Genomic DNA, 229,858 nt, shown 5'->3' on the forward strand with positions numbered 1-229,858 from the left:
TTATTTCATGATTCCTGCCGGCAAATCGTTCCTGAGATTACCGGATGGCGCTGGACCGGATGGCAAGTTCAAGGGCAGATGCGCAAGCGGCAGCCGACACGGCGCTCGCCACCACGCCAGGCACGGCAGCGGCGCTGCGCGCCCAATTGGCGCTGCAACAACAGATCGACTTATTGGAGCATCGTCAGCAGCACGGCGCACCGTGGCATCTGCGCGCGGGCTTGAACCACAACGATGCCATTCTCACGTCGCTCTGGCCGTCGTATGCGACAGTAGCTGTGCGTAACCTGCGCGACCCTGCCGCGCGCCAGCTTGAAGCGACGCTCGCCCAACTGGCCCGGGCACGCGCCGACTCCCTCGCCAGCACCCAAGAACAGCAGCACGATTACCACGCGCTCAAGAGCTATCTGATGCTGGCGCAGCCTCAACACGTCGATGCAACTTATCTCGCCAAGCAGCTTTCCGCCATATGGCCCGTCGTGGCCGGCATGAGCACGGGCGAATGGCTCGACACGTCGGGACGTCTCGCATCCTTCTATGCGTCGCATCTGGGTATGCATCCGGAGTTGAAGTTCGCTGCGTCGAACGATCTGATCAGCGCTGCGCGGAACATGCTCGTCAATCAGATCGGCCTGCAGAACTCCGACGACACCCTCTACCAGTCCGTGCTCGAGCAGGCGAAGGGCAAGTATGCGGACATGTCGCTGACCACGCTTATCAATGCCGCGGACGCGCGCGGCCTTTTCTCGACCGGCCAGACGGTGCCGGGAGTGTACACACGCGCAGCGTGGGACGGCATGATCGGCGAAGCGATTGATAAAGCGGCGAGGGAAGGCCGCGTTGGCGCCGACTGGGTGCTGGCGGATGAGCGCGCCGCACGCGTTCCCGGCGCGGCGCTAGAGGCACAGCAGGATACGGAAGAAGTGAAGCAGCGACTGCGCGCGCGCTATTTCGCCGAGTACACCGCAGCGTGGCAGGCAATGCTCAATAGCATCCAGTGGCGCAACGCCTCGAATCTAAGCGACGCCATCAGCCAACTCACGCGCCTCACCGATGCCCAAACGTCGCCGCTGATTGCGTTGATGAAGTCGGTCCAGTATCAGGCGCAGGCGGGGCGTCCGTCTCAGGCGCTGGCCGATACTCTGGTTCGAAAGGCGCAGGATCTGATCGGAAACAAGACGAGCATCGAGGCTCAGCCGGAGATCAATCCGCTCGATAAATCGTTCGGGCCGCTTCTGGCGCTCATGGGTGATGACGTGGTCACCGGCAATGGCGATGCAAACCGCAAATCCAGCGGCAAATCGACCAAGAGCGCCACCGATTTCAGCGGTGTGAGTCTCGCGCACTTTCTGACGGTGGCCACGACAATGCGTTTGAAGTTGCAGCAGATCGCCACCAGCGCTGACGCACAGTCGATGGCGCGACAGATGGCGCAGGCGGTATTTCAGGGCAAGCTCTCCGAACTCACGCAGGCGCGCGACGATGCGGCGCTTACGGCCGCGAGCCTCGGCTCGCAATGGTCCGGCCTAGGCGAAGCGCTGTTCGCCCGACCTCTCGACGTGGCGTGGGAAACCATTCTGCAACCCGCAGCAGCGAGCCTGAACGAAGCATGGCGCGTGTCGGTGGCCGCACCCTTCACGAGCGCCTTCGACGGGCACTACCCGTTCTCGGATACCGACGCTGATGCTTCGTTTGTTGAGCTCGGTCGTTACATCAAGCCCGATACCGGGTTGATCTCGCGCTTCGTGACGACGCAACTCGCTGGCATGCTTCAACAGCAAGGCAACGCTTGGGCACCGAATGAACTCGCGCCCCAGGCACTGCAATTCGATCCCGGATTCCTCTCGGCATTGCGGCAGTTGTCGACTCTCGGCGCACAGCTCTACGCGCAGGGCGACGCCAGCTATAGGTTGCAGATCATGCCGCATCCGACGCCCGACGTGACGCGCAGCATCCTCACCATCGACGGCACGAAAATCGAGTACTTCAACCAGCTGGAAACCAATACGTCGATTGTATGGCCGGGTAATGCCCAGAACGGACGCGTGCAGTTGACGTGGGAATCCGTGGGCGCCGGTACACGCATAGCATTTGCCGCTAACGGTGACTGGGCCTGGCTGCGCTTGCTCGGCACGGCGCAAGTGAAACCGCTGGACAGCACGACTTACGCACTGACCTTCAATCAAGGCAGCGGCTTTCCGCTGCACTATGACCTCAAGGCGCAGGTCGGCGCAGGACCGCTCGATCTCCTCAAGCTGCGCGGGTTCAAGATGCCGCAGCGCATCTTCACCGTGGCTCGTGGCGGCGTGCCCGCAGGCATCGCGTCGCTGCCGCCGCTGCCGCTGCCGCCGGAGATGCTGCCATGACCGCACCGTGGAAACATTCGGCGCTCGAGCACGAGAATCCGTACCTTAGATACTTCGACGAGGAGATGCGCTATTTGCGCGCGGCCGCGTCGGAATTCGCTCGAGGGCAACCAGACGCCGCGCGGCGGCTCGATATGCGCTATGGCGAAGTCGGCGACAGTGTTCGCGCAACCTTCGAGGGCTTCGCGCTGCTCATGGCGCGTCTGCGCATGAAGCTCGATGATGGCGGCCCGGAATTCACTGAGGCGCTGCTCGACAACCTCTACGAACATGCTGCGCGGGCGATCCCTTCACTCTCGATCATCGAATGCACGCCGCTGGGCCGTGGGGCTGCTGCCGCGGCGCAGATTCCCGTCGGAGCCACCGTGCGCTCAGCGCCAGTCGGTCATGGTCAGGTGCGGTGTCTTTATCGAACGACTCAGGTCGTCCAATTGTTACCGCTCTCGGTCGAGGATGCGCAGATCGCGGTGCGCGATGGCGGACGCACGGTCATCCGTCTCACGTTCAAACTGTGGCTGGGCGAGCAGCGCGAGGCCACGGACCTGTCACGCATCCGGCTATACCTGCACGGCGACCGTCCTGCCGCAGCCGCGCTGTACGCAGCGCTGATGCATCAGGTCGCGTCGATCGGCCTGCGACTGCCTTCGGTGCGCAACGGCGAACTGCGGCCGCTTGACGACGTGCATCGTGTGCACTTCGAAGCGGCGGGCTTCGGACCGTCTACCCGCCTATGGCCGGTGGCGGTGCCCGCGCGTGACCGGCGGCTGGATCGTGAGCAGACGCTGCTCGAGTATTTTGTATTTCCGCAGAAATTCCATTTCGTCGATCTGTGCGGCTTCGACGTCTCGATGTTGCCGTCGGGCGAGTCGCACATGACGTTCGAGATTGAGCTGGACGGTCGCATGCCGGGCGATTATTCGGTCAGCCGCGAGAGCTTCCGTCTTTTCTGCACGCCTGTGATCAATCTGTTCGAGGTGGATGCGCTGCCGCTGCGGCCGACCGATTGGCATGACCGTGAACACCGCGTTCTCGTGCAGCCCGGCGTGGCCGATCACGTCGAGCCGTATGACGTGCTTGCGGTGACCGCCGCCGATCCCGAGGATAGCGCGCGTCATGCCTATCAGGCGTTCACGAGCTTTCGGCATCGTGGCTGGAAGCTGCGCTACGAGAAGCCGGAGCGGTATTTCCATACATCGAAGCGCTTCGGCGTGACCGGCCGTGAACTGTGGCTGACGCTTTCGGGCCAACTTTGGGAGCGCTTCCACGATGACGCGCGCCATGACGAAGACCGGCCGGAACCGGACCGATACCTGACGGTGCGTGCGCTCGCGAACAACGGCCGCCTGCCGCGCATGGCACTCGAGGAGGCGACGATCACCGAGACAGTGACGGGTTTCACCGGCATCGCGTCCGTACGGAACTTGAGCGCACCGACGCTGCCGCTGTATCCGCCGCGTCATCACCCGACGTACGACTGGCGCGTGCTTGGGCATTTCGCGGCGGGTGGCGCGAATGAACTGAACATGATCGGAATAGCGGGCGCGCCGGTGCTGCGCGAAGCGCTGGAACTCTATGACTGGTCGGCTGACGAGGGGATTGCCCGGCGCATCGACGCGATCGCGGAGGTACGGTTGAGCCATCACGAGACGGTCGGAAAGGGGCGCATGCAGCGCGAGATTCGCATGCACATTCGGCTCGACGCGACCGCGTTTGACGGTCCGGGCGACGCGGCGCTCTTCGGCGATGTACTGGCCCGGTTCATAGGCCGCTATGCGAGCTTTCATCATGCAATGCGGCTCGCGCTTGAGGTCGACGGTCATGAGACCCTCTATCCGCTTATCGAATACGAGGGAGTACCTTTCTGACAACGGGTGGAACCATGCGCCGCCTGGCGATAGGGCTCTGCACCGCGACCGACGGCCGCTGCTGCGCGCGGCCGCGCGCAGACATCTTCCCGCCGGTCCCCACGAACCATGACGGACCGCCTTTAAGCGTTTATCCCTATCCATTTCCGGTTGCCTTGCGCGCACATCGGACCAAATAATGTAATCCATTACATCTCGTCCGCCCAGTTGGCGCGCAGCATGTCCGATACCGTTCGTTCCCGCGAGGAAGTGTCGATTGCCGATGTCGCCGAGCGCGCCGGTGTGTCCGTCGCCACGGTGTCGCGCGTGCTCAACGGCCACACGAACGTGCGCGAGGCGACGCGCGAAAAGGTGCGCGCGGCGGTGGCGGCGAGCGGCTATCGCATCAACGAGCTCGCGCGCAATCTGCGCACGGCGGAAAGCCGCCTGCTGCTCACCATGGTGCCCGACTTCGGCAATCCGTTCTACGCGGCGATCGTGCGCGGCATCGACAGCGTCGCGCGTCAGAACGGCTATTTCATGTTGCTCTGCGATACCGGCGCGGACCCGTTGCGCGAACGAAGCTACTTCGATCTCTTGCGCGGCCGCCGCGCCGATGGCGCCATCTGCCTCGATCCCGCCGCCGTGCAGAACGCGCTCGCCGAGGAAGCATCCGCGCTGCCGTGGGTCGCATGCTGCGAATTCGATCCCGACGCGGGCGTGCCGTATGTCGGCATCGACAATCATCTCGCTGCGGGCGATGTCGTGCGATATCTGATCGCCAAGGGCCACCGCCGAATCGCGCTGATCAATTCCGGCCACGGCTATCTATACGGACGCCAGCGGCAAGCGGGCTATCGCGATGCGCTCGAAGCCGCCGGCATCGCGGCGAATCCGGCGTGGCAGATCGATCTCGACAGCCTCGACTACGACGCAGGCGAACGCGCCGCCGCGCAACTCGCATCGCTTGGGCGCGAACGGCCGACAGCCATCTTCGCGGTCTCGGACACGCTCGCCATCGGCGTGATGAACGGACTGCGCGGCGCGGGCCTTCGCGTGCCGGAAGATGTCGCCGTCGTCGGCTTCGACGATATCGCCGTTGCCGCGCACGTCGATCCGCCGCTCACCACCGTCGCGCAACCGATGCAGGCGCTCGGCGAAGCCGCCGCCAATCTGCTGCTCAAGCGCCTGCGCGATCCGCGCGCGCATGTGCCGGGCGTGCTGCTGCCGCATCGGCTGATACAAAGAAGGAGCGCCTGACGATGAGTCTTGCCGTGCGTTTCGACGGAATCGAGAAACAGTTCGGGCCGGTGCGCGTGCTGCACGGCGTGAGCTTCGATCTCGCGCCGGGCCGCATCTACGGCTTGCTCGGCGAAAACGGCGCGGGCAAGTCCACGCTCATGAAGATTCTCGCGGGCTACGAGCGCCCGAACGCGGGCGACGTATCCATCGACGGTGTGCGCACCGATTTCACCAGCTCGCGTGATGCCGAACGCGAGGGCATCGTGCTCATTCACCAGGAACTGAATCTCGCGGATCACCTGAGCATCACGCAGAACATGTTTCTCGGGCACGAAGTGCGCAAGGGCTTCTTTCTCGACGAAGCCGCGATGCGCGACGACGCCCGCGCCGCGCTCGCCGATGTCGGCCTGCACAAGAATCCGGATACGAAGGTGCGCGAACTCATTGTCGCGGAAAAGCAGCTCGTCGAGATCGCGAAGGCGATGCTGCGGCGTGCGCGCCTGCTCATCATGGACGAGCCGACTGCGACGCTCACGCCGTCCGAAACGCAGCGCCTGTTCGCGTTGATGGCGCGCCTGAAGGACGCGGGCACGACCATCGTTTATATCTCGCACAAGCTCGATGAAGTGGAGCGCGTGACGGACGAGGTGATCGTGATGCGCGACGGCCGCTTCGTCGCGCGCGCGCCGACGCCCGACCTCACGCGGCGGCAGATGGCAAATCTGATGGTCGGCCGCGAAGTCTCCGACATGTTCCCGCCGAAGCCCGCGCTCATCGACGATGCGCGCGTCGCGTTCGAAGTGGAAGGCGCATCGGTGCCGGGCTGGGCGGATGGCGTGAGCTTTTCCGTGCGCGAAGGCGAAGTGCTCGGCTTCGCGGGTCTCGTCGGCGCGGGGCGCACCGAGCTGTTCGAAGCGCTCGTCGGCTTGCGTGCGCTGAGCGCGGGGCGCGTGTCGATCGCGGGCGAAACCGCGACGCTCAAAAGTCCGCGCGACGCGATGCGTCACGGCATCACGTATCTGAGCGAGGACCGCAAGGGACGCGGCCTGCACGTCGACATGGCGCTCAAAGACAATCTCACGATGATGACGCTCGAACGCTACGCGCATCCGCTCATCGACAAGCGCGCGGAGCGCGGGGCGCTGTCCGTCGCGCTGAAGGACTTCGGCATTCGCACGGGCAATCCGTCGAGCCGCGCGCGCATGCTGTCCGGCGGCAATCAGCAGAAGCTCGCGCTCGCCAAGTTCCTGCATCCGGACCCGCGCGTGATCGTGCTGGACGAACCCACGCGCGGCGTCGATGTCGGCGCGAAACGCGACATCTATTTCCTGATTCATCGCCTCGCCGCGGAAGGGCGCGCGGTGATCGTCATTTCTTCCGAGCTGATCGAACTGATCGGGCTATGCCATCGCGTCGCGGTGATGCGCGCAGGCGAGCTCGTTGCGACGCTCGGCATGGACCTTCTGACCGAAGAGAGGTTGATCGCGCATGCGACCGGCACACACTGAAGACACCGCGAGCGAAAGCCGCTTTGCCACGTTCTCGCGCGTTCTGTTCGGCGTCGGGCCGCTCATCGGCTTGATCGCGCTGTGCGTCGGCGGCACGCTGCTCAACGGCGACTTCGCCACCTTCGACAACGCGATGAACGTGCTCACGCGCACGTCGTTCATCGGGATCATCGCGGTGGGCATGACGTTCGTGATCATCTCGGGCGGCATCGATCTGTCCGTTGGATCGATGGCCGCGTTGATCGCGGGCAGCATGATCTACATGATGAACGGGCTGATGCAAGGCTTTCATGGGCACGCAGTGCCGCCGCTTCTGATCATCGCGCTCGGCATCGTGCTCGCGCTCGTGCTCGGCGCGCTCTTCGGTCTCGCGCATGGCCTGCTCGTGACCAAAGGGCGCATCGAGCCGTTCATCGTTACGCTCGGCACGCTCGGCGTGTTTCGCGCGCTTCTGACGTGGCTCGCGGACGGCGGCGCGCTCACGCTCGACAACTCGCTCGTCGATCTCTACGGCCCCGTGTATTACGCGAGTCTCTTCGGCATACCCGTGCCGATCTGGGTCTTCGCGATCGTCGCGGCGGGCGGCGCGCTGGTGCTCAATCGCACGGTGTTCGGCCGGCATGTGCAGGCCATCGGATCGAACGAACAGGTCGCGCGTTATGCGGCGATTCGCGTCGACAACGTGAAGATCGCGACGTACGTGCTGCTCGGCCTGTGCGTGGCCGTCGCCACCGTTTTGTACGTGCCGCGCCTCGGCTCCGCGACACCGACGACGGGCCTCTTGTGGGAACTCGAAGCAATCGCGGCGGTGGTCGTCGGCGGCACGGCGCTCAAGGGCGGCGAAGGGCGCGTGATCGGCACGGTCATCGGCGCGATTCTGCTTTCGGTCATCAACAACATCCTGAATCTCACGAGCATCATCAGCGTGTATCTGAACGCGGCGGTGCAGGGCGCCGTCATCATTCTCGTTGCTTTCCTGCAGCGCGGTCGTCGTTAGCCAGAGCTTTCAATAAAACCGGAGACATCGTCATGAAGAAAATGCTTCGCGCGCTCGGCGCGCTCACGCTTGCGGCAAGCGCGGTCGCGCTCGCTTCGTCGTCCGCGCTTGCCGCCGACAAGGTGATACTCGGCGTCGCCATTCCGACTGCCGATCACGGCTTCACCGGCGGCATCGTGTGGTGGGCCAACGAGGCGAAGAAAGAACTGGAGAAGGCGCATCCCGATCTGAAGGTGATCGTGAAAACGGCGGGCAGCGCGCCCGAGCAGGCGAATCAGCTGCAGGATCTCGTGACGGTCAACAAGATCAATGCGCTCGTGATCTTCCCGCAGGAATCGGCGTCGCTCACGCAGCCCGTCGCGCAGGTGCACAAGAAGGGCGTGTACGTGACCGTGGTCGATCGCGGCCTCACCGACACCAGCGCGCAGGACGCCTACGTCGCCGGCGACAACACCGCGTTCGGCAAGATTCCCGCCGAGTATCTCGCGAAGGAGTTGAACGGCAAGGGCGATATCGTCGCGCTGCGCGGCATTCCGACGACGCTCGACAACGAACGCTGGACTGCCTTCGAAGGCGTGATCAAGCAGCATCCCGACATGAAGATTCTCGATGCGAAGTACGCGAACTGGAATCGCGATGACGCGTTCAAGGTCATGCAGGACTATCTCACGCGCTTCAAGCATATCGACGCGGTCTGGGCCGCCGACGACGACATGATGGTCGGCGTGCTGAAGGCGATCGATCAGGCGAAGCGCACGGACATCAAGATAGTGTTCGGCGGCGCGGGATCGAAGGAAGCGGTGAAGCGCATCATCGACGGTGACAAGCGCGTGCAGGCCGATGTGTCGTATTCGCCGAAGTTCATCTACGACGCGATCAAGCTGACCGCCGAAGCGCGCCTGAAGGGCGACAAGCTGCCGCCGACGACCATCATTCCTTCCGTGCTGATCACGAAGGACAACGCGAAGCAGTTCTATTACCCGAACTCGCCGTTCTGAGCGCAGGCCGGCCACGCGTGGCCGGCATTCTTATCGAGGCGAAAGATGAAGACCATCAAGGGCCCCGCGATCTTTCTCGCGCAATTCATGGGCGATGCCGCGCCGTTCGATTCATTGAAGAACCTCGCGGCGTGGGCGGGTTCGCTCGGCTACAAGGGCATTCAGGTGCCGTGCGATCCGCGTCTGATCGATCTCGAGAAAGCCGCATCGAGCGATGCGTATTGCGACGATATCCGCCGCACCGTCGAAGAGGCGGGCGTCGAGATCACGGAATTGTCTACGCATCTGCAAGGGCAGCTCGTCGCCGTGCATCCCGCTTATGACACGCTCTTCGATGGCTTCGCCGCGCCGCACGTTCGAGGCGATCCGGCGGCGCGCACCGAATGGGCGATCGGGCAGTTGAAGCATGCGGCGGCGGCATCGAAGCGATTGGGACTGAGCGCGCACGTGACGTTTTCGGGCGCGCTCGCGTGGCCGTATGTGTACCCGTGGCCGCAGCGTCCGGCGGGTCTCGTCGAAGCGGCATTCGATGAACTCGCGACACGCTGGCGCCCGATTCTCGACGAGTTCGATCGCGCGGGCATCGACGTGTGCTACGAACTGCATCCCGGCGAAGACCTGCACGACGGCGTGACGTTCGAGCGCTTTCTCGCCGCCGTGGACGATCATCCGCGCGCGAACATCCTCTTCGATCCGAGTCATTTCGTGCTGCAGCAGTTGGACTATCTCGCGTTCATCGACATTTATCACGCGCGCATCAAGGCGTTTCATGTGAAGGACGCGGAGTTTCGCCCCAACGGACGGCAAGGCGTGTATGGCGGCTATTCGGGTTGGGTGGATCGCGCGGGGCGTTTCCGGTCGCTCGGCGACGGTCAGATCGACTTCAAGGCGATCTTCTCGAAGATGGCGCAATACGACTTCGGCGGCTGGGCCGTGCTCGAATGGGAATGCGCGCTGAAGCATCCGGAAGACGGCGCGCGCGAGGGCGCGGTGTTCATACGCGACCACATCATCCGCGTGGCCGAGCGCGCGTTCGATGACTTCGCGGGCAGCGGCGCGAGCCGCGAGAAGATGCGCGACGTGCTCGGGTTAGGAGAGCAGCGATGAACCGCGTGCGATTGGGAATGGTCGGCGGCGGCGAGGGCGCGTTCATCGGCGCGGTGCATCGGATGGCGGCGCGGCTCGACGATCGTTACGAGCTGGTGGCGGGCGCGTTGTCGTCGGATGCGCGGCGGGCGGCGTCGAGCGCGGCGGCGATCGGCTTGCCGCGCAGCTACGACGATTATCGCGAGATGGCGCGCATCGAAGCGGGCCGTTCCGACGGCATCGAAGCGGTGGCGATCGTCACGCCGAATCATCTGCACGCGCCGATCGCGACGGCGTTTCTCGAAGCGGGCATCCACGTGATCTGCGACAAGCCGCTCGCCGTATCGCTCGATGAAGGCGAAGCGCTCGCGAAACTCGCACGCGAGAAGGGACTCGTGTTCGCGGTGACGTACACGTACACGGGCTATCCGCTCGTGCGCCATGCGCGCGCGATGGTGCGGCAGGGCCTGCTTGGCGATATCCGCGTGGTGCAGGTGGAGTATGCGCAGGACTGGCTGTCGTTGCCGGTCGAGAACGCGTCGAACAGGCAGGCGGCGTGGCGCACGGACCCTGCGCTCGCCGGTCCTGCCGGTTGCCTTGGCGATATCGGCACGCATGCGTATCAGCTTGCCGAGTACGTGACGGGGATGCGGCCTTCGGAGCTATCGGCGGAAGTGGCGACGTTCGTGCCGGGGCGACGTGTCGACGATCACGTGCAGGCGATGCTGCGTTACGCGAGCGGCGCGCGCGGCATGTTGTGGGCGAGCCAGGTCGCGGCGGGCGAGGAAAACGGCTTGCGGCTGCGCGTGTATGGGACGAAGGCGGGCTTGAGCTTCGATCAGCAATCGCCGAACGAGTTGTGGTTCACGCCGGTTGGCGGGGCATCGCAGAGAATTACGCGCGGGCGTGTGCAGGGGACCGAAGCGCAGCATGCGACGCGCGTGCCGGCGGGGCATCCGGAAGGGTATATCGAGGCGTTCGCGCAGGTTTATACGGATGCGGCGGCGTGCATCGCGAGCGGGACCACGCAGGGCGACGAGTGGCTCACCACGGTCGAGGATGGCGTCGCGGGGTTGAGGTTCGTGGAGGCGGTGTTGCGCAGTAGCGGGGAGAATGGCCGTTGGGTCGGCGTCGAATGAAAAACGGGGCAGCTCGCAAGCCGCCCCGTTCGATCAACCGCCTTACTCTCCAGCCATCACGCCCAGTTCGCGTGATAACTCCCCGCCTTGTCCGTCCGCTCGAACGTATGCGCGCCGAAGAAATCGCGCTGCGCCTGCACCAGATTCGCCGGCAAGCGCTCCGAGCGATACGCGTCGAAATAAGCAATCGCGGACGAGAACGCCGGCACCGGAATCCCCGCCTTCACCGCCGCGACGACCACATCGCGCAGCGCGTCCTGGTACTTCGCCGCGATATCGCTGAAATACGGATCGAGCAGCAGGTTCGCGAGGTCCTTGTCGGCTGCATAAGCGTCGGTGATCTTCTGCAGGAAGCGCGCGCGGATGATGCAGCCCGCCCGGAAAATCTTCGCGATCTCGCCGTATTGCAGATTCCAGTTGTACTCGTCGGACGCCGCGCGCAGTTGCGCGAAGCCCTGCGCATACGACACGATCTTCGACAGATACAGCGCGCGCCGCACCGATTCGACGAAAGCTTCGCGATCGCCCTCGAACTTCGGCGACGGGCCGCTCAGCACCTTGCTCGCCTTCACGCGCTGATCCTTCAGCGACGACAGCACGCGCGCGAACACCGCCTCGGTAATCAGCGGCAGCGGCGCGCCGAGATCCAGCGCGTTCTGGCTCGTCCACTTGCCGGTGCCCTTTTGCGCCGCGCGATCCAGAATGACATCGACGAGATCCTTGCCCGTCTCTTCGTCCTTCTTCGAGAAGATCTTCGACGTGATCTCGATCAGATAGCTGTCCAGCTCGCCCTGATTCCACTCGACATACACCTTGCCCAGCTCTTCGTTCGACAGACCCGCCACGCGCTTCAGCACGTCATAGCTCTCGGCGATCAACTGCATGTCGCCATACTCGATGCCGTTGTGCACCATCTTCACGAAGTGGCCCGCGCCGTCCGGTCCCATGTACGCGACGCACGGCTCGCCATCCGGCGCCTTCGCGGCGATCTCGGTGAGGATCGGCGCGACGAGCTCATACGCTTCCTTCTGTCCGCCCGGCATGATCGACGGCCCTTTCAGCGCGCCTTCCTCGCCGCCCGACACGCCCGTGCCGATGAAATGCAGCCCCGACTTCGCGAGGTCCTGATTGCGGCGGATGGTATCGGTGAAATGCGTGTTGCCGCCGTCGATGAGAATGTCGCCCTTTTCCAGCAGCGGACGCAGCGACGCGATGGTTTCGTCGGTGCCGGCGCCGGCCTTCACCATCATCAGAATGCGGCGCGGCGTTTCGAGCGATTGAACGAACTCTTCGAGCGTGTACGTCGGCACGAGCTTTTTGTCGGGATGTTCGGCAATCAGTTCGTCGGTTTTGGCGCGGCTGCGGTTGTAGACCGAAACGGCGTGCCCGCGGCTCTCGATATTCAAGGCCAGGTTGCGGCCCATGACGGCGAGGCCCACCACGCCGATAGCTTGTTTGCTCATGCTTGATCTCCGAATGACCGAAGCGCTCGCAGCTCGTGGCGCGGGCGCTTCGGGATGAAACGTGTCGATGGATGCGGCGCTCGCGCTTCACAGGTCGCCCAGGGTTTCGACCGGCGCATCGTGGATGCGCGAGCGCAGACCGCCCGAATTTACCACTTTGGGCCGCATCCGGCAGCGGCGGCGACCGCACGCGCGCGGGAACAGCGGCATAGAATGAACGCCCTTATGCTGCATCGAACGATTCATGGCGCTTTCCCGGCGCACGCGAGCGCATCACTATTCGGTTTATGTCGTCGAACTCTCGGACGCGGTCTGGAACGAGCCGCGCTTTCGCCGCGCGAATCCGGATTACGTGCTCGGCAAGCCGTTCGTCTATGTCGGGATGACGGGCATCGACCCGGACGTGCGTTTCGACAAGCACAAGGCGGGCATCCAGTCGAACCGCTTCGTGCGGGAGTTCGGGCTGCGGCTTCTGCCGCATCTTTACGAGATGTATAACCCGATGCCCTACGACGGCGCGCGCGACATGGAAGTGGAACTGGCGATCGGCTTGAGGGAAGCGGGCTACGGCGTGTGGCAGGCGTGAGCCTGCGCGTTAAGCGGACAATCAACGACAAGGAGCGCGGCATGCGGATTCTGGTAGTGGGCGCGGGCGCCATCGGCGGATATTTCGGGGCGCGGCTGCTCGAAGCGGGACGCGACGTGACGTTTCTCGTGCGCGAACGGCGCGCACAACGGCTGCGCGACGGCGGCCTGAAAGTGCAGAGTCCCGACGGCGACCTGCGATTCAGCAATCCGCCGATCGTGCTGGCGCAAGACATCGACGCGCCTTTCGATCTCGTTCTGCTCAGTTGCAAGGCCTACGATCTGCAAGGCGCGATCGATTCGCTCGCGCCCGCCGTCGGCCCCGATACGGCGATCCTGCCGCTTTTGAACGGCATGTCGCATCTCGATGCGCTCGACGCGCGCTTCGGCGCGGACAAGGTGCTCGGCGGCCAATGCGTGATCGCCGCGACGCTCGACGCGCACGGCGCCATCCTTCATTTGAACACGATGCAGTCGATGACCATCGGCGAGCGCGCGGGCGGGCGCTCGGCGCGCATCGACGCGATCGCGGAGCAATTGAGCGGCGCGCGTTACGAGCTGAACGTGAGCGAAGACATTCTGCAATCGATGTGGGACAAGTGGGTGTTCCTCGCGACGCTCGCCGCCGGAACGTGCCTGATGCGTGCGCCCATCGGCGATATCGTGACCGCGCCGGGCGGCGAAGCGCTGCTGCGCGGGCTGTTCGACGAATGTCGCGGTATCGCCGGCGACAACGGCCATCCGCCGGGCGAAGCCGTGCTCGCGCGTTCGCGGACGTTCTTCTCGGAGCGCGGCTCGTTGATGACGGCGTCCATGCTGCGCGACATCGAGAACAACGCGCCGATCGAAGCGGATCAGATCGTCGGCGATTTGTTGGCGCGCCGAAAGACAGCGCCCGATGGAACGTCGCTGCTCGCGGTGGCGTACGCGCACCTGAAGGCGTACGAGGCGCGGCGCGCGCGTGCGTCCAAAGGCTGATGGATTGCGAGGGCCGCTTTTGCTGCGCGGCCCGACGCTGTACGCTCACGCTTCTTTGCATCTCATGACGCGCCATGCATCAGCACGACGACACGCACCGACCGACCATCGCGGAAATTTTCATCGGCTTTCTGACGCTCGGCCTCACCGCATTCGGCGGCGCGCTGCCGCTCGCGCGCCGTGAAATCGTCGAGCGCCGCAAATGGCTCGACGCCGATGCCTTCACCGATCTGCTCGGCCTCTGCCAGTTTCTTCCCGGCGGCAACGTGATCAATCTGTCGGTGGCGATCGGCATGCGATTTCGCGGCTTGCCCGGCGCGCTCGCGGGTCTGCTCGGGCTGATCGTCGGACCGTCGCTCGTCGTGATCGGGCTCGGCGTCATCTATCAGCGCACGCATCAGGATCCGCGCGTCGCGCATCTGTTCGCCGGGCTCGCGGCGGCGGCGGCGGGGCTGCTCGTCGCGATGTCGGTCAAGCTCATGTGGCCGCTGCGCAAGAAGCCGGAAGCGGCGGCGGTCGCGCTCGTCATGTTCGCGGCCGTCGCGCTCTTGCGCACGCCGCTTCTCCCGTCGATGCTCGTGCTCACGCCCATCTCCGTGCTCGTCGCGTGGAAGGTGCGCCGATGAAAGACGATCTCGTTTCGCTCGCGGGCATCTTCAGCCAGTTGTCGCTGCTCGCGTTCGGCGGCGGCAACACCATTCTTCCGGAGATGCAGCGGCAGGTCGTGCAGGTCCATCACTGGATGACGAAGGCCGATTTCTCCGCGCTCTTCGCGCTCGCGCAGGCCGCGCCGGGGCCGAACATGATGGTCGTCACGCTGATCGGCTGGCACGTCGCCGGATGGCCGGGCGTGCTGATCACGTCGCTGGCGAAGTTCGGGCCGTCGTCGCTCGTGACGATCCTCGCGCTGCACGCGTGGGAGCGCTTCAAGGACCGGCCGTGGCGGCGTTACCTTCAGATCGGACTCGTGCCGATCACCGTGGGTCTCGTCGCGTCGAGCGCGCTGCTGATCGCGGAGGCGTCGGATCAGACGGCGGTGCTCGTCGGCATCACGGCAGGCGTCGCGTTGCTGGCTTACAAGACGAGGCTGCATCCGCTCTGGCTGCTCGGGGCGGGCGCGCTCATCGGGCTGACCGGCTTCGGACAATAAAGCGCTAGCTGGCAGGTTTTCTGCTGATTTGCAGACACGAAAGACACGAAAGAAACGAGGACAGCGCCATGACCATGACCACCGAATACGCGAAGACCGCGCCCGATCGCAGCGAAGTCGATGCGCTGACCGGTCCCACCGTCGTCGAATTCGGCACCGACTGGTGCGGCTTCTGCCGCGCCGCGCAACCGCTCATCGCGCAGGCGTTTCAGGCGCATCGCGGCGTGCATCACATCAAGATCGAGGACGGCAGCGGCCGTCCGCTCGGACGATCCTTCCGCGTGAAGCTCTGGCCGACGCTCGTCTTCATGCTCGGCGGCAAGGAAGTCGCGCGCCTCGTGCGCCCCGGCGATGCCAGCGAAATCCGCGACGCGCTCGCGCTCATCGACGAGCCGCTCGCCGAATGACCGTCTTCGTGCGATAGCGCGCTAAGGGTTATCGCGGGCAAGACGCGCGCGGGTCAAACTTGTATGATGACCCGATGACTTTTTCCGCCAACCCGACGCGCATGTTCGAGAAGATCCCGCCCCGCGCGCTTTCCGACACGGTCGCGCAGCAATTGCAGAAGCTGATCGAGAAGGGCAGTTTCGCCGCCACCGGCAAGCTGCCGAGCGAAGCCGTGCTCGCGCAGGAATTCGGCGTGAGCCGCACGGTCATCCGCGAGGCGGTGTCGCGCCTGAAGAACGAAGGCATGGTCGAGCCGCGGCAGGGCAGCGGTGTGTTCATCGTCGAGCGCGCGGGCATCCGGCCGTTGCGGATCGATTACGCGCAGGCGGTCGAGCCGGGCGCGGTCGTGCAGATTCTCGCGCTGCGCCGGGCGATCGAAGCGGAAGTCGCCTCCGAAGCCGCGATGCGCCGCACCGATGCGCAGATGGCCGCGATCGACGCCGCGCTCGCCCGCATCGACGAGGCCGTGCGCGATGGTCGCGATGGCGTCGCGGAAGACGTGGCGTTTCATCGCGAGATCGCGAACGCGACCGGCAACCCGTATTTCCTGACAACGCTCGCCTTCCTGAATCAATATCTGGAAGCGGGCACGCTCGTGACGCGCCGCAACGAGGCGCTGCGCGAGGACTTCTCGCGGCAGGTGCGCGAAGAACACGCCGCGATCGCCGCCGCCATCCGCGCGGGCGATCCGGCAGCCGCGCGCCACGCCGCCCAGACGCATCTCTACAACGCCGCGCGCCGTCTCGCGGAAGCCGGCATCCGCTAACCATCACTCGAAGAGAATCGCCATGTCCAGAAACGTGGGAGTCATCGGCTTGGGCGCAATGGGTTTGGGCGTCGCGCGCTCGCTGCTGCGCGCGGGCTTCGCCGTCCATGCGTGCGACGTGCGCCGCGAAGCGCTCGACGCTTTCGCGGCGGAGGGCGGCATCGCGTGCGAATCGCCGGCGGAAATGGGCGGCAAGTGCGATGTCGTCGTGACGCTCGTCGTCAACGCCGCGCAGACGGAAACCGTGTTGTTCGGCGACAAAGGCGCGGTTGCGTCGATGAAGCCGGGCGGCGTCGTGCTCGCGTGCGCGACGGTCGCGCCGGGCTTCGCGGTGGAACTGGGCAAGCGCGTGGAAGCGGCGGGCTTGCTGATGCTCGACTCGCCCGTTTCCGGCGGCGCGGCGAAAGCCGCATCCGGCGAGATGACGATGATGACCTCCGGCCCCGCCGACGCCTACGCCGCGTGCGAAGACGTGCTGCAGGCGATCGCGGGCAAGGTGTATCGCCTCGGCGATGCGCACGGCGCGGGATCGAAAGTGAAGATCATCAATCAGCTGCTCGCGGGCGTGCATATCGCCGCAGCCGCCGAAGCGATGGCGCTCGGCATGCGTGAGGGCGTCGATCCGGACGCGCTCTACGACGTCATCACGCATAGCGCGGGCAATTCGTGGATGTTCGAGAACCGCGTGCCGCACGTGCTCGCGGGCGACTACACGCCGCTTTCCGCCGTCGATATCTTCGTGAAGGACCTGGGCCTCGTGCTCGATACCGCGCGCACGACGAAGTTTCCGCTGCCGCTTTCGGCAGCGGCGCATCAGATGTTCATGATGGCGTCGACGGCCGGCCACGGCGGCGAGGACGATATCGCGGTCATCAAGATTTTCCCGGGCATCGACGTTCCGAAGGGCGCGAAGTGATCGCGCGGCCCGGCCTGCCACGACAACCCATTCAAGGAGAACTCCGATGCCTCGCTTCGCCGCGAATCTCTCGATGATGTACACGGAACACGCGTTCCTCGACCGCTTCGCCGCCGCCGCGAAGGACGGCTTCAAGGCGGTCGAATTCCTCTTTCCGTACGACTTTCCCGCCGCCGACATCAAGACGCGCCTGACGGACAACGGCCTCACGCAGGCGCTCTTCAATGCGCCGCCGGGCGACTGGGCGGCGGGCGAGCGCGGCATCGCCTCGTTGCCCGGACGCGAGGACGAGTTCAAGGCGAGCGTCGAGCGCGCGCTCGAATACACGGCCGTGCTCGGCAACGAAAAGCTGCATGTGATGGCGGGCCTGATCGCGCCGGATCAGCCGCGCGACGTGCATCGCGCGGTGTATCTCAAGAATCTCGAGTACGCGGCGAAAGCGGCGCAAGGCGCGGGCGTGCGCGTCGTGATCGAGCCGATTAACACGCGCGACATTCCCGGCTTCTTCCTCAATCGTCAGGACGAAGCGCAAGCCATTTGCGATGAAATCGGCGCGCCGAATCTGCAAGTCCAGTTCGATATCTATCACTGCCAGATCGTCGAAGGCGATGTCGCCGTCAAGCTCAAGCGCGACATGAAGCGGCCCAACGCGGGCATCGGCCATATCCAGATTGCGGGCGTGCCGGACCGCAACGAGCCGGATATCGGCGAAATCAACTATCCGTATCTCTTCGATGTGATCGATTCGCTCGGGTACGACGGCTGGATCGGTTGCGAATACCGGCCGAAAGCGGGCACGTCGGAAGGCCTCGGCTGGCTCAAGTCCTATCTTTGAAACAGGAGCGGTGCCAATGCAAATCCTCATCACCGGCGGCGCGGGCTTTCTCGGGCAGCGGCTCGCCAAGCGTCTGCTCGATCGCGGCGAACTGAACGGCAAGCCGATCACGAAGCTCGTGCTGCTCGACGTGGCGCGTCCCGCCGACGAACGCCTGCTCGCCGATTCGCGCGTGCAGGCCGAAACCGGCGACATCTCGGATCGCGCGGTGCTGGAACGCCACGTCGACCGGAACACGGAAGCCATCTTCCATCTCGCCGCGATCGTCTCCGGCCAGGCCGAAGCCGACTTCGATCTCGGCATGAAGATCAATCTGGACGCATCGCGCGCGCTGCTCGAAGTCTGCCGCGCGGCGGGACACGCGCCGCGCGTCGTGTTCACGAGTTCGGTCGCGGTGTACGGCGGCACGCTGCCGGAGGTCGTGCAGGACGATACGGCGCTCAATCCGCAATCGTCGTATGGAACGCAAAAGGCGATCGCCGAATTGCTGCTGTGCGACTACACGCGGCGCGGTTTCGTCGATGGCCGCGTGCTGCGGCTGCCGACCATCAGCGTACGGCCGGGCAAGCCGAACGCCGCGGCTTCGTCGTTCGCGAGCGGCATCATTCGCGAGCCGCTGAACGGCGAGCGATCGACGTGTCCCGTCGGCGGCGACACGCGCGTGTGGCTCGCGTCGCCGAGAAGCGCGGTCGAAGCGCTCGTCGCCGGCTGCGAGCTGGATCGCGCGGCGCTCGGCAATCGGCCGGTGGTGAATCTGCCGGGCTTGTCGGTGAGCGTGAACGAGATGGTCGCGGCGCTGCGCGAAGTGGCCGGCGACGAAGCCGTCGCGCGCATCGACTGGCAGCGCGACGAGCGCATCGGGAAGATCGTCGAAAGCTGGCCGGGCGCGTGGAACACGGCGCGCGCCGAACAACTCGGCCTCGTTGGCGACAAGTCTTTCGCCGACGTGATCCGCGCTTACATCGAAGAAGAACAACGCGCGTGACCCACGACGCCGTGCGGCCCCGCACGGCGTCACGCTTTCATCCGCATTTCCGCGCTAAACTCATCTCTTAAATGTGACGAAGGCCGGCTGGGCGCTCCATGCGCCGCTGCGGATCGCGGGCGCCGCTTGCCCGATTCTCCCCGTTGCTCCCGGTTCGCCGCCTTTCGCCGCCTTCGCGCGCGAAGCCTCTTCGTCCCGTCACCACGCCGTCGCGCCACGCGGGAGATTCCCCATGTTGCTGCATCAGCTAGTCGATCGCTTCGGCCCGGCGATCGTTTTCATCAACGTGATGGGCTCGGCGCTCGGGCTGCCCGTGCCCGCCATGCCGACGATGATCATCGTCGGCGCGTCGATCGCGTTGATGGCCGTGAACGGCTCGGCGTTCTGGATGCCGCTCTTCGGCGTGCTGTGCGTCGCCGTCGCGGGCGGCGTGATCGGCGACTTCGTCTGGTTCCAGGGCGGGCGCAAGTACGGCGATCGCACGCTCAAGACCATCTGCAAGCTCTCGCTGTCGCGCGATACGTGCGTGAAGAAAACGGAGCGCTTCTTCGGCCGATGGGGCGTGCGGATTCTGCTCGTCGCCAAGTTCATCCCCGGTCTGTCGCTCGTCTCCGTGCCGCTCGCGGGCGCGATGGGCGTGCGCCTGCGCAGCTTCGTCGCGCACGATGGGGCGGGCATCGCGTTGTGGGGCGCGGTCGGATTGAGCGTCGGCGTGCTGTTCGCGGCGCAGCTGGAAATGGTCTTCGCGCTGATCTCGCGCCTCGGCCAGCAAGCGGTGACGGTCGTGGCGGCGCTGCTCGCGATCTACGTGACGTATCGCTGGTGGCGTCGCCGTGCGCTGATGGCGACGCTGGAAAAGGCGCGCATCACCGTCGACGATCTCTACGCGCTGATGCACGCGGAGCCGTTGCCCGTGATCTTCGACATCCGTTCGCCGGAGAAGCGCATGCTCGATCCGTTCGCCATTCCGGGCGCGCTTTTCGCCGACGAGCGCGAGCTGCAGAAGATCATCGAAAGCTACGACAAGTCGCGCAAGGTCGTGATCTATTGCTCGTGCCCGAACGAAGTGTCGGCGGCGTGGATGGCGAAGACCATGCGCAACGCGGGCTTTCGCGACGTGCTGCCGCTGACCGGCGGGCTCGACGCATGGCGGCTCGCGGGTTTCGAGGTCGCGAATCTGACGGAGTTCGGCGAACTGGTGGCGAAGAACCCCGAAGAAGCGGCGGAGATGGCGGCGGCCTGCGCGCTGCCGATCGTGCAGCAGGCGCAGGCGGCACAGGCGGCGCAGGCTGCGGCGTCGTTGCATCCACACGGCTTACAACACGGAGATCGCGCATGAGCACCACCCCGAGCGGACACGGAACGGACATGCCGAACGTGGTCGCGTGGAGCCCGGGAATGCCGCCGCCGGACGAGCCGAACATCGTGCCGACCGGCGCCGCGTCGTCCGCTTCCGCCGACGAGGCCCCGTTCTCGCCGCTGCAAACGCGCTCGCATCAGATGTTTCCGCGCCTGACCGACAACGAGATCGAGCGCATGAGCCGCTTCGGCACGGCGGCGCGCTGGCGTGCGGGCGAGTGGTTGTTCCGCATGGGCGAAGCGGGGCGCGGCATGGTCATCATCCTGAAGGGACTCGTGCGCGTCACGCGGCGCGATGCGCTCGGCAACAGCCATCTCGTCGTCGAACACGGTGCGGGGCATTTTCTCGCGGAAGTCGCGCAGCTTTCGGGCAAGCCGTGTCTCGTCGATGGCATGGCGGCCGAAGACGTCGAGGGCATCGTGGTGCCGCCGGAGCGTCTGCGCGCGCTGCTCGTCGCGGAAGCGGAACTCGGCGAGCGCATCATGCGCGCGCTCATTCTGCGGCGCGTCGGATTGATCGAGAAGGGCAGCGGTCCCGTGCTGCTCGGCCAGTCGGACGATGGACGCCTCGTCTCGCTGCAAGGCTTCCTGCGCCGCAACGGGTATCCGCACACGGTCATCGACGCCTGCTCGGACCCGGACGCCATCGCGCTGCTCGAACGCATTTCGGCATCGACCGCGGATTTCCCGCTCGTCATTTGTCCGGACGGCACCGTGCTGCGCGCGCCCGACGAGAATCAGGTCGCGACGCAACTCGGCTGGCTGCCCGAATTCGATGCAAACCATATCTACGATGTCGCGATCGTCGGCGCGGGGCCGGCCGGTCTCGCGACGGCGGTGTATGCGGCGTCCGAGGGCTTGTCGGTGGCGGTGTTCGATTGCCGCGCGCCGGGCGGTCAGGCGGGCGCGAGCGCGCGCATCGAAAATTATCTCGGCTTTCCGACTGGCATCTCCGGTCAGGCGCTCGCGGGCCGCGCGTTCGTGCAGGCGCAAAAGTTCGGCGCGCATATCGCCATTCCGACGCGCATCAAGGCGCTGCATTGCGGGGCGTCGCCAATTCAGATCGAGCTTGAGAACGGTACGCGCGTGACGACGCAGACGGTCGTGATCGCGTCGGGCGCGGCATATCGGCGGCCCGCGATAGAAGGACTTGAGCGTTACGAAGGGCACGGCACGTACTACTGGGCGTCGCCGGTCGAGGCGAAGCTCTGCAAGAACGCGGAGGTCGTGCTGGTCGGCGGCGGGAATTCGGCGGGGCAGGCGGCGGTGTATCTCGCGTCGCACGCGAAGCACGTGCATGTGCTCATTCGCGGTGCGGGGCTCGCGGCGAGCATGTCGCATTATCTGGTGGAGCGCATCGGTTCGTTGCCGAACGTGACGGTGCGCAAGCACACGGAGATCGTCTCGCTGACGGGCGATGACCGCGCGCTCACCGCCGTCCACTGCAAGACGCCCGATGGTCCGCTCACGATCGAATCGCGGCATCTGTTCCTGTTCACCGGCGCGGACCCGAATACGGACTGGCTGCGCGATTGCAGCGTGAGCGTCGATAAAAAGGGCTTCGTGCTGACCGGCCCCGAAGCGCACGACGGCCGCACGCAAGACGTGATGGGACTCGAGACGAGCGTGCCGGGTGTATTCGCGATCGGCGACGTGCGTTCTACATCGACGAAGCGCGTCGCGGCTGCGGTGGGCGAGGGCGCGGCGGTCGTCGCGCAGATTCACGCGCTGCTGGCGCAGCGGCAGGCGTTGGGCGTGGAGCGCGCCTGATCTTCACGCGTCCGGCGGAAACCGCAGCGTGAATTCGATCCACCCGTCCGGCGTGCAATCGGCGGAAGCGGTGCCTCCGTGCATGTGCATGATCGCCTGCACGATCGACAGCCCGAGCCCGCTCGATTCCGTGAACTGGCTGCGGGCCGCATCGCCGCGATAGAAGCGGTCGAAGAGCCGCGCGAGTTCTTCCTTCGCGACGCATGCGCCGCGATTACCCACGACGATGCGCGCGCCGTTGGCATCCACATGACCGGACAGGCGCACGACGGTGCCCGCCGCCGCGTAACGCACCGCATTCACCACGACATTGCCGATCGCGCGCCGGCACATGATCGCGTTGGCGCGCATCTCGCCGCTTGCGTCGATCTCGAACGTGATGCGGCGTTCTTCCGCGATGCCTTCGAAATACGCCGCGATCGTTTCCAGTTCTTCGCGGATGTCGATCCGCTCGCGCTCGATCGGCTGCTGCGAATGATCGGCTTGCGCGAGAAAGAGGATGTTCTGCGCGATGCGCGCAAGCCGCTCCAGTTCTTCGAGATTCGATTCGAGCACGCCCCGATATTCCGCGACGCTGCGCTCGTGCGCGAGCATCACCTGCGTCTCGCCGATCAACACGCCAATCGGCGTGCGCAACTCGTGCGCGAGATCCGCCGAGAATTGCAGCAGGCGTTCGTAGCCGTGTTCGAGACGATCGAGCATCGCATTGAACGATGCCGCGAGGCTCTGCAATTCCGCCGGCGCATGCGCGACGTCGAGCCGTGCGGACATGCGGTTCGGCGTGATTTCGGCGGCCTTGTCCGCCATCAGCTTGAGCGGCATGAGTCCGCGGCGCGTGACCCACCACGCGAGCAGCATCGTCACGAGCACCGCGCCGATCACCGTGATCCACACGCGCGCAAAGTATGCGGACAGCACGCGCGCTTCCTGCGTCATCACGTGCGCCGCGATGATCTCGACTACTTCGCCGCTCTCGCCGATGCGCGCCTGCGCGCCGACCCAGCGCATGCGCACGCCATCGGCGCGCGTGCCTTCGTAGAGATCGTCGAGACCGATCGCACGATCGACCGGCACGATATGCAGCGGCGGCAACGGCATGTGCTCGGGATTGACGTTGATGAAGGGCGGCGTGCCCGCGCGCCGAAAAATGATCACGTCCTGCCGGTCGCCGAGCATCGTTTCGAAGAGCCTCGGCCGCGCTTCGATCTCGTTGATCGTATAAAGATCGTGCAGCAGCGAGCGAAAATGTTCGACGCGCGCGATCACCTGATAATCGGCGCGCGTGGAGAGCGCGGAATTCGTCGCGTGATAAAGCGACGCGCCGACCATGCCGACCACCACGCAGACGATCGCCGCGAACGACAACGCGATGCGAACCGCGAGCGACTGCGAATGGCGCTTCAAGAATCTTCCCCGAACGAATAGCCGATGCTGCGCACCGTGTGAATGAGCTTCGGTTCGAACGCGTTGTCGATCTTCGCGCGCAGCCGCTTGACGGCGACATCGACCACGTTGGTATCGCTGTCGAAGTTCATGTCCCACACTTCGGATGCGATCAGCGTGCGTGAAAGCGCTTCGCCCTGATGCTTGCAGAAGAGATGCAAAAGCGCGAATTCCTTGTTCGTCAGCACGATGTCGATGCCCTTGCGCGTGACCTTGCGGCGCAGGACATCGACGTGAAGATCGGCGACCTTGTAGGTATCCGATTCGCGCATCACGCCGCGCCTGAGCAGCGTGCGAATGCGCAGCACGAGTTCGGTGAACGAAAACGGCTTGACGAGATAGTCGTCCGCGCCGAGTTCGAGTCCGTGAATGCGGTCGCTGACCTGATCGCGCGCCGTGAGAAAAATGACAGGCAAGTCACGCTTCGCGCGCAACGCGGACATCACTTGCCATCCGTCGATGCCGGGCAGCATCACATCGAGCACGATGAGTTCGTATGAATTCGCGAGCGCCTGATGCAGTCCATCCGTGCCGTTGCGCACGAGATCGACCTGATAGCCGGACTCGATGAGCCCTTTTTTCAGGTAGTCGCCGGTCTTGCGGTCGTCTTCGATCACGAGGATGGTCATGCGCGCGTGCTTCGTCAGGGAGGTTGACGTCATTCTAGCCAGCGCGCGCGCGAGGCCGGCGAACTATGACAAAAAAGTCATCGAGTCGTCATCGATCGATCAGCGCCGCGCCGCTAGCATGCGCTTCATGCTCGATAACTCAATCGCGAGGCCCGACGTGCAGCATCCCACGGTTCAGCCGCTATGGCTACGCATCACGCACTGGCTCAATGCGCTCGCTATCGTCGTGATGGTGACGAGCGGATGGCAGATCTATAACGCATCGCCGATCTTCGCGCCGTTCACGTTTCCTCCGTCCATCACGCTGGGCGGCTGGCTCGGCGGCGCGCTGCAGTGGCATTTCGCGGCGATGTGGCTGCTCGTTGCGAACTTCATCGTGTATGTCGCGATGAATGTGGTGACCGGCCGCTTCAGGCGACGCATGTTTCCGCTGAGCATCAAGAGCGTCGTGAAAGACGCATTCGATGCGCTGCGCGGCAAGCTCGGCCACGACGATCTCACGCACTACAACGCCGTGCAGAAGCTCGCTTATCTCGCGGTGATCGTGGATATCGTCGTCATCATTCTGTCGGGGCTGGTCGTATGGAAGTCCGTGCAGTTCCCGTTGCTTCGCACGCTGATGGGCGGCTATGACAACGCCCGCGTCGTGCATTTTTTCGGCATGAGTTTTCTCGTGGCGTTCGTCGTGCTGCATGTCGTGATGGTCGCGCTCGTGCCGCGTTCGCTCGTGCTGATGATCAAAGGACGTTGAAGCCATGTCGATGCGCAAATCCAGTCTCGATGCAGAGTCGATCATCAAGGACGCCGCGAAGGAGTTGAAAGCGCCCGCGCGACGCTTGTTCGGCAAGCGCATTCTCACGCTCGGCGGTCTCGTGATGCTGTCGGGCTGCAATATCACCGACGACAAATCCGTGAACGCGATGCTGCGCAAGATATCGTCGTTCAATGACGATGCCCAGGCTTTTCTGTTCGATCCGAACAAGCTCGCGCCGACGTATCCCGAATCGATGATCACGCGCCCGTTTCCGTTCAACGCGTTCTATGACATCGACGAAGTGCCGGAAGTGGATGCATCCGCGTACAAGCTCGAAGTCGGCGGCCGCGTGACGGGCAAGCGCGTTTGGACGCTCGACGAACTGCACGCGATGCCGCAGGAAAGCCAGATCACGCGGCATATCTGCATAGAAGGATGGAGCGCGATAGGCAAGTGGGGCGGCGTGCGCTTCGCGCATTTTCTGGCGCGCGCGGGCGCCGATACGAGCGCGAAGTATGTCGCGTTCCATTGCGCGGACAACTACTCGACGAGCATTGACATGCCGACCGCGCTGCATGCGCAAACGCTCCTCACGCTGACTTACGACGGCCAGATCCTGCCGCCGAAATACGGCTTCCCGATGAAGCTGCGCATGCCGACCAAGCTCGGCTACAAGAACCCGAAGCATATCGTCGCGATCACCGTGACCAACGATTACCCCGGCGGCTATTGGGAGAACCAGGGCTACAACTGGTTCGGCGGTTCCTGATGACGCAACATCGCTTGACCTCGTCCACACTCGAAGGAGATTCAATGTCCATTCGCATGAAACTCGGCCTCGGCATCGCGGCGCTCGCATTCACGACCGCGGCGCTCGCGCAAACGCCCGCAGCGAAGCCCACGCGCATTCGTGGCGATATCGTCGCATCGTCGGGCGATACGCTCACCGTGCACCGCAAGAGCGGCGACACCGTGAAGATCGCGCTGAAGGCGGACACGCCCGTGACCGCGCTGAAGAATATCAAGCTGCAGGACATCAAGCCGGGCGAGTTCGTCGGCACGGCGGCCACTACCGGCACCGACGGCAAGCTGACCGCGACCGAAGTGCTCGTGTTCCCCGAAGCCGCGCGCGGCACCGGCGAAGGCCACTACGATTGGGACCTCGGCCCGCAAAGCTCGATGACCAACGCGAACGTCGATCAGGTCGTGCAGGGCACGAGCGGGCGCGATCTGAAGCTGTCGTACAAGGGCGGATCGAACTCGGTGACGGTGCCGGAGAACGTGCCCGTCGTGACCTTCGCGCCGGCTACGCATGACGACCTGAAGGCGGGCAAGAAAGTGTTCGTCGTGGCGACTCCGGCTAGCGGCGGCACGTTCGCGGCGCAGCGCATCGTCGTCGAAAAGGATGGCGTCGTGCCGCCGATGTAATCGCGCTTTCGCTTCGTCAAGCCGCGTCGCGCTTCTCGGCCATGTGCTCGAAGAAGCGCGCCGCGCGCCGGTCTCCCGCATACGCGGAGTTGATCCGCACCCACGCACACGCTTCGCCATTCGGCCGATAGTAGCTGCCCGGCGCAAGCGTCACGCCGAACTTCGCCGCTTCGTCGACGAGCACCGCTGAATCGTCGATGCCCGGCACGCGCGCCCATACGAGGCTGCCGCCGCTCGGTTCATCGAACACTTGCCAGCCGTAGCCTTCGAGTAGCTGCACGGCGCTCGACAACGAATCGCGCACGCGCTTGCGCAGCCGCTCCAGATATTTGCGATACGTCCCGCGTTCAAGAAGACTTGCCGCGACGCTTTCAGCGAAGCGCGTGCCGCCGAGGCTCGTCAGCACTTTGACATCGACGAGATCCTTCACGAGCTGCCGGTTCGCGGCCAGATACCCGATTCGCAGCGACGACGACAGCGTCTTCGACAACCCGCCCACGTAGATCACGCGATCGAGCTGATCGAGCGATGCGAGCCGTTGCGTCGGCACGGACTGGAAGTCGGCGTAGATGTCGTCCTCGACGATGGAAAAGCCGTGCAGCGTCGCCAGTTGCAGCAGCTTGAACGCGACTTGCGGCGCGATGTTCGTCGCGGTCGGATTCTGGAAAACCGTGTTGACGAAGAAGAGTTTGGGCTTGTGCTGCTTGAGCAGCGCTTCAGCGACGTCGATGTCCGGACCGCTCGCGAGGCGCGGCACGCCGACGAGCCGCACGCCTTGCAGCTTCAGGAGGCCGAACAGGTTGTAGTAGCCGGGATCTTCGACGAACACGGTATCGCCGGGCTTGAGCATGGTCCGCACGATCAGGTCGAGCGCCTGGCTCGCGCCGTTCGTGATCATCACGTTCGGCAGATCGGCGGCAATGCCGAGCGCGTTGAGCCGCAGTGTGATTTGCTGGCGCAAGGTGGCGTCGCCGTGCGGAATCGCGTAATCGATCACGCTCGACACATCGCTGCGCGACGCCTGGCGGATGGCTTGCGTGAGGCCATCGACATCGCGCCATGATTCGGGAATGAATCCGCTCGAAAGCTTGAGCGTCTCGCCGGGATAGTTGAACTGCTGAAGGACCTGATTCGATTCCTCTTCGGCGAGACGCGGATCGCAATTGCCGGATTCGCCGTCGCGGTCATCGACGCGATTCGCCACGAAAAAGCCCGAGCCGTGCTTCGGCTGTATAAGCCCACGCGACGCGAGCCGGTCGTACGCCTCGATCACCGGAAAGCGGCTGATGCGCTGTTCGGCGGCGAGCTGACGGATGGACGGCAGCTTGGCGCCGGCGAGCACGCGCCGCGAGCGGATCATCGCTTCGATCTGGCTGACGATCTGCTCGGTGAGCGGAACGCCGGTCTCGCCGTCGATAGTGAGCGGAAGTGCGTTCATCGTTTGAAGTGTTCGGTAGTGTCGACTGAACAGTTTGATGCACTGTTCACGAGCGTGTCAGATGCGATTCGAACGCAGCCGTAAAGCGGTGTCAAGACTGTCCGAATGGCCAGGGCGGTGTTCGGCGGCCGGCGAACAGTGCGAACTGTTCACCGTTTCCGCCTGCACAGTTTCGACGCAACTGTACGCAAGTGTTCATTCAGAATGTTCGGAACTGGCCGAATAATGTACTCAACGGCTGCGAATGGTTTATTCGCGGCCGATTCGATCGGTCAACCGGGAGCGGCATCATGCGTGAAATTCGGACATTCGAACTCGACCGGCGCGATGCGCCTACGCGCTGGTCCAGCCATCGCCCACAAACGCTGCGCGTGCAGCGCGGTCAAATCTGGATGACGGTGGAAGGCAAGGCGGACGATCACTGGCTCGCTGCGGGCGATGCGATCGAGCTGACGCCGTTTTCGACGATCTGGGTCAGCGGCGCATGCGATGGCAGCCGCTTTTCGCTGGCGTCGGTTTCGGCGCGCGGGCGGAGCGTCGGGGAAATTGTGCGCGCGTGGCTGGGCAAGCGCGTGGGGCAGAGCGGCGCCGCGGTGTCGAACCTCTAAGCGGACGAAGCAGGCGAAAAAAAACCCGGCCAGAGCCGGGTCCAATGTTCCCGCGCTCTTTCGAGCGCGGTCACCTGCAAAACACCACGCGTGCTCAGGCGGCGAGCAGCGAGCGCAGCACGAACGGCAGAATCCCGCCGTGCTTGTAGTAGTCGACTTCGATCGGCGTATCGATACGCAGCAGCACCTGCACGCGATCGTCCTTGCCGTTCTTGCGATGGATCACGAGCGTGACTTCCTGTTGCGGCTTGAAGTTGTCGCCGAGGCCTTCGATGTCGTACGTCTCTTCGCCCGTGATGTTCAGCGACTGGATGCTGTCCGCGCCCTTGAACTGCAGCGGCAGCACGCCCATGCCGACCAGGTTCGAGCGATGGATACGCTCGAAGCTGCGCGCGACCACGGCCTTCACGCCGAGCAGTTGCGTGCCCTTCGCGGCCCAGTCACGCGACGAACCCGTGCCGTACTCTTCGCCCGCGAAGATGACGGTCGGCGTTTCGTCGGCGATGTACTTCATCGCGGCGTCATAGATCGACAGCTGTTCGCCGCTCGGCTGATGAATCGTCAGGCCGCCTTCGACGCGCGTGCCGTCTGCCTTCGCAGGAATCATCAGGTTCTTGATACGGACGTTGGCGAACGTACCGCGCATCATCACGTCGTGGTTGCCGCGACGCGAGCCGTAGCTGTTGAAGTCGGCCTTCTGCACGCCGTTCGCCTTCAGCCACACGCCAGCCGGCGACGTTTCCTTGATCGAACCCGCCGGGCTGATGTGGTCGGTCGTCACCGAATCGCCGAAGATGCCGAGCGCGCGCGCGCCCTTCACAGCAGGAATCGAATCGGCCGGCTTCATCGAGAAGTCGTCGCCGAAGAACGGCGGCTCCGCGATGTAGGTCGACTTCGGCCAGTCATAGACCTGACCGGTTTCGCCCGCGATCTTGCTCCACAGGTCGCCTTCCTTCGTGAGCTGCGAGTAGTTCTTGCGGAACGTGTCGGCGTCGAGCGCGAACTTCAGCAGCGCGTGCACTTCTTCGCTCGTCGGCCAGATGTCGCCGAGGTACACGTCGCGGCCGTCCTTGCCCTTGCCGACCGGCTCGGTCATCAGGTCGCGCGTGATGTTGCCCGCGATAGCGTAGGCGACGACCAGCGGCGGCGATGCCAGGAAGTTCGAGCGGATGTTCGGGTGAATGCGCGCTTCGAAGTTGCGGTTGCCCGACAGCACGGCGGCCGCGACGATGTCGTTCTTCACGATCGCGTCGTTCAGTTCCGGCGTCAGATCGCCTGCATTGCCGATACACGTCGTGCAGCCGTAAGCAGCCAGCGTGAAGCCGAGCTTGTCGAGATACTGCAGCAGGTCGGTCTTCGTCAGATAGTCGGTCACGATGCGCGATCCCGGCGCGAGCGACGTCTTGATGTGCGGCGCCACCGTCAGGCCGGCTTCGACGGCCTTCTTCGCGAGCAGGCCGGCCGCGAGCAGCACGCTCGGGTTCGACGTGTTCGTGCACGAGGTGATCGCGGCGATCAGCACGTCGCCGTTCTTCACGTCGATGCCGTCAGCGGTCTTGTACGTGGCTTGGAGATCGTCCGGCTTCTTCGCGAAGCCGTTTTCGCCGACCGGCTTCGAGAACAGGTCGGTGAACGTGCTCTTCACGTTGCCGATTTCGATGCGGTCTTGCGGACGCTTCGGACCCGCGAGCGACGGCGCAACGGTCGAGAGGTCGAGCGTGAGCGTCTTCGTGTAGTCGATTTCGCCGGCCTTCGGCACGCCCCACAGGTTCTGCGCCTTGAAGTAGTTCTCGAACGCGGAGATTTCGGCGTCCGTGCGGCCCGTGCCCTTGAAGTAGTCGATGGTCTTTTCGTCGACCGGGAAGAAGCCCATCGTTGCGCCGTACTCGGGCGCCATGTTGCCGATGGTCGCGCGGTCCGGCACCGCGATCGACGCCGTGCCTTCACCGAAGAATTCGACGAACTTGCCGACGACCTTCTCCTTGCGCAGCATTTCGGTGATGGTCAGCACGAGGTCGGTTGCCGTGCAGCCTTCGCGCAGCTTGCCCTTCAGCTCGACGCCGACCACGTCCGGCGTCAGGAAGTACACCGGCTGGCCGAGCATGCCCGCTTCCGCTTCGATGCCGCCCACGCCCCAGCCCACCACGCCGATGCCGTTGATCATCGTCGTGTGCGAGTCCGTCCCGACGAGCGTGTCCGGGTAGTACACGGTGTCCTTGCCTTCGGCCTTCTTGTGGACGCCGCGCGCGAGATATTCGAGGTTCACCTGGTGCACGATGCCGACGCCCGGCGGCACGACCTTGAACGTGTCGAATGCCTGCATGCCCCACTTCATGAACTGGTAGCGCTCGTTGTTGCGCTGGAATTCCAGCTTCATGTTCAGGTCGAGCGCGTTCGGCTCGCGGAAGTGGTCGATCTGCACCGAGTGATCGACGACGAGATCCACCGGCACGAGCGGCTCGATGGCCTTCGGGTCCTTGCCGGCGCGCTTCGCGACACCACGCATCGCGGCGATGTCGGCGAGCAGCGGCACGCCGGTGAAGTCCTGCAGCACCACGCGCGCGACGACGAACGGAATTTCATCGACGCGCGGCGCGTTCGGCTTCCAGTTCACGAGCTGCTTGATGTGCTCTTCGCTGATCTTCTTGTCGTCGTAGTTGCGCAGGACGGATTCGAGCACGAGGCGAATCGAAACCGGCAGGCGCTGGACATCGACCTTCAGTGCGTTGCCGAGTTGCGGCAGCGAGTAGAACTTGCCTTTGCCGGAACCGCTATCGAATTCCTTGAGCGTATTGTGTAGATTGTGGGCCATGGTTGTTTTCCTAGGGCTAAACGAGGAAATGCTTCGATTCAACGTTACTGTATGACCGAGTCGATCGACTAAATCACATACAGATCGACGTATTCATTGACCGGCATTGCTTCGAGCTTTGCCTGATCGAGCGATACCGCGAGGATCGCCTGTTGTTGCCTGGTTGGAAAGCGGCGCGCGAGGTTCGTCTTGAACTTCTCGACGAGCAGCGGAATGCCGTCCGCGCGGCGGCGCTTGTGACCGATCGGATATTCGACCGCGATTTCATCGAGCTTCGTGCCGTCATTGAATTCGACAGTCAGCGCGTTCGCAATCGAGCGCTTGTCCGGATCGAAATAATCCTTCGTGTATTGCGGGTCTTCCACGCATTCCATTTTCGCGCGCAACGTGTCGATGCGCGGGTCTTTCGCCACGATGTCTTCGTAATCGGCGGCGGTCAGGCGGCCGAAAATGAGCGGCACGGCGACCATGTACTGGATGCAGTGATCGCGGTCCGCGGGGTTATCCAGCGGGCCTTTCTTGTCGATGATGCGAATGGCCGCTTCGTGCGTGCGAATGGTGATCTTCCTGATGTCCTCGACGCCTCGGCCCATTTCCTCGAGCTTGTCGTGCAAGGTCATGGCCGCTTCCACCGCCGTCTGCGCATGGAACTCGGCCGGGAACGAAATCTTGAAGAGCACGTTCTCCATCACGTACGAGCCATACGGACGCTGGAACTTGAACGCATTGCCCTTGAAGAGGACATCGTAGAAGCCCCAGGTCTTGGCAGTCAGCACGGACGGATAGCCCATTTCGCCGGTCTTCGCGATGAGCGCGAGACGCACGGCGCGGGACGTGGCGTCGCCTGCGGCCCACGACTTGCGCGAGCCCGTATTCGGCGCATGACGATACGTGCGCAGCGAGTGGCCATCGACGAACGCGAGCGATACCGCGTTGATCAGCTCGTCGCGCGTGAGGCCGATCATCTGGCCGACGACCGCAGTGGACGCGAGCTTCACGAGCAGCACGTGGTCGAGGCCGACTTTGTTGAACGAGTTCTCGAGCGCGATGCAGCCCTGAATCTCGTGCGCCTTGACCATCGCGATCAGGACGTCTTTCATCGTGAGCGGCTTCTTGCCGGACGCGACGGCGTTGCGCGACAGCCAGTCCGCGGTGGCGAGAATGCCGCCGAGGTTATCCGACGGATGACCCCATTCGGCGGCGAGCCAGGTGTCGTTGAAGTCGAGCCAGCGGATCATCGCGCCGATGTTGAACGCGGCCTGAACCGGATCGAGCTGGAACTGGGTGCCGGGCACTTTCGCGCCGTTGGGGACGATCGTGCCGGGCACGATCGGTCCCATCAGCTTGGTGCAGGCGGGGTAGGAGAGCGCTTCGAGTCCGCAACCGAGCGTATCGATCAGGCAGTTGCGCGCGGTGTCGAGCGCAAGCGTACTGTCGACGTGGTAGTCGAGCACGTAATCGACTATATCGACGAGTACCTTGTCCGGATCGGGGCGGACATTGGAAATCGGTGCGGACATCGAGGATTCCTGTTTATAGGCTGACGTCGCTTATTCCGCCGGCTTGAGCATGAGCGGATTCTGCTTCAGCGCTTCGGCCTGCGTCGGAGCGGTTGCGCCCGCGGCCATTTCCGAGGTCATGCATTCGTCGGCAAGGCGCGACGAGTCCTTGTCCGAGAACAGCATTGCCTTGGTCGGGATCACGACGAGATCCATGCCCGAGGCCGAATCGTGGAAGCGATCGGCGCCGGTCGTCGTGTCTTGACGCGGCAGCTTGTAGTCCTTCTTCGCCCAGTTCACCGTGACGACGGAGTCACGCTTCATGTCGCCTTTCAGATAGAAAGCGAGGCCGTCCTTGCAGGCCCACTTGGTGGAACCTTCGGGAATCGGGTCCGTCTTGGCTGCTGCAGCCGCCGCTGCCTTGGGCGAGCGCTTGATGATGCGGCGGGCCGGAGCGGGGCGCTTGGCCTTGGCCGCGCTCGACTCGGTTGTCGCGGCGAACGCGTCGGCGCTCACGAACACGCTGGTGGTGGCCAGGGTGCCGACGATTGCAGCGATCAGAAGCTTATTCATCTAAAAACCTTTCAAAAACATTGGGGTTAAATGGCAGTTGTTGCGCGGATTGGAACGCATGACGAACCGTTCCGATCGCGCAAGCCCGCTATTTTCGCTTATTTATCGGCACGAACTTCAAATTCTCGGGGCCGGTGTAGTTGGCGCTCGGCCGGATGATCTTGTTGTCGATACGTTGTTCGATGATGTGCGCGCTCCAGCCCGACGTGCGCGAAATCACGAAGAGCGGCGTGAACATGGCGGTGGGCACGCCCATCATGTGATACGAGACCGCGCTGAACCAGTCGAGATTGGGGAACATCTTCTTCGCGTCCCACATGACCGATTCGAGGCGCTCGGCGATATCGAACATCTTGGTGTCGCCCGCTTCCTTCGACAGCGACTTCGCCACGTCCTTGATGACCTTGTTGCGCGGGTCCGAGATGGTGTAGACCGGATGCCCGAAGCCGATCACGACTTCCTTGTTCTCGACGCGACGGCGGATATCGCTTTCCGCTTCGTCGGGCGTCTGATAGCGCGACTGGATATCGAACGCGGCTTCGTTCGCGCCGCCGTGCTTCGGGCCGCGCAGCGCGCCGATCGCGCCGGTGATCGCGGAATAGATGTCCGAGCCCGTGCCCGCGATCACGCGGCTCGTGAACGTCGATGCGTTGAATTCGTGTTCGGCGTAGAGATTGAGCGAGACGTGCATCGCCTTGACACACGATTCCGACGGCTCCACGCCATGCAGCAGATGCAGGAAGTGACCGCCGATGGAATCGTCGTCGGTTTCGACTTCGATGCGGCGGCCGTTGTGCGAATAGTGGTACCAGTAGAGCAGCATGGAGCCGAGCGACGCCATCAGCCGGTCGGCGATGTCCTTCGCGCCGGCCACGTTGTGATCGTCCTTCTCGGGCAGCACCGTGCCGAGCACGGACACGCCGGTGCGCATCACGTCCATGGGGTGCGCGGAAGCGGGAATCCATTCCAGCGCGGCCTTGAGGTTCGCGGGCAGGCCGCGCAGCGCCTTCAGCTTGGCCTTGTACGCGGCGAGTTCCGCGACGTTCGGCAGCTTGCCGTGCACGAGCAGATACGCGATTTCCTCGAACTCGCTCGTGGTCGCGACATCGAGAATGTCGTAGCCGCGATAGTGCAGGTCGTTGCCGGTGCGGCCGACCGTGCAGAGCGCGGTATTGCCCGCCGTCACGCCCGAAAGCGCGACGGATTTCTTCGGCTTGAAACCACCCGCTGCCGCGGGCGAGTCGCTCGTTGCGGTATCGCTCATTGCTTCAAGTCTCCTGTGTACGCCCGTCACGCGGCGTCGTCTCTTCTGCCTGGAAGGCGCGTCGCGCGTCGAGCCCGTACGCGGTGGAACGAAACCTTTGCATTCATGCCGCGCTTCCCATCGACGATGCCACGGCCAGCGTCCCTCCGAAAAGCGGCGCGCATTCGTCGGGCATTGCGAGGCCCGTGGCTTGCGCGCGGCGCAGCACGGACCAGTAATAGCGATAGCTCGCGCGGTCGTGCAGCGTGTCGCCGTGGCGCGTCGGGCCCCAGTGGGCGCGTTGCGCCGCGAGCAGGATCTCGGCGGCGAGCGTGACTTCATCGGCGCGCGGAGAAAAGGCCGCGACGATAGGTCGAATCTGCTCCGGATGAATGCTCCACATGCGCGTGTAGCCGAACTCGTTGCGGGCGCGCGCGGCATCGTTGGCGACGACGCTCATGTCGCGCACTTCCGTCGATACGTTATGCGACGGCGCCTTGCCATGCGCGTGACACGCTGCCGCGATCTCCAGCTTCGCGCGCCGCACGAGCGGATGCTCGAACTGGCCGGGCGAGCGCATGGCGGTATCGGGAATGGCGCCGTTGTGCGCGGACACGAAGTCCATCAGGCCGAAGCTCAGCGATTCCACGCCGGGCAGCGCGGCCAGCGCGAACACTTCCGCGAGCGCGCCGTGCGTTTCGACCAGCACATGACACGGAATGGATTGCGCGACGCGGAACTCGCGGCGCGATGCCTCGATGAACGCGACCATCTCGGCGGCGTCGGACACGCTGCGGATCTTCGGCAGCATGACGAACGCGGGCGCCTTCTTCGCGTGACGCAGGATGATGCGCACGTCGTCGCGCCATGCCCGGTGATGAAAGTCGTGGATGCGCACGCCGACGCGCCCGAAGCGGTCGTCCTCGCCGCCGACGAACGACGCCACCATCTCCGCGTGCTCGGCTTCGTGGCCGACCTGCGCGCCGTCTTCGCAATCGAGCGTGATGTCGAACACCGGCCCGAGTTCGGCCTGCAACGCAAGCGACTTCCTGATCAGCTTCTCGCTGCCGGCGTAGTGATCGCAGGGCGGCAGGACAGCGGGTTGAGGCTCGCCGTCAAAGAGCACTTCGGCGGGGGTGAGAGCGGGCATTGTCGGCGTCGGGTCCGATTGAAAAAAGGAGTTCGATGCTGCTCGTGCTTTTCATACTTCTGATGGGTCTGATTCGGCCGCGCTCGAAGGTTCGTTGCGATTCTTCAAGCGCGATCGAATCAGCCGCGAACGCCGCGAGGCGTTCGCGCTGACGGGAACCGCGCGGGCTCCCGTTGATGCCGTGATGCTTACTTGCCCAGCAGATGAGCGACGCCGTCACGCTCTTCGAGCAGTTCGTTCAGCGTGCCGTCCATCTTTTCGCGCGAGAACGCGTCGATTTCCAGGCCTTCGACACGCTTGTACTCGCCGTTTTCGCACGTGACCGGCACGCCGTAGATGATGTCTTCCGGAATGCCGTACGAGCCGTCCGACGGAATGCCCATCGTGACCCACTTGCCGTTGGTGCCGAGCACCCAGTCACGCACGTGATCGATCGCCGCGTTGGCCGCCGATGCCGCCGAAGACAGGCCGCGCGCTTCGATGATCGCCGCGCCGCGCTTGCCGACCGTCGGGATGAACGTGTTGCGGTTCCATTCGTCGTCGTTGATGAGCTTCGTGAGGCTTTCGCCTTCGGCGGTGGCGAAGCGGAAGTCGGGGTACATCGTCGGCGAGTGGTTGCCCCACACGACGAGCTTTTCGATCGATGCGACCGGCTTGCCCGACTTGGCCGCGAGCTGCGACAGCGCGCGGTTGTGGTCCAGACGCAGCATGGCGGTGAAGTTCTTCTTCGGCAGGTCCGGCGCCGACTTCATCGCGATATAGGCGTTCGTGTTCGCCGGGTTGCCGACGACCAGCACCTTCACGTCGCGGCTCGCGACTTCGTTCAGCGCCTTGCCCTGAACCGTGAAGATCTCGGCGTTCGCCGACAGCAGGTCCTTGCGCTCCATGCCCTTCGAACGCGGACGCGCGCCGACCAGCAACGCGATGTCGGCGTCCTTGAACGCAACCTTGGGATCGTCCGTGACGACCACGCCGGCGAGCAGCGGGAACGCGCAGTCTTCGAGTTCCATCACGACGCCCTTCACGGCGGCTTGCGCTTGCGGCAGATCGAGCAACTGAAGGATCACGGGCTGGTCTTTGCCGAGCAGATCGCCATTGGCGATACGGAACAGCAGCGAGTAGCCGATTTGACCTGCGGCGCCGGTGACGGCAACGCGCTTTGCGGACTTAGCCATTGAAACTCTCCTGGACGGTACGTGGAACGCTAGGGAAAAACGCCATTTTATGCGCGTTACGCGAAGCGTTGATGAAGACATGCCGGCCATGCCGTCCGCTCAAGGTAGATAGCGGCGCAACGCTTGCGCCGCGTGAAAGCGTGACGGCATGGCTGTCATGCCATGAATCCTTCTCTTCGAGCGAGAGGCTGCGCGGTATGCGTGAGGGAACGGCGATTCGCTAGAGTCTGACGGACAAGCGCCCAAACGAGACGGCGCTGGACGTTGCGAGGCGGTAGGCAGGCAGCGGCGCGCGAATCGTTTGGCGATCGGCGTGAGGCGAAAGCGAAAGGGCGTGCCTGGCGGTTGGTGACGCTTGAACCGGAACCTTCCGAAGCCCGCTTCCGGCGAAAACCGCCGGAGAGACCAGGCTGAACGGACGTTCGCCGGATTGCGTCATGACCCGCAAACCCTTGCTCGCCAAGGAGTGTAGGATTGGTCGGAGGCAAAGTCAACAGTATCTTATGTCTTATATAAGACATAGGATCTTGCGGGAAAATGTGGACGCGCGGCAGCCCTTTGTGTTGAAATGCGCGGCATGAATTCCAACGCGGCAAACCCGGCGAGCAGCATCCCACCGAACGGCAACGCACAGTCGGCCGAGGCTGCTGGCGCGCCGTCGCCGACGTTCAGTCCGCTGTATCAGCAAATCAAGGCGCTCATCACGCAGGGCCTCGAATCGGGCGAATGGAAGCCGGGCGAAATCATTCCGAGCGAAGTGGAACTGGCCGCGCGCTATAAGGTGAGTCAGGGCACGGTGCGCAAAGCCATCGACGAGCTCGCCGCCGACAATCTTCTCGTGCGCCGCCAGGGCAAGGGTACGTTCGTTGCGACGCACAGCGAAGATCGCGTGCAGTTCCGCTTCCTTCGCCTTCTGCCGGACGACGGCGACGTTCATCCCCACGTAAGCCGCCTGCTCGAATGCCGGCGTCTGCGCGCGCCCGCCGAGATTGCCCGTCAGCTCGACCTCAAGCCCGCCGATCCCGTGGTGCTCATCAAGCGCCTTCTGCAGTTCGACGGCGTGACGACCGTGCTGGATGAAATCTGGCTGCCTGGCGCGGTGTTCCGCGGCCTCACGGCCGAACGGCTGGCCGAGTACAAGGGTCCGCTGTACGCCATGTTCGAAACCGAATTCGGCACGCGCATGATCCGGGCATCGGAGAAGATCCGCGCGGTCGCGGCGGACGAGACGGTCGCGCAACTGCTCGACGTCCAGCACGGCTTTCCGCTGCTGTCGGTCGAGCGGATTTCCTACACGTACGGCGATCGCCCGGTGGAAGTGCGGCGCGGCTGGTACGTGACGACCGGCTACTACTATCAGAACGACCTGAGTTGAGCGAATGAGCAAAGTAATCGCGGACATCGGCTGAATTGTCCGCGAAGTGTCGACAGGGCATTCATGTTCGCCATTTTCACGCGCGCAGCAACAGTCTCTTGGGCGGGTTTTCCCTGCAGCGTGAAATAAAAAGGCGCTAAAATCGCGGATTAGTGTAATAACAAGTTGGGGTCTAGCATGGCTGAAGCCGTAAAAAAACCAAGGCCTGAGTACCGGAACATCGGACTTGGGCAGATCGCGAAATATCGCTTGCCGCTAGCAGGGAAGGTCTCCATCCTGCACCGTATCAGCGGTTTGCTGCTCTTCGTTGCACTGCCGTTTCTGCTGTATCTGCTCGATCAGAGTCTGACGTCGGAAATTAGTTTCGACGCGTTCAAAGGCTTCCTTGCCCACCCCATCGTCAAGATCATCACGCTCGTGCTGTCCTGGGCGTATCTGCATCACTTCTGCGCAGGCATCCGCTTTCTCGTGCTCGACACGCACGTCGCCGTGAACAAGGAAGGCGGCCGCCAGACGGCGCTCGCCGTGCTCGTCGTGTCGCTGCTGCTGACGCTCGTCGTCGCCCTGAAACTATTCGGAGCCTTCTAAGAAAATGGGTACGCAAAACAGAGTCGGCTCGAAGCGCCTCGTCGTCGGCGCACATTACGGCCTGGGTGACTGGCTCGCGCAGCGCGTGACCGCCATCGTCGTCGCCGTCTATACGCTCGTTCTGCTCGTGCTGTTCTTCGGCGCGCACAGCTTCTCCTATGAAGGCTGGGCGTCGATCTTCGCGATGCAGTGGATGAAGCTCGCCACTTTCGTAGCCTTGCTTTCGCTCTTCTATCACGCGTACGTCGGCGTGCGCGACGTCTGGATGGACTACGTGAAGCCGGTCGGACTCCGCCTGTTCCTGACGGTGCTGACCGTGCTGTGGCTCATCGGATGCGCCGGTTACGCTGCACAGATTCTCTGGAGAGTTTAAAGAACATGGCTGCAATCAAGACTTCCCTGCCGCGTCGCCGTTTCGACGTGGTCATCGTTGGCGCGGGCGGATCGGGCATGCGCGCGTCGCTGCAGCTCGCGCGCGCGGGCCTGTCGGTCGCGGTGCTGTCGAAGGTGTTTCCGACGCGCTCGCACACCGTCGCGGCGCAAGGCGGCATCGGCGCATCGCTCGGCAACATGAGCGAAGACAACTGGCACTATCACTTCTACGACACGATCAAGGGCTCCGACTGGCTCGGCGACCAGGACGCGATCGAATTCATGTGCCGTGAAGCGCCGAACGCAGTCTACGAACTCGAACACATGGGCATGCCGTTCGACCGCAACGCGGACGGCACCATCTATCAGCGCCCGTTCGGCGGCCACACGGCGAACTACGGCGAGAAGCCCGTTCAGCGCGCGTGCGCGGCGGCCGACCGTACCGGCCACGCGCTCCTGCACACGCTGTATCAGCAGAACGTCGCGGCCAAGACGCACTTCTTCGTCGAGTGGATGGCGCTGGATCTCATCCGCGACGCCGACGGCGACGTGCTGGGCGTGACCGCGCTCGAAATGGAAACCGGCGAGGTCTATATCCTCGAAGGCAAGACCACGCTGTTCGCCACGGGCGGCGCGGGCCGCATCTTCGCGGCATCGACGAATGCGTTCATCAATACCGGCGACGGCCTCGGCATGGCGGCGCGCTCGGGCATCGCGCTGCAGGACATGGAGTTCTGGCAGTTCCACCCGACCGGCGTGGCCGGCGCGGGCGTGCTGATCACCGAAGGCGTGCGCGGCGAAGGCGGCATTCTGCGCAACTCGAACGGCGACCGTTTCATGGAGCGCTATGCGCCGACGCTGAAGGATCTGGCGCCGCGCGACTTCGTTTCGCGTTCGATGGACCAGGAAATCAAGGAAGGCCGCGGCGTGGGTCCGAACAAGGATCACGTGCTGCTCGACCTGTCGCACATCGGCGCCGAGACGATCATGAAGCGCCTGCCGTCCATCCGTGAAATCGCGCTCAAGTTCGCGAACGTGGACTGCATCAAGGAGCCGATCCCGGTCGTTCCGACCATCCACTATCAGATGGGCGGGATTCCGACGAACATGCACGGTCAGGTCGTCGGCACGGCAAACGGCTACAACGATCCGGTCAACGGCTTCTACGCTGTGGGCGAATGCTCGTGCGTTTCCGTGCACGGCGCGAACCGCCTCGGCACGAACTCGCTGCTGGACTTGGTGGTGTTCGGCCGCGCGGCGGGCAATCACATCATCAAGTACGCGAAGGAGTCGCGCGAGCACAAGCCGCTGCCGGCCGATGCCGCCGACTTCGCGCTCGAGCGCCTCGCCGTGCTGGAGAAATCGACCTCGGGCGAATACACGCAGAACATCGCGAACGACATTCGCGCGACGATGCAGGCGCACGCGGGCGTGTTCCGCACGTCGAAGCTGCTGGCCGATGGCGTGGGCAAGATCGCGGAACTGGCCGAGCGCGTCAAGCACGTGCATCTGAAAGACAAATCGAAGGTGTTCAACACCGCAAAGGTGGAAGCGCTGGAACTGGCGAATCTGATCGAAGTCGCCCGCGCGACGATGGTCTCGGCCGAAGCGCGCAAGGAAAGCCGCGGCGCGCATGCGCACAGCGACTACGAGCATCGCGACGACGACAACTGGATGCGCCACACGCTGTGGTTCAGCGAAGGCAATCGCCTCGACTACAAGCCGGTTCAGATGAAGCCGCTGACGGTCGAATCGGTGCCGCCGAAGGCGCGCACCTTCTAAGGGCAAGGGAATCGAAATGGCAAAACGTATTTTTGAAGTCTACCGCTACGATCCGGACAAGGACGCGGCTCCCCGCATGCAGACGTACGAGCTCGAGATCGACTCGCACGAGCGCATGCTGCTGGACGCACTGGTGAAGCTGAAGGCGTTGGACGAAACGCTGTCGTTCCGCCGGTCGTGCCGCGAAGGCGTGTGCGGTTCGGACGCGATGAACATCAACGGCAAGAACGGCCTCGCGTGCCTGACGAACCTGAACGACCTGCCGCAGCGCATCGTGCTGCGTCCGCTGCCGGGTCTGCCGGTCGTGCGCGACCTGATCTGCGACTTCACGCAGTTCTTCAACCAGTATCACTCGATCAAGCCGTACCTGATCAACGACACGCCGCCGCCCGAGAAGGAGCGTCTGCAGTCGCCCGTCGAGCGTGACGAGCTGGACGGCCTTTACGAGTGCATTCTGTGCGCCAGCTGCTCGACTTCGTGCCCGAGCTTCTGGTGGAATCCCGACAAGTTCGTCGGACCGGCGGGCTTGTTGCAAGCCTATCGCTTCATCGCGGACAGCCGCGATCAGGCAACCGGCGAACGGCTGGACAACCTGGAAGATCCGTATCGTCTGTTCCGTTGCCATACGATCATGAACTGCGTCGACGTGTGCCCGAAGGGGCTCAATCCGACGAAGGCGATCGGCAAGATCAAGGAATTGATGGTGCGCCGGGCTGTCTGAAATGGACGATGCGATGGTCGACAAGCAAGACGACGCCCACCAGTCCGACCCGCTTCGCCGCGCGCGCCTTCGGTGGCGCGCGCGGCGCGGCTTGCTGGAAAACGATCTGATCTTCGAGCGTTTTTTCAGCCGATATGAGCATGACCTCAGTGACGCCGACGTGGCCGCTCTGACCCGCCTGCTGGAGCTGAGCGACAACGAACTGATGGACCTGCTGCTCGCGCGGACCGAACCGGAAGGCGACCTCGCCACGCCGGACGTGATCCGCCTGCTTCAGATGCTGCGTTCCGTGTGATTTCGGCAGAAATCACCGGAGTTTTGCACAATGCGCCCTGAATCCCGGGCGACAAGAGGCCGAGAACAGACAGCGGCCGACAGTGCAGTTGCGCCGCAGCTTCCGTCGTGCAAATTATCGAAACCCTGTATTCATACTTCGATTGAGGATGTGCTATGACCCCGTCAGATGTTAAAGCCACGCTATCGTTCAGCGACAACTCGCCGAGCGTCGAAATGCCGATCTACAAGGGCACGATGGGCCCGGACGTGATCGACATCCGCAAGTTGTACGGGCAGACCGGCAAGTTCACGTATGACCCGGGCTTCATGTCGACGGCGGCATGCAATTCCGCGATCACCTACATCGACGGCGACAAGGGCGAACTGCTGTATCGCGGCTACCCGATCGAGCAGTTGGCCGTCAACGCCGACTTCCTCGAGACGTGCTATTTGCTGCTGAAGGGCGAACTGCCCACGGCTGCGCAAAAGAAGGAATTCGTGGACACGGTCACGCGTCACACGATGGTGCACGAGCAGATGCACTTCTTCTTCCGCGGCTTCCGTCGCGACGCCCACCCGATGGCCGTGCTGACGGCTGCGGTCGGCGCGCTGTCGGCGTTCTATCACGATTCGCTGAACATCAACGATCCGCGTCACCGCGAAGTGTCGGCCATTCGCATGATTGCGAAGCTGCCGACGCTGGTGGCGATGGCGTACAAGTTCAGCATCGGCCAGCCGTTCGTGTATCCGCGCAACGAGCTGTCGTACAGCGCGAACTTCATGCATATGATGTTCGCGAACCCGTGCGAAGAGTACAAGGTCAACGACGTGCTGGTGCGCGCGCTCGACCGCATCCTGATTCTGCACGCGGACCACGAGCAGAACGCGTCGACGTCTACCGTGCGTCTCGCGGGTTCGTCGGGTGCGAATCCGTTTGCGTGTATCGCAGCGGGTATCGCGTGTCTGTGGGGCCCGGCGCACGGCGGCGCGAACGAAGCCGCGCTGAACATGCTGGAAGAAATCGGCTCCGTCGACAACATTCCTGAGTTCATCAAGCAAGTGAAGGACAAGAACTCGGGCGTGAAATTGATGGGCTTCGGCCACCGCGTCTACAAGAACTACGATCCGCGTGCGAAGCTGATGCGCGAAACCTGCCATGAAGTGCTGAACGAACTGGGCCTGCACGACGACCCGCTCTTCAAGCTCGCGATGGAACTGGAAAAGATTGCGCTGGAAGACGAATACTTCGTGTCGCGCAAGCTGTACCCGAACGTCGATTTCTACTCGGGCATCGTGCAGCGCGCGTTGGGCATTCCGACGTCGATGTTCACGTGTATCTTCGCGATGGCGCGCACGGTTGGCTGGATCGCGCAGTGGAACGAGATGATCGCCGATCCCGAGCAGAAGATTGGCCGTCCGCGCCAGTTGTTCATCGGTCAGACGCCGCGTGAAGTGAAGCCGCTCGAAAAGCGGTAAGCCGATTGGCGTATGCGGTGAATGAAAACCCCGGCGGGTGACTGCCGGGGTTTTTGTTTTTGCGCGTCAGTCCGCGAAAATTTCCTGCAGTGTGTGAAGAGCGTCGTGCAGCGTTTCGTCTTCCAACTCGCCTTCCTTCTTCACGAGTCGCATTTTGTCGACGGTCCGAATCTGATCGAGAAGAATGAGGCCGTCCTTTCGCCCGAACGAGACCGGGATTCGAAAAGGCGTGGCCTTGCCGTTCGAAGTCATCGGCGCGACGATGACCGTGCGCATGTAGTCATGAATCTCGGGCGGCGAGACGACCACGCACGGCCGCGTTTTCTGCACTTCGCTTCCTCGTGTCGGGTCCAGCGCGACCAGCCAGATATCGCCGCGCGTCACCATTCGAGTTCTCCATCGTCGGCATTGCCGAACTCGCCCAACGCGAGCACATCTTCGCCGCTCGCAGCAACGGCCTTGCTCGCCTCTGCCCAGCCTTCGCGTACTTGTTTGCGCGGCTTGCGCAATACGATGGCATCGCCTTCGACGTCCATTTCGATCTCGTTTTCCAGTTCGAGTTGCGCCAGGAACGGCTTGGGAATCAGCACGCCCTGTGAATTGCCTATCCTTCGGATCGTTGTCTTCATGAGTTCCATGCGGTCACCAATGTGTATACAATGTTATTACTGACGGGTTAGAACGTCAACGTCACTCGATGACCAGCCTAAGGCCCGGCGCGTCGCACGACCATTCAGCCGGACGGCATAAGCAAAAATGCCAATACGCCGCACGCGCGGAAACGGGTACTCCCGATCCAGGTATCGGCACCACCACTATAACTACCTGTTTTTTCTAGCTTTTTTCACTCAGCCTAGTACCATGTGCCGACCGGGAAGTGGCATAATCGTCCAACAAGCCGCACCCTAAAACACCCCGCAGTCACACCCACGAAAGCGCTCACCATGTCCCAGACTCTCTACGACAAGCTGTGGAACACGCACGTCATCCACACGGAAGAGGACGGCACCTCGATCCTCTATATCGACCGTCACCTGCTGCACGAGGTCACGAGCCCGCAAGCGTTCGAAGGTCTGAAGCTGGCCGAGCGTCCGGTGTGGCGCATCAGCGCGAATCTGGCCGTTTCCGACCATAACGTGCCGACGACCGACCGCTCGCACGGCATCGCCGATCCGGTCTCGAAACTGCAAGTCGACACGCTCGATACCAATTGCGACGATTTCGGCATCACGCAATTCAAGATGAACGATCTGCGTCAGGGCATCGTGCACATCATCGGGCCGGAGCAGGGCGCGACGCTGCCGGGCATGACCATCGTCTGCGGCGATTCGCACACGTCCACGCACGGCGCGTTCGGCGCGCTGGCGCACGGCATCGGCACGTCGGAGGTGGAGCACGTGCTCGCCACGCAAACGCTCTTGCAGAAGAAGAGCAAGAACATGCTCGTGAAGGTCGAAGGACCGCTGCCGCGCGGCTGCACCGCGAAGGACATCGTGCTCGCGATCATCGGCAAGATCGGCACGGCGGGCGGCACGGGCTACGCGATCGAATTCGGCGGCTCGACCATCCGCGCCTTGACGATGGAAGGCCGCATGACCGTCTGCAACATGGCGATCGAAGCGGGCGCGCGCGCGGGCATGGTCGCCGTCGACGACACGACCATCAATTACCTGAAGGACCGCCCGTATTCGCCGCAGGGCGTGGAGTGGAATCAGGCGGTCGAGTACTGGCGCCAGTTCAAGTCGGATGACGGCGCCCAGTTCGATCGCGTCGTCGAGCTGAACGCCGCCGAGATCGTGCCGCAAGTCACGTGGGGCACGTCGCCGGAAATGGTGACGTCGATCGACGGTCGCGTGCCCGATCCCGAGCGCGAAAAAGACCCCGTCAAGCGCGACGCGATGGAGCGCGCGCTGAACTACATGGCGCTGCAGCCGAATACGCCGATCGAATCCATCAAGCCGGACAAGATTTTCATCGGCTCGTGCACGAACGCGCGCATCGAAGACCTGCGCGCGGCCGCGTATGTGGTGAAGTCGCTGGGCAAGCGCGTGGCGTCGAACATCCGTCTGGCGATGGTCGTGCCGGGCTCCGGTCTCGTGAAGGCGCAGGCCGAGCGCGAAGGGCTCGACAAGATTTTCACGAACGCCGGCTTCGAATGGCGCGAGCCGGGCTGCTCCATGTGCCTCGCGATGAACGCGGACCGCCTCGATCCGGGCGAGCGCTGCGCATCGACCTCGAATCGCAATTTCGAAGGGCGTCAGGGCGCGGGCGGCCGCACGCACCTCGTCAGCCCGGCGATGGCCGCCGCGGCCGCGATCGAAGGCCATTTCGTCGATGTGCGCAAGCTCGCGTGATCAAACGGGACACTGAGAAAGACCATGGAAAAATTCACTGTTCATAGCGGGCTCGTGGCGCCGCTGGATCGCGAAAACGTCGATACGGACGCGATCATTCCGAAGCAGTTTCTGAAGTCGATCAAGCGCACGGGCTTCGGCCCGAATGCGTTCGACGAGTGGCGTTATCTCGATGTCGGCGAGCCGGGGCAGGACAACAGCAAGCGTCCGCTGAATCCGGATTTCGTGCTGAACCAGGCGCGCTATCAGGGCGCGTCGATTCTCGTCACGCGCAAGAACTTCGGCTGCGGCAGCTCGCGCGAGCACGCGCCGTGGGCGCTGGATCAGTACGGCTTTCGCGCGATCATCGCGCCGAGCTTCGCGGACATCTTCTATAACAACTGCTTCAAGAACGGCCTGCTGCCGGTCGTGCTGACGGAGCAGCAAGTCGACAAGCTCATCAACGAGACGAACGCGTTCGTCGGCTACAAGCTGACGATCGACCTCGACGCGCAAGTCGTGCGTACCGGCGACGGCACCGAGTATTCGTTCGAGGTGCCCGGCTTCCGCAAGTACTGCTTGCTGAACGGTCTGGACGACATCGGCCTCACGCTGCGTCACGCGGACAAGATCAAGCAGTTCGAAGCAGAACGGCTCGCGAAGCAGCCGTGGTTGAACAACCGCGTGATCGGCTAGATTCAAGCGGCTAGATTCAAGCGGCTAGATTCAAGCGCACAAATTCAAAGGATGAGACAGATGAAGATTGCAGTGCTCCCCGGCGACGGGATCGGTCCGGAAATCACGGCCGAAGCGGTCAAGGTGCTGAACGCGCTCGACGAGAAGTTCGAACTGGAAGAAGCGCCCGTCGGCGGCGCGGGATACGAGGCGAAAGGCCATCCGCTGCCCGATTCGACGCTCGCGCTCGCGAAGGAAGCCGACGCCATTCTTTTCGGCGCGGTCGGCGACTGGAAGTACGACTCGCTCGAACGCGCGCTGCGTCCGGAGCAGGCCATTCTCGGCCTCCGGAAGCATCTGCAACTGTTTGCGAACTTCCGCCCGGCGATCTGCTATCCGCAACTGACGGCGGCGTCGTCGCTCAAGGCCGAGATCGTGTCGGGGCTCGACATCCTGATCGTGCGCGAGCTGAACGGCGACATCTATTTCGGCCAGCCGCGCGGCGTGCGTCAGGCGCCGGACGGCCCGTTCGAAGGCGCGCGCGAAGGCTTCGACACGATGCGTTATTCGGAGCCGGAAGTGCGCCGTATCGCGCATGTGGCGTTCGCCGCAGCTCAGAAGCGCCAGAAGAAGCTGACGAGCGTGGACAAGGCGAACGTGCTTGAAACGTCGCAGTTGTGGCGCGACACGATGATCGACGTCGCAAAGGAATATCCGGATGTCGAACTGTCGCACATGTACGTCGACAACGCTGCGATGCAGCTCGTCAAGGCGCCGAAGGCGTTCGACGTGGTCGTGACCGGCAACATGTTCGGCGACATTCTGTCGGATGAAGCCGCCATGCTGACGGGCTCCATCGGCATGCTGCCGTCGGCGTCGCTCGACAAGAACAACAAGGGCCTGTACGAGCCGTCGCACGGTTCCGCGCCGGATATCGCGGGCAAGGGCGTGGCGAATCCGCTTGCGACCATCCTGTCGGCGGCGATGATGCTGCGCTATTCGCTCGGCAAGGCGGAGCAGGCGGATCGCATCGAGAACGCGGTGAAGAAGGTGCTGGAGCAGGGCTACCGCACCGGCGATATCGCGACTGCGGACGGCAAGACCGTCGGCACGAAGCAAATGGGCGACGCCGTGCTGGCCGCGCTGTAAGACGCTTCACGCGATCGGATCGGCCGTTTCCGCGCAAAGCTGGAACGGCCGAATCGGTAGCAATGACGCATCATTGGCGTCGTTTCGTCGGCCGCGCCCGGACTTGCCGACGAAACGCCGCAACTCGTGTATATTGTTTGGTCATGGCGAAGAACTCTCAATTCTCTACGGACTCCATCGGTCGCGGCATCCACGCTCGCGTGACGGGTCTCGCCTTCGTCCAGCGCATCGACGGCATCGCCACCATTGGCGCAACCGCCATTGGCACGTCGAAAACGCGCACGACGAAAATCTCCATTAAAGCGATCACGATTCGCTGATCGTCCCTCGTGTCCGAGCGTCTTCCCCGCGCGGCCACGCCGGGCAAGGATGCGGGGAAGAGTCCACAGATAAGGTTAGTCATGAACGTAGGTCTCGTTGGTTGGCGCGGTATGGTCGGCAGCGTCCTGATGCAGCGCATGCAGCAGGAAGGCGATTTCGACCTGATCGAACCGGTGTTTTTCAGCACCAGCAATGCGGGCGGCAACGCGCCGTCGTTCGCTAAAAACGAGACGAAGCTCAAAGACGCAACGAGCATCGACGACCTGAAAAAGTGCGACGCCATCATCACCTGCCAGGGCGGCGACTACACGAACGACGTGTATCCGAAGCTGCGCGCGGCGGGCTGGAAGGGCTACTGGATCGACGCGGCATCGGCGCTGCGCATGAAGGACGATGCGGTCATCATCCTCGATCCCGTCAACCTCGACGTCATCAAGGATTCGCTCGTCAAGGGCGGGCGCGACTTCGTCGGCGGCAACTGCACGGTCAGCCTGATGCTGATGGCGCTCGGCGGCCTGTTCCGCGAAAACCTCGTCGACTGGATGACGGCCATGACGTACCAGGCTGCATCGGGCGCGGGCGCGCAGAACATGCGCGAACTGCTGTCGCAGATGGGCGCGCTCAACGCGTCGGTGGCGGACGATCTGGCGAATCCGTCGTCGGCCATTCTGGATATCGACCGCAAGGTGCTCGCCACCATGAACAGCGACGCCATGCCGACCGATCATTTCGGCGTGCCGCTCGCGGGCTCCCTCATTCCGTGGATCGACAAGGATCTCGGCAACGGCATGTCGAAGGAAGAGTGGAAGGGCGGCGCGGAAACCAACAAGATTCTCGGCAAGCCCGCGATGGGCGAGCCGGGCTCGATTCCCGTCGATGGCCTGTGCGTGCGGATCGGCGCGATGCGCTGCCACTCGCAGGCGTTGACCATCAAGCTGAACAAGGACGTGCCGCTCGACGAAATCAACGGCATGCTGGCTTCGGCGAACGACTGGGTGAAGGTCGTGCCGAACGAGCGCGAAGCGTCGATGCGCGATCTGTCGCCGGCGGTGGTCACGGGCACGCTGACGGTGCCGGTCGGCCGTCTGCGCAAGCTCGCGATGGGCGGCGAGTATCTGTCGGCGTTCACGGTCGGCGACCAGCTTCTGTGGGGCGCGGCCGAACCGCTGCGCCGCATGCTTCGCATTCTGCTGGACAAGTAAAGTAAACTACGCGCCTAAAGCGCGGACCTCGAACGAAAAGCGTCGCGTCATCGCGGCGCTTTTTGTTTATGCGGCCGGTTTTTCGGGGCTGCATGCAAATGACCGGTCTTGACCGTCCGTGGCGCGCGTCCTCGTTCTGATTCAACTTTTCGCCGTACCGTGGAGCTTCAATGATTCGACGACCCCGCCGGTCTTTTATCCCGTCAGCGCATGCGGCGTCCGCCGCGGCAAGCGTCGCCCTCTGCGCGCTGCTTTCGACGATGTCCGGCGCGGCGATCGCGCAGGCGAGCGATGCAGCCGCGGGCGCATCGGCGGTCGCCGCATCCGGCCAGCGATACGCGGTGAAGCCGGGACAGTCGCTCAACGATGTCGCGGGCGAGATCACCGGATCGAAGGAACGCGCCGTCAAGGAAAAGATGGCGCGCGCGCTCTTCGACGCGAACCCGAACGCGTTCGCGGGCCATGACATCAACCGGCTCAAGCTCGGCGCCGTGCTCAACGTGCCGGCGAGCGAAGGCGGCGGTGCGTCGGAAGCCCAGGCTGCGGCCAGTGCCGATCAGGCTAGCGCGCCGGCACCCGCGTCGCAGGTTACGACCGCAGCGGCTTCGGAAAGCGCGCCGTCTGCATCGGCGGTCGAGTCTGCCAGCGTCGTGCAGCAGGCTTCGGAAGCGCAGCCGCCCGTTACACCCGCCGTGGCGCCGACGGCCAGCGCACCCGCGACGGAGTCGGCACCTGCGCGTCGCGTCGGTCCGGACCCGATGCTGTTCGGACTCGCCATCGCGGTGCTGCTCCTGCTCTTCCTTCTGATGATGTGGCGCAGCGCCAAGCGTCGACGGGCGAGGGCGGAGCCTGAAGCGCGCCGTCACGAGCGTGTGCCCGCGTCGCCTGTTTATCCGCCGCCTGCCGGCGCCGCCGACCTCGAGGGCGATGCGGTGCCACGCGATCAGTCGGAGTTGAATGCGGTGGCGGCGAGCATGGAAAGCTACGAGGCGGCTCAGACGTTCGCCGCCCCTTCCGATGACGATGCCGGTCCGTCTGCCAAAGCCGCGCCTGAAGCGCCCGCAGTTGAACACGCGCCTGAGGCCGCCGAAACACAAGCGAACGACCGCGATCGCGCGGAGCCGCCCGCTCCGTTCATGCCGGCGGCGCCCGCTGCGCTCCATTCCGCGTTCATGCCGCCGCCTCGTGCTGAGACGACCGAAGCCGGCGCACAGGAACCGCAAGAGCGCGAGATCGCGGCCCGTGAAGCCGAGAAGTGGGAAGCCGATGAGCGCCAGGCCGCCGCGCGGCAAGCTGCGGCGCGGGAGGCGGAAGAGCGCGAAATCCGCGCTCGCGAAGCAGCGGCGCGCGATGCGCTCGCCCGCGAAATGGCGGGACGCGAAGGCGAAGCGAGGGAAGCAGCCGAACAGGAAGCGCAGGCGCAGCAGGCCCGCGAGGCGGCGGCGCGCGAGATCATCGCTCGCGAGGCGGAGTTGCGCCAGGTACAGGCGCATGCACACGAAGAACACGCGGAAGACGACGAGCCGACGCAAGGCGATCGCTTCCCGATGCCGAAGTTTCCGACGGAAGCGGTTCAGGCGCTCGATTCGCTGGACCTCGGCTTGCCGCCGCGCATGGGATTGAAGCTGAATTCTCCGCTCGATTCGGGCGCAACGCCGCCGCTGCGCGAGTCGCAAACGCCGATCGAGCCTGTGCCGTTCGTGCCGCAGCCCGTCGCTGGAACGGACGCCGCGCAGCAATCGAAGGCCGGTAGCGAGCCGCCATCCGCCGCCGCGCAGATCGAAGCGGGAACGGCCGGCGCGGCGTCGGTCGCGGGTCTGGGCGCGCGGCTGGGCCCGACTCAGTTCGGGCCGCTCAGCTTGGACTTCGATCTGGATCTTCCGTCGAACCAGACGGAGCCGTTGCCGGCGCTGACCCCGGCGCAGCTCGCGACCATCGCACGCAACAAGCTGGAACTGGCCGTCGAATACATCGAATTGGGCGATCTCGGCGGCGCGCGCACGCTGCTGCAGGAAGTGATCGCATCGAACGATACGGCCACGCGCCAGAAAGCCGCCGCGCTGCTTTCGACCCTCGCGCCGCATTCCTGACATGCGGATCGCGTTGGGCATTCAGTACGACGGCGCGGCGTTTTGCGGCTGGCAATCGCAGCCGCACGGCAAGACGGTGCAGAACACGCTCGAGCGCGCGCTCGCGGAATTCGCGCAGACGCCGCTGCAGACGGTCGTCGCCGGGCGCACGGACACGGGCGTTCACGGGCTCGGCCAGGTCGTTCATTTCGAGACGGAGCTCGATCGCGCCGAGTTCTCGTGGGTACGCGGCACGAACGCGTTTCTGCCGGAAACGGTCGCAGTGCAATGGGCGAAGCCGATGCCCGACGACTTTCACGCGCGGTTCGCGGCCTTCGAGCGGACGTACTTCTACGTGCTGTACGTCAATCCGGTGCGTTCGCCGATGCTGGCGAAGCGCGCGGGCTGGGTCCACACGCCGCTCGACGTCGCCGCGATGCGCGATTCCGCCGCGTGTTTGATCGGCGAGCACGATTTTTCGTCGTTCCGCGCCGCGGATTGCCAGTCCAAAACGCCGGTCAAGCACGTCTATCAGATCGATGTGCGCGAGCAGGGCGATTTCGTCCATTTCCGTTTTCGCGCGAACGCGTTCCTGCATCACATGGTGCGCAATCTGATGGGGTGCTTCGTCGCGATCGGGCGGGGCCGACAGCCGGCTTCGTGGATGGCCGATGTCCTCGCCGCGCGCGATCGCCGCGTCGCCGCGCCCACTTTCATGCCGGACGGGCTTTATTTGGCCGAAGTCGGCTATCCGGAACGCTTCGCGGTACCGCCGCCGCATATCGCGAGCATGCCGTGGAGCGCCATCTGGACGGACGAAACATGACAGACATGAGCAACCAGGATTTGCATCGGACGAGAATCAAGCTCTGCGGGCTGTCGCGCGTGGAGCACGTGCAGCACGCCGTCGCGCTCGGCGCGGACGCCGTGGGCTTCGTCTTTTATCCGCCGAGCCCGCGTTCGGTGAGCGTCGCAGAAGCCGTGGAACTGGCGCGGCACGTGCCGCCGCTGGTGTCGGCGGTCGGGCTGTTCGTCAATGCGACTCCCGAGTGGATCGAGGAAGTCACGTCGAACGTGCCGCTTTCGCTGCTTCAATTTCACGGCGACGAAACGCCCGAAGAATGCGCGAAACTCGCGGCGATTGCGGGTTTGCCCTATTGGCGCGCAGTTCGTGTCGGGCCTGATGCGGCTGCAAGCGATTTGGTAGAATCGTCGCTTAAATATGCAGCCGCAGGCGGTATCCTGCTCGACGCGCTCGTCGAGGGCTTCGGCGGCGGCGGAAAGGTATTCGATTGGTCACTTATCCCAACAGATCTCGGGCATCGGGCCGTTTTGAGTGGTGGGTTGAACGCTCAAAACGTCAGTGACGCCATCCGGCGCGTGCGCCCGTTCGCGGTCGATGTCTCCAGCGGCATCGAGGTGCCGGGCGCGAAGGGCGTGAAAGATCCCGCCCGAATGACGGCGTTCGTGCGCGCGGTGCGCGAAGCGGACGCCGGCTGATTCCGAACGTGGACCGGCCTCGCTGTGCTGGCCCACTACCGAGAGAGTGACGCAATGTACAACTTGCCTGACGAAAGAGGCCATTTCGGCCAATATGGCGGCGTTTTCGTTTCCGAAACGCTCATTCATGCACTCGACGAACTGCGCCGCGCCTACGACGCGGCCCGCCAGGATCCCGAGTTCCAGGCCGAATACGACTACGAGCTGAAGCACTACGTCGGCCGTCCTTCCCCGATTTATCACGCCAAACGCTGGAGCGACATGCTCGGCGGCGCGCAGCTGTATCTGAAGCGCGAAGACCTGAATCACACCGGCGCGCACAAGGTGAACAACGTGATCGGCCAGGCGCTGCTCGCTCGCAAGATGGGCAAGCCGCGCGTGATCGCCGAGACGGGCGCGGGCCAGCACGGCGTCGCGACCGCGACGATCGCGGCGCGCTTCGGCATGGAATGCGTCGTGTACATGGGCGCGGAAGACGTGCGTCGGCAGGCGGCGAACGTGTATCGCATGAAGCTGCTCGGCGCGACCGTCGTGCCGGTGGAATCCGGCTCGCGCACGCTCAAGGACGCGCTCAACGAAGCCATGCGCGACTGGGTCACGAACGTCGAGAACACGTTCTATATCATCGGCACGGTGGCGGGGCCGCATCCGTATCCGATGATGGTGCGCGACTTCCAGCGGGTGATCGGCGACGAATGCCGCGTGCAGATGCCCGAAATGGCGGGCCGTCAGCCGGACGCGGTCATCGCGTGCGTGGGCGGGGGATCGAATGCAATGGGCATCTTCTATCCGTATATCGACGATAAAGCCGTACGCCTCATCGGCGTCGAAGCGGCGGGCGACGGCATCGACACGGGCCGTCATGCGGCCTCGCTGATGGGCGGCAGCCCCGGCGTGCTGCACGGCAACCGCACGTATCTGCTTCAGGACGACAACGGCCAGATCATCGAGACGCATTCGGTGTCGGCGGGGCTCGATTATCCGGGCGTCGGTCCCGAGCACGCGTGGCTGAAGGACGCGGGCCGCGCCGAGTACGTCGGCATCACGGACGACGAAGCGCTCAAGGCGTTCCACGATTGCTGCCGCATCGAAGGCATCATTCCGGCGCTTGAATCGAGCCACGCGCTCGCCTACGGCGCAAAGCTCGCGAAGACGCTGCCGCGCGACAAGGTGCTGCTCGTCAACTTGTCGGGCCGTGGCGACAAGGACATGCACACGGTCGCGGAGCGATCGGGCATTCAGTTCTAAGCCGCAGATGCGCACTGTCATTGACGAACCGATGTCCGCCGGCGCGCTGCAGGGCGCCGGCATCGACATTCGCAACCGCGATTTCCTGGCCGATGCCGCGAATATTCCTGACGAGTCGATCGATCTGATCGTCGCCGATCCGCCGTACGGATTGGGCAAGGACTACGGGAACGACTCGGACATGCTGTCGGGCGTCGCCTTTCTGGAGTGGACGTATCGCTGGCTCGACATGGCGATCCCGAAGCTCAAGAAGAGCGGTTCGTTGTACCTGTTCTGTACGTGGCAATACTCGCCCGAACTGTTCGTGTTCCTGAAGCGCCGGATGATGATGATCAACGAGATCGTCTGGGACCGGCGCGTGCCGAGCATGGGCGGAACGACGCGTAAATACACATCGGTACACGACAACATCGGCTATTTCGCGGTATCGAGGGATTACTACTTCGATCTCGATCCGGTGCGCATCCCTTACGACGCAGCGACGAAAAAGGCGCGCTCGCGCAAGATTTTCGAAGGCAGCAAGTGGCTGGAGATGGGCTACAACCCGAAGGATGTCTGGTCGGTGTCGCGGTTGCATCGGCAGCACGCGGAGCGCGTCGATCATCCGACGCAAAAGCCGCTGGAAATCATCGAGCGCATGGTGCAGGCGAGTTGTCCGCCGGGCGGCCGCGTGCTCGATCCGTTCATGGGCAGCGGCACGACGGCAGTTGCCTGCGCGCGCCACGGACGGCTTTTCACGGGTTACGAAATCAACGCGGATTACTGCGCGATCGCGGAAAGCCGCCTTGCGCGCTCGCGTGAGACGCCCGTCAAGTCCGCCAGCGTTCCGATTGCCGCCGAAGCGCAAGCCGCTCAATAGCGTCGCTGATTGCGTCTCGTCGACGCCTACCGAATACGACTACGAGAATTTCCATGTCCCGTATCAAAAACACGCTCGCGGCGCTCGCCGCGCAAGGCAAAAAAGGGCTGATCCCGTTCATCACCGCCGGCGATCCGAACCCGGAACAGACCGTCGAGTTCATGCACGCGCTCGCCAAGGGCGGCGCGGACGTCATCGAACTGGGCGTGCCGTTTTCCGACCCGATGGCCGACGGCCCCGTCATCCAGCGTTCGTCCGAACGCGCACTCGCGCGCGGCGTCACGCTGAAGCGCGTGCTCGCGGATGTCGCGCGCTTTCGCGAAACCGACGACAAAACGCCCGTCGTCCTGATGGGCTACGCGAATCCGATCGAGCGCATGGGCGCCGAAGCGTTCGCGCAGGCCGCGAAGCAGGCGGGCGTCGACGGCGTGCTGGTCGTCGATTACCCGCCCGAGGAATCCGAAGCGTTCAGCGCGACGATGCGCGCGTCGGACATCGATCCGATCTTCCTGCTCGCGCCCACGTCGACGGACGAGCGCATCGCGGCGGTCGGAAAAATCGCAAGCGGCTACGTCTACTACGTGTCGCTCACGGGCGTGACCGGCGCGGCAAATCTGGACGTTTCGCGCATCGCGAGTAAAATCCCGGCCATCAAGTCGCATGTGCCGCTGCCGGTTGGCGTCGGTTTCGGCATCCGCGACGCCCAGACCGCCCGCGCCGTGGCCGAAGTCGCGGATGCCGTGGTGATCGGCAGCCGGCTCGTGCAGTTGCTCGAAGAGGCGCCGCCCGAGACCGCGGCCGCGTCGCTCACGAGCTTCATCGCGGATATCCGCACGGCGCTCGACTCCGCCAAATAAACTTCGCCGCCGCGCCGCGTGAATCGCGCGCGGCCCCCGAACAGTCAAGGAAAAACGATGAGCTGGCTCGACAAACTGCTGCCGCCCAAGATCAAACAAACCGATCCCAAAAGTCGCAAGGGCATTCCCGAAGGCCTGTGGGTGAAGTGTCCGGCGTGCGAGGCGGTGCTGTATCGCAACGACGTCGAGGCGAATCTGCATGTTTGCCCGAAGTGCAGCCATCACATGCGCATTGGCGCGCGGGAGCGGCTCGACCGCCTGCTCGACCCGGAAGGCCGCTATGAAATCGGCCAGGAAGTCGTGCCGGTCGACGCGCTCAAGTTCAAGGACAGCCGCAAGTATCCGGATCGCCTGAAAGAGGCGATGGAAGACACCGACGAAACCGACGCGATGGTCGTCATGGGCGGCGCGATCCACACGCTGCCGTGCGTGGTCGCGTGCTTCGAGTTTTCGTTCATGGGCGGCTCGATGGGCTCGGTCGTCGGCGAGCGCTTCGTGCGCGGCGCGCGTAACGCGATCGAGCAGAACGTGCCGTTCATCTGCTTCACGGCGTCGGGCGGCGCGCGTATGCAGGAAAGCCTGCTTTCGCTGATGCAGATGGCGAAGACCACCGCGCTCCTGACGAAGCTGTCCGAAGCGAAACTGCCGTTCATTTCCGTGTTGACCGATCCGACGATGGGCGGCGTGTCCGCGAGCTTCGCGTTCCTGGGCGACGTCGTGATCGCCGAGCCGAAGGCGCTGATCGGCTTTGCGGGTCCGCGCGTGATCGAGCAGACGGTGCGCGAAAAGCTGCCGGAAGGCTTCCAGCGCGCGGAATTCCTGCTGACGAAGGGCGCGGTCGACATGATCGTCGATCGCCGGAAGATGCGCGAAGAACTCGCCCAGTTGATGGCGTTGATGACGCGACAGCCCGCCGACTCCGTCGCCTGAGGCCGTCTCTGTTCAGCGCCGCGCCGCGCGTGAACCCGCGAGGTTCCGCGCGGCGCTTTTGCTTTCCCGATCTCGAAAATGAACACATTCCCCACACTCGACGCGTGGCTCGCCCATCTGGAAGCGGCGCATCCGGTCGGCATCGACATGGGTCTGACGCGCATCGGCCGCGTGAAGGACGCGCTCGGGCTGACGTTCGATTGCCCCGTCATCACCGTCGGCGGCACGAACGGCAAGGGCTCGACCTGCGCGATCCTCGAAACCATCCTGCTGCGCGCGGGGTATCGCGTGGGCTGTCACACGTCGCCGCATCTGCTCGCGTTCAATGAGCGGGCGCGCATCGACGGCGCCGACGCCACCGACGCCGACCTGCTCGAGCATTTCGAGGCCGTCGAAAAGGCGCGCGCAAGTCTGCCGGAGCCGGTCTCGCTGACCTATTTCGAGTTCACGACGCTCGCGATCCTGCATCTGTTCGCCTCGCGCGGGCTGGACGCGGTGATTCTCGAAGTCGGTCTCGGCGGTCGGCTGGACGCCGTGAATATCGTCGATACGGATTGCGCGGTCATCACGAGCATCGACATCGACCATACGGACTATCTCGGCGATACGCGCGAGAAGATCGCGTTCGAGAAGGCGGGCATTTTCCGCGCGGGGAAGCCTGCGGTATGCGGCGATCCATCGCCGCCGCAAACGCTGATCGATCACGCCGAGGCGATCGGCGCGGATCTGTGGCTCGTCGGCCGCGATTTTCGTTACGAAGCGCAGCCGGGCAACGAGCGTCAGCAATGGAGCTACATCGGGCGCACTCAGCGGCGTTCGGCGCTCGCGTATCCGGCGCTGCGCGGGGCGAATCAGCTGATCAACACGTCGGCGGCGCTGGCCGCGCTGGAAGCGCTGCGCGACCGGCTGCCGGTGTCGGCACAGGACATTCGCCTCGGACTCGCGAACGTCGAATTGCCGGGCCGCTTCCAGGTGCTGCCGGGCAAGCCGCAAATCATTCTCGATGTCGCGCATAACCCGCACGCCGCCGCCGTGCTCGCGCAGAATCTGGGCAACATGGGCTACTTTCCGTACACGTACGCGGTGTTCGGCGCGATGAACGACAAGGATATCGATGGCGTCGTGCACCAGCTTCGCGGCGAAATCGATCACTGGAACGTGACCGCGCTGCCGACGCCGCGCGCGGCATCGGCGGAACGGCTCGATGCGGTGCTGCGCGAAGCCGGTGTCAACGAAGGTCCCGACAGCAGCGTTGCACGCTTTGAGAACCCGGCCGACGCTTTTCGAGACGCGTTAAGCCGAGCGTCCGAAAATGATAGAATCGTGGTTTTCGGTAGTTTCTATACGGTAGCTGGCGTCATGGCTTACCGCAAATCGCAGCATCACTGAGACGGCTGGCCACGTCGGGCGTCCACGTTTCACGCACCAAGCCATACATGGGACTTTTCTCGTTCGGCAAGAAAGACGACGCACGCGCGGCGAGCGACGCATACTCCGATTCCCCGCGCGGCTCGCGTCAAACCGTGCGGACGGAACGCCGCACGCGCCGCTCCGAGCGCACGGACGCCGACGCGATGATGCTCGACCCCACCTTGCCCGAGAAGCAGCGCGCGCGACGCAGGCTGGTCGGCGCGATCGCGCTGGTGCTGGCGGCGGTCATCGTGCTGCCGATGGTGCTGGATTCGCGCCCGAAGCCCGTCACCGACGACATTTCCATCGATATTCCCAATCGCGCCGCGCCCGCTGCGAAGCAATCGCGCGACGCGGACGCCGATACGCAAGCCGGCGTCGCGCATGACGGTCCGGCTGCGGCATCCGCGCCAGGCGCCGCGGCTGCTGGCGTTACACAGCCGCAGCAGACGCAAGCCTCGGCGCCGGCCGCAGTGGCGCAGGCCAGGCCGGAAGCGAAGCCCGAGGCCAAGCCGGAAAGCAAGCCGGAGAACAAGCCGACGGTCGCAGCCAAGCCTGCCGCCAAACCACAAGCCACCGACGCCGCGCCCGAGACGAACAGCAACGCCAACACGACATCGACTGCTGCGAATACGCCGTCGTCGCCCGCAGGCAGCCGCTTCGTGCTGCAAATCGGCACGTTCGACGACGAAACCGCCGCGCAGAACTGGGTCGCCAAGTTGAAAGCCGCGGGTGTGCCCGCATATGTCGAACATCGCCAGCAGTCCGACGGCTCATCGCGCGCGCTGCTGCGCGCCGGACCGTTCCCGGATCGCGCGTCGGCTTCGGCTGCGCTCGTGAAGGTGCGCCAGGCGGGACTCGCCGGCGGCAAGCGGCCGGCGTCGAACTAAGCGCCGATGTTCACGAGCTACGACTATGCGGTAATGGCCGTGATCGGTCTGTCCGCGCTGCGCGGCATGTGGCGCGGACTGCTCGCCGAGGCATTCGGGCTGGTCGGCTGGATCGCCGCCATTCTGATCGCGGGCCGCTTCGTGGGCGTCGTCGCGCCGTACATTCCGGCGACATGGCCGGGCGGCGCGCTGACGCAATGGCTGATCGCGTTTCTGCTGGTGGTCGGCGCGGTGCTGCTGCTGTCGAGCGTGCTGTCGGCGCTGTTGACGCGCATCACCGAAGTCACCGGCCTGCGCGGCGTGGACCGCTCGCTCGGCTTGCTGTTCGGTCTCGCCAGAGGCGTGATATTAGTGGTGATTCTGGTCGCCCTTGCCGGCTTGACCGAATTGCCGCAAAAAGAATTTTGGCGCAATGCGCTGCTCAGGCCGACGGTCGAGCAGGGCGTGCGCGAACTGAAACCGCTGCTTCCCGATACGCTCGCCGCGTATGTGCACGTCGCCCCCGACTCGGGCGATCCGGCGCGAAACGCCGCACAATAGACGAACGGCAGGCTACACGAGGAACGCGACGCCAGGCTGCGTCTTTCGGTTCGGCTCCACGAACCGAGGCAGCGCGCTGGCTGCACGCCTTTCGACCCCGTTTCGACTCTTTGAAGGACCATGCCATGTGCGGCATCGTAGGTGTAGTTTCCCAAAGCCCTGTCAATCAGGTCATCTATGACAGCCTGCTGCTCCTGCAGCATCGCGGTCAGGACGCGGCGGGCATCGCCACGGCCAACGGCAACAACTTCCACATGCACAAGGCCAACGGCATGGTGCGCGACGTGTTCCGCACGCGCAACATGCGCAGCCTGCCGGGCAACGTCGGCATCGGGCAAGTGCGTTATCCGACGGCCGGTTCCGCGTCGAACGAGGAAGAAGCGCAGCCGTTCTACGTCAACGCGCCGTTCGGCATCATCCTCGCGCACAACGGCAATCTGACGAACTGGATGCAGTTGAAGGACGAGATGTTCCGGATCGATCGCCGGCACATCAACACCGCGTCCGACACGGAAGTGCTGCTCAACGTCTTCGCGCACGAACTACAACTCGCAAGCTCGGGCCTCCAGCTCGACGCCGCCGCGCTGTGGAAGGCGGTCGCGGGCGTGCATCGCCGCGTGAAGGGTTCGTATGCGATCGTTTCGCTGATCGCCGGTTACGGGCTCGTCGCGTTCCGCGATCCGTTCGGCATTCGCCCGCTGGTGCTCGGCAAGCTGGAAACGTCGACGGGCGTCGAGTGGATGGTTGCGTCGGAATCGGTGGCGATCGAAGGAATCGGCTTCGAATTCGTGCGCGACGTCGAACCGGGCGAAGCGATTTTTATCGACGCGGAAGGCAATCTGCATAGCCACCAGTGCGCCGAGAAGCCGGTGCTCAAGCCCTGCATTTTCGAACTGGTTTATCTGGCCCGTCCGGATTCGTGCCTCGACGGCGTGCCGGTCTACAACGCGCGTCTGCGCATGGGCGACTACCTCGCCGAGAAGATCAAGCGCGTGCTGCCCGACGTGCCGATCGACGTCGTGATGCCCATTCCCGATTCGTCGCGCCCCGCCGCGATGCAGGTGGCCGCGAAGCTCGGCGTCGAGTATCGCGAAGGCTTCTTCAAGAATCGCTATGTCGGCCGCACGTTCATCATGCCGGGCCAGGCGGTGCGCAAGAAATCCGTGCGCCAGAAGCTGAACGCGATGGGCATCGAGTTCAAGGGCAAGAACGTGCTGATCGTCGACGATTCCATCGTGCGCGGCACGACATCGCATGAAATCGTGCAAATGGCCCGCGACGCCGGCGCGAACAAGGTCATCTTCGCGTCCGCCGCGCCGCCGGTGAAGTTCCCGAACGTGTACGGCATCGACATGCCGACGCGTGGCGAACTCGTCGCGCATGGCCGCAGCGACGACGAAGTGGCGCGCATGATCGGCGCGGATTATCTCGTGTATCAGGACGTCGAGGATCTGAAGAGCGCGGTGCGCGATATCAATCCGGCGCTGGAGGATTTCGAGGCATCGTGCTTCGACGGTAACTACATTACCGGCGATGTGACCACGGATTATCTCGATCGCATCGAAACCGCGCGTCTCGCGCCGCAAGAGCAGACGGACCGCGACATCGCGGGCGACGCGCTCGAGGGCGGTCCCGCGCGTTCGCAATTGCATCTGCAACTGTCGGTGGATTAAGCCTTCATGCTGGTTTGAAGAAGCCCGCTCGGTCGATTCGACGAGCGGGCTTTTTTGCGTTTATTGCCCGCGTTGCAGCCCGCTACTGCGCCATTGTCCCGGCGCGATGCCGAAGCGTTTCGAGAACGCATGCGTGAACGCGCTCTGATCGGCGAAACCGACATCGAGCGCAATGCCCGTGAGCGAGGCGCGCGGATCAGCAAGCAGGGTGAGCGCCGTATCGAGCCGCAAGCGATGCAGATAGCGATGCGGCGTCTCGCCGAACGCTTCGTTGAACAACTGATGAAAGCGCCGCATGCCGAAGCCGCAATGCGCGGCGAGATCGGCTACACGCAGCGGCTCGGAAAGATGCGTGCGCAGCCATCGGTCGATGCGGGCAAAGTCGAGGCCGCGCGTTTCGCCGATCAGCGACGCGCCGGCATCGGCCATCAACGCGCCGCACAGATGCGTGGCCGCTTGCCAGCCGAAGCGTCGCGGCATCGCGGCGGCTTCCACGCTCGCGTTCACCGCGACGTTCGCGACGAGCTGCGTGAGCTGCGCATCGAGCTCGATGGTGCGAGCGCGTTCGAAGAAGCGCGCCGGCACCGCCACCGACGACGCCGGCAGATCGAGCACGAGCTGGCGATTCACGCCCTCGGCCCAATACTCGTGACGCGCGCCCGCCGGAATGATCCACGCGCGATGCCGATCGATCTGCGATTCGTTGCCGTCGACCGCCATGCCCATTGCGCCATCGAAGCCGAGCACGATCTGATGGAAGTCGTGCTCGTCCGATGCCTGCACCGCTTCATAGCGGCGCAGCGAGACCGTGGGCGTGGAAAGGCCGAGCGGCGCGCTCATCGCGATCTCAGACGTCGAGCAGTTCCACTTCGAACACGAGCGTGGCGTTCGGCGGAATCACGCCGCCCGCGCCGCGCGCGCCGTAGCCGAGTTGCGGCGGAATGGTCAGACGGCGCACGCCGCCGACTTTCATGCCTTGCACGCCTTCGTCCCAGCCCTTGATGACCATGCCGCCGCCGAGCACGAAGGCGAACGGATCGTTGCGGTCCTTGCTCGAATCGAACTTCTGGCCGTCGGTCAGCCAGCCCGTGTAATGCACGCTGACCGTCTTGCCCGCGACGGCTTCGGCGCCTTCGCCGACGGTGACGTCTTCATACTTGAGACCGGAATCGGTCGTGACTGTCGACATGTTTGCTCCCTGGTTGCACGGCTCTTATGCCGCTGGTCGAAACCAGCATTGTAGAACGGAGCGGGGGAGCGAGTCGGGGCGTGAGAAGCGCCCCGGAGAACGGTCCGGCCTATTTCGCGAGCAAATCCGAATGCTTGGGCGATGCCGGATCGAACGCGCCGCGCGATGGCGTCGTGGACAGCATCACGTTCTGCGCCTGTGCGTCGAATACTTCGCGCGAGAAGCGGCGGCGGAAGTCGTTCGTGAGTCCGGTCATCGGCACGTTGCGCGCGGTGAAGATGCGCTCGACGAATGCATCGTGATCGCCGGCGGGGAAAAGCAGCGCGTCCGGCAAGTACGATTCGAGGCCGCAGATGTGCGACATGACGATCGGCCGTTCCGCGAGCACCGCTTCGATCATCACGAGCGGCACGCCTTCGAACGCGGACGGCAGCACGAGCGTGTCGCTTGCAACGATATACGGCAGCACGTCGCTCTTCGGACCCACGATCCGCACGCAGGCCGTCAACGTCGGGCTGGCATCGACCATGGCGGCGAGCCGCGCCGAATCCGCGCCTTCGCCGACGATCAAGACGATCGCGCGCTTGAATGCCTCCGGATGGCGCTCGATGGATTCGAGCAGAAAGTCCTGCCGCTTCTGCTTGAAATTGATCCGCCCGATATGCGCGATGATCGTGGTCCCGTCGTCGGGCAGGCCGAGCTGTGCGCGCGCCGCGGACTTGGTGAGCATCGAACGGCTGAAGCGGTCATCGACATAGTTCTCGAGAATCATCGTGCGCGCGTTCGGCGCCAGCGCGCGCAGCTTGCCGCGCAGATGATCGTTGAGCGTCACGTATTCATCCGGCATGCGATACAGCACGCGCTTGGCGAGCCATTTGACCTTCTCGGTCGTGCCGTTGTTTGCCGGGCCGTCATCGACGAGCGGCAGGTAGCTGATCGTGCGCACGTGTGCATAGCGCGCGGCAAGCAGACCCGCAAGCGCGGAAACGATCGTGCCCTGCGCGATCAGCAGTTTGGAGAGGTGCAACGTGCGCAGCGTGGCGGCGGTCGTGCGGATCGCGCGGAAGAGCGCGAAGAGATCGCCGCGAATGGATTCCGCGGTGTACGAAAGGCTCACGACGCGCACCTTCGCATGATGCCGAGCCAGCTCGCTCACATAGCGATGCAATGGCGCATTGCTCTTCGACACCAGGATATGCAGCGTTTCTATGTTTCCGCTCGTCACGAGCGCGAGCATGAATCGCTTGAGCATCTCTTCATGCCCACCGTTGATGCCCGAGTCGCAATAGATTCCAATATTCACCGGCTTCCTCCACTAACAGCGCGCGCCTTGCGCGTCTTCACTGCATGTTGATGAAATGCATCAATAGACGTGCGCTTTCCGTCCAGCGATAACGCTCCGCGTGCGCGAGCCCGCGTTGCCTGAGGTCTTCGCTAAGCGTAGGCGAATCGAGCAAATCTCGCAGCTTTGTTGCAATGTCTTCGACCGATAACGGATCGCAATAGATGGACGCATCGCCGCATGCTTCCGGCAACGCGGCCGCGCGTCCCACGAGCGTGGGACATCCGTTTCGCATTGCCTCCAGAGGAGGTATGCCAAAGCCTTCGTAGATGGACGGATAAAGAAAGCACGCTGCATGTTGGTACAGCGCCTTGAGCTTTTCGTCGCTGACATAACCTGCTTCCTTGATATTTGGCGCGCTCGACAAATCCTGTGACTTGCCGAAGATCGCGGCATTCTTCATACCGACTATAACAAGGTCGATAGAGGCATCGTTCAGACGAATGAATGCTTCGACGAGACGCTCGAAGTTCTTCGTCGGGTTCATGCTACTTACTGCGAGGACGTAACGATTCGGCGTGAGTTTTAATTCCGCAATTACCGATAAATCCGGCGCAACCTGATCCAGGTGGTCCGCGGCAAGCGGCACGACACCGATGCGCTCCGGCTTCACGCCGACATGATGCGCAAGCCGGTCGCGCGAGAACTTCGAGTTCGTCAGTACGCAGCTCGACGTGCGCGCGAGTATCCAGAACATCACGCGATACCACATGCGGAACTTCCACGAGAAATGCGCGGGCGTGTCGAAGACCGCGGCGTCGTGCATGTAGATGATCTGATTGGAACGAAAGATCGAGCCTGAATTGCTGAGATTCACGATGCGCGATCGTCCCGCGAACAGCGGCAACACGAGTTGCTCCCACAGCACGCCTTTGCCGAAACCGAGCTTGACGGTCGGCACGCCATCGACCGGCGTGAGGCCCGGCTGCGGCGGCACGGCAAGCGTCACATGCGCACCTTCCGGCAGCTTCACGAGCGCAGCGACGAGTTCGCGCGCAACGCGTTGCACGCCGGTCGTCTTCTGGCTCGTGAATCGCCCGTTGTAGACGAGCTTGCTCGTGGCGAGAGAGGTGTCCATTTATTTCGCTTCAAATCTGTGAGTCGGGGCGGTTTCATACGATGCGACTTCGCTCGGCGCCAGTGGTTCGCGCACATGCTTTTCCGCTCCGAACTCGTAGATCGAAAGCCACTGACGGAAGATCGAATCCATCGAAAAGCGCGTGCTCGCGGATTGCCTGGCAGCCGCGCCCATGCGTGCGCGCAATGCGGGGTCGTCACGCAGGCGCGTAATGTACGTCCTCATCTCTTCGATGTTCTTTGCAACGAAGCCCGTCACGCCATGCCGAACGACGTCACGGTTGCCGACGACATCGGTGACCACGGCGGGAACGCCGGCGACCTGCGCTTCGATGAGCGCGATCGGCATGCCTTCCCAACGCGACGTCTGCACGTAGACATCGAGCTTCGAAGTGAGTTCAAGCGCGCGATCGCGCGTGACCCATCCGCTGCATGTCACGGCCTGCTTCGCGTGGCTCGGCAATTCATCCGCGTTTCCGCCGATCCATAAAAAACTCACTGACGGCGCTTGAAATCTAATGGCAAGCTCAGCGAAGGCTTCGTGATTCTTCTGGTACGACGCGCGTCCGCTCATGCCGATCACGATATCGCCATCGACTTTCTCGATGCGCGGCGGAATCTCCGCCACGTTCACGCCGTTCTCGATCAGCAATGCGCTTGGCGGGTCGATCCTGCTTTCAATCTCCTGCAGTTCGCTGGCCGAGCACGCGACGATCGTGCCGCCCATGCGCGCAGCAATGCGCTCGAAGCTGAGATAAGCGAGCTGCCTGGCCGGGGCGACATCGCGGCGCAGGAAGGCGAGGCCATGCGGCGAATAAAACACGCGCGCGTTAGGGGCCGCGATGCGCGCGGCAGCACGGCCGAGCACGCCTGCCTTCGACGAATGAAGATGCACGACGGAAGGCTCGCACTGGCGAAGCGCGCGGACCAGAGTCCACACACCGGTCCAGTCCTTCGCCGGATGGACGTCACGGTGCATGTTCACGTGAACGAGATTGATGGCGGGATGAAAGAGCCTTGCGAAGTTGACGGGTGTTTCGGGGCGTATCGAATGAAGGATCGTCACACCGAATCCAGCTGCCGCTGCCCGATTCGACAGTTGCGTCAGCATGGACAGCACCCCGCCGCCGAACGCCTCGGAAATGTGGACGATCTCTTTCATGTTGGACTCTTTTTCTTCTTCGCGAACTGCCGAGCACCCCGTCGCACTCGCAATGGAGAATATAAGTCGCCACGTCTTATCTATAGTTGGTAGCACACATATCCCCGGGGCCATGCAACAGGGAACTGTGCGCGAGTACACGTTGAAAGGAAAACACAAGGCGCTACAGGCAAAAGCGAAGCATCACTAAGCGAGTGAGTTTCAGATCACTCGCTGAACCTGTTCACGCTGAATGCCGATCGATGAATGCAGCCGCCATGAACGGCCGCAATGAGCAGCCAGTTCGACTCGATGACGGACTCGCCCGGCGCGAGATCAAGCGTCGCGCTCCAAGGCGTCGACGCTTCTCCAATGCACGGATTGAGTCGAACGAGACCTGCGCTCAAGCGTGAATCGTTTGGCGATGCATCTTTTCGATGCAACGCGCGATTCGGCTTAAGTGCATGTCGTGCTGATAAGGTCAATTGACCTCGGGCTGGATCTTGATATCAGCCAATGGCTGTTGGGAGAAGGCGATCTCGCAGACTTCGAGCAGCACCCTCAAGTCCTTGACCGGAATGGCAGCCGATTGCATGCGCAGGTTCTCCGCACGCTCAACCAGCTTCTGTACGCGTTCGAACGAAAGGTCGTCTGATTTCATACCACCGCTCACAATAAGTATTCTCACTAAGTACCATAAACCCCTAACCGTGGTCCGTCCGTGCGCCACCACACATACACGACTGCAACTTCTGGAGTAGCGGCGCAGTCAGGCATGCGCTGCCCGCTGCCGAAGCGCCGTCAGCAGGCAGTGTCGAGGTGTTTATGCACGTGCGTTCCGCACCATGCAGGGGCGGCGAAAGGGAAAGATGCGTCTCAAAGAGACGCATTCAGACGAAAGAGCACGAAACGCGCCAGCGTCACGAACCGGCGCTTTCCGTCATGGGGCGCGTGCGCTTGAGCAAGGGCACGCCTTCGAGATGCAGCGTGAAGGCCATTGCAGCCGCGATTGCCGTTTCGACAATCAGAACCGTTGCCGCTGCGCCTTGCTCGTGGAACAGCGTCGCGAGGACGGCGAGTAAAGCGAAGTTGAGTATCGCCGAGCCAATCAGCACACGGCTGAAGTGGGATTTCATGCCGAGCGGAAGCATGGTCTGAACGCCGAAGAGATCGGCCAGGCCGGACATCAGCGGAACGAAGGCCATCCACCGCAGCACATCTACCGTCGGTCCGAACTGCGGGCCGTAAAGCAGCTTCACCGCGAGCGGCGCGCCGAAGAAAATACAAACGGAGATGACGGAAACGATCGCGCCTTGCACCACGAACATCTTGCGCAAGAAGGCGAATGCATCATCGCGTGCATGGTGCATCAAAAAGCTCACACGCGGATACGCGGCGGTCTTGAGCGGCCGCAGCATGTTGAGCGCCGCGCGGATGAGCTTGTCGCCCGCAGCGAAGTAGCCGCCTGCCACGTTGCCCGCGATGAACGTCAGCAACACGATATTGCTGGACGCATAGATATCGACGAGCGATGTCGCCATGAACACGCTCCATCCGTCCTTGAGCCGGTCGATGACGGTCTTGAAGGGCACGTGAACGAAGTCGAGCTCGCGTCGAAAATACAAGTAGATGCAGATTGCGATGCCCGAGAGAAGCGGCACGAGTGTATTGACCCACATCGCGTTGTTCACATCGTCGTGGTGACGGACGAACAGGTACATGGCCGGAATGCTCAGCGCGCGCCCCACAAAAACGATTGCGCTGATGACGCCGAGGTCTTCCACGCCCTGGAAATACCAGGTGGGAATGAGCATGGAGCCGATCGCCATGCCGAAGCCGACGAGCAGCAGCTCGCGATTTTCCGCGAGCATCGGCACGATAAAGGTCAGTGCCAGCAACACGAGGAAGCCGCCTACCGATAACAGTATTTGCGCGTACATCGTTTCCCAGAACATCTGGGACCGCAGCGCGCGGTTATCGCGATTGATGGATACCTTGGGTGTCGCGGTAAGCGAGAAGCTGTAGTTGGTCAGCGTGATGAAGTACGCCGTGAAAGCCATGGCGAAGGAAAGCCGTCCATATTCGCTTGGTCCAAGCACGCGTGCCAGCCACGGCAGCGTTAAAAGCGGTGCAAGGTAAGTTGATACCTGCAACGTCATCAGAATGGTGAAGTTCTTTCGAAAAGATGCCATTGAGCGGTTTTTCCCGACTTGAGTGCTGCCCTGATGTCGATGACGCAAAAAATGCTGCTTTTTTAAATGTGCCCTTCATGGTGGGCAATTCCATGACAACGCCTAAGACGAATAGTTTCGTCGGCGTTATCTCGTCACGACAGAGACGCAAGGACAAGGAGGGTGAAGCGTCCGTGTCCTGACCTGACAGCGGATGCGCAGAGGGGCATGGCAAAAGGCGATGCAACGCTCGAACGACTGCGCATCGGTACGGCGCCCTTGACAAGGCCCCGGAAATGACGCGACGCGTCCGCAGCGAATATTTAACAGGAAAAAAATGATTTGGTCAGTGGGTTTGCACACGCAAGTCATCCGCGCGATGTGCATGTTCCGGTAAAGCGACCGCGCAGCAGGGCGGCTACGCGGTCAGTCTCGGCATTCCGCTCAGGCCGCTGTGTCGACGATTATTTTTTGCGCGGCTTGACTTGCGTGCCCGACGAACGCATCTTCACGCACGATGTGATGCGGCGGCAAGCCGATGAACCTGCGTACCACATTGCGCGTGATCTGATCCACGATCAGCCGGCTCTCTGCGTGCTTGTCCATCAGCACGCGAGCCCAGTCCGTGGTGCCGCCGTTGAACACGAGGCCTTGTTTCTCGCTGCCATTGCGATCCGGCTGGAAGACGCCCATTGCACCCATGCCGCCCATGTCCCAGCCGGTGAGCCTCACGGTATCGGCCAGTGTGACGAAGCCGTTAGGTGTCGGCGGCACGCCGTCGACTTCATAGCCGACTAACCGGTCCACAGCACCGAAGGTTTGCCCATTGCGCAAGCCGGTGCCTGCAAAGACCCAATGGTCGGCATCGCGCACGGTGAAACCTATGGCTTCACGCTCGCGCTTGATCCATCCGCCGCGCAGTCGCTTCCACACGCCATATTTGCCGCCGCCATATCCATAAGAGAGTCCGATGAGATCCGACTCGTCATATTCCGGCCACTTTTCGCCGAGGCGATTCATCAACGCGTAATCGCCATTAATGGGCGCGTCCGCGTAATCGATGGGACGAAAGCAAGTATTGCCGCTGAATATCGCGAGGTTGCCGCCATCGGCAATAAAGTGCGCAACGTGCTCGCGCATTTCCTTGCTCCAGTACTCGTGATGTCCGACGCTCAGCATGCAGCGATATTGCTCGAGCTTGAGATCCGTACCGCGATGCAGATCGTGATCCGTATAGAAATCACATGCGATACCTTCGGTCCGCAGCCAGCGAATGAACTTGGCGTCCCAATGCGTGAACTGTTGACGCGGCGAGCGCGGATCATAAGGATCAATAGGCTCGCCGAGTTGTGCGCCGAGGCCGCCGCCCGGACGCAACAGACTCACTCGCGTTTGCGGCTGAGTGCGATGAATCGGATCGCCGTAATAGCATCCGCCGCCCGTCGAGTTATATGCGTGATAGGTATTGATGGGAACGACGTACGCGATCGCAGCCGATGGCTTGCGTGGCCGCGCGATGATGAGCGCCATGCTGTCGCTATCGGGGGGTCCCGCGAAAATGGGCTTGTGTGCAGCAGCGCGACGCCCGAGGTCGTTCAAGGGCTGGCCGTTTGCATCGACTTCATAGGCAATCGCGACATACGCGCCGCTCACGAGCGTGCTCGTATTCGGCTTGATGCTCACGACCGGCCAGCGCCAGTCCTCATCGAAGCGGGCCGGCCGGAGAGTGCCCGGCGATTGAAAAACGATTCGGCCGTTCTTCATTTCCGCGCGCACGCTGCCGCCCGGCTGCACGGCGACACCGCCCACGCTCGTCAGGTCTTCATCGTTGCCCTGGTGATAGATCGCGATGCAAAACCGTGCCCCGGGTTGCACTGCAAGCTCGAACCAGTCGCCGGCTGTGAAGCCGGGTCTCAACGGATAGATCTGCATCACATCCTCGCTGTGTTATTCGTTGTGCGTTATTCGTTTTTGTTATTGATTGCTCGCCGCGATGGCGCGCGGTGTCGGAGTTGGCGCGCGAAGTTCCTTGCCCAGCACGCGCTTGACCATGCGCTTGGTTTGGAACCAGCGCCGGTCCGCCACGATGCGTGTATGAAAGCGCAGCTGCGAAGGCGTGTCCGTTCGATTCGCAGCAAAGACGCTATAACGCGCGGCAGTCGCCTCGACCAGTCGCATCGATTCGGCAAACGCACTCGCATCCACGCGTGCCGCCTGATGACAGGCATAGCCAAAGACCTTGTGAAACATCGCAAGCCAGAAGGGATCTTGCGGGCCGCCGTTACAGCGTGCGAGCGTTTCTTCGGCGCAGATCGTGAGACTCATCACCGTATAAGGCGTAGCCTTCGTCGTGATGCTGCCCGCGCGGCGGCGATAGAAGTACAGGTCGTCGGCAAGCCGGTAAAGCGTTTGCGCGCGCGCATAAACGAGCGGAATGGCGGCGGCGTCTTCATATACGCGCCCCGCCGGAAATTCGATGCCGTCCCAAAGCTCACGCCTGTACACGCGCGCGACCGGAAAGACCTGGTACACGCGCGCAAAGTCGAGTAGCGCGTGAAGGTCGCACGTGCGCGGACCGGTCGTCGCGGGATCGATCAGCTCGAGCTGGTCGATGAGCTTGCCGTTCGAATTGATAATGCCGACGTTGAACTCGATGATGTCCGCCACGTTCCTGTCGAGCAAGGGCAGGATTTTGGCGGTGAAATCCGGAGACCACACGTCGTCGGAATCGAGAAAGCCGATGAAGGGCGACGACGCCAGCGCGATCGCACGATTGCGAGCCGCGGACACGCCACGGTTCTCTTGATGAATGACGTGAATATTGCGGCCGTGGGCGTTGCGCTGAACGTCGAGAATACGTTCCAGCGTGCGGTCGGTCGAACCGTCATCGATGACGATTATTTCGATCTCGTCAGCGCGTGGCTGAGAGAGTGCCGACTGAAGCGACGCGGCAATATAGTGTTCGACGTTAAACGCCGGAATGATCACCGACAGCAATGTCGGCGCAACGCTGCGGTCGCGTGTCATGGGCTCGTGTCACCGGTTGAAATTTTGATTGAAGACTTACCGTGGCCGAGAGCGGCGTTGCTGGTCGGAGCGATTCCCCGTCGCGGCCCGTGGTGTCGTGAGCCGGCCAACCAGTGCGCTATCTTGAGCAGCAGCGTATAACCATTTGTAAGCAGAAAGTGTTCGAAGACGCACGATGCATTGGCGCCTCCTGATCGGCTTGGTGTGCAAGACCGCGTATGTCGCGGTCGTTAGTGTTTGCCAAAAACCAGTGAGCCGCTTGCCGCTTAACGAAAACTGCCGAGTGACTTTCTAGCGGGTGTTTCAAAGGCAATGGAAAAGCCTGAAGGTGGCGGCTTGCATGTTGCTTGCTACAGCGAGGCACGGGGGCCCGATGCTTCGCATGTGCGTCGGAGGGTCACATATAATGGGCTCGTCGGGGCCTGCAGCGTTTGGCGCAGTCGTTGCGCCCTATGCCTGCATGCTTTTGCTTCTTGGCGACATGAACCGCAACATCGATATACGCAAGGACCAACAACCGTGACCACGTCTTTTTCCAGTGCGGTCGAACCCGGAGGCGCGCAGCAGAACGATGCGGCTGCCGCAGGAAACGACGGCGTGCTGGTGCTCGATGCCGCCCAGCACTGCCTTTCCGCCGATGCCGCCTTCGCTCACATCTTCGATATCGATTCCGCACGACTGACGGGCCGCGCGCTCACGGAAACGCCCTTGCCCAAGCCGCTTGCCGCAGCGTTGGCCGAGGCCGCGGATGCGGCGCTCGCGGGCAACGGCATCCGGCGCGCGCAAGTCACTATCGACGACGACGATTCGACGCGCAGCTTCAGCATTCTCGCGCTGCCATCGAACGAGTCCGTCACGTTGATCGTCTCGCCTCGTGCGGGCGCGTCCCCGACGCAGGAGAACACGGAGCGCATTGCACATCTGCGGGCAGAGGCATCGCTTTTCATGCGCGACCACGTTTTGTCCGTTGTCTCGCATGATCTGCGCGGACCGCTCAATGCCATTCATAGCTGGGGTTACGTGCTCGAACGGAAGATCGACGCCAAGGACCCTGCGGCGCAGCGCGCGCTTGCTGGCATACGCTCTGGCGTGGAACAGCAGGTGAAGCTGATCGAGCAATCGGTGGATACGACGCGTGCCGAAACGAAGGCGCTCGCGTTGTCGCTTGCGCCGGTGGCGGTGCGGCCGTTGCTGGACAAGAGCGCAACGTTTGCGCGAAGCAGCATTGCGCGGCAGCGCGGTGTCACGATCACGGTCGAATCGCTGCTGGCCGAAGAACAGGTCGAAGGCGATGCCGAACGCCTCACGCAAATGCTCTGGCTGATGTTCGCGTTCGCCGCCGAAGCCAGTGCGCGCGATTCCAGCGTGCAGGTGACGAGCAATATCGAAGGCAACATGTGGCGCACGGACGTGCGATTCACGGTATCGGCGAAGGCGTTGACCGATGCATCGTCGCCGCATGTTCTGGAAGCGTTCGCGCGACGGCAGGCGCTGGAGCCGCGCGAGGGCGGACGCATTGCGTGGGCGTTTGCGCTGTGCAAGCGCGTGACGGAGGCGCATGGCGGCGCGTTCGAGCACGCGAACATTGCGGATGGCGCGGACGTGGTGCTATCGGCGCGAATCGCGGTTGCCGGGATGTAATTTGACTTTCGATTGCCTGTCGCCCATATACTGACACTTTCCACTTTCGAAGAGAGTTGCTTTGGCTCAGGTTGTCGCGCTGATTGGCGCATTGTTGCTCGTCGCCCTGAATGGGTTTTTCGTTGCGGCGGAATTCGGGCTCGTCAAACTCAGGGCGACGCGTGTCAAGGCCATTGCGCGGACCAATGGCCTTCCTGGCCGCTTGCTCGCCAAGGTCCACGGGCAACTCGATGCGTATCTCTCCGCATGTCAGTTGGGCATCACGCTGGCATCGCTCGGGTTGGGATGGATAGGCGAACCCGCGTTCGCCTCACTGCTGCATCCGCTCTTTGCGCTGGTCGGCGTGGAGTCGGAAAGGCTTGTCGAATCCATCTCGCTCTTCTTCGCGTTCTCGGTCATTTCATTTCTCCATATCGTCGTTGGCGAACTCGCGCCGAAGTCGTGGGCCATTCGTCGCGCGGAACAAGTGGGCTTGTGGCTTGCCACGCCGCTTTACGGCTTTTATTGGGTGATGTACCCGTTTATCTGGGTGCTCAATAGCAGTGCGAATCTGGTGTTGCGGCTCTTCGGCATGTCGGGTGAACACGGTCACGACGCGCTTTACTCGACCGACGAACTCAAGTTGATCTTGCGCGGACGGCGCCTTGGCGGGGCATCGTCGTATAACGCGGATGAGTGGAACACCATTGCGCATTCGCTGGATTTCAGCCGCATGACGGTGTCGGATCTGATGCGGCCGGGCCATGAACTGGTGGGGCTGCGCAATGATCTGTCGGTGCGCGAGAATCTCGCGGTGATCGCGCGGCATCGCTTCAGCCGATATCCCTTGTTCGCGGATGCGTCGGGCGAGCGTGTGATCGGCATGATTCACTTGAAGGACTTGTTGCTTGCGCGTGATGCGGAGAGTCGCACGTTCAGCTTCAGCTTTAGTAAGGACGGCGAGAAACTCGACAAGTTATCGCGGTATGTGCGGCCGGTGCAGTACGTGGCGCCGAATCTGTCGGCGCTGGAACTGTTCAGGCGCTTTCGCAAGGGCGCGCCGCATTTTGCGATTGTCGGGAGGAAGGGCGCGAAGCCGATTGGCTTTATCACGCTCGATAATCTGCTGGGTGCGCTCGTGGGGCAGATCCACGACGAGTTCCGTCAGGGCGATGCGGACTGGTCGCGCATGGACGATGGAACGCTGATGGGCAAGGGTTCGTTGCCGGTGGTGTCGCTCGAGCGTGCGCTCGGTATCGATATCGATGAAGGGCGCGCTGAGTCGGTCGGCGGACTGGTGATCAATGCGCTGGGCGACTTGCCGTCGGAGGGGCAACGCGTTGCGTTCGACCGGTTCGATATCGTCGTCAAGAAGATGAATGGGCCTCGGATCGTACTGGTGCGCGTCTATCCGCGCGAAGAGGAGTTGGAAAATGAACTCTGAAATTTTCTTCTTTTCTCTCTTTTCGTGTCGGTCTATTAGCACGCCCCTCCCCGGGGCGGGGGTCACTTTCTTTGCTGCTGCAAAGAAAGTAACCAAAGAAAGCAGCTTTTCGGGCCCGAAGCACTGACTGTATGGTCACTCCGTAGAACAAGATTGGCACTCAGCTTGACACAGCCTTGAATCACCTTCCGCGCCCGCTGAGCGCCACCCCATGCGAGCCCCCTGGCTCGTTAACAGCATCGGGCACTGGCGCGTACGTAGAAATAGAAAACGCACACGTTAGTCACAAAGCACCAAGCACAAACGCAAACCGCAAACCACGACTGCAAGCCATGCGCGCGAACCACCACGAATGAGAGTTAGCGGTGGCGAGTGACTGTCGTTGAAGCTTGCGCGGTCGCGCGGCGCGTCATGTACCGACGGTGTTGTCGAGCCCGGGGGCTCGCATGGGGTGGCGCTCAGCGGGCGCGGAAGGTGATTCAAGGCTGTGTCAAGCTGAGTGCCAATCTTGTTCTACGGAGTGACCATACAGTCAGTGCTTCGGGCCCGAAAAGCTGCTTTCTTTGGTTACTTTCTTTGCAGCAGCAAAGAAAGTGACCCCCGCCCCGGGGAGGGGCGAGCTAATAGACCGACGCGAAAAAAAGAACCACCCGGCCGGCAAGGTAAAAAAAGACCACCCCGCCGGCAAGGCAAAAAAGAACCTCACCCGCCACATCCCGGCACCCCTTCCTCCACGAGCAACGCCACCGGCATAACAGCCAGCGCGTCACGCAAAAAGAGCCGTTCACCGTCCGCCTTAGGCGCATGCGGACTCAGCCAATCGAAGAGCGCACGAGAATGGAGCGCCTCCGGCAACACGACACAAGTGTCGCCCCACACAGAAGGCTCGACCAACGGTACATCTCGCTTATCGCCGAGCAACGGTGCCGCCAGCCGCGTGGCAATCACAATCGCATAAGCACTGCCCGCATGCCGCGCATAAGCAATCACATGCTTCGCATGTTCCCCTTCAACAGCGAGCGGCAAATACTCGCCTTGCGCAAACAGCGATTCACAATGCTTGCGCAACGCGAGCGCCCGCCGCACGAGACCGAGCTTCACGCGTCCATCACGCCAATTGGGCATCTGCTCCGAAGGCGGACCCTTCGCATCGATCTCTTCGGACCACTGACGACGCAACGCGTAATCCACCGGCCGGCGATTATCCGGATCGACCAAACTGAAATCCCAAAGCTCCGTGCCCTGATAAAGATCCGGCACACCAGGCGCCGTCAGACGCAATAGCGTCTGCTGAAAGCTATCGATTGCACCGACCGGTCCGATCCTCGCGACGAACGACGACAACTCCTGCAAAAAGCCATTGCGCCGCTGCGGCGACACAATATCGAACAGGAAATCACGGCACGCCTGCTCATAAGCCTCATCCGGCGCAAACCAGCTCGTACGCAATTTGCCCTCGCGCAGCGCCTTCAATTGCCACTGCGCCACGCGCTCCGCCAGCTCCTGAACGCCCGCTTCATCATCCGGCGCGAGCGTGAGCGGCCAGCAGCCGACAAGCGTTTGATACAGCATCGACTCGGCAGCAGGGCCGGGCGCCCAGTCGTGACTATCGCTCGTTTCGTCGTGGCCGCCATTCGGCCCGCGTCGCAAAGGCGTATTCAACGTCGACCACGCCTTGAGGGTCGCGGCCCATTCATCGGGAATCTCACTCAACGCTGCAATGCGCGCGCGAACATCCTCACCGCGCTTGTGATCGTGCGTCGCGGTGCACAGCATCGCATGAGGGAAGGACGCAAGCCGCTCGCGATTGCCCTTGTGAAACTCCTCGACCGACAACGAGAATTCGCCCGGATCGGCGCCCACTTCGTTACGCGAGATGAGCCGCCCATAGCGATAACACGCCGTATCCTCCACCGCCTTCGCCGCCACCGGCGACGTCAGTTGCGAGAACAAGGTCTGCGCCGCGCGACGTTGCGATCCCGTCGATGCCTGCGGGTTCTGTCCCGCCTGCGCCTGATTGCGATCGCGCTCACGACTGCGATCCGCCGCGCGCTCGCGCTGACGATCGCCCCGTTCGCTCCGTTCGCTCCGTTCATTACGCTCAGCCTGCGCCGGTTCGTCGGGCAGCTTGCCGCCGAGCCATTGCGCGACCTGATCGAGTATCACGTGATCCGCGGCGGCCAGCGATTCGCGCGCCTTCTCCAATGCCTGCGAAAAATAACGATCATCTTCGGCGCTACGCACGCCGCCGACCGGATAGATGCGATACACCGGGAAATGCACGACGAGTTCCGCCACCACGCGACGGATCGACGTGAACGTGAAATCGCGCGTGGTCTGCGCATCGCGCGCAATGCGGTGCAACGCACGCGTCACTCGGTCCAGCTCCGCCGCGAGATTTTCCGCAAGGATCTTGCGTCGCGCGATGAGCGCTTCATCCGCGAACTCACTGCTCTTGCCGGTGATCTCGGCCCACAACGCAGCGAGCGGTTCCGCGCCCGCAGGGTCGTGCAGCAACGCGCCGACATCGTTCATGAAGTCGTAGCCGGTCGTGCCGTCCACCTGCCAGTCGCGACGCAACGGCTCACCGCGCGCGAGAATCTTCTCGACCACGAAGTACGTATGGCCGCTTCCGTTGCGCAACGCTTCGGGACGTTCGGCCGACAGCTCTTCGAGCCGCGCACGCAAACGCTGACAATACTCGCGCGGCTCCGCGAGGCCATCGACGTGATCGATGCGAACGCCATCGATCAAGCCTTCCGTGAAGAGCCGGAAGATCAGCGCATGCGATGCCTCGAATACCTCGGGCCGCTCCACGCGCACGCCGCCCAATGTGCTCACGTCGAAGAAGCGTCGCCAGTTCACTTCGTCCGCTGCGGTGCGCCACCATGCGAGGCGATAGTGCTGCCGTTCGAGCAGTCGATGCAAGCGCTCGCGTCCCGCCTGCGTCTCCGACGAATGCGCGGCAAGCACCGCTGCAATCGCGGCCTGTCCGCCTTCGGTCTGCGCGATGGTTGCGAGCGCGGTGCATGCATCGGCGGCGCGCGGCTGATCGGCGGGTTGCGTCGTCAGGCCGCTGAAACGCTGCGCAAGCTCAGGCGCTTCCTGAAGCACCGCGGGGTAATCGACCGGACACACAGGGAACACATGCGAGTAGTACTCGATGACGAAGCGCCCCTGGTCCGCACGATACGCGAGCTTGATCTTGCCGCCCTGCAACTCCTCGCCATACGCCGCGCCGAGAAACGGCGCGAGCACCTTGCCGCGCAACGCGGGATCGGGCGAGTGCCAGTCCACATCGAAGAAGCGCGCATGCGCCGCATGCCGGCCCCATTCGAGAATGTCCTGCCACCACGCGTTCTCCGATCCGCCCACACCCATGTGGTTCGGCACCACGTCGACGATCAAGCCCATGTCGTGCGCGCGCAGTTTCTCGACGAAGCGTCGCAAGCCTTCCTCGCCGCCGAGTTCGGGATTGACCTTCGTATAGTCCACGGTGTCATAGCCGTGCGTGGAGCCGGATGTTGCAGTCGTGATCGGCGATGCATACGCATGGCTCACGCCGAGCGACGCGAAATAGTCCACTTGCGCGGCGGCGTCGTCGAAGGTGAAGCCCTTGTGAAGCTGAAGCCTTAGCGTGGAGCGCGGTACTGTCATGGCGTTTCGGGCTTTGGGGTATCTAAGTTGTCAGGGTAAACGGCGCGCTTGCGGGCGGATTCCACGGCGAGCAGGCGATCGCAAAATGCATCGTCCAAAAACAGTTCGTCGACGGGCAGCGTCATGCGCCGACGCCAGTTCGGATGCTCGTCGATGGAGCCGGGAAGGTTCGGCTGTTCGGCAAGCGCGAGCAAATCTTCGAGCGGATACGTGACCATCGGCGCGGGCGTCATGCCGACGAACGCGAGCGCTTCATCCACGGGCGCGTTATCGACGGGGGGCGCTTCGACATCCGGCGGCGCCACGCCCGCTTCCTGAAACGCGCGCCACAGCTGCGCGCGGTCTTCGCCCCGCGCTTCCATCGCGGCTTCCACGGGATCGCGGCCATCGTCGCGCGCCATCGTCTGGCCTATCTTCGAGCGCCATTCGATGTCCTCTCCACGCCACCATCCGGTGACCGTGGGAAGATCGTGCGTCGTCGTGGTCGCGGTCACGCCGTTGCTCCATTCGCGGGGCGGCTTGAATCCTTCGCCATCCTCAGTACGTTCGAACCATAGCACGCGAATACCTAGCAAGCCGTGCTCCTGCAATCGCTCGCTGAAACCGGGCGGCACGGTGCCTAAGTCTTCGCCGACGACGATCGCGTTATAGCGCCACGATTCCAGCGCAATGAGCCGCAGCAGATCATCGAACGGATAGCGCAGATACGCGCCGTCCTTCGCGCTTTCGCCTTCGGGCACGAGCCATAGCCGCCGCAAGCCGAGGATATGATCGATGCGAATGCCGCCGGCCAGCGCGAACGAACAGCGCAACATGTCGATGAACGCGGCGAAGCCTTGCATGCGCATGGCGCGCGGCGAGAACGTCGTCAGGCCCCACGATTGCCCGGCCTGATTGAAGAGATCGGGCGGCGCGCCGACGGACACGCCCGTGAGCATTTCATCGCGATACGACCATGCGTGACTTCCGGCGCTATCGCAACCCACGGCGAGATCGGCGACGAGACCGACGGCCATGCCCGCATCGCGCGCGGCGTGTTGCGCATGCATCAGACCTTTGGCGGCGAGCCATTGCGTGAAGAGAAAGAAGTCCACTTCGTGGCGATGCGCGTCTGCAAACGCGGCCACGGCATCGCTGCGCGGATCGCGCAATTCCTCTGGCCAGTTGCGCCAGTGACCTTCGCCGTTCTGCGCGATCTGTACGGCTTGCAGCGCTTCGAAACGCGCATGATCTTCGAGCGCGCGTCCGCCTTCCTTCACGAACGATTCAAAGTCCTTCGCGAACGCCGATTCACTGTCTTGCGAGAACGCATCGAAGAGCGCGCGCAACACGGCGATGCGCGCCTTCATCGCACGCGGCCAGTCGATGAGCGGCATGCTTTCGAGTTCGGCGAGTTCGTCGGCGACGCCTGCTCTTTCGATCGCGGCGCGCGCGGCCGGTGCACCGAGCACCGCGGCGGGATCGACATGCGCGATGTTGATGAAGAGCCGCGACGAGGGCGAGTAGGGGCTGTATTTGTTCGGCTCCGCGCTGAACATCGCGTGCATCGGGCTGATGGCGATCGCGTGGCTGCCGTGCTTCGCGGCCTTCGTCGCAAACGACGCGAGCGCCGTGAAGTCGCCGATGCCGCCATCGCCATTGCGGCGCAAGCCATACACTTGTGTCGCGATGCCGAATAACGGCGGCGCTTTCTGTGCATCGTCGTGAAGCGGACGCCATGCATCGTCGATCGTATAGCAGCGTGCGGGCGCGACCGCCAGCGTCGTGCGATGGTCGTTGATGACGAGCGTGTGATAGCCCGGCTCGGAGATCGGCGCGAGCAACGCGGTCTCGCCCTTGGGCGACGTGAAGCGTCCGTCGATGACCTCGCCGCTTTCCAGTTCCACGCGATACCGCGCGCCCGATTTCGCCACCGACACCGGCAGCGCAATGCCGCGATCCACTTCCGCCGTGATGAGCGGCGGCAGCTTGCGGCCGCTCATTTCCGCATCGACGGCGGCCATGCTCTGCTTGATCTGCGTGGCGTTGCCGCATGGCAGGCCGAGCTTCTCGAGCAGGATGCGCAGCGTGTTTTCAGGCACACGCTGCGTGTTCTTGTGCGCGTCCTGCCATTCCACTTCGAAGCCCGCGCGTTCCGCGAGCGTTTCGAGCGGCGAGCGTGGACGCGAGTCCTTTTGCTGATTCGCGGTCACGAGCGTTGTCCTTCTTTCTGTTCCAGATGACGCGCATCGTGCGCGTTGGCGTATTCGTTCACGTCGCCGGTGAGCCATGCGACGAACGTGCGCGCGCTCAGTTCGCCCGCGCTCGTGCGATCCTGCGCACGCGCGGGCGTTTCGAAGATGACCTTGCCTTGGGGTGCATCGGAAAGGGCGACGGGCGCATCGGCGAGATTGAGCGCGATGGTGAGCGTTTCGCCATCGCCGAGCTTCCAGCGCGCAACGACCGCCTTCTCGCCGATCACGTTCGCGCCGAGCGCCTTCGAGCCTTTGAGACGCGGCATGATGAGCTTTGCACGCACCGTCAGCGCCGAGCGATAGAAGTGCAGCCAGTCCAGACGATCGAGTTCGTCTTGCTTGTTCGACACACTCGGCGACGACATCGCGAACGTGCGCTTGTCGTTCGGATCGGGAATCTGCGCGCGGCGCTTTTCGTCGGCGAATGCGGAGAACTTCGCGAATTCACGGCGGCGGCCTTCGCGCACTGCATCGGCGAGTTCGTCGTGATAGTCGGTGAAGAAGAGGAACGGCTGCTTCGAGCCATACTGCTCTTCCATGAAAAGCATGGGAATCTGCGGGGAAATCAGCAAGAGTCCGGTTGCGGCGTAAAGCGATTGATCGTCGGTCAGCGAGCGCAGACGTTCGCCCATTGCGCGATTGCCCACTTGATCGTGGTTCTGCAGGAACATCACGAAGGCCGTGGGCGGCAAGTGCGCGCTCTTCTCGCCGCGCGGCGCACCATCGTGAATGGGCGACGGATCGCCCTGATACACGAAGCCTTCAGCCAACAGACGCGCGAGCTTCTCGATGGGCTTCTCCGAATACGCGCCGTAATAGCTCTCGCTTTCGCCGGTGAGAAGCACGTGCAGCGTGTTATGCGAGTCGTCGCTCCATTGCGCGTCGAAGTGCTTTTCCAGCAGGTTCGCCGTGTTGTGCTCGTTCTCCAGCACGAGATGAATATGACGTTCCGCTTCCACCGAACTGCGCACGCGGTCCGCGAGTTCGCGCAGCCATTCGTCGTCGTTGATCGCGTGCACCGCATCGAGGCGCAGGCCATCGAAGCGATATTCGTTGAGCCAGTACAGCGCATTGTCGAAGAAGAAGTCGCGCACTTGCGGACGTTCGAAATCGATTGCGGGTCCCCACGGCGTATTCACGCCTTCGCGGAAGAACGTCTTCGCATAGGCGTGCAGATAATTGCCGTCGGGTCCGAAGTGGTTATAGACGACATCGAGGAACACCATCAGGCCGAGACCATGCGCGGTATCGATGAGTTCTTTCAGTTCTTCGGGACGGCCATACGCGGAATCGGGCGCGTAAGGCAGCACGCCGTCATAGCCCCAATTGCGCGTGCCGGAGAAGTCGTTGAGCGGCATCAGTTCGATCGCCGTGATGCCCAGTTGCGCGAGTTCGGGCAGACGCGCGATGACGCCTTTATAGCCGCCCATCGCGCCGACGTGCAGCTCGTACAGCACGGTTTCTTCCCACGGACGACCGTGCCAGTTCGTATTGTTCCAGCGATACGCTCGCGGATCGACGACTTCGCTCGGCCCATGCACGTCCTGCGGCTGAAAGCGCGATGCCGGATCGGGCACCGCGAGGTCTTCATCGAGACGATAGCGATACAGCGTGCCCGCGCCCGCATTCGCTTCGGCTTCGAACCAGCCTTCGTGAGTGCGCTGCATGTCGATGAGTTCGGGCGTTTCGCTGCCGGGACGTTGAATCTCGACTTGCACGCTCTCGCGCGACGGCGCCCAGAAACGAAAGCGCGTGCACGGCTGTTCGCGATCCGCGCCAGTGAGATGGGCGCCGAAGGGAAGGCAATGCGCGTGTTGATGCTTGTGAGGATCGATCGGACGTTCGGACATGATTTCGTGCCTGGTTGCTTCCGCATTGCCACTTTGATTTGAATGCGTGCCGCGCGAGCCTCGACGCATGAGGCAATGCCTTCTCTAATGCGTCGAATCGATTTCCGGAGGCTGATGCGAGGGCAGCGTTCCGGGGTCCGGCGGCAGCGCGGTCAGAAGACGCGGGCCCTGATGCGCGCCCGCCATCCATACGGCTTGCCAGTCGGCTTCGCCTGTCGGTTGCGCGAGCAGCACGACGATACTGTGCGCTTCCAGTCGCAATTCGCTTCCGACAAGCGGCCGTTCGACGGCGTCTGGCTCCGCGCTATCCAGGAGCACATTCCATTCCAAGTGCGGCGCGGGGGGCGCGAACGCGAGCGCTTGCGCGGCGCCGTTGATCATGACGAGGACGACGTCGATTTCGCCCGTGATTCCAGGCCCCGCGCGACGCAATGTCAGCGCGCGGCCTTCGGGGTCCTGCCACGCTTCGATGGCGAGCGCATTGCCGCGTTCGTCGAACCAGCTCACGTCGTAGAGGCCCGGCAGCACTTCGCGATCGCCGTAAAGGAAGCGGGTTTCGCGCAGCACCGGGTATTTTTTGCGCAATGCGATGACGCGCGCGACGAACTCGGTCATCTCCACGCCGCGCGGGCTGTGCGCCGCGTCCCAGTCGATCCACGAAATCTCGTTGTCTTGGCAATACGCGTTGTTGTTGCCGTGCTGCGTGCGCAGGAATTCGTCGCCGGCGAGGATCATCGGCGTGCCGAGCGAGAGTAGCGTCGTGGCGATCATCGAACGGGCGACGCGCGCGCGAACATCGAGGATCGCGGGATCGTCGGTCGGGCCTTCGACGCCCCAGTTCGCGCTGCAATTTTCGTTGTGTCCGTCGTTGTTGCCTTCCTGATTCGCTTCGTTGTGCTTCTGCGTGTAAGCGGTGACATCGGCGAGCGTGAAGCCGTCATGCGACGCGACGAAGTTCACCGACGCCCACGGCTTTCTGAAGCGCCGGTTGAACAATTCCGCCGAGCCTGTGAGACGCGCCGCGAGATCGGGACGCATGCCGGCGTCGCCGCGCCAGAAGCGCCGCACGCCGTCGCGGAACTTGTCGTTCCATTCCGCGAAGCCGGGCGGATGATTGCCGACCTGATAGCCATCGGGACCGATATCCCACGGTTCGGAAATGAGCTTGCGCGTGGAGAGAATCGGGTCCTGGCGGATGGCATCGAAAAAACCGGAGCCGGGATCGAAGCCGTGTCCTTCGCGCCCGAGCGTGACGCCGAGATCGAAACGAAAGCCGTCGATATTGAAGGCCGTGCACCAGTAGCGCAGCGAATCCATCACCATTTGCAGCACGCGCGGATGCGAGAGATTCACCGTGTTGCCGCAACCGGTTTCGTTGATGTAGCGCCGTTCGTCGCCGGGAATAAGGCGATAGTAGCTGGCGTTGTCGAGGCCGCGCCACGAGAGCGTCGGTCCGAGTTCGTTGCCTTCGCACGTGTGGTTATAGACGACATCGAGAATGACTTCGATGCCTGCCGCGTGCAGTTGCCGCACGGCGATGCGCATTTCGTTGAGACGGTGCGTGGACAGATACGTGGGTTCGGGCGCGAAGAACGCGGCGGTGTTATAGCCCCAGTAATTGCGCAGTCCGCGTTCGATGAGAAAGCGGTCGTTCAAAAATGCATGGACGGGCAGAAATTCGACGGCGGTGATGCCGAGCTTTTGAAGGTGTTCGATGAACCACGGCGATGAGAGCGCGGCGAAGGTGCCGCGTTCGTGCTGGCGGATGTCGGTGCGGTTCATCGATGCACCGCGCACGTGCGTTTCGTAGATGATGGTTTCGCCCCAGGGCGTGTCGGGGCGCACGTCGCGGGACCAGTCGAAGGCGTCGTCGGTGACGATGCATTTGGGCATGGCGGGGGCGGAATCGCGGCGGTCCATCGACATGTCGAGCCGATTCGAATGCACGCGATAGCCGAAGAGCGCGTCGGACCATCGCCAGGGGCCGACGAGTTTCTTGGCGTAGGGATCGAGCAGCAGCTTGTGCGGATTGAAGCGATGCCCTTGTTGCGGCTGATAGGGTCCGTGCGCGCGGAATCCGTAGACGGTGCCGGGATGCGCGCCGGGCAGATAGCCGTGCCAGATTTCGTCGGTGCATTCGGGCAGGTCGAAGCGCATCAACTCCTTGCGGCCGGTACTATCGAAGAGACACACCTCGATGCGGTGGGCATTCGACGAAAACACCGCGAAGTTGACGCCCAAACCATCCCAGTTGGCTCCGAGCGGGTACGGAGCGCCCGGGAGCAACTTTTCTGGAAGCGCGTTTGGCATGATCGGTCGTTGTTTTTTGCCTTTCCGGCGTTTGTTGGGGTACTGCTTTCTCTCTTGCTACGCTTTTTGTGGGCTGGTTTGATCGCGTCGGTCTGTTTGCGTTGCCCTTCTCCGGGGCGGGGGCGCTTTCTTCTTGATCGTGTCGGTCTATTAGTGCGCCCCTCCCCGGGGCGGGGGTCACTTTCTTTGCTGCTGCAAAGAAAGTAACCAAAGAAAGCAGCTTTTTCGCCCGCTGTCCTTGTTGACAAAGCACTCCGTAGACCCACGCTGGCACTCAGCTTGACACAACCCTGGATCACCTTCCACGCCCGCTGAGCGCCACGTCATGCGAGCCCCCCGGCTCGACAAAACCGATCGGGCACTACCGCCCACTTACCTTTCGCGCCGCGCTTGCATCATTGCCCGTGCGCTGAAACTGCGTTGGTGTTAACGAGCCAGGGGGCTCGCATGACGTGGCGCTCAGTGGGCGTGGAAGGTGATTCAAGGTTCTATCAAGCTGAGTGCCAATCTGTTTCTACGGAGTGATTACACAGTCAGTGCTTTGGGCCAGAAAAGCTGCTTTCTTTGGTTACTTTCTTTGCAGCAGCAAAGAAAGTGACCCCCGCCCCGGGGAGGGGCGACCTAATAGACCGACGCGAAAAAACAAAAAAGAAACACACCTAATCAGCCCGCAAAACGATAGTAGCCAAAGGCGGTAAGGTAAGTGCAGCAGACTGCTGCCTCCCATGACTGGCGAAGTCATCCGCATGAATGACGCCACCGTTCCCGGTATTGGAACCCCCATAAATAGCGGCATCGGAATTGAGCACTTCGCTCCATCGCCCGCCGCGAGGCAGTCCAACGCGATACCCGATGCGCGGCACCGGCGTCATATTGCAAACGACGATCACATCGCGCCCCTCGGCATCCGTCCGCCGATACGCAAACACACTGTTCGCATTGTCATCGCCGATGATCCACTCGAACCCGCGCGGATCGCTATCCAGCTTGTGCAGCGCCGGCTCACCCACATAAAGCAGATTGAGATCGCGCACGAGCTTCTGCAGTCCGCCATGAAAAGGATCATCGAGCAAATGCCAGTGCGGCGACTCGTCGTGATTGAACTCCGCCACCTGACCGAACTCGCCGCCCATGAACAGCAGCTTCTTGCCCGGATGCGTCCACATGAAGCTCAGATACGCACGCAGATTCGCAAACTTCTGCCAGCGGTCGCCCGGCATCTTGCCAATCAGCGATCCCTTGCCATGCACCACTTCATCGTGCGATAGCGGCAGCACGAATCGCTCGGAATACGCATACACCATTCCGAACGTGAACAGATGATGGTGATACTGCCGATACACCGGATCTTCCTGCATGTAATGCAACGTGTCGTGCATCCACCCCATGTTCCACTTGAAGTCGAAGCCCAGCCCGCCGCTCTCCACGCTCGCCGTCACGCCCGGCCATGCCGTCGATTCCTCCGCGATCGTGATCGCGCCAGGAATGTGCCGCACTTCCTGATTCAATCGCTTGAGGAATGCAATCGATTCGAGATTCTCGCGGCCGCCATAAATGTTCGGCACCCACTCGCCGGCCTTGCGCGAATAGTCGCGATACAGCATCGAAGCCACCGCATCCACACGCAAGCCATCGACGTGATAACGCTTCAGCCATGCCAGCCCCGATGCGATCAGGAACGCACTCACCTCGTTGCGGCCGAGGTTGTAGATCATCGTGTTCCAGTCCTGGTGATACCCCTCGCGCGGATCGGCATGCTCATAGAGCGGCGTGCCGTCGAATTGCACGAGGCCATGCGCATCGTTCGGAAAATGCGCCGGCACCCAGTCGATGATCACGCCGATTCCCGCCTCATGCGCGCGATTCACGAACTCCGCGAACTGCTCCGGCGTTCCGAAACGCGCGGACGGCGCGAACTGCCCAAGGGGCTGATAACCCCACGATCCGCCGAACGGATGCTCCGCCACCGGCATGAACTCGATATGCGTGAAGCCCATGCTCTTCGCATACGGAATCAAACGCTCCGCCAGCTCGTGCCAGTTCATGCCGCGACTGCCTTCTTCCGGCACGCGCAGCCACGATTCCGCATGCGCTTCGTAAATCGCGATCGGCGCGTGCTGCGTCTGCTTGCCGCCACGCGCGCCCATCCATTCGCCGTCGGTCCACGCGAAATGATCGATGGCGTCGGCATCCGCCACCACCGATGCCGTCGAAGGCGGCTTCTCGCTCTGCATCGCGCAAGGATCGGCCTTCAGCGGCAGCGTATGGCCATCGCGCGTCACGATCTCGTACTTGTAACGCGTACCCGCGCCGATGCCCGGAATGAACAGCTCCCACACGCCCGCGTTGTGACGCAGACGCATCGGATGACGACGCCCATCCCACGTGTTGAAGTCGCCGACCACCGACACGCGCCGCGCATTCGGCGCCCACACCGCGAAGCGCACGCCCGCCACGCCGCCATGCGTGATGGGCCGCGAGCCGAGGCATTCGAGTACCGCGTACGGATCGGCCTGCGATAAGCGATTCAGCCAGTCATCGGGCAGCACGGGGCCGAACGAATATGTGTCGTGCGTTTCCTGCGGCGTGCCGTGCCAGTCGATCTGAAGCCGGTACGCGGCGGGACGCTCGACATAGCCCGCGAAAAGCCCCGCATCGTGGATGCGGGTGAGCGTGCCGAGCGGCTCACCATTCGATGCATCGATCACGCTCGCGCCCGCTGCATTCGGCAAGAACGCGCGCACGACATGGCCGTGTTCGGTCTGATGCAGGCCGAGCATCGAGAACGGATCGGGATGCCGCGCCTCGACGATCGCATCGATATCGAGCGGATTGAGGCCATGCGCAGGATTTCGCGTGTCCGGTCCCGCATCGCTACGGTTATTCATGATGGGTTCCATCCGGAGTGTCCTTGGTGGCGTCGGTCGCAGGACGCGTGCCGGGCGCGGGCGGGGCGCCCGCATCACCGAGCAGCCGGCTCGCGAGCGACGCGAGACCGCGCAGCGGCAGCCCGATCCACGTCGGCCGGTTCGCTGCTTCGTAACGGATCTCGTAAGCGGCCTTTTCGATCAGGAAGAGATCGAGCAGGGCGGTAAATACGCTCTCGCTTGCAATCGTCTCGGGCGACGCCGCAACGGCCTGCTTGTATTGCCGCAGGAACCGGTCTTCGGCGAACGCGCGCATCCTCTCGAACAGCGCGCGCTTGCGATCGGCGGTTTGCGCGGGCGCGTTCTCGGTCGTCGGTTGCGCGGCGGCGCTCGCATACGAAAGCGATCGCATGAGGCCGGCCACGTCGCGCAGCGGGCTCGTCTTCCTGCGGCGCTCGTCGAGCGTGCGCGCGGGCTCGCCTTCGAAGTCGATGAGATAGGCATCGCCTTGCGCCATCAGCACCTGGCCGAGATGGAAGTCGCCGTGGATGCGCGTGCAGAGCGCGTCGGCATCGGAAGGAACGAGCTTCTTCACGGCATCGACGAGTTTCTCGCGACGATCCAGCAAGTCCTGTGCAAGCGCACGGTCCTGCTCGCCGAACCCGGCGACCTTCTGCTCGAGTATGTCGAGCGCGGACGTGAGCAGCTGCAGCGTACCGTCGATCCAGCCCTTCACGTCCTTCGCGTTGGCGCGGCGCGGCGAGAACGCTTCGTCGTCGGTCGGCGTGGCGAGCGCGACGTGCAGTTCGCCGAGCCGCTTGCCGATGATGCCCGCGATGTTCCCGTAGCCTTCGAGTCCGCCCGCCTGCGCGGCCTGATCGGGTTTGGTCTCGTCGGTGTCGCCGGTGACCGCGAGTTCATCGACGACACGGCGCAGATAATCGAGCGCGTAGTTCCACGCATCGCCCTGATTGTCGACGAAGCCTTGCAGGATCACGAGCGTATGCGGCACGTTCTGCGGATCGACGCGCACCACTTCGCCGTAAAGCGGGCCGGTGTTCGCATAGCCGAGCTTCGTCAGATAGCGGCTCATCTCCGCTTCCGGGTGAATGCCGCCGACCACGCGCCGCACGAGCTTCAGCACGACCTTGTCGCCGATCACGAGCGAACTGTTGCTTTGCTCGGCCGCGAGCCAGCGAATCTCGGGCGGCGATGCCGGATTCATGTCGAGCGTATCGAAGCGTTCCGTCGGAATGAAGCGAATCTCGCTCTTCTGCACGGTCGGCACGACAGCGCGCTGCTTCAGCTTCTGCAAGATGCCGTAGGTGAATTGCGGCACGGCGAATGCATCGGTGATATGACCGATCGTGCGGCCACGGCGCACGCGCGCGAGCGCAAGCTGCATGTAAAGCGGCGACGTGGTTTCGGTGCCCCATGCGATCGAAAGCGGCAGCACATAGCGCTCGGTGTGCTTGCCGACATCGGCTTCGATCTCGGTGAACGCGAAGCCCGCGCCTTCTATCGTCGTGAGCGCGGCGAGACGCACCGCATGCAGCTTCTGATCCTTCGATGCGAACCAGCGGCGCTTGCTCAGATAGCTCGGCAGCACTTCCGATTCGAGCAGGCGCACGTTCTCCGGCGTCGGCCCCGTTTGTCCAGCACGAATGACCATGGTCACGAACTCCGGCAATTGCTCCGAAGGCGCCTGCGACCACGCGGGCCGCATATTGCCGGGACAAAGCTGGAACCACAGGAAGCCATAGGGCGGGAACGTCAGCAGATAGGTAAGCTGGCCGATGGCGGGGAACGGCGAATCGGCCGTCATTTCGAGCGGCACCGAACCCGCGAACTCCGAGAGATCAAGCTCCACCGCCTGCGGCGCACGCGACAGATTCGCGACGCAGAGAATCGGCGGCTCGCCTTCGAGTTCGCGCAGATAGGCCAGAATCTTTCGATTGCTCGGCTTCAGGAAGCGAATCGTTCCACGCCCGAACGCGTGCTTCGAGCGGCGCACCGCGAGCATCTTGCGCGTCCAGTTCAGCAGCGAATGCGGATCGCGGCTTTGCGATTCGACATTGACCGCGTCGTACCCATAGAGCGATCCCATCACCGGCGGCAGCACGAGCTGCTCGGGATCGGCGCGCGAGAAGCCGCCATTGCGGTCCGACGACCATTGCATCGGCGTGCGCACGCCATCACGATCGCCCAAGTGAATGTTGTCGCCCATGCCGAGCTCGTCGCCGTAATAGATCACGGGCGTGCCGGGCATCGACAAGAGCAGCGAGTTGATCAGTTCAATGCGGCGTCGATCGCGCTCCATCAGCGGCGCGAGACGGCGGCGAATGCCGAGATTCAGGCGCGCGCGGCGATCGGCGGCATAGGTGTTCCAAAGGTAATCGCGCTCGGAGTCCGTCACCATTTCGAGCGTGAGTTCATCGTGATTGCGCAGGAAGATCGCCCATTGATTCGTGGCCGCGAGATCGGGCGTCTGCCGCATGATGTCGGTGATCGGGAAGCGGTCCTCGCTCGCGATCGACATGTAGATGCGCGGCATCAGCGGGAAGTGGAACGCCATGTGGCATTCGTCTTCGTCGCCGAAATATTCCTTCACGTCTTCCGGCCACTGGTTCGCTTCGGCGAGCAGCATGCGGTTCGGATATTCGGCGTCGATGGTCGCGCGAATCTGCTTCAGAATGGCATGCGTTTCCGGCAGGTTCTCGTTGTTCGTGCCTTCGCGTTCGACGAGATAAGGCACCGCATCCAGCCGCAGCCCGTCGATGCCCATGTCGAGCCAGAAGCGCATCACGGAGAGCACTTCCTTGATGACGGCGGGGTTATCGAAGTTCAGGTCGGGCTGGTGCGAATAGAAGCGATGCCAGTAGTACTGGCCGGCAACGGGATCGTGCGTCCAGTTCGAAGGCTCCGAATCGATGAAGATGATGCGCGTCTCTTCGTACTTCTTGTCGGTATCGGACCAGACGTAGTAGTTGCGATGATTCGATCCAGGCTTCGCACGCCGCGCGCGCTGAAACCACGGATGCTGGTCGGACGTGTGATTGATGACCAGTTCCGTGATGACGCGAATGCCGCGCGCGTGCGCTTCCTGAATGAAGCGCTTCACATCGGCGAGCGTGCCGTAGTCCGGATGCACGTTGCGGTAATCGGCGATATCGTAGCCATCGTCGCGGCGCGGCGACGGATAGAACGGCAACAGCCAGATCGCATCGACGCCCAGCTCCGCGATGTAATCGAGCTTCGCGAGCAGGCCCGCGAAGTCGCCGATGCCGTCGTTGTTCGCATCGAAGAACGACTTGATGTGAACCTGATAAATGATCGCGTCCTTGTACCAGAGCGGATCGTCGCTCAACAGCGACGTCTTTTTGTTGCGCTTCACCCTTGTATCCACGGTTTGCTCCAAGTGCTCGTCGTAGGCGATGTGCCTTGTTATCGGTTCACGCTCGTTCGCTCGTCGCCGCGCATTCAGGCGTTCGCATCCGCTTGCGGCTTTGGCAGGCCCGACGTCGGCGAGATGCGCCAGATCGCGAAGGGCAGCGAATGCGGATTGAGCCGCACATGCTGCCGGCGTCCGTGCCATTCGAAACGGTCGCCCGTCACCTGATCCTCGACCGCGATCGCATCGTATTCCCTCACGCCCCAGCGTTCGAGCGTCTTCCAGGGCAGCTCGATATCCGCGCCTTGCTCGTTGAACGGATCGAGATTGATCGCGACGAGCACGACGTTGTCGCCCGATGCGTTCACCTTCTCGAAGAACAGGATGTGATCGTTATGCGCGGGCAGAAAGGTCACGCCGAGATGCGTCTGCAATGCAGGATTTGCGCGGCGAATGCGGTTGAGCGCCGTGATTTCCCCGACGATGTTGCCCGGCCGGTTCCAGTCCCACGCCTTCAGCTGATACTTCTCCGAGTCGAGATATTCCTCGCTGTTCGGCAGCGCGGCGGCCTCGCACAACTCGAAGCCGCTATACACGCCCCACAGTCCCGACAAGGTCGCCGCGAGCGCCGCGCGAATCACGAAGCCGGGACGCCCCGAGCTTTGCAGAAAGCGCGGATTGATGTCCGGCGTGTTGACGAAGAAGTTCGGCCGGAAGTAGTCCTTCGCGTCGGTCTGCGTGAGGTCGTGCATGTACTCGAGGAAATCGCGCTTCGTCTCGCGCCACGTGAAGTACGTGTACGACTGCGAGAAGCCGAGCTTCGCGAGGCGATTCATCACGCGCGGACGCGTGAATGCTTCGGCGAGGAACATCGCGTCGGGATGGCGCGCACGCACATCGCCGATGACCCATTCCCAGAACGGAAACGGCTTCGTATGCGGGTTATCGACGCGGAAGATGCGCACGCCCGCCGCGATCCAGTGCAGAAACACGTCGCGCAACGCGAGCCACAAATCGGGCTTCGCGTCCTTCGCATAGAAGTCCGGGTTCACGATGTCCTGATACTTCTTCGGCGGATTCTCCGCATAGCGCAGCGTGCCGTCGGGCCGCCACGCAAACCACGTCGGATGCTCCTTCAGCCACGGATGATCCGGCGAGCATTGCACCGCGAAATCGAGCGCGATCTCGAGACCGTGTTCATGCGCGGCGTCGAGCATGCGCTTGAAGTCGTCGAGATTGCCGAGTTCCGGATGCACCGCCGTATGACCGCCTTCCTTCGCGCCGATCGCGTACGGGCTGCCGACATCGCCCGGCTCGGCGGTCAGCGAGTTGTTCTTGCCCTTGCGATTGGCGAGGCCGATCGGATGGATCGGCGGGAAGTACAGCACGTCGAAGCCCATTTCGCGGATGCGCGGCATCTTGCCGATCACGTCGATGAACGTGCCGTGACGGTTCTCGTCGTCGCTCATGGAACGCGGGAAGATCTCGTACCAGCTTGCGAAGCGCGCGGCGGCGCGTTCCGAATCGATGCGATACACCACCGGATCGCGCGACAGGAACGGTCGATGCCGCGCCGCCGCCACCGCTTTCGCCGTCGCGGGCGCGAGCACGAGTTCGAGCTTGCGCGCGTCGTCTGCCTTCGTGAATTCCTTGACGATGGTTTCCAGCGGCGCGCTGTCCGAATCTTCGACCGTCTTCACTTCGGCGAGAATCAGCGCGAACAGATGCTTCGCTTCCTCGACTTCGAGTTCCACCGTCTGCCCGGCCTTCAGCTTCTTCTGCATGTGATCGGCGAGCGACGCGTAGTCGTCGCGCCACGCCATCACCACGAATTCATGACGGCCTACGCGTTCGAGCGGAATGCGCGTGGTCCACAAGTCGAGGCCGAGCGGCTGCACGGGCGACATCGGCGTTTCGTGCCATTCGGTTTCGTCGGCGGCGCGCCATTGCACGGCGGCGGCGATCTTGTCGTGGCCTTCCGCGAAGATCGCGGCCTGAATCTCCACCGCCTCGCCGACGATGCGCTTCGCCGGGAAGCGCCCGTTATCGACAGAAGGCGTCACGCTTTCGATCGACACGCGCGGCGCGGCGATCGCTTCAGCCACGGACTTCTTGTCGGCGGCCTTCGCGCCGCGTTTGACCTGCGGCTGCGCGAGCAGGACGAACGGCTCGGCTTCCGCGCGGAACAGGCGCACTTCGCCCGCCTTCAGCGTGAGCGACGCGAGGCGCTCGGCCTTCGCATTTGCATCGCCGAGGGGCGCGAAGCGCGTGTAGTTGCCCGGCACGCCTTCGAGCAGATGCCGCGTATCGACCTGCACCGGCGCGACCAGATCGGGATTGATGACGATAAGCACCGCCGATTCGCTATGCCGCAAATCGCCGCCCGCCGCGCGGATCAGCGCCGCGTACGGCGTGCCTGCGCCCGTCAGCGCGCGCAGTTCGCCCACGCTGCCAAGCGTTGCGGTCCCGCTCTGCAACGCGTTCGCGCGCTTGACTTGCGCGCAAAGGTCGATGCGCGCCTCGCTCTTCGCGCGCTGATACTCGGCCGCGACGCCGTATTGCTGCGACATCGGCAAGCCGACGCCGTATTCGAAACCCATCGGCACGAGCAGCCCGGTGCCGATCGCGGTGGCGGTGAAGAGCGCGCGGCAGTACGCGCGTTCGATGAGCGCGGTGTCGCTCGTATCGCTCAGGTCGGCGATCAACCGTGTGCCGAACGGCTCTTCGGGGAACGTGATCGGCGGCGCGATGCGCGACAGCGCCGCGTGTTCATCGACGAGCCATGCGCTCCTGAAATCCCACCAGCGCGTCGAAGCGAAGACCGCGTCGAAGCCGGCATCGGCAAGACCGTGCAGATCGTGGCGCGATACGCCTACCGTCCACGCGAGCCAGCGCGTCTCGGGATGCTTCTCGCGCACGGCCGCGCCGAGCCTGCGCCACACGTGCGCGGGCACCGCCTGCGGCGAGCCGAAGCGAAAACCGCCGATGCCCGCATCCGCGATCGCGCTCAGCTCGCGCGCCCACCACGTGGTGAGCTGCTGCGCGGCTTCGCCATCGGCGAAATTGGCGTGCGCGACGTCGCGCTGACTCGGCGGGCGGCGCGGATCGAGGCGCGCATCGGCGCTTTCGAACGGCTTGAACCAGTGCTTGTTGTCCTGAAAGAGCCCGCCTTCGGCGCTCACGCGATCGATCACGATATCGACGAGCAGCGTGATGCCGTGCTTTTTTGCTGCATCGGCGAGGGCGCGCAGATCGTCCGCCGCGCTCGCGCTCGATTCGAAGACAGGATGCAGCCGATGATGATCCGCGACGGCTTCGCGATGCCCGTTGCTGCCGGGCGTGAACGGCGAGCCGATCAGGACGTGGTCGAAGCCCAGCGCGGCCGCGTGCTCGAACTGCGCGGGCCAGTTGGCCAGAGGGCCGACGAGAAGGGGATCGATGAAATAGATGCGGGGCGCGTACGCATGATGAGCTTGATGGTTTTCCATCGTTCGTCTTTTCCAGAGTCGTCCTGCGGTGGCGGGGATGCGGGCAACAAATCGCGATCACGCTCACGGGTCAAACTGGCTGAAGGGCCGGTCCGCACGTTGTGGCGCTTCGCGCGCTTCGCGGACCTCATGCGAAAGCCGAGCGCCGTCGACGATGCAAGTCCGGGTCGCGTCTCGCGATGCAATGGATCGAGCACGGCTGCCGCCACGGTCCAAAGGGGTTCCAGCGGGCGTTGCATCGGCTGACAGCACGTTGCGTGCCGCGCCTTCACCCGAACCGAAGCGGCGCATCGTCACAGCGATACTATGCGGCAATATGCGGCAAGCCGTGGCGGATGTGGGCCGCCGCGGCTTTTCGATCACGCGCGCTTATGCGCTCTTGGCGACGAGCGGCTTGCCGGAGGTTTCGCGTGCGCGGGGGGCGAGCACTTGCGGCGCGGCGGCGGGTTCGGTGAGACGGCGCAGACGCAGCGCGGTGCGGCTCGGGCGCAGGCCGGTCAGGTCGGAGTAGAGTGCGACCATCTTCGCGACCGCCTCGCTCCAGCCGAAATCGCACGACATCGCGTTGCGCTGCATGGCGCGCCAGACGGGCGGACGCATGTACGCGTCGATCGCGCGGCTCGCCGCGGTCACGACATCGTCGGGCGTTTCGCCGTCGAAGAGAAAGCCGGTCGGCGCGCGCGACGTGCCTTTCAAGGCGATGGGCGCGTCGTGCGTGCCGTCGCGGACATAGACGACTTCGCGCGGTGCGATATCGGCGTCGGCGGCATCGACGATGGTATCGGCGAGCCCGCCCACGCGCGATGCGACGGGCAGCGTGCCGTAGCGCATCGCGTAAAGCTGCGTAAGGCCGCACGGCTCGAAACGGCTGCCGTGCAGCAGGATATCCGCGCCCGCGTGCAGCGCATGCGCGCGGCGTTCGCTATAACCGATATGCACGCCCACGCGGTCGGGCCATTCCTGCGCGAGCTTTCTGAAGCCCTTCTCGATGTACGCCTCGCCCTGGCCGATCACCGCGAGCTGCAAGCGCGGATGCTTTTCGAGCAGACGCGGCAGCGCTTCGAGCACCACGTCCGCGAGCTTCTGGCCGGTCATGCGGCTGCCGATCGCCATCAGCGGCGCGAACGGATCGACCGGCAGGCCGAACATGCGCTGCAGCGTGCGCTTGCAGGCGTGCTTGCCGCGCGTGTCGTCGAAAGAATAATTGCGCTCGATGAGCGGATCGACGGCGGGATTCCACGTTTCCTCGTCGATGCCGTTCACCACGCCCGAAAGCTTGTCGGCGCAGCTTTGCAGCACGCCTTCCATCAAATGCCCGAAGCGCGGCGTGAGGATTTCGCGCGCGTAGTTCTCGCTGACGGTCGTCACGCGGTCGCTATGCACGATGCCCGCTTTCATCAGGCTCAGCGCGCCGTAGAACTCGATGCTCTTCGGATCGCTCAGCGCATGCACGAGCCACTTTTCCGGCACGCCGAGCGACGGCCCGAGCGAGAGCGCGTAGTTGCCCTGGAACGCGAGGTTGTGAATCGTGAAGACGCTCTTTGCCTGCACGCCCGCGTGCTTCATCAAGAGCGGCGTGAGGCCGCTGTGCCAGTCGTGCGCGTGAACGATGTCCGGCTTCTTGACGCCACGCACGCCCTGCGCGATACGCACCGCAGCCGCCGACAGCGTCGCGAAACGCACCGCGTTGTCGGGATAGTCGCGGCCCTGTGCATCCTGATAGAGCCCGGTGCGCGCATAGAGTGCATCGCAGCGCAGCAAAAGAACCGGCACGCCGGTATCGGGCATGCGTGCCCGCAGGAGCGCGGCATCGCCGCCGGGCAGGCCGCGCAAGGTGCAAACCTTGCTGACGTCCTCCGCCATGGCGATCGCGGCCGGATAAGCGGGCAGGAGGATGGTGGCATCGACGCCGGCGCCGCGCAGCGCGGCGGCGTATGCGCTGACCATGTCGCCGAGGCCGCCGGTCTTGGCGAGCGGGACGGCCTCGGAGGCGACCAGCAGAACGTTCAAAGGCAAAATGGACTCCTGTGCGGGCAGACGCGGGGCGATGGCCATGCGCTCGTTGTCGTCGTATCGGCGAAACGAGGAGCAGCCGGGCCGCGCATTCCTGGTGCTAGTTAGGTTCTTAGAAATGGCTGGCGCAGTGCAGCAATGTGCATGCCACGACCCCCGCGCGTATGTGCGGGGACGCACGATCATTTCGGACTTATGTTCGAAGAGGGTCCGCTGCCGCGCATCCCGCAACGCTTTTTGAGCGCACGCTCGTGCTGCGTGTAAAAGTGACAGCGGCGCGCGCCGCGTTTTTACACGGGCGCTTTAGAGATGAAGACGAGCGTATGGGCGCGATGTGACAGGCGCGTTGCGCGCCTGCTCGCGACGGGACGAAGAGGGGCGTCCGGCGTCAGCCGCCGACCATGCTGGCCGCGATGTTGACCGACAAACCGAGCACCGCGAGATTGAAGAAGAACGACAGCACCGATTGCGCGAGCGCCGTGCGGCGCGCGCTCGTCGAGCACAGCACGACATCCGAAGTCTGCGAAGCAACCGCGATGGTGAACGAGAAGTACAGGAAATCCCAATAGTCGGGTTTCAGGTGACGGTCGGGGAATTTGAGCGCGGTATCGTTCGGGGGCGAGCGGTAGTAGTGCCGCGCGTAGTGGAGCGTGAACATCGTCGGGATGAGGAACCAGCCGCCGAGCATGGTCGCGCCGGTCAGCGCGTAATTCACCAACGCGTGCGCGCCGAGACTCTTCGCCGCCGACAATTCGACGACGATCGCCACCAGACTCGCGATGGCCGCGAGACTGACGATCATCAGCACGGCGGCGGCGTTTTCGTCCTCGCGCTCGGCAAGCGCCTGCACGTTGCGCTGATGCGCGGTGGTCATCTGCAGCCAGATGAGCGCGAGATAGAGCCACACGGCCGAGTCCCAGCCGATCAGCGCGCGCACGGTCGCCCGGACGTGCCCCGGAATCAGCGCGGTGACCACAAAGCCGACCAGCAGGGCGATCAACGCGCGCGGACGCGTGCGCAAGACGGGCGGGAGGAAGTTCATCGTCGCGAGAGAAAGCGATGGAAGTCAGCGATTATCACTGACGCGCCTTACAGCAACATGAGCAGGCGAGCCGAGGAAAGGAGACGAGGAAGATGGCGCGGACATGGCCATTGCGTCCGCTTTCAGGCGACAATCCCGACTGAAGACCATTCCGAAACGCCCGTCGCATTTGCCACCGAAAACGCAGCGAAAAGCGACCCAGCACGCACACCGGGCGTTGTGCCGGCGCTAAGATCGACGCATGAATGATCCTACCTATCCTGTCGTTTGCAGGCATCCCGCCAATGACGTCGGCCGCGATTTCGTCGTCGGCGATTTGCACGGCTGCGTCGATGCGCTGCGCTATCTGTTGCGCGAGATCGGCTTCGATGGCTCGCGCGATCGGCTGTTCTCGGTTGGCGACCTGATCGATCGCGGCACGGATTCGCTCGCGGCGATCGAACTCATCGACAAGCCGTGGTTCTATCCGGTGCTCGGCAATCACGAAGACTCGCTGATCGCGGTGGCGACGGGCAGCATGCGTCGTCAGGCGTGGTACGCGATCGGCGGCGCGTGGGCCGAAACGCTCGCCGACGACCACCTTCGCATGCTCGCCACGCGGCTCGCGCGCCTGCCGCTCGTGCGGATCGTCGGCGAGGGCGCGCGTCGCTTCAACGTGCTGCACGCGGAGTTCTTCGGCAGCGACGCCGATCTCGACGCCGCCGAGTTCACCGACGAAACGCGCAGCCAGATGCTATGGGGCCGCGGCTTGGCGCTCGGCAACGCGGACCCTGCGCTTCAGCGCGGCCTCTCACCGACGTATTGCGGCCACACGCCGATGCGCGCGGTGCGTCAGATCGGCTCGCAGATTTTCATCGATACGGGCGCGTTCGCGGCGGAAGGGCGGCTCACGATCGTCGAAGCCGGCACCGACGAACGATGGTCCGTGAAGGAGCGATGGGCAACATCCGAAGGCGCGCGCGAACTGGCGTTGCCGTAGGGCGGCATGGCCGTTGCTCCAACCCTCGCCATGAATCGAATGTACAAAGGCGAGGCACGCAGTGGCGACCAACGGAAGCAACGGGGCTAAAGAGACGAGCGGAATCAACGGCGCGCCGAGCGATAACGCTTCGGCCTGCCCCGAGGACCTTCCGCCCGGCCTGCGATACGTCGACGACTCGCGCCGCGGTTATACGCGCGAATGGATCGACGGCGCGTTCGTCTACTTCAACACGCAAGGCAAGCGCATCGAGGATGAAGCCGAAATCCGGCGCATCAACGCGCTCGCCATCCCGCCCGCTTATGTCGATGTCTGGATCTGCCCGGACTCGCGCGGCCATCTCCAGGCGACGGGCCGCGACGCGCGCGGGCGCAAGCAGTATCGCTATCACCCGCAATGGCGCGAAACCCGCGACGCTACCAAGTACGAGCGCATGCTCGCGTTCGGCGCGGTGCTGCCGAAGCTGCGCGCCCGCGTTACGCGCGATCTCGCGCTCGACGGCATGCCGCGCGACAAGGTGCTCGCCACCGTCGTGCGTCTGCTCGATACGACGCTCATTCGCGTCGGCAGCGAGGAATATGCGCGGGAGAATCGCTCGTATGGACTCACGACGCTGCGCAAGCGCCATCTGAAGGTATCGGCGGGAACGCTGCGCTTCAAGTTTCGCGGCAAGAGCGGAATCGAGCACGACGTCGCCGTGAGCGATGCGCGCATCGCCCGAATCGTGAAGCGCTGCATGGATCTGCCGGGCCAGGACCTCTTCCAGTATCTCGACGCGGACGGTACGCGTCACGCCGTCAGTTCGTCCGATATCAACGACTATCTGCGCGAGATCACCGGCGCGGAGTTCACGGCGAAGGATTATCGGACGTGGGCGGGCAGCGTGTTCGCGCTCGCGGCGCTGAGAAAGCTCCAGTGGGAGACGGTGACGGAGGCGCGCAAGCATATCGTCGGGACGATCAAGGAAGTGTCGCAACTGCTGCGCAATACGCCGGCGGTCTGCCGCAAGTGCTATGTGCATCCGGCCGTGATCGAGGCGTTCGAGGCGGGCGAACTCGCCGAAGCGCTGCCGGCGTCACGGCGTCACGGGCTCAAGACGGACGAAGCCGCGCTCGTCATTTTTCTCGAAAAGGATGCGAAGCGCCGGGCGCGCGAGGCGGCGCGCAAGAATCGCAAGGGCGCTGCCGCAAGCGATGCGCGGCTCACCGGCCTGCTCGCCGAATCGAGCCGCAAGGCGCGCGCGGGCGCGCTGAAGGGCAGCGCCAAGGGCGCGGCGGCGCAGGCGATCGAGACCGTCGCGCGCAAGACCGCGCCGAAGGCGGCGCGTCCGGCGTCGAAGAAGCTCTCGCGCACGCGCACGCCGACGGCGGTTGCGATCCGATGACCGCTTATCCGACCTGGTTCAGCTCGAACACGTAGTCGATCGCCTCGCCGTTCCAGTTGTACTCGAGATACGCGGCGTGGTGACAGTCGCGCAGCATCGTCGTGCGCAGGGCGGCGAGGCATTCGCCCTGCGGATCGCGCACCGACGGATAGGCGATGCCCGGCGCACCCGCCGCCCGAATCGCGCGGCCCAGCGCCTTGCCGGGCGCGTAGTCGTCCGGCGCGAGAATGCGCGGATCGAGTCCGGTCAGCGCGATGCGATCGCCGCGTAAATCGACGACTTCTCCGCGCGCCATCACCGTGTAAAGACGCATCTGCTGACGCAGCGGTGCTTCTTTCGTCGCGGCGAGGAAAAGGCCGGCGTGGTAGCGCGTCTCGGCAATCGCCGTCTGCCGTTCGCGAGCGCAATAAAAGACGCCGTAACTGCCGTCTGAAAAGCGGCTGCCGCTCGGGTTCAGATGCGTGAACGCCGCCATGATCGGCCCGCAGCCGGGACCGAAGCAGCGTTCGTCGTGCGGCACGAGATCCAGTTCGCCGATCTCGGTGCGCAGTCGGTCGTTGGTCATCGCTTCGAGCGCGTAGAGCGCGTCGAAATCCTGCGGCGACGCGACGCGATCGAACAGATTCACCGCCGGAAAGCGCGTGGGAATGACGCGATACGCGGGCGACCAGTCGAGTTCGCCATGCGGCCAGCGGTCCCGCCAGTTCGGTGCAGCATGCTTGTCGGTCACGCCCAGCCGCCTCGCATCGCGTCGAGATACTGGCGCACGGCGACGAGATCGCTGATATTGCCCGCCAGCATGCGATCGAGCGCCGGCCGGCCGCCGAAAGGCGGCGCGGCGTTGGGACGGCGAACCCAGGTATCGGCGGCGTGCGGCTCCGGCAGCAGAATCTGCAGCGCCTTGTAGATGCCGAGAATCAGCGAGAGGCGCTCGAGCGTGTCGCGCGTGAGGCGCGCGGATTCCGGCGCGTTCTTCCACTTGAAGTACGTGGAGCGGCCGGGCGAGCCGAGCAGCTTGATTTGCTCGTCGGCGGACAGCGCCCAGTCGCGGGCGATATTGATGAAGGCGCGCAGACCGGCAGCGGACAAGTCGCCGATATCCGGCGCGGGACGCGGCGCCGGATGACCGGACGCCGCCGAGGGAGCGCGTGCGGCATGAGGCATGTCGTTAAGTCTCCAAAGGAACTCTTAACGCATGGTAGTCCATATATGGATTTATACAAGTTAAATTTATCGCGGGCGTTTCGGTGGACGCTCAATCTTCGTCGTCGTGCGGACCGTAGCGGCGGCCGGGAACATGGGATTGCAATGCATCGGCGATATCGGACGGCGAGCAATCCGCCGGGACGACGCAGCGCTGCAGGCGCGGATCGCTCTTCAGGGACCATTCGACTGTCCGATACGGCTGGCCCCACGGCGGCTCGATGGGCGCGGACAGGCGGCATCGGCTGAGCTTCAGTGCGGTGTGGCTGCGCATGGCTCGCGCAAGATTGGCGAACGATGGGCGCGCGGCGGTGTTGGCGGGCATGACACGTTCCTCTGTTGGCGTCCCGGCAGTCCGGATGGATGGCGCCGCGTCATAATGCGCGGCGGCCGGGTCTGATCGCGACTGGAGTGTGGCTGCGCAGAATTAAGCCGCGCTTAAACCGCTGTGCACTATCCGATGCGCGGCGAATGCCGCGCCCCTCGCGCACATGCCGATGCGCACGCCGGTCAGGAGGTGCTTCAGCATTTTCACCACGCGCCGCGCCGTTTGTTTGCCGAGAGGCCGGCTTACTGTATATTCGTACAGCTTGTCTGCAACAAGGAGCTTGCCGATGATTTCCCGCAACGATTCGCTCGAAGCCGCTGCGCTCGAACGTTTCATGCGTGCGACGCGCGCGGTCAACGCCGCGTTCGACGCCACGCGAGGCGAGCCGCATTTCGAGCATGGCGCGCGCTCGGTGGCCCGTTCGCAACAGCGCCTCGACGCGGCGCTGCGCGAACTCGAAACGTCCGAGCGCTCGCTCGACGCCATCCTCTCGCGCAGCGCGCGCCAAGGTCACTAGAGGCATAAATCGATGGAGCGAAACGACTTGAAGCTCGCATTCCTGACGATGGCTTTCGTGCTGGGTTCGTCACCGGCCGTGGCCGCGACGCACTACACGGAAGTCTGGAACCCGCCCGAAGTTCACGTGGTGAAGGGCAAGAACAAGGCGCACGGCGCATCGACGCGAACGGTGGCGAAGAAGAAGCGCAAGAGCGCATCGGCGGTGAAGCAGGTCGCCGATAAGGCCGCGATCGGTCAGTCGATTGCTCCGCCCATCACGCCGACTGAAGGCAAAGCGTCGTCGTCGAAACAGAAGGAACCCGTCATTCCCCGCAAGATCGATCCGAACGGGCAGGTCATGCGCGTCTGATTCAGTCGACGAAGGCGGCATTAACGAGAAAGGGGCGCTCCATCGAGCGCCCCTTTCTTTTTGAGCGGGCGGCGCGAGCGCTTATATCCGGCCCATCAGCAACAGGACGATCACCACGATCAGCACGACGCCCAAGATCCCGCTCGGTCCATAGCCCCAGCTACGGCTATGCGGCCAGGACGGAATGGCGCCGATCAACAGCAAGATCAGGATGATCAACAGGATGGTTCCGATCGTCATTTGACTTCTCCTTATAAAAGACCGCGCGACCATCCGGCGCGACGTGGCCTCCCAATAAAGCCACACGTCGTAGCGAGCGGCGGGATGCCGCTGGCCGTCCAGCGTTGCGATCGACGAGAAGCAAAGAGCAGCATCCGTGCCATCGGCGGCAAGTGCCGATGCCACAAGGCGCGGCGTCCATCGGAAGACGCGCGCGCCGACGCGGGCGATTGTCAAAAGGAAAGAGTTGGATGGGCGGTTTGAAAGAATTTCATCGCCGCCGGTTTCAGAAAAGTCCGCGGAAGAGCCAGAACAGCAATCCGGCGAGCGCGATGGAAACCGGCAGCGTCAGAATCCACGCAAGCGCGAGGCTGCGCACCGTGCGCCATTGAAGGCCCGAGCCGTTCGCGGCCATCGTGCCCGCGACGCCCGACGACAACACGTGCGTCGTGCTGACCGGCAGCCCGTAGGCATCGGCGGCGCCGATGGTCAGCATCGCCACGACTTCCGCCGACGCGCCTTGCCCGTAGGTCAGATGCGTCTTGCCGATGCGCTCGCCCACCGTCACGACGATGCGCTTCCAGCCGACCATCGTTCCCAAACCGAGTGCGACGGCCACCGCGACCTTGACCCACGTCGGGATGAACTTCGTCGCGTGATCGAGCTGATGCTTGTAGTTCTCGAGCACGGCGGCGTCGATCGAAGAGAAGGCGGGCGCTTTCTGCTTCTCCATCAGCCGCAACGCCTCGGACGCGATGTACATCTCGTTGCGCACGTTGCGCACATTGCCTTGCGGCACGGCGGCGATGGTTTCGCTGGGGCGAATCTGCGAATCGATCGAATCGACCAGGCCTTTCAGCGATGCGACCGTGTCCGGGGCGAGCGTCTTCGTCTGAACGTAATGCTCGACGGTCGCACGCGCGTCTTTTGCCGCCGGTGCGCTGCCGGCGTAGCGCTGCAGCGTCTCCGACGCGCTGTGGCTGACCGCGAGGAACGTCTGCGTTTCGCCGGCCGACACCGCCTTGTTGAGCGCGTAGGCCGTCGGCACGGTGCCGATCAGGATCAGCATGATGAGGCCCATGCCTTTCTGGCCGTCGTTGGAGCCGTGCGCGAACGAAACGCCGGTGCAGGTTAGGATAAGCAGGGCGCGAATCCAGAACGGCGGCGGCGTATTCTTCTTCGGCTCCTGATAAAGCGCCGGCACGCGCACGACGAGCTTCAGCACGTACAGCAGAAAGCCCGCGAGAACGAAGCCGATGATCGGCGAAAACAGCAGCGACTTGCCGACGGACATAGCCTGGCTCCAGTCCACGCCCGACGTGCCGTTGGTTCCGTGCAGCATCTGGTTCATGAGGCCGACGCCGATCACCGAGCCGATCAGCGTATGCGAACTGGACGACGGCAAGCCGAGCGCCCATGTGCCGAGATTCCAGATGATCGCCGCGATCAGCAGCGCGAAGACCATCGCGAAGCCCTGCGAGCTGCCGACGCCGATAATGAGTTCGACCGGCAGCAATTGCAGAATGCCGAACGCCACCGCGCCGCTGGAAATGAGCACGCCGATGAAATTCCACGCGCCGGACCAGACGACCGCGAGACTGGGCGTCAGCGAGTGCGTGTAGATGACGGTCGCGACGGCGTTGGCGGTATCGTGAAAACCGTTGACGAACTCGAATCCCAGCGCGATCAACAGCGCGACGCCGAGCAGAATATAAGGAAACGCCGACGATTCGCGCACCGGCGCCAGGTCTTCCAGCAGATGCATGACGCAGTAGACTGCGCCCGCTCCGATCGCGAGCAGAAACACCAGAAAGGCGAGCCGCTGGCCGAGCGTGCGGCCTCCTTGCGATTGGGGAAAGACGATCTGATTCATGGCGCGTCCTGACGGCGTGAAACGTTGCGGGAAAGCCCATGTTTGCCCGCGCGCGTGACGCTTTCGTGAACTCGCAAGCCTTTGTTATTTCGTATGAATCGCCACGTCGAGGTGTCTCTTGGTCTTCGTCGCGCGTCGCGTCGATATAATCGTTGAACTGTTCGCATTCAAGATCTTTCCCAGCCGACGATGACCAAGCCGATATCGAACGACCCACGCGACGCGCTCGGACTCGACGGCTCCGTGTGGCTGAAAAGCGGCGACGAAACGCTCGGCGGCGCGGCGCGCATCGCGCTTCTGGCCGCGATTCGCGAGACCGGATCGATCACGGCGGCAGCGAAGGCGGTCGGTCTCAGCTACAAGGCGGCGTGGGACGCCGTCGATACGATGAACAATCTGGCCGGCGAGCCGCTCGTGACGAGCGCGACCGGCGGCCGGGGCGGCGGCGGGACGCGGCTGACGGCATCGGCGCTGCGGATCATCGACACGTACCGCGCGGTCGAGCGCGAGCATCGCAAGTTTCTGAGAAGGGTAAGCGAAGCCATTGAAGGCTTCGAGGACGACTGGCGACTCATCGGGAGACTGGGATTGAAAACGAGTGCACGTAATCAGCTAGCAGGGAAAGTCACGAAGGTCACGCGCGGCGCGGTCAACGACGAAATCGAGCTTGGCCTGCCGGGCGGTCAGACGATCGTCGCGGTCGTCACGCATGAGAGCACCGAGGCGCTGGGTCTCGCGGAAGGCAGCGACGCGTTCGCGCTCATCAAGGCGTCGTGGGTCATGCTGATGGAAGACTCGCCGGCGAAGCTGTCGGCGCGCAATCAGTTGCGCGGGACGGTTGCAAGCGTGACGCGCGGCGCGGTCAACGCGGAAGTGACGCTTTCGCTCGACGATTCCACGACCGTCACCGCGATCATCACGAATCAAAGCGCCGATACGCTCGGGCTCGCGGCGGGTCAGAAAGCGGTGGCGGTGGTGAAAGCGTCGAGCGTGATCATCGGCGTGAACGACTAAACGCTCTCCACTGCAACGAATAGAGCGATGACCGCGTCAGGCCGTCGCGGTCGCGCTGACAGCCTGCACGTCGGTGCGACGCTCCAGCCGGCGATGGCTCTTCGACTTCCAGAGCGCCCGCACATACGGGTAATGGTGGCCGGACAATCCGAGCGCGATCTCGGTGATCCAGTGCTGCGTCGGCACCGGCACGCCGTGCAGCGCCACGACGACCGCGGCCAGACTTGCCGCCACGGGCGTCGGCGAGAGCTTCCCCGCCTCCGCGCGCCACGCGATGCATACGAACGCGAGCGAAACCGCCGCGCCGAGCGCGCATCCGCTCACGACTTCCGACACCGAATGCGCGTTCACCACGACGCGTGATCCGCCCACCACGACGCCCAGCAGCAAGCCGAACAACACGCCGCTGGCGCGAATCGCGCCGCGCGCCGGCAGCAACGCGACGAACATCGCGACCGGCAGGACGGACGTCGCCATGTAAGCGTGCCCGCTGAAGCCGGTGAAATCCACATTCCGGATTCCGATTCCCCATCCGATGAAGGCGATCTTGCTCAGGGCGACGAGGCAACTCCCGGCGCCGAACAGTGCGATCCATTCGACGGTGTACTTCCAGCGATAGCCGAGCGCGAGCCACGCGGCGGCAGCGATTGCGACGGGCAGCATGACGCCCGTGCTGCCGAGCGCGGTGATGCTCATCCAGACGGAGACGGGCAAATCGACGATCATCGAGGTTGTTGGTATGGACGTTGCTGCACTGCGACAGGCGAACCGTTAAGCGGGCGTTGAAGCGCCACAGTATACCGGGTCGGAAGAGGACGAAACTTTCGTCGTCGGGCGGTCTCTGTCTTCTCCCATCTGCATTCAAACGCCGCTAAGCACGCCTAACGCCATCCTTCAGCGGCATCGTAAGCATGCTGAAAAGCAGCGAATCCGGCGGATAAGTGTTATTGTGCAATGCACAACGCGACGGACAAATTGTCGCGAGCACAACCGATCAAATGTTTTGGAGAAACCAGCCGAATGTCGAAAAGCCTTACCAAACTCTGGTTGCGCGGCTTGAGACGCCTGGTCGCTGGCCAAGTGGAACCGACGCGCATCCCGAAGCCGCGCCCGGCGGCAAAGCCGGTGCGCGCGAAAACCGTCAAATCGAAGCTGAAGCCTAGCGCGTCCGCGAAACCTGCTGTTTCGCCACGCCCTTCGGTCCGCCCCGAGATGCGCGAGTCGCGCGTCCGGCCGCGCGCATCGGCGTGGGCGCGGGGCAAGTGGAATCGTTCGTATCATTCGGCGCCGCCGACCGCTGGCCGCTTTGTCAATCATCTTTCCTACGCGCTTTACATGCCGCCGAAAGCGGGGCTTGGGCGCATGCCGCTCGTCGTGATGCTGCACGGCTGCAAGCAGACCGCCGACGAATTCGCGCAAGGCACGCGGATGAACCTGCTCGCCGACAAGTACGGCTTCGCGGTGCTTTATCCGGAGCAGTCGAAGCATGACCATCCGCATCGCTGCTGGCATTGGTACGACGATTCGACCGGCGCGGGCGGCGGCGAAGCGGCGGCGATCGTCTCGCTCATCAAGGCGGTCATCGCCGAGCATGATTTCGATGCTGAGCGCGTGTATCTCGCGGGGATGTCGGCGGGAGCGGGGCTGTCGGCGCTGCTCGCGGTGCGCTATCCGCAGCTTTTCGCGGCGGTCGGATTTCACTCTGGCGTCGTGTTCGGGGAAGCGACGTCGGCCATCGGCGCGATGGACGTCATGCGGCGCGGCAGCCGCACCGACCCGGTCGCGCTCATCGACGCAGCCGTGGACGTTCGCGATTATCCGGGCATGCCCGCGATCATCGTGCATGGCGAGCTGGATTCCGTCGTCACCGCGCAGAACGCGGAGCAACTCACGCAGCAATTCCTGCGGCTGAACGGATTCATCGACGCCGCCGGCGACCGCCGCGCAGGCGAAGTGCGAGAGGAAACCGTCCCCGACGGCGTCGTGCGCGGCTATGTCAAGAACGGACGGCGCGTGGTGAAGACGTCGATCGTGCGCGGACTGGGCCACTCGTGGGCCGGCGGCGACGATACCGTGGCGTTCCATTCATCGAAAGGACCGGATTCGGCTGCCGTGATGTGGGAATTCTTCAAGCACCAGCGCCGGTCCAGCGAGGCGGCGCGCGTCGCGCATGTCGCGTGAATCGGGCGACTGTTTCGGATGTTGCAAAAACGTCTTTAGGATCAAAGTTCTAGCGCAAAAGGCTGGCGTCGGATCAGGGATTACCCTATAATCACGCTTATAGGTAGTTACCCCAGTATTCCAGCGAGGCCAACCATGTTCCTGCTTTCCCGCTTCTTCCTTTTCCTGACCAAGTCCGCTGAACAGCGCGATCGTGAACGCGACGACGAATATCTCGCTGAAGCCACCGACATCTACGATCTCGAATATCGTATGAAGAAGCTGGATCAGCGCGCAGCGGCCCGTCATCCGTCGTGGATGTCGAACTGAGCTGTAACCCGCGTAGGTTCAGGCGGATATGAAAATGCCGGCCCGTGAGGCCGGCATTTTTCATTGCTGCGTCCGATCGGTCCGCCGCGTCAGCTTCACGCGCCCGACGCATCCGACGCGTTGGGCAAATCCGGCGTATCCGGCGACTGCACGCCGAAGCAGCCGCGATATGTCGCGTAAAACGAGCAATACAGCGCGGTGGTTACGAGAATGGAAGCCGGCATCAGCACGGCGAACGCCATTTCCTGGCCCACGCCGATCGCCTGCATCAGCGCGGTCAGTCCGAACGACACCGCGAGCGCCACCACAATCCACAGCACGCCGTACAGGACAAACGCGCCGCGATTGCGCCAGCACGACACGAGGCTGAAGAACAGCGCCTTCGCCGTCGTGACTTCGTGCCAGGCGACGAGGATCGGCGCGAACCAGAACAGCATCGCGACGGGCAGATAACACGCCATCGCGACGAGCACGGCCAGCGGGTTGAAACTCGCCGCGACCGTCTCGGGGTCGCCGGAAGGGCCGTTGCCCATCATCAGGTTGAGCAGCGTGCCGCCATCGACGAGAGCGGAAATGCCGAAGATCGCGCCCATCGCGACGATATACAGCGCGCCGAGCACCAGCAGCCGGCGTGCGACCGCGCTGCCGTAGGAGCGGAAGCCGTCGACGAGAATAGTCGGCCAGACCGGCTTGCCCGCGATGGTGTTGCGGCACGCCGCCATGAAGCCGACCGCGATGCCCGGAATGAACAATAGCGGCAGCAACGGGCCGACGAGCGGCACGCGAGAGATCAGCGTCATCACGAAGAGATACGCGAAAAACACCGTGAGGAACGCAAACGGGTTGCGGCGAAACAGCCAGATGCCCTGGCGGAACCACACGTAGCCGGTCTTGGCGGGAACTTCGATCAGTCGCATGAATGGGTGGCCAGGTTACCGTTGGGCGGGCGAAGAAGCCGCGTTGACGCGTTCGCGCAAAATGCGTTCGAAATGGCCGGGATCGTGCGCTTTAAGCATTTCTGCTTCGCGCGGACGATGGAAGTCGTACAGGCGCGACACCCAGAAGCGCATGGCGCCGGCGCGAAGCATGTCGTTCCAGTGGCGGTCTTCGGCCGGCGTGAACGGCCGCACCGTTTGATACGCGCGCAGCATCGCGTCGACGCGAGCGGGATCGAGCGCGCCGGTTTCAAGATCGATGCACCAGTCGTTCACCGTCACGGCGACATCGAAGAGCCACTTGTCGACGCCCGCGAAGTAGAAATCGAAGAAGCCGCCGAGCCGCGCATGCTCGCGGCCGTGCGCGAACAGCACGTTGTCGCGGAACAAATCGCAATGGCACGGGCCTTCCGGCAGCGCGGCGTAATCGGCCGAACCGAAGAACGCCGCCTGATGCGCGAGTTCCGTTTCGATCAGCGCGCGCTGGCTATCAGTCAGGAAGTCGATGATGGCCGGGACATTCTCCTGCCACCACGCGAGACTGCGCAGATTCGGCTGGCGCCGCGTGAAGCCGCGTCCCGCGAGATGCATGCGCGCGAGCATCTGCCCGACTTCGACGCAGTGCGCGGGCGCCGGCGCGAGTTCCGGCGCGCCTTCGAGCTTCGTGACGATGGCCGCCGGCTTGCCCTTCAGCATGCCGAAGAGCGAGCCGTCGCGGCGCGGCATCGGGTCCGGCACGGGTACGCGATGCGACGCGAGATGCCGCATCAGATCCAGATAGAACGGAAGCTGCGTCGCCGTGAGATTTTCGAAGATCGTCAGCACGTACTGGCCGTGCGTCGTCGTGAGAAAGAAGTTGCTGTTCTCGATGCCCGACTGGATGCCGCGAAATTCGACGACATCGCCGAGATCGTAATGTTGCAGCCAGTCGCCGAGTTCGGCGTCAGTGACGGGGGTGAATACGGCCATGCGGGAAACGTCGGTCAGATGGGAGCCCATGCGGGCCGAATGACGAAGCCCGCTTTTGCAAGCGGGCTCGAAGCTATCTTGCTGAAATCAGTAACGCAGATTGACGGAGGGCAGACGCGTGCTTGCCTTGCCGTTGTCGCGCACTTGCGGCGACGTATCCGCAGGCGAGCTCATCTGATAACGCGTGCCGAAATTCGAATGCACGTTGATTTCGACGGGCTTGCCCTTGTCGCGATACTCGGTGATTTCCGTGCCGTTCGAGCTCAGTTCGTGGAAGCTCGGCTTGCGCGGCGGCGAGATTTCCACTTTCGAACTGACGTTGGCGGGCGGGCGATTGATGGCCTTGAGATCGGGCAGGCCCGCGGCCTCTTCCGGCGACATGGCTTGCTGGGTTGCCGGTCCCGCTGCCGGCTGGGCGGCGTTGGACGTCGATTGCGCGAAAGCGCCAACGCTTGCGGCGGCGAGTACTGCCGCAGCGGCAGAAAGAAGGGACTTCATGGTGGTTCTCCAGGCGATGGCCGGATTCTAGCAAACCCTAATCGAAGCGCGGCATTGCCTTATTTTGCGCTGGTTTCCCGGCTTTCGGCGCCGCGGACAAAAAGTTGTTGCCGGATGCACGCACGCGATCAGGGGCTTCATGGTTCTCGCATTCTTCCGTGTTAATGTGGTTCATGAAGAGGGCAACGAAGACACGCACAAGATCATGACAAACGACCGCACTCAAAGCACCCAGCACACGCCCGCGAGCGACTTTCCGACCGAATCCTTCGACGATCCCGTCGCCGCCGTCACGCGCGTTTCCGCGATCTACGAAGCCAACACCGCCTTCCTGCGCGATGCCTTCGCGCGATACCGGCGCAACGAGCAGTTCACGCATCGCGTGCGCGCGTGCTATCCGTTCGTGCGCGTGCGGACCGAACTGAACACGCAGATCGATTCGCGGCGCTCGTATGGCTTCGTCGCCGGGCCGGGCATCTTCGAGACGACGCTCACGCGCCCCGATCTTTTCGGCGACTACTATCGCGAGCAATTGCGGCTGCTCGCGAAGAATCATCACGTGGGCATCGAGGTGGGCGTGTCGGCGCAACCCGTTCCGATTCATTTCGCGTTCGCCGAAGGCATTCATCTCGAGGGCGATCTCGACCGTGATCGCCTGCTCGCCATGCGCAATGTCTTCGATACCCCGGATCTCGCGCTGCTCGATGACCGCATCGTGAACGGCACGTATGAGCCGGCGGCCGGCGAGCCGCATCCGCTCGCGCTTTTCACGGCGGCGCGCGTGGATTTCTCGCTGCATCGGCTGCGCCATTACACGGCGACTTCGCCGACGCATTTCCAGAACTACGTGCTGTACACGAACTACCAGTTTTATATCGACGAGTTCGTGAAGCTCGGCCGCACGATGATGTCGCGCGCCGACGATGAAGAAACGCGGGCGTATCGCAGCGAGTATTCGTCGTTCGTCGAACCGGGCGATGTCGTCACGTACAACGCCAATCTCAGCGAGCAGCCGGAGGAAGGCACGGCGCCCGCGCGTCTGCCGCAAATGCCCGCGTATCACCTGAAGCGCGCGGATGGCAGCGGCATCACGATGGTGAACATCGGCGTGGGGCCGTCGAACGCGAAGACGATCACGGATCACATCGCGGTGCTGCGTCCGCACGCGTGGATCATGCTCGGTCACTGCGCGGGCCTGCGCAACACGCAGCGTCTCGGCGACTACGTGCTCGCGCATGGTTACGTGCGCGAGGATCACGTGCTCGATGCCGACTTGCCGCTGTGGGTGCCGATTCCTGCGCTTGCTGAAGTGCAGGTGGCGCTGGAGAAGGCGGTGGCGCAGGTCACGCAGCTCGAAGGCGTGGAACTGAAGCGCGTGATGCGCACGGGCACGGTGGCGAGCGTCGATAACCGCAACTGGGAACTGCGCGATCATCGCGAGCCGGTGCAGCGGCTGTCGCAAAGCCGTGCGATTGCGCTGGATATGGAAAGCGCGACGATTGCCGCCAATGGCTTTCGCTTTCGCGTGCCGTACGGGACGTTGCTATGCGTATCGGATAAGCCGCTGCACGGCGAGCTGAAGCTGCCGGGCATGGCGGATCAGTTCTATCGCGCGCAAGTGGATCAGCATTTGCAGATCGGCGTGAAAGCGATGGAACTGCTGCGCATGAACGGGTTGTCGAAGCTGCATTCGCGGAAGTTGCGGAGCTTCGCGGAGGTGGCGTTTCAGTAGGGCGATGGGGCGGTGAGGCGGTGGCAAGGCCGCCCCGTCGTCGAATTACTGCTGCGGACGCGGCGCTGCCATCAGCCGCGTGTAGTTCATCCAGCCGGTGACGGGCGCTTCGGTGCTGTGAGTCGGCGTGCAGCCCGCGACTTTCGGATCGATGTCCGTCTCCGCGCAATACGCGCCTTCATACGTCACGCGCACCCACGGCGTGTTCACGCCCGATGTCTCCGTGACCGAGCGGATCGTCGACGTATCCACGCTCACTTTGGAATCCTTCGGCACGACGATGACCTGAGCGCAGGTCGAGCCTGGACACGAGCGCATGTTCATGTCGATGCCGCCCAGCCACATGTCGATAACCCCGCGATTCGTCGAGGCGTCCACCGGAGCCGGAGCCGCCTGAGCGGGCGCCGCTGTCTGGTCTTGCGCCGGCGCGCCCTGCGCACCGAGCGCATTGATTCGAGTGATGTCGTCGTGGCTCAGGTTTCGAATGAGCGTATATACGCGCTGCGAGCCATCGGCGGCAGTCACGGTGAGCGTGGTGCTGTTTTCCTCTTCGACCGGAGTCAGGATCTGGATGGTGCGAACTTCCTGCTTGCCGCTTTTCCAGAAGATCTTGTAGTTGACCGTGTTGTTGTCGGGATCTACGTCGCCGAGCGCGACGGGCAAGAGCGTATCGCCCTGCGTCACCTGAATATCGCTCTCGGTCGCGTTGATGGTCATCAGCCCGTTCCCCTGAACCGGTTTCCATACGCCGGAGACGCTCTTGAGCAATTGCAGCTTCGCAGTGCGCAAGCGTTCGGCGGCTGACGGTTCGTTCGTTGCGCTCGCGGGTGCAGGCGCGCTGGCGCTCGCCGTGGAAGCGGCGTCGGCGTGCTTGTCGTCATGGCAGCCGCTCAGGAAAGTCAAGGCGGCACTCAGGGTGATGGCAAACAACGCTTTGGGCTGTGACATCTTCTTCATCTTGTGTTCCTTCTATTCTCGCGTGACGCATCGAAAGCGTCGGTCCTTTCATTGACCGGCTATCTCAAAAACCTCGATCCGATTAACTAAAACTATTGCGTGGACGTAAAAATAGCCGCACGCTTTTGACTGCTATGCGGCTGATGCTTCCACGTCCGGCGCGCGATGTTAGCGGGTCGCGCCGCAGTCGGCAAGTCCCGTAAGCTAGTTCGGAAAACTAATAATATCGGCAATAAAAAAGGAGGAGACCAAATGGCTTCTCCTCCTTTTCACTAGCTTACAGATAGAACATCCGATCCTCATCCGACTTGCCTTCAGCCGGCGGCTCGGCCGCTTCTTCGCGATCTTCATAGAACCGCAGCACGGCTTCAAGCACCTGATCCGGCTCGTCGATGACCTGCATCAGATCCAGATCCTTCTCGCTGATCACGCCATTGGTCAGCAGCGTCTTCTTGAACCAGTCGAGCAGGCCCGCCCAGAACTCGGCGCCGACCAGCACGATCGGCACATGACGCGACTTCTTGGTCTGAATGAGCGTGAGCACTTCGGCGAGTTCATCGAGCGTGCCGAATCCGCCGGGCATCACCACGACGGCATCCGAGTTCTTGACGAACGTGACCTTGCGCGTGAAGAAGTGCCGGAAGCGCAGCGAGATGTCCTGCCACTGATTGCCCGACTGCTCGTGCGGCAACTCGATGTTCAGGCCGACCGACGGCGACTTGCCCGCGTGCGCGCCCTTGTTGGCCGCTTCCATGATGCCCGGACCGCCGCCCGAGATGACGGCGAAGCCCGCATCGGAGAACTTTTGCGCGATTTCGATGGTGCGCTGATAGTACGGCGACTCCGGTTTCAGACGCGCCGAACCATAGATGCTGATGGCAGGGCGGATCTCCGAGAGGTACTCGGTCGCCTCGATAAACTCTGCCATAATCGTGAACATCTGCCACGACGCGCGAGCCTTCTTGGCCGTCGCGCGCTCTTGATCTGCGAGCGATCGCAGACTCGGAATCACTTTTCTCTTGTTCATAATGCCTGAAGAACTAAGTCTTGAAGGTAAGACCCTGCTATTGGTCGACGGTTCTAGCTACTTGTACCGGGCCTACCATGCGATGCCTGACCTGCGTGGTCCCGACGGCGGTCCCACCGGCGCACTGTATGGGATGGTGAACATGCTGCGGCGCTTGCGGCGCGAAATCAATGCAGAGTATAGCGCGTGCATCTTCGACGCCAAGGGCAAGACTTTCCGCGACGACTGGTACGCCGACTACAAAGCCAACCGTCCTTCGATGCCCGACGATCTCTCGAAGCAGATCGAGCCCATCCACGTCGCGGTGCGCGCGCTCGGCTGGCCGCTCGTGATGATCGAAGGCGTCGAAGCGGACGATGTCATCGGCACGCTCGCCGTGCAGGCCGAAAAACGCGGCATGAAGGTGATCGTGTCGACGGGCGACAAGGATCTGGCTCAGCTCGTGACGGATCATGTCACCCTCATCAATACGATGACCAACGAAACGCTCGATCGCGCGGGCGTCGTGAACAAGTTCGGCGTGCCTCCGGAGCGCATCGTCGACTATCTGTCGCTCATCGGCGATACGGTCGACAACGTGCCCGGCGTCGAAAAGTGCGGCCCCAAGACTGCGCTCAAATGGCTTACGGCATACGAAACGCTCGATGGCATCGTCGCACACGCAAGCGAGATCAAAGGTGCGGTAGGAGACAATCTGCGCAAGGCTCTCGACTTCCTGCCGATGGCCCGCAAGCTCGTCACCGTGCACACGGAATGCGATCTCACTTCGCAGATCGCGTCCATCGACGAGACGCTCCAAAGCCGTCCCGAAGCGCGCGACGAGTTGCGCGACGTGTTCCTGCGCCACGGCTTCAAGACATGGCTGCGCGAGATCGAAATCGCGGATGCCGTCGAAGGTCCGACCGATACGCCGCCCGCTGAAGTCACCGAGATCGTTCACCACTACGAGACCGTGCAGACGTGGGAACAGTTCGATGCATGGCTCGCGCGCATCGATAGCGCGGAGATCACGTCGTTCGATACCGAGACCACGTCGCTCGATCCGATGGTCGCGCAGATCGTCGGGCTTTCGGTGTCGATAGAAGCGGGGCACGCCGCGTATATTCCGGTCGCGCATCGCGGGCCGGATGCGCCCGTGCAGTTGCCGCGCGATGAAGTGCTCGCGAAGCTCAAGCCCTGGCTCGAAGATGCGTCGAAGAAGAAGGTCGGGCAGCATCTCAAGTACGACGAGCAGGTGCTCGCGAATTACGGCATCGCGTTGCGCGGCGTCGAGCACGATACGTTGCTGCAATCGTACGTGCTGGAATCGCATCGGCCGCATGACATGGACAACCTCGCGCTGCGGCATCTCGGCGTGAAGACCATCAAGTACGAGGACGTCGCGGGCAAGGGCGCATCGCAGATCGGTTTCGACGAAGTGCCGCTCGACAAAGCCGCCGAATACGCTGCCGAAGACGCGGACATCACGTTGCGGCTGCATCAGGCGCTCTATCCCCAAGTCGCGGAAGAAGAGGGTTTGCTGCGCGTGTATCGCGATATCGAAATGCCGACCTCGCGCGTGCTGCGCAAGATTGAACGCAACGGCGTGCTGATCGATCGCGAAAAGCTGGACGCGCAGAGCAATGAAATCGCGAAGCGTTTGATCGACCTGCAGGCGCAAGCGTATGAACTCGCGGGCGGCGAGTTCAATCTCGGATCGCCGAAGCAGATCGGGCAGATCTTCTTCGAGAAGCTCGAGTTGCCCGTCGTGAAAAAGACGCCGAGCGGCGCGCCTTCCACCGACGAAGAAGTGCTGCAAAAGCTCGCCGAAGACTATCCGTTGCCGAAGGTGCTGCTCGAGCATCGCGCGCTGTCCAAGCTCAAATCGACCTATACGGACAAGTTGCCGCGCATGGTCAATGCATCGACGGGACGCGTGCATACGAACTATGCGCAGGCCGTCGCGGTGACGGGGCGGCTGTCGTCGAACGAGCCGAATTTGCAGAACATCCCCGTGCGTACCGGCGAAGGACGGCGCATTCGCGAGGCGTTCATCGCGCCGCCGGGCTGCAAGATCGTCTCCGCGGATTACTCGCAAATCGAACTGCGCATCATGGCGCACATTTCCGGCGATGAATCGCTCATGCGCGCGTTCACGCAGGGCGAAGACGTGCATCGCGCGACGGCATCCGAAGTGTTCAGCGTCACGCCGCTCGAAGTCGATAACGATCAGCGCCGCATCGCGAAGGTCATCAACTTCGGTTTGATCTATGGCATGAGTTCGTTCGGACTCGCGTCGAATCTCGGCATCACGCGCGATGCGGCGAAGCTCTACATCGACCGTTATTTCGCGCGTTATCCGGGCGTCGCCGCGTACATGGACACGACGCGCACGACTGCGAAAATGAACGGCTTCGTGGAAACCGTGTTCGGACGGCGTCTGTGGCTGCCCGAAATCAACGGCGGCAGCGGTCCGCGCCGTCAGGCGGCCGAGCGCGCGGCCATCAATGCGCCGATGCAGGGAACCGCGGCCGACCTCATCAAGATGTCGATGATCGCGGTGCAGGACTGGATCGAAGGCGCGGGCATGCGCACGAAGATGATCATGCAGGTCCACGACGAACTCGTGCTCGAAGTGCCGGAAGACGAGTTGCCGGACGTGAGAAAGCGCCTGCCGGAACTGATGTGCGGCGTCGCGGCGCTGAAGGTGCCGCTCGTCGCGGAAGTAGGCGTCGGGAACAACTGGGAGGAAGCGCACTGACGGCCGGAAGCACGCATATGGCCGGCATGTGACGACGGCGCTTGTCGATGCGCCGCCTGCTCGCGCACAATGAATCAAAGCGCTACGACGCCCCGGATTTCAAAAGCAAAGGGAGAGCTCCATGCATCGCTTCATCATCGTCGGCGGAGGGGCCGGCGGTCTCGAACTCGCGACGCGTCTCGGCGACCGCTTCGGCTCGTCGTCTGCGAAGCCGGACGCGAAAGCGCCGCGCGCGCAGATCACGCTCGTCGACCGCAATCCGACGCACATCTGGAAGCCGCTGTTGCACGAAGTCGCGGCAGGCAGCATGGACCCTTTCACGCAGGAACTCGAATATGCGGCGCAGGCGCTGTGGCACGGCTTCGAGTTTCAGCAGGGCGAACTGGTCGGGCTGAATCGCGCGCAAAGGCGCATCACGATCGGCGCGCTGCGTGACGAGGAAGCGGGCGAACTGCTGCCCGAGCGCGAACTGGAGTACGACACGCTCGTGCTGGCAATCGGCAGCACCACGCATTTCTTCGGCGTGGAAGGCGCGCAGGAGTATTCCATCGCGCTCGATACCGTCGGTCAGGCCGAGCTCTTTCGCAAGCGGCTGATCGCGGCGTGCATGCGCGCCGAGCATTTCGCGCCGGAGCCGGTGGCGGCGGGCATCGAAGACAGCACGCCGCCGACGATGGTCGAGGCCGCGCCGCGCATCCAGGTGGCGATCGTCGGTGCGGGGGCGACGGGCGTGGAATTGTCGGCGGAACTGCGCAATACCGCGCAAGTGCTGTCTGCTTACGGGTTGCACAAGCTGGATCCGAAGCATGACATCGGCATCGTGCTGATCGAAGCCGGGCCGCGCATTCTGCCCGCGCTGAAGGAGAGCGTGTCGAGCGCCACGGCCGAATTGCTGACCAAGCTCGGCGTAAAGCTCATGACCGGCGAAACGGTCGCGCAAGTCAGTCGCGATTCCATTCGCACTGCGAGCGGCAAGATCATTCGCGCCGATCTGACGGTGTGGGCGGCGGGCATCAAGGCGCCGGCGGTGCTGTCGCAACTCGACGGCTTGCCGACCAATCGGCTCGGCCAGCTGATCGTGCGGCGCACGCTGCAAACGGAAATCGACGATAACGTCTTCGCCTTGGGCGACTGCGCCGCGTGCCCGTGGCCCGGCACCGAGCGCAACGTGCCGCCGCGCGCGCAGGCGGCGCATCAGCAGGCGAGCTTTCTGTTCGCGGCGTTCAATCGGCGCATGGAGGGCAAGCCGCTGCCGGAATACACGTATCGCGATTTCGGATCGCTCGTGTCGCTCGGGCGCTATAGCGCGGTCGGCAATCTGATGGGCGGGCTGATCGGCGGCAACATGCTGATCGAAGGATTGTTCGCGCGGTTCATGTACATGTCGCTTTATCGGCTGCATGTCGCGGCGCTCCACGGCTACGCGCGCATGGTGCTCGATACCGTCGCGCACTGGCTGCGCCGGTCCACCGCGCCGCGCGTGAAGCTGCACTGACGGACGCTATCGCGCGGCAAAGCTGTTTAGAATGAGCGGCGCGCCGATGTCCCGGCGCGCCCGGGCATGCGGCCTTTCGCCCGGAACGGTCGTCCAGCGCCGCGCCGGGCCGCTTCTGGCTCAGAGCGCGGTTTCCGGTTCAGCGCCATCGGCGGGCTGTGGCTCCTCATAGCCGACGCCTGCATCGGCGGCGCCTTGGCGGCTCTTGCCGCAGGAGCTTCGTATGCTGACTCCCGAAGTCGACAGCCTCATCCCGCACGTTCCGTTCGACCGCCGCGGCTTCATCAAGGCCGCGCTTGGCACCGGTTTCGCGGCCGCCGTGCTGCCCGTTTCCGCGCAAACCATCCACACCGATAGCGACGGCCTCGAAGCCGGCTCCGTCGGCGTGCGCGGCGCGGATGGCACGCTGGTGCCCGCGTATCGCGCGCAGCCGAAGGGCAAGACGAATCTGCCGGTGATCATCGTGATTCACGAGATCTTTGGCGTGCACGAGCATATCGCCGATATCTGCCGCCGCTTCGCCAAACTCGGCTATCTGGCTATCGCGCCGCAGCTTTTCACGCGACAAGGCGATGCCGCGTCGATGCCGTCCATCCAGCAGATCAACGATCAGATCGTCTCGAAGCTGCCGGATTCGCAAGTGCTGTCGGACATCGACGAAACCGTGAAATGGGCCGGCGAACATGGCGGCGACCTCAAGCGCCTGGGCATCACGGGATTTTGCTGGGGCGGGCGCATCACGTGGCTTTACGCGGAGCACAACCCGAACGTGAAGGCGGCGGTCGCGTGGTACGGGCGGCTCGTCGGCAACAAGACGGCGATGACGCCGAGCAATCCGATCGACAACGTCGGCGAGTTGAACGCGCCCGTGCTCGGGCTGTATGGGCGGCAGGATCAGAGCATTCCGCAGGACACCATCGAGCAGATGAAGCAGGCCATCGCCAGTGGGCCGCAGAAAGCGCGCGGCTCGCAATTCGTCGTCTACGACGATGCCCCGCACGCGTTCTTCGCCGATTACCGTCCGAGCTATCGCAAGGCCGACGCCGAAGACGGCTGGAAGCGCGCGCTCGCGTGGTTCCGCGAGCACGGCGTCAAATGAACGGCTGCGGCGCTCAAGGGTTCGGGCCGGTGGCGACGGGGCGCCCCGGATCGGCGCTCCATTCGCTCCACGAGCCGGGATAGAGCGCCGCGCCGTGCAGCCCGGCGATTTCCATCGCGAGCGCGTTGTGGCACGCGGTGACGCCCGAGCCGCATTGCAGGACGACGCGATCCGCCGGCGTCGCGCCGATCAGCGATCCGAACGCTTCGCGCAATTCGTGTGCGGTCTTGAAGCGGCCTTCCGCCGTCAGATTGTTCTTAAAGAAGTGATTCACCGCGCCGGGAATGTGGCCGCCGACGGGATCGATGGTTTCGTTCTCGCCGCGATACCGATCCGCCGCGCGCGCATCGATCACCAGATGATCGCGCGAGCCGATGCTGCGCACGATCGCAGAAGCATCGATCGTCACCTGCAGCGGCGCGGCGGCCTTGAACGTGCCTTGCGATGTCGGTGGCACCGCGGTATCGAGCGGCTTGCCGGTCGCTTCCCACGCCTGCAGACCGCCGTCGAGCAGCGCGACGGAATCGTGCCCGAGCCAGCGCAGCAGCCACCACAGACGCGCTGCGTACATGCCGCCTTGCGCGTCGTACGCGACGACCTGCTGACCTTCGTTCAATCCGAGACTAGCCAGCTTCCCGACGAGCGCCGCGCGTTCCGGCAGCGGATGACGGCCGTTCGTGCCGGTCTTCGCGCCGGACAGATCGCGGTCCAGATGCAGATAATGCGCGCCGGGAATGTGCCCGGCGGCATAAGCGGCTTCGCCTGCTTCGGGCGCGGCGAGATCGAACCGGCAATCGAAGATGACGATGCTGCCCGGGGAGGCGTCGAGATGTTCGGCGAGATTCGTCGCCGAGATGAGCGTGGTGTAGTGAGTGTGCAGCATGACGGCTCCTGATGATCGGGCTTCGGCGCGCGTGGCAACAAGTGCGGACGACAAGTGCTTAGTCTAAACAAAAAGACGGGCTCGAAAGCCCGTCCTTTTGTGATTCGCGAGTCATCAAGCGATCGCGCTCAGATGTTTCCCAACTGATGCCGCAGGAACTCGTGGAAGTGCTGCATGCCGGATTCCATCGGACTCTGATACGGCCCGACCTGATTCTCCCCGCGCGACATCAGTGCGCGACGGCCCGCATCCATGCGCTCGGCGATTTCATCGTCCTCGCGCGCGGTTTCCATGTACGCCGCCCGTTCCGCCTCGATGAACTCGCGCTCGAACAGCGCGATTTCCTCGGGGTAATAGAATTCGACGATGTTCGTCGTCTTCTGCGTGCCGCGCGGAATGAGCCACGACACGACCAGCACGTGCGGATACCACTCGATCATGAGACCGGGGTAGTACACCATCCAGATCGCGCCGAATTCGGGCGGCGCGCCGTTGCGGAAACGCAGGACTTCGTCGTGCCACTTGCGGTACGTCGGGCTGCCGGGCTTTTCCAGATTCTTGTGGACGCCCACGGTCTGCACGCTGTACCAGTCGCCGAATTCCCATTCGAGGTTGTCGCACGAGACGAAACTGCCGAGTCCCGGATGGAATGGCGCGACGTGGTAATCCTCCAGATAGACCTCGATGAAGGTCTTCCAGTTGTAGTTGCATTCGTGGACTTCGACGTGATCGAACATGAAGCCCGAAAAGTCGAAATGACGCGCGGTGCCCAGCTTCGCGAGATCGGCCGCGACGTTGCGGCCTTGCGATTCGAAGAGCAGGCCCTGCCAGTTCTGCAGCGGCGTGGCGCCCAGATTCAGGCACGGCTTGTCCGCGAAGTGCGGCGCGCCGAGCAAATGTCCGTTGAGATCGTAGGTCCAGCGGTGCAGCGGGCAGACGATGTTGTCCGCGCTGCCGCGCCCGTTCAGCATGATGGCCTGGCGATGGCGGCACACGTTCGACAGCAGTTCGATGTCGTTCTGCTGATTGCGGACGAGCACGCGCCCTTCGCCTTCACCCGGAAGCGCGAAATAGTTGCCCGCCTCGGGAACCATGAGTTCGTGCCCGATGTAGCGTGGACCTTGCTTGAAAAGTGTGTCGAGTTCGCGCGTAAGAAGCGCTTCGTCAAAGTAAGCCGTGACTGGCAGTTGGCTATGAACAGCCTTCAACTGCAATGCATTGCTCAGATTGGACATTCCCACTCCCGTTAAGACGTGAAAGCAGTGAACAACCCAACCATCGAAGATTCGATTTAGGGAGCCAGCGATTATACCGAAATCCGCCACGCTGGGGCGCATAAGGTCTTGATTTGGGTATAAATTGTCGCGAGAGTTCCGCTAAGTCCGCGATTTGTTGACGGCGCGCAAGCTCCGTTGCGCGTAGTTGGCCAAACGCTGCCGCCGTGCGTTCGCGCGGCAACGGCAGACGGGATGCGGGTCGAAAATTTAGCTTTTGCCGTAGAATGTGCGACTTGGTTCCAATTATCAACCGCACATCCACGATTCATGGCGAAGACCGCAGTCCAGGCAGCAGGCGAAGAATCCGGCGGAAATGCGCCGGGCGCGGACGCCGCGTCGCTTCCGGAAAATTACGAAGCCGCGCTGGCCGAACTCGAATCGCTCGTGGCGCGCATGGAAGAGGGCGCGCTGAGCCTCGAGGAATCGCTGGCCGCGTATCGTCGCGGCGCGGCCCTTGTGGGCTTTTGCCAACAGCAGCTCGAAAAAGTCGAGCAGCAGGTTCGCGTGCTCGACGGCGAGACGCTCAAACCGCTGCCCGCCGAGGTACAGCGCGCAACCCAGGGTGCCGGAGCAAGCAACGACAACGGGGACGACGACCTATGACCTTCGAACAATGGATGCGCGCCACGCTCGACCGCGTCGAAACCGCGCTCGAGCATTATCTTCCCGGCACGGACATCGCCCCGGCGCGTCTGCATGAAGCCATGCGCTACGCGGTGCTCGGCGGCGGCAAGCGCGTGCGTCCGCTTCTGGTCCATGCGGCCGGCGAACTGACGGGCGCGAGCGCCCAGGCGGTCGAAGCCGCGAGCGCCGCGCTCGAGATGATCCACGTCTATTCGCTGGTTCATGACGACATGCCCGCCATGGACGACGACGCCCTGCGGCGCGGCAAGCCCACGGTACACATCCAATATGACGAAGCGACGGCACTGCTCGTCGGCGATGCGCTGCAGTCGCAGGCGTTCATCGCGCTGACCGCGAACGGCAACGGCCTTACCGACAGTCAGCAGGCGGCGCTCGTGCGCGAACTGGCCGTCGCGAGCGGCTCGGTCGGCATGGCGGGCGGGCAGGCCATCGACCTCGAAAGCGTCGGCCGCAAGCTGTCGCGCCCCGAACTCGAGACGATGCATCGCAAGAAAACCGGCGCCCTGTTGCGCGCGTCGGTCCGCATGGGCGCGCTTGCCGGCGAGCAGCCGGGCGCCGAAGCGCTCGCCGCGTTGGATCAATACGCCGCCGCCGTCGGCCTCGCGTTCCAGGTCGTCGACGACATCCTGGACGTGACCGCGGACTCCGCCACGCTCGGCAAGACCGCGGGCAAGGACGCGCAACACGACAAACCGACTTACGTGTCCATCATCGGACTCGACGCATCCCGCGAACTCGCCGCCCAACTGGGCCGCGACGCGCATGCCGCCATCCAGCCGTTCGGCGGACGCGGCCAGCGGCTTGCTGAACTTGCTGACCTGGTCGTGAACCGGGTGCACTGAACGTTGAATGCGTGACGAACCCCACGGCGCAACAAACGCGCTGAACGAATCACGCCAGTTTTCCTAAAATGGGACGACGATGTACGACTTGCTGAAATCCATCGACGATCCGGCCGATCTTCGGGCCCTCGATCGACGCCAACTGCAGCCGCTTGCCGACGAACTGCGAGCCTATGTGCTCGACAGCGTGTCGCAGACGGGCGGCCATCTGTCGTCCAATCTGGGCACGGTCGAGCTGACGATCGCGCTGCACTATGTTTTCGATACGCCGGGCGACCGCATCGTGTGGGACGTCGGCCATCAGACGTATCCCCACAAGATTCTGACCGGCCGCCGCGATCAGATGCCGGGCCTGCGCCAGTTGGGCGGCATTTCCGGCTTTCCGCGCCGCGCCGAATCCGAATACGACACCTTCGGCACCGCGCATTCGAGCACGTCGATTTCGGCGGCGCTCGGCATGGCGGTCGCGAACAAGCTGCAGGGCGACAACCGCTATTCGATCGCCGTGATCGGCGACGGCGCGATGACCGCCGGCATGGCCTTCGAGGCGATGAACAACGCGGGCGTCGCCGACGACCTGCCGCTGCTCGTCATCCTGAACGACAACGACATGTCCATTTCGCCGCCGGTCGGCGCGCTGAATCGCCATCTCGCGCGTCTGATGTCGGGCCGCTTCTACGCCGCCGCGCGTGCGGGCGTCGAGCGCGTGCTGCGCGCCGCGCCGCCGGTGCTGGACCTCGCGCGCAAGCTCGAAGAGCATGCGAAGGGCATGATCGTGCCGGCCACGCTGTTCGAAGAGTTCGGCTTCAACTACATCGGCCCGATCGACGGTCACGATCTCGACTCGCTCATTCCGACGCTGCAGAACATCAAGGAACTGCGCGGCCCGCAATTCCTGCACGTCGTCACGAAGAAAGGTCAGGGCTACAAGCTCGCCGAAGCCGATCCCGTGCTGTATCACGGTCCCGGCAAGTTCAATCCGGCCGAAGGCATCAAGCCGTCGACCGCGCCCGCGAAAAAGACCTATACGCAAGTGTTCGGTGAATGGCTGTGCGACGCCGCCGCGCAGGACTCGCGCGTGGTCGGCATCACGCCCGCCATGCGCGAAGGCTCCGGCATGGTCGAATTCGAGAAGCGCTTCCCGGATCGTTACTTTGACGTCGGCATCGCCGAGCAACACGCGGTCACGTTCGCGGGTGGTCTCGCGGCGGACGGCATGAAGCCCGTCGTCGCCATTTATTCGACGTTCCTGCAACGCGCGTACGACCAGTTGATTCACGATGTCGCGCTGCAGAACCTGCCGGTCGTGTTCGCAATCGACCGCGCGGGTCTCGTCGGCGCGGACGGCGCGACGCACGCGGGCAATTACGACCTCGCGTTCTTGCGCTGCATCCCGAACATGACGGTGATGGCCGCGTCCGACGAAAACGAATGCCGCCAGATGCTTTACACCGCGCTGCAGCAGCCGAATCCGACGGCCGTGCGTTATCCGCGCGGCGCGGGCACGGGCGTGGCCACGGTCAAGCAGATGACCGCGCTTCCGGTCGGCAAGGGCGAAATTCGCCGGGAATCGTCGCAGAAGCTGGGCTCGGGCAAGCGAATCGCGATTTGCGCGTTCGGCACGATGGTCGCGCCGTCGCTCGCCGCCGCCGACGAGCTCGATCTCACCGTCGCCAACATGCGTTTCGTGAAGCCGATCGACGCCGATCTGCTGCGCGAACTCGCTGCAACGCACGACGCCATCGTGACCATCGAGGAAGGCTCGATCATGGGCGGCGCGGGTTCGGCCTGCGTCGAGGCGTTGCTGGCGAGCGGCGTCGTCAAGCCGGTGTTGCAACTGGGCTTGCCTGACGTTTTCATCGATCACGGCGATCCCGCCAAGCTGCTCGCGAGCGTCGGCCTCGACGCAGCCGGCATCGCGCGTTCGATCCGCGAGCGTTTCCTCGCCGCCGTCGAAAGCGCGGGCAAGCTGACCAAGCGCGTCGCCTGACGCGATTCTCGCTGGGCCGGGCGCGCTCGAGGTAGCCGCGCGCCTGGGCTGGCGTCACCACGCGGCGCGGGTTTCGACTCGCGCCGCGTGCGTTTCACCGCAGATCACCGCTTACCACCGCAGACCATCGTTAGCGTCGTGCCGTCGCGCGCCCGGCGTACAAGGACATAAGAAATGAACCAGATGAATCCCGCCTTCGTGATGCCCGATGTTCAGAGCACGCCGGATACGCGCCAGATCGCGATTGCGCGCGTCGGCGTGAAGGGCGTGCGGCATCCGCTGTCGGTGCGGACGGCGAGCGGCGTGCAGCCGAGCGTCGGCGTGTGGAATCTCGACGTGCATCTGCCGGCCGAGCAGAAGGGCACGCATATGTCGCGCTTCGTCGCGTTGCTCGAAGAACACCGCGAACCGCTCGATCAGGCCGCGCTGCGCACCATGCTCGCCGCGATGCTGACGAAGCTCGAAGCGCATTCCGGCCGCATCGAAGTGAGCCTGCCGTACTTCGTCATGAAGACCGCGCCGATCTCGGGCGTGCAGAGCCTGCTCGATTACGAGGCGACGTTCATCGCGGAGAAGCGCGACGGCGAAACGCGTCTGTCGCTGAAAGTGCTCGTGCCGGTGACGAGCCTGTGTCCGTGCTCGAAGAAGATTTCGCAGTACGGCGCGCACAACCAGCGTTCGCACGTGACGATCACGGCGGAGCTGGCCGGCGATGTCGCGGTGGAAGAGCTGGTGCGGATCGCGGAAGAAGAGGCGTCGTGCGAGCTGTGGGGCTTGCTGAAGCGCCCGGACGAGAAGTTCGTGACCGAGCGGGCGTATGAAAATCCGAAGTTCGTCGAAGACCTCGTGCGCGATATCGCGGCGCGGCTGAACGCGGATGATCGCATCGTCGCGTACGTGCTCGAAGCGGAGAACTTCGAGTCGATCCATAATCACAGCGCGTATGCGGTGATCGAGCGGGACAAGCGCTGAGCTTTTCGCCTTCCGAGCCGAACGAAGAACCGGTCCACGCGACCGGTTTTTTCATGCGAACGCCGGTTGCGCCGACGCATGCGCTTCGCGCACCGAATCGATCACGAGCGACGCCAGCCGCTCGACCGGCGCCGAACCGCCCGCCGACGCGCGATGCAGCGCGAGCGGAATCGAAGGCAGCGGTGGCAAGCCGGATTCGCTTTCGTCGAGCGCGCGCACGGTCGATGGCAAGCCGTAGCACGTACGCACGGTCACGCCGAGTCCGGCCGCAGCGGCGGCCCACAGTCCCGCGAGACTCGGACTCGTGAACGCGACGCGCCATTTGATGCCCGCCCGGTCGAGCGCCGCCGCAGCCGCGCTGTGAAAGACGCAAGGACGGTCGAATGCGATCAGCGGCAGCGGTTCGTTCGCGTCGTGTTGGAACGGCATCGTCGACGGTCCGATCCAGCGCATGCGCGGCGCGGCGATTGGTTCGAATTCCTTCGCACCGGCCGACCCCCACACGAGCGCGAGATCGAGTTGTCCCGTTTCGATGCGCTCCAGCAGTTCCGTGTTCCGCGCGACCCGCGCTTCGATTCGCACCTTCGGATGCGCCCGCGCGAAGCGGCCCAGCACGTCCGGCAGCACGGCTTCGCCGAAATCTTCCTGGAGACCGAGCCGGATCCAGCCTTCCAGATCGACGCCGCGCACCGCGACCGCCGCTTCATCGTTCAGTTCGACCAGCCGCCGCGCATAGCCGAGCATCACTTCGCCCGCGTCGGTCAGCGCGAGGCCGCGCCCCGACTTGCGGAACAGTTCGATGCCCGCCTGTTCCTCTAGCTTGCGGATTTGCGCGCTGATCGCCGATGTCGAGCGCCCGACGCGATCCGCCGCCTTCGCGAAGCTGCCCAGGTCCATGCCCGCAACGAAGCTGCGGAGCACGGCGAGGTCGAACGTAGTCTGGCTCATGGTAATCATCCTGTCTTATCGAACGATAAGTACGAAAGTTTTTGATTTTCAGGATGATCGTAAGCCGGCACACTGGCTTCCGTCAAATCAGAAAAGGAACGCAGTCATGGCAACGCCTTTCAGCCTGACGACGCCGGCGCTCGACCGCGCGCATCGATGGAAAGTGCTCGGTGTCGGCGTCGCGGCGAACGCCAGCTTTTCCGCCGCGGTCGCGGGCATCCCGACGACCGCCGTGTGGCTGCGCAGCGGCTATCACCTCGGCAACGCGGAGCTTGGGCTCGTGCTCGGCGCGCTCGGATTGGGCGCGGCGGTATCGGAATTGCCGTGGGGCGTGCTGACCGACCGATGGGGCGATCGTCGCGTGTTGCTGACCGGCCTCGTTTCGACAGCGATCGCGCTCATCGCGATGAGCCTGTTCGTCGTGCCGTCGATGAACGGCGATGCGCCCGCGCTCGGGTGGCTCCTCACCGGCCTGTGCGCGCTCGGATTGCTCGGCGGTAGTGTCAACGGGGCGAGCGGGCGCGCGGTGATGGCGTGGTTCGCGGAAGGCGAGCGCGGCCTCGCGATGAGCATCCGCCAGACTGCCGTGCCGCTGGGCGGCGGAATCGGCGCGGCGCTGCTGCCGTGGCTGGCGTCGTCGATCGGCTTCGCGGCGGTGTTCGGCGCGCTGGCCGCGATGTGCGCAATCTCCGGCGCGTTCACGTGGCGCTGGCTGCACGAACCGCCTCACGCAAAGCAGCCGCATCAACACACGCGAGCGGCACCGCTCGGCGACGTGCTCGTCTGGCGGATGGTGCTCGGCATCGGCGTCTTGTGCGTGCCGCAATTCGCGGTGCTGACCTTCGCGACGGTCTTTCTCCACGATGCCGGGCGCTTCGGCGTGACGGCCATTAGCACGACGATGGGCGCGCTCCAGCTCGGCGCGATGGTCATGCGCGTCTGGAGCGGCCGATACACCGACCGGCATGGCAACCGCCGCGCGTATCTGCGCGTCTCGACGTGGATCGCCGTGGCGTCGTTCGTCGCGCTCGCGGCGGCGACCGCATTCGGCGCGGCCCGCACGCCCGCGCTTCTCGCCGCGATGATCGTCCTCGCGGGCGTGTGCATATCGGCGTGGCATGGCGTCGCGTACACCGAACTGGCGACGCTCGCCGGCACCGCGCGCGCCGGCACGGCGCTCGGCATGACGAACACCGCCGTCTACGCCGGCCTTTTTCTCACGCCGATCGCGATTCCGCATGTGCTCGCCGCCGGCTCGTGGACGGCCGTGTGGCTCGCGGCGGGCGTGTGCGCGTCGCTCGCGCTGCCATGGTTTCCGAAGCCCGGGCGCCCTTAAACTGCCCGTCTCGAACAACGACGCGGAGCGCGCGCATGATCCTGATCGGCCAATACGATTCCCCTTTCGTGCGACGCGTGGCCATCGCGTTGAGTCTGTACGGCATCGCGTTCGAGCATCGTCCGTGGTCCGTTTTCCGCGATGCCGACAAGATCGCGCCGTTCAATCCGCTCATCCGCGTGCCGACGCTCGTGCTCGATTCCGGCGACGTGCTGATCGAAAGCGCGATGATTCTCGACTATCTCGACGAGCAAGCGGGAGCTGCGCAGGCGCTGATCGCATCGGAAGGAGACGAGCGGCGCGAAGCGCTGAAAATATGCGCGCTCGCGACCGGTTTCGCCGACAAGGCCGTCGCGCTCGTCTACGAACGCGTGCTGCATAAGGAGACGTCGCAGGCGTGGGTGAGTCGTTGCACGGGTCAGGTCGAGCGCGTGCTGGATGCGCTCGAAGCCGACCGCGCCGCGCGTCCTTCGCCCTTCTGGTTCGGCGACGCGATCGGTCACGCGGACATCGCCGTGGCATGCGCGCTGCGTTTCGCGCGCGAGGCGCATGCGCCGATTTTCGCGGGCGCGCGCTGGCCGGCGCTGATCGCGCATGGCGACCGCTGCGAGGCGCTCGACGTGTTTCAGTCGATCGTGCAGCCGTTCAATCCGCCGAAGTGAGAGCGATCAGGCGCGCGCGAGTGAGGTCAAATCCCAGCGCGGCTTCACGGTGAACGCGTAGTCGCGCACGGCCTGCTCGGGCCAGCGCGCGAGCCGCAGCGCGCCCGCGAGCGCGATCATCGCGCCGTTGTCGGTGCAGAGCGACAAATCGGGATAGTGGACATCGAAGCGCCGCTTCTTCGCCGCCGCCGACAGCGCCTCGCGCAATTGCCGGTTCGCGCCGACGCCGCCCGCGACGACCAGCCGCTTCAGCCCCGTCTTCTTGAGCGCCGCGAGCGATTTCGCGACGAGCACGTCCACCGCGGCATCGACGAAACCGCGCGCCAGATCCGCCTTCGCCTGCTCGCAGACGTTCGCGCCGAGCTTGCGGCTGTGCGTCAGCACGGCGGTTTTCAGGCCGCTGAAGCTGAAATCGAGATCGCCGGAATGGAGCATGGGGCGCGGCAGCGCGACCGCGCCCGGCGTGCCGAATTCCGCCAGCCGCGAGACTTCCGGCCCGCCCGGATAGCCGAGGCCGAGCAGCTTCGCGGTCTTGTCGAAGGCTTCGCCGGCGGCGTCGTCGAGCGTTTCGCCGAGCGTCTCGTAGACGCCCACGTCGGTCACGCGCATCAACTGCGTGTGTCCGCCCGACACGAGCAGCGCGACGAACGGAAACGGCGGCGGCGCGTCGACGAGAAGCGGCGAGAGCAGATGACCTTCGAGATGATGGATGCCGACCGTCGGCTTGTCCCACGCCATCGCGAGCGCGTTGGCGATACTCGCGCCGACGAGCAGCGCGCCCGCGAGCCCCGGCCCTTGCGTGAACGCGATGGCGTCAATATCGGCGCGCGCCACCTTCGCTTCGCCCATCACCTGTTCGAGCAGCGGCAGCGCCCGGCGGATGTGGTCGCGCGAAGCGAGTTCCGGCACGACGCCGCCGTACTCGCGATGCATCGCGATCTGCGAATGCAGCGCATGCGAAAGCAGGCCGCGCCCGGTGTCGTAGAGGGCGAGGCCGGTTTCGTCGCAGGAACTTTCGATGCCGAGAACGAGCATGGTGAAGGGCGTCGGAGGGTAACGGGAAAGTATACCAGCGGGCGCCAGTTACAATGCGCGGCATGGAATCCTTCGATATCGCCGTCATCGGCGCGGGCGCGGCCGGGATGATGTGCGCGGCCGTCGCGGCACAGGCGGGCCGGCGCGTCGTGCTCATCGACCACGCCGAGCGCCTCGCCGAAAAAATCCGCATCTCCGGCGGCGGCCGCTGCAACTTCACCAATATCAACGCTCAGCCGGCGAACTTTCTGTCGGCGAATCCGCATTTTTGCCGCTCCGCGCTCGCCCGCTACACGCCGCGCGATTTTCTCGCGCTGCTCAAGCAGTACCGCGTGAAATGGCACGAGAAGCACAAGGGCCAGCTCTTTTGCGACGATTCGAGCGACACAGTCATTGACGTGCTGCGCAGCGAGTGCGATGCCGGCGGCGTCGCGTGGCGCCGTCCGGTGAGCGTGCACGCGATCCGTCACGACGGCGCGCGCTTCACGCTCGATACGACCGCAGGCGCGATCGGCGCTACGGCGCTGGTGATCGCGACCGGCGGGCTGTCGATCCCGAAGATCGGCGCGACGGACTTCGGCTATCGCGTGGCGAAGCAGTTCGGGCACAAGCTCGTCGATACGCGGCCCGCGCTCGTGCCGCTGACCTTCACTTCCGCCGACTGGGCGCCGTTCGCCGCGCTTTCCGGGCTTTCGCTGCCGGTTCGCATCGGCACGGGCAAGGGCAAGACGCGCGGTGAGTTCGATGAAGACTTGCTGCTCACGCATCGCGGGCTGTCGGGGCCGGGCGTGCTGCAGATTTCGAGCTACTGGAACACGTCCGAGCCGATTCACGTGAATCTGCTGCCCGATCTCGACGCCACCGAACTTCTGCTCGACGCGAAAGCGGGCTCGAAGAAGCAGATCGGCAATTTTCTGACGGAGCATCTGCCCGCGCGGCTCGCGCACGCGTGGCTCGACGCGCAGCGCGTCCCGGTCGATGCGCGCCTCGCCGATCTTCCGGATCGCACGCTGAAGGCGATCGGAGCGTCCCTGTCCGGCTGGTCGCTGACGCCGGGCGGCACCGAAGGCTATCGCAAGGCCGAAGTCACGCGCGGTGGCGTCGATACGCGCGAACTGTCGTCGGCCACGATGATGAGCGAGCGCGTCGCGGGACTGTATTTCGTCGGCGAAGCGGTGGACGTCACCGGCTGGCTCGGCGGCTACAACTTCCAGTGGGCGTGGGCGTCCGGCGTCGCGGCGGGGAAGGCGGCGGCCGAGTACGCACACGGCACCGCGAAAGTGGCCTGAATCCGCGCGTTCGCCGGAATTCCCCGGTCTCGGAACGCGGACCCGTTTGCTATACTCGGACGGTCATCGGAGGAATTCCGTGCGCGTTCAGCGCCGCTCCTTCGCTCTGGCTGGCGTTACGGCGGCGCGCATCGCTCGGAGTTCACTACGACTCACTACAGTCCCGCTTGAGGAGGCGTTCCCCAAGCGGGTTTTTGCTTTCGCGGCGCGGTCGAACGTCGGTCGGATTTCCATTTCGCAATTGCACCGGGTGAACGATGAGCCTCAAAGACCAGATCAACGACGACATGAAGACCGCCATGCGCGCGCGCGAAACCGAGCGCCTCGGCACCATTCGCCTGCTGCTCGCCGCGATCAAGCAGCGCGAAGTCGACGATCGCGTGACGCTCGACGATGCCGCCGTAACCGCCGTCGTCGACAAGATGATCAAGCAGCGCAAGGACTCGATTAGCCAGTTCGAGTCCGCGGGCCGCACCGATCTCGCCGACAAGGAAAAGGCGGAGTTGGCCATTCTGTCCGCGTACATGCCCGAGCAGCTTTCCGCCGACGCCATCGCCGCCGAAGTGCAGGCCGCGATCGCCGCGACGGGTGCCGCCGGTCCGCAGGACATGGGCAAGGTGATGGGCGTGCTCAAGCCGAAACTCGCGGGCAAGGCGGACATGACCGCCGTGTCGGCGCAGGTGAAGACGGCGCTCGCGAAATAATCCACGCCGCTGACACACGGTGATTCCGCACGCATTTCTGCAGGATTTGCTCAACCGCGTCGATATCGTCGACGTGGTGGGCCGCTACGTCCAATTGAAAAAGGGCGGCGCGAACTTCATGGGCCTGTGCCCGTTCCACAACGAGAAGAGTCCTTCGTTCACGGTCAGCCCGACCAAGCAGTTCTATCACTGCTTCGGCTGCGGCGCGCACGGCACGGCAATCGGCTTCCTGATGGAACACACGGGGCTGACGTTCCCCGAGGCCGTCAAGGATCTCGCGCAGGGCGCGGGCCTGACCGTGCCGCAGGAGCCTTCGAATTCGTTCCGGGGCGGCGGAGGCGGCGACAGCGCGCCGAGCAAGGCGGTGAGCACCGCGCTCACGGACGTCATGCAGACCGCCTGCGACTTCTATCGCAAGCAGTTGCGCGCCGCGCCCAACGCCATCGCGTATTTGAAGAAGCGCGGGCTGACCGGCGAAATCGCCGCGCGCTTCGGCCTGGGCTACGCGCCCGATGGCTGGCAGAACCTCGAAGCCGCGTTCCCCGACTATCGCAACGACAATCTGGTCGAAGCGGGGCTTGTCATCGTCAGCGAGAAGACGGACGCGCAAGGCCAGGCGCGTCGCTACGACCGCTTCCGCGAACGCGTGATGTTCCCGATTCGCAACGTGAAGGGCAATGTCATCGGTTTCGGCGGACGCGTGCTCGACGGCGGCGAGCCGAAGTATCTGAATTCGCCCGAGACGCCGCTTTTTAGCAAGGGCAGCGAACTGTACGGCCTGTTCGAAGCGCGCTTGGCCATTCGAGAGCTGGGCTATGCGCTCGTCGTCGAAGGGTATATGGACGTGGTCGCGCTGGCGCAGCTGGGTTTTGCGAACGCCGTCGCGACGCTCGGCACCGCGTGCACGCCAGTGCACGTGCAGAAGCTCTTCCGTCAAACAGACACGGTGGTATTCAGCTTCGACGGCGATTCCGCCGGGCGCCGCGCCGCGCGTCGCGCGCTGGAAGCGGCGCTGCCGCACGCCGCCGACAATCGCACGGTCAAGTTCCTCTTCTTGCCGAAGGAGCACGACCCGGACAGCTACGTCCGCGAGTTCGGCACCGACGGTTTCGGCGAGCAGGTCGATCGCGCGATGCCCTTGTCGCAATTTCTGCTCAACGAGGTGCTGAACGACAAGGAACTGGAGCAGCCGGAGGGCCGCGCGAAGGCGCTCTTCGACGCGAAGCCGCTGCTGCAGGCGCTCCCCGCGAACGCGCTGCGGGTGCAAATCCTGCATATGCTCGCGGACCGGCTCGACACACCGTTCACGGAAATTGCGGCGCTGTGCGATATCGACTCGCGCGCCGCCGCCGTGGCCCGCGCGTCGGTGCCGAAGAGCGAACGTCGTCGCGTGACGGGCCAGGAGCAGCGCGCGCTGCGCAATCTGGTGATGTATCCGGGCATCGCGGTATCGCTCGATCAGGAGAGCGAGCGCACGCTCGTGACCATGACCGAGCACGGCGAACTGTTCAGCGAAGTGATCGGCCACGCGCGCGAACTGGGCGACGCGGCGGAGTTTCAGATGTTGTCCGACGTCTTGAGAAATGCCGCAAATGCGCCCACATACGAGGATATCTTCCAGGAAATTCTCGCCTATGATGAAAACGTGCGCGATCTGCTGCTGCGCGATCCATCCGACGAGGACGCGGCGCAGCGCGTGGAAGAGCAGAAACGTCTGCTAGCGGAGGAGTTGCAGGCGACGGTGGTAAAGCTGCGTCACGACACGTATCGGGCGCGGCTGGATCAACTGGCGCGGCAATCGAGCCTGTCGGCGGAAGAGGTGGCGGAGTTTTCGGATTTGTCGGCGAAAGTCGCGCAGATCAAGGCCGGACGGGCCGCCGGCGCGGATGGCATAAGGTGAAATGCTATAATCAATAGTTCTAAAATCGTGGCTTTCTTCAACCGGATGGTCCTGTTTTCGCCGGCGCAAACGTCGAAGGAAATGGAAGCGATGAAGAGTGGCAACGTCGGGCGGGGAAGAGTTTTCGGAAGGTTGCAGCAAAGCGCTGGCTGAGTGGGCTGTCGAGGCAAGGTTGAAGCCGCGAGCGCAGTGAATGCGTCGTTAAGCGGGCCGAGACACAAAGAACGGGCGGGTAAGCACGCCGACGAACAGACGGGCGCAAGGTAAGCGGCTGCTATGGCGGGTAGGGCGATTCGCGATCGAGCGCATCGCGTTCGAACCGCGATAGGGCCCCGGGCAGGGCACGCAGCAGGTCGGCACGAAGCAGCGTGCGCATTGGGTATTCACGGTTCAATCGGTTGCCATCCGGCAGCCGCGAGTCGAGACTAAAGCCTGTATGGCGAACTCCATGACGAAAAAGCTGAACGATGTACCCGTCGAAGACGACGCAACGCAAAACGCAGAGCCTGCCGCCGCACCTGCGGCGAAGGTCGAGAAGGCCCGCGCTCGCGATCGTCGCGCGAAGGAGAAGGCGCTGCTGAAAGACGCGTTTGCGTCGAGCGCGCCCGGCACGGTCGAGGAACTCGAAGAGCGGCGCTCGAAGCTGCGCGCGCTCATCAAGCTCGGCAAGGAGCGCGGCTTTCTCACGTATGCCGAAATCAACGATCACCTTCCGGACAACTTCACGGAAACCGAGGCGATCGAAGGCATCATCAGCACGTTCAACGACATGGGCGTGGCGGTGTATGAACAGGCGCCCGATGCCGAGACGCTGCTGCTGAACGACAACGCGCCGAACGCATCTTCCGACGATGAAGTCGAGGAAGAAGCCGAAGTCGCGCTTTCCACCGTCGATTCCGAATTCGGCCGCACGACCGATCCCGTGCGCATGTACATGCGCGAGATGGGCACGGTCGAGTTGCTGACGCGCGAGGGCGAGATCGAGATCGCGAAGCGCATCGAAGACGGCCTCAAGCACATGGTCATGGCGATTTCCGCCTGCCCGACGACCATCGCCGATATTCTGGCGATGGCCGAGCGCGTGCAGAACGAGGAAACGCGTGTGGACGAACTCGTCGACGGCCTGATCGATCCGAACGCGGAAGACACCGACGGCTTCTCCGAGCAGGAAGCCGAGGCGATCGAATCCGAGGAAGAGGAAACGGACGAGGAAAGCGACGAAGAAGAGGAAGAGGACGACGGCGCCGCCCAGGCGAGCGCGAACGCCGCGCAACTGGAGGCGCTGAAGCGTCAGTCGCTGGAGAAGTTCTCGCTCATCAGCGAGTGGTTCGACAAGATGCGCCGCGCGTATGAGAAGGAAGGTTATAAGTCGAAGGCCTACCTGAAGGCGCAGGAAGCCATTCAGACCGAGTTGATGTCCATCCGCTTCACGGCGCGCACCGTCGAGCGCCTGTGCGACACGCTGCGTGCGCAAGTCGACGAAGTGCGTCAGGTCGAGCGACAGATTCTGCATACGGTGGTCGACAAGTGCGGTATGCCGCGCGCCGAGTTCATCGCCCGTTTTCCGGGCAACGAGACCGATCTCGACTGGGCGGACAAGGTCGTCGCGGAAGGGCATGCGTACAGCGCCGTGCTCGAGCGGAATATTCCGGCCATTCGCGAGCAACAGCAGCGTCTGCTGGATCTGCAAGCGCGCGTGGTGCTGCCGCTCAAGGATTTGAAGGAAACCAACCGTCAGATGGCGGCGGGCGAGTTGAAGGCGCGTCAGGCCAAGCGTGAGATGACCGAGGCGAACTTGCGCCTCGTGATTTCGATTGCGAAGAAGTACACGAATCGCGGCTTGCAGTTCCTTGACCTGATTCAGGAAGGCAATATCGGCCTGATGAAGGCGGTGGACAAGTTCGAGTATCGTCGCGGGTACAAGTTTTCGACGTACGCCACGTGGTGGATTCGGCAGGCCATCACGCGTTCGATTGCGGACCAGGCGCGCACCATCCGCATTCCGGTTCACATGATCGAAACGATCAACAAGATGAACCGTATTTCGCGGCAGATTCTGCAGGAAACCGGTCTGGAGCCGGATCCGGCGACGCTTGCCGAGAAGATGGAAATGCCGGAGGACAAGATCCGCAAGATCATGAAGATCGCGAAGGAGCCGATCTCCATGGAGACGCCGATCGGCGACGACGACGATTCGCATCTCGGCGATTTCATCGAGGACAACAACACGGTCGCGCCGGCGGACGCTGCGTTGCACGCGAGCATGCGCGATGTGGTGAAGGACGTGCTCGACTCGCTGACGCCGCGTGAGGCGAAGGTGTTGCGGATGCGCTTTGGCATCGAGATGAGCACGGATCACACACTCGAGGAAGTCGGCAAGCAGTTCGATGTGACGCGCGAGCGGATTCGCCAGATCGAGGCGAAGGCGCTGCGCAAGCTGCGTCACCCGAGCCGGTCGGATAAGCTGAAGTCGTTCCTGGAAGGGAGTTGATGCGCGCGCCGGGCTTGTATTGAGAGGCGTTGTAAGGCAAACTCGCAGACCTTCGAGAGTCAGCCTTGCGCATCGTTCTGAAGCATCAGAAAGCGCCGCATTGGCGCTTTCTTTTTGCCTTTTTTGCCCTGCGTTCTGCGAAGGGCCGGAAGCTTAACTGGTATAAGCTGTCGACTCATAATCGACCGATAGTGGGTTCGAGTCCCACCCGGCCCACCACAACTTTCTTCGTTAATTCAAAGACTTAGCGCTATTTTTGTCCCACCAGTTTGCCTTCAGGGACACTCCAGGGACAATTTCGGGGACGATGTGGGTCACGTGACCCACTCGGGGCCCCGACGCCGGTATTTTCAGAAGGCCGTTCGACCGGGCCCACCCCGCCTGTCCACCGCTGCGCCATCAGTGTTTGGGCACCATGCACTGCGTTTCTTGGGGCAGAGTTCGGCGCGGTGATTCTCCGGCCTTCTCGTATTGCCGCTCTACGCATTGGGAATTTTCATTGCGTATAAGCTTCGCCTTCGAACTTGGGGGCTACTATGCCGCGCTAGGGAGTGCACTGTCTCTCTGGGCGTGGATGCGGCCCTACCTGTATCGAGCCGGCGGAAACGTTCATCACTGGGCGAAAGCTACGTCTCTCATAAGCAGGGTCGGCTTTTGTAGGGCGGTTGGTGGTGTGGCGTGTTGGGGCTTCCTCTCCTTTACTTCGCCACAATCCACCGCTTGAGCAACGTTCTGCTTGGCTTGCGAGAATCTGCTGCTCAGAGAGAGTCGGAAACTTTGGCGCTGCTGTTGAGCGGTAGTCATAGCCGCTCCTCGCCTGTTACCCTTGGAGTCGCTCGCTCGTTTAAGCGTCGCGAATCAAAGTGGACTGCCATCCTCTGACTCTTTAACGACGTAGAAGTGATCCCCCATCGGGCGGACTGATTTGTCGGGCCTTTTCTCTAAGTGCGACTCCGCGTCGGTCGGATCGTAGGTTAGTGTGTAAGCGACACCCGGTGACAATGGAGCGGCGTCTAATCCCCAACTCCAGTTGCGCCGCACGCCCTCACCCGCAGTTGACGAAACTTCGATTTGGTGTGGGTACTTGACCAGCAGAAAATGAATGCGGTCGGGATCCAAGCCCAACGCCGAAAGCACAACGAACAGAACTCCAGCGAGCGGTGGCCCCAGAAATGCGGAGACCGCACGGCGCCATCTGCCATGAACGACGTTTTTGATCGTTCCGACTAGCCAAGCGACGACGAGCGGAGGAAACGTGAAAACGGACACAAGTAATATGACAAAGAGTGCTTTATCGACTTCCCAGATAGCGAGGCACAGTGTTATGTAACTGACCCACCACCAAAAGTGCAACGCGGAAATTCCGTCTGCCGTATTAATGTGCAGGTGGTATGTCGCGGGCGTTGGGTCTGTGATCATGCGCTTGTAAGGGGACGTGGCTCGACGTTGCCCAGAAGAGATTGATGATCTCCAAAGGACGATTTGTCTCAATGGCGGCTGCCTGTTGATGCAATTGTCGACGATCTGACGTTTGGTGTCGAATGCCCGCTATTGGCCGACAGTTGCCCGATGTGGATGGCGTCTGGCCGCCGCGTATGTTGCTCATCGGGCATGAGGACAGATGTCTGCGATGCACCTGCGCTGAGAGGGCGGCTATTGCTTTGCCGTAAGCGGGGAAGTTAAAGGGTCGGTGAGCGCATTCTCTAGTCGTGCCATTTCCAGGTCGTTTTGGCTGCCGTCGATCCACTTGGCATAGGTGCGGAGAAACATCTCGACGGTGTGGCCGAGTTGCCGGGCGCAGAAGGCCGGCGTCATGCCGGCCATCAGCATGCTGGTCGCGTAGCTGTGCCGCATGTTGTATGGGCGGCGATAAAGGATGCCGAGGCGCTTGAGGATGCGCGCCCAATACACGCGCTGGAACGCCTCTTCGCTGTGCCACGGCTGGCCTGTGCGCGGATCCTGGAACACGCGTCCGCCCGCAACCTGGGTAAAGGCCCGCTGACGCAGCAGGGCGGCGCGTGAGCGGCTGTTCAGGCGCACCAGCCGCGCCTCGGCCGTCTTGGTGCGGTTCTTTTCCTCACCGGCGACCAACACGCGCTCGATGGCGATCGTGTTGTCCTTGAAGTCGACATAGCGCCATTCGAGCCCATTGATCTCCGACGTGCGCAGCCCCGACCAGAACCACAGTTCGATGTAGTTGTGGATCTGCGCATCCATCAGGGCGGCCTCGGCAATGATCGCCTCGGACTCCTCGCGAGAGAACGGATCGGTCGGCTGACGTTGATGCTTGGCGCGCGTGACGGCTTCGGCGATATTGGTAGGGATCAACTCATCGGCGACTGCAATGCCGAGCGCCAGGCGCAGCACCGACACATAGTTGTTGATTGTCTTGCCCGAGAGTTCGCGGCGGCTGGCGATGGCCGTGAGGATGTGCGAGAGCTTCAGGCCACGCAGCAAAAGCGTGCCCATCGGGCGGCCACGGTTGTCGTACGGCGAGCGCGTCCAGAACTTGACGGCGGCATCGTAGCCGATGCGCGTGGAAGTTTCGATGCGCGTCATGCCGAGCCATTGCGTGAGCCACGCCTCGACGGTAAGCCCCGCATCCTGCGAAGGCGACGCATCAGGTGATCTCTGAACCGCCGATGCCTTCTTCACGCGCGCCTTTGACATCGACTAATCGTCCGTCGGCGCTGGAGTCTCTTCCTCGGGGAAGTAGTAGTCCATGCTGAATGCGTCCGTCCTGATGCGCTCGCTGATTTCGGCGATGAGGCGGTTCGCGTACTTGATGTTTGCGGGCGTCGGCAGCATCGCCGCGCCGTTGACCATGAGCGTGCGCCGGTAACGCACGCCGTTCGCCGTGAAGCTCAGGCGGATCGAGCTGTCTCTGACTTCTACCCCGCCGCTTGTTCTACCCATTTCTCGTAAGCTCTCAAATCAATAAACACACCGCCGTCAGGCGAGCGGCGATATTCACGTCCCTCGCGCCACTTGCCGTCCTCGATCTTGCGGCGAATCGCCTTCTCGGAAAGCCCCGTGATGACGGCGGCGAGCGAGACGGTGACGTAGTGCGCGGGCACGACGCGTTCGGATAGCTTCGTATCCATCAACAGTAGTCCTAATGGTGGTTAGCGGTGCATGTGCTCGTCATTTCTGTTCTCTTGGTAAGGGTGCGGCTGTCGTGCGTCCCCGTGTGGGTTCAAACGGACGACGACTGTACCGTTGTGTTCCGCGAACATCCACTCATGAACGGGGCATTGCGCGCGAGTGCGGCGGCTCATCGGCCTCTTTCGTCCTTTCCTTAAGGAACGCGTTGCCGACTGCTGCATCCCATGTCCGTCTGCAAAGCTACTGCGTGAACCCGTCGCGTCGAGCGTGCGCAATGTCGAGCAATTCACCACGGAAGCCAGCTTGCGGTAGGGCACGCGCCATATCGATCGCTTCATCCAGGTCCTCGAGCGACCGTGCATGCTCGATGCGGTCTCGCACTTCGGCGTACGTGGATGCTGGCGGCGCTTGCTCTTTTCCCGAAGGAGTCACCTTTGCAGCGGCAAGTGCGGCCAAATGGGCCGCCGCAGCGCGCACCGGGACCGGGACGTGGAAAAGCGTCGCCGCATGCGACGCTTTCTGAGATCGGCGTGACACGCGATCAATCGTCGAAGTGGCAGCGACTGGCGCAGATTCCGGAAGCAGAGTTCGAAGCGGCGCTGCGCGATCCCGACAAGAAGCCGAGCACGGCCGCGCTCATTCGAGAGATTCGTGATCCCGCCGCCTCTACTGTCGCGAGACTTCCGGACGATTCGCTCTGGCTGTGGGGAAGGCTGCGCGACTTCGAACGTGACGGATACGCCTCGAAGGATCCGGTTGCGGTGTTCAGCGCAATGACCGATACGATGCAAGCTGATGTTCGTCGTATTGCGCCGACGGCGATTGCTTTCCTATCCGCGATGATAGAAGGAGCAGACGATGAAGCATGACGCCAAAGCGGCCGGCACGCGCGACGCAATCGTCCGCACGGTACGGAGCACCATCACCGCCCTTGAGGTCGAAAACCTCGATTGCGTCGAGTGCAACGCGGTCGCCACGCGCGCCCGCGCCGCGCTCGAAAGCGGGCATGAATCCCTCTGCGCCCGTTACGGCTTCACGCAGTTTCTGCTGGACGTCACGCGGCGAGAATTGGCTCGTCGTTACGGTGCGCAATCCGAGGACACGCGAGCCATACAAGGCGAGCTGTTCACGGGCGTTCTTCAGCGCCGCTACCCGATCCCGCACGAGCAACGAGAAAATCCGCAGTACGTCCTACTGGAAGTGCTGACCACTCCGCAGGTGCATTGGAACGCGGCTCAACACCGCAAGGTGGGTCGCGCACATCTCAAGCATGCGGATGCACTTGAGGAATACGCTAATCGGCGAGGCAAGGGCGTCTCCGCCGCGTGAGCCAGCTCGCTTCGCCGGAGCGCGCAGCATGCACTTGAATTAGGAGTACGACATGGTGGTTGATCAAAAACATTGGTCGCAAGATCGCAATCACGAATGGCGAGCCGTTCGACGCGAACGGCCATCCGTCACGCTGACGCAGGCCGAGCACGCCGCGCGGGTGCCGCTACGCGATGCGGAATCGACGATCCATCAGATCATGCGCCGCCTGGCCGAGTTGCGGGAGCGTGACGCGCGGGCTCGTGCCCTCGTGAGCGACACCTCGGACATGCGACCCGGCGACGTGCTGCTCGACATTCTCGACGGGCTCGCTGCGGAGCCGCACTGAGATCGCTGAGCGCGACATGACCGTCATCGCCTTCACGATCCTCGGCGAATGCGCGAGCAAGGCCAACAGCCGCGCGATCGTCACGCGCCGTTTGCGTACGGCCACTGGCGAAGTGCGGTTACGGCCCGCATCGATCAAGTCGGACAAGGCGCGCGCGTACGAACGCTCCGCGTTGCGGCAGATTCCCGTGCAATGCCGGATGCGCCTGGCTGGTCCGTTGCGCATCACGCTGAAGCTGTTCTACGCCAGCGAGCGGCCCGATCTCGCCGAGGACCTGTTGCTGGACGTGCTGCAGGACCGCTGGGCGTATGTCCAGCGCAATGGCGTGAAGGTGCGCGAGCGCGTGCAGGACGGTGTCTACCTCAATGATCGTCAGATTCGGGAGAAGCACGTCTATCACGGCATCGATCGCACGCATCCGCCCGCGGAGATCGTCATCGAGCCGCTCGCTGAGCCAACGGCTGATCTGTTCGGAGATCCATGATGAACCCGCTGTTCCGCGACATGCGCATCGCGCATGGCGAGCACTTGCGCGCACGCGCCGTTCACGATGTGCCGCGCCTGCGTCGCGCCTTGCACCTGATCAGCCGGATTGCCGAGCAGGAAGGCGGCAAGCCCGCCATGCAGCGCATTGCCAAACTCGCCCGTTCGGCGCTGGTGGTGTCGACGCCACCGGATGGCGATGCTGGCCCGGACACCGATCACGTGTGAAGCGAGACGACCATGAAGCTGTTCGATGTGCGATTTGCAGAAGCGCCGCGGTTGCCCACGCCCGGCGAGCAGGTGCGCGCTGAAGCGCGGCGCCGGGGCGGCCACTACGCGCGCAACGCCAACCACTATGCGGCGGTGGCCGAACGCTGGTACGGCCGGCGACCGCTGCACGGCGAGGAGCGGCGGGTCATGTTCGACGACGTGTTCAGCAACGGGTGAGCGGCCATGTCCGGCGACCGGCCACGCGCGCGGACCCGCGCCTCGGTTTCAGCGGCGGCACGCCCCGTCATGATGCTGCTCACGCGCCTCGAAGGCGTGCGTCAGGTTGCGCCCGGCCGCTGGCGGGCAATGTGCCCGGCGCACGAAGGGCATCGGCCGGCGCTCGCCATCACCGAGACCGCCGACGGCACCGTGCTGATGCACTGCTTCGCGGGCTGCGGCGTCACCGAGATCGCGGCGGCACTCGAGCTGAACCTCGCCGATCTGTTTCCGCCGGATTGGCGCGACGGCCCGGGCGGAACGCAGCGCACGCTGACCCCTTGCGTGCTCATCCAGCTTGACCTCGTGGACGTGACGCTTGAAAGGATCGATGAGATAGGCAGTAACGGACATGGTTGTTTCGGTCGTGCAGTTCAACGTGGTGTTCATGCGGCGATAGGAGTCTTGGGATCGAGCCGCTTGGCGATGTGGGCCAAATAGGCTGTGAGCGCCTCGCCGACGGTGAAGCCTTCGGGAAGCGGTGCGATCTCGCGCAGCGTGGTGTGGAAGTCGGCCGCGTGTTCGCAGGAAGAAAAGCCGAGCAGCATCGCGATGCACTCGCGTGCGGTGGCGGACAACTGTTCATTGAGGTTTCGAGGCGCAAGTGCTGCGGCGATTCGATCGTTGGCCATGGTGTTCATTTCGGTAGCTCCGTAGATGGTTGTGGTGGGGAGCATTTACGCTCTGCTCGCCGATGAAAGCCAGTCCATCGCATGGGCATAGGGACACGAAGCAACAGCCCTCTCGCCCGACAGTCTCAATCCCTTGACTGAACAGGAATACGGAGCATCAGCACAGGATGAACAATGCCGCGCAGCACCTTCGCACCCGCCGCGGCGCAGCGTCAGCTTGTGCTCAAGCTCGCCGCATGCGGGACATCCGCTTCAGAGATCTGTGCGCTGATCACCGGGCCGCGCGGCCGTCCGGTCACCGAGCAGACGCTGCGTCAGCACTTCGCGCAAGAGATGCAGGAGGGCGCGGTGCGCGCCAACAGCAATGTCGCGCAGTCGCTCTACAACAAGGCGACGGGCGGCGACACGATCGCGGCGATCTTTTGGCTCAAGTGCCGCGCGCACTGGAAGGAGACCGCTTAGGCGGTCGAAGTCACCGGCGCAAACGGTGGCCCGCTGCGCGTGCAGTCGATGAGCGATACGGAACTCGAGGCCATTGTTGAGCACGGGCGACAAGGCCGTCGATCCCGGCGAGGCTGATCAGGCGGCGGTGGCAAATGCCGCGCTCAAGCCGTCAGCGGCGATCTCGGGCAGCGTAGCGCTGAACCCTTTTTTCGGGTCGGCCTTTGCGTACCTGACAAATCAATGACTTAGGGCCAAGGTCAAATTTTGGGTGCCCGAGCCCAAACAGCGTCATTCTCGTGGAGAATCAAGAGGATGGCGTAGAACCCGTCTAGTTCGCTGCCGCGTAGGCAGCTTAGAAACTTTGCTTGGATGTCCTGCTCGATCTGATGCTGTTCGCTGCCGCGTAGGCAGCTTAGAAAGCCATCGCACTCGAAGTCTGTTCCACGTCCGCCGTTCGCTGCCGCGTAGGCAGCTTAGAAAGCCTCGTGATCGCCAGATAGATAGATAGCGGCGTTCGCTGCCGCGTAGGCAGCTTAGAAATCGAAGGAAATTCATCGTGCGCGCGTCCGTCGAGTTCGCTGCCGCGTAGGCAGCTTAGAAAATTAGAACGACCGAAACGCTCGCTCGAGGCACGTTCGCTGCCGCGTAGGCAGCTTAGAAAACTAGCGTCAGACAAATCATGGAAGCGATCGTGTTCGCTGCCGCGTAGGCAGCTTAGAAAACCTGCGCCAACACAACCACGCCGTCGTGCGCGTTCGCTGCCGCGTAGGCAGCTTAGAAATGCCCGACGGATTTCCTGAAGAACCCGAGCAAGTTCGCTGCCGCGTAGGCAGCTTAGAAAGTCAGCCCCATCACGTTGCTGAACAGGTGGTCGTTCGCTGCCGCGTAGGCAGCTTAGAAACGCCCGCTGCCGCATCATCGCCATGCGTGAGAGTTCGCTGCCGCGTAGGCAGCTTAGAAACATGGAAAACGTCGTGCTGGGACTGGCTAACGGTTCGCTGCCGCGTAGGCAGCTTAGAAAATCCCGGCAATTTGGATTTTCGCTGCCGCGCTGTTCGCTGCCGCGTAGGCAGCTTAGAAACGCTCTTGCTCCGCGCTCAGTGCGACCGCCTGGTTCGCTGCCGCGTAGGCAGCTTAGAAATGCAACACATCGGGGCGCGCAAGCCGCAGATAGTTCGCTGCCGCGTAGGCAGCTTAGAAACACACGTGCGGCGTGCGGCGCCACGCAACGAGGTTCGCTGCCGCGTAGGCAGCTTAGAAAAACTTGCGGTTGGCCTTGTTCCGCGCCGTCTTGTTCGCTGCCGCGTAGGCAGCTTAGAAAATGAAAGCAGGAAGAACGATCCAAATCAGCGCGTTCGCTGCCGCGTAGGCAGCTTAGAAAGGTCGTCGCCGAGATGCCCGACGACGGTTGCTCGTTCGCTGCCGCGTAGGCAGCTTAGAAAAATGAGCCAGCAGCAAACCAAGAAGAAGATCCGTTCGCTGCCGCGTAGGCAGCTTAGAAAACAAGGTCGCGAGCTACGCGAGCGACAACAACGTTCGCTGCCGCGTAGGCAGCTTAGAAATTTCGAGTCGGACGACGACGACCGGCAGCAGGGTTCGCTGCCGCGTAGGCAGCTTAGAAAGATGCCGATACGTTCGTTGTCGCCGCCGTGAAGTTCGCTGCCGCGTAGGCAGCTTAGAAACTCTGAGGTGATCTGATAGATCGGCTCCGCGCGTTCGCTGCCGCGTAGGCAGCTTAGAAATGCTGCGCCTCTGGGCGATCAAGACCGGGCGCGTTCGCTGCCGCGTAGGCAGCTTAGAAATTCGAGGCGCAGCGCGCGCAGTTGCAGCAAGAGTTCGCTGCCGCGTAGGCAACCGCTGTGGCGGGCTGGTCCTCGATGATGTGATGAGAGGACGCGAGCAGGCCGACTCGGAGGTGATCCGCGACAAGGTGTACGACGCCTATGAGGACGATCTCAAGACGCGGCTCATGCCCGGCGGCTGGATCGTCTACATAGGTACGCGCTGGCACGAGGATGATCTGGCCGGTCGTATCCTGCCCGAGGGCTGGCACGGCGCGAGCGGTCGCATTGCGTGCCGCGACGGCAACACGTGGGAGGTGCTGTGCCTGCAGGCGCGGTGCGAGACTGACACCGATCCGTTGGATCGTGAGAAGGGCGAATATCTGTGGCCCGAATGGTTCGACCGGAAACACTGGGCGCAGTACGAATCGAACCCGCGCACGTGGGCGTCGCTGTATCAGCAGATGCCAGTGCCGCCCGAGGGCGATCTGTTCAAGCCCGAGCGGATCGGCATCGTGGACATCGTGCCGAGCACCTACATCGAATGGGTGCGCGGCTGGGATCTGGCGAGCGTCGAGGGCGACGGCGACTGGACGGCCGGCGCGAAATTGGGGCGGCTCGCAGACGGACGTTACGTGATCGGCGACATGACGCGCGGGCGGTGGGGGCCGGACCGGCGCGACGCGATCATCGCGGCCACCGCACAACTTGACGGCGTGGGCACCGTCTCGTGATACTCGTCGAGTAGATACGCATACTCGAACGCGAGTCGGCCGGCATCATCGAACCGTTTTGCTTGGATCAGCCGCGGCGGGTGATACTCGATGACGTCGTCGCCTCCGGGCCGAAGAGTTCCAGACTATGGCGCGCGTCGGCGCAACGCTCGATGGCGCCGGACAGATCGCCCTTTGCATGACGTGCGCAGGCGTCGAGCCGGGCGATGCGCATGTCGATTTCGCGTCGGCGCGGCAGAGCCCAGGAAGCAGTCAGGCAACGCCATTGTTCTTCGATGACGGGCAGTTCGTCGGGCAGATACTCGATGATCGAATCAGCGAGCCGCAGCGAGTCGTTTTCGTCGATATCCTGGCCCGGTGCGGCATCGCGAAGCATGGACATCGCATGGCTTGCCGCGAGATGGGCGTCATCGCGACGATCATCGTTCCACAGCGTCCACGCGCGGCAGCGATGGTAGTGCGCCTCGTCCCACGCCCGGTAAGTTTCGCGGCTCGGCGTGGCAAGGCTCAGGCTGCGCCGCAACGCTGCGGTCGCCAGAGAGACTTTCAGTGAACCGCGCTCGGTGTAGTAGAGAACGTTCCATCGATTGCACGCATGCGCGTCGGGAAGATTCGATGCCTCGGACACGATGGGCGTCATCTTCCGCAGCGCGTCCAGCATGGCTGTCGTCGCGAGACGTGCATGCGATCTCCAGCCGGTAGCGTTAGAGACAAAAAGCACGTAGTCCCGCTCGTCGGGCCGCGACGCAGCGAGCACGCTTGCCTCTTCGCGGTCAACGACGGCGCGGGCGCGCTCCGGAAGTCCCGCGCTCCTCACAGTCCCGTTAGCCGGCCGATTGTCTGAAGCGAATCAGCGCGCAATGGCTGGGCTTCGAGCCGGTCTTTGGGCCGAGCGTTGACGGGGCCGGTTTCTTCCCTATCGGCTTGTAGCCGGTCCAGAACCGCTTCGAGTTGTATGCCGCTTAGAGGTGCGGTGCTGAGTTGTTCTTCTTTTTGCATGATGTCGATTGCCTTGCTTGTCGATAGGATAGCGAATGGTTCAACGCAAGGAGCGAGTCAGCGCCCGCCGCTTTTCTACGGACGCGAATGGCATAGCGACGTTTTTTGGACGATTGTCAAATGTGGTGAAGGCGGGAGCGGGGGGCTTTGTCCGGCAAAGGGGCGTTTGCATAAGGGAAGTTCGGGTAGATCGCCTCTGGTATCGCGCCAGAAACGTGGCATTAGAGGAGCGGCGCCAAGAAGCTGGCGATGTGGGCAGCATGGTTTGAAGAAGCTCCCGGTGGCATGCGGCACCATCGATTCGCAAGGACGACGGCAGGATGCCGGATCGGACTCTTACTCAGGTCCGTCAAGTTTCATCCTGCTGCCCGCGCGGACGACACGAAGTAACCTCTGGGCAGGCCTCGCCAGCGGTTTCGGTCAGCGTACCGCTGAACCCTTTTTTTGAGTGGATCCTTGCGTGGGCGATAAATCAATGACTTAGCGCCTAGGCTAAAATTTGGGTGTTCGAGCCAAAAACAGCGTCTTCTCGTGAATAATCAATAGGATGGCGTACAATTGCGCTAGTTCGCTGCCGCGTAGGCAGCTGAGAAAGACAATTTACGGCTGCGTCACCGATCCGACGCGTTCGCTGCCGCGTAGGCAGCTGAGAAAAATGGAAGGGATTCGAGCAGCGGCACGGCATCGTTCGCTGCCGCGTAGGCAGCTGAGAAAAATCAGGCACGCACACGGCCCTTTCACCAGGCGTTCGCTGCCGCGTAGGCAGCTGAGAAAGCTCTGGCGCATGTCGAGCTGCCACCACGAACGTTCGCTGCCGCGTAGGCAGCTGAGAAAAGAACTTCGAGCAGAGTTTCCTGACGCACGTAGTTCGCTGCCGCGTAGGCAGCTGAGAAAAGCAGATGGCAACCTCCGTTTGAGAAACCAAATGTTCGCTGCCGCGTAGGCAGCTGAGAAAGTGAATCAACTCGATGCCGACTTCCGTGCGAAGTTCGCTGCCGCGTAGGCAGCTGAGAAAAGTTGAAGCGCTGGTTATCAGCCGGTGAACCGGTTCGCTGCCGCGTAGGCAGCTGAGAAAGCGATGCGGACGCCAAGGTACTCGCCGCGACGGTTCGCTGCCGCGTAGGCAGCTGAGAAAACGGCCCGCGCTCGATGCAGACGTACGCGCTGGTTCGCTGCCGCGTAGGCAGCTGAGAAAAGCTCGCGCTGAATCACAAGCTGAAAGGCATGGTTCGCTGCCGCGTAGGCAGCTGAGAAATTGCGCCGCTGCGTGTGGAACGGCCCACACAATGTTCGCTGCCGCGTAGGCAGCTGAGAAACGGCGCTTTGCGCGCGATAGAACAGCTTCGTCGTTCGCTGCCGCGTAGGCAGCTGAGAAAAATACGGAGGGTCGAGATAAAAGAACGTGTGCGTTCGCTGCCGCGTAGGCAGCTGAGAAAGCTGCGCTCGTCGGCGTCCATCTGAATGCGCTGTTCGCTGCCGCGTAGGCAGCTGAGAAAGCCCAGCGCAGCGCGATCCACGCGAGACCCCGGTTCGCTGCCGCGTAGGCAGCTGAGAAATCGAATCCGAGATCGCGCAGATCAGGGGGAGGCGTTCGCTGCCGCGTAGGCAGCTGAGAAATCGAATCCGAGATCGCGCAGATCGGGGGGAGGCGTTCGCTGCCGCGTAGGCAGCTGAGAAAGATCAATGGGCGCTCACGAACGGCTCCGAATAGTTCGCTGCCGCGTAGGCAGCTGAGAAAGTCGCCCCAGAGTGGGTTTCGATGGCGACGCAGTTCGCTGCCGCGTAGGCAGCTGAGAAAAATCGAGCAATCCGCGAGCAAGGAGGAGCCGAGTTCGCTGCCGCGTAGGCAGCTGAGAAAGAACACTTGGCAGACTCCACTGGAGTTCAAGAGTTCGCTGCCGCGTAGGCAGCTGAGAAACGCTCGAGTCCGGTGCTCGCACCGCCGCCACCGTTCGCTGCCGCGTAGGCAGCTGAGAAATGCCGCCCAAGCCTTCCGTGAAGTCGGCGCACGTTCGCTGCCGCGTAGGCAGCTGAGAAAACCACGTCCCCATGTCGATTCCCATGCCCGCGGTTCGCTGCCGCGTAGGCAGCTGAGAAACTGCAACGCGCGTTTGATCTTCGCTACTTCTCGGTTCGCTGCCGCGTAGGCAGCTGAGAAAAACGCCTGAATCGAAGCTGCACGAACCGCCTTGTTCGCTGCCGCGTAGGCCGCTGAGAAAAGCATGAGCGCAGAGCCGGTTTATCTGATTGAGTTCGCTGCCGCGTAGGCAGCTGAGAAAAGTTCCGCAACAGTTTCCGCACTCTTGCGAGTGTTCGCTGCCGCGTAGGCAGCTGAGAAAGCAGACGTCGATCATCTTTCAGCGCTTGACCGGTTCGCTGCCGCGTAGGCAGCTGAGAAAACATCGCTCAACCGCCATGCGCGAAACCGCGCGTTCGCTGCCGCGTAGGCAGCTGAGAAAAGCATGAGCGCAGAGAATCGCGGCGCGAGTGGGTTCGCTGCCGCGTAGGCAGCTGAGAAACGAACGCCCTGCCACGATTCAACGGCGAAACCGTTCGCTGCCGCGTAGGCAGCTCAGAAAAATAACCCCTTCGAGCGCAGCATCTAGCACAAGTTCGCTGCCGCGTAGGCAGCTGAGAAAGCGTCATCAGATGCACGTGCGCGGGATCGTAAGTTCGCTGCCGCGTAGGCAGCTGAGAAATGCTGCGCTGACGTTCGCAGTCGCCGCGCCGGGTTCGCTGCCGCGTAGGCAGCTGAGAAATTCGTGACATAGAGCGCTCGATGCTGCACATGGTTCGCTGCCGCGTAGGCAGCTGAGAAATGATCCGTGAGCGGGTCCGTCTTGTAGCTGTAGTTCGCTGCCGCGTAGGCAGCTGAGAAAAACATCAAACGGCGGCACGCCTGTCGAGCCGCGTTCGCTGCCGCGTAGGCAGCTGAGAAAGGCAGATTCACGTTCTCGCAGCCGACTTGATAGTTCGCTGCCGCGTAGGCAGCTGAGAAAAATACGAAACCGCGCATATCCACCTCAGCTTTGTTCGCTGCCGCGTAGGCAGCTGAGAAAGCACGTAACCGGAGAACAGTGAAATGAACGAAGTTCGCTGCCGCGTAGGCAGCTGAGAAATTCGTCTGCTGACATGGACTACGAACTGTTTCGTTCGCTGCCGCGTAGGCAGCCGAGAAAGAGGCAGACGAAACCGCGCTCGCGTTCGACGATGTTCGCTGCCGCGTAGGCAGCTGAGAAAAGAGGCAATCAGCAATCGAATCCGCCTGCTGTGTTCGCTGCCGCGTAGGCAGCTGAGAAAGTGCACTCCATCAGCTTCGGCGTCGTGCGCAGGTTCGCTGCCGCGTAGGCAACTGAGAAAGTGATCGATAAGCTCTTCCGCGCCGCGCGCGCGTTCGCTGCCGCGTAGGCAGCTGAGAAAGATCAACGCGAGCTCGGTTGCGCTGTACGCGGGTTCGCTGCCGCGTAGGCAGCTGAGAAAGGCTCCGCGCTCGCGGATGCGGCGAGAAGGGCGTTCGCTGCCGCATAGGCAGCTAAGAACCCATGTCCCCACCAACCACATCCCGCCCGACTTTCGAGATACAGCCGCATCGATCTGAAGACGATTTGTTAGTGTAGGCCGCTCAGGTTGGCGCAGCGGCCCGAAGCTGCGCTCTTTAAGAACGCCACACGACGCCAAAACGCAAATCGCGGCAGGAGAACCACATGGAATCCATACGCTCATCAGATCTAAAAACCATTCTGCATTCCAAACGAGCTAACCTTTACTACCTCGAACACTGCCGCGTTTTAGTAAATGGCGGCCGCGTCGAATACGTGACCGATGCGGGCAAAAGAAATCTCTACTGGAATATCCCCATCGCTAACACGACGAGCATCCTGCTCGGCACCGGCACATCCGTGACACAGGCCGCGATGCGCGAACTCGCCAAAGCTGGCGTGCTCGTTGGCTTTTGCGGCGGTGGCGGCACGCCGCTATTCAGCGCCACGGAGATCGATGTCGACATTGCCTGGATATCGCCGCAAAGCGAATACCGGCCGACGGAGTATCTGCAAGCGTGGGTGCGCTTCTGGTTCGATGATGCGTTGCGCTCTCGCGCGGCAAGGCATTTGCAAACGAGCCGCCTCGCACGATTGCAGCAGGCCTGGAGCACGCGTGCGATGCGCGAGGCAGGCTTCACCGTGAACGAGGACCGACTGCATTCGCTCGTGCAGCAATTTCGCAGCCAGATCGATGCCGCGCCGGACCCTGCAACGCTCTTGCTCACCGAAGCGCGTCTCACCAAAGCCCTGTTCAAACTCGCGGTGGACACGGTCGGCTACGGTGATTTCACACGCGCGAAGCGCGGTAGCGGAACCGACGCGGCCAACCGCTTTCTGGATCACGGCAATTACCTGGCTTATGGCCTCGGCGCGACGGCCACGTGGGTGCTGGGTCTGCCGCAAGGGCTGGCCGTCCTCCATGGCAAGACGCGACGCGGCGGCCTGGTGTTCGACGCAGCCGATCTGATCAAGGACGCAGTGATCCTTCCGCAAGCCTTCCTGTCGGCGATGCGCGGCGACGAGGAGCAGCAGTTCCGGCGTCACTGCATCGAAGCCATGACGCGCGATGAATCGCTCGACTTCATGATAGACACGCTCAAGGCGACCGCCGTCGATACCGCGCTTCTCGCGCAAACATCGGACGCACGATCATGAAGGTACTGTTCGTCGCCCAATGCACCAAACGCGCGCTGACCGAAACGCGACGCATCCTCGACCAGTTCGCCGAGCGGCGCGGCGAGCGCACGTGGCAGACACCCATCACTCAGGCCGGGCTCGATACGGTGCGCAAGTTGTTGCGCCAAAGCGCGAGAAAGAACACTGCCGTCGCCTGTCACTGAATACGCGGACGCGACCATAGTGAGTTGTTGTGGCTCGTCGGCGATGGCCGGCAATTCAACGAAGAAGGCGCGGTACCCACGAACACGACGCAGAACGACATGCTGCGCAGCGAAGACGAAAGCGCGTGGCATCGATTGCAGGAGATATCGGCCCTGACCGCGCTGGCCGCTCTACTGCATGATCTCGGCAAAGCGACACGCGCATTCCAGGAGCGGCTGCTCGCGCCTCACGCGAAGGAGACCAACCATTATCGCCATGAATGGGTGTCGGTGCGCCTGTTTCAGGCGTTCGTCGGCGACGCGAAGGACGACGCCGACTGGCTGACGCGTCTCGCATCGTGCGCGGATGCACAGGTCGATTCGAAGCGATTCGAAGCGCAATGGCTCGATCATCGGTCAGGCCGCTTGTTGCGCGACGGACTAGATGACGATGCCAAAGCGCACAAGCCTTTCGCGACACTGCCGCCGCTGGCGCAGGCGGTAAGCTGGCTGATATTGACGCATCATCGAATGCCTTGCAAGCCCGTGAAGCAAGCAGACGGAAGCTCGGATGCCGATATCGAAGAGCCACGACGTATTTGGCGTCGGTTCGGCGCCAGCATGAATGGACTCGACAGACATGACCTCGGCAAAATGCTTCAAAAAATCGACGCGGATTGGAACGAGCCTCGCGAGGTTGTCGAGATCGCCAGGGTGAAAACTTACTGGCAATTTAGGTTTGGTTTGCCCGTCGCCACTGCGTCATGGCGCAAGCAGGCGGCGCGGTATGCGCGCAAGCTACTGGGATCGCCGCGCGCAACGTCCACGAATGCCACGCTCGACGATCCCTTCGTGATGCACGTGTCCCGTCTATGTTTGATGCTGGCCGACCATCATTACTCCAGCATCGGTGACGAAGCGCGTCGCCGAGCTTACCTCAATCCCGGCTATCCGTTGTATGCGAATACGCGTCCTGATCGAAGCGACGATGCATCATCGCACGGCGCATCGAAGCGCATTCTGAATCAGACGCTCGACGAGCATTTGCTTGGCGTGCAAGCGCATGCATCGCTCATTGCGCGTTCGCTACCGACGCTGACGCGCAGCCTTCCTGCGCTGCGGAATCATCGAGGCCTCAAGAAGCGCAATACCGATTCGCGTTTTCAGTGGCAGGACCGGGCCGCCGATCTGGCGATCGGCATGCGAACACGTGCGGCTGAGCACGGTGCGTTCGTGATCAACATGGCGTCGACGGGGTGCGGCAAGACACTGGGCAACGCCCGCATCATGAATGCGCTCGCGGACCCCAGGCGAGGCATGCGTTGTGCGTTTGTCATCGGCCTGCGCACGCTGACCATGCAAAGCGGACGCGTCTTCCAGCATGATCTCGGATTGACCGATGACCAACTCGCTATCAAGGTTGGCGGCACGGCGAGCCGTGCGCTATTCGAGTACTTCGAGGCTCAGGCAGAAGCCACGGGTTCATCGTCGAGTCAGGCCTTGCTCGACGAAGGAGGGCACGTTACTTTCGAGGGCAACGTTCATCATCCGCTTCTGCAGCGATTGACCGATGATTCGCAGGTGCGCTCGCTGATCGCCGCGCCGATCCTTGCTTGTACCGTCGATCATCTGACGCCCGCGACCGAGAGCCTGCGAGGCGGACGCCAGATCGCACCGATGCTGAGACTCATGACCGGCGATCTCGTGCTGGACGAACCGGATGACTTCGACATGGCCGATCTGCCCGCGTTGACGCGACTCGTGCATTGGGCAGGGCTTTTGGGCGCACGCGTATTGTTGTCTTCGGCGACGTTACCGCCGGCGCTCGTGCAGGGGCTGTTCCTGGCTTATCTGGATGGCCGCAGTCACTATCAGCGCAACCGGGGCGAACGGCCCGATGAATCGCCGCGCGTGGCCTGCATGTGGGTGGATGAATTCGCGCAATCCCACGCCGATTGCGCGGACGCCGCCAGCTTCGTGAGCGGACATGACGCGTTCGTGCAGAAGCGCGTGGCGCAACTTGCCAATGCCGACGTGCGACGACGTGCCGAACTCGTGAAGCTGCCGATCAAAGCCTGGCGGGAGATGTCCAAAGGCGAGCGACGCGGGGCATTCGCTTCGTTGGCGCTGCGGAGCGCGTGGGCCTTGCATCGGAACGATGGCAACCACGTCGTCGATCCGGTGACTGGCAAGCGCGTGAGCCTTGGCATCATTCGCATGGCGAATATCGGCCCTTTGTTCGATGTCGCGCGGGCCATGTATCGACAAGGTGCGCCGGCGCCCGGCGTGCGCGTGCATTTGTGCGTGTATCACGCTCAATTTCCGCTTCTCGCGCGCTCGCACATCGAGCAACAACTCGATGCGGTGTTCGATCGTCGCTCTGCGGGAAGTGGCGGCGATCCGGCGTTGCAACATCCTTCGGTGCGAGCGCTGCTCGATCGATATCCCGAGTCCGATCACCTGTTCGTGGTGCTCGCTTCGCCCGTCTGTGAAGTAGGGAGAGACTGGTCCGGTGAGTACGCGATTGCGGAACCGTCATCCATGCGTTCGCTGATTCAGCTTGCAGGGCGTGTGCGGCGTCATCGCGGTGGTCCGGTGGCGTGTACCAACATGATGATCTTCGATACGAACCTGCGGTATTTCGAGCGCGGTGCATCGACTGCGCCAGTATTTTGCAAGCCCGGCTTTGAAATGCGATACATCCGTCCGAAGCCAGTGGGTTCGCCAGCTTCACTGCAAGAATCCGGCATCGATTTTCATCTTGAGTCTCACCGATTGAGCAGGCTGCTGAATCTTCCCGAAGAGCCGGGGCAGTGGCCCATCGATGCGCGGCCGCGCATCCGCCAACGTGAGAACCTGGAACCTACAAGTAGCTTGGTTGATCTCGAACATGGTCGCATGCGTGACACGATGCTTCCGCGTGATGAGTCGAGCGACGTCTTCACACCCGTTTCGCGCGACGCGACGCGGCATTGGCATAGCGAAAGCCCGCTATGGCTGACCGGCGTGCTGCCGCAAGTGCAGCCTTTTCGAAAGGACTCGCAGAAACGAGAAGACGTCGTGCTGTTTCCCTCGGAGGACGAGGACGAGATGATTCTTCATCGCGTCATTGATCGGAACGGACGCGAACCGAAGACTTACGTGGATCGCCGCGATCTGCTTTTGCAGATACCGGATTCAGAGCTAAATGGGCCGGCTATCGGTCCCTGGTTTCATATCGACCTGATGGAGTTAATTCGGCAGTGGGCCGGTGCACACGATCAAAGCCTGAATGACAGCGCCCGCAATGTCGCGACTGTCAGTTTGCCTGTTTCGGAGCAAGGGTGGCGGTATCACGCGTTGCTGGGTTTCAGTAAGGAGTGAGTTCTGGCTGCCTACGCGGCAGCGAAATAACGGAGAGTCATCGAATGACCATTCTTTCTCAGCTACCTATGCGGCGGCAAAGCAGAAAAAATAGCTCGTAAGTTGCTCAATTGCTGATTAGATCGATGAGTAATTTCTGATATTTTGTTAATTCACTGAAATTTTCTCATATGAATTTTTATTTGGGCGGAATGGCGATGTAGGATAAGGATTCACTTTCACCTGCACGCAAGGAGGCGGCGTGTTCAAATTATTAACTCTTGGCAATCGTCGCGCGCTTGCCCGTCGGTTGCCGAGGATTGAAGGCGGTAAGTCGGCGGACCTTTGAGTCAAGTTGACCGTCGCCGTGGCAAACGTGTCGTTCCCGATTGTTCGTATCCTTGGGCGTTCGGGGTTCGAGCTAGGTGGCATTTCCCTTAACCTTCCGCTCTCTGATGAGGATCAGAGAGCCTCTTTTCACTAAATCGATAGGTAAACGCTTTTTTCAATAAAGTTAGGATAGCAAATGAGTGGAAAGAATATTATTAAAAATAACTGTAGCTTCAGAGTATTGATCAACGAATTCCTGCGCGACCGCCTCCAGACCAAGCTCGACAAGCTCGCGCCAGACGATCCGAAACGCGCGGATCTCATCGCGCAACACGAGCGCGTTCCGTGGCTCGAAGATGCGGCGCGGCGCGTGAAGCAGATCCAGGCTGTGACGCATTCGTTGAAGCCCATTCACCCGGATGCGCGCGGCACCAATCTTTATGTGACGCCCACCGAACTTCCAGTGCTTGACGTGGTCGGCAGTCACATACTGGGCAATCACTTTTCCACGGACGTAGTCGGTAACGCTGCCGCACTCGACGTACACAGGTTGCTGAAACTGGAGATGAACGGACGCACGCTGCTCAAAGCGCTCATCGATAACGATCCGGACGCCGTGCAGTCACTCGATGACGACCCTGCGAAAGCCCAATCATTGCGCGAGGCATTCACGAGTCTGACATCGAAACGGGAAGGCGGTGCTGCATCGCACGTTCGCGCGAAGCAGTTGTACTGGCTCGTAGGTGGCGATGCTGAAGACGACGCTCAGTACCATCTCATCTCGCCGCTTTTCGCTACGTCGCTCATCCATGTGGTGCATGCGGAACAGCAGGACGCACGATTCGGCCAGGCGAACAAGCGGGCGCGTCATGCACGTCGCGATGGTTTGCCGCATGAGGGCGTCTACCGCGAATACCGCGATCTTGCCGTTCAAAAGCTGGGTGGCACGCAACCACAAAATGTGTCCCAACTCAATGCTGAACGCGGCGGGATCAACTACCTGTTGTCGTCCTTGCCGCCGACGTGGGAAACCCGGCGCAACGTTCTTCCGGCTAACGTGAGTTCGATTTTCGAAAGGGCTTTTGGTGCACGTCCTCTGGTGCGCGTCCTGATACGCCAGATGCAGGATCTTCTACTGAGCGATCGCCCCAATAACCTGCAAGCCAGGAAGCGCCTTAAAGACCTCGAGAATCGAATAATCGACGAACTCGTCGCGTATGCGGGCGAACTGTTGAAGGAACCTCCGGGTTGGACACGCGACCCACGCTTCGCCGAACTGGCCGATGAAGAGAAACTATGGCTCGACCCTCTACGGTCCGAGTTGCCGGAAGAAAGTGAGTTCGCCAGCCGCTGGCTCTTCATGGACTGGCCTGCTCAAATCGGCGAGCGTTTTGGAAAGTGGCTCACGGCGAAGATGGCCAACAAGCTGGATCACAACGTATCGCGCAACTGGAGAGATGCACTTCTGAGTGACAAGAGCAGCTACATGGAACACCTGCGCATGCTGCGTGAACGGCTTGATGCACCGAAGTACATCCCGGTGCGAAAGACCCATGACGAGCTGATCTCTCTGCGAGAACGAAAATGAGTCGGAAACACAAACAGGATCTCACTCCGGCGCTGCTCGTGCTGCCTTACTTGCGTGTGCAGAACGCCAATGCCATATCCAGCCCGCTCACGCACGGCTTCCCATCCATCACGGCATTCGCCGGTCTGATGTGGGCGCTGCAACGCAAGCTCGCCGCAGCCGGCATTCCGCTGAAACTGCAGCAGTTCGGCGTTATCTGTCATGACCATCAAGAGCAGGTAACGGATGGGTACGTCAAGACATTCCGCCTGACGCGCAATCCCGTGACGAGTAAAGGTGAGTCTGCGGCTATCGTGGAAGAAGGCCGGATTCATCTCACTATCACGCTGATCTTCAAGGCAACATACGACACGGCCGACGACGCCGGTGCTCTCGGGGAGGCCGAACGCGACGCGCAGCTAGCGGGATGGGCTTCGCATATTGGCGACATCGTGGCGAACATGCGCATTGCGGGCGGTACGGTGTTGCCATCCGCGCCGATGCCCGGACGACGAACCCGTGCTTGGATTGAATTGCTTCAGGATAGTGATGAGGAACAAGCGGAGTGCTTCGCGCGTTGGGGTCGACAGTGGCTGCCGGGCTATGCGCTGGTCGGTCGCGACGATCTCCTGAAGGACCGTCATCGTGAATTGTGTGAAAAGCAGCCTGACGCGACCTTGCTCGATGCATGGCTCCACGCCGCGCGATTCAATTACGAGCCTGTGGTCGAAGAGGCGGCCGATACCGGGCATGCGAGCGCAGACAGGAAGAAAGTTCGCTGGGCCGATCCCGCCAGAAAGAAAGGAGGCGGCTGGACCGTGCCGATGACGGTCGGCTATGCCGCGCTCACCGGGCCGATGCCAGCGGGTAGTGTCGCGAATGCGCGCGACCCGTCGATTCCGTTCGTCTTCGTAGAGGCGGTTTATTCATTCGGTGGATGGATTGGCCCGCATCGGTTGCGCACGGTGGATCAGTTGTTGTGGTGGGCCGAGAGTGACTTGGAGACGGGCCTGTACCGCTGCCGTAGCGGCTACCATCACGATCACGAAGACCCGGATTCTCTTACTGACGATGAAGATGAGTCAGATCGAGTCCGGCCGGTGCCGGATCAATCATTTCGATTAATTAATTTGGATAACAAAACATGTCTGAAGAACTGACTACCGCATCCGTACTCGCCTTCGAACGAAAACTCGATCCCTCGGATGCGGTCCTGCACGCTGGCCGCTGTCAGGATATCGAAAAGGCATCGGCCTGGTCGCCGATTGCGATCCGCGAGAAATCGGTGCGCGGCACGATTTCGAATCGCCTGAAGGCGAAGGAGCAGGATCCTGCGAAACTGGACGCAGCCGTCGAGAACGCGAACCTTCAAACGGTGGATTTCGCCGCGTTGCCCGCCGATGCCGACACGCTCAAAGTGCAATTCACACTGCGCGTGCTGGCAGGCGCTGGCATGCCGTCGGCTTGCAACAGCGCGCGGTATCGGGTGAAGCTGCAAGGCGTCGTCGACGCTTACGTCGCTCAGCACGGCTTCACCGAACTGGCCAATCGCTACGCGGGCAATCTGGCGAACGGGCGCTTCTTGTGGCGTAATCGGTTGGGTGCGGAAACGGTTCGGGTCGACGTGTCCAGGCAACAGGACGGCAAGGCCACCTGGGGCCGGTCGTTCGATGCGTTGTCGCGAGAGTTGCACGCCATCGACACGGTCGATTCCGATGTCGCCGAGCTAGGCGGCCTCATCGCCGATGGTCTCACCGGTCGCGCGCACGTTCTACTACACGTGACGGCCTATGTGCGCCTCGGACTAGGTCAGGAGGTGTTTCCGTCGCAGGAGTTGATTCTCGACAAGGGCGGTAGCAGAAAGAGCAAGACGCTTTATCACGTTGAGAACGTGGCGGCGATTCATTCGCAGAAGATCGGCAATGCGGTGCGAACCATCGACACGTGGTACGAAGGTGCAGGCGAGCTTGGGCCTATCGCGGTCGAGCCCTATGGATCGGTCACGACGCAGGGCAAGGCGTATCGGCCGCCCAGGAAGCAGGACAAGGCTGACCCGGCGTTCCGACCGCAGGACTTCTACACGCTGCTGGACGATTGGTTGCTCAGGGACAAGACGCCGACGGTGGAGCAACAGCACTTCGTGATGGCCGTCCTGATTCGCGGTGGTGTTTTCGGCGATGGGAGTTGACGGCGATGACGACTCACTACATCGATATCGCCTTGCGGCCCGACCCGGAGTTCAGTCATGCGCATTTGCTCGGCGCGCTCATGGCCAAACTTCATCGGGCATTGGTGGAGATCGAAGCCGACGGCATCGGAATCAGCTTTCCGCGATATACCCTGCGTCCGCGTTCGTTGGGCAGCGTTGTGCGCCTTCATGGTGGTGAGACTGACCTGCGGTGTCTGATGGCGCGCGCCTGGCTGCAAGGAATGCGGGATCACGTAAAGCTCACCGAGGCGATGCCGGTTCCCGCCGGGATCACGGCGCATTGCGTCGTGCAACGGCGTCAGTTCAAGACGAATGTGGATAGGTTGCGTCGACGGCGGATGCGCCGGAAGGGAGAGACTTGGGCAGAGGCGGCAGCGGCGATTCCTGACAGCGTGGAGCGAAGTCCCGATTTGCCCTATGTGCAACTGCGCAGTGCGAGCACGGGGCAGTTGTTTTGCCTTTTCATCGAGCAAGCGGAGGTATTGGGCGAGGCGCAGGGCAAGTTCAATCGCTACGGGCTGAGTCAGGGTGTTACGGTGCCGTTGTTTTAAACCCTTTTTTCTGGGCTCGCTTTGGGTGCTTGTTGAAACAAGGACTTAGGGCGAGGCTGGAATTTTGGGTAGGCAAGGGCGAAGAGCGTCATTTCGTTGGGGAATCAAGGGGATGGCGGTTTGAGCGCCTTGTTCGCTGCCGCGTAGGCAGCTGAGAGAAGCTCGTTGAGCGCGGCGCGGGCGCGGCGCAGGTTCGCTGCGGCGTAGACAGCTGAGAAATTTCGATCATCCAAGACGTCTGTCAGCGGATCGTTCGCTGCCGCGTAGGCAGCTGAGAAAGGCGAGACTTCAATCTCGAAAGTGGACGATATGTTCGCTGCCGCGTAGGCAGCTGAGAAAAACGGCACGGTGTACGGCTCTCGCGCTGCACGGTTCGCTGCCGCGTAGGCAGCTGAGAAAGCCGGGGATTTCGTGACGTACAGCATCGAACTGTTCGCTGCCGCGTAGGCAGCTGAGAAATCAAGACGGCCCGCGCGATCGGCGAGCATCCAGTTCGCTGCCGCGTACGCAGCTGAGAAATGACATGCAAACCGGCCCGTTTTCCACATACTGTTCGCTGCCGCGTAGGCAGCTGAGAAAAGGTCCAGCACTGATTCACGGCGGATAACCCCGTTCGCTGCCGCGTAGGCAGCTGAGAATATTCCCCCCAACACAGTTCATGCTTGCGAATTGTTTGCTGCCGCATAGGCAGTTGAGGAAGACGAGAAGATCGAGGGTTGCATCGGGACAATATTTGTTGCCGGCTGGGCAACTGAGAAAGGCGAAACCTCGTCGCGATCATCCTGCCTGAGTGTCTGCCACAGCAGTGGAGAACCAACAAACAACGACACTGGCTACCGGAAACGTTCCAGTGAACTTCAGCCCATTCACTCAAAGTGTTTCATGAACAGGGCACCAACCCGTCGAATACTGATGCGACGCGTAGAGAGAATACGCACCAGCAAATACAAGAAAAAAAGTCCTTCGTGACGTCACGAAGGACCGAAGCAAGCCGGCCACGCACGGGGATGGATGGCAGCGGCAAGGGCCGTGAAGGGCAGTTGGACCGAGAGAATCCGACCTTCGACACCGGTAGTGACTCTACTAAGTTTGATTGCGCGATGTCTACCTTCCGGCCGATAGGTCTCTTATTCTGTCGGAATCGTGCGAGCACAGCGTTCGATGACAGTTCGCAACGCGTGGCGCGTTAGAAAACTTCCGCTACGGGGAAGCCCGTGCAAGTTGCAGACTCCGCTACCGCAAGCGGCTCCGCTTTCAATTCCCACGCGATATTGATCACGGGATCGTTCCAGCAAACGGTGCGCTCGAAAGCGGCATTGCGTTTGGTTGTCGCTTTCATCAACACCTCTGCAACCTCTGAGCGAACATGGAAGCCATAGGCGAAGCCGGGTGGAATCCACATCTGCCAGTTGTTTGCCGATGAAATTCGCTCACCAACCCAACGTCCGAATGTGACTGACCATCGTCTAAGATCCAGCGCAACGCAAAACACTTCGCCGTTCACGACTCGCAGCAGCAGACCGCGAGGGTGCTGTATTTGGTAATGCAACCCGGTCAGTACGTTTCGCGAAAAGACCATGTGATGCTCCTGAACGAACGCATAGCCACGCGCGACGTTCTGTTCAAACCACTCCTGGTCGAAGCAATCGAAAATCAACCCGCGCGCATCATGCTCGATGTGTGGTTCGACGATCTTCACGTCGCGGACGTTGGTATGGCGTATGCGAAAAGGCATGGATTCGGAGGCGAAACGGGCAGAAGTGCTCATTCCAAAACTCGGGGCGTAACGAGACAGGCTAGCTTGAGTCCAACAGGTGTTCTGCGCAATGCGCATGGCAGACGAACTATTATCCAGATCCGCCATGACACGCTGCACAGTAAGTTTCCATCACGCCACTCGATGAACGCCGCTTCCAACGATTTGCGCTTCACCGCCATTCTGTTGTTTGTTTATGCCACGTATGTATCGATAAGCGCCATCCGGGATAACATGCGCCGCAACGGAAGAAGAAGTACTAGCAAGTCATAGCGACGGATAGCGACGGTGAAAGATCGCGCGGTCGAGGCCAACATGAAGCGAAGCGGTCGGGGAATCGGCGACGATGCGCAAGAGAGTGAGCGGAATATCACCGTCCGCCAGATCGGGATACTTGCATTCGACGGGTTCTCACTCCTTGGCACCAGTGCCATCAGCGAGATATTCCAGATTGCGAACGAGATTCAAAACAGTCGAGGTCATTGCAACAAGCCTTACAACGTGACGTTCTACTCGGGAAAAGGTGCAACGGTTCAGTCTTCATCATTGATCGATGTATGGACTCATGCTTGCGATCCGAGTGATGTTCAAGCGTTGGACGCAGTCTTCATCGCAGACGGTCCGGGCGTGCAGGACGCGCTTCAAGATACGCGGGTGATGGATTGGCTATCCGAGTTGTTGTCGAGACGGAAATTGATCTCACCGATCGGCAACGGTAAGGCATTGCTCGACATAGCTTTGCGAGACATGCAAGTCCATGGCGAATTAATGTCCGCAGCAGCGACGGAAAGAAATCGATTCGGTTTGCTTCAAGAAGAAATCGGCAGGGCTAACCCTTCCGATGAAGCGCTCAAGATGGTCGGCAACGACATGGGCGAGGAAGCGGCTCGTGAGATCGCTGTGCGTATCAGGCCTGTCGGCGGAGACGGCCTCTCACTGATTTTTGTGCCAACGCGCGAGGGTGCCGTAACGGAAAAGATCAGGGTGGCCGCGCAGTGGATAAGGCAAAACTGCGACCAGGTTACTTCCGTTCGCGAAGCAGTGAGCGTAGCGGCCATGAGCGAGCGGAATTTCCAGCGTCGCTTTAAAGAGGAATTGGGTGTTACGCCGTTTGAATATTTGACGCAGGCGAGACTTGATGTGACTTCGAGGTTGTTGGTGGAAACGCCGCTATCGATTGAAAGCATAGCAAGGCAGTGCGGATGGGCAAGCGGTGCGCGTCTATCGCGAGTCTTCAAGCGCTGTCTTGGAGTCACTCCGACTGAATTCCGCGCTCGCGTGGCAAGCAAGAAAATGCGGGCGCGATCGTGACATCCGTATGTTAAGTGCGGGCGGCCTGGCAAGTGATATCTCCGTGCGGGGTTCGCACGAATATCGAATACCTTTGTGATCATCATGCGACTCCGCGACGGGTCGAAGAAAGATTATGAGCGAGGTCAATCACTGCAGGCGGGAGAATCGCGTTTCGATCGACATATTGCGGCGTCAGCGCTTGATGTCGAGTCTTCACGACAGTGTGCTGAGTGGGATCGCCGCTCATGTGCGCACACGTCAGTTCAAACGTCGTGATCTGATAGTCAATCGCGGTGCGCCCGGCGCGGCGTTGATGTTCCTGTTCTCGGGGCGTCTGCAGCAGATCTCGCTGAATGAAGACGGCCGCGAAGTCGGGCTGGGTTTCATCGAACCGGGGGAGCATTTCGGCTTGCTGTCGATTATCGATGGGCATCCGCAAACCGTCTCGATTATCGCAGTGACAGACGCGCTCGTCGGATTTCTCGATCGCGAGCATGCGGAGCGCTTCCTGCTGCGATCCGCGGAAGTCACTTATTTACTGCTATGCCAGCTATGCGAGTCGATTCGGCAGGGTTTCGACGACCGTTCGAAGCTGGGCGTAACGAGCGCGCGCGCACGCATTTGCGCGGTGCTGAACAGCATGGTCACTGCGCGCCCCGACGGAATTGCCGAGATCCATAAGCCGCCGAGTCAGCGCGCCATCGCCATCACGGCGAACGTGAGCCGCGAAACCGTGTCGCGCGCGCTCAACGTGCTGAACGAGAACAAGATCATCCGCAAAGACCGGGATCGCCTGCTCGTTCTGGACGAACACGCGCTGCGTCGCGCGGCGTGCGGCGAGCTTGTTTTTAGCGACTGAAGCGACGCGTCGAGGCTAATTAGCGAAAGGCCGCAGCAGCGTGAGCGTGCCAGGACGCCGTCCGCCGACTCGGCTACTGTTCGCATCGGGCGCGAGCCGCTCGTCGACGCTGCCGCCACGACCTCGAAGAGTCGCGTCGCGGCTCGCGGACAGAATGCTGAAGCAACTCGGCATTGACGGACGCGCTGCACTGATTCCAGTCGCCGGGTCGTAACCCACGCCAGCCGCGCTGCCGAATGGGGCCGCAGGCGCGTATCTACCGCGCGCACCGCGCTTCACGCGTGCGGTTGCGCCCGTCGCGTCGCACGGCACGAGCGGTCGCGCGAGGTCGGGATCGCTGCCGATATAAGCGTTACTTGTCGAGTCGTCGGACGAAGCACGCGAAGCCATGCCGTCACGCATTGCTCGATGCGTGCCCGTGCGTGAGCCCGCCGCCGACGCACCGCCTTGCGAATTTTGCGAAGCAGAAGGCGAAGGCGATCGCGTGACGACGTCCGACGTTTGCGCGTCGATGTGAAGCGGGAAGGCCAGCAGCGCGAGGGCAGCCATCAGCAGCGGCGTTGCAGGTCCGAACCTGCATTCGAATCGATTCATGATAGCGGTTGCCCAATTCGTTTCGCGATCGCCTGGATCATCTTCTGTGCAAGGTGACGCCGGTCGAATTCATCTGCCACGCGTGCCGCGTTCTCGCGAAAGCGAGTGAGTTTCGCGGGATCGGCGGCGAGGCGTGTGATCGCGTCGGCGAGCGCCACCGGTTCCTCCGGCGCGACGATTTCACCCGTGCCGAGTGCCTCCAGCAACTCGGTCGCTTCGCCGGGTGGCAGCGCGGCGAGAATCGGCGTGCGCATCGCCATTGCTTCGAAAATCTTGGAAGGCAGCACGCTGCGGAACAGCGCGAGGTTGCGCAGCGGAACGACACAAAGATCGCACAGCCCGAGCAGCGCCGGCATGCGTTCTTTCGGCTGCCGCGCGACGAAGGTCAGATTCGTGAGTCTGAGTTCCTCGGCGCGCATTTCCAGCGCGCGCTTTTGCGCGCCTGCCCCGACCATGATGAACGCGATGTCCGTCCGATGCTTGAGCAGCGCGGCCGCTTCGAGCACCGTGTGGAGACCGTGCGCCATGCCGTGCGTACCGAGGTAGCCCACGACGAAGCGCCCGTTCACGCCGAGTTCATGGCCGAGTTGCGAATCGCGCGGGGCGGGTGTGAATCGCGCAAGATCGACACCGTTCTGCACGACTTCGATCTTGTCGGCATCGATGCCGCGCTCCGCCAGTTCCCGCTTGAACGAATGCGTGACGGATATCACGGCGGCCGCGCTGCGGTAGAGATAAAGCTCGAGTGCTTCGAGCATCCTGATGGCGAGACTTGAGCGCAGCGCGCCGACTTCGACGATGGATGCCGGCCACAGATCGCGAAGCTCGAACACGAACGGTCGACGCCGCAGCTTGGCGATGATGCGCGCGCCCAGCGCCGCGAAAAACTGCGGCGACGTGCCGATGACCACGTCGCAGCGCGGCAGCATCGGCGACGCGAGGACTGCCGCGATCATGAACGACAAGTAATCGAGCGTGCGCTTGACGAAGCCTTCGTTTGCGGTGATATACGTCTTCACGCGCACCACGTCGATGCCCTCGATGCTTTCCCTTTGCCACCACCGGTTGCGATATCCCGCGAACAGCTTGCCTTCCGGGAAGTTCGGCGCGGTCGTGAGCACGGTCACCGCGTGACCCGCCTCGACCCAAACGCGCGCGTGTTCGAGCGTGCGGGAGGCGGGCGCGTTGGTCTCGGGATAGAAGTTGTCGGTGACGAAAAGGATCTTCATGCAAGCGTCCTGAACGAAAGCCGCGTCACGAGCGTCGGATGCAGGAACGGCACGCGCAGCAGCTTGCATGGCAGCTTCATGCCGAAGCATGGATGGTGGAAATCGTCGATGATGCGCGCAGCCGCGCCGGTATGCGTGAGCCGGCAACGCACCATGCCGTCGGCGCTGACGATGATCTCCCCGTCCGCGCGCTGCACCACGTCGAAGCCGGGCGCGAAGCGCAGCGTCGCAAACGTGCGGTCTGCGTCGGTGGCCACGCGGCCGCTCATGCTGTGAAGCTGGTCGACGACCACGAGCGTATCAGCGTCGCCGTGCCATGTGCGCCGGTGGACGATCTGCCCAGGCAGATGCAAGTAACCGGTGTGCGCGGCGCTCACGTACCAGTCGGCGCCTGCATGAATGGCGCCATCCTGTCGCGCACCGGACCGGCCTGGATTCTTTGCAACATGCAGATCGACATCGATCGGATACGCGCGGCGCCCGACACGAAACGCGCTCCACACATCGGAAGAACTCTGCGCCTCGTACGTCACGGTGTTGTGTGCCGCGGTACCGCGTTCGATCATCCGCTGATCGCCGGCGGCATACGTGCTCGTGCCTGCATCCACGATCATGCGGCGGCCTTCCAACGACAGTTCGAAGCTGAGCGTATCCGCGTGGGCGTGACCCGGTAGATAGTCGGGACCGATGCGGCCGATGTCGAGCAGCGCGACATATTTACCGCATTCGGCGCGCACGTAACCGGAGGCGTCGAGTGACTTCAATGTCTGCGCGCCGGACGGCTCCCGCCATACGATGCCGAGCCTCTGCGCGTATTGCGCAAGCACCGCATAGGGCCGCGCGATTCCAAAAGCGGCGTCGTTGAACTGCGCGATCTCGCCGTCCGGATGTGTCATCGTGCAGAGCCAGTCGAGCGTGCGTGGCAAGTGCTCGCGCGCGAGAGCAAGACAGGCCGCCGCGTCGGCGCTGTGCCGGCGCGCGCCGGCGCTGGTCGCCAGATTCACGATATCGAGCAGGTCTTCGACGAAGATTGCGTGATACATCGGGCTCAGCTCGAAGTGGCCGCCATCGTCGAGCATCTGTCGCGGCAGCTCCTCACGCAGAATCGCAAGGCCGGCGGAGAGCCAGTTTGCCGCTTCGGGCGTGTCGAAGAAGAGGCCTGCGCACACCAGCGCCTTCGCATTGGCGAACAGGTGATTGCCGAGCAAGTGATATTCGAGCCGTTGCGCAAGATAGCGCGCCTGCAAGTACAAGCTCGCTCGCGCGTCGTCAGGCAAGAGTTGGCCTGCGCTCGCCCACTTGATCCAGTTGACGATGCGTAGCGAGAGCGGGTACGGCTCCCAGCCCGCACCGGCGCCCACCGGATTCGCGGCTATCCAGTCGTCGATCAGCATGCCGAGCGCGGGCGCATGCCGTTCGCGCGTGAGCTGGTTCAGGTAGTTGAAGTAGTGCAGGTTATAGCGCCACAAGCGCGAATGGTGCGGCGGGTTCCAGCCATCGGAGAGATCGCCGTCGCAATTCAGGAAGCGAAAACGCCCGTCGCCGAGATACTCGTCGGGACCCGCAGCGAAAGGCACCGGCTCGGCTTCGCGTTTGCTTGTCCGCACCGGCCTGTCGATGTGCTCGCTGATGCGCGCCCGTGGCAGAACGCCATATTTCGCGCGATACAACACCTGCACCGGCTTGAGATGCCGAACCGTGTGGAAGAGCCGCACGGCTTGCGATGGCGTCATCCCAGCTCCCGTGCAATGTCGATCGTCACGCGGCTCACTTCGAGGAGTTCGTCGATGGGAATCGGCGCGTCTCCCCGGTTCGCGATCGCGTCGACGAACGCCGCGACGCACGCCTGCTGTCCCTTGTTCTGCCTCCACAGGTTCATCCGCGTGAACTGCGGCCAGCCATAGCCACGCAGCTTCAGAAAGTTGTCGAGCACGAACGCCTTGCCGCCGCAGAATGCTTCGAGCCGTTCCTTCGGCAGCGAACGGTGACCGTTTGCGAAGTAGTGAATCGTGCCGACGGAACCCGATTCGAAGCGCAACGTGATGCTGGCCGTATCGCACGAAGCGGGCGACGCCGCCGTGAAGCCCGACGCTTCGAACGACGTAATGGGGCTGCCGGCGAGATGGCGCAGCAGATCGATGAAGTGGCATGCTTCGCCGATGATCCGGCCACCGCCGCTCTCGCGATCCTGCGTCCAGTGGTCGGCTGGAATCGAGCCTGCGTTGACCGTCAGAACCAGCGCCTTGGGCGCGGTCAGCGGTGCGAGCAGGCTCTTCATGCGCACCACTTGCGGTGCGAAGCGCCGGTTGAAGCCGACCATCAGAACGGGTTCGGGCCGCGCTGTTCGCCGGGCCTTTTCGCGCGCCTGCCCGAGCGCGTGCGTGATGCGATGCAATTGCTCGTGCGTGAGACACAGCGGCTTTTCGACGAACACGTGCTTGCCATGCTCGAGCGCTCGAATCACGTACTCGGCATGCGTGTCGTGACGCGTGGCGACCACGACGGCCTGCGCGTCGGGCGACGCGCATAGCGCGCCGGCATCGGTCGATGCAAACGCCGCCGCATGCTTGCGCCCGTAATGCGCGGCGCTGATTCCGTTGTTCGATGCAATGCCGTTGAGCGCCGCGCCCGCACTCCGAAACGCGGGGATCAGCACGCGCCCGGCGTAGTTGCCGGCGCCGATCACATTCACGCGTATCGCGGATGACGGCGCGGCCACCGTCTGTCCATCCACCGTGAGCGGCACGATGCGCGCGTGCGCGTCGGCGGTCCCGATCCGGGCGACGCGCGGGCTCGCGTCCTCGATCACGCGTCGAGGATAGTCGATGACGATGCCGAGCGACGGCGCCTTGTCGACGAGCAGCGCGTAGGCACGCTCGGCATCGTCGAGGCTGAAGCGGTGCGTGATCAGCGCCTGCGGCGAGAGGCGGCCATCGGCCATCAACTGCAACGCGGCGGCGATATTGCGGTTCTCGGTCCAGCGCACATGGCCGATCGGATAGTCGAAGCCTTTGTCTTCGTAACGCGGATCGTAGCGTCCCGGTCCATACGAACACGACACCTGAAAACTCAGTTCCTTCTCGTAGAAGTCCGCACGCGACAGGCTCAAGCCCGCCACGCCGACGAGCACGATGCGTCCACGCGTGCGCGACATCTTCGCCGCGTGCGCAACCGGTTCGTCGCTGCTCGTCGAGGCGCAGATGAGCACGCCGTCCGCGCCGATGCCGTTCGTGCGCGCGAGCACGTCGGCGACCACGTCGGCGTTCGCGGGCACGGGCGTCGCGCCGAACGTCGCGGCGAGTGCTGCGCGGGACGAATCCCGGTCGATGCCGATGACGCGGCAACCGTTGGCGACGAGGATCTGCACCGTCAACAGCCCGATCAGGCCGAGACCGATCACGACGAACGTCTCGCCGAGCGTCGGCGCCGCGAGCCGCACGCCTTGCAGGCCGATCGCGGCTGGAATGGCGAACGTGGCATCTTCGTCGGGGACGTTATCGGGAATGCGCGCACACAGGTTCTGGCCGACCGACACGTACTCGGCGTGCTTGCCGTTGGAGACGACGCGGTCGCCGACCCGGATGCCGTCCACATCCGCTCCGGCCGCGGTGACCACGCCCGCGTTGCAATATCCGAGCGCGAGCGGCTGGTCGAGCTTGTCGGTGATGGCCGACAGTGTCGCAGCGAGACCGTCGGTTCGGACTTTCCGTAGTGCGTCGCGCACGCGTTCAGGCTGCTGCATCGCCTTGCCGAGGAGGCTTGCGCGACCGAAGTCGACCAGCATGCGTTCGGTACCCGACGACAGGAGCGTGGTCCTCGTTTCGATCAGGAGGCTGCCGCGCGACATCGCGGGCATCGGCACGTCCCACAGCGCGGTGCTGCCGTCCTTGAGGTTTTGCAATACTTGTTTCACAAAATGTCCTGATGGGATTGCTTCGAAACGGCAAGGGGATCGGAAGACGGTGCGCAGGGCACGGGCGCGCCACGCGCACGAAGGACGCATGCAGCCGCGACGCGCGGCGCGATCGGCGCGCCAAGGGACGCGTAATGCGCCTCATAACGAGCCGCGCAAAGATCGATGGAAAACTCGCGTTCGATATGTTCCGCAGTACGGACGGCTCGCGATCGGGCGGCGTCCGGATCCTGCAAACAGTCCAGCATGACGGCCGCGAGGCCGTGCGCGTCATCGACGGGCGCCGCCGGATGCGTGCCTTCACCGAAGACTTCGGCGATTTCCGGCAACGCGGACGTGATGGTTGGCAGGCCGGCGAGACACGCTTCGATAAGCGCGACCGGCAAGCCTTCGTATCGCGACGGAAACACGAACGCATCGCAGGCGGCCAGATAGCGCGGGACGTTGTCGAGCACGCCGGCGAACGTCACGTGATCGTGGATGCGCAACGTTCGCGCGAGTTGCTGCGCCGCATCGCGCAGTTCACCGTCGCCGATCAGCAGCAGATGCGCGCGCGAGGCCCATGCGTGAGCGCGAAGCTGCGCGAAAGCCGTGAGCAACACGTCATGCGCCTTTGGCGCGCTCGCGAGCGTGCGGCCGTGAAACGACCCCACATGAACGTACATGAACGCATCGGGGGCGATGCCGAGCGATGCGCGCACATCGATGCGTTGCGCTTCGGCGTCGGCGGGGCCGGTGTGGTCGCTCTTTGCAAGCGCAGGGTCGGTCGCGTGCGCCACGCCGTTGCGCACCGTGACGATCGCGGACTTCTGCGCGCCCTGAAAATAGTCGGCATAGGCATCGGCCACGCGCGCGCCGCATGCCACCGAGGTCGCATAGAGCCGGTCGAGCAGCCATGTTCCCGCGCGCGACCGCGTCCCCTGGATCGACGTGCTGTGGATCGTGCGGATCAGACGCTGACGGACTGTCAATGCGTTCACGCCTGCGAGCACGACATCCGCTGCGTAGAGATGGGAATGCATGACGTCGGGCTTGAACGCGCGGACCGTGCGCGCGAGCGACAGCGCGCCGTGCGGGCGCCGCATCGAAAGCAGGGCGCGTCCGCTGACCGCGATGCCTGCCTGTTCGAGTCTATCGGCCAGCTCCGCGCCGCGCGGGCCTCGCGCGCCGGCAAGCAGCGCGACCGCGACCTGATGTCCGCGTCGTTCGAGCGCGAGCGCGAGTTCCGCGGCGAGCGTTTCGGCGCCGCCTGCCGTCAACGTCGGCACGACCTGGAGCACTCTCATCGCGAAGCCTCACGCGCCGCCTGGACCGTGCGCATGTGCGCGAGCCAGGTGTCGAAGCGCTTCTCCCAGCCGCCTTCCTGCTTCAGATAGTGGCAAGCCGCGTGCTCGACGAGGCGCGGCGCGGCGCGGCGCTTGCGCACGATCTCCACGACGTCGTGCGCGATGGCCGGCCACGCGTCGATGGCGGGCTTCGCTTCGACCACGAGCGCGGCGTCGAGTGCGCCGGCTGCTTCCGCCGCGTTGCCGGCGGCGCGATTGCAGATCACATGCAGGCCGGACAACAGGTACTCCCAGATTTTCGTGGGCGATGCGACGCGATTGATCACGTGATCGTCGCGAAAGATGATGCCGAAGTCGGCAATACGCAGATGCGCGCGAAGTTCCGACGGTTCCACGCTCGCGATGAGCACGCGCATTTTCTCGGCAGCCGCGCCGAGTTCCTTGCGCGCGGCATCGGGATCCGCCGTGAAAATGACGAACTTGAGCCGCTCGACGTGCGCGCCGAGCGCGGCGACGAAGCCCGCTATTTCCGACAGCCGCTGGTACGCCTGAGTGCCGCCCGAATAAACGATGACGACCTCGTCTGCGCGGATGCCATAGTCCTGCCGCGTGACCTGCGCCGTCGCGCGCATGAAGCGAGGCGAGGACTTGACGTCGAGGAGATAGGCTTTGTCGTGGAAAGCCGCTTGGCCGAGCTTCTCGCGCAGATGGCCGATCATGCCATTGGACACGACGAGATAAGCATCGCAGACGCGTAACGCGCGCGCTTCATGGCGATGAAACCAGCGCGGCGCGCGGGCCGAGGGTGAGTGTCGACGCCGCCGATATTCGGTTTCCTCCGGCAACGCGCCGTGCAGATCCGCCACTTGCAGCGCATGTGCGCCGCGCCACAGCGTGACGGCTGCCGCTTCATGCCCTTCAGCCTGCACGACGGCAGGTCGCAAGCACAGACGAACCGCGAGCGCGAGTGGTCGGCACCACGCGATGGCAAGGCGTCGGCCGAGTTCGTAGCGGGAGATCGGCGGGGCGATACATTCGAAGACGCGGCGCGCGCCGCGCTCGCGCAGCGCCTCGCGCCAGCTTGGCGAAGCATGCGCCGCCGGTATGAAGCGCAGGACGTTGACGTCGAAGCCGCGCGCCGTATAACTCTCCACCATCTGCAGCACGCGCGTGGCGTAGCCGGACGTCGGCGCGTCTGCGTTGAAGCAGGTGATCAGCACGACGGAACGGCCCGGGCGGGAAGAGGGCGGCGTCAGCGTCATGACAACTCTGGCGCGAAGAGCGAGGCGGTGTGTTGGTGCGGCGCATAGTGCTCGCGCAGAAACGACACGATGCGCTCGCTGGCGCGTCCGTCGCCGAACGGATTCGTGCGCGTCGAGCGGTCGCGATAGTACGCATCGTCGGTGAGCAGCCGCGTGCATTCGCTGACGATACGGTTTTCGTCGGTGCCGACGAGCGTGACCGTACCGGCCTCGAGCGCTTCCGGCCGCTCGGTCACGTCGCGAAGCACGAGCACGGGCTTGCCGAGAGACGGCGCTTCTTCCTGGATGCCGCCCGAGTCCGTCAGGATGATGGATGAGCGTTGCATCAGCCAGACGAACTCGGGATAGTCGAGCGGTGAAATCAGATGAACGTTCTGCACGTCGCCCAGCACCGACGATGCGATCCGCTGCACATTCGGATTCGGATGGACGGGATAGACGACCTGTACGCCGGTTTCGCGCGCAATCTGCTTGAGGGCGCGGCAGAGCGACGCGAGACCGTGCTCATGATTCTCGCGGCGATGGCCGGTGACGAGCACGAGCTTGCCGTCATGACGCAGGAACGGATAGCGCGCATGCAATCCGGCCGCAATGCCGCCTTGCCGGCGCGTATGCGCGACGGTCATCAGCAGCGCATCGATCACGGTGTTGCCCGTCACGAGAATGGATTCGCCTCGCACGCCTTCGGCGAGAAGATTGTGCTGCGTCCGGTTCGTCGGTGCGAAGTAATGCTTCGCCACCACATCGACCACGCGCCGGTTGAACTCTTCCGGCCACGGCTGCGCGAGATCGCCGGTGCGCAGTCCCGCTTCGACGTGTCCGACATCGACGTTCGCATAGAACGCGGCCAGGGACGCCGCCATCGCCGTCGTGGTATCGCCGTGCACGAGCACGCAGGCCGGTTTGATGTCCGCGAGCACGTCGGCCGTGCGGGTGAGCACGTTCGCCGTCAGGCCGACGAGATTCTGATTGGCGCGCATCAGATCGAGGTCGATGTCCGCCTTGATTTCGAAATTGGCGAACACCTGATCGAGCATGTCCCGGTGTTGCGCGGTGGCGCATACCACGGTGCGAAGATGCGGCTCGCGCCGCAGCCGATGGATCACCGGCGCCATCTTGATGGCTTCCGGCCGGGTGCCGACGACAATGAGAATGGTGGGCTGGGTCATGACGGCTCAACGGGTGGGGCGACGCAGGCAACGCGCGATGCCCGATTGGCGGAACTTCGATCGATGCAAAATGATCCGGAACCCGAAATGTTCAGGAAACGAGTCCCGACGCGGTGAACGCATAGCCGAAACCGTGTGCGACGCGAATCGGCACCTCCTCCGGATGCCGGCCGAGCTTGCGGCGCAAACGGCTGACCAGCGCTTCCAGCCTGCGCTCGTCGTAGTGCCGATAGTCGTGTCCCAGTGCCGTGACGATCTCGCGGCGCGACACCGGCTTGCCTGCATGTGCGAGCAGCAGCGAGAGCAGCGAGCATTCGGTGGCGGTCAACTGCACCTGCTCGCCATCGGGCGATAGAAGCAGCCACTTGCGCGACACGAGCAGCCACGCATCCGACGGCTTCGCGCTGTCGTCGACCTCGTCTTCGAGACGATGATGTTCTTGCGCATCGCGGATACGGCGCGCGAGGCTTTCGACGCTGGCCGCAAGCTCGCGCGAATCGTAAGGGCGGGTCACGCAGACATCGGCGCCGCTTTCGAGCGCGGCAATACGCGCCTCGTGCTGCTCTTCGTCCACCAGCGCCACGATGCCGAGCAGCCGGCGCGCTCGCAGTCTCGCGATCGTCGCATCGCTTTCTTCATGCGGCTCGTGACCGCTGACCACGACGATGTCGCATCGATGCGCAGCCAGATGGCGAGTAAGCGCAGACGCATGAGGAAGCTCGGTGACGTGATGCCCGGCCTTGCGCAATGGGGCGGCGAGCTGCGCGCGCTCGGCGGCATCCCGTTCAAGAACGGCGACGAACATCACTGCACGCTAATGAGTAAGCAGGCGCGTGAAAGTGCAATGCATGTCGCCGCCTATTCACGCTCGTGTTACGCCGTTCAGGCGCTCGCTCATTGCTCGTCATTCAATGCCCCGTAATTAGGCTATGACATTTCGTTATCAGGCAGCGCACGCCGGTGCTAAAAATCTGTGATTGCGTTTGACGTTTGCTTTATCCCGCGTATGACGGCATTCGAATGCCGCGGTGAATTATTCCTCGCGGCAACAAAAAGAGAAGTGACGGCTGTCACACATCGATGCGGATAAAACTTACTGTTTTCGTGCGTTGCGCCGCGACCGCGATTCAGTCGGTTTAGCCGCCTCGCGCCGCACAGGAGCGAAGTTTCGCAACGGAAAGTGGTGGCCGGTGAGCCGAAATGGCGAACGGCATTGCGTGCGATTTCTGACAAATTCCGACCATTGATGACGTGTCGAACTGCCCGACAAAATACGCCATTACACTGGCGCCGGTCTGACGTAGGTAAGGTTTTTATATCTGTTTTTCTTTATTCGATAAAACGGATTCGCGACGTAGTCAATGAGGTCGAACATGAAACCTGTAGCGGTTCTTGCACTGGCCTTCTTATTGACCGCCATGCTGATAAAGACTCGCAGTTGGCATTTGAAGCTGACCGGCGATAGCGACTTAGGCGGCGTGCAGAAGGTACATGCCGTGTCGGTGCCGCGCATTGGCGGCGTCGCGGTGTTCGGCAGTCTCGTGCTGTTCGTCATGATCGGGTCTTTGATCGGTGAACATAACGCCTCGATCGATCTGCTCTCCTTGCTTTTGGTGAGCTCGGTGCCGGCGTTCGGATCGGGACTCGTCGAGGACATGACCAAGGCCGTTTCACCGGCGATGCGTCTCGTGATGACGATGGTGTCGGCGCTGCTCGGCTACCTTCTGCTTGCAACGAGCGTGACGCAGACCGGCATTCCGCCGATCGACCAATTCTTGCAGTTCGCGGAGGTCGCGGTGCCTGTGACGCTGATCGCGGTGGCCGGCGTGTCGAACTCGGTCAACCTGATCGATGGCTATAACGGACTCGCGTCGGGTGTGTGTTGCGCCGTGCTGCTCGGAATCGGCGCGCTGGGCTTCATCGGGGGCGACGTGGTGATGTTCGAAGTGTCGCTCTTTTGCGTCGCCGCGATCGTCGGCTTCATGATATGGAACTTTCCGTTCGGAAGAATATTTCTTGGCGACGGCGGCGCGTATTTCGCGGGCTTCCTCGTCGCTGAACTTGCGCTCCTGCTGGTGAGCCGCCATCACACCGTGAGTCCGTGGTCGATGGTGTTGCTCATGGGTTATCCGGTCACCGAGACACTGTTCTCCATTGCACGCCGCCGTTTCGTGACGCGCACGCGCGCAGCCGAACCGGATGCACAGCACTTGCATCATCTGGTCTACCGCTGGATTGCGATGCAGCCGTGGTCGACCGACACGCGGCTCGGCGATCTGCGCAATCCACTGACGACGGTCGCGTTGTGGCTGCTGAATGCGGCCGCCGTTCTGCCGGCGGTGTACCTGCGCGATGACGAAATCGGCACGATGCTGTGGCTTGGCGGCTTCGTGGTGGTCTATTGCGCGCTCTATGGCTCGCTGTACCGCGCAGGCTCGCTGGGTGCCGGGTTCGTGCAACGTCCGTGGATCGAGTTGTGATGGCAAGCGCGATCCGCGCAGGCGTCGCGAGACCGGTCACGCCGGGCATCCTGTTCGATTTCTCCGGTATTCGGACGGGCGGCGGCGTGCAACTCGCGCTGAATTTTCTCGACAGGGTGTTCGCGCGCGAATGGCCGGGCGTTCGCCTGTTCGTGTTGCTGCCCGACTCGGGCGAACTCGCGCGTTATCCGTTGAAGATTCCGGCTTCGCATCAGTTGCATTGCCCGTCGCAGGCGCTGAGGCGTTTGTGGTTCGAGCGCACGACGTTGCAGTGGTTCATTCGCGCGAATGACATCGTCGTCATCAAGACGCTGTTCGGCGCGGGCCTGCCGCATGGTCCGAATGTCACGAGCGTGGTCGGGGTCGCCTATCCGATCATCTGCTACCCGGACTCACCGTACTGGCATTATCTGCCGTGGCGCGCTGCCGTGCTTCAGCGGATCAAGAACGCGGCACGCCGACGGCGTCTTCTCGCAGCCGACGAAGTGATCGTCGAAACGCTGGTGATGCAACGTCGCATCGCCGCGCATTGCCGGCTCGAGAAGAGCCGGGTCCATGTGCTGCCGCCCGCGCCGTCGGATTACCTGAGTCCGCCGCCGCGCGAACGTGCCGGCGCTGCGCCGCTCACTTTCCTTTTTCTGAGCGGAACGTCGCCACACAAGAACCTGTGGCGTCTGCCGGCCGTGGCGAATCATCTGCTAAACGCGGGCATGTCAGGGCGATTCCGCTTTCTGGTTAGCTGCGACGCGCGCGCGTTTGCAACGCAACTCACTGGTCATGCATCGGCGGCTGCGCATTTCGACTTTCGCGGCGCGGTGGCTTCGCGCGATATCCAGTCGCTGTACGACGAGTCGCATGTGCTCGTGAATCTGAGCGACCTCGAAAGTTTCAGCAACAACTATATGGAAGCGTGGAAGGCGAACGTACCGCTTCTCGTCAGCGACCGCGATTTCGCACGCGGGATCTGCGGCGAGAGCGCGATCTACTGCGAACCTCACGATGCCGCTCAGATCGCGAAGTGCATGCTCGAATTCATACACGGAAATATCGATACCGCGCGTCTGGTGGCGAACGGCGCAGAGCGTCTGCGTCGCCTGGGAAGCCAGGACATGCGCATGGACAGGATTCACGCGAAGCTGCTGTCGTATGCCGCAGGCCGCGAGGCATGGTGCTCATGATGCGCGCCTGTCGGTATGCGTTGGTGGTGAGCGTCGAGACGGTGCTGGTGCTGTTGTTCGCACTGCCGCGCCTGCGTAGCTGCAATGCGTTGAAGGCGCTCGCGTTGCGCGTGCTCGGCGCGCGCATCGGACGGCGGACGGTGTTTTACCCGGGCGTGTGGATAGCGCCGGGACGCAACCTCACTGTCGGCGACGACGTCGATTTCGCGCTCGGCGTCGTGGTGACGACAGCCGGCGGTGTGGAGATCGGGGATCGTGTGCTGATCGGGTATCGCACGCAGATCCTGTCGACCAATCACGTAATTCCGCCTCTGCCGGGCACGGTGTTTTCGAGCGGACACGTGGGCCGGCGCGTGACGATCGGTGCGGATGCGTGGATCGGTGCGAATTGCATCCTGCTGCCGGGCGTGACGGTCGGTGCGGGCGCGGTGGTCGCTGCGGGAAGTGTTGTTACTAAGGATGTCGAAGTAAATGCGATCGTCGGCGGAAACCCCGCGCGCGTCATCCGCATGAGGAGCTGATTCGCGCATGGCGGCGCTAGGTCATTCAACGTAAAGCCCGTTGTTGTTCAACCTGTCGGACGAGTATCGATGATCAGGAATATTTTGGTCGTATGCACGGGCAATCTCTATCGCAGCCCGATTGCCGAGGCGTTGCTGCAAGCGTCATTGCCGGATTGCGAAGTGCGTTCGGCCGGGCTGCACGCCGCGCTCGGCACGCTCGCGCCGGCCGTTCTCAAGGACATGTTCGCGGCGCAAGGTTTGTCCCGTCCGCATTGGGCGCCGTGGCAGATCGGCGCTGCGGACGTAGCGCGCGCGGATCTGCTGCTTGTCATGGAGGCAGCGCAAAAGCGTGAGCTCGAAAAGCGCTTTCCGGCTGCGTCGGGGAAGACGTTCCTTTATGGCGCGTCGGCGGGCGGGGATATCGAGGATCCGCACGGCGGCAGTGTCGAGATGCTCCGAAACTGTTTCGAGCAGATCAGGTCGTGTGTGCCCGGCTGGGTGAAGCGCGTCGATGCGCTCAATGGAGCGCGCCAGCATGACTGAGCCGAAAGTCGAACGCTTTTTCCTGCCGACCGAACAAGGACTCAAGCTCTCCTATTATCTGGACCTCGTGCTGTCCAACAAGGCGCTGATCCTCGTCACGACGGCGGTGGTCGTGCTGTTCGGCGCCGTCTATCTGCTGATCGCGCCGCCGACCTACGAATCCAACCTCGTGATACAGGTGGAAGACAAGTCGGGTGGATCGAGCAACCTGCTCGGCGATTTGTCATCGGCGCTGCAACTGAAGGCGGGCGCGCCGGCCGAAATGGAGATCATCAAGTCGCGGCTCGTGGTCTCGGCGGCCGTCGATAAGCTGCGGCTCTACATCGACGCGCGCCCGGACATGTTGCCCGTGGTCGGCCGCTGGCTGCAGGCGCGGCCGGGTGCGAACGCAACGCTGAGCGAGCCGCGTTTCGGTTTGCCGGGCTATGCATGGGGCGGCGAGACGATCGATGTGGACCGCTTCAACGTGCCCGGCGAACTGGAGGGCAAGCGCTTCACGCTGACGAGTCTCGGCGCGGGACGCTATCGGTTGAGGAGCGAGGGCGGCGACATCGACGCCACGGGCGAGGTCGGCACGCCGCTCGTCGTCGCCGGCGATCTCGGCACGGTGGAACTGAGCGTGACGAAGCTCGTTGCCCGCGCCGGCGAGCGATTCGAATTGCATCGCTATTCGCGGCTCGACGTCATCGACAGGTTGCAGCGCGATCTGACGGTGCAGGAGCTTGGCCGCGAGTCCGACGTGATCGGCGTCACGCTGACTGGACGCGACCGGCGCAGGACCGCCGAGGTGCTCAACGCCATCGCCGACGAATATCTCGCGCAGAACCTTGCGTACCACGCGCTCGAAACACGCAGGACCATCGACTTCCTGAACGGACAACTGCCGCGCCTGAAGCAGCAGCTTCAGCATTCCGAAACAGCCTTCAACACGTATCGCAACCGTTACGGCACGATCGACCTGGCCGAGCAGACCAAGCTGCTGCTCGAGCAATCGGTGGATGCGCAGACCAAGCTGCTCGAATTGAGGCAAAAGCGCAGCGAACTCGATCAGCGCTTCACCGGGCTGAATCCGGCGATGGGTGCGCTCGACAAGCAGATTTCCACGCTCGACCGACAACTCGCCGGTTTCCAGCAACGCATTGCCGATCTGCCCGCGCTCGAGCAGCAGCAGGTCACGCTGGTGCGCAACCTGCAGGTCGACACGGACCTGTACATGAATCTGCTCAACGCGTCGCAGCAGCTCAACATCGCTCACGCGGGCAAGATCGGCAGTGTGCGCGTGGTCGATTACGCGGTCGCGGCGGAGCGTCCCGTCAAGCCGAAGAAGATGCTCGTGATGGTATTCGCGGTCATCGGCGGTCTTGGAATCGGCATGGCGCTGGCCTTCCTCAGATGGGCCGTGTTCGACGGTGTGCGCGATCCCGGCTCGCTCGAAGAATCGGTCGGCCTGCCGGTCATCGCGCAGATTCCGCGCTCGACGAAACAGCGCGCGCTCGATCGCACGTCGGAGGGCAGTGCGGTTCTGGCCCAGCGCTATCCGAACGAACCGGCCATCGAGAGCGTGCGCAGTCTTCAGGTCGCGCTTCAGATCATGATGCTCGAACCCGGCAAGGGGCTGATCCTGGTCACGGGACCGAGTCCGGGCGTGGGCAAGTCGTTCGTATCGCTCAATCTGGCGGCGCTGCTGGCTGCCTCGGGCGAGTCGGTGGCGCTCGTCGATTGCGATCTGCGGCGCGGACGTCTGCACAAGGCGCTCAGTCTGGACAAAGGCCCGGGCCTTTCCGAACTCTTGCGCGGCAAGGCCGAACTGGATCGCGTCATCCGCAAGGGCGGCACTGTGCTGCCTGACTTCATCGCCTGTGGCGACTATCCGGACGGACCGGCCTATCTGCTGATGTCGCCGCGCTTCGCAGAAGTGCTCGCGACTTTGCGCGCGCGCTATCGGTACGTGATCGTCGATACGCCGCCCGTGCTCGCGGTCGCGGATTCCGCGATCGTCGGCGGCCACGCGGACCTGTCGCTCATGGTGGCGCGCGAAGGCGCAACGTCGTTGAGCGAACTCGAGCATTCGATTGCTGCCCTGAAGCAAGGCGGCATTACTCCGCACGGCATCGTCTACAACGACATGGACATGCGGCGCGGCCAATACGGCGGCCGGCGACGTTACGTCGGCTACTACAACTACGGAGAGCAGAAGTGACTACTCTGGATCTCATTCCTGATGCTTCGGAAGATGCGGTGTCGAGCACCGAAACATCGACTTACGACGCCTGTGTGATCGGGCTCGGCTATATCGGACTGCCGACGGCGGCCATCGCGGCACAGCGGTCCATCCGCGTGCTCGGTGTCGATATCGATGCCCGCGTGGTCGATGCGGTGTCGCGCGGGACCATCCACATCGAGGAGCCTGGACTCGCGGAGCAGGTGGCGCGCGCGGTCGAACGCAAGATGCTGGACGTGGCGCGTGCGCCGCAGCCTGCCTCGGTATTCCTGATCGCGGTGCCCACGCCGTTCAAGGACGACCACTCGCCCGACCTCCGTTACGTAGAGAGCGCCGCGCTGTCCGTCGCGCCCGTGCTCAAGAAGGGCGATCTCGTGGTGCTCGAATCGACGTGTCCCGTCGGCGCGACCGAGCAGATGTGCGAATCGCTCGCGCGGGCGAGGCCCGATCTCACGTTCCCGAAGAAGGGGGACAGTGCGACTCCGGACGTGTTCGTCGCTTACTGCCCCGAGCGCGTGCTGCCGGGCCGGACGTGCATCGAGCTGGTGAAGAACGATCGCGTCATCGGCGGCATCACGCCCGCGTGCGCGCATCGCGCGGCGGCTTTCTATCGGCGCTTCGTGGAGGGCGATTGCGCCGTGACGGACGCGCGCACGGCCGAACTGTGCAAGCTGTCGGAGAACAGTTTTCGCGACGTCAATATCGCTTTCGCCAACGAGCTTTCGCTGGTCGCGGCACGTTTCGGCGTGGACGTCTGGTCGCTGATCCGCCTGGCGAACCGGCACCCGCGCGTGAATATTCTCGAACCGGGGCCGGGCGTGGGCGGACACTGCATCGCGGTCGATCCGTGGTTCATCGTGAGCGGCGCGCCCGACGAGTCGCGCCTGATTCGCACCGCGCGCGAAGTCAACGACTACAAGCCGCAATGGGTGCTGGAAAAGGTGCGTCGCGCGATCTCGGGTCATCGCGTGAAACACGGCGGCGAGACTGCACGCATCGCGGTGCTGGGTCTCACGTTCAAGCCGGATGTCGATGATCTGCGTGAAAGCCCGGCCGTCGCAATCGCGGACGCGTTGATGCGTGAACCCGGCTGTGAGTTGCTGATTGCCGAGCCGCATATCGAAACGCTGCCCGACGAGTTGCAGGGGCCGAACGCATGGCTCGTCCAGCCCGAGGCGGCAATCGCGATGGCGGACGTGTGCGTCGTGCTGGTCAAGCATCGTGCGTTCCAGTCTATCGAGCTTGCTGCGTTGACGGGCAAGACGATCGTCGATACCAAAGGCCTGTGGCAATAACGTGCGAAGCATTCGAGTCCCCACTCTCGTGCGTGCGGTGATCGCGCGCGCCGCGCCGCTCGGGAGGATTGCCGGCTGGAGCGTGGGCGGCGCGCTCGCCAGCCGCGTGGCGGCGCTCGTTTCGGCGGTGCTGCTGGCACGTATCCTGGGGCCGGCGCACTACGGCGAATACGCGCTCGTCATCACCACGGTCACGGCGGTGGCGAGTCTCTCGACGAGCGGCCTCGGCGTGGCCGCGAGCAAGTATCTCGGCGACTTTCATGGTTCGATGGCGAGTCGCCGCGACTGCGGCGTCGCGGTCGTGGCGGTCTATTCATCGGGCTATGCGGTGCTCGCCTGCGCTTTGCTTGCATGGGCCGCGCCGTGGCTGGCGAGGGAGCATTTTCATCATGAGAGACTGGCCGGCGCGCTTTTGCTCGGCGCATTGGCCGTGGTGCCGGCCATCGTGCAGGGCGCGGTGCAGGGCACGTTATATGGGCTCGAACGCTTTCGCACGAACGCGTGGATCGCGAGCGCCTGCGCGTTGTCGCTCGCCTGCACGATGCCGTGGTGCGCGTGGCTCGCGGGCATCCCGGGTGCGCTCGGCGCGCTGGTAGTCGTGACGGCCGCCTGGAGCTGCTACGGCGCACGCGTCGCATGCGCGGGGATCGATTGGCGCGGCGCATGGCGAGCGGGCTGGCGAAACAGCGAGACGTGCCGTTTTGCGACCGTGAGCACGCCGATCGTGCTGAGCGCGCTGGTGATGGCGCCCGTGAACTGGCTCGCGCTCTCGCTGCTCGCGCGCACGCCCGCTGGTCTCGCTCAGGTCGGGCAGTTCAATGCGGCGTATCAATGGTATATCGGTCTGACATTCATCCCGGCGGTGATCTCCGGCACGGTGCTCCCGGCACTCGCTCGCATGCGGGCGTCGGGCGATGGGCACGGTTTTGCGTCACTCACGCGACACAGCATCGTCACGAACGGAATCGTCGCGTGTGTGTCGTCCCTCGTTGTCTGGCTCGCCGCTCATCGGCTGATGACAGTGTATGGTCCGGCTTATAGCGAGGCTGCGCCGCTGTTGCGCTGGCTGGCAGTCGCGGCCGCGGCCAACGGACTGAACGCGGCAGTCGGCCAGATCATGACGGCGAGCAACCGGCTGTGGTTCGGCCTTCTCGTCAACCTGCTATGGGCTTGCACCTATCTCGGCTTTGCCTGGTGGCAGGTGCCGCGAACGGGCGCATTGGGACTCGCGCAGGGGCTCGTGGTCGCCTACATATTGCACACGCTGATTCATCTCGGCTGCCTGCGCAGGCATCTGCGTGAAGCGGTATCTCCCCGGCACGAAGGACGCCCGGCATGAGCGGCGCTGTTCTTATCGACGCAATCAGTCTCGCTTGCACGCTCCCGTGGTCGGTATGGCTCTTCAAGCGCGACCGATTCTGCGGCTTCTTCGCGCTGGTGGCGATCTACTATGCGTTCCTGATCCTCACGTTCCATCTCGGCGGCGTCTTCATTCATCAGGAAGGCTTCACCGGCAAGATCTATCAGATCGACGAACGCACCTTCGTCCAAGTGAGTCTGTATGCAGCCGCATTCAACGTCCTATTTCTCGCGGTGCTTTCGGTGCGTGTGCGGCCGTTCGCGATGGCGCGCAGCGACACGGCAATCGATCCGAGCCTGCTGACCAACATCTATTTCGGCGTCTTCATGCTCGGCGCGGTGGTTTATTTCTTCGAATCGAGTTCATTCGATTACGCGGGCTACGTGTCTTTTCGCGGTGTCGCTTATGGATGGGTATTGCTGATCGTCGGGACATCGTGTCTCGTCACGGCCTACATGCGCCGCAATTACGTCTATCTGGTGACCGTGCTGCTAATTTACGGCTACTTTTGCGTGAAAACCGGCGTGCGCTCGTTCCTGCTCATGCCGCTGATGCCGCTCGCCATCCTTGCGCTCGCCAATTCGGAGCGCAATCTCGGAAGGAAACTCGCGGTATACGGCGGCGGTCTGCTGGCGGCCGCGCTCGCGCTACTGCTGCTGCGCTCGAGCGGCGAACTCGCGCTGCCCGAGATCTTCCTCGTACACGGCTTGCACGTGGTGTTTTATTCCTATGCCGGCAATGGCCAGCATACGGTGTCGCCGCTTGTCGGTTTCGCAATGGGATTCATCAATTTCTTCGCGAAGGCCGATCTCGAATCGTACGATCCCGCGATCCGGTTCGCGCAGGACTTCTTCGGTTTCACGACACCCGACGGTTTCTATCACATGCCGTTCACCTGGTATGCCGATTCATTCGCCGCGCAAGGCCAAATGGGGGTCCTATACGGCGTCGTATGGGCATTAGTGATTCGTGGGCTCAAATGGATCGTCTCGCGCGATCCGCTCACGTTGACCGCGTTTCTTCCGCAAGCGTGCTGGGTGGCCTTCTTCGTGATTCGCGGCGCAGCTGCCAATTCGACCAACTCGATCACCACCGCGCTTTGGCTCTCGATCACACTGTATGGATTTCTAAAGATCGCGTCCGCCGGTGCGATGCAACGCGCGCGTTAGCAAAGCGGTCCCATGACGTCGCTTCCTCTATACCCTGAACGGCTCTGGCTTTCATGAAACGAATCGCTGTCATTCTTGCTTCGTCGATCTACCTCGCCCTCGCCGGCTGTGCGCTCGCGCCGGGCATGCGTTTCGATCCCGATCCGGCTACCGGGACAACGGCGCAAACCAGCGAGGTCGATGTGAACGGACAGCACTACGTGTTGCTGCCGCTCACGGTGGCGGGCGCGAACGCCGTGATCGCACCGCCACCGCGCCCGGCTGCGAGCGAGTCGGCAGAAGACGTCGCTCAGACGGGCGGCGGATATCAATACCGAGTCGGCGTCGGCGATGTGTTGCATGTCGTCGTTTGGGATCATCCCGAGTTGAATAATCCCGGTATCGGCGTGCAGTCCGGGTCCGCGAGTCAGTTCGGGAGCGCGCAATCGCTCGCCGCGCAGACGGTGGCGACGTCCAATGGCGGCGATGCGCTCGGCCGGGTCGTCCAGGCGGACGGCACGATTTACTACCCGTACATCGGTGCGCTGCATGTGGCGGGCAAGTCGGTGCCGGATATTCGCCGCAAGCTGACATCGGGCATTGCGCGGTACGTGCGCTCACCGCAGCTCGATGTGCGCGTAGTGAGTTTTCGCAGCCAGAAGGTGTACGTGACGGGCGAAGTCAAGCAGCCCGAAGTGGTGCCGCTCACCGATGTGCCCATGAACGTCGCCGATGTGATCGGGCTCGCCGGAGGCGTGACGCCCGAGGCGGACCTGTCCGGTGCGACGCTCACCCGGGGCCAGCGGCAGATTTCGATCGACCTTTACCGCCTGCTTTATCGCGGCGACATGCGCAACAACGTTCGGCTCGTCGATGGCGATATCGTCGACGTTCCGAACCGCCGCATCAAGAAGGTGTTCGTCATGGGCGAGGTCGCCAAACCCGCCTCGATACCGATGCCCACCGATGGACCCTACACGCTCGCCGAAGCGCTCAACGACGCGGGCGGGATGAACCCGCTGACGTCGAACGCGCGGCAGTTGTATCTCGTGCGCGCGAGCGGGCCGGGCACGACGACGGTGTTTCATCTCGACTGTTCGTCTCCCGTTGCGGTGGCGCTGGCCGATCAGATCGCGCTCTCGCCGCGCGACATCATCTATGTCGACGCGGCGAGCGTGACGCGCTTCAGTCGCGTGGTGTCGCAGTTGCTGCCGTTCGCAGGCGGTCTCGCCGACATCAAGACGCTCGGCATGTAAACCACACGACGTATCGTCGACATTCGCAAGGGAACACGTCATGGGACTCATGCGCCGTCGCTTTCTGTTCGGCTCGCTGGCGGGCGCGGTAAGCGCATCGGCTGTACCGGCCGTTGCGGATGCGCCGAAGACCGACGCGCTGTCGGGCGATGCGCTGTCGGTGTACCGCTTCGGCGCCGTGGGCGACGGCGTGACCGACGATACACAGGCGGTCCAGCGCTGCCTCGCCTATGCGGCGCGCGCACGCTGCCGGCGTGTGATCATCGGCGCGAATCATGTGATTACCGATCTCGACCTGACGTGCCTTTATTACGGTGGTCTCATCATCGAAGGAACCAACACCACGCATCAGCCGGGGCCGAACCATGCCAACTTCATCGTTCGGGGCAGCACGTCGCAGGGACTCGACATCTCCGGCACGTCGGGACTCGTATTGCGCAACCTGACCTTCGCGGGCCTGCGGTCGGACGCACCGCGCTGCGCGATCTTCGCGTCGCGTGTCGCCGGTTCCAACGAAAGCTATGGGCATTCGTTCGAAAACGTGCGTTGTTATGGCAGCTACACGCGCGCGGCGGTGTACAACTATGCGGGCGAGGTGTGGAGCTTTCGACAGGGCGACTTCCGCAACGATAAAGGTGCGGCGACCCTGTACTTCACGACAAGCAATTCGCTCGGGCTCGTGTCGAAGTTCCGCGAGACCGATGCGCGCGTGCGTCCGCTGACGGTGACTTCCATCAGCAACCTGACCGTCTATCACAGCGCGCGCGATGGTTCGGCGATCTGGTTCGAGCAGGATCGTGGCACGCCGCCCGATGCCACCGTGCAACAGATTGCGATCGAGCATTGCTACGTCGTCGCGCGCGGACATGCACGTGCCACTTTCAGGTTCTCCGACATCGTGGGTAATGTGCGTATCGTCGCCTGTACCGACGAATCGTTCGCGCGTGCAGACGCGGACGCGGCAGCGACTTGCATATTAATCGACGGCACGCGCACGTTACGTGGCATGGCGCTAGAGGACAACGTGTTCTTTCCGCGCATTGCCGTGATCGAGGCGCGCGCGCCGGTGCGAGACTATCGCGCGGCGCAGAACTACGTCTGGAACAAGCCGCGCTTCTGGCGTTTTGCGCAACTGTCGAACGCAACGCACGCGACGCTGTTCGGCAATGAGTTATTCATCGTCACCGGCCGCGCAGAGCGAGTCGTAGTGAGTTCCGCCGATCGCGAAACCGACGCGAACAACGTGCACGTGCAGCGGACGCGTTGAACTGATGCCGCCACGTTTTGCGGAGTGGGGCGCAATTGGTGTTCAGATATAGCTATTAATTGAGTCAGTTTGTGCTTGTCACTTACTCGGCAGAAACTCACTCTCCTGACGTTTGCTGACCGATTCTGACGCGTCACACGGCGTGTCCGAGACCCGCACTTACACTTGCGATGCCCAGTCTGGAGACCATCGCAGCGTGCACGCAAGTTATCGAATATTCCCGGCAAACGCGACAGCGCTCGCAGTGGGAGTGATATTCATCAACTCCGCTCAGGCGGCCGCCGGCCCCGCGCTGAGTCCGCTCGGTCAGGCAGGCGGCCTCGTCATTCCCTATGCGTTCGCGTTGCCCGAAGGAACCGTAGAGGCGCAGTACAACAACTATCTCGATCCTCGTTACGGGAAGCAGGCGACCGGCGCGCAAATGTACTGGGGGGCAGTCGGCCTGCTGCCTTATGTCGAAGTGTCCGGTGGTCTCGCCAACTATACGGGCAACGAGCCCGCGCCATTTTCCGGCGCCGATCACTTCGTGTTCCGGCATCTGATGGCGGATATAAAAGTGCAGGTGCCACAGTTCTTTCGTTATCAACCGGCGATCGCATTCGGCATGACGGATGTCGGCGGGCAGACGCATCATTTTCGTTCGAAGTACGGCGCCGTGTCGCAGAGCTTCGGACCGGCGACGCTCACCATCGGTTACGGGCAGGGCGAGCGACTCAACGGGTTGTTCGGCGGTGTGCAAGTGGAGCTCGGGCAAACCGGCCTTTCGCTGCTGGCGGAAGATGATTCGAAGACGCCGTATGCGGGACTTCGATATCAGTCTCCGGGTATTACGTGGCTCGGCGGCGCGAGCATGGTGGGCACCGTGTTGCGCTCGCTGCGTTCGACGAATGGCGTCGCGCCGCGCACGTCCTTTTCTGTCGGCGTACAGATTCCGCTCGGGCATCGTTTCGATCCGACGCCTGCCGCGCAGGGAACGTCGAGCGACGCGCCCATGCCTGAGAACGCGCATGCGTTCGCTGACGTGAGTCCTTCTGAGGCAGTGACGCAGCCGTTCCATGCAACATCGCGCTCGCGTGTGCGCGGTGAATCGGACGGGCCGTTGAAGACGACCGCCGCGCCATCCAATGAGTCTCTCGCCGAACCGGCTGCGCTCGATGCGATTGCCGCGCAGTTGTTCGCGAGCGGACTCGAGCGCGTGCGCGTGGGCGTCAGTGGTCAGGATCTGATCGTCGAATATGAAAATCATCGCTATAACCAGAATGAAGCCGATGCAGTCGGCATCGTTCTCGGCGTGGCGAGCGAGCACGCACCGGCAGGCGTGCAGCGCATTCGTGCGGTAATCAAGAAAGGCAACCAGGTCATGGGCGAACTGGCTGTCGATCTCGATGCCTATGCGCGGTTTCTCGCGAGCGGCGCACCCGGTAGCGTGCCCGCGACCATGACCATGCGAACCCGTCCCGGCTACGACGCGGACGCCATCGCATGGCATGGCGATGAACACCGGCATGGACTGACACGTATAGAAATCCAGCCGGTCGCGAACTACCTGTATGGCACGGAGTACGGCAACTTCGATGCATCGATCGGGGCGAAGGTTATCGGCTATGTGCCGCTATGGAAGGGCGCGGAACTCGTCGCCAGCTATCTCGCGCCGCTCTATCACACGGCGAACATGGATAACGGCCGCGCATACGGGGCTTATCGCCTGCGCGGCGGCGTGACCGATGTGGCGTTAGCTCAAAGCTTCTGGATTGCGCCGCAAGTATTCAATGTGCTTGCTTTGGGTAAGTTCGATCGTCATTACGTGGGCGCGGAAAACGAAACGACCATGTTCGTGCCGGGTCGTCCCGACATCGTGCGCTTGCGCCTCGCGTATCTGCATCAGCAGCCGGGTGAAGACCAGTTGGGACGCGCAGTCAACGCTGCGCTCACGTACCGGTGGATTCAGCCCGCCTGGAAACTGTGGATCGAAGCGGGTGCCGCGCGATACGTCGGCAGTGACAAAGGGCCCCTTATCACGTTCACGCGATGGTTCGACGATGTGTCGTTCAGCGTGCATGCCGAGCATAGCGGCAAGGGCAGCTATGCAGGCGCCGCAATCAGTTTCCCGCTCACGCCGCGCCAGGGCATGAAGCCCGGAATGACGCAGATCGATGGCGCTTCCCAGTTCGCGCTCGATTTCCGCACGCGAGTAGGTGGCATCAATTACGTGAACGCCAATGCGCCGACGAATCTCGACTTTGCCTATAGCACGCAGGGGTTGTTGTTGAATGGGGGCCGCTTCAGCGCGGAATACTTCGCGACGCAACTCACTCGAATGCGCGACGCGTATCGGCGGTTTGGCATCGATGCGACCGGCAAACCGGCTGCGCCACAAGCACGCGTGGATGCGCGATCGCAACGCAACGTATCTGCGCCCGGCGCGACAGGGCCGCGAACGGTGTGCGCAAATTTCTATCGGGCAGTGGGCGATAAGCCTCGACAGCTCGATGCTTGCAAGTGACTTCTTTTTGGAGGGATCGATGAAATTGTTTTGCCTGCGCGCAAGACGCGCTTTTTGCCTCGGGTCGATTGCCGTCGCCATCAACGTATTGACGGCTTGCGGCGGTGACAGTGGTTCATCGCCGAGCGGAAATATCAACGGCACCGCCGCGATTGGTGCGCCGCTCGGCGGCGCTGCGATTCAGGCTACGTGCAAGAACGGATCGGGGACGACGACGGCGAACGCCGCGGGCGTCTACAGCGTGACCTTCCGGTTCGACGGGCCTTGCACGTTGACGGCGACAAGTGGCAGTGTCGTTATTCACTCGGTGGCGGCGGGACCCGGCACATACAACCTGACGCCGCTGACGGAACTGTTGGTCGCCTATCTGGCCGCGCAACTGGGTACGACGGTCAACGGGCTGCTAACGGGGATTCAGAACAATACGTCGTTTCAGAGTGCGCTCAGCAATCGCACGGTGTTGACCAACGCCGAAGCGGCCGTCGCGCAGATCATCAAGAAGCTGTACGGTGTGAATCTGTCGTCCACGGCGTTCCTGTCTACTGCGTTCGTGACGGGGCAGCCGGGCATCGATGCTGATCTCGACAAGTTCGCAAGCATGGGCGCGATCGATGCCACCGGCAAGCCATCCACCGCGCTGCTGAATGCCGCGATCGCTGCAGGCGCAGCGGCGCCCATTCGGGGAACCGGAGGCAATCCTACTGGCGGAACCGGTGGCACTGGCGCGACGTGATCGGTGGCGATGACCCTTCGCTTCATCGCGGCATGGCGTCGGATCGAATAGTGCGGTTCGACGCCATGCCGTTGAACGGCCCGCGCCTTTAGAGAGCGCTGCGGTTCGACTGGCCAGGCATTCTGACGATACTTGACCGGTCAGGGACCTTAGAATCGTCGCAGTTCTTCGACGAGGAGAGGAACGATATTCCGGCGCGCCACAGCGCTACACATGTCGTTGAATAATGATGTAGCGCTGAATCATTCTTCCACGAAGAGCATCGGATGGCTTTCCGTTAAAACTCAGAAAGACGTCCTTGCTGAGTGCGCAGATGCGATCGTGCTCGCGGCGACGAGATCGTTGTTCGAATGCTCGATGGTGGCCGGAACTGTCTCTGCTGCTTCATTGCGCTTTCGATATTCCGTCGGCGTTGTCGAAAGATGCTTGCGGAACAGCTTGGCCAGATGGCCTCCGCTCCCGATACCGCAGTGACGCGCGATCTTGTCTATCGGCAGGCGCGTCTCGACAAGCATTCGGCAACTCATATTCAGTCGGGCGTACAACAGATAGTCGGACGGAGTCACGCCCATTTCGCTTTTGAAACGCCGCAAGAAGTTCCGTTCGCTCATCGACGCGATCTTCGCCGCATGTTCCATCGAGACGGATCGGCCAGCGTTCTCTTCGAGCCATCGCGCAGAGGCGTTGATCTTTTCGCTGACGTTGGTGTCCGGTCTGGTCGGGAAGAAAGCGTCAGAGGGTGTTTCGCCTTGTGGCGTCATGGATCTTACGATGCACTGCGCCAGGTCTGCGCCCAGATCTTCGGTGACGATATCCAACGCCGCACGCACGGGTCTCATGCTCTCGTCCAACAGCCGAGGGGCTGTCTCGCGTTTGACGGTGTCGACGCGGCCTGCATGGTCGACGCGGCTTTCGTTTGCCTCGGCGGCGTCGCACAAGAGGCGGCCCTCGGCAATAGGGTGAACAGTCGTGCTGACACGGCATGCCTCGCGCAACCAGAGAAGCAGACGGTCGTCATGCAGGGCGCGATGAGCGCCGATTCCACCGGCGATAAACAGCCTGTCCATCTGACGCTGCGCGCGATGTGACTCGACGCCTTCCGTCCACACATACACTGCGGAGGAACTCGCGATACGTCCGCCGGAAGTCGAGATCAGAGAGACATCGTATTCCGGCAGGGAACCGCGGTATCGTGCCGTCAACGCATTGGCTTTGTGAAATATCTCTATGACTGCGGCCATGTCCGGAAGCGAAAATCCATCGAACAGCACGATGTCGACGAGGTTGATATTTTCTCTTTTTGTAAGTGTTCCCCGCTCAAACACGTCTGGCCGCGGCATGGTGCAAGTCAACTCCATCGTGCTTCCCCGAAAGTATGTTTGGGCGCGTAGTAAGGCACTTTCTTCGTAATTATGAGGTTCATTGCACACATTCAGCAGCGAGCGATTCGTGAATGGCTGAATGAGCCAACATATTGACTGCGGAAGTCAATCGTGGCGGTGTTCGAGCCGATTGCTATGAATCAAGAGCGTATGCGCAGTGAATGCGGACACTGACACAGTCCTGACGAGGCTCCAGAAACGCTATGCGTCAGGAGGAAGACTTGCCGCCGACGCTTCCTTGTGTGTGCCACGGTACGCTGTAGGCGTCGTCGAAATGAATTTGCGGAAGAGTATGGACAGTTGTCTTCCACCGCTAAAGCCACATCGCCGTGCGATCTCATCGACGGGCAAACGCGTCTCGCGCAACAGCCTGCAAGAGAGATTGAACCGGGCGCGCAACAGATAGTCCGATGGCGTCATGCCGGTCTCACTCCTGAAGCGTCGCAAGAAGTTGCGTTCGCTCATTGCCGCAGCTTCCGCTACGGCATCAATAGAGATTCGTGACGCGACGTTTGCGTCCATCCAACGCACCGCAAGCTTGATGTTGTCGCTTGAGGGCCGGTCGGAGAGTGGGTCGGGCAATAACCCAGAAGCCGCGGGGCGATGGGTAGAAAGCGAAAGCGAGATCAGTTTAACGATGCTCGCGCCGACATCTTCCTCGACGATACGTAATGCGGTGAGCGCTGCGGGCGGTGCTTGCGCAAGGGCAGTATAGGTTTGTCGGAGCGATGCATCGCCGCTGATAGCTGAAGGGCCTGCAATCGAAATGCCAGTCGCTTCCAGCAGGCATCGTCCCTCTGCGATAGGTTCTATCCGCGTGCTGCACGATTGTTGATGTCGTAACCAATCGACAATGCGCACGTCCGTGCATGCTTCGTGCGCCTTTGGGCCTCCGGCGATGAAGATGACCTCTCTGTCATCCGCGGGCCGGTGAACATCCAGGCCTTCCGTGGACACGAACACTGATGATGAACTTGCAATGCGCCCGCCCGCGGCCGAGCGCAATGTGACTTCATAGAGCGGAGGGCGTTCCGGAAGGCTCGCAATGAGCGAATTCGCTTTATGAAATACTTCAACCACTACCGAAACGTCCGGCAACGCAAAGCCGTCGAACACCAGAATATTTGCATGCGTTAGCGGTCGTATAGCCTTGCTCTGCTGCAGCGAGGCGCAATTATGAGCTTCCATTGCACGTTTGCTTCCGACACCTCGAAAGCGTCGAAACTGATTATTTCAACAGTGAGTTCTGCGCGCCATTCACAGCACGACAGCGAAATGATCGAAGGAACCGGACGTGAACAATGCAGCGGCCGGCAAGATCAACTGACAGGAATCGCGATTCTATAGGAACATTTGCCCGGTGATCGCCGTTGCGTTTCGTTTTCATGCAGAATTTATTGCCACGTTGATCCCGAGGAAAGATGCGTTGGGAAAAGAGAACATTCGTACCATTGTCGATGCTGCGTGCGAGACAACAGGCTCGAACGTGGGCGCGAGAAGCAGGAAGAGCGAAGAAGACGCCAACGCAATGAACGACGTGATTTTCTGGGACTATGAACAACAGACATCGGTACTAGGGCGTGACATCGCTCTTACTAAGGAACCGTTGCCGCCATGCGACGATTACTTCGACTAGCGGAATACCGCATGGCGCATAGAAAATAGACAAGCAAAACCGCCACCGTATAAGTCACTGACCGCGCCGAAAACATGAGTAGCACAATGGCAAGCCCGCATAAGCTCAATTCCACGGATGCTGGCACAGCGTAACCCGCATTCGGCCGATACTCTTCCATTCGCGTACCGATCAATATCAGCAACGGAATCAGCACGACCACCATATGGACCGATTCGATGACAGGCGAAGCCGCCAGCATCGTCGCGGTTGATAGCGCGTAATCGATACGACTGTCTCTGGCACGACGCCAGACGAGATAGCAAGCAAGAAGACAAATTGCCAAGCCGAACAGCGTCGAAACCAGATTGATCGCCTCGGCGGACATTGGCGCAATTCGCCTCGAGTATGTTTGCAACACGCCTTTTATCGCGCTATTGAATGGTGCGCCGCCTATACGAGCGAATACAGCGTTCAGGCGCGGAAGATCATGCACGTAGTATCCGATAACGACTTGCCAGCCCGTCTGTAAGGCCGTGTACCACGCGAGCACGATCGAGACTACAAACGTAGATATCAGAACGCGCCACTCTTTGCGCACTAGTAACAAGCCGGCGACAGCAAGCGGCGTGATCTTGAAAGCGATCGCCATTGCAAGAAAGAATCCGGCGGCGTAGCGGTTGCCTCGCTCGATGAGGAAAAACGTGGCGGCAAGCATCAGAAACAGCAGAGAATTGGATTGTCCCCAGTAGATATCATCGACGATAGGACGGCATAAAAGCACGATTGCGACGAGCAGCACATAAACGCTTCGGCTGTGCCCACGATAGGCGATGCTGAGCGTCAACGCACATGCGATCACGAACGAGCACATCGATATGAGCGACCAAATTGTCCGCGCTGTCGACATATCCCAGAAGGCCAACCATTGGAAAACCGCCGCGAACTGAGGCGGATAGCCATAGAAATTGGCGAGGGTGAAATGCGTGACTCCGGCGTCGCGAAGGAAAGCGACGAGGTGTCCCCGTTCATAAAGCGCCCACGACTCTGCCGGGTGCTTGAGAAGCACGAAGAAGGCGTAGTAGTAGTTCTGAAAATCGCCGACCCATTCGACACCGCGCGCGACCGAGTCCCTGACAAGATGCGGGACGCGAGCGATCAACATTGTCATGCTTAATACGATTAGCGCGACCGCTAGAAGGGACAGATTTGGAGTACGGAATTTCCGGGCCGGCATCGACTTCATGACTTGTCCTCCGATGTGGCGTTGCACAAAGACGGAGTGTAGTCATGCGAAACAAGACGAAAACGGTTTTTACAATTTATTTGCGCGTAGGAAAATACGTCAGTGTAGTGAATGCAATGCTTGCTTGAGAACGCCTGTTCAGAAAGTCATGGCGCGCGGCGGATCCTAGTAAGTAAGTTCGGACACCAAACCAGCACGAATTTCGCGAAACGCGACTCCGCGTAGCCTTTACGAAAAACGCGAGACCCAGCGCTTCAAAGACGTCATTCTTCGACGCTCACGCAGCGAAACCCGGCATAAACATACTGATAATGCGCTTGAAACCAGTTACGGAAACTCGGCCTTAGCATGCACGCCGCCGTGCGCGGCGAACCGCCCTTCATGACGAAGTGCTTGCCGTCGAAGAAATTCGCCGAATAGCCGAGATAAAAGGGGAACGGTTTGAAACCATCGAGCGGACCGAATTCCGTCGATGTCCATTCCCAGCCGTTGCCGAACTGTCCTTCTACGCCGAACGCGCTGCGATTCTCGGGATGCGCCTGCACCGGCGTCGGGTCCCAGCGGCGAAAATCGAAGTTGCCCTCCGCGACGTGCGGCGCGCCGATTGCCGCGCGTTGCCACTGCGCTTCGGTCGGCAGCGCCTTGCCGGCCCATCGCGCGTAGGCGCTGGCTTCCGCGTAGCTCACGTACACCGGCCAATCCAGCGGAAGCGCGATCTCTTCGAACATCGTGCGCAGCTTCCAGCCGGAATCGTCGGCAGCATCGTCGCCGGGAATCCAGAACGCCGGATGCGCAATGCGATGCCGCTCTTTCCACGCCCAGTCGTCATCGTTCCAATGAGCGCGATTCCAGTAACCGCCGGCGTCGATGAAGCGCAGAAAATCGCGGTTCGTGACCATGTAACGGTCGATCTCGAACGCCGGCACGTCCACCCGCATCTCGCCAAACTCGTTGTCCCAGCCGAATCGTCCGCTCTCGCGCGCGAGGCCCAGCGTGGCCGTTCCAGCCGGCACGCGCACCGTTTCATGCGCGAGCGCGCGCGCCGATGTCCGCTCGGATGCCGCGTCGACCGGCGCGATTTTTCGATCGATCGGCAATTGATGCAGCATGTACGCGAGCGTTTCCGCATGCATCAGCCGATGCTCGATCGCCACTTCGAGCAGCTTCGCGGCCGGTTCATCGGCGGAAACAGGCTGTGCGACGAGCTTGATCGGATCGAAACGCGCGTCGATATCCGCGCGCACTTGCGCCTTGTAGGCACACACTTCGTCGAGCGAAGGCCAGTCGGCGGGCTGATCCGTCGGCAGTCCGCCGTCGACGGGATCGATGCCGAACGCGAAAAGCCGATCGTAGGCGGGATTGATGTCCGGCAAGTCGAACAGGCGCTTGTCGAACAGATTGCGGTCGAACGCCTCGAGATGCCCGATATAGAAAACGATGCGATGCCGCTCGGCAATCGGCCGATCGTAAAGATGCTCGGGTTTGACGATATCGAAGAGTTCGTCGGTCACGCGGCGCGCTTCCGCGAGACGGTCGAGCAGAGGATGACGCAGGGAAGGTTCGCGATTCATTTCGCTCTATCTCCGGTGCAAGCCGAAAGCATTGCATATCACCGGAGCCGGCGTCAAAGCGCCCGCGCCGGTGCATGAAAAAGAGCGAGAGAGTAGCGAAGTCCGTGCCAAGCGGCGTTTGTTCATGCACGGCGAACAAACGACCGCGTGTTCAGGTGAAAGTCAAATGCCGCGCAAGCCGTCGAAATCGCAGATTCGGATGGACTTGCCCTGCGCCTTGATGAGGCCGAGCTTGTCGAAGCGCGACAGCGTGCGGCTCACCGTTTCGAGCGTCATGCCGAGATAGCTGCCGATGTCGTCGCGCGTCATGCGCATCGTGAATTCCGCGGTGGCGTAGCCGCGCCGTGCGAGCCGCGCCGACATGTCGAGCAGCAGGCGCGCCACGCGCTCGTCCGCGCGCAGCATGCCGAGCCGCACGACGTGGTCCGCCTCGCGATTGATCGCCTGACTCATCATGCGATGCATGCGCCGCTGAAGCGCGTCCGTTTCGCGGCACATGCGCTCGAACAGCGCGTAAGGCACGACGCACACGGAGCTGTCTTCGAGCGCGACGGCGTCGCAGGTGTGATGCCCGTCGCCGATGCCATCGAGACCGAGCGCATCGCCCGCAAGCAAAAGACCGGTGACGCGCTCGCGTCCGCCGTCGCGGGTGCCGTCGTGCGTGACGACCGTCTTCAGCGAGCCGGAGCGCACGGCGTAGAGCGAATCGAACGTGTCGCCGGTGCGGAACAGCGCATCGCCGCGCCGGATCTTGCGCGTGACGGAGATGATGTGTTCCAGCTTGGAGACGTCTCTGGCGCACAGACCTTCGGGCATGCACAGATGGCGCATTGCACAGCTGGAGCAGTGTGCCGCTTGCCGCCGGGTGGGAGTCGGATCAGACATGGCGAGCTCGGTTTCTTGATGAATGACAAATTGATTGTCCCATAGCCCGCGACACCGACCGCGCGAAAAAATGCCGCGCCCCCGGCGCTTGCACAACTTTTACATCACGCGGTAATAGCGTCGCCTTCGATGGCTGCCGCCGATGGCACCAACAGCACCGGCAAGGTGGCCTGACGCAGACAACGCTCCGCAACGCTGCCGAGAATCAGCCGCTTGAAGCCCTTGCGGCCGTGCGTGCCCATGACGAGCAGATCGGCGTTGAACGCGCGCGCGGCGCCGATGACGAGCGACGCGACGTCGTCGCTGGCGGTGGCATCGACGGTCACGACATCGCCCGCGACGCCGCGCGCCTTCATCGCGTCGGCGGCTTCGCGCGCGACCATCGCGCCCTGTTCGCTGAGGCCTTTTTGCAGCACGGACGGATCGTAGCCGGGGACGTCCAAGAACATCGGCCCGCTTTCGACGACGTAATACGCCTGGACGACGGCCTGATGCGTGACGGCGAGATCGAGCGCGGCTTCGAAGGCGCCTTGCGACGTGCGGCTGCCGTCGATGGCGACGATGATGCGTTTGAACATGGCGTGTTCCTCTCCGGGTGGAATGGTCGAGCATATCGCGGCGATGCGGCCTGAACGCACATCCACGATGCGGCAATTTTGCGATGAGTCGATCTGTCGCAGGCGACGCCGTACAATCCGTGTTTCCACTGACTCAGCGCCCGCTTAAGACAGCCGCATGACCGACGACCGCATGACCGAACCCCAGCCGCACGCGCTCGCGTTCCGGACCGCCCTTTACGCGATGCTCGGCATCGGACTCGTCAACATGCTGGTCGCGCTGGATCAGACCGTGGTGAGCACGGCGCTGCCGTCGATCGTCGCGGAATTGCACGGTTTCGAGTATTACGCGTGGATCGCGAGCGCTTACTTGCTGGCGTCGGTCGTCACGGTGCCGGTGTTCGGGCGGCTCGGCGATTACTTCGGCCGCAAGCGGTTTGTCATCGCGGCGGTCGTGACGTTCACGGTCGCGTCCGTTCTGTGCGGGCTCGCGCCCAACATGCTGTTCTTGGTGCTGGCGCGCGGACTGCAGGGCGTCGGCGGCGGGATGATGGTCGGCACCGCGTTCGCCGCGATTCCCGATCTTTTCCCGGATCCGCGCACGCGCGTGCGATGGCAGGTCGTGCTCGCGGCGGCGTACGGCATCGGCACGGCGGCGGGGCCGTCGCTCGGCGGATGGATGAGCCAGCATTGGGGCTGGCGCTCGACGTTTCTCATCAACCTGCCGGTCGGCGCGGCGGCGCTGTATTTCATCTGGTCGCATCTGCCGAACCTGCACCGGCCGCGCGAGGGCGGCGTGAAAATCGACTGGCTCGGCGCCGCGCTCGTCGCGCTGGTGCTCGGCGGCTTTCAGGCGCTGATCGAGTCCGTGCCGAAGACGGGTTTGTCTGCCGGAAACATCGGGCTCGGCTGCGCGGTGATCGTCGGCGCCGCGGCGCTTCTCGTCTGCGAGCGGCGCGCGACGCATCCGATCATTCCGCTCGACATCTTCCGCGATCCGCATCTCGTCACGCTGTTCACACTGTCGTTTCTCGCGGGCTTCGTCATGTTCTCGCTGATCTTCTTCGCGCCGCTCCTGCTGCAAGGCGGCTTCGGGCTGTCGCCGCAGGACGCGGGTCTGCTCGCGACGCCGATCGCCGCGTGCATCGCGCTCGGCAGCTTCATCAATACGCGCATCGTCATTCATTTGCGCAAGCCGACGCTGATTCTGACCATCGGCTTTTCGCTCTTGCTCGTGGCGTCGGTGGCGCTGTCGTTCGCGCGCGCATCGACGCCGCATGTGTGGATCGAATTGCCGATGGGCGCCGTCGGCATCGGACTCGGCTTCGTGCTGAACAACATGAACGTGTTCGGGCAGGAGATCGCGGGGCGCGAGCGCTTCGGCATCACCACCGCGCTCTTGCAATCGACGCGCATGGTGGGCGGGATGCTCGGGACGAGCATCGTCGGGACGATCGTCGCGCATCACTACGCGAGCGTGGTCGAGCGGACGATCAGCGTGCTCGGCGCGAGCGCATCGGCGCAATGGCAGCCGCGTTTCGCGGACCCGCAAATTCTCGTCGATGAAGCGTTGCGCGATACCTTGCTGCGCGATCTCGGCGCGGCGGGCCTCGATGCGTCCGCGCTCTTCGACGCCGCCCGCGACGCGCTCGTGCAATCGGTGCATATCGGTGTGATGCTGACGGCGGTGGCGGCGCTGGTGGCGACATTGCTGGTGCGGCGGATCGGGCATATTACGTTCCGGAAGGTCGGGAAGGCGTGAGGCGGAAAGTGCCAGCGTCGTCGCGCGTTCTTGGGGGCTGAAGGCGCGACGCCGGACGCCTCTTTGCGGAACGCTTCTCCCATCCGCGAGTCACTTCGCAAAAGCGCGCACCGTTGCGGCACACGCAATGCGTCGCCGCTTGCCGCATCCTGCCGCCCGCCGCGCGGGCAGCGTCACCAGCACGGAGGAGGAGTCACCATGAAGATCACCGGAGAAATGTTGATCGGCGCGTCGGCCGTGCGGGGCGCCGACGCCACGCTCCGCGCGTTCGATCCGGTTCGCAACGCCGACCTCGATCCCGTGTTCGGCGGGGGCGGCGCGGCGGAAGTGGCGCGGGCCTGCGAACTGGCCGACGCCGCCTTCGATCCGTATCGCCACGCGCCACTTGAAACGCGCGCGCAGTTTCTGGAAGCGATCGCGGACAACATCATCGAATTGGGCGATGCGCTCATCGAGCGCGCGCAGGCCGAATCCGCGCTACCGAAGGCGCGGCTCGAGGGCGAGCGCGCGCGCACCGTCGCGCAGTTGCGCATGTTCGCGTCGCTCGTGCGCGAAGGGCGATGGCTTTCCGCCACGCTCGATTCCGCGCAGCCGGATCGCAAGCCGCTGCCGCGTCCCGATTTGCGCTTGCAGAAGATTCCGATCGGACCGGTCGCCGTGTTCGGCGCGAGCAACTTTCCGCTGGCGTTTTCGGTGGCGGGCGGCGATACGGCGGCGGCGTTCGCGGCGGGCTGTCCCGTCGTCGTGAAGTCGCATCTCGCGCATCTCGGCACGTCGGAACTCGTCGGGCGCGCGGTGCAGAAAGCCGTCGCCGATAACGCGCTGCCCGAAGGCGTGTTCTCGCTGCTGGTCGGCGCGGGCAACGCGATCGGTGAGGCGCTCGTCGCGCATCCGGCAATCAAGGCGGTGGGCTTCACCGGCTCGCGGCGCGGCGGCCTCGCGCTCGCCGATATCGCGTCGAAACGGCGCGAGCCGATTCCCGTCTTCGCCGAAATGAGCAGCGTCAATCCGGTCTTCGCGCTGCCGGGCGCGCTCGCCACGCGCGGCGATGCGCTCGCGGCCGGCTTTATCGATTCGGTGGCGCTGGGTGTCGGACAGTTCTGCACGAATCCGGGCCTGCTGTTCGCGCTGGCGGACCCGAAGCTCGACGATTTCATCGATCAGGCGACGGCCGCGCTCGAGAAGAAGGACGCGCAGACGATGCTCACGGCGGGCATCGCGGCGGCGTATGCCGACGGCATCGCGCATCGCGACGGTTCGGGCGCGCAGCGCATCGCGTCGGGCAAGGAGAACGGGGCGGCGAGCGGCGCGTTGCCGGCGTTGTATCGCGTGAATGCGGCGCAGTTTCTCGCGACGCCGCAACTCGCCGATGAAATCTTCGGCCCGACATCCGTGATCGTGACCTGCGAGAACGAGGATGAGATGATCGCGGTCGCGCGCCAGCTCGAAGGCCAGTTGACCGCGACGCTTTTGATGGACAACGACGACATGGAGCTGGCGCGGCGTCTGATGCCGGTGCTCGAACGCAAGGTCGGGCGGATTCTGGCGAACGGCTTTCCGACGGGCGTCGAGGTTTCATATGCGATGGTCCACGGCGGCCCGTTCCCGGCGACATCCGATAGCCGTTCGACGTCCGTCGGCGCGATGGCGATCGAACGCTTCCTGCGGCCGGTCTGTTATCAGGACTTGCCCGCGCCGCTGTTGCCGCAGGCGTTGGCGGATGATAATCCGCTGAATCTGTGGCGGTTGCGGGACGGGGAGCTCGGCCCTAACTGAGCGCGGGTTTTATCTGCCATGCGAATATGTGACGTTTATTCGTTTCACAAATAAACTGCATTTATTCGTCACGCAGATAATCGCCATGCAACATGTCATCGCGACTTCAGTTCAGATGGGCAAGCTGCTTGCCGCCGGACGCCGGCGCGCGGGAATGAGTCAGGCACAGGCTGCGGCGCGGCTCGGCATCAGCCAGAGCCGCGTCTCCACCTTGGAGCGCACGCCAGGGGCGCTGACCTTCGATCAGCTCCTTGCCATGCTCGGCGCGTACGGGCTTCAACTGGTCGTGCAGGACCGGCCCGATTCCCCTGAAACCGCGACCACTGCCGATTCATGGTGACGGCCGGCCGAAAGTCGCACGCGCGGGCGCTGTCCGTCTGGGCCAACGGCGAGCGCGTGGCGACATGGCGATTGCCCGCTCGCGGCGCGCCCGAACTCGAATACGACGCGGCCTGGATCGCCTCGCCGCAAGCGCGTCCGCTTTCCCTGTCGCTTCCGCTTCCGCTCGATGGCGCGCCCTTGCGCGGGGTCGAAGTCGTCAATTACTTCGACAACCTGCTGCCCGACAGCGACGCGATCCGCCGGCGCATTGCGCAACGCTTCCGCACCGAGAGCGTCGACGCGTTCGATCTGTTGCGGGCGGTCGGCCGCGACTGCGTCGGCGCCGTGCAATTGCTGGGCGAAGACGAATCGCCGGTGGGCGTCGAGCGCATGGAAGGCACGCCGCTCGACGAGCGCGAGATCGAGACGCTGCTGAATCAGACGTCCGGCGGCGGCCCGCTCGGCTCCCCAGATGACGACGACTTTCGTATTTCGCTCGCGGGGGCTCAGGAGAAGACGGCGTTGCTGCGGCATCAAGGCCGATGGCTCAGGCCGCACGGCGCCACGCCGACCACACATATTGTGAAGCTGCCGCTCGGTCTCGTCGGCAATCGGCGCGCGGACCTCACGACATACATCGAAAACGAATGGCTGTGCATGGCGATCCTCCGCGCTTACGGCTTGCGCGTGGCGAACTGTGAGATCGCGACGTTCGGCGAGCGCCGCGCGTTGGTCGTCGAACGCTTCGACCGCCGGTTGCATGCAAGTGGCGAGTGGATCGTGCGGCTGCCGCAGGAAGACTTCTGCCAGGTGGCCGGCCTGCCGCCGCACATGAAATATGAACACGATGGCGGCCCCGGCGTGCTGCAACTGGCGGGTGTGCTGCAGCAATCCGTCGATGCGCGCGGCGACATCGAAACGCTCGTGACAGCTCAGATCCTGTTCTGGCTGCTTGCCGCGCCCGATGGCCACGCCAAGAACTTCAGCATTCGTCTGCTCCCGGGCGGGCAATACCGTCTCACGCCGCTCTACGATGTGATGTCGATCTGGCCCATCGAAGGCGACGGCGCGAATCAGTGGTCCTGGCATAAGGCGAAGCTCGCCATGGCGATTCCCGGCAAGAGCCGGCACTATGCGTTCCGCGACATCCAGCGGCGGCACTTCAATGCGATGGCCGCGCGCTGCGGTCTTTCAGACGATGCGGAATTCATCATCGAACGTATCATCGCAAGCACGCCCCGCGTCATCGACGAGGTTGCCGCGCGACTGCCGGATGGCTTTCCGTCGCGTGTTGCGGAACGCATTTTCGACGGCATGCGGCGATCCGCAGCCGCGCTCGCATCCATGTCCCGCAATTGACTTCAACCCCTTGAAAAGGACCCCGCCCATGCCTTCCGACCGCCGCTACCCCGACCCCGCCATCCGCGTGCTCGATCCGCGCTTCAACGCGCTGCGCATCGCATCGGCGTCGGTCGAATGTCTCTATCAGGGCGCGCGCTGGTCGGAAGGTCCGGTCTGGTTCGGCGACGGGCGCTATCTCCTCTGGAGCGACATTCCGAACAACCGCATCCTGCGCTGGGACGAGGAAAGCGGGCAGGTCGGCGTGTTCCGCAAGCCGTCGAACAACGCGAACGGCAACACGCGCGACCGCGAAGGGCGCCTCGTGACCTGCGAGCATCTCACGCGGCGCGTCACGCGCACCGAATACGACGGCTCCATCACCGTGCTCGCCGACCGCTTCGACGGCAAGCCGCTCAATTCGCCGAACGATGTCGTCGTGAAGTCGGACGGATCCGTCTGGTTCAGCGATCCCGTGTTCGGCATCGACGGCTACTACGAGGGCGAAAAGCAGGCGCCGGAACTCAAGCCGTGCGTGTATCGCGTCGATGGCCAGAGCGGCGAAATCGCGATGATGTTCGACGGCTTCGTCGGCCCGAACGGACTCGCGTTTTCGCCGGATGAATCGGTGCTGTACGTGGTCGAATCGCGTTCGACGCCTCGCAAAATCTACGCGTTCGACGTGCTCGACGGCGGCCGTTCGCTCGGCGAGCCGCGCCTTTTGATCGATGCCGGCCCCGGCACGCCCGATGGCTTTCGCGTCGATATCCACGGCAATCTGTGGTGCGGCTGGGGCATGGGCGATGCCGAGCTCGACGGCGTGCGCGTGTTCACGCCGGAAGGCGAGGCGATCGGCCATATCGATCTGCCCGAGCGATGCGCGAACGTATGTTTCGGCGGACGGCACCGCAACCGGCTCTTCATGGCGGCGAGCCACGGACTTTATGCGTTGTACGTGAATACGCAGGGCGCGCGGGGCGGCTGAGCGCGGCTAGCTTCGCGCGATCCGTTCCATGATCCGCTCGGGATGCGCGGGCGCCTTGAAGCCGAAATGCGCGTAAAGCCCGTGCGCGTCGGACGTCACGAGCATCATGCGGCGCAATCCCTGCAAGTCGGGATGCGCCATCACGCACTCGATCATCCATTTGCCGAGGCCCGCGCCCTGATGCTCGGGCAGCACGAAGACATCGGCGAGATAGGCGAAGGTCGCGGTATCGGTGATCATGCGCGCATAGCCGATCTGCCGCTCCCCCTTGAAAAGCCCGAACGCGAGCGAATGACGCGCCGCGCGTTCCACTTTCGCGCGCGCGATGCCCGGCGACCAGTACGCCACTTCGCTCAGGTAACGGTGCACGACGCCGAAGTCGAACGCATCGACGTCGGTCGTCACGCGGTAATCGTCACGTGTCCATTGCATTGCGCCGCTCCGTTCGCGATCAATGCACTTTGTACACGCGCCCCGTCTCCGCACCTTCGACACTTCGGCTATAAGCGAGCGCCACGCGCGCGCCGCTCGCCGCTTCGAAGCCGCGAAAGTAGGGGGCGTAGCTGTCGAGCGCTTCCACGAGCACCGTCGGGCTGACCGCGTTGATGCGCAAGCCGCGCGGCATTTCGATCGCGGCGCCGCGCACGAAGCCTTCGATCGCACCGTTCACGGCGGCCGCGCTCGCGCCCTGACGGATCGGCTCCGCGCCCACGATGCCGCTCGTCAGCGTGAACGAACCGCCATCGTTCAGATAGTCGCGCGCCGTCAACACGAGATTGATCTGGCCCATCAGCTTGTCGTCGAGACCGACGCGGAATTGCGCGGGCGTCATTTCCACGAGATTGCCGAAGTGGACGCGCCCCGCCGTGGCGACGATCGCATCGACGCGGCCGATCGCATCGAAGAGGCGCTTGATGCTGTCGGCATCGAGCAGGTTCACGCGATGCGTCCCGCGCGTCGCACCGATTTCGATGACTTCGTGACGCGCTTCGAGTTCGGCGCGGACGGCCCGGCCTACCGTGCCGGTCGCGCCGATGACGGCGATTTTCATGAGCGGCCTCGCTATGCGTTGCGGTTGAGGAGTGGCAACGCATTGTGCACGCGACGCGGCACGAAGAAAAGCCGCGGACGCTGCGAGGATTCGGAAGGCGTGCGCCTACGCGACTTTGTAAGCGGCTTTGCGCGAAGGCATCGGCGAAAGCAGTAAGAGCGATGCCGCGAGCCTGCACGCGAGCATCGCGCCCGACAGCACGGCGGCCGAGGGGAACACATGCCATTGCATCGCGAGCGTCGGTGCAACGAGCGCAACCGATACCAGCCCGAGCGCCACCGTCAGCCAGCGCGCCCATTGAAAGCGCGAAGCGACGCACAAGTAAAGCAAGCCGAGCAGCACGCGCGATACGACCGATGCCGCGACCGGATGGCTCGCTGCGTCGCCGGGAAAGCCCATCGCAATCGACAGCCCCAGTTCGGCCCAGGACAGCGCGTAAGCAGCGCCCAGACACGCGAGCGCGGTCTTGAAGCGCTGTTCCGCCGATGATCGCGCGGACGCGGCAGCGCGGGTTGCTTCCACTTCCACTGGCGGCTGAGCCGAGATCTCCGTGGTCCCTTCGGTGGTCGCGGTGGTCGTTAAGCCGTCGTATGCCTGAGTCGTGCTCATGTTGGCCATCCTGTTTTTCTCGGTTGACGCACTCGGTCGTCTATTTTTCGTTGCGGCGAGGACATTGCGCAATCGGTGTGCCTGCTCATGGCCGGGAACGTTGGTTGCTCGACAGATTCGCAACACTCAACCGACTCGCCGCGGCGAGTCCACGACAAAAGGAGCCCACGATGAGCACCACCAAGGAACAGAACCCGACTTCCGAGCGCGATGAAGAGCTCGTCGACAAGGCTGTCGAAGACACGTTTCCGGCCAGCGATCCGCCCGCGACCGGCGGCGTGACGCGCATCGAGCCTGAAAAGGACGGAGAGAAAAAGAAGGACGAGTAACGCGATGCAACGATCCAGGCCGCGCTTCAAACGCGGCCTGTTTTTCATGCGTTGGCGAACATCACGAACGCTCGATTTCGATCAGCCGCGATGGCCGCAAATGGTTCATTGCATAGTGCTTACGGCCGCGTAACGTATGACCGCGCGCATCGCGTGCTTCGAAGCGCAACTGCGCTTCCACTTCCGGCACCGCCGGCGCGACCATTCCACGATCGATCATCCGATAGCCGCGTTCCAGCGCAAGCGCAAGGCCGTTGCGCGCGGGACGGCTGTCGAAGCCGCCGAGTCCGTCGCCCGGCTCGGCGACGTAGTTCACGAGCGTCGCGTTCGACGAGATGACCGCATCCGGATCGCGCGCGCGCATTTCCGCTTCGCGCTTCGCATGGACGTTCTTGCCGTCGGTATCGACGGTATCGTCGAGCGTGTCGTCGTTGATCACGTCGATGCCGCGCGGATGGCGTGCAGGCCGCGCATCGCCGCGCGCGGACAAGTCGTCGCCTGCACCCGCGGCCGCGTGCGCCTCGCGTCCGGCCTCGGCCTTTCTTGCATCGGACATGCTGACGTGCGCGGTCTCGGTGGAAGGCGTCTTGATCGGGCTTTTGGCCGCGCGATCGCTCTGATTGTCTTGCGATTCGTTGGCTTCGGCGTTGTTCATGGTGACCTCCAGCTAAAAACACGATGGGCGATGCGTTCTCGCAAGACGCGTTCCAAATTTTTGGCGGCCGAGCCGCGAGCCTTGCCCGCCAAGCCCTTCACCGACGTAAAAATTCAGAGATTTTTTCGAGGCTCAAGGTTTTTTCTACCAGTATTATTTGTAGCTTGTCCGCAGCAAAGCGCAACATGCGGGACGCGAGCAATCAGGAGGGCGCGTCGATACGCCGCTGGATTTACGCAACGCCATTCGAAAGCAGGGCACTGATAGACGGGTGACTCATGCAACACGATGCAGCCTTTTCACATCGAGGCTATCTTCTCAACTGCGCGCCCGCCCGGACGGCAGACGGTAAATATCAACCGTATGTCGTGATCTCGCGTTCGAGCGATGGCGAACTCGTCGCGAACCGCTTTTTCCCTGCGGATCTGCACTTCCGCAGCGAGGCCGACGCGATCGCGCATGCACGCGACTGGGCCGTGCGCTGGATCGATGCCAGCCACGTCACGGTGTAGCAGGGGTACGACCGTTCGACAAAATGGCGTGAGAATGCGCCAACTTCCTGCCGCGGCGACCCGTGCGAACGCACATCCGGTCGAAACCGGTTACGCTTGAGCTTGTATCCGTCGTGCGCGCCACGGCGGCCGTTTCCTTTCGATTGTGTTGATATGCAGAACACGCCTTCGCTCATGACTTCAATGCCACGCGACGTTGCGTCCGATTCGCTCGACGACGCGCCGCTTCATACTTCGCGCGAATGGGGCTTGTCGCGCATCGTCGCGGAACTGCGCGAGTCGCGTGAGGAGTTGCATCGCACGCGGCACCCGCTCGGCATTCGCGAATTACCTTCGCGCGACGCGATCCTGAAGATCGTCAATGGACTGCGTTCCGCACTCTTTCCAACGCATTACGGCGCGCCGGATCTAACGGACGAAAGCGTCGATTACTACGTCGGCCAGACGCTCGAAAACACGCTGCGCCTGTTGCACGAGCAGATTCGCCGTGCATTGCGTTTCCTGCCCGAGCATCGCGATACGAACGAGGCCGAACTCACTGCGCGAGCCTTCGCCATTGCGCGTGAATTCGGCACGCGGTTGCCGGCCATCCGCGCGCTGCTCGTGTCGGATATCAAGGCCGCTTTCTCGGGCGATCCCGCCGCGCAGCACATCACCGAGATTCTGTTGTGCTATCCCGGCGTCTGGGCGATGACGCATCATCGGCTCGCGCATGCGCTGCATGAACTCGGCGTGCCACTGCTCGCGCGTTTCATCAACGAGATCGCGCATTCGCTGACGGGCATCGATATTCACCCCGGCGCGGCGATCGGGCCGAGCTTTTTCATCGACCATGGCACGGGCGTGGTGATCGGCGAGACGGCGGTGATCGGCGAGCGCGTGCGCGTTTATCAGGCCGTGACGCTCGGCGCGAAGAGCTTCCCTTCGGGCAACGACGGCATGCTCGTGAAGGGCAACGCACGGCATCCGATTGTCGAGGACGATTGCGTGATTTACGCCGGCGCGACGATTCTCGGGCGCGTGACCATCGGCAAAGGCTCGGTGATCGGCGGAAACGTGTGGCTCACGCACAGCGTTCCACCGGGCAGCAACGTCTCGCAAGGCAAGGTGCGCGAAGGCGCCGGCGCCGATGCGCCGCGCAATGGCTTCAACAACGGCAACGGTGCATGAACAAGAAAGAGCCTTCGTTTGAAGGCTCTTTTTGCGTAGGCCTCAGGTGTTCGTCACACTAAAGGCGCTCGACTGACCGACGATGGCAAGGAACTCGCGCCGCGTGGAAGGATCGTCACGGAACGATCCGAGCATGCGCGACGTCACCATCGCGACGCCCGCCTTATGCACGCCTCGCGTCGACATGCACTGATGCGCGGCTTCGAGAATCACGCCGACGCCGAGCGGTTGAAGCACTTCATCGAGCGTGTCGGCGATCTGCGCGGTCATCTTCTCCTGAATCTGCAGACGCTTGGCGAAGGCATCGACGAGACGCGCGAGCTTTGAAATGCCGACGACGCGCTTGTTCGGCAGATAAGCGACATGCGCCCGGCCGATGATCGGCACCATGTGATGCTCGCAATAGCTCTCGAAGCGAATGTCCTTGAGCACGATCATCTCGTCATAGCCCTGCACTTCGGAAAATGTGCGCGCGAGGATGTCGTGCGGATTTTGCGCATAGCCCGCGAAAAACTCTTCATAGGAACGCACGACGCGCGCGGGCGTGTCGAGCAGACCTTCGCGGCGCGGATCGTCGCCGGCCCAGCGCAAGAGCACGCGCACGGCGGCTTCGGCTTCCTCGCGGGTCGGACGATCGGCTGAATCAGCGGGCATGTCCGAGCCGGTGAGATGATTTTTGCGCGGGCTGCTCATTGAAAACTCCTTTTGTTTCTGTTCGGATTTGCGGATAGCGCCTTATTGTTCCACGTTTTTGAAGGCCCATACGCCTGTCCGGTCTTTCGGAGTCGATGCGCCGCCCGCGCGGCGGCTTGCGTCAGGCCGGCTTGTTCTCCACGCCGCCCAGCACCATCCACGATACGCCGAATCTGTCCTGAACCATGCCGAAGCGCTTGGCGAAGAAAGTTTGCGTCATCGGCATTTGCACCTGGCCGCCGTTGCCGAGTGCGTTGAAGTATTTCTCGGCCTGCTGTTCGTCGTTGGCCGTTAGCGAAAGCGATACGCCCGCGAAATTCGGCTTGCCGCTGCACATGCCGTCGGAGGCCATGAGCATGGAATCGCCGATGGTGAATGCGGTGTGCATGACCTTGTCTTCCGAACCCGCGGGCATGCTGCATCCGCTCGCCGCTTCGCTCGCGCCTTCTTTCGATGCATCGGGGTTGTCCCTGAAGCGCATCATCATGAGCACTTGCGCGCCGAGATGTTCGCGATAGAACGTGACCGCTTCTTCGCAACGGCCTTCGAAAAACAGATAGGGTTGAACTTGCATGTTGGCTCCTTGAAATGGGACTGTCAGGACTTCTCGTCGGGGTCCATATCCATCATGAGCGGCACCGATGCGTGTTCGTGCACCACGCGCCAGTCGCCCTCGATTCTTCTGAAACACACGGTGGCGCGCACGATGTCGTCGCGCCCGCCCGCCGTCACGCGATTCAGCACGTGCATGTACGCGAGATCGCCGCTCACCGCGACATGCATGTCCCTGAACTCGAACGAGAACGGACCGCTGATGCTGTCGAACCAGCGCTGCCAGTTCTCGCGATAACGCTGCACGCCTGACATCGACGCAGGCGGCACGACGTCGAATACAACCGCATCCGGCGCGTAATGCGCGACGAGCGCGGCCGTGTCTTTTGCGAGCACCGCTTGCCGCCACGCTTCTGCCAGCTCACGAATGCGCGCTTCGTCATTTGCATCGGGACGAGGGACGGACATGCTTGCCTCCACGAATGACCACGTGATTACGATGCGCGCCTGTCGTGACAGCACAACGACAAGCACGAAAGCGAAACTATTCTTCGCTTGTGTACACCGTCCACAAAAAGTAGCAGAGATAATGGACACTGTCCACATGAGGGATAGCCCGGGCAATAAAATGACGAAACGAAACGTCGCGCATGCGATGAAAGCGACGAAAGCGCGAAGCACCTACAGACATGGGGATTTACGGCGCGCATTGATCGACGCCGGCCTTGAGCTTGCGCGCGAAGGCGGGCCGGATGCAATCGTGCTGCGCGAAGCCACGCGTCGAGCGGGCGTGGTGCCTAACGCCGCGTATCGGCACTTCGAGAACAGGCAGGCATTGTTGTCGGCGGTGCGCTCGGCGGCGTTGTCGTCGGTCGCGCAGGCGATGGAAGATGAACTGGCCGCGCGCCCGAAGAAACGACGCCGTGCCGACGCCGCCCGCTTGGGCCTGCGCGCGATCGGCACTGGTTATTTGCGATTCGCGCAAGAAGAAACGGGATTGTTTCGCACGGCGTTCGCCGCCCCCCAGGCCGAATGGGCAGAGCACGAAGCGGCTTATGGCGCCGGACCGAGCGGGCTCGATCCGTTTCAGCTATTGAGCCGCGCGCTCGATGAAATGGTGGAGGCGGGGGCGCTGGAAGCGCGCCGTCGAACGCAGGCGGAGTATCTGGCGTGGAGCGCGGTGCATGGCTTTGCGCTCCTGTTGATCGAAGGGCCGCTGCAAGCGCTCGGACCTGAAGAAGTCGAGCCGCTTGCAGCGCGTTTGCTCGCGATGGTCGAGCAAGGGTTATGAGTTTAGGGCAAAACGCAGGATTGATTACGCGAGTCCGAGCGCGCTTGCGGTGGCATCGATTGCCGCTTTGGCTTTAGCGATCATTTCGTCGATTTCCTCATGCGTGACCACGAGCGGCGGCGATAACAACATGCGGTCGCCGCTTGCGCGCATCACGAGATTATTATTGAAGCAGAGATTGCGGCACATCGTGCCGACGTCATCGCCATTGACGAACCGTTTGCGCGTGACGGGATTCTCCGCGAGTTGAATGCCCGCGACGAGTCCCACGCCCTGAATTTCACCGACGATCGGATGACCGCTTAACGCATCGCGTAATCGCATTTGGAAATACGGCCCGGTGTCTTCCTTGACGCGCGCCACGATGCCTTCATCGCGTAACAGCTTCAAATTGGCGACTGCCACCGCCGCCGCGACCGGATGCCCCGAATATGTGAAGCCATGATTGAACTCACCGCCATTCACGATCGCATCGGCAATGCGATCCGAAAGCCCGACCGCGCCCATTGGCACATAGCCGCTCGTCAGCCCCTTCGCCATGGTGATGACATCCGGCTCGAAACCGAAATGGCGATGCGCGAACCATTCACCGGTGCGCCCGAATCCGCCGATCACTTCATCGGCGATTAGAAGCACGTCATGCTCGCGACAGATGCGCTGAATTTCCGGCCAATAACTCGATGGCGGAAAGATCACGCCGCCCGCGCCCTGAAACGGCTCGCCGATAAAAGCCGCAACGTTCTCCGCACCGAGTTCGATGATCCTGGCTTCGAGCTGACGCGCACGCGCAAGTCCGAAGGCTTCGACATCCATCTCACCGCCTTCGCCGAACCAGTAAGGTTGATCGATATGCACAACGTGCTCCATCTTCGACGGCATTTGCTCGTGCATATCACTCATGCCGCCAAGCGTCGCGCCCGCGATGGTCGAGCCGTGATAAGCATTGCTCCGCGCGATGACATAGCGCTTATCCGGCTTGCCTTGCAAAGCCCAATACCGATGCACCGCGCGCAACGCCGTATCGTTTGCTTCGGAACCGCTGTTGCAATACAGAAAGCGGTTGAAAGTCTGCGGAGTCAGTTGCGCGAGCAATTCGGATAGTTCGATTACCGGCGGATGCGTCGTTCTGAAGAATGTGTTGTAGTAGGCCAAGGCCTGCATTTGCGCATGGGCGGCATCGGCGAGTTCGCGGCGTCCATAGCCGAGATTCACGCACCACAAGCCCGCCATGCCGTCGATGATGCACGCGCCTTCCGAGTCCCAAAGATGGACGCCTTCGGCCTTCACGATTACGCGGCTGCCCGCGCGATTAAGCTCCGCCATATCCGAAAAGGGATGCAGATGATGCGCGGCATCGAGCGCGCGATAGTGCGCCGTCGAGTCGATACGATCGTTCATGTTTGCCTCCGCCTTCAAACGTGCAGCAATAAGTGTTTGCGTTCCCACGAACTGATGACACGGAAGAACGCTTCGTATTCGGTTTCCTTCAATGCCAGATAGGCGCGCACGAATTTCTCGCCGAGCATGTCGGAAAGCGGCTCGCACGCGCCCATCAAGGTGAGCCCTTCGTCGAGATTGCGCGGCAATTGAAAGGGCAGGCGATAACCATCGCTCGCAAGCGGCGCAGTAGGTTCGAGATGCTGCGTCATGCCGAGATAGCCGGCCGCAAGCGTCGCGGCAATCGCGAGATACGGATTGCAGTCCACACCCGGTATGCGATTCTCGACGCGCCTTGCCTGCGGCGATGCATGCGGCACGCGAAATCCCACCGTGCGATTGTCATAACCCCATTGCACGTTGATCGGCGCGGCCATGAAACGAGAAAGCCTTCGATACGAATTGATATATGGCGCAAAGATAGGCATGAGCGCGGGCGTATACTTTTGCAGGCCCGCGATATAGCTATAGAAGAGGCCGGTCGCTTCGCCATCGCGCCCGGTGAAGAGATTGCGCCCAGTCTCTTCATCGACGATGCTTTGATGCACATGCATGGCCGAGCCCGGCTCGTTCTCCATGGGTTTGGCCATGAACGTTGCGTACATCTTGTGACGCAGCGCGGCCTCGCGCACGGTGCGCTTGAAGAGAAACACACGGTCCGCGAGATTCAGGGCGTCGCCATGCAGGAAATTGATTTCCATCTGTGCCGCGCCGACCTCGTGAATCAGCGTGTCGACTTCGAGTTCCTGAACCTCGCAATACTCGTAGATGTCTTCGAAGAGCGGGTCGAACTCATTGACGGCATCGATGGAATAGGCTTGCCGGCCCGTTTCCGCGCGTCCCGTGCGTCCGACGGGCGGCTGCAATGGCAAGTCCGGATCGCGATTGACATCGACGAGAAAGAACTCGAGTTCCGGCGCGACGACGGGCCGCCATCCTTTCGCCTCGTATTTCTGAAGCACTTGCCGCAACACGCGCCGCGGTGATATGGCGACCGGCGTGCCGTCGAAATGCACGCAGTCGTGAATGACTTGCGCGGTCGGATCGGTGGCCCAGGGAATCAGGCGGATCGTCGATGCATCGGGCACGCAGATCATGTCGGGATCGGTGAGGCCGGTGAAGGTCGCGTCGTCGGGATAGTCGCCCGTGACGGTCTGGATCATCACGGCTTGCGGCAGTCGCATGGATTCGCCCGATTCGAACTTGCTGCGCGGAATGATCTTGCCGCGCGCAGTGCCGGCCATGTCGGGAATGATGGCTTCTATCTCGGTGATGCGATGCTTGCGCAGAAATTCGTCTATGCGTTCCATTTCAATCTCTCTCTTTTACAAGCGTTTCGACTGGGCGCGCGAAGCCCCGGCCGATGCGCGCGAACGAGCCGCGGCGTCAGGCCGCATTGATTACAGGCGAGCACGAGCCGCGCAAATGCGCGCGCTTAGCGGCTGCCCAAGGAATCGAACGGAAAGAGAGGCGCTACGGCAGCAAGGAAGCCGCGCCGACGCAATGCACGGCGATGAACGCGCGCGCTGAGATGGCGTTACGCCGTCGCACGGAGCGGCGCGAGAGAATGGTGACGACCGACATGAAGCGGCAATCGGGATGGATGCCGCAGCGATCGGCGAGGGAACGGCTTGCGTTCCTGCTTACCAGAGGGCTTTGGACGCTCACGATCATGCTCGTTTGGCGAGTTTGAACTGCGTGAGGGAGGCGGCGCATGCCGACAATTCCCTTTAGCGAGGATATACGAGCCATTAACGCCGTCAAGCCGTGTTTTCCGCAGACGCAAGCGTGCCGCTTGGCGCACGCTTTTTTTCGCAAAGGCAAACGTCGCGCGCAATTCATCGATAATGTCGCCTCGTCGCTCTTTAGCTTCTTTCGGTCTTTATCCGGTCTTTCACGCACCCGATGCTTGCCAACCTGCTCGTCCAACTCGTCAACGGCCTTGCCGACGCCTGCGCGCTCTTTCTCGTCGCATCGGGACTGTCGCTGATCTTCGGCGTGACGCGCATCGTCAATTTCGCGCATGGCTCGCTGTACATGCTCGGCGTGTATGTCGCGTATAGCCTGACGAGCCGCTTCGGTGCGAGCGTGCTGGGCTTCTGGGCGTCGATTGCAGGGGCGGCCGTCGTCATTGGCGCATTGGGCGCGTTGATCGAAGTGGGCGTGCTTAGACGCATTTATCGCGCGCCCGAGCTCTTTCATTTGCTCGCGACGTTCGCGCTCGTACTGATTCTCCGCGACGCCGCGCTTTATCTGTGGGGCCCGGAGGATTTGTTCGGTCCGCGCGCGCCGCATCTCGCGGGCGCGGTGCAATTCCTCGGTCATGCGTTGCCGACTTATAACCTCGTGCTCATCGTGACCGGTCCGCTCGTGCTAGCGGCGCTCTGGTATGCACTGACGCGCACGCGCTGGGGCACGCTGGTTCGCGCGGCGAGTGCGGACCGTGAGATGCTCGGCGCGCTCGGCGTGAATCAGGCGTGGCTCTTTACCGGCGTGTTTTTTGTCGGCGCATGTCTCGCGGGATTGGGCGGCGCGCTGCAAGGGCCGCGCATGTCGGCGAATCTCTCGCTCGACATCGCGACCATCGGCGATGCCTTCGTCGTCGTCGTGGTCGGCGGCATGGGGTCGATCCCCGGCGCGTTCGTCGCCGCATTGCTGATTGCGGAGATCAAGGCGCTGTGCATCGGCATCGGGCATGTTTCGATCATGAACATGGACTTCTCGTTGTCGAAGTTCACGCTGGTCGCGGAATTCGTGGTGATGGCCGTCGTGCTCGTGTTGCGTCCGTGGGGCCTCTTCGGTCGTCCGCAAGCGATCGCGCGTTCCGCCGCGTCCGCCGACAAGCCGCTCGTTCCCGCAACACGCCGCATGAAAATGGCGGCGGCTATCGTCGTGCTGCTGCTCGCACTTGCACCGCTCGCAGCCGATGCGTTTCCGTACATGCCGGTGCTGCTCGTCGAGATATTGATTGCGGTGCTTTTCGCCGCGAGCCTGCATTTCATCATGGGACCGGGCGGCATGCATTCGTTCGGGCATGCGGCTTATTTCGGGCTGGGCGCATACGGCGCGGCACTATTTTTGAAGGCATTTTCCTTGCCGATGGAAGCCGCGCTCTTCTTGGGACCGGTCATCGCGGTGCTGGGCGCAATCGTATTCGGCTGGTTTTGCGTGCGGTTATCCGGCGTCTATCTGGCCATGCTGACGCTCGCGTTTGCGCAGATCGTCTGGTCGGTCGTGTATCAGTGGGATGCCGTGACCGGCGGCAGCAACGGCATATTAGGTCTATGGCCATCGCAATGGCTTTCATCGCCCATCGCGTTTTATTATCTGACGCTCGTGGCCGCGATATTGGGCGTATGGATCTTGCGCCGCATGCTCTTCGCGCCGCTTGGCCTGGCGATGCGCGCGGGCCGCGATTCACCGTTACGCGCGGAAGCTATCGGCATTGGCGTGGCGCGTGTGCAGTGGGTTGCGTTCGTCGTCGCATCGCTCGTATGCGGGCTTGCGGGTTCGCTCTACGCGTTCTCCAAGGGCAATATCTCGCCGGAGGTCATTAGCGTTTCGCGTTCCGTCGATGGCCTCGTGATGGTCCTGCTCGGCGGCATTCAAACACTCGCCGGGCCGATTGTCGGCGCTGCGGTATTCACGTGGTTGCAGGATGCTGTCGCGCGACAAACCGATTATTGGCAGGCGCTCCTCGGCGCGAGCATTCTCGTGTTGGTGATTGCGTTTCCACAAGGCATCGCGGGCTTTCTGCGCGATCGATTCACGGAGGCGCAATGACGCTCCTTCGCATCGAACATTTATCGAAGTCATTCGACGGCGTCAAAGCCGTGCATGACGTGTCGTTCTCACTCGAAGCAGGCCGGTTGCTTGCGCTGATCGGCCCGAACGGCGCGGGTAAGTCGACGTGCTTCAACATGATCAACGGACAACTCAGACCTGACGCAGGATCGATTCTTCTGGATGGCAAGTCGATAGCGGGCAAGCATCCTCGCGACATATGGCGGCTCGGCGTGGGCCGCACGTTTCAAGTCGCAGCCACGTTCAATTCGATGACCGTGCTCGAAAACGTGCAGATGGCATTGCTTTCGCACGAGCGGCGCATATTCAACCTGTTATCACGCGTCGCCTCGTGGCGCGAAGACGAAGCCATGATGCTGCTCGATCTCGTCGGCATGAGCATGCACGCGCGGCGCAGTTGCGCGGTGCTCGCTTATGGCGATGTCAAGCGCGTCGAACTGGCGGTTGCGTTGGCGAATCGCCCTAAATTGCTGCTGATGGACGAACCGACCGCGGGCATGGCGCCCGAAGAACGCAATGCGTTGATGGCACTCACGGCGCGGCTTGCAAAGGAGCGCAACATCGGTGTGCTCTTCACGGAACACAGCATGGACGTGGTCTTCGAATATGCTGACACGTTGATCGTACTGGCGCGCGGCGAATTGATCGCACAAGGCAATGCGAATGCCATTCGCAACGATCCGCACGTGCGCGAAGTGTATCTCGGCACGGGTGCATCGTTCAGTCCGCATGCGGCGCTCGAGCGAGGAGCAGCACAATGACGCTTCTCGAGGTCGATGCCCTCAACGCGTTCTATGGCCGCGCGCAAATCCTTTTCGATGTCGGTCTGCACGTGCGTCGCGGCGAAGTCGTCGCGTTGATGGGCCGCAACGGTGCGGGCAAGTCCACCACGATGAAAGCCATCATGGGATTGCTGCCGCATACTAAGGGCGCGGTCATGTTCATGAACGAAAGCATCGCGGGCAGGGCGCCTTATCGCATCGCACGCTTGGGGCTAGGTTATGTAGCGGAAGATCGCCGCATATTCGGCGACCTGACCGTGATGGAGAATCTCGATGCGGGCCGCCAGCCGCCGCGCGATGGCGCGCCGTTGTGGACGCCGGAAAAGCTCTTTCGCGTGTTTCCCAATCTGGGCGAAATGCGCAATCGTCGCGCGAGCCGCATGAGCGGCGGCGAGCAGCAAATGCTGACGATTTCTCGCACGCTGATGGGCAATCCGCGCGTGCTGTTGCTGGATGAACCATCGGAGGGCGTGGCGCCTGTCATCGTCGAACAGATGGCGGACATGATTGTCGAACTGAAGCGTGAAGGCATCGCCATTTTGCTGTCGGAGCAAAACCTGCACTTCGCGGCGCTCGTGAGCGACCGCGTCTATGTGCTGGAGAAAGGCCAGATTCGCCATGAAGGCCCGATGAACGAGTTCGTACGTGACGACGCCGCGCGTCGCGCTTACCTTGGCGTTTGAGCGCTCACGCTCGCGTCTAAAGAATAATCGCTAGAGGAGAGTTGTTCATGAGCATTCGTGCTGGAAAATCGCTGAAGCTGAGCTTGACCGCGTTCGCGGCCTTTGCTGTTTTCGAGGCGTACGCGGACACGATCAAGATAGGCGAAATCAATAGCTACAAAGCGCAGCCCGCTTTTCTGATGCCTTATAAAAATGGCTGGAATCTCGCGCTCGATCAGATCAATGCCGCAGGCGGCGTCAACGGCAACAAGCTCGAAGTCGTCTCGCGCGACGACAACGGCAATCCCGGCGATACCGTGCGCGTCGCACAGGAACTCGTCACGCGTGAACAGGTAAAGTTGTTGTTCGGCGGATATCTTTCCAACACCGGCCTCGCGCTCGCGGACTACGCAAAGCAACGGCGCATTTTCTTCCTTGCAGCCGAACCGCTCACGGACAAGATCGTCTGGCAGGACGGCAACAAGTACACGTATCGCTTGCGGCCATCCACCTATATGCAAGTGGCGATGCTCGTGCCGGAAGCCGCGAAGCTCAAGAAAAAGCGCTGGGCGCTCGTCTATCCTAACTATGAGTACGGGCAGTCCGCGGTCGCGACATTCAAGCGCCTGCTCAAGGCCGCGCAGCCGGATGTCGAGTTCGTCGCGGAGCAGGCCACGCCGCTCGGCAACGTGGATGCAGGCGCGGTCACGCAAGCGCTGGCGGACGCGAAGCCCGACGCCATCTTCAACGTGCTCTTCAGCGCGGACCTGGGCAAGTTCGTTCGCGAAGGCAATACGCGCGGGCTCTTCAAGGATCGCGCGGTGGTGTCCTTATTGACAGGCGAACCGGATTATCTCGATCCGCTCGGCGCGGAAGCACCGGTTGGCTGGATCGTGACGGGTTATCCGTGGTATTCCATCGATACCCCCGCGAACAAGCAATTCGTCGCGGCATATCAGGCGAAATATCACGACTATCCGCGTCTTGGCTCGGTCGTCGGCTATACGGCGATGATGTCGCTTGCCAATGGCCTGAAGAAAGCCGGCAGCACCGATGCAGACAAACTCGCGGCTGCGTTCAAGGGCTTGCCCGTCGATACGCCCTTTGGCCCGATCGTTTATCGCAAGCAGGACAATCAATCGACGATGGGCGCTTATGTCGGCGTGACGGCGCTAAAGAACGGCAAAGGCGTGATGACTCAGTTCCGTTATATCGACGGCGCGAGCGTGCAGCCATCCGATGACGAAGTGAAAAAGCTGCGCCCCGCTGATTGATCAATCTTTGGGAAAGGGCTTGCTGAAGAATTTCGATCCGGCAAGCCCGAAGCGCCAGGGCACGTCCATCGCCTTGCTAATGCCGATGCGCGGTCCGCAAACAATGTCGAACGCTTCTTCGGGCGGCTCGACTTGAAACGGCGGCTCCAGCAGCGACATGCCATTGTTCTTGTGCGTGATACCGAGCGCTTGCGCCACGCGCCCCGGTCCCGAGCACAGCAGCTTGAGCGGTTCGAGACCGCGCCGTTCGCGCATCGCGTCGATGCCGGTCAATGGCTCGATCGCGCGAATCAGCACTCCTGCGCCGTGGCCGGCTTCACGGCACACGAAATTCAGGCACCAGTGAATGCCATACGAGCGATAGACATACGCATGCGCGGGCGGCCCGAACATGACCATGTTGCGCGGCGTGGGGCCTGAAAAGCTGTGCGATGCAGGGTCTTCGCGATCGTACGCTTCGGTTTCGACGATACGTCCGCCCACGCCATCCACGGTCACGATCGCACCGATGAGACGGCGCGCGACCTCATCGGATGGCGCGGAGAAATCGAGGGGAGTGAGTTTGGTTTTCACATCCGCATTCTACGGGCGAATGCGATGCTTCGCCCGCGATCGTATCGCCGTGTCACTGCGTCAAGCGCAGTACGCCCAGCTGGCCCGCGATCTGCTGGAAAATCGTTTTGAGCGTCGCATTGTCCGGTGCATGGTAATAGTCGCCGGGACTCGCACAGTTCTGCATCGTGACTTGCGCGCTCGAACTCGATGCCGACGCGCCAAAGGTAACCGCATAAATCGTGATGCCTCTTGCCTTGATCGCCGTGCAGATGGCCAGCTGGAACGTGTTGGCGTCGTCGGGCCAGCCCGCGTTGTTGCCGCTCGAAGGATCGCGCGGATCGCCGCCATGCAGTTCGGCGGAGTCCGTGCGCGCATTGCTCATCGAGGTGCCGTCCGCGCGCAGGACCGTCGGCGCGGAAAGGCTGTTCGTCCCCACACCCGAAAGACCGTTGAAGTACAGCGTGTTCGGAATGGAACCCGCCGCGCCGATCTGATTGAGGCCGTCGGTCAGCACGATCATCACGCGCTGAAGATTTTGCACGCTGCCATCGACAGGCTTGGGCAAGCTCGTATCCGTCGATATCCAGCCGTTCCCCTTGCCCGCGACGTTCTGCGACCACGCGGGTTCCAGCATGCGCCAGCCCCACAGCAGCCCGACCGGAATGACGGTGGAACCGGACGCCGTCATCGAATTGACGGCATCGTTGAGCGCAGTCTCGTCTTGCGAGAGAAACGTCACCGGCGTGTTGAGGCATCCGGAGTTCTGCGTCAGCGTGGTGCCCGAAGACGTGTATTGATCGTAGCGGTAACCGATGCCCGTTCCCTGTCCGGAGCTGGGATAGTCACACAGGTTCGCGCCGCCCGAACCGAGCGTGACGGGCACGTTCGTAGCGACGGTCGGCGAGTAGTTTCGCGAAACGCTGCAACTGCTGTAGTTGGATCGGCTGCTATAGGTATAGATGTTCAGGCCGTTCGGCGGGACGTTGTAGTAATAGCGCCCGAACTTGCGCGTGTCCGAAGGCGAGTACGCTTCGGGTGAAAGATTGCCGCCGCTGCGCGGCTCGACGGTGCAACCGCTCCAGCTTCCCGTCTTGATCGACGACGTCGCGTTATAGACCGGCCATGACGAGCTGAGCCAGCTTCCGCTCGACGACAACGCGCCGTTCACGTTCACCGTGCTCGCAAAGGGCACGAGCCCGATATAGCTCTTGTTCGACGCGGAAGGCAGTACGCTGTCGATCAGCGTGTTCGCAGCCGTCTTGAGGCCGCTCATCTTCGTGGCGCCGCTGATGCCGTTCGCGGGCGAACTCATGGACCCGGTGTTGTCCAGCACCATCACGAGTTCGAGCGTGCTTTCAGGCAAGCGCAGCGCCGTGTTGGTTGCGGAGACCAGGGACGTGCTGGGCATCGGCGAACCCGAGCCGGAGCCTGAACCTGATCCCGAGCCCGAGCCGTTGAAGCCGGCGCTGAGCACCTTCGGCGCGAAGAGCATCATCGATCCCGATGCGGACAACGAGATCTTCTGACCGCTCGCGGGCGTGCCCGAAACGGTCGCGGCGAAGTTGGCGTCCGGCATCGTGAAGCCGAGCATGCTGCCCGGCATGTTCGCGTCGTAGTAGGCGCGGGCGTCGGCTTGCCAGGTCGCGAGGTCGGCCCCGGTCGGCGTGTTCGCGAAGTGCGCAAGGTCCGCGCCGGCCGAAAGCGTGGCCACGTCGAGCGCCATTTGCATGCGGCCCTGCGTCATCGCATAGTCGATCGCGTCGAGCGCCATGCACATCGCGCCGACCGTCGAACTTGCGCACATGGCGAAGAGAATCGCGACGGCGCCGCGATCGCCCCGGCGCACGCGGCGTGCAAAGCGTCGCGCGGCGGGAATCGCCATCAACGTGATGCTTCGTGGTCGCCGTGCATGCGGGTCCATGTTCATTGCTTGGAAAGCGGACTGTTGGTACGCGTGCGCACATAGACGCGGCGATAGATGGTCTGCTTGCCCGGCAGCCCCGACATGAAGTTCGACGTCATCGTGAACGGGTTATACGAGAGAAAGACCTCGACGATGACGGCGGAATCCCCGGTGCGGAACGGCCATTTCGCCGGCAGCAGATTCGTCTTCGACACTTGCGACACCATGCCCGCGTTCTTCGTCCAGCCGGACGGCGATGCGCTCCAGGAGATCGTCGGCGTGCCCGCTTTCATGGGACTCGATTTGTCCATGTAGGCGCACGGCAGCGCGTCGCACACGGACGTGACATACACCATGCCGTTGCCGTTGAGCTGGTAGGGCGCGGCAATCATCGCGGCGGCTCGCCAGATGGACCCGGTGCTGTTGGCATCGGTGGTGTCGGTGTCGTCGACGATCACGCTCGTCATCTGTCCCAGCATGTTGGCGACGGTAAAGGCCGTTCGGTCCACCGCGCTCACCGCGCGCATGTACATGTACATCTCGGTGAAGCCGAGCAGCACGAGCAGCATCAGCGGCACGACGACCACGAACTCGATCGACACGCTGCCGCGATCCGAACGCAGCATCGCGCGCATTGCATCGAACCATTGCGCGATTCGCCGGGCCATGTTCATTTCTCGTTCTGCACGATGTAATTGCGCTGGAACGTCAGCTGGTTCACGCCGAACATCTTCGGAATGCCGGTGACGCCCTGCATGGTCAGCTCGATGTTGTAGACCACGACATCGCCGTAAGCGCCCATGTCGCTCGTCGGCGTGTAGCTCGCGTTCGCCAGGTTGCCGAACGTGCCGTAGTTGGATTCGGCGACGACCACCTTCGCGCCGAGCTTCGTCCATCCGCTCAGAATCCTGTTCACGATGGCGAGCGCCTGTTGCTGACGCGTGCCGGTCGCGGGGGACGTCGTGGTCAGTCCCACGCGTGACGCTTCCTGCGCGGCGACCTGCACGGTCGCATCGACGATCATCTCCAGCGCGAGCTCGATCGTGCCGACGATCAGCACGACCGCGATCATCAGCACGGCCGCGAACTCGATTGCCGCGATGCCGCTGTCGTCGCGAAGAAAGCGTCTCGCATTCACTTGAGGCTCACGGTTTGCGCGGAGGACGTCAGTCGTTCCCGCTGAATGTCGTAATAGCGCAGGTTGTCGTCCACCGACGCCTTCGGCAGATCGCGCGACAGGATTTCGGCGGCGGCTTCCTTGTTGCCGAGCAGCCCGTACGCGAGCGCGAGATCCTGACGCGCTTGCGGCGGCGCGGCGGGGAAGCGCGTCACGTCGAGCAGCACGTTCGCGCCTTCGCGCGGATCGCCGCCGAGTATCAGCGACAAGCCGAGGTTCACCGACAACATCGGATCGCCGACATGCTTTGCCAGTGCATCGCGCAGGAACGCCTGCGCAGCGGCGTGATCGCCTTTCATGTCGATGGCCGCGCCGAGTCCGGCGAGCGCGAGCGTATCGTCGGGCGACATCGCAATCAAACGGCGATACGTCGCGATCGCGTCGTCGAAGCGGCGCTGGCGCAACGCCACGCGCGCCATGCCGATGAGCGGCGCGGGCGCGTTCGCATCGGTCTTGTTCGCGCGGTCATAAAAGACGCCCGCGCGCGTGAAGTCGCCGACCGCGTACAGCGTGTTGCCGAGACCGGTCAGTCCCGCGGCCGAATGCGGATCGGCCTGCACGATCTTTTCGTACAGCGACGTCGCGAGTTCGAGATTGCCGGATTCGAGCGCCGTATCCGCGATGCGCAGTTCGCTCATCGCGCTGGGCGCGGAATTGCGCAGAACCGGGTGCGTATCGGCGACCTGCCGGGTCGTCGTCGTGCAGGCGCCGAGCGCGATCACGAGCGATGCCGCGCAGGTTTTCATCGCGAGGTTCAGCGCGCCGCGCAGGTTGGGTCGAGTGTTCATTTCTTTGCGAAAACGCTCATGAGTTGAATGACGGCGGGACCGGCGGCAATAAGCATCACCGCGGGGAGAATGAAGACCATCATCGGGACGGCCATCTTGGGTGCGAGCTTCGCCGCCTTTTCTTCGAGCGACACGATGTGCGCGAGCCGCTCCGTATGCGAAAGCGTGCGCAGCGCCTGCGTGATCGGCGTGCCGTATCGCATGGACTGCGTGAGCGTCGAGATGAGCGCGCGGATCGACGGCAGATCGATGCGATCGGCCAACGCCTGCAACGCGCGCGTGCTGTCGCCGGAGAGCTTGAGTTCGTCGGCGGTCAGCGCGAACTCGCCGGAGAGCGGCGGGCAGATGGTCTTCATTTCATCGGCGACGCGGCGGATGGACACGCCGAGACTGTTGCCCGCGTTCGTGCAGATGACGAGCAGATCGAGCGCATCGGGCAGGCTCCCGGCCATCGCCTTGCGGCGGCGCGCGGCGAAGAACGCGAGCACGTACTCGGGCACAATCATGCCGACCACGAACACGAGCAGCATCATCACGCCGCGCACGGCGGGATACGCGCCGACCACCGGAATGCGCGAGCCGAGCATCACCGTGAACGCGGCGCAGACGAGACCGACGACGAACTTCACCGCGAGCAGCACGGAGACCGCCGCCTGGCTTCGATAGCCGCTGCGCACCATCTCCTTGCGCAGCTTCTCGCGATACTTCGCGTCGAAGAGCGGCAGACGGTCGCCGAGGCGCGCCAGCCGATGCCCGGTGCGCGCGAGCAAGTTGTCGTTGCCGTCGTCGTCTTCCTGCGCGCTGTCGTTGCGCTGCACTTGCGCCGCCTGACGCACGCGATCCGCAATGCGCCCGCGCTGGCCGCCATGCTTGGTCGCCCACCAGATCGCGATCGCGACCACGAGCGTCAGCAGCATCAGCAGGTTGATGAGTGTTTCGACGTTGTTCTGGCTCATCGTGAGGTATCCAGTTTCGACATCTTGTGAACGACGCTCAGTCCCATGACGAGCGTGACCGCCGCGCACGCGAGCACCTTCTGGCCCGTCGGTGTATCGAACAGCACCATCAGATAGGCCTTGTTCAGCAGGTACATGCTGCCGAGAATGACGAACGGCACCGACGCGAGAATCTTCGTCGTGATGCGCGCTTCGCCCGTCAGCGCACGCGTTTTCTGCCGGATTTCGCGGCGTCTGCGCACGATGCCCGCGAGGTTTTCCAGCGTCTCGCCGAGCTGTCCGCCGGTCTCGCGCTGCAGCAGCAGACACACGCAGAAGAACGAGAAATCCGCGATGCCGATGCGCGCGACCGCCACATCGAGCACTTCTCCGAGGTCGAGGCCGACCTTGAGCGCGTCGCCCATCAGCTTGAACTCGCTTCTGAGCGGCTCGGGACATTCTTCGGCGGCCGAGCCGATCACATGCGTCACCGGCACGCCCGCACGCACCGCGCGCACGATCAGGTCGATGAGGTCGGGAAAGCCGTCGAGAAAGCGGCGCTTGAATCGTTCGATGAGAAAGCGGTACGCCTGCATCACCGCGAGCACGGGCATGCCAATCAGAAGCAACGGCGTGGCGATGGACGGCAACGGCACGAAGCGCGCGATCACGAGCGCGATGATCTCGCCGGCGATCGCCGCGCCGATCACCACGCGCATTCCATTCGCGCCGGCCACGGTCTTCAGGCGCGCGATGCGCGGCGCGAACCACAGGCTGATCGCGTTGTCGTGGCGGCTCAGCGTGTAGAGATCGGAGTGATCGTGGCGCGTGTCGAGAAAGCGCGTGCCGTCCGACGGAAACGCCTTCTGGATGCGCGCGCGAATGCGTGCATCGGGACGCTGATTGCGCATGTCCTGCAGGACGAGCGCCATGATGCCGAGCAACAGCGCGCACGCGAACGCGCAGAACGTGAAGAGATCGATGGAACTCATGTGCGCATGGCCTCCAGCAGTGCGTCTTCGAGGCCGTAGTACGCGGCGCGCGTGGCGAACGACGGCCGCACCGCCGAGCATTCGTAGACGCCCTTGACTTCCTCGCTATACGCGCTCGCGTCGTAGCGGAACGTGAAGAGATCCTGCGTGATGATCACGTCGCCTTCCATGCCGACGAGTTCGGTAATGCGCGTGACGCGCCGCATGCCGTCGCGCATGCGCTCGATCTGCACGATCATGTGCACCGCGCTCGCAATCTGGCGGCGGATCGAGAGCAGCGGCAGATTGCCGTTCGCCATCATCACCATGCTTTCCAGACGCGTGATGCCGTCGCGCGGCGTGTTCGCGTGGATGGTGGTCATCGAGCCGTCGTGGCCGGTGTTCATCGCCTGAAGCACGTCGAACGCTTCCGCGCCGCGCGTTTCACCGAGAATGATGCGGTCCGGGCGCATCCGCAGCGCATTGCGCACGAGATCGCGCTGCGTCACCGCGCCGAGTCCTTCGGCGTTCTCGGGCCGCGTTTCGAGACTCACGACATGCGGCTGCACGAGCTGCAGTTCGGCGGCATCCTCGATCGTCACCGTGCGTTCGCCATGACCGATGAAGTGCGAAAGCGCATTCAGGAGCGTCGTCTTCCCCGAACCCGTGCCGCCCGACACGATGATGTTGAGCCGCGACGTGCTCGCGAGCTTGAGCACGGTCGCCATCGCGTGGGACATGTTGCCCTGCTGCGCCATGCGATGCAGCGTGATGTTGCGCTTCGAGAACTTCCGGATGGAGATGGACGCGCCGTGAATCGCGAGCGGCGGCAGCACGACGTTGACGCGGCTGCCGTCGGCGAGACGCGCATCGACCATCGGGCTGCTTTCGTCGACACGCCGCCCGACGCCCGCCGCGATGCGCTGCGCGACGTTCACCACATGGTTGTTGTCGCGGAACTTGCAGTTGGTCAGCTCGAGCCGTCCGTGACGTTCTACATAAACTTGATCCGGTCCGTTGACTAGCACGTCGGTGATGGTGTCGTCGGCGAGCAGCGGTTCGATCGGGCCGAGTCCGAACATATCGTTCAGCAATTCGCCGACAATCTGCTGCTGCTCCGCGATCGTGATGTTCAGGCGTTCGCGTTCGGCCACGTCGAGCACGAGCGTTTCGACGCCCGGCTTCATCTGCTCGCGCGTCTTGCCGACGGCGGCGGACGGGTTCATCGCGGTGAACACGCCGTTGCGGATGATTCTGAAGAGGTCGGAGCGCACCAGCACTTCGCTGCCTTCGGGCGCGTTCGGACGCGCGGGCGCGGCCACGGCCGCCGGAATCTCGACCGGCGCGGCGGGCTCGGCGCCGGGCGCCGCGTCCGTCTCGGGGACGATCCGGGTGGCCTGCTTTTGCCCGAACATCATCCTCTCCGGAGTTTCAGCTTATTGAAGAAGGAACGCTCGGCGCTCGTCTGCTGACCGGTGAGGTCGCCGCCGATGCGCGTGATCATCTGATTGAAGCCGTTCGCCGCTTTTTCCTTGGGTGCTTCGCCGAGGTTTTCCGCGGTCGCGAGCGCCTTCGCTTCGAACGGAATCTCGTACAGCACGGTGCGTCCGACCGCCTGCATGAAGTCACCGGGCTGCACCTTGCCGCTCGTCGCCGCGTTCGGGTTGTTGAGCAGGAGCGAGGTCGGCGGATTGTTGTCGCGATCCTCGATATGACGCAGCAGGCGAATGGTCGAGCGCGTCGCGTGCACCGAGCGGTCCGCGACCACGTACACGCGCGCGGCGTGATCGAATGCTTCGGTGGCGAGCGGGTCGCTCACGTTGCCCACGTCGAGAATCACGTAGTGGAAGCTGTCGCACAGCAGTTCGAGCACGCGTTGCAGCGCGCCCGCGGAGAAGGGCCGCGCCGCGCCCAGCTCCAGTTCCGCCGACAGCATGAAGAGCCGCGTTCCCTTTGCGACGAGCGTGCGCTCCACGTATTGCGGGTCCAGCCGATGCACGTTCTGCAGCACATCGACGAGACCGTTGTTGGTTTGCAGGCCGAGCATCGAATTGGCCGCGCTGCCGTACAGGTCCAGATCGACATACGCGACCCGCCGATGCGTGTCCTCGGAAAGATGCCGCGCCACGTTGAGCGCGAGCGTCGTGACGCCGACGCCGCCGCGCGCGCCGGCAAAGGCGATCGTCTTGCCCGCGCGCGCGAGCATCACGGGGCTGACCTTGCCTTCCGTCACGCTGATGGTGCGTTTCAGCAGTTCCACCGTCACCGGCTTCACGAGATAGTCGCGCACGCCGATCTTGAGCAGGCTGCGGAACAGGCCGACATCGTTGCGCTCGCCGAGCGCGACGACCTGCACCGACGGCTCGCACACTTCCGCGAGACGGCCGAGATCGGAAAGCGGCATCACCGATTGTTGGAGGTCCACGAGCAGGAACAGCGGCGAGCGGTCGATCTTCGCGAGATAGGCAATGGCGTCGTCCACGTTGCCGACGGCGATATGCGCGTGCGGCATCGCCTGTTCGAGCACGAAGCTCTTGACCATCTGCTCGGTCTTGCGGTCCGCGACGAAGGCGATGAAGTCCGCGTTGCGCGTGCCGGACTTGCTCTTCGAGAAGGAAAACTCTGTGCTCATGGCTGGCCTTGTCTGCCTGTTGCTGCGTTCCGGTAGGTCACTGGCTGCTGCGCGACGTCGTCTTGTCGAGTTCGATCACCCGGCCGGTTTCATATCGATGCACCGCGCTCGCCGCGACGGCGGCATCGGCGGGGCCGAGCGTCCGCGGATTCACGATGTCCTCGGGGCGCGCGACCTGCGCCGCGAGATTGGTGTACGTGGCGCAGCCCCATTGCATGCCCGGGCGGCGAAACCCGCCGTCCGTCAGCAGCGACGAGCGCGTGAGGCTCGCGCAATCGGGCGGCACGGCGGACGCGCCGTCGAAGCCGATCACCGACGCTTCCGGCATGGTGCGCGGCGGCTTGAAGCAGCCGGTGGCGCTGACCGCGAACGCGACGGCTGCGAGAATCGAAAGAAGTCGTGTCTGTTTCATGACGGCCTCAATAGACATAGCCGGCCGCGCCGACGAGACGCGGCTGGCCGCTTTGCGCGGCATCGCCGTTCTTGCGGTGGAAGCCGTATTCGACATCGCTCGAAGGCGAAACCAGCGATTCCAGCGGCGAGCGCAGATTCGCAGGATTCGTCGGCTCGACGATGTACGGCGTGACCATGATCACCAGTTCGGTCTTGTTGTTTTGATAGTTCGTCGACGAGAACAGCTTGCCGAGCACGGGAATGGAGCCGAGGCCGGGCACTTGCGAAACGATGTCGCTCGTATTGCTCTGCAAGAGCCCGCCGATGGCGAAGCTCTGTCCGCTCGCGAGTTCGACCGTCGTGTCCGCGCGGCGCACGGAGAGGCCGGGCACGGTGATGCCGCCGGTCGTCACGCTCGCGGTCGAATCGATCTGGCTGACTTCGGGGCGCACTTTCAGGCTGATGCGGCGGTCGTTGAGCACGGTCGGCGTGAAATCGAGCTTGACGCCGAACTGCTTGAAGTCGACCGTGATCGCGCCGTTGACCTGCGACACCGGAATCGGAAACTCGCCGCCCGCGAGAAAGCTCGCCGTCTGTCCGGACAGCGCGACGAGATTCGGCTCGGCCAGCACGGTGAGCAGGCCTTCCTGGTTCAGCGCATCGACGAGCGCGCGGATATCGACGTTGTTCGTCTTGAAGCCGCCGAAGATGGAGAACGCATTGTTCGTCGCCAGATTCACGGGATACGACACCGAGCCGTTCGCTCCCGTAATCGGCTGGCTCAGGTTGTAGATCGAGCGGCCGCTGAAAATGCCGCTATAGAAGTTGCCGACCGCATTGCCCATCGCCTGCCAGTTGATGCCGAGCTGCTGCGTGACATTGCGATCCACTTCCGTGATGCGCACGCGCAATTGCACCTGCAGCGGCCGGTCGATGGTCATGCGGTTGATGAGCACTTCCTTTTCGGCGAGATACGGCGTGACCGCCTGCACGATGGCGTCGGCGTCGGCGGGCGTCGCGGCCTGGCCGGTAAGCAGCAGCGAGCCCTGGCCCGTGCTGACCTGCACGTTCGTGCCCGGAAAGCGCGCGGCGAGCGAGGCGCGCAGCGTCAGCATGTCGCGCGTGACGACGACCGTGCGCTGCACGATCGGCTTGTTGTTCGCGCCGAGCACGTAGAGCGTCGTCGTGCCGGTTTTCTTGCCGAGCACGAACACCGCTTTCGGCGACGGCACTTGCACGTCGGCGATGCTCGGATCGGCGATGAAGACGGACACCGCCGCTTCGCCAAGCGGCAGGAGCGTGCCCTTGCCGGCATCGAGCGCGAGCGGGCCTTGCTGGCCGGCATACGGCGACGGCTGCACCGCGACGGCTTGCGCTGCTTGCGTGGCTTCGGCGGCGAGCGCGGCGCACATCGCGAGCGCGGCGAGACGCGAGGCGTCGGTACGGATCGAACTGAACTGCATTTTCATGAACCTGAATCCTGGCGATGGCACGCTTTCGGGACGGTGACGCGGTTTCAACGCTCGGCGGGAAGCGCGGGCAGCGGAGGCGCGACGCCCGCGACGCCCGGCGCGCCGCCGCCCGCCAGCGCGACGCTCGACGAGTCGGACTTTTCGGAACCGCGATAGATGGTCACCATGCGCGGTGCGGCCGGCGCGGCCGGTGCCGCGTTCGCGGCGTTGCTCGACGGCTGGCGGCTGCGCGGCAGATCGCGCACGGCGCGGGAAATGTCGCCGGCCCAGATCGGCTTGCGCTCGTTGGCGGCCGTTGCCGACGATGCCGGAATGGCCGGATCGCGCGTGACGGTCGCGAAGCTGCGCAGCGCGAGCGACAGGCTGCCGAGCCGCGCCGCGACCGCGACGACTTCGCCCATGCGCGGCGTGACTTCGAGCGTGACGGTGCGCGCGCGGGCAATCGCGGCGTCCTGCCCGTCGCTGTCGTTTTTCGGGCGGCGGATTTCGGAGCCGACCGCCAGCACGCGGACATGCTCGACCACCGTTTCGCTCGATACGGCGAGATCCGGCGAATCGGTGCGGCGATCCATCTGTTGCGTGAGCAGCAGATCGACGTAATCGCCCGGCTGGATGAGGCCCGCGTTGCCGGAGACGTCATCGACGGCAACCGAGACCGCGCGCATTTCCGGCTTCAGCGTCGCGGCGAGGAAGCCGGGCGCGCTCGGGAGAATGACGTCGTCGGCGATGAGCACCGCGCCGCTTTCCACCGGATGACGCAGGAGCGCGCCCTTCAGTTCGGGCGCTTTCGGGTCGCCGGACACGATGGCGTTGGGCGGCATCTGCGACTTCTCGATCGGCTTCCACGAGAGATCTTCGTCGCGCAGCAAGAGACCTTGCGGCAGGCTGGCCGCGCTCACGAGCACTTTCTCCGTCGTGATGACAGGCTTTTTCGAATGCGAAGCGTTCGCGACGACAACGCGCACGATCATCGCGATCAGAAGCGCGCCGACGAGCAGAACCGCGAATTTGATGATGTTCGACATGGGGATGCCGTCCTATTGCGTCGAAAGAAGGCGCAGCAAGGCGGGCAGCACGATCACGGCGCCGCCGCCGAACGCGAGCGCCACGCCGTACGGCACGCCGCGTTGAGCGGAGAACATCGCCAGCGCGCGCAGCGGCAGCAGCCGTTGCGCCGGATTCATGTTGCGCGTGGCGAGACTGATGACCGAGACGAGCAGTCCGGTCACGGAAACGAGCGTGAGCGTCGCGAGCGACAGGCCGAAGCCGACCCACAGAAAAATGACGGAAGCGAGCTTGGCGTCGCCGCCGCCGAGCAGCCGCGCGGCGAACAGCAGCGCGCAGGCGAGAAAGACGATGACCGCAAGCAGAAGATGCGCGATGACGTCGTCGAGCGGCAGGCCCGCGATCAACGCATCGATGAAAAAGAGGGCGCCGATCGCAAGGACGATGTTCGTCGGCAGACGTCGCGAGCGCACGTCGATGACCGCAAGCCACAGGAGCCCGCAGACGGCGACAAGACGAATGACCACGGAAAGAGTCGGCACGATGAATCGCTCGGGAAGGGGCAGAGGCGCGTGAGGCAAGACAAGGGAGATCCGGCGGGACGCCGCGCGGATCTCCCTTCCATCACGGCGATGATTAAGACGGTGTCGCCTTGGTGAT

At 63.0% G+C, this 229,858-nt stretch carries 206 protein-coding genes, 1 tRNA gene and 2 CRISPR repeat arrays (1 of these 209 cut by a window edge); of the genes, 115 read left to right on the top strand and 92 right to left on the bottom strand.

Annotated features, from left to right (window positions below; translation table 11 throughout):
* Positions 1-44 precede the first annotated feature (44 nt).
* The 8 genes from AWB72_RS20390 to AWB72_RS20425 all read left to right on the top strand — a co-directional run bounded on the left by AWB72_RS20390 (position 45) and on the right by AWB72_RS20425 (position 11,180).
* On the top strand, positions 45-2,366 hold the full coding sequence (locus tag AWB72_RS20390; protein ID WP_244285695.1) for an ImcF-related family protein: 2,322 nt from the start codon (positions 45-47) through the stop codon (positions 2,364-2,366).
* Positions 2,363-4,231 carry a type VI secretion system baseplate subunit TssF gene (tssF, locus tag AWB72_RS20395; protein ID WP_052449814.1) on the top strand — a complete coding sequence of 623 codons (1,869 nt, stop codon included), beginning with the start codon at positions 2,363-2,365 and terminating at the stop codon, positions 4,229-4,231. The genes AWB72_RS20390 and tssF overlap by 4 nt, the downstream gene beginning before the upstream one ends.
* 219 nt (positions 4,232-4,450) lie before the next feature.
* Entirely contained in the window at positions 4,451-5,470 is a 1,020-nt protein-coding gene (locus AWB72_RS20400) for a LacI family DNA-binding transcriptional regulator (protein WP_040049986.1), read from the top strand.
* 2 nt (positions 5,471-5,472) lie between these two features.
* Positions 5,473-6,960 (top strand): sugar ABC transporter ATP-binding protein, encoded by a 1,488-nt coding sequence (locus AWB72_RS20405; RefSeq protein ID WP_040049925.1) that lies wholly within the window; start codon positions 5,473-5,475, stop codon positions 6,958-6,960.
* Positions 6,941-7,957, top strand: a complete 1,017-nt coding sequence (locus tag AWB72_RS20410) for an ABC transporter permease (RefSeq protein ID WP_040049926.1) — start codon at positions 6,941-6,943, stop codon at positions 7,955-7,957. The genes AWB72_RS20405 and AWB72_RS20410 overlap by 20 nt, the downstream gene beginning before the upstream one ends.
* A 32-nt stretch (positions 7,958-7,989) precedes the next feature.
* Positions 7,990-8,955, top strand: a complete 966-nt coding sequence (locus tag AWB72_RS20415; protein WP_040049927.1) for a substrate-binding domain-containing protein — start codon at positions 7,990-7,992, stop codon at positions 8,953-8,955.
* Between the two features lie 45 nt (positions 8,956-9,000).
* Complete coding sequence (locus tag AWB72_RS20420; protein ID WP_040049928.1) at positions 9,001-10,062, top strand: sugar phosphate isomerase/epimerase family protein; 1,062 nt, start codon at positions 9,001-9,003, stop codon at positions 10,060-10,062.
* A complete protein-coding gene (locus AWB72_RS20425) occupies positions 10,059-11,180 on the top strand; it encodes a Gfo/Idh/MocA family protein (protein ID WP_040049929.1) in 1,122 nt (373 codons plus the stop codon). The genes AWB72_RS20420 and AWB72_RS20425 overlap by 4 nt, the downstream gene beginning before the upstream one ends.
* A gap of 56 nt (positions 11,181-11,236) precedes the next feature.
* On the opposite strand, the gene gnd is transcribed toward AWB72_RS20425, so the two are convergent.
* Together gnd and AWB72_RS28955 are read right to left on the bottom strand one after the other, a co-directional pair.
* Positions 11,237-12,643: an NADP-dependent phosphogluconate dehydrogenase gene (gene gnd / locus AWB72_RS20430; RefSeq protein ID WP_040049930.1), complete on the bottom strand. Its 1,407-nt coding sequence runs from the start codon at positions 12,641-12,643 to the stop codon at positions 11,237-11,239.
* Between the two features lie 87 nt (positions 12,644-12,730).
* Positions 12,731-12,889 (bottom strand): hypothetical protein, encoded by a 159-nt coding sequence (locus AWB72_RS28955; protein WP_159459389.1) that lies wholly within the window; start codon positions 12,887-12,889, stop codon positions 12,731-12,733.
* Here AWB72_RS28955 and AWB72_RS20435 point away from each other — a divergent pair.
* The 11 genes from AWB72_RS20435 (at position 12,888) to AWB72_RS20485 (ending at position 22,434) form a co-directional block, all read left to right on the top strand.
* The gene (locus AWB72_RS20435; RefSeq protein WP_040049931.1) at positions 12,888-13,229 is read left to right on the top strand and encodes a hypothetical protein; all 342 of its coding nucleotides are present in this window, start codon (positions 12,888-12,890) and stop codon (positions 13,227-13,229) included. The genes AWB72_RS28955 and AWB72_RS20435 overlap by 2 nt on opposite strands.
* A 41-nt stretch (positions 13,230-13,270) precedes the next feature.
* Positions 13,271-14,206, top strand: a complete 936-nt coding sequence (panE, locus tag AWB72_RS20440) for a 2-dehydropantoate 2-reductase (protein ID WP_040049932.1) — start codon at positions 13,271-13,273, stop codon at positions 14,204-14,206.
* Positions 14,207-14,280: 74 nt separating this feature from the next.
* The gene (locus AWB72_RS20445) at positions 14,281-14,832 is read left to right on the top strand and encodes a chromate transporter (protein ID WP_040049933.1); all 552 of its coding nucleotides are present in this window, start codon (positions 14,281-14,283) and stop codon (positions 14,830-14,832) included.
* On the top strand, positions 14,829-15,356 hold the full coding sequence (locus AWB72_RS20450; RefSeq protein WP_040049934.1) for a chromate transporter: 528 nt from the start codon (positions 14,829-14,831) through the stop codon (positions 15,354-15,356). The genes AWB72_RS20445 and AWB72_RS20450 overlap by 4 nt, the downstream gene beginning before the upstream one ends.
* 68 nt (positions 15,357-15,424) lie before the next feature.
* Positions 15,425-15,763: a thioredoxin family protein gene (locus tag AWB72_RS20455; RefSeq protein ID WP_040049935.1), complete on the top strand. Its 339-nt coding sequence runs from the start codon at positions 15,425-15,427 to the stop codon at positions 15,761-15,763.
* A 101-nt stretch (positions 15,764-15,864) separates the two neighbouring features.
* Entirely contained in the window at positions 15,865-16,569 is a 705-nt protein-coding gene (locus tag AWB72_RS20460) for a FadR/GntR family transcriptional regulator (RefSeq protein ID WP_040049987.1), read from the top strand.
* The gene (ltnD, locus tag AWB72_RS20465; RefSeq protein ID WP_342066020.1) at positions 16,523-17,485 is read left to right on the top strand and encodes an L-threonate dehydrogenase; all 963 of its coding nucleotides are present in this window, start codon (positions 16,523-16,525) and stop codon (positions 17,483-17,485) included. The genes AWB72_RS20460 and ltnD overlap by 47 nt, the downstream gene beginning before the upstream one ends.
* Before the next feature lie 46 nt (positions 17,486-17,531).
* Entirely contained in the window at positions 17,532-18,320 is a 789-nt protein-coding gene (otnI, locus tag AWB72_RS20470) for a 2-oxo-tetronate isomerase (protein WP_040049937.1), read from the top strand.
* Between the two features lie 16 nt (positions 18,321-18,336).
* Positions 18,337-19,305, top strand: a complete 969-nt coding sequence (denD, locus tag AWB72_RS20475) for a D-erythronate dehydrogenase (RefSeq protein ID WP_040049938.1) — start codon at positions 18,337-18,339, stop codon at positions 19,303-19,305.
* Positions 19,306-19,540: 235 nt separating this feature from the next.
* Positions 19,541-20,644 (top strand): DedA family protein/thiosulfate sulfurtransferase GlpE, encoded by a 1,104-nt coding sequence (locus tag AWB72_RS20480; protein ID WP_374728909.1) that lies wholly within the window; start codon positions 19,541-19,543, stop codon positions 20,642-20,644.
* Positions 20,641-22,434, top strand: coding sequence for an FAD-dependent oxidoreductase (locus AWB72_RS20485; RefSeq protein WP_040049939.1), 1,794 nt, complete (start codon positions 20,641-20,643; stop codon positions 22,432-22,434). The genes AWB72_RS20480 and AWB72_RS20485 overlap by 4 nt, the downstream gene beginning before the upstream one ends.
* Positions 22,435-22,437: 3 nt before the next feature.
* Here AWB72_RS20485 and AWB72_RS20490 read toward each other — a convergent pair whose 3' ends face one another.
* Both AWB72_RS20490 and AWB72_RS20495 read right to left on the bottom strand, forming a co-directional pair.
* Positions 22,438-23,838 carry a heavy metal sensor histidine kinase gene (locus AWB72_RS20490; protein WP_040049940.1) on the bottom strand — a complete coding sequence of 467 codons (1,401 nt, stop codon included), beginning with the start codon at positions 23,836-23,838 and terminating at the stop codon, positions 22,438-22,440.
* A complete protein-coding gene (locus AWB72_RS20495) occupies positions 23,835-24,506 on the bottom strand; it encodes a heavy metal response regulator transcription factor (RefSeq protein ID WP_040049941.1) in 672 nt (223 codons plus the stop codon). Before AWB72_RS20495 ends, AWB72_RS20490 begins: the two co-directional genes overlap by 4 nt.
* A gap of 127 nt (positions 24,507-24,633) precedes the next feature.
* Here AWB72_RS20495 and AWB72_RS20500 point away from each other — a divergent pair, with 127 nt between their 5' ends.
* Genes AWB72_RS20500 through AWB72_RS20510 form a run of 3 tightly spaced genes read left to right on the top strand, consistent with a single transcriptional unit; the run spans position 24,634 to position 26,688 of the window.
* On the top strand, positions 24,634-25,257 hold the full coding sequence (locus tag AWB72_RS20500; protein ID WP_052449817.1) for a cytochrome b/b6 domain-containing protein: 624 nt from the start codon (positions 24,634-24,636) through the stop codon (positions 25,255-25,257).
* 4 nt (positions 25,258-25,261) lie between these two features.
* Positions 25,262-26,029, top strand: coding sequence for a molybdopterin-dependent oxidoreductase (locus AWB72_RS20505; protein ID WP_040049942.1), 768 nt, complete (start codon positions 25,262-25,264; stop codon positions 26,027-26,029).
* A 44-nt stretch (positions 26,030-26,073) separates the two neighbouring features.
* Complete coding sequence (locus AWB72_RS20510; RefSeq protein WP_040049943.1) at positions 26,074-26,688, top strand: hypothetical protein; 615 nt, start codon at positions 26,074-26,076, stop codon at positions 26,686-26,688.
* A gap of 16 nt (positions 26,689-26,704) precedes the next feature.
* On the opposite strand, the gene AWB72_RS20515 is transcribed toward AWB72_RS20510, so the two are convergent.
* Complete coding sequence (locus AWB72_RS20515; RefSeq protein ID WP_040049944.1) at positions 26,705-28,126, bottom strand: aminotransferase-like domain-containing protein; 1,422 nt, start codon at positions 28,124-28,126, stop codon at positions 26,705-26,707.
* 290 nt (positions 28,127-28,416) lie between these two features.
* Here AWB72_RS20515 and AWB72_RS20520 point away from each other — a divergent pair, with 290 nt between their 5' ends.
* Positions 28,417-28,734 carry a DUF2917 domain-containing protein gene (locus AWB72_RS20520; RefSeq protein ID WP_040049990.1) on the top strand — a complete coding sequence of 106 codons (318 nt, stop codon included), beginning with the start codon at positions 28,417-28,419 and terminating at the stop codon, positions 28,732-28,734.
* A 94-nt stretch (positions 28,735-28,828) separates the two neighbouring features.
* On the opposite strand, the gene acnA is transcribed toward AWB72_RS20520, so the two are convergent.
* The 6 genes from acnA to AWB72_RS20550 form a co-directional block, all read right to left on the bottom strand.
* Positions 28,829-31,546: an aconitate hydratase AcnA gene (gene acnA / locus AWB72_RS20525; protein WP_040049945.1), complete on the bottom strand. Its 2,718-nt coding sequence runs from the start codon at positions 31,544-31,546 to the stop codon at positions 28,829-28,831.
* 68 nt (positions 31,547-31,614) lie between these two features.
* Complete coding sequence (locus AWB72_RS20530; protein ID WP_040049946.1) at positions 31,615-33,066, bottom strand: bifunctional 2-methylcitrate dehydratase/aconitate hydratase; 1,452 nt, start codon at positions 33,064-33,066, stop codon at positions 31,615-31,617.
* Positions 33,067-33,096: 30 nt separating this feature from the next.
* The gene (locus AWB72_RS20535; protein ID WP_040049947.1) at positions 33,097-33,618 is read right to left on the bottom strand and encodes a hypothetical protein; all 522 of its coding nucleotides are present in this window, start codon (positions 33,616-33,618) and stop codon (positions 33,097-33,099) included.
* An 88-nt stretch (positions 33,619-33,706) separates the two neighbouring features.
* Positions 33,707-34,882 (bottom strand): bifunctional 2-methylcitrate synthase/citrate synthase, encoded by a 1,176-nt coding sequence (gene prpC / locus AWB72_RS20540; RefSeq protein ID WP_040049948.1) that lies wholly within the window; start codon positions 34,880-34,882, stop codon positions 33,707-33,709.
* Between the two features lie 103 nt (positions 34,883-34,985).
* Entirely contained in the window at positions 34,986-36,011 is a 1,026-nt protein-coding gene (locus AWB72_RS20545; protein WP_040049949.1) for an HpcH/HpaI aldolase/citrate lyase family protein, read from the bottom strand.
* A gap of 188 nt (positions 36,012-36,199) precedes the next feature.
* The gene (locus AWB72_RS20550; protein ID WP_040049950.1) at positions 36,200-37,186 is read right to left on the bottom strand and encodes a malate dehydrogenase; all 987 of its coding nucleotides are present in this window, start codon (positions 37,184-37,186) and stop codon (positions 36,200-36,202) included.
* Between the two features lie 577 nt (positions 37,187-37,763).
* Here AWB72_RS20550 and AWB72_RS20555 point away from each other — a divergent pair.
* The 7 genes from AWB72_RS20555 to gltA all read left to right on the top strand — a co-directional run bounded on the left by AWB72_RS20555 (position 37,764) and on the right by gltA (position 43,776).
* Positions 37,764-38,561, top strand: a complete 798-nt coding sequence (locus AWB72_RS20555) for a GntR family transcriptional regulator (protein WP_374728908.1) — start codon at positions 37,764-37,766, stop codon at positions 38,559-38,561.
* Between the two features lie 177 nt (positions 38,562-38,738).
* Positions 38,739-39,149: a succinate dehydrogenase, cytochrome b556 subunit gene (sdhC, locus tag AWB72_RS20560; RefSeq protein ID WP_035968885.1), complete on the top strand. Its 411-nt coding sequence runs from the start codon at positions 38,739-38,741 to the stop codon at positions 39,147-39,149.
* Positions 39,150-39,153: 4 nt separating this feature from the next.
* A complete protein-coding gene (gene sdhD, locus AWB72_RS20565; RefSeq protein ID WP_040049952.1) occupies positions 39,154-39,522 on the top strand; it encodes a succinate dehydrogenase, hydrophobic membrane anchor protein in 369 nt (122 codons plus the stop codon).
* 5 nt (positions 39,523-39,527) lie between these two features.
* Positions 39,528-41,303 carry a succinate dehydrogenase flavoprotein subunit gene (sdhA, locus tag AWB72_RS20570; protein ID WP_040049953.1) on the top strand — a complete coding sequence of 592 codons (1,776 nt, stop codon included), beginning with the start codon at positions 39,528-39,530 and terminating at the stop codon, positions 41,301-41,303.
* A gap of 16 nt (positions 41,304-41,319) precedes the next feature.
* Positions 41,320-42,024: a succinate dehydrogenase iron-sulfur subunit gene (locus tag AWB72_RS20575; RefSeq protein ID WP_040049954.1), complete on the top strand. Its 705-nt coding sequence runs from the start codon at positions 41,320-41,322 to the stop codon at positions 42,022-42,024.
* A gap of 1 nt (position 42,025) precedes the next feature.
* Complete coding sequence (locus tag AWB72_RS20580; protein WP_040049955.1) at positions 42,026-42,319, top strand: FAD assembly factor SdhE; 294 nt, start codon at positions 42,026-42,028, stop codon at positions 42,317-42,319.
* 155 nt (positions 42,320-42,474) lie between these two features.
* On the top strand, positions 42,475-43,776 hold the full coding sequence (gene gltA / locus AWB72_RS20585; protein ID WP_040049956.1) for a citrate synthase: 1,302 nt from the start codon (positions 42,475-42,477) through the stop codon (positions 43,774-43,776).
* A gap of 66 nt (positions 43,777-43,842) precedes the next feature.
* Here the strand turns inward: gltA and AWB72_RS20590 are convergent, their stop codons facing one another.
* The gene (locus tag AWB72_RS20590; protein ID WP_040049957.1) at positions 43,843-44,163 is read right to left on the bottom strand and encodes a type II toxin-antitoxin system PemK/MazF family toxin; all 321 of its coding nucleotides are present in this window, start codon (positions 44,161-44,163) and stop codon (positions 43,843-43,845) included.
* Entirely contained in the window at positions 44,157-44,405 is a 249-nt protein-coding gene (locus tag AWB72_RS20595; RefSeq protein WP_040049991.1) for an AbrB/MazE/SpoVT family DNA-binding domain-containing protein, read from the bottom strand. The genes AWB72_RS20590 and AWB72_RS20595 overlap by 7 nt, the downstream gene beginning before the upstream one ends.
* 315 nt (positions 44,406-44,720) lie before the next feature.
* On the opposite strand from AWB72_RS20595, the gene leuC reads away from it, so the two are divergent.
* From leuC to purF, 16 genes are all read left to right on the top strand, one after another.
* The gene (gene leuC, locus AWB72_RS20600; RefSeq protein ID WP_040049958.1) at positions 44,721-46,130 is read left to right on the top strand and encodes a 3-isopropylmalate dehydratase large subunit; all 1,410 of its coding nucleotides are present in this window, start codon (positions 44,721-44,723) and stop codon (positions 46,128-46,130) included.
* A 24-nt stretch (positions 46,131-46,154) separates the two neighbouring features.
* Positions 46,155-46,805, top strand: coding sequence for a 3-isopropylmalate dehydratase small subunit (leuD, locus tag AWB72_RS20605; RefSeq protein WP_040049959.1), 651 nt, complete (start codon positions 46,155-46,157; stop codon positions 46,803-46,805).
* 60 nt (positions 46,806-46,865) lie between these two features.
* Positions 46,866-47,933 (top strand): 3-isopropylmalate dehydrogenase, encoded by a 1,068-nt coding sequence (leuB, locus tag AWB72_RS20610; RefSeq protein ID WP_040049960.1) that lies wholly within the window; start codon positions 46,866-46,868, stop codon positions 47,931-47,933.
* Between the two features lie 62 nt (positions 47,934-47,995).
* Positions 47,996-48,253, top strand: a complete 258-nt coding sequence (locus AWB72_RS28610) for a hypothetical protein (protein ID WP_143754654.1) — start codon at positions 47,996-47,998, stop codon at positions 48,251-48,253.
* An 81-nt stretch (positions 48,254-48,334) separates the two neighbouring features.
* On the top strand, positions 48,335-49,456 hold the full coding sequence (gene asd / locus AWB72_RS20615) for an aspartate-semialdehyde dehydrogenase (protein WP_087128656.1): 1,122 nt from the start codon (positions 48,335-48,337) through the stop codon (positions 49,454-49,456).
* Positions 49,457-49,626: 170 nt separating this feature from the next.
* Entirely contained in the window at positions 49,627-51,546 is a 1,920-nt protein-coding gene (locus tag AWB72_RS20620; RefSeq protein ID WP_040049962.1) for a FimV/HubP family polar landmark protein, read from the top strand.
* A 1-nt stretch (position 51,547) separates the two neighbouring features.
* Positions 51,548-52,351: a tRNA pseudouridine(38-40) synthase TruA gene (truA, locus tag AWB72_RS20625; RefSeq protein ID WP_040049963.1), complete on the top strand. Its 804-nt coding sequence runs from the start codon at positions 51,548-51,550 to the stop codon at positions 52,349-52,351.
* A 5-nt stretch (positions 52,352-52,356) separates the two neighbouring features.
* Positions 52,357-53,025, top strand: coding sequence for a phosphoribosylanthranilate isomerase (locus AWB72_RS20630; RefSeq protein ID WP_040049964.1), 669 nt, complete (start codon positions 52,357-52,359; stop codon positions 53,023-53,025).
* Positions 53,026-53,079: 54 nt separating this feature from the next.
* Positions 53,080-54,273 carry a tryptophan synthase subunit beta gene (gene trpB / locus AWB72_RS20635; protein WP_040049965.1) on the top strand — a complete coding sequence of 398 codons (1,194 nt, stop codon included), beginning with the start codon at positions 53,080-53,082 and terminating at the stop codon, positions 54,271-54,273.
* Positions 54,274-54,280: 7 nt separating this feature from the next.
* Positions 54,281-55,132: a DNA-methyltransferase gene (locus AWB72_RS20640; RefSeq protein ID WP_052449816.1), complete on the top strand. Its 852-nt coding sequence runs from the start codon at positions 54,281-54,283 to the stop codon at positions 55,130-55,132.
* 53 nt (positions 55,133-55,185) lie between these two features.
* Positions 55,186-55,989, top strand: coding sequence for a tryptophan synthase subunit alpha (gene trpA, locus AWB72_RS20645; RefSeq protein ID WP_040049966.1), 804 nt, complete (start codon positions 55,186-55,188; stop codon positions 55,987-55,989).
* A gap of 57 nt (positions 55,990-56,046) precedes the next feature.
* Complete coding sequence (gene accD, locus AWB72_RS20650; protein ID WP_040049967.1) at positions 56,047-56,919, top strand: acetyl-CoA carboxylase, carboxyltransferase subunit beta; 873 nt, start codon at positions 56,047-56,049, stop codon at positions 56,917-56,919.
* A gap of 78 nt (positions 56,920-56,997) precedes the next feature.
* A complete protein-coding gene (folC, locus tag AWB72_RS20655) occupies positions 56,998-58,308 on the top strand; it encodes a bifunctional tetrahydrofolate synthase/dihydrofolate synthase (protein WP_040049968.1) in 1,311 nt (436 codons plus the stop codon).
* A 47-nt stretch (positions 58,309-58,355) separates the two neighbouring features.
* Complete coding sequence (locus AWB72_RS20660) at positions 58,356-59,219, top strand: SPOR domain-containing protein (RefSeq protein WP_040049969.1); 864 nt, start codon at positions 58,356-58,358, stop codon at positions 59,217-59,219.
* Between the two features lie 6 nt (positions 59,220-59,225).
* On the top strand, positions 59,226-59,759 hold the full coding sequence (locus AWB72_RS20665; protein WP_040049970.1) for a CvpA family protein: 534 nt from the start codon (positions 59,226-59,228) through the stop codon (positions 59,757-59,759).
* A 125-nt stretch (positions 59,760-59,884) separates the two neighbouring features.
* Positions 59,885-61,432, top strand: coding sequence for an amidophosphoribosyltransferase (purF, locus tag AWB72_RS20670; protein ID WP_040049971.1), 1,548 nt, complete (start codon positions 59,885-59,887; stop codon positions 61,430-61,432).
* Positions 61,433-61,492: 60 nt separating this feature from the next.
* Here purF and AWB72_RS20675 read toward each other — a convergent pair whose 3' ends face one another.
* From AWB72_RS20675 to AWB72_RS20720, 9 genes are all read right to left on the bottom strand, one after another.
* Positions 61,493-62,272 carry an AraC family transcriptional regulator gene (locus AWB72_RS20675; protein WP_040049972.1) on the bottom strand — a complete coding sequence of 260 codons (780 nt, stop codon included), beginning with the start codon at positions 62,270-62,272 and terminating at the stop codon, positions 61,493-61,495.
* A gap of 7 nt (positions 62,273-62,279) precedes the next feature.
* Positions 62,280-62,621 (bottom strand): FKBP-type peptidyl-prolyl cis-trans isomerase, encoded by a 342-nt coding sequence (locus AWB72_RS20680; protein WP_040049973.1) that lies wholly within the window; start codon positions 62,619-62,621, stop codon positions 62,280-62,282.
* A gap of 109 nt (positions 62,622-62,730) precedes the next feature.
* Complete coding sequence (locus AWB72_RS20685) at positions 62,731-63,924, bottom strand: glycosyltransferase (RefSeq protein ID WP_040049974.1); 1,194 nt, start codon at positions 63,922-63,924, stop codon at positions 62,731-62,733.
* A 37-nt stretch (positions 63,925-63,961) separates the two neighbouring features.
* Complete coding sequence (locus AWB72_RS20690) at positions 63,962-65,041, bottom strand: glycosyltransferase family 4 protein (protein WP_040049975.1); 1,080 nt, start codon at positions 65,039-65,041, stop codon at positions 63,962-63,964.
* Positions 65,042-66,202: a glycosyltransferase gene (locus AWB72_RS20695; protein ID WP_040049976.1), complete on the bottom strand. Its 1,161-nt coding sequence runs from the start codon at positions 66,200-66,202 to the stop codon at positions 65,042-65,044. It abuts the gene before it with no gap.
* Positions 66,203-66,662: 460 nt separating this feature from the next.
* Positions 66,663-66,842, bottom strand: a complete 180-nt coding sequence (locus tag AWB72_RS20705) for a hypothetical protein (RefSeq protein ID WP_040049978.1) — start codon at positions 66,840-66,842, stop codon at positions 66,663-66,665.
* Between the two features lie 259 nt (positions 66,843-67,101).
* Positions 67,102-68,373, bottom strand: coding sequence for a flippase (locus AWB72_RS20710; RefSeq protein ID WP_040049979.1), 1,272 nt, complete (start codon positions 68,371-68,373; stop codon positions 67,102-67,104).
* A gap of 423 nt (positions 68,374-68,796) precedes the next feature.
* Entirely contained in the window at positions 68,797-70,284 is a 1,488-nt protein-coding gene (locus AWB72_RS20715; RefSeq protein WP_040049980.1) for a N,N-dimethylformamidase beta subunit family domain-containing protein, read from the bottom strand.
* A 42-nt stretch (positions 70,285-70,326) separates the two neighbouring features.
* Positions 70,327-71,379, bottom strand: a complete 1,053-nt coding sequence (locus tag AWB72_RS20720; RefSeq protein WP_040049981.1) for a glycosyltransferase family 2 protein — start codon at positions 71,377-71,379, stop codon at positions 70,327-70,329.
* A 519-nt stretch (positions 71,380-71,898) separates the two neighbouring features.
* Between AWB72_RS20720 and AWB72_RS29485 the strand changes: the two genes are divergently transcribed.
* Positions 71,899-73,020 carry a sensor histidine kinase gene (locus AWB72_RS29485; protein WP_342065989.1) on the top strand — a complete coding sequence of 374 codons (1,122 nt, stop codon included), beginning with the start codon at positions 71,899-71,901 and terminating at the stop codon, positions 73,018-73,020.
* A 61-nt stretch (positions 73,021-73,081) separates the two neighbouring features.
* Entirely contained in the window at positions 73,082-74,443 is a 1,362-nt protein-coding gene (locus AWB72_RS20735) for a hemolysin family protein (RefSeq protein ID WP_040049983.1), read from the top strand.
* Between the two features lie 702 nt (positions 74,444-75,145).
* Here the strand turns inward: AWB72_RS20735 and treY are convergent.
* The 9 genes from treY to AWB72_RS20780 all read right to left on the bottom strand — a co-directional run bounded on the left by treY (position 75,146) and on the right by AWB72_RS20780 (position 97,295).
* Complete coding sequence (gene treY / locus AWB72_RS20740; protein ID WP_040050643.1) at positions 75,146-78,100, bottom strand: malto-oligosyltrehalose synthase; 2,955 nt, start codon at positions 78,098-78,100, stop codon at positions 75,146-75,148.
* Positions 78,097-80,292, bottom strand: coding sequence for a 4-alpha-glucanotransferase (gene malQ / locus AWB72_RS20745; protein ID WP_040050642.1), 2,196 nt, complete (start codon positions 80,290-80,292; stop codon positions 78,097-78,099). Before malQ ends, treY begins: the two co-directional genes overlap by 4 nt.
* Complete coding sequence (gene treZ, locus AWB72_RS20750; RefSeq protein ID WP_040050644.1) at positions 80,289-82,184, bottom strand: malto-oligosyltrehalose trehalohydrolase; 1,896 nt, start codon at positions 82,182-82,184, stop codon at positions 80,289-80,291. The genes malQ and treZ overlap by 4 nt, the downstream gene beginning before the upstream one ends.
* A gap of 84 nt (positions 82,185-82,268) precedes the next feature.
* Positions 82,269-84,494: a glycogen debranching protein GlgX gene (gene glgX / locus AWB72_RS20755; protein ID WP_087128658.1), complete on the bottom strand. Its 2,226-nt coding sequence runs from the start codon at positions 84,492-84,494 to the stop codon at positions 82,269-82,271.
* A gap of 659 nt (positions 84,495-85,153) precedes the next feature.
* Positions 85,154-87,382, bottom strand: coding sequence for a 1,4-alpha-glucan branching protein GlgB (glgB, locus tag AWB72_RS20760; RefSeq protein ID WP_040050367.1), 2,229 nt, complete (start codon positions 87,380-87,382; stop codon positions 85,154-85,156).
* Entirely contained in the window at positions 87,375-90,755 is a 3,381-nt protein-coding gene (gene treS, locus AWB72_RS20765) for a maltose alpha-D-glucosyltransferase (protein WP_040050368.1), read from the bottom strand. The genes glgB and treS overlap by 8 nt, the downstream gene beginning before the upstream one ends.
* An 86-nt stretch (positions 90,756-90,841) precedes the next feature.
* Positions 90,842-94,240 (bottom strand): maltotransferase domain-containing protein, encoded by a 3,399-nt coding sequence (locus tag AWB72_RS20770; protein ID WP_040050267.1) that lies wholly within the window; start codon positions 94,238-94,240, stop codon positions 90,842-90,844.
* A 369-nt stretch (positions 94,241-94,609) separates the two neighbouring features.
* Entirely contained in the window at positions 94,610-96,295 is a 1,686-nt protein-coding gene (glgA, locus tag AWB72_RS20775) for a glycogen synthase GlgA (protein ID WP_052449850.1), read from the bottom strand.
* Positions 96,296-96,641: 346 nt separating this feature from the next.
* A complete protein-coding gene (locus tag AWB72_RS20780) occupies positions 96,642-97,295 on the bottom strand; it encodes a DUF1345 domain-containing protein (RefSeq protein ID WP_040050268.1) in 654 nt (217 codons plus the stop codon).
* 241 nt (positions 97,296-97,536) lie between these two features.
* Between AWB72_RS20780 and AWB72_RS20785 the strand changes: the two genes are divergently transcribed.
* Positions 97,537-98,274: a metallophosphoesterase gene (locus tag AWB72_RS20785; RefSeq protein ID WP_040050269.1), complete on the top strand. Its 738-nt coding sequence runs from the start codon at positions 97,537-97,539 to the stop codon at positions 98,272-98,274.
* Positions 98,275-98,377: 103 nt separating this feature from the next.
* Complete coding sequence (locus AWB72_RS20790; protein WP_040050370.1) at positions 98,378-99,658, top strand: DNA topoisomerase IB; 1,281 nt, start codon at positions 98,378-98,380, stop codon at positions 99,656-99,658.
* A gap of 4 nt (positions 99,659-99,662) precedes the next feature.
* On the opposite strand, the gene AWB72_RS20795 is transcribed toward AWB72_RS20790, so the two are convergent.
* The 4 genes from AWB72_RS20795 to AWB72_RS20810 all read right to left on the bottom strand — a co-directional run bounded on the left by AWB72_RS20795 (position 99,663) and on the right by AWB72_RS20810 (position 101,489).
* The gene (locus AWB72_RS20795; RefSeq protein WP_040050371.1) at positions 99,663-100,394 is read right to left on the bottom strand and encodes an RES family NAD+ phosphorylase; all 732 of its coding nucleotides are present in this window, start codon (positions 100,392-100,394) and stop codon (positions 99,663-99,665) included.
* Entirely contained in the window at positions 100,385-100,822 is a 438-nt protein-coding gene (locus tag AWB72_RS20800; RefSeq protein ID WP_040050270.1) for an MbcA/ParS/Xre antitoxin family protein, read from the bottom strand. The genes AWB72_RS20795 and AWB72_RS20800 overlap by 10 nt, the downstream gene beginning before the upstream one ends.
* 91 nt (positions 100,823-100,913) lie before the next feature.
* Entirely contained in the window at positions 100,914-101,186 is a 273-nt protein-coding gene (locus AWB72_RS20805; protein WP_040050271.1) for a DUF2866 domain-containing protein, read from the bottom strand.
* A gap of 102 nt (positions 101,187-101,288) precedes the next feature.
* The gene (locus AWB72_RS20810; protein ID WP_040050272.1) at positions 101,289-101,489 is read right to left on the bottom strand and encodes a hypothetical protein; all 201 of its coding nucleotides are present in this window, start codon (positions 101,487-101,489) and stop codon (positions 101,289-101,291) included.
* Between AWB72_RS20810 and AWB72_RS20815 the strand changes: the two genes are divergently transcribed.
* Together AWB72_RS20815 and AWB72_RS20820 are read left to right on the top strand one after the other, a co-directional pair.
* Complete coding sequence (locus AWB72_RS20815; protein ID WP_040050273.1) at positions 101,476-101,706, top strand: hypothetical protein; 231 nt, start codon at positions 101,476-101,478, stop codon at positions 101,704-101,706. The genes AWB72_RS20810 and AWB72_RS20815 overlap by 14 nt on opposite strands.
* A gap of 27 nt (positions 101,707-101,733) precedes the next feature.
* Positions 101,734-102,057 carry a hypothetical protein gene (locus AWB72_RS20820; RefSeq protein WP_040050274.1) on the top strand — a complete coding sequence of 108 codons (324 nt, stop codon included), beginning with the start codon at positions 101,734-101,736 and terminating at the stop codon, positions 102,055-102,057.
* 81 nt (positions 102,058-102,138) lie between these two features.
* On the opposite strand, the gene AWB72_RS20825 is transcribed toward AWB72_RS20820, so the two are convergent.
* Together AWB72_RS20825 and AWB72_RS20830 are read right to left on the bottom strand one after the other, a co-directional pair.
* Positions 102,139-102,297: a DUF3309 family protein gene (locus AWB72_RS20825; RefSeq protein ID WP_040050372.1), complete on the bottom strand. Its 159-nt coding sequence runs from the start codon at positions 102,295-102,297 to the stop codon at positions 102,139-102,141.
* Between the two features lie 265 nt (positions 102,298-102,562).
* A complete protein-coding gene (locus tag AWB72_RS20830) occupies positions 102,563-104,149 on the bottom strand; it encodes an inorganic phosphate transporter (protein ID WP_040050275.1) in 1,587 nt (528 codons plus the stop codon).
* Between the two features lie 189 nt (positions 104,150-104,338).
* On the opposite strand from AWB72_RS20830, the gene AWB72_RS20835 reads away from it, so the two are divergent.
* Positions 104,339-105,163: a TOBE domain-containing protein gene (locus tag AWB72_RS20835; RefSeq protein ID WP_040050276.1), complete on the top strand. Its 825-nt coding sequence runs from the start codon at positions 104,339-104,341 to the stop codon at positions 105,161-105,163.
* Between the two features lie 36 nt (positions 105,164-105,199).
* Here AWB72_RS20835 and AWB72_RS20840 read toward each other — a convergent pair whose 3' ends face one another.
* Both AWB72_RS20840 and AWB72_RS29490 read right to left on the bottom strand, forming a co-directional pair.
* Complete coding sequence (locus tag AWB72_RS20840; protein ID WP_374728910.1) at positions 105,200-105,886, bottom strand: phosphatase PAP2 family protein; 687 nt, start codon at positions 105,884-105,886, stop codon at positions 105,200-105,202.
* A 221-nt stretch (positions 105,887-106,107) separates the two neighbouring features.
* The gene (locus tag AWB72_RS29490) at positions 106,108-106,425 is read right to left on the bottom strand and encodes a hypothetical protein (protein WP_244285708.1); all 318 of its coding nucleotides are present in this window, start codon (positions 106,423-106,425) and stop codon (positions 106,108-106,110) included.
* Between AWB72_RS29490 and AWB72_RS20845 the strand changes: the two genes are divergently transcribed.
* Together AWB72_RS20845 and AWB72_RS20850 are read left to right on the top strand one after the other, a co-directional pair.
* The gene (locus AWB72_RS20845) at positions 106,376-107,344 is read left to right on the top strand and encodes an extracellular catalytic domain type 1 short-chain-length polyhydroxyalkanoate depolymerase (protein WP_244285696.1); all 969 of its coding nucleotides are present in this window, start codon (positions 106,376-106,378) and stop codon (positions 107,342-107,344) included. The genes AWB72_RS29490 and AWB72_RS20845 overlap by 50 nt on opposite strands.
* Positions 107,345-107,479: 135 nt before the next feature.
* Entirely contained in the window at positions 107,480-107,653 is a 174-nt protein-coding gene (locus AWB72_RS20850) for a DUF3563 family protein (protein WP_084592833.1), read from the top strand.
* Between the two features lie 95 nt (positions 107,654-107,748).
* Here AWB72_RS20850 and AWB72_RS20855 read toward each other — a convergent pair whose 3' ends face one another.
* The 3 genes from AWB72_RS20855 to AWB72_RS20865 form a co-directional block, all read right to left on the bottom strand.
* Positions 107,749-108,570 carry a BPSS1780 family membrane protein gene (locus AWB72_RS20855; protein ID WP_040050279.1) on the bottom strand — a complete coding sequence of 274 codons (822 nt, stop codon included), beginning with the start codon at positions 108,568-108,570 and terminating at the stop codon, positions 107,749-107,751.
* Between the two features lie 15 nt (positions 108,571-108,585).
* Positions 108,586-109,557 carry a homoserine kinase gene (locus AWB72_RS20860; protein ID WP_040050373.1) on the bottom strand — a complete coding sequence of 324 codons (972 nt, stop codon included), beginning with the start codon at positions 109,555-109,557 and terminating at the stop codon, positions 108,586-108,588.
* Between the two features lie 87 nt (positions 109,558-109,644).
* On the bottom strand, positions 109,645-110,055 hold the full coding sequence (locus AWB72_RS20865; RefSeq protein WP_040050280.1) for a hypothetical protein: 411 nt from the start codon (positions 110,053-110,055) through the stop codon (positions 109,645-109,647).
* A 205-nt stretch (positions 110,056-110,260) separates the two neighbouring features.
* Here AWB72_RS20865 and AWB72_RS20870 point away from each other — a divergent pair, with 205 nt between their 5' ends.
* Positions 110,261-111,787, top strand: a complete 1,527-nt coding sequence (locus AWB72_RS20870) for an AMP nucleosidase (RefSeq protein WP_040050374.1) — start codon at positions 110,261-110,263, stop codon at positions 111,785-111,787.
* 45 nt (positions 111,788-111,832) lie between these two features.
* Here AWB72_RS20870 and AWB72_RS20875 read toward each other — a convergent pair whose 3' ends face one another.
* Both AWB72_RS20875 and AWB72_RS20880 read right to left on the bottom strand, forming a co-directional pair.
* Positions 111,833-112,744, bottom strand: coding sequence for a hypothetical protein (locus AWB72_RS20875; RefSeq protein ID WP_040050281.1), 912 nt, complete (start codon positions 112,742-112,744; stop codon positions 111,833-111,835).
* A 277-nt stretch (positions 112,745-113,021) separates the two neighbouring features.
* On the bottom strand, positions 113,022-113,771 hold the full coding sequence (locus AWB72_RS20880) for an LOG family protein (protein ID WP_040050282.1): 750 nt from the start codon (positions 113,769-113,771) through the stop codon (positions 113,022-113,024).
* Between the two features lies 1 nt (position 113,772).
* On the opposite strand from AWB72_RS20880, the gene polA reads away from it, so the two are divergent.
* The 3 genes from polA (at position 113,773) to AWB72_RS20895 (ending at position 119,105) form a co-directional block, all read left to right on the top strand.
* Positions 113,773-116,511 (top strand): DNA polymerase I, encoded by a 2,739-nt coding sequence (gene polA, locus AWB72_RS20885; RefSeq protein ID WP_040050283.1) that lies wholly within the window; start codon positions 113,773-113,775, stop codon positions 116,509-116,511.
* A 121-nt stretch (positions 116,512-116,632) separates the two neighbouring features.
* Positions 116,633-118,006 carry an NAD(P)/FAD-dependent oxidoreductase gene (locus tag AWB72_RS20890; RefSeq protein ID WP_040050284.1) on the top strand — a complete coding sequence of 458 codons (1,374 nt, stop codon included), beginning with the start codon at positions 116,633-116,635 and terminating at the stop codon, positions 118,004-118,006.
* 223 nt (positions 118,007-118,229) lie between these two features.
* On the top strand, positions 118,230-119,105 hold the full coding sequence (locus AWB72_RS20895; RefSeq protein WP_087128662.1) for a dienelactone hydrolase family protein: 876 nt from the start codon (positions 118,230-118,232) through the stop codon (positions 119,103-119,105).
* 13 nt (positions 119,106-119,118) lie between these two features.
* Here the strand turns inward: AWB72_RS20895 and AWB72_RS20900 are convergent, their stop codons facing one another.
* A complete protein-coding gene (locus AWB72_RS20900) occupies positions 119,119-119,988 on the bottom strand; it encodes a sulfurtransferase (protein WP_040050286.1) in 870 nt (289 codons plus the stop codon).
* Between the two features lie 128 nt (positions 119,989-120,116).
* Positions 120,117-121,223: an aromatic ring-hydroxylating oxygenase subunit alpha gene (locus AWB72_RS20905; RefSeq protein ID WP_040050287.1), complete on the bottom strand. Its 1,107-nt coding sequence runs from the start codon at positions 121,221-121,223 to the stop codon at positions 120,117-120,119.
* A gap of 309 nt (positions 121,224-121,532) precedes the next feature.
* On the opposite strand from AWB72_RS20905, the gene AWB72_RS20910 reads away from it, so the two are divergent.
* The 4 genes from AWB72_RS20910 to folE2 all read left to right on the top strand — a co-directional run bounded on the left by AWB72_RS20910 (position 121,533) and on the right by folE2 (position 125,714).
* Positions 121,533-121,868, top strand: coding sequence for an exodeoxyribonuclease VII small subunit (locus AWB72_RS20910; protein WP_040050288.1), 336 nt, complete (start codon positions 121,533-121,535; stop codon positions 121,866-121,868).
* Positions 121,865-122,752 carry a polyprenyl synthetase family protein gene (locus tag AWB72_RS20915; protein ID WP_040050289.1) on the top strand — a complete coding sequence of 296 codons (888 nt, stop codon included), beginning with the start codon at positions 121,865-121,867 and terminating at the stop codon, positions 122,750-122,752. The genes AWB72_RS20910 and AWB72_RS20915 overlap by 4 nt, the downstream gene beginning before the upstream one ends.
* 79 nt (positions 122,753-122,831) lie before the next feature.
* Complete coding sequence (gene dxs / locus AWB72_RS20920) at positions 122,832-124,742, top strand: 1-deoxy-D-xylulose-5-phosphate synthase (RefSeq protein ID WP_040050290.1); 1,911 nt, start codon at positions 122,832-122,834, stop codon at positions 124,740-124,742.
* A gap of 174 nt (positions 124,743-124,916) precedes the next feature.
* Positions 124,917-125,714: a GTP cyclohydrolase FolE2 gene (gene folE2, locus AWB72_RS20925; RefSeq protein WP_040050291.1), complete on the top strand. Its 798-nt coding sequence runs from the start codon at positions 124,917-124,919 to the stop codon at positions 125,712-125,714.
* Between the two features lie 51 nt (positions 125,715-125,765).
* On the opposite strand, the gene AWB72_RS20930 is transcribed toward folE2, so the two are convergent.
* Positions 125,766-126,662 carry a LysR substrate-binding domain-containing protein gene (locus tag AWB72_RS20930; protein ID WP_040050375.1) on the bottom strand — a complete coding sequence of 299 codons (897 nt, stop codon included), beginning with the start codon at positions 126,660-126,662 and terminating at the stop codon, positions 125,766-125,768.
* 106 nt (positions 126,663-126,768) lie between these two features.
* Here AWB72_RS20930 and AWB72_RS20935 point away from each other — a divergent pair, with 106 nt between their 5' ends.
* Both AWB72_RS20935 and AWB72_RS20940 read left to right on the top strand, forming a co-directional pair.
* On the top strand, positions 126,769-127,998 hold the full coding sequence (locus AWB72_RS20935; RefSeq protein ID WP_040050292.1) for an MFS transporter: 1,230 nt from the start codon (positions 126,769-126,771) through the stop codon (positions 127,996-127,998).
* Positions 127,999-128,033: 35 nt separating this feature from the next.
* Positions 128,034-128,660 carry a glutathione S-transferase family protein gene (locus tag AWB72_RS20940; RefSeq protein WP_040050293.1) on the top strand — a complete coding sequence of 209 codons (627 nt, stop codon included), beginning with the start codon at positions 128,034-128,036 and terminating at the stop codon, positions 128,658-128,660.
* Positions 128,661-128,666: 6 nt separating this feature from the next.
* On the opposite strand, the gene tsaD is transcribed toward AWB72_RS20940, so the two are convergent.
* Positions 128,667-129,695, bottom strand: coding sequence for a tRNA (adenosine(37)-N6)-threonylcarbamoyltransferase complex transferase subunit TsaD (gene tsaD, locus AWB72_RS20945; protein ID WP_040050294.1), 1,029 nt, complete (start codon positions 129,693-129,695; stop codon positions 128,667-128,669).
* Positions 129,696-129,757: 62 nt separating this feature from the next.
* Between tsaD and AWB72_RS20950 the strand changes: the two genes are divergently transcribed.
* From AWB72_RS20950 to AWB72_RS20970, 5 genes are all read left to right on the top strand, one after another.
* Positions 129,758-130,984, top strand: a complete 1,227-nt coding sequence (locus tag AWB72_RS20950; protein ID WP_040050376.1) for a BaiN/RdsA family NAD(P)/FAD-dependent oxidoreductase — start codon at positions 129,758-129,760, stop codon at positions 130,982-130,984.
* A gap of 257 nt (positions 130,985-131,241) precedes the next feature.
* A complete protein-coding gene (locus tag AWB72_RS20955; RefSeq protein WP_040050295.1) occupies positions 131,242-131,688 on the top strand; it encodes a GatB/YqeY domain-containing protein in 447 nt (148 codons plus the stop codon).
* Positions 131,689-131,707: 19 nt separating this feature from the next.
* Positions 131,708-133,588, top strand: a complete 1,881-nt coding sequence (gene dnaG, locus AWB72_RS20960; protein WP_040050296.1) for a DNA primase — start codon at positions 131,708-131,710, stop codon at positions 133,586-133,588.
* A 436-nt stretch (positions 133,589-134,024) separates the two neighbouring features.
* Positions 134,025-136,079, top strand: a complete 2,055-nt coding sequence (gene rpoD, locus AWB72_RS20965) for an RNA polymerase sigma factor RpoD (RefSeq protein WP_084592835.1) — start codon at positions 134,025-134,027, stop codon at positions 136,077-136,079.
* Positions 136,080-136,221: 142 nt separating this feature from the next.
* Positions 136,222-136,298, top strand: a tRNA-Ile gene (locus AWB72_RS20970).
* A 1,434-nt stretch (positions 136,299-137,732) separates the two neighbouring features.
* Here the strand turns inward: AWB72_RS20970 and AWB72_RS20980 are convergent.
* From AWB72_RS20980 to xisR, 3 genes are read right to left on the bottom strand one after another with little or no spacing between them, the layout of a single operon-like run.
* A complete protein-coding gene (locus tag AWB72_RS20980) occupies positions 137,733-138,749 on the bottom strand; it encodes a site-specific integrase (RefSeq protein WP_342066001.1) in 1,017 nt (338 codons plus the stop codon).
* Positions 138,750-138,752: 3 nt separating this feature from the next.
* On the bottom strand, positions 138,753-138,995 hold the full coding sequence (locus AWB72_RS29760) for an Arm DNA-binding domain-containing protein (protein WP_342066003.1): 243 nt from the start codon (positions 138,993-138,995) through the stop codon (positions 138,753-138,755).
* The gene (gene xisR / locus AWB72_RS20985; protein WP_040050299.1) at positions 138,971-139,183 is read right to left on the bottom strand and encodes an excisionase family protein; all 213 of its coding nucleotides are present in this window, start codon (positions 139,181-139,183) and stop codon (positions 138,971-138,973) included. Before xisR ends, AWB72_RS29760 begins: the two co-directional genes overlap by 25 nt.
* A 396-nt stretch (positions 139,184-139,579) precedes the next feature.
* Here xisR and AWB72_RS20995 point away from each other — a divergent pair, with 396 nt between their 5' ends.
* The 7 genes from AWB72_RS20995 (at position 139,580) to AWB72_RS28620 (ending at position 142,251) form a co-directional block, all read left to right on the top strand.
* A complete protein-coding gene (locus AWB72_RS20995) occupies positions 139,580-140,053 on the top strand; it encodes a hypothetical protein (protein WP_143754657.1) in 474 nt (157 codons plus the stop codon).
* Positions 140,043-140,513: a hypothetical protein gene (locus AWB72_RS21000; protein ID WP_040050302.1), complete on the top strand. Its 471-nt coding sequence runs from the start codon at positions 140,043-140,045 to the stop codon at positions 140,511-140,513. Before AWB72_RS20995 ends, AWB72_RS21000 begins: the two co-directional genes overlap by 11 nt.
* A 52-nt stretch (positions 140,514-140,565) precedes the next feature.
* The gene (locus AWB72_RS21005) at positions 140,566-140,841 is read left to right on the top strand and encodes a hypothetical protein (protein WP_040050303.1); all 276 of its coding nucleotides are present in this window, start codon (positions 140,566-140,568) and stop codon (positions 140,839-140,841) included.
* A 16-nt stretch (positions 140,842-140,857) separates the two neighbouring features.
* The gene (locus AWB72_RS21010; protein WP_040050304.1) at positions 140,858-141,325 is read left to right on the top strand and encodes a RusA family crossover junction endodeoxyribonuclease; all 468 of its coding nucleotides are present in this window, start codon (positions 140,858-140,860) and stop codon (positions 141,323-141,325) included.
* A complete protein-coding gene (locus tag AWB72_RS21015; RefSeq protein ID WP_143754658.1) occupies positions 141,322-141,552 on the top strand; it encodes a hypothetical protein in 231 nt (76 codons plus the stop codon). The genes AWB72_RS21010 and AWB72_RS21015 overlap by 4 nt, the downstream gene beginning before the upstream one ends.
* A gap of 12 nt (positions 141,553-141,564) precedes the next feature.
* A complete protein-coding gene (locus tag AWB72_RS21020) occupies positions 141,565-141,771 on the top strand; it encodes a hypothetical protein (RefSeq protein WP_040050306.1) in 207 nt (68 codons plus the stop codon).
* A 69-nt stretch (positions 141,772-141,840) separates the two neighbouring features.
* A complete protein-coding gene (locus tag AWB72_RS28620) occupies positions 141,841-142,251 on the top strand; it encodes a hypothetical protein (protein WP_143754659.1) in 411 nt (136 codons plus the stop codon).
* Here the strand turns inward: AWB72_RS28620 and AWB72_RS21030 are convergent.
* Positions 142,197-142,451 carry a hypothetical protein gene (locus AWB72_RS21030; protein WP_040050308.1) on the bottom strand — a complete coding sequence of 85 codons (255 nt, stop codon included), beginning with the start codon at positions 142,449-142,451 and terminating at the stop codon, positions 142,197-142,199. The genes AWB72_RS28620 and AWB72_RS21030 overlap by 55 nt on opposite strands.
* Positions 142,452-142,616: 165 nt before the next feature.
* Here AWB72_RS21030 and AWB72_RS21035 point away from each other — a divergent pair, with 165 nt between their 5' ends.
* From AWB72_RS21035 to AWB72_RS28625, 3 genes are all read left to right on the top strand, one after another.
* A complete protein-coding gene (locus tag AWB72_RS21035) occupies positions 142,617-142,904 on the top strand; it encodes a hypothetical protein (RefSeq protein WP_087128664.1) in 288 nt (95 codons plus the stop codon).
* Positions 142,905-142,980: 76 nt separating this feature from the next.
* On the top strand, positions 142,981-143,130 hold the full coding sequence (locus AWB72_RS28960; RefSeq protein WP_159459390.1) for a hypothetical protein: 150 nt from the start codon (positions 142,981-142,983) through the stop codon (positions 143,128-143,130).
* Between the two features lie 87 nt (positions 143,131-143,217).
* Positions 143,218-144,688: a CRISPR direct-repeat array (repeat unit 28 nt; unit sequence GTTCGCTGCCGCGTAGGCAGCTTAGAAA).
* 83 nt (positions 144,689-144,771) lie between these two features.
* Positions 144,772-145,401 (top strand): hypothetical protein, encoded by a 630-nt coding sequence (locus AWB72_RS28625; RefSeq protein WP_040050310.1) that lies wholly within the window; start codon positions 144,772-144,774, stop codon positions 145,399-145,401.
* Positions 145,402-145,468: 67 nt separating this feature from the next.
* On the opposite strand, the gene AWB72_RS21040 is transcribed toward AWB72_RS28625, so the two are convergent.
* A complete protein-coding gene (locus tag AWB72_RS21040) occupies positions 145,469-146,158 on the bottom strand; it encodes a hypothetical protein (RefSeq protein ID WP_143754660.1) in 690 nt (229 codons plus the stop codon).
* A 56-nt stretch (positions 146,159-146,214) separates the two neighbouring features.
* Entirely contained in the window at positions 146,215-146,400 is a 186-nt protein-coding gene (locus AWB72_RS21045) for a hypothetical protein (RefSeq protein ID WP_087128665.1), read from the bottom strand.
* A gap of 566 nt (positions 146,401-146,966) precedes the next feature.
* A CRISPR array of direct repeats spans positions 146,967-149,940; the repeat unit is 28 nt; unit sequence GTTCGCTGCCGCGTAGGCAGCTGAGAAA.
* A 164-nt stretch (positions 149,941-150,104) separates the two neighbouring features.
* Here AWB72_RS21045 and cas1f point away from each other — a divergent pair.
* From cas1f to cas6f, 7 genes are all read left to right on the top strand, one after another.
* The gene (gene cas1f / locus AWB72_RS21050) at positions 150,105-151,097 is read left to right on the top strand and encodes a type I-F CRISPR-associated endonuclease Cas1f (RefSeq protein WP_040050315.1); all 993 of its coding nucleotides are present in this window, start codon (positions 150,105-150,107) and stop codon (positions 151,095-151,097) included.
* On the top strand, positions 151,094-151,282 hold the full coding sequence (locus AWB72_RS29495) for a hypothetical protein (RefSeq protein WP_244285697.1): 189 nt from the start codon (positions 151,094-151,096) through the stop codon (positions 151,280-151,282). Before cas1f ends, AWB72_RS29495 begins: the two co-directional genes overlap by 4 nt.
* The gene (gene cas3f, locus AWB72_RS21055; protein WP_280174589.1) at positions 151,283-154,624 is read left to right on the top strand and encodes a type I-F CRISPR-associated helicase Cas3f; all 3,342 of its coding nucleotides are present in this window, start codon (positions 151,283-151,285) and stop codon (positions 154,622-154,624) included. It abuts the gene before it with no gap.
* A gap of 505 nt (positions 154,625-155,129) precedes the next feature.
* On the top strand, positions 155,130-156,521 hold the full coding sequence (csy1, locus tag AWB72_RS21060) for a type I-F CRISPR-associated protein Csy1 (RefSeq protein ID WP_052449854.1): 1,392 nt from the start codon (positions 155,130-155,132) through the stop codon (positions 156,519-156,521).
* On the top strand, positions 156,518-157,660 hold the full coding sequence (gene csy2 / locus AWB72_RS21065) for a type I-F CRISPR-associated protein Csy2 (RefSeq protein ID WP_052449855.1): 1,143 nt from the start codon (positions 156,518-156,520) through the stop codon (positions 157,658-157,660). Before csy1 ends, csy2 begins: the two co-directional genes overlap by 4 nt.
* A complete protein-coding gene (csy3, locus tag AWB72_RS21070) occupies positions 157,645-158,688 on the top strand; it encodes a type I-F CRISPR-associated protein Csy3 (RefSeq protein WP_040050316.1) in 1,044 nt (347 codons plus the stop codon). The genes csy2 and csy3 overlap by 16 nt, the downstream gene beginning before the upstream one ends.
* A 5-nt stretch (positions 158,689-158,693) precedes the next feature.
* Complete coding sequence (gene cas6f, locus AWB72_RS21075) at positions 158,694-159,260, top strand: type I-F CRISPR-associated endoribonuclease Cas6/Csy4 (protein ID WP_040050317.1); 567 nt, start codon at positions 158,694-158,696, stop codon at positions 159,258-159,260.
* A gap of 104 nt (positions 159,261-159,364) precedes the next feature.
* Here cas6f and AWB72_RS29880 read toward each other — a convergent pair whose 3' ends face one another.
* Entirely contained in the window at positions 159,365-159,748 is a 384-nt protein-coding gene (locus AWB72_RS29880; RefSeq protein ID WP_445343855.1) for a hypothetical protein, read from the bottom strand.
* Positions 159,749-160,446: 698 nt separating this feature from the next.
* Positions 160,447-161,028, bottom strand: coding sequence for a dTDP-4-dehydrorhamnose 3,5-epimerase (gene rfbC / locus AWB72_RS21080; protein ID WP_244285698.1), 582 nt, complete (start codon positions 161,026-161,028; stop codon positions 160,447-160,449).
* A 276-nt stretch (positions 161,029-161,304) separates the two neighbouring features.
* On the opposite strand from rfbC, the gene AWB72_RS21085 reads away from it, so the two are divergent.
* Together AWB72_RS21085 and AWB72_RS21090 are read left to right on the top strand one after the other, a co-directional pair.
* A complete protein-coding gene (locus tag AWB72_RS21085) occupies positions 161,305-162,327 on the top strand; it encodes a GlxA family transcriptional regulator (protein ID WP_143754661.1) in 1,023 nt (340 codons plus the stop codon).
* A gap of 184 nt (positions 162,328-162,511) precedes the next feature.
* Entirely contained in the window at positions 162,512-163,168 is a 657-nt protein-coding gene (locus tag AWB72_RS21090; protein ID WP_159459391.1) for a Crp/Fnr family transcriptional regulator, read from the top strand.
* Positions 163,169-163,758: 590 nt separating this feature from the next.
* Here the strand turns inward: AWB72_RS21090 and AWB72_RS21100 are convergent.
* From AWB72_RS21100 to AWB72_RS21130, 7 genes are all read right to left on the bottom strand, one after another.
* On the bottom strand, positions 163,759-164,991 hold the full coding sequence (locus AWB72_RS21100; RefSeq protein WP_040050320.1) for a glycosyltransferase family 4 protein: 1,233 nt from the start codon (positions 164,989-164,991) through the stop codon (positions 163,759-163,761).
* On the bottom strand, positions 164,988-166,724 hold the full coding sequence (locus tag AWB72_RS21105) for a heparinase II/III family protein (protein WP_040050321.1): 1,737 nt from the start codon (positions 166,722-166,724) through the stop codon (positions 164,988-164,990). The genes AWB72_RS21100 and AWB72_RS21105 overlap by 4 nt, the downstream gene beginning before the upstream one ends.
* Entirely contained in the window at positions 166,721-168,904 is a 2,184-nt protein-coding gene (locus AWB72_RS21110; protein ID WP_040050322.1) for a bi-domain-containing oxidoreductase, read from the bottom strand. Before AWB72_RS21110 ends, AWB72_RS21105 begins: the two co-directional genes overlap by 4 nt.
* Positions 168,901-170,190: a glycosyltransferase gene (locus AWB72_RS21115; protein WP_084592839.1), complete on the bottom strand. Its 1,290-nt coding sequence runs from the start codon at positions 170,188-170,190 to the stop codon at positions 168,901-168,903. Before AWB72_RS21115 ends, AWB72_RS21110 begins: the two co-directional genes overlap by 4 nt.
* Positions 170,187-171,452, bottom strand: coding sequence for a glycosyltransferase (locus AWB72_RS21120; RefSeq protein ID WP_040050324.1), 1,266 nt, complete (start codon positions 171,450-171,452; stop codon positions 170,187-170,189). Before AWB72_RS21120 ends, AWB72_RS21115 begins: the two co-directional genes overlap by 4 nt.
* Positions 171,449-172,621, bottom strand: coding sequence for a non-hydrolyzing UDP-N-acetylglucosamine 2-epimerase (gene wecB / locus AWB72_RS21125; RefSeq protein WP_052449858.1), 1,173 nt, complete (start codon positions 172,619-172,621; stop codon positions 171,449-171,451). Before wecB ends, AWB72_RS21120 begins: the two co-directional genes overlap by 4 nt.
* A gap of 91 nt (positions 172,622-172,712) precedes the next feature.
* Entirely contained in the window at positions 172,713-173,426 is a 714-nt protein-coding gene (locus tag AWB72_RS21130) for a response regulator transcription factor (RefSeq protein WP_084592841.1), read from the bottom strand.
* Positions 173,427-174,066: 640 nt separating this feature from the next.
* On the opposite strand from AWB72_RS21130, the gene AWB72_RS21135 reads away from it, so the two are divergent.
* The 12 genes from AWB72_RS21135 to AWB72_RS21190 all read left to right on the top strand — a co-directional run bounded on the left by AWB72_RS21135 (position 174,067) and on the right by AWB72_RS21190 (position 189,108).
* Positions 174,067-175,101 carry an MraY family glycosyltransferase gene (locus AWB72_RS21135; protein WP_052449860.1) on the top strand — a complete coding sequence of 345 codons (1,035 nt, stop codon included), beginning with the start codon at positions 174,067-174,069 and terminating at the stop codon, positions 175,099-175,101.
* Positions 175,101-176,279 carry a glycosyltransferase family 4 protein gene (locus AWB72_RS21140; RefSeq protein WP_040050326.1) on the top strand — a complete coding sequence of 393 codons (1,179 nt, stop codon included), beginning with the start codon at positions 175,101-175,103 and terminating at the stop codon, positions 176,277-176,279. Before AWB72_RS21135 ends, AWB72_RS21140 begins: the two co-directional genes overlap by 1 nt.
* Positions 176,276-176,800: an acyltransferase gene (locus AWB72_RS21145; RefSeq protein ID WP_244285699.1), complete on the top strand. Its 525-nt coding sequence runs from the start codon at positions 176,276-176,278 to the stop codon at positions 176,798-176,800. Before AWB72_RS21140 ends, AWB72_RS21145 begins: the two co-directional genes overlap by 4 nt.
* A 69-nt stretch (positions 176,801-176,869) precedes the next feature.
* Positions 176,870-177,325, top strand: a complete 456-nt coding sequence (locus tag AWB72_RS21150) for an arsenate reductase/protein-tyrosine-phosphatase family protein (protein ID WP_040050327.1) — start codon at positions 176,870-176,872, stop codon at positions 177,323-177,325.
* Positions 177,318-179,525 (top strand): GNVR domain-containing protein, encoded by a 2,208-nt coding sequence (locus AWB72_RS21155; RefSeq protein ID WP_040050386.1) that lies wholly within the window; start codon positions 177,318-177,320, stop codon positions 179,523-179,525. Before AWB72_RS21150 ends, AWB72_RS21155 begins: the two co-directional genes overlap by 8 nt.
* 38 nt (positions 179,526-179,563) lie before the next feature.
* Positions 179,564-180,841 carry a UDP-N-acetyl-D-mannosamine dehydrogenase gene (wecC, locus tag AWB72_RS21160; RefSeq protein WP_087128667.1) on the top strand — a complete coding sequence of 426 codons (1,278 nt, stop codon included), beginning with the start codon at positions 179,564-179,566 and terminating at the stop codon, positions 180,839-180,841.
* Between the two features lie 28 nt (positions 180,842-180,869).
* Entirely contained in the window at positions 180,870-182,180 is a 1,311-nt protein-coding gene (locus AWB72_RS21165; RefSeq protein WP_040050329.1) for an oligosaccharide flippase family protein, read from the top strand.
* Entirely contained in the window at positions 182,177-183,370 is a 1,194-nt protein-coding gene (locus AWB72_RS21170) for a hypothetical protein (RefSeq protein WP_040050330.1), read from the top strand. Before AWB72_RS21165 ends, AWB72_RS21170 begins: the two co-directional genes overlap by 4 nt.
* Positions 183,371-183,423: 53 nt before the next feature.
* Positions 183,424-184,605 (top strand): polysaccharide biosynthesis/export family protein, encoded by a 1,182-nt coding sequence (locus AWB72_RS21175; RefSeq protein ID WP_052449863.1) that lies wholly within the window; start codon positions 183,424-183,426, stop codon positions 184,603-184,605.
* A gap of 40 nt (positions 184,606-184,645) precedes the next feature.
* A complete protein-coding gene (locus tag AWB72_RS21180; protein ID WP_040050331.1) occupies positions 184,646-185,872 on the top strand; it encodes a hypothetical protein in 1,227 nt (408 codons plus the stop codon).
* A 250-nt stretch (positions 185,873-186,122) separates the two neighbouring features.
* Positions 186,123-188,375: a YjbH domain-containing protein gene (locus tag AWB72_RS21185; RefSeq protein ID WP_244285700.1), complete on the top strand. Its 2,253-nt coding sequence runs from the start codon at positions 186,123-186,125 to the stop codon at positions 188,373-188,375.
* Positions 188,362-189,108, top strand: a complete 747-nt coding sequence (locus AWB72_RS21190; RefSeq protein ID WP_244285701.1) for a carboxypeptidase regulatory-like domain-containing protein — start codon at positions 188,362-188,364, stop codon at positions 189,106-189,108. The genes AWB72_RS21185 and AWB72_RS21190 overlap by 14 nt, the downstream gene beginning before the upstream one ends.
* 284 nt (positions 189,109-189,392) lie before the next feature.
* Here the strand turns inward: AWB72_RS21190 and AWB72_RS21195 are convergent, their stop codons facing one another.
* Together AWB72_RS21195 and AWB72_RS21200 are read right to left on the bottom strand one after the other, a co-directional pair.
* On the bottom strand, positions 189,393-190,448 hold the full coding sequence (locus tag AWB72_RS21195) for a GlxA family transcriptional regulator (RefSeq protein ID WP_244285702.1): 1,056 nt from the start codon (positions 190,446-190,448) through the stop codon (positions 189,393-189,395).
* 243 nt (positions 190,449-190,691) lie between these two features.
* Positions 190,692-191,678: a GlxA family transcriptional regulator gene (locus AWB72_RS21200; protein ID WP_084592852.1), complete on the bottom strand. Its 987-nt coding sequence runs from the start codon at positions 191,676-191,678 to the stop codon at positions 190,692-190,694.
* 172 nt (positions 191,679-191,850) lie between these two features.
* Here AWB72_RS21200 and AWB72_RS21205 point away from each other — a divergent pair, with 172 nt between their 5' ends.
* The gene (locus tag AWB72_RS21205; protein WP_084592854.1) at positions 191,851-192,126 is read left to right on the top strand and encodes a hypothetical protein; all 276 of its coding nucleotides are present in this window, start codon (positions 191,851-191,853) and stop codon (positions 192,124-192,126) included.
* Here the strand turns inward: AWB72_RS21205 and AWB72_RS21210 are convergent.
* The 4 genes from AWB72_RS21210 to AWB72_RS21225 all read right to left on the bottom strand — a co-directional run bounded on the left by AWB72_RS21210 (position 192,086) and on the right by AWB72_RS21225 (position 196,385).
* Positions 192,086-193,351 (bottom strand): glycosyltransferase family 87 protein, encoded by a 1,266-nt coding sequence (locus AWB72_RS21210; RefSeq protein ID WP_040050333.1) that lies wholly within the window; start codon positions 193,349-193,351, stop codon positions 192,086-192,088. The genes AWB72_RS21205 and AWB72_RS21210 overlap by 41 nt on opposite strands.
* Positions 193,352-193,614: 263 nt before the next feature.
* Positions 193,615-194,922, bottom strand: coding sequence for an SUMF1/EgtB/PvdO family nonheme iron enzyme (locus tag AWB72_RS21215; RefSeq protein ID WP_040050334.1), 1,308 nt, complete (start codon positions 194,920-194,922; stop codon positions 193,615-193,617).
* Between the two features lie 162 nt (positions 194,923-195,084).
* The gene (locus AWB72_RS21220; protein WP_084592864.1) at positions 195,085-195,807 is read right to left on the bottom strand and encodes a helix-turn-helix domain-containing protein; all 723 of its coding nucleotides are present in this window, start codon (positions 195,805-195,807) and stop codon (positions 195,085-195,087) included.
* A 104-nt stretch (positions 195,808-195,911) separates the two neighbouring features.
* On the bottom strand, positions 195,912-196,385 hold the full coding sequence (locus AWB72_RS21225) for a universal stress protein (protein ID WP_040050336.1): 474 nt from the start codon (positions 196,383-196,385) through the stop codon (positions 195,912-195,914).
* Between the two features lie 223 nt (positions 196,386-196,608).
* On the opposite strand from AWB72_RS21225, the gene AWB72_RS21230 reads away from it, so the two are divergent.
* The 5 genes from AWB72_RS21230 to AWB72_RS21250 all read left to right on the top strand — a co-directional run bounded on the left by AWB72_RS21230 (position 196,609) and on the right by AWB72_RS21250 (position 202,546).
* Positions 196,609-198,126 (top strand): MFS transporter, encoded by a 1,518-nt coding sequence (locus AWB72_RS21230; RefSeq protein ID WP_040050390.1) that lies wholly within the window; start codon positions 196,609-196,611, stop codon positions 198,124-198,126.
* Positions 198,127-198,324: 198 nt separating this feature from the next.
* Positions 198,325-199,902: an aldehyde dehydrogenase (NADP(+)) gene (locus AWB72_RS21235; RefSeq protein WP_040050337.1), complete on the top strand. Its 1,578-nt coding sequence runs from the start codon at positions 198,325-198,327 to the stop codon at positions 199,900-199,902.
* 85 nt (positions 199,903-199,987) lie between these two features.
* A complete protein-coding gene (locus AWB72_RS21240; RefSeq protein WP_040050338.1) occupies positions 199,988-200,242 on the top strand; it encodes a helix-turn-helix domain-containing protein in 255 nt (84 codons plus the stop codon).
* Positions 200,236-201,582 carry a type II toxin-antitoxin system HipA family toxin gene (locus AWB72_RS21245; RefSeq protein WP_040050339.1) on the top strand — a complete coding sequence of 449 codons (1,347 nt, stop codon included), beginning with the start codon at positions 200,236-200,238 and terminating at the stop codon, positions 201,580-201,582. Before AWB72_RS21240 ends, AWB72_RS21245 begins: the two co-directional genes overlap by 7 nt.
* Before the next feature lie 28 nt (positions 201,583-201,610).
* Positions 201,611-202,546, top strand: a complete 936-nt coding sequence (locus tag AWB72_RS21250; protein ID WP_040050340.1) for an SMP-30/gluconolactonase/LRE family protein — start codon at positions 201,611-201,613, stop codon at positions 202,544-202,546.
* Positions 202,547-202,552: 6 nt separating this feature from the next.
* Here AWB72_RS21250 and AWB72_RS21255 read toward each other — a convergent pair whose 3' ends face one another.
* The 3 genes from AWB72_RS21255 to AWB72_RS21265 form a co-directional block, all read right to left on the bottom strand.
* Positions 202,553-202,978 (bottom strand): GNAT family N-acetyltransferase, encoded by a 426-nt coding sequence (locus tag AWB72_RS21255; protein WP_040050341.1) that lies wholly within the window; start codon positions 202,976-202,978, stop codon positions 202,553-202,555.
* 19 nt (positions 202,979-202,997) lie between these two features.
* Positions 202,998-203,597, bottom strand: coding sequence for a short chain dehydrogenase (locus AWB72_RS21260; RefSeq protein ID WP_040050342.1), 600 nt, complete (start codon positions 203,595-203,597; stop codon positions 202,998-203,000).
* 105 nt (positions 203,598-203,702) lie between these two features.
* Positions 203,703-204,206, bottom strand: a complete 504-nt coding sequence (locus AWB72_RS21265) for a hypothetical protein (protein WP_096030990.1) — start codon at positions 204,204-204,206, stop codon at positions 203,703-203,705.
* 170 nt (positions 204,207-204,376) lie between these two features.
* On the opposite strand from AWB72_RS21265, the gene AWB72_RS29205 reads away from it, so the two are divergent.
* Positions 204,377-204,535, top strand: coding sequence for a hypothetical protein (locus tag AWB72_RS29205; protein ID WP_167550972.1), 159 nt, complete (start codon positions 204,377-204,379; stop codon positions 204,533-204,535).
* Positions 204,536-204,596: 61 nt separating this feature from the next.
* Here AWB72_RS29205 and AWB72_RS21270 read toward each other — a convergent pair whose 3' ends face one another.
* On the bottom strand, positions 204,597-205,190 hold the full coding sequence (locus tag AWB72_RS21270; protein WP_040050343.1) for a DUF3005 domain-containing protein: 594 nt from the start codon (positions 205,188-205,190) through the stop codon (positions 204,597-204,599).
* Between the two features lie 278 nt (positions 205,191-205,468).
* Here AWB72_RS21270 and AWB72_RS21275 point away from each other — a divergent pair, with 278 nt between their 5' ends.
* Both AWB72_RS21275 and epsC read left to right on the top strand, forming a co-directional pair.
* Positions 205,469-205,702 (top strand): hypothetical protein, encoded by a 234-nt coding sequence (locus tag AWB72_RS21275; protein WP_040050344.1) that lies wholly within the window; start codon positions 205,469-205,471, stop codon positions 205,700-205,702.
* 183 nt (positions 205,703-205,885) lie between these two features.
* On the top strand, positions 205,886-206,872 hold the full coding sequence (gene epsC / locus AWB72_RS21280) for a serine O-acetyltransferase EpsC (protein WP_052449868.1): 987 nt from the start codon (positions 205,886-205,888) through the stop codon (positions 206,870-206,872).
* Between the two features lie 42 nt (positions 206,873-206,914).
* Here the strand turns inward: epsC and folE are convergent, their stop codons facing one another.
* The 3 genes from folE to AWB72_RS21295 all read right to left on the bottom strand — a co-directional run bounded on the left by folE (position 206,915) and on the right by AWB72_RS21295 (position 208,585).
* Positions 206,915-207,565: a GTP cyclohydrolase I FolE gene (gene folE, locus AWB72_RS21285; RefSeq protein WP_040050345.1), complete on the bottom strand. Its 651-nt coding sequence runs from the start codon at positions 207,563-207,565 to the stop codon at positions 206,915-206,917.
* A gap of 121 nt (positions 207,566-207,686) precedes the next feature.
* Positions 207,687-208,139, bottom strand: a complete 453-nt coding sequence (locus tag AWB72_RS21290; RefSeq protein WP_040050346.1) for a VOC family protein — start codon at positions 208,137-208,139, stop codon at positions 207,687-207,689.
* 23 nt (positions 208,140-208,162) lie between these two features.
* The gene (locus tag AWB72_RS21295) at positions 208,163-208,585 is read right to left on the bottom strand and encodes a YybH family protein (protein WP_040050347.1); all 423 of its coding nucleotides are present in this window, start codon (positions 208,583-208,585) and stop codon (positions 208,163-208,165) included.
* 187 nt (positions 208,586-208,772) lie between these two features.
* Here AWB72_RS21295 and AWB72_RS21300 point away from each other — a divergent pair, with 187 nt between their 5' ends.
* On the top strand, positions 208,773-209,408 hold the full coding sequence (locus tag AWB72_RS21300) for a TetR/AcrR family transcriptional regulator (RefSeq protein WP_244285707.1): 636 nt from the start codon (positions 208,773-208,775) through the stop codon (positions 209,406-209,408).
* 24 nt (positions 209,409-209,432) lie between these two features.
* Here the strand turns inward: AWB72_RS21300 and AWB72_RS21305 are convergent, their stop codons facing one another.
* Both AWB72_RS21305 and AWB72_RS21310 read right to left on the bottom strand, forming a co-directional pair.
* The gene (locus AWB72_RS21305) at positions 209,433-210,806 is read right to left on the bottom strand and encodes an aspartate aminotransferase family protein (RefSeq protein WP_084592858.1); all 1,374 of its coding nucleotides are present in this window, start codon (positions 210,804-210,806) and stop codon (positions 209,433-209,435) included.
* A gap of 14 nt (positions 210,807-210,820) precedes the next feature.
* The gene (locus AWB72_RS21310) at positions 210,821-212,155 is read right to left on the bottom strand and encodes a glutamine synthetase family protein (protein WP_040050350.1); all 1,335 of its coding nucleotides are present in this window, start codon (positions 212,153-212,155) and stop codon (positions 210,821-210,823) included.
* Positions 212,156-212,750: 595 nt separating this feature from the next.
* Here AWB72_RS21310 and AWB72_RS21320 point away from each other — a divergent pair.
* Genes AWB72_RS21320 through AWB72_RS21335 form a run of 4 tightly spaced genes read left to right on the top strand, consistent with a single transcriptional unit; the run spans position 212,751 to position 217,367 of the window.
* Complete coding sequence (locus AWB72_RS21320; protein WP_040050352.1) at positions 212,751-214,628, top strand: ABC transporter permease; 1,878 nt, start codon at positions 212,751-212,753, stop codon at positions 214,626-214,628.
* A complete protein-coding gene (locus AWB72_RS21325; protein ID WP_040050353.1) occupies positions 214,625-215,410 on the top strand; it encodes an ABC transporter ATP-binding protein in 786 nt (261 codons plus the stop codon). The genes AWB72_RS21320 and AWB72_RS21325 overlap by 4 nt, the downstream gene beginning before the upstream one ends.
* Positions 215,407-216,114, top strand: a complete 708-nt coding sequence (locus AWB72_RS21330; protein WP_040050354.1) for an ABC transporter ATP-binding protein — start codon at positions 215,407-215,409, stop codon at positions 216,112-216,114. Before AWB72_RS21325 ends, AWB72_RS21330 begins: the two co-directional genes overlap by 4 nt.
* 47 nt (positions 216,115-216,161) lie before the next feature.
* Positions 216,162-217,367: an ABC transporter substrate-binding protein gene (locus AWB72_RS21335; protein WP_040050355.1), complete on the top strand. Its 1,206-nt coding sequence runs from the start codon at positions 216,162-216,164 to the stop codon at positions 217,365-217,367.
* On the opposite strand, the gene AWB72_RS21340 is transcribed toward AWB72_RS21335, so the two are convergent.
* The 14 genes from AWB72_RS21340 to AWB72_RS21405 all read right to left on the bottom strand — a co-directional run.
* The gene (locus AWB72_RS21340) at positions 217,368-217,940 is read right to left on the bottom strand and encodes a DNA-3-methyladenine glycosylase (RefSeq protein WP_040050356.1); all 573 of its coding nucleotides are present in this window, start codon (positions 217,938-217,940) and stop codon (positions 217,368-217,370) included.
* A gap of 52 nt (positions 217,941-217,992) precedes the next feature.
* The gene (locus tag AWB72_RS21345; protein WP_244285703.1) at positions 217,993-219,843 is read right to left on the bottom strand and encodes a vWA domain-containing protein; all 1,851 of its coding nucleotides are present in this window, start codon (positions 219,841-219,843) and stop codon (positions 217,993-217,995) included.
* A gap of 2 nt (positions 219,844-219,845) precedes the next feature.
* Entirely contained in the window at positions 219,846-220,493 is a 648-nt protein-coding gene (locus tag AWB72_RS21350) for a TadE/TadG family type IV pilus assembly protein (protein WP_244285704.1), read from the bottom strand.
* Positions 220,494-220,495: 2 nt separating this feature from the next.
* Positions 220,496-220,963 carry a TadE/TadG family type IV pilus assembly protein gene (locus AWB72_RS21355; RefSeq protein WP_040050357.1) on the bottom strand — a complete coding sequence of 156 codons (468 nt, stop codon included), beginning with the start codon at positions 220,961-220,963 and terminating at the stop codon, positions 220,496-220,498.
* On the bottom strand, positions 220,960-221,790 hold the full coding sequence (locus AWB72_RS21360) for a tetratricopeptide repeat protein (protein WP_052449865.1): 831 nt from the start codon (positions 221,788-221,790) through the stop codon (positions 220,960-220,962). The genes AWB72_RS21355 and AWB72_RS21360 overlap by 4 nt, the downstream gene beginning before the upstream one ends.
* Entirely contained in the window at positions 221,787-222,746 is a 960-nt protein-coding gene (locus AWB72_RS21365) for a type II secretion system F family protein (RefSeq protein ID WP_040050358.1), read from the bottom strand. Before AWB72_RS21365 ends, AWB72_RS21360 begins: the two co-directional genes overlap by 4 nt.
* Entirely contained in the window at positions 222,743-223,717 is a 975-nt protein-coding gene (locus tag AWB72_RS21370; protein ID WP_040050359.1) for a type II secretion system F family protein, read from the bottom strand. The genes AWB72_RS21365 and AWB72_RS21370 overlap by 4 nt, the downstream gene beginning before the upstream one ends.
* Complete coding sequence (locus AWB72_RS21375; RefSeq protein WP_040050396.1) at positions 223,714-225,111, bottom strand: TadA family conjugal transfer-associated ATPase; 1,398 nt, start codon at positions 225,109-225,111, stop codon at positions 223,714-223,716. The genes AWB72_RS21370 and AWB72_RS21375 overlap by 4 nt, the downstream gene beginning before the upstream one ends.
* A complete protein-coding gene (locus AWB72_RS21380; RefSeq protein ID WP_040050360.1) occupies positions 225,111-226,328 on the bottom strand; it encodes a CpaE/TadZ family protein in 1,218 nt (405 codons plus the stop codon). The genes AWB72_RS21375 and AWB72_RS21380 overlap by 1 nt, the downstream gene beginning before the upstream one ends.
* 37 nt (positions 226,329-226,365) lie before the next feature.
* Entirely contained in the window at positions 226,366-226,740 is a 375-nt protein-coding gene (locus AWB72_RS21385; RefSeq protein ID WP_040050361.1) for a CpaD family pilus assembly lipoprotein, read from the bottom strand.
* Positions 226,741-226,747: 7 nt separating this feature from the next.
* Positions 226,748-228,133, bottom strand: coding sequence for a type II and III secretion system protein family protein (locus AWB72_RS21390; protein ID WP_052449869.1), 1,386 nt, complete (start codon positions 228,131-228,133; stop codon positions 226,748-226,750).
* 104 nt (positions 228,134-228,237) lie between these two features.
* Positions 228,238-229,218, bottom strand: a complete 981-nt coding sequence (gene cpaB / locus AWB72_RS21395) for a Flp pilus assembly protein CpaB (protein WP_040050362.1) — start codon at positions 229,216-229,218, stop codon at positions 228,238-228,240.
* 12 nt (positions 229,219-229,230) lie between these two features.
* On the bottom strand, positions 229,231-229,740 hold the full coding sequence (locus AWB72_RS21400) for an A24 family peptidase (protein ID WP_040050363.1): 510 nt from the start codon (positions 229,738-229,740) through the stop codon (positions 229,231-229,233).
* Positions 229,741-229,834: 94 nt separating this feature from the next.
* Positions 229,835-229,858, bottom strand: the 3' end of a protein-coding gene (locus tag AWB72_RS21405; protein ID WP_087128668.1) for a hypothetical protein. The gene runs 105 nt beyond the window's last position; only the last 24 of its 129 coding nucleotides appear in the window; its start codon lies beyond the right edge, outside the window; the stop codon is at positions 229,835-229,837.

The sequence above is a fragment of the Caballeronia concitans genome, assembly GCF_001544615.1.
Lineage (GTDB): Bacteria > Pseudomonadota > Gammaproteobacteria > Burkholderiales > Burkholderiaceae > Caballeronia > Caballeronia concitans.

Excerpts from the sequence above, each read along its gene's own strand:
- AWB72_RS20390 (WP_244285695.1), top strand. The coding sequence starts at position 45 with ATGGCGCTGGACCGGATGGCAAGTTCAAGGGCAGATGCGCAAGCGGCA.
- tssF (WP_052449814.1), top strand. The coding sequence starts at position 2,363 with ATGACCGCACCGTGGAAACATTCGGCGCTCGAGCACGAGAATCCGTAC.
- AWB72_RS20400 (WP_040049986.1), top strand. The coding sequence starts at position 4,451 with ATGTCCGATACCGTTCGTTCCCGCGAGGAAGTGTCGATTGCCGATGTC.
- AWB72_RS20405 (WP_040049925.1), top strand. The coding sequence starts at position 5,473 with ATGAGTCTTGCCGTGCGTTTCGACGGAATCGAGAAACAGTTCGGGCCG.
- AWB72_RS20410 (WP_040049926.1), top strand. The coding sequence starts at position 6,941 with ATGCGACCGGCACACACTGAAGACACCGCGAGCGAAAGCCGCTTTGCC.
- AWB72_RS20415 (WP_040049927.1), top strand. The coding sequence starts at position 7,990 with ATGAAGAAAATGCTTCGCGCGCTCGGCGCGCTCACGCTTGCGGCAAGC.
- AWB72_RS20420 (WP_040049928.1), top strand. The coding sequence starts at position 9,001 with ATGAAGACCATCAAGGGCCCCGCGATCTTTCTCGCGCAATTCATGGGC.
- AWB72_RS20425 (WP_040049929.1), top strand. The coding sequence starts at position 10,059 with ATGAACCGCGTGCGATTGGGAATGGTCGGCGGCGGCGAGGGCGCGTTC.
- gnd (WP_040049930.1), bottom strand. The coding sequence starts at position 12,643 with ATGAGCAAACAAGCTATCGGCGTGGTGGGCCTCGCCGTCATGGGCCGC.
- AWB72_RS20435 (WP_040049931.1), top strand. The coding sequence starts at position 12,888 with ATGGCGCTTTCCCGGCGCACGCGAGCGCATCACTATTCGGTTTATGTC.
- AWB72_RS28955 (WP_159459389.1), bottom strand. The coding sequence starts at position 12,889 with ATGAATCGTTCGATGCAGCATAAGGGCGTTCATTCTATGCCGCTGTTC.
- panE (WP_040049932.1), top strand. The coding sequence starts at position 13,271 with ATGCGGATTCTGGTAGTGGGCGCGGGCGCCATCGGCGGATATTTCGGG.
- AWB72_RS20445 (WP_040049933.1), top strand. The coding sequence starts at position 14,281 with ATGCATCAGCACGACGACACGCACCGACCGACCATCGCGGAAATTTTC.
- AWB72_RS20450 (WP_040049934.1), top strand. The coding sequence starts at position 14,829 with ATGAAAGACGATCTCGTTTCGCTCGCGGGCATCTTCAGCCAGTTGTCG.
- AWB72_RS20455 (WP_040049935.1), top strand. The coding sequence starts at position 15,425 with ATGACCATGACCACCGAATACGCGAAGACCGCGCCCGATCGCAGCGAA.
- AWB72_RS20460 (WP_040049987.1), top strand. The coding sequence starts at position 15,865 with ATGTTCGAGAAGATCCCGCCCCGCGCGCTTTCCGACACGGTCGCGCAG.
- otnI (WP_040049937.1), top strand. The coding sequence starts at position 17,532 with ATGCCTCGCTTCGCCGCGAATCTCTCGATGATGTACACGGAACACGCG.
- denD (WP_040049938.1), top strand. The coding sequence starts at position 18,337 with ATGCAAATCCTCATCACCGGCGGCGCGGGCTTTCTCGGGCAGCGGCTC.
- AWB72_RS20485 (WP_040049939.1), top strand. The coding sequence starts at position 20,641 with ATGAGCACCACCCCGAGCGGACACGGAACGGACATGCCGAACGTGGTC.
- AWB72_RS20495 (WP_040049941.1), bottom strand. The coding sequence starts at position 24,506 with ATGACCATCCTCGTGATCGAAGACGACCGCAAGACCGGCGACTACCTG.
- AWB72_RS20500 (WP_052449817.1), top strand. The coding sequence starts at position 24,634 with ATGCTCGATAACTCAATCGCGAGGCCCGACGTGCAGCATCCCACGGTT.
- AWB72_RS20505 (WP_040049942.1), top strand. The coding sequence starts at position 25,262 with ATGTCGATGCGCAAATCCAGTCTCGATGCAGAGTCGATCATCAAGGAC.
- AWB72_RS20510 (WP_040049943.1), top strand. The coding sequence starts at position 26,074 with ATGTCCATTCGCATGAAACTCGGCCTCGGCATCGCGGCGCTCGCATTC.
- AWB72_RS20515 (WP_040049944.1), bottom strand. The coding sequence starts at position 28,126 with ATGAACGCACTTCCGCTCACTATCGACGGCGAGACCGGCGTTCCGCTC.
- AWB72_RS20520 (WP_040049990.1), top strand. The coding sequence starts at position 28,417 with ATGCGTGAAATTCGGACATTCGAACTCGACCGGCGCGATGCGCCTACG.
- acnA (WP_040049945.1), bottom strand. The coding sequence starts at position 31,546 with ATGGCCCACAATCTACACAATACGCTCAAGGAATTCGATAGCGGTTCC.
- AWB72_RS20530 (WP_040049946.1), bottom strand. The coding sequence starts at position 33,066 with ATGTCCGCACCGATTTCCAATGTCCGCCCCGATCCGGACAAGGTACTC.
- AWB72_RS20535 (WP_040049947.1), bottom strand. The coding sequence starts at position 33,618 with ATGAATAAGCTTCTGATCGCTGCAATCGTCGGCACCCTGGCCACCACC.
- prpC (WP_040049948.1), bottom strand. The coding sequence starts at position 34,882 with ATGAGCGATACCGCAACGAGCGACTCGCCCGCGGCAGCGGGTGGTTTC.
- AWB72_RS20545 (WP_040049949.1), bottom strand. The coding sequence starts at position 36,011 with ATGCCCGCTCTCACCCCCGCCGAAGTGCTCTTTGACGGCGAGCCTCAA.
- AWB72_RS20550 (WP_040049950.1), bottom strand. The coding sequence starts at position 37,186 with ATGGCTAAGTCCGCAAAGCGCGTTGCCGTCACCGGCGCCGCAGGTCAA.
- AWB72_RS20555 (WP_374728908.1), top strand. The coding sequence starts at position 37,764 with ATGAATTCCAACGCGGCAAACCCGGCGAGCAGCATCCCACCGAACGGC.
- sdhC (WP_035968885.1), top strand. The coding sequence starts at position 38,739 with ATGGCTGAAGCCGTAAAAAAACCAAGGCCTGAGTACCGGAACATCGGA.
- sdhD (WP_040049952.1), top strand. The coding sequence starts at position 39,154 with ATGGGTACGCAAAACAGAGTCGGCTCGAAGCGCCTCGTCGTCGGCGCA.
- sdhA (WP_040049953.1), top strand. The coding sequence starts at position 39,528 with ATGGCTGCAATCAAGACTTCCCTGCCGCGTCGCCGTTTCGACGTGGTC.
- AWB72_RS20575 (WP_040049954.1), top strand. The coding sequence starts at position 41,320 with ATGGCAAAACGTATTTTTGAAGTCTACCGCTACGATCCGGACAAGGAC.
- AWB72_RS20580 (WP_040049955.1), top strand. The coding sequence starts at position 42,026 with ATGGACGATGCGATGGTCGACAAGCAAGACGACGCCCACCAGTCCGAC.
- gltA (WP_040049956.1), top strand. The coding sequence starts at position 42,475 with ATGACCCCGTCAGATGTTAAAGCCACGCTATCGTTCAGCGACAACTCG.
- AWB72_RS20590 (WP_040049957.1), bottom strand. The coding sequence starts at position 44,163 with ATGGTGACGCGCGGCGATATCTGGCTGGTCGCGCTGGACCCGACACGA.
- AWB72_RS20595 (WP_040049991.1), bottom strand. The coding sequence starts at position 44,405 with ATGAAGACAACGATCCGAAGGATAGGCAATTCACAGGGCGTGCTGATT.
- leuC (WP_040049958.1), top strand. The coding sequence starts at position 44,721 with ATGTCCCAGACTCTCTACGACAAGCTGTGGAACACGCACGTCATCCAC.
- leuD (WP_040049959.1), top strand. The coding sequence starts at position 46,155 with ATGGAAAAATTCACTGTTCATAGCGGGCTCGTGGCGCCGCTGGATCGC.
- leuB (WP_040049960.1), top strand. The coding sequence starts at position 46,866 with ATGAAGATTGCAGTGCTCCCCGGCGACGGGATCGGTCCGGAAATCACG.
- AWB72_RS28610 (WP_143754654.1), top strand. The coding sequence starts at position 47,996 with ATGACGCATCATTGGCGTCGTTTCGTCGGCCGCGCCCGGACTTGCCGA.
- asd (WP_087128656.1), top strand. The coding sequence starts at position 48,335 with ATGAACGTAGGTCTCGTTGGTTGGCGCGGTATGGTCGGCAGCGTCCTG.
- AWB72_RS20620 (WP_040049962.1), top strand. The coding sequence starts at position 49,627 with ATGATTCGACGACCCCGCCGGTCTTTTATCCCGTCAGCGCATGCGGCG.
- truA (WP_040049963.1), top strand. The coding sequence starts at position 51,548 with ATGCGGATCGCGTTGGGCATTCAGTACGACGGCGCGGCGTTTTGCGGC.
- AWB72_RS20630 (WP_040049964.1), top strand. The coding sequence starts at position 52,357 with ATGAGCAACCAGGATTTGCATCGGACGAGAATCAAGCTCTGCGGGCTG.
- trpB (WP_040049965.1), top strand. The coding sequence starts at position 53,080 with ATGTACAACTTGCCTGACGAAAGAGGCCATTTCGGCCAATATGGCGGC.
- AWB72_RS20640 (WP_052449816.1), top strand. The coding sequence starts at position 54,281 with ATGCGCACTGTCATTGACGAACCGATGTCCGCCGGCGCGCTGCAGGGC.
- trpA (WP_040049966.1), top strand. The coding sequence starts at position 55,186 with ATGTCCCGTATCAAAAACACGCTCGCGGCGCTCGCCGCGCAAGGCAAA.
- accD (WP_040049967.1), top strand. The coding sequence starts at position 56,047 with ATGAGCTGGCTCGACAAACTGCTGCCGCCCAAGATCAAACAAACCGAT.
- folC (WP_040049968.1), top strand. The coding sequence starts at position 56,998 with ATGAACACATTCCCCACACTCGACGCGTGGCTCGCCCATCTGGAAGCG.
- AWB72_RS20660 (WP_040049969.1), top strand. The coding sequence starts at position 58,356 with ATGGGACTTTTCTCGTTCGGCAAGAAAGACGACGCACGCGCGGCGAGC.
- AWB72_RS20665 (WP_040049970.1), top strand. The coding sequence starts at position 59,226 with ATGTTCACGAGCTACGACTATGCGGTAATGGCCGTGATCGGTCTGTCC.
- purF (WP_040049971.1), top strand. The coding sequence starts at position 59,885 with ATGTGCGGCATCGTAGGTGTAGTTTCCCAAAGCCCTGTCAATCAGGTC.
- AWB72_RS20675 (WP_040049972.1), bottom strand. The coding sequence starts at position 62,272 with ATGAGCGCGCCGCTCGGCCTTTCCACGCCCACGGTCTCGCTGCGCCGC.
- AWB72_RS20680 (WP_040049973.1), bottom strand. The coding sequence starts at position 62,621 with ATGTCGACAGTCACGACCGATTCCGGTCTCAAGTATGAAGACGTCACC.
- AWB72_RS20690 (WP_040049975.1), bottom strand. The coding sequence starts at position 65,041 with ATGGACACCTCTCTCGCCACGAGCAAGCTCGTCTACAACGGGCGATTC.
- AWB72_RS20695 (WP_040049976.1), bottom strand. The coding sequence starts at position 66,202 with ATGAAAGAGATCGTCCACATTTCCGAGGCGTTCGGCGGCGGGGTGCTG.
- AWB72_RS20705 (WP_040049978.1), bottom strand. The coding sequence starts at position 66,842 with ATGAAATCAGACGACCTTTCGTTCGAACGCGTACAGAAGCTGGTTGAG.
- AWB72_RS20710 (WP_040049979.1), bottom strand. The coding sequence starts at position 68,373 with ATGGCATCTTTTCGAAAGAACTTCACCATTCTGATGACGTTGCAGGTA.
- AWB72_RS20715 (WP_040049980.1), bottom strand. The coding sequence starts at position 70,284 with ATGCAGATCTATCCGTTGAGACCCGGCTTCACAGCCGGCGACTGGTTC.
- AWB72_RS20720 (WP_040049981.1), bottom strand. The coding sequence starts at position 71,379 with ATGACACGCGACCGCAGCGTTGCGCCGACATTGCTGTCGGTGATCATT.
- treY (WP_040050643.1), bottom strand. The coding sequence starts at position 78,100 with ATGACAGTACCGCGCTCCACGCTAAGGCTTCAGCTTCACAAGGGCTTC.
- treZ (WP_040050644.1), bottom strand. The coding sequence starts at position 82,184 with ATGTCCGAACGTCCGATCGATCCTCACAAGCATCAACACGCGCATTGC.
- glgX (WP_087128658.1), bottom strand. The coding sequence starts at position 84,494 with ATGCCAAACGCGCTTCCAGAAAAGTTGCTCCCGGGCGCTCCGTACCCG.
- glgB (WP_040050367.1), bottom strand. The coding sequence starts at position 87,382 with ATGAATAACCGTAGCGATGCGGGACCGGACACGCGAAATCCTGCGCAT.
- AWB72_RS20770 (WP_040050267.1), bottom strand. The coding sequence starts at position 94,240 with ATGGAAAACCATCAAGCTCATCATGCGTACGCGCCCCGCATCTATTTC.
- glgA (WP_052449850.1), bottom strand. The coding sequence starts at position 96,295 with ATGGCCATCGCCCCGCGTCTGCCCGCACAGGAGTCCATTTTGCCTTTG.
- AWB72_RS20780 (WP_040050268.1), bottom strand. The coding sequence starts at position 97,295 with ATGAACTTCCTCCCGCCCGTCTTGCGCACGCGTCCGCGCGCGTTGATC.
- AWB72_RS20785 (WP_040050269.1), top strand. The coding sequence starts at position 97,537 with ATGAATGATCCTACCTATCCTGTCGTTTGCAGGCATCCCGCCAATGAC.
- AWB72_RS20800 (WP_040050270.1), bottom strand. The coding sequence starts at position 100,822 with ATGCCTCATGCCGCACGCGCTCCCTCGGCGGCGTCCGGTCATCCGGCG.
- AWB72_RS20805 (WP_040050271.1), bottom strand. The coding sequence starts at position 101,186 with ATGCCCGCCAACACCGCCGCGCGCCCATCGTTCGCCAATCTTGCGCGA.
- AWB72_RS20815 (WP_040050273.1), top strand. The coding sequence starts at position 101,476 with ATGATTTCCCGCAACGATTCGCTCGAAGCCGCTGCGCTCGAACGTTTC.
- AWB72_RS20825 (WP_040050372.1), bottom strand. The coding sequence starts at position 102,297 with ATGACGATCGGAACCATCCTGTTGATCATCCTGATCTTGCTGTTGATC.
- AWB72_RS20830 (WP_040050275.1), bottom strand. The coding sequence starts at position 104,149 with ATGAATCAGATCGTCTTTCCCCAATCGCAAGGAGGCCGCACGCTCGGC.
- AWB72_RS20835 (WP_040050276.1), top strand. The coding sequence starts at position 104,339 with ATGACCAAGCCGATATCGAACGACCCACGCGACGCGCTCGGACTCGAC.
- AWB72_RS20845 (WP_244285696.1), top strand. The coding sequence starts at position 106,376 with ATGCGCGAGTCGCGCGTCCGGCCGCGCGCATCGGCGTGGGCGCGGGGC.
- AWB72_RS20850 (WP_084592833.1), top strand. The coding sequence starts at position 107,480 with ATGTTCCTGCTTTCCCGCTTCTTCCTTTTCCTGACCAAGTCCGCTGAA.
- AWB72_RS20855 (WP_040050279.1), bottom strand. The coding sequence starts at position 108,570 with ATGCGACTGATCGAAGTTCCCGCCAAGACCGGCTACGTGTGGTTCCGC.
- AWB72_RS20860 (WP_040050373.1), bottom strand. The coding sequence starts at position 109,557 with ATGGCCGTATTCACCCCCGTCACTGACGCCGAACTCGGCGACTGGCTG.
- AWB72_RS20865 (WP_040050280.1), bottom strand. The coding sequence starts at position 110,055 with ATGAAGTCCCTTCTTTCTGCCGCTGCGGCAGTACTCGCCGCCGCAAGC.
- AWB72_RS20870 (WP_040050374.1), top strand. The coding sequence starts at position 110,261 with ATGACAAACGACCGCACTCAAAGCACCCAGCACACGCCCGCGAGCGAC.
- AWB72_RS20875 (WP_040050281.1), bottom strand. The coding sequence starts at position 112,744 with ATGAAGAAGATGTCACAGCCCAAAGCGTTGTTTGCCATCACCCTGAGT.
- AWB72_RS20880 (WP_040050282.1), bottom strand. The coding sequence starts at position 113,771 with ATGAACAAGAGAAAAGTGATTCCGAGTCTGCGATCGCTCGCAGATCAA.
- polA (WP_040050283.1), top strand. The coding sequence starts at position 113,773 with ATGCCTGAAGAACTAAGTCTTGAAGGTAAGACCCTGCTATTGGTCGAC.
- AWB72_RS20890 (WP_040050284.1), top strand. The coding sequence starts at position 116,633 with ATGCATCGCTTCATCATCGTCGGCGGAGGGGCCGGCGGTCTCGAACTC.
- AWB72_RS20895 (WP_087128662.1), top strand. The coding sequence starts at position 118,230 with ATGCTGACTCCCGAAGTCGACAGCCTCATCCCGCACGTTCCGTTCGAC.
- AWB72_RS20900 (WP_040050286.1), bottom strand. The coding sequence starts at position 119,988 with ATGCTGCACACTCACTACACCACGCTCATCTCGGCGACGAATCTCGCC.
- AWB72_RS20905 (WP_040050287.1), bottom strand. The coding sequence starts at position 121,223 with ATGTCCAATCTGAGCAATGCATTGCAGTTGAAGGCTGTTCATAGCCAA.
- AWB72_RS20910 (WP_040050288.1), top strand. The coding sequence starts at position 121,533 with ATGGCGAAGACCGCAGTCCAGGCAGCAGGCGAAGAATCCGGCGGAAAT.
- AWB72_RS20915 (WP_040050289.1), top strand. The coding sequence starts at position 121,865 with ATGACCTTCGAACAATGGATGCGCGCCACGCTCGACCGCGTCGAAACC.
- dxs (WP_040050290.1), top strand. The coding sequence starts at position 122,832 with ATGTACGACTTGCTGAAATCCATCGACGATCCGGCCGATCTTCGGGCC.
- folE2 (WP_040050291.1), top strand. The coding sequence starts at position 124,917 with ATGAACCAGATGAATCCCGCCTTCGTGATGCCCGATGTTCAGAGCACG.
- AWB72_RS20930 (WP_040050375.1), bottom strand. The coding sequence starts at position 126,662 with ATGAGCCAGACTACGTTCGACCTCGCCGTGCTCCGCAGCTTCGTTGCG.
- AWB72_RS20935 (WP_040050292.1), top strand. The coding sequence starts at position 126,769 with ATGGCAACGCCTTTCAGCCTGACGACGCCGGCGCTCGACCGCGCGCAT.
- AWB72_RS20940 (WP_040050293.1), top strand. The coding sequence starts at position 128,034 with ATGATCCTGATCGGCCAATACGATTCCCCTTTCGTGCGACGCGTGGCC.
- tsaD (WP_040050294.1), bottom strand. The coding sequence starts at position 129,695 with ATGCTCGTTCTCGGCATCGAAAGTTCCTGCGACGAAACCGGCCTCGCC.
- AWB72_RS20950 (WP_040050376.1), top strand. The coding sequence starts at position 129,758 with ATGGAATCCTTCGATATCGCCGTCATCGGCGCGGGCGCGGCCGGGATG.
- AWB72_RS20955 (WP_040050295.1), top strand. The coding sequence starts at position 131,242 with ATGAGCCTCAAAGACCAGATCAACGACGACATGAAGACCGCCATGCGC.
- rpoD (WP_084592835.1), top strand. The coding sequence starts at position 134,025 with ATGGCGAACTCCATGACGAAAAAGCTGAACGATGTACCCGTCGAAGAC.
- AWB72_RS20980 (WP_342066001.1), bottom strand. The coding sequence starts at position 138,749 with ATGTCAAAGGCGCGCGTGAAGAAGGCATCGGCGGTTCAGAGATCACCT.
- AWB72_RS29760 (WP_342066003.1), bottom strand. The coding sequence starts at position 138,995 with ATGGGTAGAACAAGCGGCGGGGTAGAAGTCAGAGACAGCTCGATCCGC.
- xisR (WP_040050299.1), bottom strand. The coding sequence starts at position 139,183 with ATGGATACGAAGCTATCCGAACGCGTCGTGCCCGCGCACTACGTCACC.
- AWB72_RS20995 (WP_143754657.1), top strand. The coding sequence starts at position 139,580 with ATGCTGGCGGCGCTTGCTCTTTTCCCGAAGGAGTCACCTTTGCAGCGG.
- AWB72_RS21000 (WP_040050302.1), top strand. The coding sequence starts at position 140,043 with ATGAAGCATGACGCCAAAGCGGCCGGCACGCGCGACGCAATCGTCCGC.
- AWB72_RS21005 (WP_040050303.1), top strand. The coding sequence starts at position 140,566 with ATGGTGGTTGATCAAAAACATTGGTCGCAAGATCGCAATCACGAATGG.
- AWB72_RS21010 (WP_040050304.1), top strand. The coding sequence starts at position 140,858 with ATGACCGTCATCGCCTTCACGATCCTCGGCGAATGCGCGAGCAAGGCC.
- AWB72_RS21015 (WP_143754658.1), top strand. The coding sequence starts at position 141,322 with ATGATGAACCCGCTGTTCCGCGACATGCGCATCGCGCATGGCGAGCAC.
- AWB72_RS21020 (WP_040050306.1), top strand. The coding sequence starts at position 141,565 with ATGAAGCTGTTCGATGTGCGATTTGCAGAAGCGCCGCGGTTGCCCACG.
- AWB72_RS28620 (WP_143754659.1), top strand. The coding sequence starts at position 141,841 with ATGATGCTGCTCACGCGCCTCGAAGGCGTGCGTCAGGTTGCGCCCGGC.
- AWB72_RS21030 (WP_040050308.1), bottom strand. The coding sequence starts at position 142,451 with ATGAACACCATGGCCAACGATCGAATCGCCGCAGCACTTGCGCCTCGA.
- AWB72_RS21035 (WP_087128664.1), top strand. The coding sequence starts at position 142,617 with ATGCCGCGCAGCACCTTCGCACCCGCCGCGGCGCAGCGTCAGCTTGTG.
- AWB72_RS28625 (WP_040050310.1), top strand. The coding sequence starts at position 144,772 with ATGAGAGGACGCGAGCAGGCCGACTCGGAGGTGATCCGCGACAAGGTG.
- AWB72_RS21045 (WP_087128665.1), bottom strand. The coding sequence starts at position 146,400 with ATGCAAAAAGAAGAACAACTCAGCACCGCACCTCTAAGCGGCATACAA.
- cas1f (WP_040050315.1), top strand. The coding sequence starts at position 150,105 with ATGGAATCCATACGCTCATCAGATCTAAAAACCATTCTGCATTCCAAA.
- AWB72_RS29495 (WP_244285697.1), top strand. The coding sequence starts at position 151,094 with ATGAAGGTACTGTTCGTCGCCCAATGCACCAAACGCGCGCTGACCGAA.
- csy1 (WP_052449854.1), top strand. The coding sequence starts at position 155,130 with ATGAGTGGAAAGAATATTATTAAAAATAACTGTAGCTTCAGAGTATTG.
- csy2 (WP_052449855.1), top strand. The coding sequence starts at position 156,518 with ATGAGTCGGAAACACAAACAGGATCTCACTCCGGCGCTGCTCGTGCTG.
- csy3 (WP_040050316.1), top strand. The coding sequence starts at position 157,645 with ATGTCTGAAGAACTGACTACCGCATCCGTACTCGCCTTCGAACGAAAA.
- cas6f (WP_040050317.1), top strand. The coding sequence starts at position 158,694 with ATGACGACTCACTACATCGATATCGCCTTGCGGCCCGACCCGGAGTTC.
- AWB72_RS29880 (WP_445343855.1), bottom strand. The coding sequence starts at position 159,748 with ATGCTCGCCGATCGCGCGGGCCGTCTTGATTTCTCAGCTGCCTACGCG.
- rfbC (WP_244285698.1), bottom strand. The coding sequence starts at position 161,028 with ATGAGCACTTCTGCCCGTTTCGCCTCCGAATCCATGCCTTTTCGCATA.
- AWB72_RS21090 (WP_159459391.1), top strand. The coding sequence starts at position 162,512 with ATGTCGAGTCTTCACGACAGTGTGCTGAGTGGGATCGCCGCTCATGTG.
- AWB72_RS21100 (WP_040050320.1), bottom strand. The coding sequence starts at position 164,991 with ATGAAGATCCTTTTCGTCACCGACAACTTCTATCCCGAGACCAACGCG.
- AWB72_RS21105 (WP_040050321.1), bottom strand. The coding sequence starts at position 166,724 with ATGACGCCATCGCAAGCCGTGCGGCTCTTCCACACGGTTCGGCATCTC.
- AWB72_RS21115 (WP_084592839.1), bottom strand. The coding sequence starts at position 170,190 with ATGAGAGTGCTCCAGGTCGTGCCGACGTTGACGGCAGGCGGCGCCGAA.
- AWB72_RS21120 (WP_040050324.1), bottom strand. The coding sequence starts at position 171,452 with ATGACGCTGACGCCGCCCTCTTCCCGCCCGGGCCGTTCCGTCGTGCTG.
- wecB (WP_052449858.1), bottom strand. The coding sequence starts at position 172,621 with ATGACCCAGCCCACCATTCTCATTGTCGTCGGCACCCGGCCGGAAGCC.
- AWB72_RS21130 (WP_084592841.1), bottom strand. The coding sequence starts at position 173,426 with ATGTTCGTCGCCGTTCTTGAACGGGATGCCGCCGAGCGCGCGCAGCTC.
- AWB72_RS21140 (WP_040050326.1), top strand. The coding sequence starts at position 175,101 with ATGGCAAGCGCGATCCGCGCAGGCGTCGCGAGACCGGTCACGCCGGGC.
- AWB72_RS21145 (WP_244285699.1), top strand. The coding sequence starts at position 176,276 with ATGATGCGCGCCTGTCGGTATGCGTTGGTGGTGAGCGTCGAGACGGTG.
- AWB72_RS21150 (WP_040050327.1), top strand. The coding sequence starts at position 176,870 with ATGATCAGGAATATTTTGGTCGTATGCACGGGCAATCTCTATCGCAGC.
- AWB72_RS21155 (WP_040050386.1), top strand. The coding sequence starts at position 177,318 with ATGACTGAGCCGAAAGTCGAACGCTTTTTCCTGCCGACCGAACAAGGA.
- AWB72_RS21170 (WP_040050330.1), top strand. The coding sequence starts at position 182,177 with ATGAGCGGCGCTGTTCTTATCGACGCAATCAGTCTCGCTTGCACGCTC.
- AWB72_RS21175 (WP_052449863.1), top strand. The coding sequence starts at position 183,424 with ATGAAACGAATCGCTGTCATTCTTGCTTCGTCGATCTACCTCGCCCTC.
- AWB72_RS21180 (WP_040050331.1), top strand. The coding sequence starts at position 184,646 with ATGGGACTCATGCGCCGTCGCTTTCTGTTCGGCTCGCTGGCGGGCGCG.
- AWB72_RS21190 (WP_244285701.1), top strand. The coding sequence starts at position 188,362 with ATGCTTGCAAGTGACTTCTTTTTGGAGGGATCGATGAAATTGTTTTGC.
- AWB72_RS21195 (WP_244285702.1), bottom strand. The coding sequence starts at position 190,448 with ATGCCGCGGCCAGACGTGTTTGAGCGGGGAACACTTACAAAAAGAGAA.
- AWB72_RS21200 (WP_084592852.1), bottom strand. The coding sequence starts at position 191,678 with ATGGAAGCTCATAATTGCGCCTCGCTGCAGCAGAGCAAGGCTATACGA.
- AWB72_RS21210 (WP_040050333.1), bottom strand. The coding sequence starts at position 193,351 with ATGAAGTCGATGCCGGCCCGGAAATTCCGTACTCCAAATCTGTCCCTT.
- AWB72_RS21215 (WP_040050334.1), bottom strand. The coding sequence starts at position 194,922 with ATGAATCGCGAACCTTCCCTGCGTCATCCTCTGCTCGACCGTCTCGCG.
- AWB72_RS21220 (WP_084592864.1), bottom strand. The coding sequence starts at position 195,807 with ATGTCTGATCCGACTCCCACCCGGCGGCAAGCGGCACACTGCTCCAGC.
- AWB72_RS21225 (WP_040050336.1), bottom strand. The coding sequence starts at position 196,385 with ATGTTCAAACGCATCATCGTCGCCATCGACGGCAGCCGCACGTCGCAA.
- AWB72_RS21230 (WP_040050390.1), top strand. The coding sequence starts at position 196,609 with ATGCTCGGCATCGGACTCGTCAACATGCTGGTCGCGCTGGATCAGACC.
- AWB72_RS21235 (WP_040050337.1), top strand. The coding sequence starts at position 198,325 with ATGAAGATCACCGGAGAAATGTTGATCGGCGCGTCGGCCGTGCGGGGC.
- AWB72_RS21240 (WP_040050338.1), top strand. The coding sequence starts at position 199,988 with ATGCAACATGTCATCGCGACTTCAGTTCAGATGGGCAAGCTGCTTGCC.
- AWB72_RS21245 (WP_040050339.1), top strand. The coding sequence starts at position 200,236 with ATGGTGACGGCCGGCCGAAAGTCGCACGCGCGGGCGCTGTCCGTCTGG.
- AWB72_RS21250 (WP_040050340.1), top strand. The coding sequence starts at position 201,611 with ATGCCTTCCGACCGCCGCTACCCCGACCCCGCCATCCGCGTGCTCGAT.
- AWB72_RS21255 (WP_040050341.1), bottom strand. The coding sequence starts at position 202,978 with ATGCAATGGACACGTGACGATTACCGCGTGACGACCGACGTCGATGCG.
- AWB72_RS21260 (WP_040050342.1), bottom strand. The coding sequence starts at position 203,597 with ATGAAAATCGCCGTCATCGGCGCGACCGGCACGGTAGGCCGGGCCGTC.
- AWB72_RS21265 (WP_096030990.1), bottom strand. The coding sequence starts at position 204,206 with ATGAGCACGACTCAGGCATACGACGGCTTAACGACCACCGCGACCACC.
- AWB72_RS29205 (WP_167550972.1), top strand. The coding sequence starts at position 204,377 with ATGAGCACCACCAAGGAACAGAACCCGACTTCCGAGCGCGATGAAGAG.
- AWB72_RS21270 (WP_040050343.1), bottom strand. The coding sequence starts at position 205,190 with ATGAACAACGCCGAAGCCAACGAATCGCAAGACAATCAGAGCGATCGC.
- AWB72_RS21275 (WP_040050344.1), top strand. The coding sequence starts at position 205,469 with ATGCAACACGATGCAGCCTTTTCACATCGAGGCTATCTTCTCAACTGC.
- epsC (WP_052449868.1), top strand. The coding sequence starts at position 205,886 with ATGCCACGCGACGTTGCGTCCGATTCGCTCGACGACGCGCCGCTTCAT.
- folE (WP_040050345.1), bottom strand. The coding sequence starts at position 207,565 with ATGAGCAGCCCGCGCAAAAATCATCTCACCGGCTCGGACATGCCCGCT.
- AWB72_RS21290 (WP_040050346.1), bottom strand. The coding sequence starts at position 208,139 with ATGCAAGTTCAACCCTATCTGTTTTTCGAAGGCCGTTGCGAAGAAGCG.
- AWB72_RS21295 (WP_040050347.1), bottom strand. The coding sequence starts at position 208,585 with ATGTCCGTCCCTCGTCCCGATGCAAATGACGAAGCGCGCATTCGTGAG.
- AWB72_RS21300 (WP_244285707.1), top strand. The coding sequence starts at position 208,773 with ATGAAAGCGACGAAAGCGCGAAGCACCTACAGACATGGGGATTTACGG.
- AWB72_RS21305 (WP_084592858.1), bottom strand. The coding sequence starts at position 210,806 with ATGAACGATCGTATCGACTCGACGGCGCACTATCGCGCGCTCGATGCC.
- AWB72_RS21310 (WP_040050350.1), bottom strand. The coding sequence starts at position 212,155 with ATGGAACGCATAGACGAATTTCTGCGCAAGCATCGCATCACCGAGATA.
- AWB72_RS21320 (WP_040050352.1), top strand. The coding sequence starts at position 212,751 with ATGCTTGCCAACCTGCTCGTCCAACTCGTCAACGGCCTTGCCGACGCC.
- AWB72_RS21325 (WP_040050353.1), top strand. The coding sequence starts at position 214,625 with ATGACGCTCCTTCGCATCGAACATTTATCGAAGTCATTCGACGGCGTC.
- AWB72_RS21330 (WP_040050354.1), top strand. The coding sequence starts at position 215,407 with ATGACGCTTCTCGAGGTCGATGCCCTCAACGCGTTCTATGGCCGCGCG.
- AWB72_RS21335 (WP_040050355.1), top strand. The coding sequence starts at position 216,162 with ATGAGCATTCGTGCTGGAAAATCGCTGAAGCTGAGCTTGACCGCGTTC.
- AWB72_RS21345 (WP_244285703.1), bottom strand. The coding sequence starts at position 219,843 with ATGGACCCGCATGCACGGCGACCACGAAGCATCACGTTGATGGCGATT.
- AWB72_RS21350 (WP_244285704.1), bottom strand. The coding sequence starts at position 220,493 with ATGGCCCGGCGAATCGCGCAATGGTTCGATGCAATGCGCGCGATGCTG.
- AWB72_RS21360 (WP_052449865.1), bottom strand. The coding sequence starts at position 221,790 with ATGAACACTCGACCCAACCTGCGCGGCGCGCTGAACCTCGCGATGAAA.
- AWB72_RS21365 (WP_040050358.1), bottom strand. The coding sequence starts at position 222,746 with ATGAGCCAGAACAACGTCGAAACACTCATCAACCTGCTGATGCTGCTG.
- AWB72_RS21370 (WP_040050359.1), bottom strand. The coding sequence starts at position 223,717 with ATGAGTTCCATCGATCTCTTCACGTTCTGCGCGTTCGCGTGCGCGCTG.
- AWB72_RS21375 (WP_040050396.1), bottom strand. The coding sequence starts at position 225,111 with ATGTTCGGGCAAAAGCAGGCCACCCGGATCGTCCCCGAGACGGACGCG.
- AWB72_RS21380 (WP_040050360.1), bottom strand. The coding sequence starts at position 226,328 with ATGAGCACAGAGTTTTCCTTCTCGAAGAGCAAGTCCGGCACGCGCAAC.
- AWB72_RS21385 (WP_040050361.1), bottom strand. The coding sequence starts at position 226,740 with ATGAAACAGACACGACTTCTTTCGATTCTCGCAGCCGTCGCGTTCGCG.
- AWB72_RS21390 (WP_052449869.1), bottom strand. The coding sequence starts at position 228,133 with ATGTGCGCCGCGCTCGCCGCCGAAGCCACGCAAGCAGCGCAAGCCGTC.
- cpaB (WP_040050362.1), bottom strand. The coding sequence starts at position 229,218 with ATGTCGAACATCATCAAATTCGCGGTTCTGCTCGTCGGCGCGCTTCTG.